The organism is Streptomyces sp. NPDC026377, assembly GCF_055567715.1.
Window position 1 is genome coordinate 194,015 of the sequence record NZ_JBVHPV010000005.1, and the last position, 229,665, is coordinate 423,679.

The following is a 229,665-nucleotide window of genomic DNA, read 5'->3' on the forward strand; positions in this document are numbered from 1 at the left end:
GGTGCGGGTGCGGGAAGCAGGTCGTGGATGCGTCTGCGGACCGTCTGTGGCTGATCGCGCAGTTCCCCGCGCCCCTGGCCACCTGAGGGGCGCGGGGGGCTGCCGAGTGCGGGGTGCGCGGACGCGGGTGCGGGTGCGGGAAGCAGGTCGTGGATGCGTCTGCGGACCGTCTGTGGCTGATCGCGCAGTTCCCCGCGCCCCTGGCCACCTGAGGGGCGCGGGGAACTGCGCGAGCAACCCACCACGACCCGCGGACGAAACAGCCCCTCACCCCAGCCGCACTCCGAGACGCTGCCGGTCCACCTGAGGGGCGCGGGGAACTGCGCGAGCAACCCCCACCGGGCGCGCAGGCGAAAGACAACCCTTGAGGGCCAGCAACCCACCACGACCCGCAGAGAAAGCCCGAGCCGCCAACGGGCCCCGGGCGCACCTCAGCGCGGGGACAACGGCAAGACCCCAACCCCGGCGCGCCGAACCGCCACAGACCCGTAATCCGTACGAAGACGCAACCACGGCCCCGCCCCCAGCAGAGCCACCTCACCGCCGGACCCGGCCGCACCGGACCCGGCCGCCCCGGCCCGCAGAAACCCCAGGGACTGCGCCGCATGCACCACCCGCAACGGCACCCCCGTCTCCCCCAGCGTCCGCGACCAGATCTCCCGCCCGATCCGCTCCCGCTCGGCCCGCGTACGCGACTCCTGCGGCAGCGCCTCGTCCCGCACCCGGAACTCCGCCACCGCCGCCCCGACCGCGCGCCGCATCTCCTCGACCGAGGGCAGCCCGGGCAGCCGTCGCCAGCCGCCGCGCGGCGGCAGTACGCCCGCCCACGGCGGCCCGGTCACGGCGGCCGGAACGACCACCGCCGACGCGGGCTCGTCGAGCGCTTCGAGGAGCTCCCCCGCCGACACGGTGACATCGAGCTCCACCATCGCGTCCAGCCGCACCGTACGAATCGCCAGCACCTCGAACGCCGGCGGGCGCCCGAACACCGCCAGCGCTCCGCCCCCGGCCTGCAGCCGCACGGCCGCCGCCCGGTCATAGTGGATCAGCCGGGCCAGGAAGGCGGCGAGATCCGCCACCTCCCCGGCGTCGGCGAAGCCCAGCTTCACGGTCATGCCGCGGCCCGCTCCGGCCCCGCGGACTTCCCCGCGCCGCCGCCCGCGCGGGCCGGCTCCTCGACGTACTCCTGGAGGAACGCCTTCTCCTCCGCGGAGATCCGCCGCGGCCGCCCCGCCGCCAGGTCGTACGGCACCACGACCGTGGACGCCCGCACATACACCTGCTCGGGGTCCTTGATCTCGTACGCGATCGTCAGCGACGCCGCGCCGATCTTCGTGACCCACGACTCGACGGTCACCGGCTCGTGGCGGTGCACCAGCGGCCGTACGTAGTCGATCTCGTGCCGGGCCACCACGGACCCGCCCGAGAACGACGGCGAGCCGTCCCCCGGCGCCAGCCGGAACATGAAGTCGATCCGGGCCTCCTCCAGATAGCGGAGGAAGACCACGTTGTTGACGTGCCCGAAGGCGTCCATGTCCGACCAGCGGAGCGGGCAGCTGTAGATGTGGCGAGCCAAGAAGATCAGCCCCGGGTGAGCTTCTTGTAGGTGGCGCGGTGCGGACGCGCCGCGTCGGCCCCGAGCCGCTCGATCTTGTTCTTCTCGTACGACTCGAAGTTGCCCTCGAACCAGTACCACTTCGAGTCGCCCTCGTACGCCAGGATGTGCGTCGCCACCCGGTCCAGGAACCAGCGGTCGTGGGAGATCACGACAGCGGCACCCGGGAACTCCAGGAGCGCGTTCTCCAGCGAGGAGAGCGTCTCGACGTCGAGGTCGTTGGTGGGCTCGTCGAGGAGCAGCAGGTTGCCGCCCTCCTTGAGCGTCAGCGCCAGGTTGAGGCGGTTGCGCTCACCGCCGGAGAGCACCCCGGCCGGCTTCTGCTGGTCCGGGCCCTTGAAGCCGAACGCGCTGACGTACGCGCGCGAGGGCATCTCGACCTGGCCGACGTTGATGTAGTCGAGCTCGTCCGACACCACGGCCCAGAGGGTCTTCTTGGGGTCGATGTTGGCGCGGCTCTGGTCGACGTACGAGATCTTGACCGTCTCGCCGACCCGGATGGAGCCCGTGTCGGGGGTCTCCAGGCCCTGGAGCATCTTGAACAGCGTGGTCTTGCCCGCGCCGTTCGGACCGATGACGCCCACGATGCCGTTGCGCGGCAGCGTGAAGGACAGGTCGTCGATGAGGACCTTGTCGCCGAAGGCCTTGGAGAGGTTCTCCACCTCGACGACGATCGAGCCCAGACGCGGGCCCGGCGGGATCTGGATCTCCTCGAAGTCCAGCTTCCGCATCTTGTCGGCCTCGGCCGCCATCTCCTCGTAACGGGCGAGGCGCGCCTTGGACTTGGTCTGCCGGCCCTTGGCGTTGGAGCGGACCCACTCCAGCTCTTCCTTGAGCCGCTTGGCGCGCTTCTCGTCCTTGCGGCCCTCGACCTTGAGGCGGGCCGCCTTCTTGTCCAGGTACGTGGAGTAGTTGCCCTCGTACGGGATCGCGCGGCCGCGGTCCAGCTCCAGGATCCACTCGGCGACGTTGTTCAGGAAGTACCGGTCGTGGGTGACGGCGACCACGGCGCCCGCGTACTTCGAGAGGTGCTGCTCCAGCCAGTTCACCGACTCGGCGTCGAGGTGGTTGGTGGGCTCGTCGAGGAGGAGCAGGTCGGGCGCCTCGATCAGCAGCTTGCAGAGCGCCACCCGGCGCTTCTCGCCACCGGAGAGGTTGACCACGGGCCAGTCGCCGGGCGGGCAGCCCAGCGCGTCCATGGCCTGCTCCAGCTGGGCGTCGAGGTCCCAGGCGTTGGCGTGGTCGAGGTCCTCCTGGAGCTTGCCCATCTCCTCGAGGAGCGCGTCCGAGTAGTCGGTCGCCATGAGCTCGGCGACCTCGTTGAAGCGCTTGAGCTTGCCCATGATCTCGGCGGCGCCGTCCTGCACGTTCTCCAGGACCGTCTTCGACTCGTCCAGCTGCGGCTCCTGCATGAGGATGCCGACGCTGTAGCCCGGCGACAGGAACGCGTCGCCGTTGGAGGGCTGCTCAAGGCCCGCCATGATCTTGAGAACGGTGGACTTACCGGCACCGTTGGGACCGACCACACCGATCTTCGCGCCGGGCAGGAAGCTCAGCGTGACGTCGTCAAGGATCACCTTGTCGCCGTGCGCCTTGCGCGTCTTGCGCATGGTGTAGATGTACTCAGCCAAGAGAAACCGTCCGGCAGTGTGAATCGGGCTGTGGGCAGATACACCCCATCTTGCCGTACCGCCACCCCCTGGCGGAAACGGGTACTTCTCCAGGGACGCCAGTGGCCCCGGTGCGCCTGCGCTCACCGGGGCCACTGTCACGAGGTGGTCACTCCGAGTCCACGGGTCCGTGGCTCGGAGCCGCTGGGTCAGTGCCCGGCGGTCCCGGCCTTCTTGCGGCGGAGGAAGAACACCGCGCCGCCGCCTATGACGACCAGGGCGACAGCGACGCCCGCGATCATCGGCGTGGAGCTGGAGGAGCCCGTCTCGGCGAGGTCACCACCGGTGGTGGAGCCGCCGGAGGAGGAGCCCCCCGACGAGGTGCCGCCCGCGGAGGCGGGGCTGGGCTGCGACGACGGCTTGGTGGGGCTCGGGGTGCCGGCGGTCTTGCAGTCCAGGACGCCCTTGAACTCCTGCTTGAAGCCGTTCGGCCCGGTGATCACGAAGTCGTAGGCCTGGTCCTCGGCGACCGGCACCGTGATGGTCTTCGACTTGCCGGCCTCGATCGTGTACGACATGCCGGCGAGCTTGAAGGTGAACGCCTCGTCGCCCTTGTTGGTCGCCGTGACGTCCACGCCGCCCTTGGCGCAGTTCTTCGCGGCCGTCAGGGCCGGAATGGCGCCCTGCTTGGCCCAGGTCGCCTTGGCGACGGCGGTCACCGTGGAGACGCTGGAGCCGGCGAGGATCTGCGTCTGGCTCTTGGACTCACTGGCGAACGCGCGGCCGACCGGCACCTGGGTGGTGGCCTGGACGGTCAGCGAGCCGGAGCCCGGCTGGGCGCCCACGGGCACGTCGAAGTAGAGCTGGGTGCCGTTCTTGGCGACCGCGGCGGCCTTGCCGCCCTTGTCGAGGACCTTGACGCCCGCGGCCTTGAGCTCCTCGGACGGGGTCACCGTGACCTTGTCGGCGTTGGTGTGGACGGTCACCGGGCCGATCTTGGAGCCCGCCTTGCCGGAGACGGCCGCGTTGTCGAGCGTCAGGGACGCCTTGGGCTCGGCGACGTTCTTCGCGGACTTGGTCAGCCAGTCCGCCAGCTCCTTGGCCTGCGGGTCCACCGCGTCGACCTTGGCGTGGTCGGAGTAGCGCCAGATGGCGACCTGCGTCGCCGCGGCGGCCGTGCCATTGGTGAGCTGACCCTTGAGGCCGGCCGACTTGGCGAGCGCCGTCAGGTCGTTCACCTGCGGGTACGAGTGCTCGAGGATCCAGCGGATCTTGCCCGCGTCGGGGTTGCCGCTCAGCGAGGTGCCGCTCCAGGGGGTCTCCTGGTACTTCGCGGCGGGCTGGGTCGGGTTGTGGATGTCGATGCAGTACGTACGCAGGGTGCCGCCGCCGTCGACGACCATCTGGAAGAGGCCGGCCGAGACCGGGCGGTCATCGCCCTGCTGGTGGATGACGGCCTTGCCGGAGGCGTCCGGGTCCAGGCCCTTGATGGTGGCGACCGCGCCGCCCTGGTGCTGCTGACCGGGCGTGTCGGCGACCGCCGTGCCCGCCCCGGTTATGGCGCCGCCGGCGACCAGACCCGAGACGGTGACGGCGGCAGCGAGGCGTGCCAGGCCGCGCTTGCGTACAGGCTTGGGTACAGAAAGCCCGTGAACGACTGAAAACACAGAATTCCCCTTCGGGCGAGGAGCTTTCGCGTACGTGCGCGTGGGGGAAGTCCCTCGCCTGCTGACTCAAGTGCCCCGTGAGTAACGGAAATCCTATGGAGATCAGGCCGCCTGATCCCCTGTCATGCGATCAGATAACCATTCCGAATCGGAATCGTTATCGCCGCTACCCGTCCCCACCTGGGGTTATCGACAAATCTCCTGTGCGGAAACGGACTTTCAGGGCGCCGCGACGGCCGCCCCGGAAGACTTCACGGAACCCTTCCCACGCCTCCCACCTGGGCTTTCCCCACCCGCCCCGGCGTTCACCCCCTCCACCCCGTCACCCCCAGCGACCACTTCCGCACCGCCCGTTCCCGTCCAGGCCGGAGAGGCCGTGGAAACCGGTTGCGGACCCGGTTTCCATGTCCGCACGCCCCCCGAACCGGCTTCCCCCGCAGGGTCCTTGGGCGGCTCGGTCAGCGCCGGGTCCGCTTTCACCACGCGCCGGAAGGCGGATGTCCCGCGCGTCAGATCGTGGCCCACCGCGACCGCCTCGACATCCGCCGAGAACCGGCGCTGACCGTCCAGATCCTCGTCACGCACCCGCAACCTGCCGTGCACCACCAGCGGTTCGCCCACAGCGACCGAACTCGCCAGATTCAGGCCCAGCGTCCGCCAGGCCCAGACCGTGTAGAAGCTGGAGTGCCCGTCCACCCAGGCGTTCTTCTGCCGGTCGAACCGGCGCGGGGTCACCGCGAGCCGGAACCGGGCCACCCCGCCCGTCGCCGTCTCCCGGTACTCCACCCGCGTCGCGGCGTTTCCCACCAGTGTCACCAGCGTGTCGTTCATCCCCACCACTCCCCCGTGCTGCCTGCCGTGCGCGCCCATCACGCACACGGCGTCCCCGCCGCGACTCCGTCCGGCCCAGCCGGCCGATCGAACCCTTGCGCTGTCGATGACCATGCTGGACCGGACGGAGGACCTTGTGCCGGGGGCTGTGGACAACCCGGCGATTGTGGAAAACGTCGTCACTCGTACGGGGGTTGTGCGGGGCGCGGTCGTCAGGTCGCCCCCGTCAGGTCCCCCACTCGGTCCTCCCGTCCGGGCCACCCGTCAGTCACGACACCCCCACCCGCACTCCCGCCCCGGCCCCGGTCCCCCCGCGAACCGCCACGTACTGCTCGCGCACCTCGCGGTAACGCATCAGCTCCGCCGCGATCGGGTCCAGTACCTTCGCCCGGCCGCACCCGGCCGCCGCCTCCCGCAACCGCCGCTCGGCCTCCTGCCCGTAGCGCCGTCCCGGTCCGCGTGCCGCGACCCCGCAGGCCCACTCGACCAGCGGGCCCCCGACGATCCCGGACAGCATCACCAGCGCGGGCACCAGCAACCCCGGGGGGAACACCCCCACGATCTGCCCCGCGAGCCACAGGCCGCCCACGATCTGCACCAGCGTCATGGCCGCCTGCACCACGACCGCCGCGGGCCACCACGGGGGCCTGGGCGAGGTGCCGCGTTCCAGCTCCGCCCGTACCGCCAACTCGTCCAGTGCCTCCGGCAGGCCCTCGGCGCCGCGCACCGCAGCCTCCCGTACTGCCTGGGCCCAGGGGGTGGGCAGGCCGGTGGCCGCCTCCTCCGCGACGAGGCGTACGGCCTGCTCGACCCGCTGGCGGGCCGTCACCTCCTCCTCCGGAGGAGGAGCGGGCTGCGGGGACTCCCTGCCGGGGACGCGCATCCTCTCGTACCAGCGCCAGAGCCGCAGCCAGGGAGTGCCGCAGGCGCGGCCCGCGTTGCGCCGCCACTCCCGTTCGGCGGCCTCCCCCGCGGCGGCGGCGCCCACGGCCGCCGCGAGGCGGTCGGTGAACGCCTCGCGGGCCCGCTCGTCGAGCCCCGTACGGCCGTCCGCGACGTACACCGGACGCAGTTCGGCGGCGGCGGCGTCCAGGTCGGCCGAGACCCGGCGTTCCGGGGCGCCGCGTTCCTGCACGAAACGGCTGAGCAGGTCGCGCAGTTCACCGACCCCCTGGCCGGTGAGGGCGGAGAGGGAGATGACGGTGGCGCCGGGTTCGCCGTGCTCGCCGAGTGCCATGCCGTCCTCGTCGAGGAGGCGGCGCAGATCGTCGAGCACCTGGTCGGCGGCGTCGCCGGGGAGCCGGTCGACCTGGTTCAGTACGACGAAGGTCACCTCGGCGTGCCCGGCCAGGGGCCGTAGGTACCGCTCGTGGAGGACGGCGTCCGCGTACTTCTCCGGGTCCACGACCCAGACGACGGCGTCGACGAGCGCAAGGACGCGGTCGGCCTGGCGGCGGTGTTCGACGACCGCCGAGTCGAGGTCGGGCAGATCGACGAGGACCAGTCCCTGGAGGGCCTCGGCGTGCGGGTCGGTGGGCAGCGGTCGGCGCCGCAGCCTGCCCGGCAGACCGAGCCGGTCCAGCAGGCCGGCCGCGCCGTCGGTCCAACTGCACGCGATGGGCGCGGCGGTGGTGGGGCGGCGCAGCCCGGTCTCGGAGATGTGCGTACCGGCGAGGGCGTTGAACAGGGTCGACTTGCCACTGCCGGTGGCTCCGGCGATGGCGACGACCGTGTGCCGCGCGGACAGCCGCTGCCGTGCGGCGGCCTCGTCGAGTACGCGGCCCGCCTCGGCCAGCGTCTTCCCGTCGAGCCGCGTGCGCGAGAGCCCCACGAGCTCCCGCAGGGCCTCCAGCCGTCCGCGCAGCTCGGCTCCGTAGGGCCCGCCGATGGGCACGTACGCCTCGACCGGCTCGGGTTCCTCGACGGGAACCTCGTCCTCGGCCGCTTCGTTGACCCGTCGAGCGATCAGCCCGTCGTCCCAGCCGAGCTCGGCCTCGGCGGCGAGGGCGGCCTGTGCCGCGTGAGCGGCCTGCGTGGAGTCGGCGCGGGCGCGGCGGTACGGGAGGCGACTCGGCCGGGGCGGTACGGCCGCGGGCGCGGGTGAGGTCGCCGCACGGCCGGCGGCCGGGGTCGCGGTCTTCGGGGGGGATGCGGGACGCGGGGGTGTCTTGACGCGGGAGCTTGGGGCCTCTCGGGTGAGGCGGCGGCTCCGGGAGGCGGCGGCGGGTGGGGTCTTGGGGGTGCTGGCGGTGGTGGCGGTGATGGCTGTACCGGCGGTGCTGGCTGTCGACATGTCGACTTCTGTCGTTTTGGGCCCGGGCGTGTCGGATTTGGGGGTGGCGGGCTTGAAAGTGAGGGACTTGAACATGACGGGCCTGGACACGATCGGCGGGGAGGTGACCGGGCGGGACGTGGCTGACCTGGGCTTCTGAGGCTCGGGCGCGAGGGGCTTGGGCGCCTCGGGCTTCGCCTCGACGGGCCTGGAGGCCTCCGACTTGGAGGTGCTCGGCTTGGAGGTGCTCGGCTTGGAGGTGCTCGGCTTGGAGGTGCTCGGCTTGGAGGCGTCGGGACGGGGCGGGGCGGGCTTGGCCGCGTCCGGCCTGGCACCAACCGGCTTGGGATGACCGGGTCGGGGCCTGACCGGTTCGGGCGTGTCCTGCTTGGGCTGGCCCCGCTCGGGCGCGACGGGCCCGGACTTGTCAGGCTTGGCGGCGCCCGACTTGGACGCATCGGGCCCGGCGGCGCCCGGCTTGGGCAGTTCGGTTTGGGGCGTGACCGACTTGGGCTGGTCCTGCTCGGGCGAGCCCGGCTCGGACTTGTCGGGCTTGATCCCGACCGGATGGGAAGCCCCAGACTGGGGCGCGCCCGGCTCGGACGGGTCCTGCTTGAGCTGGTCCTGCTCGGGCAAGACCGGCTCGGGCTTGTCCAGCTTGGCGGCGCCCAGCTTGGGAGCCTCAAGTTGGGGCGTGACCGGCCTGGGCGGGTCCTGTTTGAGCTGGTCCTGCTCGGGCGAGCCCGGCTCGGGCTTGTCGGCGCCCGGCTTGGACACCTCGGGCTTGGCACCAGCCCGCTTGGACGCCTCCGGCTGGGGCGTGCCCGACTTGGGTTGATCCTGCTTGGGCGCCCCCTGCTCGGGCTCGTCGGACTTGGCCACGCCCACCTTGTCCGCATCGGGCCGGGCCGCGCCCAGCCTTGAAGCCGCGGGCTTGGCCGTGACCGGCTCGGCGGTCTCCTTCTTGGCCGCGACTCGCCTGAACTTGTCCGTCACGGACCCGCCCGACTCGGACTTGTCCGTCGCGGACCCGCCCGACTCGGACGTGTTGGTCACGGACCCGCCCGGCTCGGGCCTGTCGGCATCGGGGTCGGCCGGCTTGGGGCTGTCGGGCCCAGGAGTGCCCGGCTTCGCCGCGTCGCCCTTGGGTCCAGCGCCGCCGGACGCGGCACCTCCGGATGTGTCTGCCTCGGGCGTGCCGGCTTCGTCGGAGACGAGCTTCTGCCCCGGCGCCACGGCAGGAGCCCCCTTGGCCGCCGTGCTCCCATCCGGCTCCGACCTGCGGGAAGGCGGTCGTTCGGCCCACGGACGGTCGAAGCCGAGCCACCCGGAGGTGGGCCGGACGGTCTCCAGTCCGCCGCTCGGCGACCTTCCGGGGATCCGTACCTCCACCGTCACGGACGGAACCGGCGCCACGGGGGCAGGCCCCTCCCCGGAACCGTCGGCGGACGGCCGCTCACCCTCCTTCGCACATGCTGAAGATGCCGCAGATCCGTCTGACCCCTCCGCCCCCTCAGAGTCCGCAGAAGCCACAGAGTCCACCGAAGCGGAAGCCCCGGCACCCGTCCCCGCCTCGCCCCCACCTCGCAGCTCCTCCGAATCCGGCCTCGGATCCGGCCCCGAATCCGGCCTCGGATCCGGCCCCCCGGACTCGGGCTTGTCGCCCCCCGGGCGGTCCGTCAGAGCGGTCACCCCGCTCACCTCTCCTTCTGCAGTAGGGACAGCGCGGCGATCAGCCCGGCCTGGGGCTCCGGGGTCACCCGGAGCGCGTCCAGCGGGGCGAGCCTGCGGTCGCGTTCGGCGTTCAGGACGCGGTCGATGTACGAGGTGACGAGCTTTCCGCCCTGGTCGCGCAGGCGCAGCGCGCGCTTGGCGCCGATGCGTTCGGCCAGCCGTTCCCCGGCCCTGCGGGCACGGCGTCCACCGAGGAGCGAGGCCGCCAGCAGGGCCGCCACGGCCTCGGCGGAGGGGGCGACGGCCCGGTCCATCTCCCGTACCTCCTCCTCGGCCAGCTCCTCCAGGACCCGCCGCCAGCGCCGTACGGCGAGCCCGATGCGGTCGGCGGCCTCCCGGTCCCGTACGCCCCGGGCCAGCTCGGCGGCGGCCGGTTCGCGGCCCCATGCCTCGCGCACCCGTTCGTCGGCGGCGGCGGCCGCGCAGCCGAGCAGTTCGGTGAGGCTCTCGCAGAGCGCTTCGAGGAGCTCGACGGAGGTGGCGTCCCGGGGGTACGCGCGCCAGCGGGTCAGCGCGTCTCCGGCGAGCACGCCCCCCGCCTGGAGCCTGCGCCGCACCCGCGCCCCTTCCCGCTCGTACGCCTCCTCCACCGCGCTCGTCATCCGTACGGCGGCGGCGTACTGGGCGGCGACGGCGGAGGCGAGTTCGGGCATACGGGCGTTGAGCGAGTCGATGACCCCGACGGCGGTACGGAAGACGGCCTGCTGGCGGGCGGCCGGGTCCTGGGCCCGGTGGGCGAGCCACTGACCGAGCGGGGCGACGGCGGTGGCCGGCAGCAATCCGCTTCCGCCCCCGGCCGATTCGGGCAGCTCGGGAATGGTGAAGCGGGGCACGTCACCGAGCCCCGCCTTGGTCAGAAGCGCCGCGTACTGCCGGGACACCTCGCCGATGACCTGGTGCGGCACCCGGTCGAGGACGGTGATCAGCATGGCGTCGTACTCCTTGGCCGTCCGCAGCAGGTGCCACGGCACGGCGTCCGCGTACCGCGAGGCGGTCGTGACCATCACCCAGATGTCGGCGGCGCAGATCAGCTGGGCGGCGAGCAGACGGTTGCTGACGATCAGTGAGTCGATGTCGGGCGCGTCGAGCAGGGCGAGCCCGACGGGCAGGTTCCGCGAGGTCTCGATACGGAGCGAGTTCTCCGCGTCGTTGCCCCCGATGCCCTCGTCGATGTCCGCCTCGTCGTTCTGCTGGGGCAGCCAGACACGGGTGAGCTGGGGCAGGACGCGGATCTCGGTGAACCAGTGGTGGTCGTCGGGGTGGCAGACGAGTACGGGGGTGCGGGTCGTCGGCCGCAGCACACCGGCCTCGCTGACCCGTCGCCCCACAAGGGAGTTGACGAGGGTGGACTTTCCGGCGCCGGTGGAGCCGCCGACTACGGCGAGCAGCGGCGCCTCGGGATCTCTGAGCCGGGGCAGCAGATAGTCGTCGAGCTGTGCCAGCAGTTCGCCCCGGGTCTGCCGTGCGCGCGCCGCCGCCGGAAGAGGCAGCGGAAGACGCACGGCGGCGACCCTGTCGCGCAGGGCGGAGAGTGCGTCGATCAGCTGAGGCCGTACGTCCAAGGTCACCACATGCGAAGAATGCCCAATTTTGGCGGCTTTTTGAAGCGTATGGAAGCTTTCGCGCGCCGATCGGACACATGGGACAGACGGGAGGAGTGGGACGCAGGCATAACGAGTGCACAACACCCGGCCCCGCGAGCGTCAAAACCGCTGCATGTTCCGCGCTCGCCTGCGATTATCGGTTCGCTTCACCGAACCTCCACATCGTGCCACGCAGGTGAAGCAACCGGGGCGAGGCGAGAGGAGCCCTATCCTTGTCCCCGGCAAGGTCACGGCCCGGAGCCGAGCTCCGGATCGCAGCCTTGTCCGCCCGGGGGCTCCAGGCCATCCGGCCCCCGTAGCTCAGTGGATAGAGCAGGCGCCTTCTAAGCGCTTGGCCGCAGGTTCGAGTCCTGCCGGGGGCGCCACCGCCCGTGCCGCGTCCGGCCCTCCCCTTCGGGAGGGCCTTTTTGCTGGTCAGGGGGACCATAGCGAGTCGGCCGTAGCGAGCGTGTAAAACGTCTCCCCGCGCGTCCGGCGCAGCGGGGCCAAGCGCTGTTCCGTCCCGGCCCCCAAGGGCGCGGGAGGGCCCGGCGAGTACGCCGTGAGGGGTGAATTCTCCCGTTCGCGTAACCCGTCCGGGTCCTTCCGTTCGGCCATCCGCGCGGGCGGGCCGCTTCGTGGGGCCGGCCGGAGGGCGGGTGACAGGGGGGCGGGCGCCGGCGCGGCGGCGGGCGTCAGTGGGCCGCAAGGGCCCCGCCCCGACCCCACCCCCGGCCCCCGCCCCCGGCCCTCACCGTCACCCCCGCCCCCTACGACACGATGTCCTTCTTCTCGAACCCCCGGAACGCCAGTGCCACCAGCACCAGGGCGTACCCCACCGACACGCCCGCGCCCTGGGCCATGCCGCTCCACTCCAGGTGGGGCTGGAGGGCGTCCGCCCAGGCGAACTGCCAATGGGCCGGGAGGGCCTTGCGCCAGTCGCCCAGGGCCGTGATCGCGTCCAGGACGTTGCCCACGATCGTCAGGCCCACCGCGCCGCCGACCGCGCCCAGCGGCGCGTCCGTCTTGGTGGAGAGCCAGAACGCGAGCCCGGCCGTGACCAGTTGGGAGACGAAGACGAACGCCACGGCGATGGCCAGGCGCGGTAGCGCCTCGCCCGCGCCGAGCGAGCCGCCGGTGGGGATCTCCAGCGGGCCCCAGCCGTACGCCGCCGTGCCCACCGCCAGGGCCACCAGCGGCAGCAGGACGATCGCCGCCGCGCTCAGGCCGAGCGCCACCGCCAGCTTGCTCCACAGCAGCCGCGCCCGGGGCACGGGCGCGGCCAGCAGATAGCGCAGCGACGACCAGCCGGCCTCCGAGGCGACCGTGTCCCCGCAGAACAGGGCGACGGGCACCACGAGCAGGAAGCCCGCCGAGACGAACAGGGCGGTCGCCGCGAAGTTCGCCCCGGACGCCGTCGCCGTGTCGATCAGGGTGATCCGGCCGTCCCGCCCGGACGGGGTGCCGCCGATGGCGAACGCCGTGACCAGGATGAACGGCAGCGCGGCGAGGATGCCGGCCATCACCAGGGTGCGCCTGCGGCGCAGTTGGCGCGCCGCCTCCACCCGCAGGGGCAGGGTGCGGCGCGGGCGGTAGCCGGGGGCGGTGGCCCTCAGCTCGGGCGCCGGGCCCGCGCCGGGGTGCGTGGGCGCACTCATGCCGGTCCTCCGATCAGGGTCAGGAAGGCGTCCTCCAGACGGCGGTGCGGGCCGACGCCCGTCAACGGCACGTCGAGGCGGACCAGTTCGGCGATCAGCTCCGTGGCCGAGGCGCCCTCCAGGCGCACCAGCATGCCCTCCTCGGTGGGCGTGGCCGCGCCGACGCCGGGCAGCGCGGCCACCTTGTCGGCCAGCACCTCGGTGACCGGGCCGTCGACGGTGACCAGGAGCGTGTCGCTGCCGCCGGTGATCTCGGCGACCGGGCCCGCCTGGACGAGCCGGCCCCGGTCCATGACCACCAGATGCGTACAGGACTGCTCGACCTCGGAGAGCAGATGGCTGGAGACGATGACCGTGCGGCCGCCCCGGGCGTACCGGATCATCACGTCCCGCATCTCGCGGATCTGCGGCGGGTCGAGGCCGTTGGTCGGCTCGTCGAGGATCAGCAGGTCCGGCAGGCCGAGCATGGCCTGGGCGATGGCGAGGCGCTGGCGCATGCCCTGCGAGTACGTCCGCACGGCGCGCTGGAGCGCGTCGCCGAGCCCGGCGATCTCCAGCGCCTCCTCCATGTGGGAGTCCTCGGCGGGGCGGCCGGTGGCCTGCCAGTACAGCTCCAGGTTGGCGCGGCCGGACAGGTGCGGCAGGAAGCCCGCGCCCTCGACGAAGGCGCCGACCCGGGAGAGCACGGGGGCGCCCGGGCGGATGGCGTGGCCGAAGACGCGGATCTCGCCGCTGTCGGGGCGGATGAGGCCCATCAGCATGCGCAGGGTGGTGGTCTTGCCCGCGCCGTTGGGCCCGAGCAGGCCGAGCACCTGGCCCTTCTCGACGCGGAAGGAGAGGTCGCGGACCGCGTACCGGTCGGTCGACTTCGCGTACTTCTTCGTCAGACCGGTGATCTGGAGCGGTACCTCGGCCAGCTCCGGGTCGGGGGCCGGCGCGGTGGCGCGGCGGGTGGCCAGCAGTCCGAGCGCGACGACCGCGCCCGCGAGCGGCAGCCCCCAGGCCCACCAGGGCACCCCGGCGGGCCCGGTCTTCACCCCGGGCGCCGTGGGCACCTTCAGCGAGCCGTCCACCAGCGCGACCTTGTACGTACCGGGCGCGGCCGGGGAGGCGTAGCCCAGGTCGGTCGCGGCGACCACCAGGCGCAGCCGGTGGCCCGCCTCCACGTTGTGGTCGACCGCGGGCAGGCGGACCTCGATCTCCTTGCCTTCCTTGGCGCCCTCCACCCGGACCGGCGTCACCAGTTGGGCGGGGAGCACCTGCCGCTTGCCGTCGGGGCTCACGTCGTACACCTTCGCGAAGAGCACCGCGTCGTCGGCGCCGGAGGTGACCTTGAGCCGGACCGTGGGCGAGCCGGTGACGCGCAGACCGGGCCTGAGCGGCTCGGAGTCGAAGCGGGCGTACTGCCCGGGGAAGTCGATGGACAGGCCGCCCACGCCGAGGGAGGACAGGCCCGCCAGGCCCCCGCCGACGCCGGGCACGGCGGAGATGGCGGGCGGGGCGGCGCCCGCCGGGTTCTCGAAGGTCTGCTCGCGGCCGGTGAGCTTCACCGCGCGCGTGCCGTCCGCCAGGCCCGGGTAGCTGCCGCTGGTGGCGCCGCGCAGCTGGGCGGCGCCGTCGGTGGAGCTGATGCCACCGGTCCTGGTGACCCGGAAGGCGGGGCCGGTGGAGGCGCCTTCGTCGTCCTTGAGGTAGCGGTCGAACCAGGAGGTGATCCGGGCCGTGATCCGCCCGGACTCGCGGTCGCCGCCGTCGTGGCCGCCGGTGATCCAGTCGACCGCGACAGGGGCGCCGTTGGCGCGGATCCGCCGGGCCATGGCGTCGGCCTGGCCGAGAGGGAAGAGGGAGTCGTTCTGCCCCTGGACGATCAGCGCGGGCACCTTGACGCGGTCGCCGACTGCGGACGGGGAGCGGGCCGCGAGCAGGTCGCGCGCCTGCGCGTCCGGCCTGCCGCTGACCGCGACCCTCTGGTACATCTCGCAGAGCTGCTTCTCGAAGGTCTTGCAGCCGCCGCCGGTGGAGAAGAAGACCCCGGCCCACAGCTTCTTGAAGACGCCGTCGGGGAAGAGCGCGTCCGCCAGGTTCCAGTAGGTGATCTGGGGGGCGATCGCGTCGATCCGCTTGTCGTACCCGGCGGCCAGGAGGGAAATCGCGCCTCCGTAGGACGCGCCGGTGACGCCGACGCGCGGGTCGCCCGCCGCGTCGAGCCGCACCTCCGGGCGCTTCGCCAGCCAGTCGACGAGCCGGGAGACGTCCTTCACCTCGAACGCCGGGTCGTTGAGGCCGATCTCGCCGGTGGAGTCGCCGAAGCCGCGCGCGGACCAGGTCAGGACCGCGTAGCCCTCGCGGGCGAGGTCGCGCGCCTGGCCACGGACGTCGTCCTTGCTGCCGCCGAAGCCGTGGCCCAGCAGGACGGCGGGGCGCTTGTCCTTGGCGTCGCCCGCCGTGAAGTACGACGTGTCGATCTTCGCTCCGGGCATCTCCATCACCCGGTCCTCCTGGTGCACCGCGGGCGCGCCGCCGGCGCCGGTGGCCGTCCACACGCCGGCTCCGGCGAGCACCACGAGGGCGGCGGCCACCCCGGCCGCCGCCCTCCCACGAGGTCTGCGCAGTCTCATGCCTCCACCGTAAGCGCCGGGTCCGACAACCGGACCTGCCGCCAGGTGGAGGCCGGGGTGTACTCGCGGCGTACGGGCGGCCGTTCCCGTACCGCGACGGGAGTACGGGAACGGGCGCCCGAGACGGCCCGGCGGCGGCCCTGCGGGCGGTCAGCCGAAGGAGGCCCGCTCCAGCCAGAAGTCCAGGAGCTCGGCGTGGCCGAGGACCTCGACCCGGGGGCTGTCGGCGGGCAGCCTCCGGTAGAAGACGCTCAGGATGTCGGTGAGCGGGCCGCGCAGGGCCACCGTGGCCTTCTCGTGGGCGCGCCGCCAGCTCACCCCGTCCTCGCCCAGTTCGATCAGCCACTCGGCGCCGGGGGCGTCCGTGGCGTGCAGGTGGAGGGTGCGGCCGGGGCCGCGCAGTTCGGCGGCGGCCGGGGCCAGTTTGGCGGCCTGGACGTAGGTGACGATCTCCAGCCACTCGTCGATCGTGTCCGCGGCGACCTCCGGCGCGAGGACGTACTCCGCGTCCACCGCGAGGGCCGCGTCCAGGCGGTGGACGACCGTCTCGTGGGTCATCCGGCGCGCCCAGAACCCGGCGGTGGCCTCGCCCGTCCAGGACCAGGTCGCCTGGTCGGCCCCGGCCGTGCGCAGGGTGTCCGCGCACAGGGCCGCGCCCTCGGCCAACCAGGCGTCCAGCGCCTCCGGTTCGTCCTTCTCGGGGCCGTCGGACGCGGGCACGTCCTCCTGGGGGACGGCGGCGGTGGCCTTCGTACGGACGATCTCGGCGACCCAGCGGTGGGAGCCGCCGACGTGGACGGCGAGCTGCCTCACCGTCCAGTCGGGGCAGGTCGGTACGGTGGCGGAGAGGTCGGCGCCGGTCAGGTGGGACCGCAACGCGTCGGTCTGGCGAAGGATTTCGGCGCAGTAGAAGTCGTGGTCGAGAGGTATGGGTGCGGCATTCATACCCCAAACCCTAGGCGGAGCAAGCCCGTTGCGTCCCGTGGAACGACCACCGGATCCGGACAGGCTCCGCCTTCGGGCGGCGTCAGGCCTGCTCGTCCTCCGGGATGCTCACCAGCCACCGCGTCTCGCGGCGCGGGCGCAGGTAGAGCGCCCAGTAGAGGGTGGCGACGGCGGTGATGCCCCCGGTCCACAGCAGGTAGCGCGTCTCCTGCTGGGTGAGGATGTACGCGAGGACGGCGATCAGGACCACGGGGACCGCGGGCCACAGCGGCATCCGCCAGGCGGCGGTCTCGCGGTGCCCGCCGCGGCGGCTGAGCAGGGCGGCGACGGCGACCAGCAGGTACATGCCGGTGACCGAGACGCCGGTGACGCCGTACAGGGTGTCGAGGTTGACGAAGCACAGGGCGGCGCCGGGGACGCCGACCAGGAGGGTGGCCACCCACGGGGAGCCGAAGCGGCCGAGGCGGGACAGGGCGCGGTTGACCGGCTCGGGCCAGGCCTTGTCGCGGGCGGAGGCGAACAGGACGCGGGAGTTCTGGATGACCATCACGATGCCCGCGTTGACGATGGCGAGGGCCACGCAGAGGCTGACGAAGGTGCCGACGGCCGAGTTTGACCAGGCGGTGACCATCCCGCTGATGTCGCCGGAGGCGAGGGCCGCGAGGTCGGGGGCGCCCACGGTGATGGCGACGACGGGGACGAGGATGACGGCGGTCGAGATGGCGAGGGTGGCGAGCACGGTGCGGGCCACGTTGCGGCGCGGGTGCTCCAGCTCCTCGGAGAGGTAGACGGCGGTCGAGAAGCCCTGGGTGATGAAGAGGGCGATGGCGAGGCCGGAGACGACCATCATCGCGGTGACCGTGGAGTGGCCGCCGCCGTCCCCGGCGACCGTGCCGTGGACGAGGGAGGAGGCGCCGCGCTCGCCGTGGGCGAAGCCGAGGACGGCGACCAGGGCCGCGGCCACCACTTCGAGGACCAGGAAGATACCGGTGATCCAGGCGTTGGCCCGCAGGTCGAGCAGCCCCGCGAGGGTGGCGAGCAGCATCACGCCGCCGCCGGCGACGGGGGCGGGGATGTGGACGAGCGGGGCCAGGTAGTCGGCCGTTCCCATGGCGATGACCGGGGGAACGATCATCACGACGAGCAGCGAGAGGACGAAGACCAGCCAGCCCGCGAGCCGTCCGGCGAGCGTGGAGACCATCGCGTACTCGCCGCCCGCGCTGGGGATGAGGGTGCCCAGCTCCGAGTAGCAGAAGGCGACGCCGATACAGAGCAGCGAGCCGATGGCGATGGTGAGCGCGGTGTAGGTGCCGAGGCTGGAGAAGAGGTCGGGCACGACCACGAAGAGGGTGGAGGCGGGCGTCACGCAGGAGAGCGTCAGCAGGGTGCCGCCCACGACGCCGATGGAACGCTTGAGCTTCTTGGGGGCTTCGCCCGTGGCCGGGGAGAGGACGTGGGGCGGGCTGAGCGTTTCGGTCATCGAGGTGCGTCCGATCGGCGGGGTGGGGTGTGAGCGGGGAGCGCTATCGACCTCCGGGTGGTGCTCCGGGGCCCGTCCGGCCCCGGTGGTGAGTGGTGGGTCGCTCCCGGGGCGCCATTTCAATCTCCACTCGATCCGCAGGTCAATAGCTGTTCACCTACGGAATTCGTCGTTCCGGCACACCTGGGGCACTGATACGGCGTTAAGAGCGCAACAAAGGCGCAATGTTCGACCGGTACGGGAACCGCAGCCTCCGCGCCGAAAAATTTTGCCCGATCCCGTATACCGGAACACCCCTGGCACCCCGTGCCGCCCCTGTGGTTACCCCCGGTCACCAGCTCGCGTCAGCCGGTGTGCCCGGCCCGCGTCCGGGGGCTCGCCGTGCGCGGCGGCGCCGGGCATGGCAGCGGCCCGCACGGTGGGGGAACCGTACGGGCCGCTTCGGGGGCCGGGCCTGGGTGGGGCCGGGCCGTGGATCAGGGGTCGCGGATCAGTGGTTGCGCGGGAAGCCCAGGTCGACGCCGGCGGGGGCGTCGGAGGGGTCCGGCCAGCGGGTGGTGACGACCTTGCCGCGGGTGTAGAAGTGCGTGCCGTCGTTGCCGTAGATGTGGTGGTCGCCGAAGAGCGAGTCCTTCCAGCCGCCGAAGGAGTGGTAGCCCACCGGCACCGGGATCGGCACGTTGACGCCGACCATCCCGGCCTCGACCTCCAGCTGGAAGCGACGGGCCGCGCCGCCGTCGCGGGTGAAGATCGCGGTGCCGTTGCCGAACGGCGAGGCGTTGATGAGCGCCAGGCCCTCCTCGTACGACTCCACGCGCAGCACGCACAGCACCGGGCCGAAGATCTCGTCCCGGTAGGCGTCGGCGGACGTGGGCACCTTGTCGAGCAGCGAGAGGCCGATCCAGTGGCCGTTCTCGTAGCCCTCCACCGTGTGCCCGGTGCCGTCGAGGACGACCTCGCACCCCTGGGCCGCGGCGCCGGTGACGTAGGAGGCGACCTTGTCGCGGTGGGCGGCGGTGATCAGCGGGCCCATCTCGGACGCCGGGTCGGTGCCGGGACCGATCCTGATCTTCTCGGCGCGCTCGCGGATCTTCGCCACCAGCTCGTCGCCGATGGCGCCGACCGCCACGACCGCCGAGATGGCCATGCAGCGCTCCCCCGCCGAGCCGTACGCGGCCGAGACGGCGGCGTCGGCCGCCGCGTCCAGATCGGCGTCCGGCAGGACCAGCATGTGGTTCTTGGCGCCGCCGAGTGCCTGGACGCGCTTGCCGTGAGCGGCCGCCGTGGTGTGGATGTGGCGGGCGATCGGGGTGGAGCCGACGAAGGAGACGGCGGCCACGTCCGGGTGCTCCAGGAGGCGGTCCACGGCGGCCTTGTCGCCGTGCACGACGTTGAAGACGCCGTCGGGCAGCCCGGCCTCGCTCAGCAGCTCCGCGATCTTCATCGAGGCCGAGGGGTCCTTCTCGGACGGCTTGAGGACGAAGGTGTTGCCGCAGGCGATGGCGAGCGGGAACATCCACATCGGCACCATGGCCGGGAAGTTGAACGGCGTGATGCCCGCGACGACGCCCAGCGGCTGGCGGATCGAGGCCACGTCCACCCGGCTGGCGACCTGCGTGGAGAGCTCGCCCTTGAGCTGGACGCTGATGCCGCACGCCAGGTCCACGATCTCCAGGCCGCGCGCGACCTCGCCGAGCGCGTCGGAGTGCACCTTGCCGTGCTCGGCGGTGATCAGCGCCGCGATCGCGTCGCGGTTGGCGTCCAGCAGAGCGCGGAACTTGAAGAGCACCGCCGTACGTTGAGCCAGCGAAGACTGGCCCCAGGTGGTGTACGCCTCGCGGGCGGCCGCGACCGCCGCGTCCACCTCCTCGACGCTCGCGAAGGCGACCCGCGTGGTCACGGCCCCGGTCGCGGGGTCGGTGACCTGGCCGTACGAACCGGAGGCGCCCGCAGCCCTCTCGACGGGCTTACCACCGATCCAGTGGTTGACGGTCTTCGTCATGGCAGGAAACTCCTTCAGAGATGGCGGCGTCGGGCTGCGACTTGCCGGTCGTACTCCTCGCGCGCCTCGACCGCCGACGAGCGGGTCGCGGTCTCGGCCACGGGAACATCCCACCACGCCTGCGCCGGGGGCGGGCCCGACACTGTGTCTGCCGTTTCGGTCTCGACGTAGACACATGTGGGGCGGTCCGCCGCGCGGGCGCTCGCGAGAGCTTCGCGCAGGTCACGAATGGTCTTGGGGCGCAGCACGGCCATGCCGAGGGAGGCCGCGTTGGCCGCCAGGTCGACCGGCAGCGGCTCGCCCGTGAAGCTTCCGTCGGGCGCCCTGAAGCGGTAGGCGGTGCCGTAGCGCTCGCCGCCCACCGACTCCGAGAGGCCGCCGATCGAGGCGTACCCGTGGTTCTGGAGGATCACCACCTTCAGGGGGAGGTTCTCCTGCACCGCCGTGACGATCTCGGTGGGGTTCATCAGATACGTCCCGTCGCCGACCAGCGCCCACACCGGCCGGCCGGGCGCGGCGAGGGCCACGCCGATCGCCGCCGGGATCTCGTATCCCATGCAGGAGTAGCCGTACTCGACGTGGTACTGGTCGCGCGAGCGGGTGCGCCAGAGCTTGTGCAGATCGCCCGGGAGCGAGCCCGCCGCGTTGATCAGGATGTCGTCGCCGGTGACCAACGTGTCCAGGACACCGAGGACTTGGGCCTGGGTGGGGCGGGCGTCCTCGTCCCCGGGGGTGTACGCGGCGGTGACCCGCTCCTCCCAGGCCGCCTTGGCCTCGCCGTAGGCGGCCGGGTAGGCGGGCGCGACGCGGTGCCCTTCGAGGGCCCGCGTCAGGGCTTCGAGGCCCGCGCGGGCGTCCGCGACGAGCTGGAGCGCGCCCAGCTTGTGGGCGTCGGCGCCGTTCACATTGAGCCCGACGAACCGGACCGAGGGGTTCTGGAAGAGGGTCGAGGAGGCGGTGGTGAAGTCGGTCCAGCGGGTGCCGACACCGAGGACGACATCGGCCTCACGGGCCAGCGCGTCGGCCGTGGCGGTGCCGGTGTGACCGATGCCGCCCACGTCGCACGGGTGGTCGTGGGGCAGCGAGCCCTTGCCCGCCTGGGTGGACGCGACCGGGATGCCGGTCCGCTCGGCGAAGCGGCGCAGCGCCTCCTCGGCGCGGGCGTGGTGGACGCCGCCACCCGCGACGACCAGCGGCCGGCGAGCGGCGCGCAGCAGACCGACGGCCGCGTCCAGCTCGCAGGGGTCCGGCTCCTGGGCCCGTACGTGCCACACCCGCCGCCGGAAGAACTCCTCGGGCCAGTCGTACGCCTGCGCCTGTACGTCCTGCGGCAGGGCCAGGGTGACCGTGCCGGTCCTCGCGGGGTCGGTGAGCACGCTCATCGCGGCGAGCGCGGCCGGGATCAGCGCCTCGGGACGGGTGATCCGGTCGAAGTAGCGCGAGACGGGCCGCAGGCAGTCGTTGACCGACACATCGCCCGCGTACGGGACTTCGAGCTGCTGGAGGACCGGATCGGCCGGGCGGGCGGCGAACACGTCGCCGGGCAGCAGCAGCACGGGCAGGTGGTTGACGGTCGCCAGGGCCGCGCCGGTGACGAGGTTGGTGGCGCCCGGCCCGATCGAGGTGGTCACCGCGTGCGCCGAGAGCCGCCCGCACTGGCGGGCGTAGCCGACGGCCGCGTGCACCATGGCCTGTTCGTTGCGGCCCTGGTGGTAGGGCATGTCGCTGCCGGGCTCCAGGAGCGCCTGACCGATCCCGGCGACGTTGCCGTGGCCGAAGATGCCCCAGGCGGCGGTGATCAGACGCTGCTCGGTCCCGGCACGGGAGGTGTACTGGCGGGCGAGGAAGGCGAGCAGCGCCTGCGCGGTGGTCAGACGCCTGGTCGTACCGCTCATCGGTAAACCCCTGTGTGGTCGGTGTGGTCGGGGTGAAAGCTGATGCGCCACTCGCGTTCCGCGCCCGGGCCCGCCATCACGTTCAGGTAGTACATGGGGTGTCCGGGCGCGGCGATCGAGGGCCCGTGCCAGCCGTCGGGGACGAGGACGGCGTCGCCGGTGCGGACCTCGGCGAGCACCTCGGCGCCGCCCGGGCGCGAGGGCGACACGCGCTGGTAGCCGAAGCCGTTCGGGGCGGCGAACTCGAAGTAGTAGATCTCCTCCAGCACCGACTCCCGCCCGGGCACGTGCTCGTCGTGCTTGTGCGGCGGATAGGAGGACCAGTTGCCGCCCGGGGTGATCACCTCGACGGCGATGAGCCGGTCGCAGGCGAAGGCGTCGGCGGCGGCGAACCCCCGGATCTCGCGGGCGCTGACGCCCGAGCCGCGCTGTTCCAGGGGTACCTCCGGCGCGGGGCCGCAGCGAGCGGGGAGTCGGCGCTCGCACCTCGCTCCTGCCAGGGCGAAACGGCCTCCCGCGCCGGAGGCGATCTGTGCGTGGGCGTCACGCGGGAGGTACGCGAAGTCGGTGACTCCGGCGAACACGCTCTCCCTGCCCCGCAGTTCCAGGGGCCGGTCCTCGGTGCGGCCCTCGGTCCGGCTTTCTACATGTACGGTACAGCCACCCTGGAGGGGCAGCAGGATCCACTCGCTGTCGCCGGTCGCGAAGTCATGCTCCCCGCCCGGTGCCAGCTCCAGGATCCGCAGCGCCGAGTACCCCCAGCCGGCCCGCTCGGGGCCGATGTCCAGGGCGTACGCCCCCGTGGAGGCGGATCCGGCCCGTACGAACAGCTCGTCCTTGTGCGCGTCCATGCCCGATCCCTACCCCTTCAGCAGCCCGGCGGCGATGTCGACCGCGCCCGCCACGTCCCCGTCGGCCGGATAGAGCAGGGTGCGCCCCGCCACCAGCCCCTGCACGGTGGGCAGGCGCAGCGCGCCGCGCCACTTCTCGTACGCCGCCTCCTGTTCCCCCGGCGTGCTGCCGGTGTCCCCGCCGAGCAGCACGGCGGGCAGGGTGGTGGTCGCCATCACCCGGGCCATGTCGTCGGGGTCCTCGGTGACGGGCACCTTCAGCCAGGTGTACGCCGAGGTGCCGCCCAGACCGGAGGCGATGGCGAGCGAGCGCGTCACGGCGTCCGCGCCCAGATCGTTGCGCAACCGTCCGTCGCGCCGGTGACAGATGAACGGCTCCACGAAGACGGGCAGCCGACGTTCCGCCATCGCGTCGATCGCGCGGGCAGCCGAATGCAGCGTGTCGAGCGAGCCGGGGTCCTCGTAGTCGAGCCGCAGCAGCAGCTTGCCCGCGTCGAAGCCGAGCCGGGCGAGGTCCTGGGCGCGGTGGCCGGTGAAGCGGTCGTCCAGTTCGAAGGCGGACCCGGCGAGGCCGCCCCGGTTCATCGACCCCATGACGACCTTGTCCTCCAGAGCCCCCAGGAGCAGCAGGTCCTCCAGGATGTCGGCGCTGGCGAGCACCCCGTCGACCCCGGGCCGCGACAGCGCCAGGCAGAGCCGCTCCAGCAGGACGGACCGGTCGGCCATGGCGAAGGCGTCGTCGCCGACGGCGAGCGCGCCCCGGGCCGGGTGGTCGGCCGCGACGATCAGCAGCCGCCCGGAGCCCCGGACCAGCGGGCGCCGGGCGCGCCGGGCCGCCGCCTCGGCGACGGCCTCGGGGTGGCGGGTGCGGACCCGGGCGAGCTCGCCGGGGCTGACGCGGACGCTCACGGCGCTCCCCCCGCCAGGACGCGTTCGACCTCGGCCGGGTACGGCATCGCGGAGGAGCAGGCGAGGCGGGCGGCGACGATCGCCCCGGCGGCGTTGGCGTACCGCATCAGCCGTCCGGTGTCCCAGCCGGACAGCAGACCGTGGCAGAGCGCCCCGCCGAACGCGTCCCCGGCGCCCAGCCCGTTGACCACCTCGACGGGGACGGGCGGCACCTCGGCGGCGCCGCCGTCCCGGTGGAGGGCGAGCACCCCCTCGGGCCCTCGTTTGACCACCGCGAGCTCGGCCCCGGCCGCGAGCAGTGCCCGGGCGGCGGCGTGCGGCTCGCGTTCGCCGGTGGCCACCGCGCACTCCTGGAGGTTGCCGACGGCGACGGTCGCGTGGCGCAGGGCCTCGCGGTAGTACGGGCGCGCCTCCTCGGGGTCCCCCCAGAACATGGGCCGCCAGTCGAGGTCGAAGACCGTGGTGCCCACACGCGCCCGGGCCGCGAGCGCCGCCAGCGTGGTGGACCGGCTCGGCTCGGCGCTCAGGCCGGTGCCGGTGACCCAGAAGATCCGCGCCGCGCGGATCGCGTCCAGGTCGAGGTCGGCCTCGTACAGCTCCAGGTCGGGTGCCTTGGGGGCGCGGTAGAAGTACAGCGGGAAGTCGTCGGGCGGGAAGATCTCGCAGAAGGTGAGCGGGGTCGCCAGGCCCGGCACGCTCTTCACCCAGCGGGCGTCGACCCCGAACGCGCCCAGCTCCTCGCGCAGATACGCCCCGAAGGGGTCCTCGCCGGTGCCGGTGACCACGGCCGTGCGGCGCCCGAGCCGGGCCGCCGCGACCGCCACGTTGGACGGCGAGCCGCCGAGGAACTTGCCGAACGACGTCACCTTCGCGAGCGGCACGCCGGTCTGGAGGGGATAGAGGTCCACCCCGATCCGCCCCATGGTGATCACGTCGTACGGAACCGCCTCCATGCACGCCCCCTTCATCGGTGACCCTCGGCCGTCCCAGGTCTAGCGGCCCCGGACCGGCCCTGTCAATCTTTTGTCCTGACATTCGGACGTAGCCTTGACACCGTTCCGGCGCCCCCGGAAGGCTGCTCCCATGACGACGGCCAAGACTCGTATCCGGATCGGCTCGGCCCCCGACTCCTGGGGCGTCTGGTTTCCCGACGACCCCCGCCAGGTCCCCTGGACCCGCTTCCTCGACGAGGTCGCGGAGGCCGGCTATGGGTGGATCGAACTCGGACCGTACGGCTACCTCCCCACCGACCCGGCGCGCCTCGCCGACGAGACCGCGCGCCGGAACCTGCGTGTCTCGGCCGGGACCGTCTTCACCGGGCTCCACCACGGCCCCGCCGTGTGGGACACCACCTGGGAGCACGTGGCGGACGTGGCGGAGCTGACCCGGGCCACCGGCGCCGGCCACCTCGTCGTCATCCCCGCGTTCTGGCGGGACGACAGGACGGGCGAGGTGCTGGAGAGCTCCACGCTCAGCGCCGCGCAGTGGCGCGACCTCGCCGAGCAGACCGAGCGGCTCGCCCGGGAGGTGCGCGAGCGCTACGGGCTGCGGATCGTGGTGCACCCGCACGCCGACACCCACATCGACAGCGAGGAGAACGTGGCCCGCTTCCTCGACGCCACCGACCCCGATCTGGTGAGCCTCTGCCTGGACACCGGGCACTACGCCTACTGCGGCGGCGACAGCGTCGAGCTGATCGAGACCTACGGGGAGCGGATCGGCTACCTCCACCTCAAGCAGGTGGACCCGGACGTCCTGGCCCGGGTGCACGCCGAACGGCTGCCGTTCGGGCCCGCCGTCGCCCGGGGGGTGATGTGCGAGCCGCCCGCCGGGGTGCCCGCCCTCGAACCGGTCCTCGCCGCCGCCCAGGCGCTCGACGTGGACCTGTTCGCGATCGTGGAACAGGACATGTACCCGTGCGACCCGGACCGCCCGCTGCCGATCGCCACACGCACGCGCGCGTTCCTGCGCTCCTGCGGGGCGTGACGCGATGGCCTCCGCACCGCTCGGGATCGCCGTCATCGGCACCGGGAAGATGGGCGCCGACCATGTGCGCCGCCTCACCACCGTGACCGGCGGGGCCCGGGTCGCCGCCGTCGCGGACATCGACGGCGAGCGCGCCAGGGAGGTGGCGGGCCCGGTCGAGGGCTGCACCGCCCACACCGACCCGGCCGCCGCGATGGCCGCACCGGGCGTGGACGCGGTCCTGATCGCCTCCTCGGGGCCCGCCCACGAGAGCGCGCTCCTGGAGGCGTTCCGGCGCGGGCTGCCCGTGCTGTGCGAGAAGCCGCTCACGCCGGACCCGGAGGGAGCCCTGCGGGTCCTGGAGGCCGAGACCCGGCTGGGACGGCGCCTGGTGCAGGTGGGGTTCATGCGGCGCTACGACGCGGAGTTCACCCGCTTGAAGGCGCTGCTCGACGAGGGCGGGCTCGGTCGCCCGCTGTTCCTGCACTGCCGCCACCGCAACGCCTCCTCCCCCTCGTTCTTCACCACCGAGATGCTGATCCGCGACTCCGTGGTCCACGAGGCCGACGCGGCACGCTGGCTGCTCGGCCAGGAGCTCACCGCCGTCCAGGTGCTGCGCCCGCGCCCCTCCTCGTACGTCCCCGAGGGCCTGGGCGACCCGCAGCTGGTGCTCTTCGAGACGGCCGGGGGCGCGGTCGTCGACGTCGAGATCTTCGTCAACTGCGGCTTCGGGTACGAGGTGCGCTGCGAGGCGGTCTGCGAGCGCGGGGCCGCCTCCGTCGGCGCCGGGACGGGCCCGGTCGTCCGCGCGGGCGGGCGCTGGGGCGGCGAGCTCCCGCAGGACTTCACGGCCCGCTTCGCCGACGCGTACGACCGCGAGGTGCGGGCGTGGGTCGACGCCACCCGCCGGGGCCGCGTCGAGGGCCCGAGCACCTGGGACGGCTACATGGCGGCCGTGGTCTGCGAGGCGGGCGTACGGGCCCAGCGCTCGGGCGGGCGGGAGCGCGTGGAACCGGCACGGGAGATGCCGGGGCTGTACGCGTAGCGGGCGGGACCCAGGGGCGGGCCGGGGCACTCCCCCGGCCCGCCCCATTCGTCACCCCTGTCACAACCATCCCTTTCCTGTCACACATGTCTCCATTACGCGGGTCTTGCGTCACAGAGGGTCGACAGCCGCACCCCAGCCTTCACTCTCCGTCGTTCAACGGGCACAGGCTGAGTGATCGTCAACTGTCCGCGCCCAGCTCCCCCGACGGCCGCCAGACCGCCGCTGCGGCGCACGCAGGGAGGTGTCCACCATGACCGACCGACGACTGTGGTCGTACAAGGAGATCGCCGCGCACATCCGGGTCCAGCCGGACACGGTCCGCTCGTACCGCAAACACGGGCTGCTGCCCGCCCCCGACCTCGTCGAGAACGGCAAGCCCTTCTGGTACGCCGACACCATCCGCACCTGGGTCGCCCGCCGCCCCGGGAACCGGGGCCGCCGGGGCAACGACTGACTGAGGAGTCCGCACGGACCGGTAGTGGATTAATACCCCCCAGGGGTATATCGTGGAGCCTGTCAGCGGGTCCCGGCCTTCTCGTGACCCCCTGGTGCACCATGGAATCCGTACCCCCGAAGAGGAGAAGTCCATGACCGCCGAGACCGAAGCCGCCGCCAGCACGACCGGCTCCTGCTGCTCGCCCGCCGGCTCCTGCCACAGCGAGGGCCCGGCCGACGTCCAGGTCGGCTCCGTCACCACCGTCTACAAGGTCTCCGGGATGACCTGCGGGCACTGCGAGGGCGCCGTGTCGGGTGAGATCGGCGAGATCGCCGGCGTCGGCTCGGTGAAGGCCGTCGCCGCCACCGGCGAGGTGACCGTCGTCTCGGCGGCGCCGCTGGACGACGAAGCCGTGCGCGCGGCGGTCGACGAGGCCGGCTTCGAGCTGGTCGGCCGGGCCTGAGCGGCCCGATCTTCCTCTTCCGGGCCGTACGACCAGCGCATCCGCGCCGTGCGGCCCGGTCTCTTTTTCAGGAGTCCACGTGGAAACGAACACGGTCGAGCTGACCATCGGCGGTATGACCTGCGCCTCGTGCGCGGCCCGTATCGAGAAGAAGCTGAACCGGCTGGACGGGGTCGAGGCCAGCGTCAACTACGCGACCGAGAAGGCGAAGGTCGCCTTCACCGACGGCGTCGAGGTGGCGGGCCTCGTCGCGACGGTGACCAAGATGGGGTACACCGCCGAGTCACTCGCGCCGCCCCCGCCGGAGCCCCCGCCACCCACCTCGGCCACACCGCGGGCGCGGGCCGGGACACAGGCGCGGGAGCAGGAGCAGCCGCCCGCGCCCCGCACCGACGCACGGGCCGACGCACGGGCCGAGGCAGTGGGCGCCGCCGAGAGCCGCGCCGCGCGGGCGCTCGCCGCACTGCGCCGACGGCTCCAGGTCTCGGCCCTGCTCGCCGCGCCCGTGGTGCTGCTGGCCATGGTGCCCTCGCTCCAGTTCGACAACTGGCAGTGGCTGAGCCTCACCCTGGCCGCGCCCGTCGTGGTCTGGGGCGCGCTGCCCTTCCACCGGGCCGCCTGGACCAATCTGCGCCACGGCTCGGCCACCATGGACACCCTCGTCTCGGTGGGCACCCTCGCCGCCTTCCTCTGGTCGCTGTGGGCGCTGTTCTTCGGTGACGCGGGGATGCCCGCGATGCGCCACGGCTTCGACGCCACCGTCAGCCGCGCGGACGGCGCGTCCACCATCTACCTGGAGGTCGCCGCCGGAGTCGTCACCTTCATCCTGCTCGGCCGCTACCTGGAGGCCCGCTCCAAGCGCAAGGCGGGCGCGGCCCTGCGGGCGCTGCTCGAACTCGGCGCCAAGGACGTGGCCGTACTGCGGGAGGGGCGCGAAGTGCGCCTTCCCATCGCGGAGTTGCGGGTCGGGGACCGGTTCGTGGTGCGGCCCGGTGAGACGGTCGCCACCGACGGCACGGTCGTGGAGGGCGCGTCCGCCGTGGACACGTCCATGCTGACCGGCGAGTCCGTCCCGGTCGACGTGAGCGCGGGCGACGGCGTCACGGGCGCCACCGTCAACGTCGGCGGCCGCCTCGTCGTCGAGGCGACCCGGATCGGCGCCGACACCCAGCTGGCCCGTATGGCACGCCTGGTGGAGGACGCGCAGAACGGCAAGGCCGAGGTCCAGCGCCTGGCCGACCGCATCTCCGGCGTCTTCGTGCCGATCGTGCTGCTCGTCTCGCTCGGCACGCTGGCGGGCTGGCTGCTGGCCACCGACGACATCACCGCCTCCTTCACGGCCGCCGTCGCGGTCCTGATCATCGCCTGCCCGTGCGCCCTGGGGCTCGCGACCCCGACCGCGCTGATGGTCGGCACCGGCAGGGGCGCCCAGCTCGGCATCCTCATCAAGGGCCCCGAGGTGCTGGAGTCCACCCGCCGCGTCGACACCGTCGTCCTGGACAAGACCGGCACGGTCACCACGGGCCGGATGAGCCTGTACGACGTGTACGCGGCCGAGGGCGCCGACGACAAGGAGCTCCTGCGGTACGCGGGCGCCCTGGAGCACGCCTCCGAGCACCCCATCGCCCGCGCGATCGCGGAGGGCGCCGTCGAGCGGGCGGGAGAGCTGCCCGTCCCCGAGTCCTTCCGCAACCTGCCCGGGCGCGGGGTCGAGGGCGTGGTCGAGGGGCACACGGTCTTCGTGGGACGGGGCGTCGAGCTGCCCGCCCCGCTCGCCGCCGCCAAGGCGGCCGCCGAGGCCGAGGGGCGTACGGCGGTCGTGGTGGCCTGGGACGGGGCCGCCCGGGGCGTGCTGACCGTCGCCGACACGGTGAAGGAGACCAGTGCCGAGGCGGTGGCCATGCTGCGCGGCCTCGGGCTGCGGCCGGTGCTGCTGACCGGGGACAACCGGGCGGTGGCCGAGGCGGTGGCGGCCCGGGTCGGGATCGCCGCCGAGGACGTCCACGCGGAGGTGCTGCCCGAGGAGAAGGTCGACGTGATCAAGCGCCTCCAGGCGCAGGGCCGTTCGGTGGCGATGGTGGGCGACGGCGTCAACGACGCGGCGGCACTGGCCACCGCGGATCTGGGGCTCGCCATGGGCACCGGGACCGACGCGGCGATAGAGGCGTCCGACCTGACCCTCGTTCGGGGGGATCTGCGGGTGGCGGCCGACGCGATCCGGCTCTCCCGCAGGACCCTGTCGACCATCAAGGGCAACCTGTTCTGGGCCTTCGGCTACAACGTGGCCGCGGTTCCGCTCGCCGCGGCGGGCCTGCTGAACCCTATGATCGCGGGCGCGGCTATGGCGTTCTCCTCGGTCTTCGTGGTAACCAACAGCCTACGGTTGCGCTCCTTCACCTGATCTCCACAAAGAGAGCTAGATCACAGAGATTATGAGGTAACCATCGGACCGGTTCGGGAGTCTAAGTGGGCGATGCCGAGGATGTCTTGGGGGACGTCCATGGAATGTCTTGGGGGACGTTCCAGGCAGCGCGTTGGCCGGGGCACGTACCACGGGGAGCTTTGAGCGGCCCACCCGTGACGTACGTACCCCGGCAGACCGCCGGGCTCCCGGCCGGATCCCGTGGGGGGAATCCGCACCGGGTATAGGGGAAGCGCCCCGCCCGCCAACCCGTGGGGGGATTGGTGGGCGGGGCGCTTCTGTAAGTTTTTGAGGCTCGGTTCGCCTCCCGGGCGGGGGCACCCCCCAAGGGGCGCGGGGAACTGCGCGACCGGCCACGGCGGAGCCACGGCCGGACCACCGCACCCCGGCGAAGCGCCTAGCGGGCCTCGACCGGCACGAAGTCGCGCAGGACCTCACCCGTGTAGATCTGGCGCGGGCGGCCGATGCGGGAGCCGGGCTCCTTGATCATCTCGTGCCACTGGGCGATCCACCCCGGCAGGCGGCCGAGCGCGAACAGCACCGTGAACATCTCGGTCGGGAAGCCCATCGCGCGGTAGATCAGACCCGTGTAGAAGTCCACGTTCGGGTACAGGTTGCGCGAGACGAAGTAGTCGTCGGAGAGCGCGTGCTCCTCCAGCTTCAGCGCGATGTCCAGCAGCTCGTCGGACTTGCCGAGGGCCGACAGGACGTCGTGCGCGGCAGCCTTGATGATCTTCGCGCGCGGGTCGAAGCTCTTGTAGACCCGGTGGCCGAAGCCCATGAGCCGGACGCCGTCCTCCTTGTTCTTCACCTTGCGGATGAAGGAGTCGACGTCGCCGCCGTTGGCCTGGATGCCTTCCAGCATCTCCAGGACCGACTGGTTGGCGCCACCGTGCAGGGGGCCCCACAGGGCGCTGATGCCGGCGGAGATCGAGGCGAACATGTTCGCCTGCGAGGAGCCGACCAGGCGCACGGTGGAGGTCGAGCAGTTCTGCTCGTGGTCCGCGTGCAGGATGAGCAGCTTGTCCAGCGCCGAGACGACGACCGGGTCAAGCTCGTACTCCTGCGCCGGGACCGAGAACGTCATCCGCAGGAAGTTCTCGACGTAGCCGAGGTCGTTGCGCGGGTAGACGAACGGGTGACCGATCGACTTCTTGTACGCGTACGCCGCGATCGTCGGAAGCTTGGCGAGCAGCCGGATCGTCGAGAGATGGCGCTGCTTCTCGTCGAACGGGTTGTGGCTGTCCTGGTAGAAGGTGGACAGCGCCGAGACGACCGAGGACAGCATGGCCATCGGGTGGGCGTCACGCGGGAAGCCGTCGAAGAAGCGCTTGACGTCCTCGTGCAGCAGCGTGTGCTGGGTGATCTCGCTCTTGAACGTCGACTGCTGGTCGACCGTCGGCAGCTCGCCGTTGATGAGGAGGTACGCGACCTCCAGGAAGGTCGAGCGCTCGGCGAGCTGCTCGATCGGGTATCCGCGGTAGCGCAGAATGCCCTGCTCGCCGTCGAGGTAGGTAATGGCGGATTTATAGGCGGCAGTGTTGCCGTATCCGCTGTCCAGGGTCACGAGACCGGTCTGGGCCCGGAGCTTCCCGATGTCGAAGCCCTTGTCGCCGACGGTGCTGTCGATCACCGGGTAGGTGTACTCGCCATCGCCGAACCGCAGTACTACAGCGTTGTTAGCGTTCTCGCTCACGTCATCCCTCACCGACGTAGTGCCTCTTCTTCGAGGTGCCCTGACTGTCTCTACCATCCCCCATTTGGCTCAGCAGAGTGCACTCGGGGTCGCCCATTGGGCTTATTAGCGGCACTCAGTGCCGTCAACCTGCTCATCCTGCCCCCTTCGCCCCGGTTCTGGAAGCCCTAGGTGATGTTTCCCACCAAGGGCCCTCCTGACAGCCGATGAGCGAGTGCGGTAAAGCGTCTGCCTGCGGAAACCGTACGCACTGCCTGGCCGATCGCCTTGCGGGACCCCACCAGGACGACGAGTTTTCTGGCGCGGGTCACCGCCGTGTAGAGCAGGTTCCGCTGGAGCATCATCCACGCGCCGGTGGTGACCGGGATCACCACCGCCGGATACTCGCTGCCCTGCGAGCGGTGGATCGTGACCGCGTAGGCATGGGCCAGCTCGTCCAGTTCGTCGAAGTCGTAACCCACCTCCTCGTCCTCGTCCGTCAGCACGGTCAGCCGCTGTTCGTCCAGGTCGAGCGCGGTCACCACGCCCACGGTGCCGTTGAAGACACCGTTCTCGCCCTTCTCGTAATTGTTCCGGATCTGGGTGACCTTGTCGCCCACCCGGAACACCCTTCCGCCGAACCGCTTCTCGGGCAGGTCGGGGCGGGCGGGGGTGATGGCCTGCTGGAGGAGGCCGTTGAGGGTGCCCGCGCCCGCCGGGCCGCGGTGCATCGGGGCGAGCACCTGCACATCGCGCCGGGGGTCGAGCCCGAACTTGGCGGGGATGCGGCGCGCGGCCACGTCCACCGCGAGCCGCCCGGCGTCCTCGGTCTCCTCCTCCACGAAGTGGAAGAAGTCGCTGAGGCCCTGGGTGAGCGGGGGGACCCCCGAATTGATGCGGTGGGCGTTGGTGACCACGCCGGACTGCTGGGCCTGGCGGAAGATCCTGGTCAGCCGCACCCGTGGCACCGGGCCGCCCTCGGCGAGCAGATCCCGCAGCACCTCGCCCGCACCGACCGAGGGCAGCTGGTCCACGTCCCCGACCATCAGCAGGTGCGCGCCCGGGGCGACCGCCTTCACCAGCTTGTTGGCGAGCAGCAGGTCGAGCATCGAGGCCTCGTCGATCACCACCAGGTCGGCGTCGAGTGGGCGGTCCTTGTCGTACGCCGCGTCACCGCCCGGCTTCAGCTCCAGCAGGCGGTGGACGGTGGAGGCTTCGGCTCCGGTGAGCTCGGCGAGCCGCTTGGCGGCGCGGCCGGTGGGTGCGGCGAGCACCACCTTGGCCTTCTTGGCGCGGGCCAGCTCCACGACCGAGCGCACGGTGAAGGACTTGCCGCAGCCGGGGCCGCCGGTGAGCACCGCGACCTTGCTGGTGAGGGCGAGCCGCACGGCCTCCTGCTGCTCGGGGGCGAGCTCGGCGCCGGTGCGGTGGGCGAGCCAGGACAGGGCCCGCTCCCAGTCCACGTCCTGGAAGCCGGGCATCCGGTCCTCGCCGGTGCGCAGCAGCCGGACGACCTGGGCGGCCAGGGAGAGCTCGGCGCGGTGGAAGGGGACCAGATAGACGGCGTTGACCCGCTCGGCCCCGCCCTGCGGCCCGGGCACCGCCTCGCGGACGACGCCCTCCTCGGCGACCAGCTCGCCCAGGCAGTCGATCACCAGGCCGGTGTCGACCTGGAGGAGCTTGACCGAGTCCGCGATCAACTGCTCCTCGGGCAGGAAGCAGTGGCCCTGGTCGGTGGACTGGGACAGGGCGTACTGCAGGCCGGCCTTGACGCGCTCCGGGCTGTCGTGCGGGATGCCGACCGCCTGGGCGATGCGGTCGGCGGTGAGGAAGCCGATGCCCCAGACGTCGGCGGCCAGCCGGTAGGGCTGGTTCCTCACCACGGAGATCGAGGCGTCCTCGTACTTCTTGTAGATGCGCACGGCGATGGAGGTGGAGACGCCGACGCCCTGGAGGAAGACCATCACTTCCTTGATGGCCTTCTGTTCCTCCCAGGCGGCCCCGATCAGCTTGGTGCGCTTGGGGCCGAGGCCGGGCACCTCCACCAGGCGACCCGGCTGCTGCTCGATGACGTCGAGCGTGTCCGTGCCGAAGTGCTCCACGATGCGGTCGGCGATGCGGGGGCCGATGCCCTTGATGAGGCCTGAGCCGAGGTAGCGCCGGATGCCCTGGATGGTGGCGGGCAGGACCGTCGTGTAGTTCTCCACCGTGAACTGCTTGCCGTACTGCGGGTGGGAGCCCCAGCGGCCCTCCATCCGCAGGGATTCGCCCGGCTGTGCGCCCAGCAGCGAGCCCACCACCGTCAGGAGGTCGCCACCGCCGCGCCCGGTGTCGACCCGGGCGACCGTGTAGCCGTTCTCCTCGTTGGCATAGGTGATCCGCTCCAGGACCCCTTCGAGCACCGCGAGATTGGACATGATCCGACGCTACCCGGGGCCTCGGACACCGCGGAGCGCCTGTGGACAACTTTCCCGGGCGGCCCGGGCGTTCGGCGGGTCCGGGACGCGCACGGGCCCGCGCGCGGGACATTCAAGGGGGCCCGGTCCGTATGACCGGGCCCCTCGATTCCCTCCCCATTCCCTCCCCTGCCGGCGTCCCCTCGGACCCCCCCGGATCCCTCCCCGGAACACCGACGCCAACTAAGACACCCGTCACGCCAGAAGGGTTGTACAACTGCGGGCAGTTATTTTTCCGGAATCTTCAGATACCGACAAAGGGGGCAGTCGGGTCTTTCCGCCGCCGTCCGGTCTCACGCCGCCTTGAGATAGCCCCCGTCCACCACGAGGTCCACCCCCGTCGTGCTGCCCGACCTCGGCGAGACCAGCAGGGCGACCGCGTCGGCCACCTCCTGCGGGGTCACCAGGCGGCCGGTCACCATGTTCATCATCTGCGGCGCCAGGGTGTCCATCACCGTGTCGCGGTCCGAGCCCGCCAGGGCCGCGATCACATCGGCCGCGCCGCCCTCCTCGGTCCACCACGCGGTCCGTACCGCCCCGGGCGAGACGGTGTTGAAGCGGACGCCCTGCGGGGCGTACTCCTCCGACAGGACCTTGGTGAGGTTGGTCAGGGCCGCCTTGGCCGATCCGTACTCGGCGTTGCCGACGGCGGGCTGGCGGGCCAGGGCCGTGGAGACGGTGACGACCGAGCCGCCGCCGTCGGCGAGCAGGTGCGGCAGGGCGGCGCGGACCGTCCGTACCGCCGAGAACAGGTTGAACTCGAAGATCGCGGACCAGTCCGGGTCGTCCGCGTCCAGGAACGAGGTGCGCGGCAGGGACACGCCGGGCGGCGGGCCGCCCGCGTTGTTGACCAGGACGTCCAGCCCACCGAACTCCTCGACCGTACGGGCCACCACGCGCGCGGGGGCCGCGGGATCCATGAGGTCGGCGGATACGTGGACCAGGCCGGGCCGGGCCAGCTTCTCCAGCTCCGGGCTGGTGCGGCGGGAGACCGCGACCACGCGCGCGCCCTCGTCCAGCAGGGTGCTCACCACGGCGAGGCCGATGCCCTTCGATGCGCCCGTGACGAGCGCGGTGCGGCCGGAAAGGTGCAGGTCCATGGGGTGTCTCCCTTGGTGGCGGCCTTGCCCCCGAAGGGGGCGAACCGGAGGCCGTGCCCACGATCCTGCTCGGCCGCGCCCCCATCGGCTGGCGGGAATCCGTCAGCGAACTCCGCCCCGGCCGCACCCCCGAAAAGCCCCCTCCGGCTGCCGCCACGCGCGCGCGTACGCGCGTGCCGCCTTGGGGAGAACCACTCGCCCCGTCACCGCCCCCGCTACGCGCGCGTGCGTCCCGTCGAGCCCCGGACCATCAGCTCCGCGTGCACCGTGGCGATCCCGCCCGGCGGCACCGGCTCCTTGCCCATCGCGAGCCGGCCCGCCCGCGCCCCCGCCTCGTACAGCGGCAGCCGTACGGTCGTCAGGGCCGGGACCGCGTCCGCGCTGAACGGGAGGTCGTCGAAGCCCGCCACCGACACGCCGTCCGGGACGGACAGCCCCCGGTCCCGCAGGGCCGCGCAGACGCCGAGCGCGACCGTGTCGTTGGCGGCCACGACGGCCGTCAACGACGGGTCCCGGCGCAGGAGTTCATTGGTGGCGTCATAGCCGGAGCGGCGGTCGTACGAGCCGTGCACGAGCGGGCCCGGCGCCACGTCCGCGTCCGCGAGCGCCGCGAGGTGGCCCTCGACGCGGTGCCGGGTCGTGGTGCGCTCCTCGGGGCCCGCCACATAGCCGATGCGGCGGTGGCCCAGGCCGAGCAGATGCTCCGTCAGGCGGCGGCTGCCGCCCCGGTTGTCGAAGGTGAGCGTCGCCGTGGCCGGTCCGGCGCTCCGCGCCTCGCCGCCGGGCCCGGTGAGGGCCAGCGGGGGCCGTCCGCACAGGACGATCCGCGCCCCCGCCTCCGCGAGCCGCCCCAGCTTGGCCGCGACCGCCGCCGCGTGCGCGGGGTCCTCCAGGGCGCCGCCGGTGAGGATGACGGCCGCCGCGCGCTGGCGCTGGAGCAGAGTGAGATAGGTGAGTTCGCGCTCGGGCGAACCGCCGGTGTTGCAGACCACCGCCAGCTTCTCGCGGGGCCCGGGGCTGCCGCCGATCTCGGACTGGGCGGCGCCCGCCATGATCCCGAAGAAGGGGTCGGCGATGTCGTTGACGAGTATGCCGACCAGGTCGGAGGTGGCGGCGGCGAGGGAGCTCGCGGGCCCGTTCAGGACGTAGTCCAGCTCGTCCACGGCCCGCAGGACGCGTTCGCGGGTGGCCGCGGCGACCGGGTAGTTGCCGTTGAGCACCCGCGAGACGGTCGCCGGGGACACCCGGGCGCGCGCCGCCACATCCGCCAGGGTCGCTGTCATCTCTGCCTCCGGGCACGTCTCGTGGGCACGTGGAGTGGTCCGCCGCGCGCCTCTTGTCGGCGGCGCTGTGCGCAGGCTAGCGTCCCCCTCGATAGAAAGCGCTTGCTACGCCGGTTACCAGTGAATCGCCGCTCGATCACCGCCACCCCCGGCGCCCCTGAACGAAGGGGGCCGATGGGACGAAGGGGACTTCAGATGACACCGACGTCTGCCCATCCGACGCCACCGGCATCCGCCCACCCGACGCCACCGATGCCCGCGAGCCCGACGCCCCCGGCGTCCCCGGCGTCCGCGCGCCGGACCGTGCGGATCGCCATGAACGGCGTCACCGGCCGGATGGGCTACCGCCAGCACCTCGTACGCTCCCTGCTCGCCCTGCGCGACCAGGGCGGCCTCGACCTCGGCGACGGCACGGTGCTGTGGCCCGAGCCGGTCCTGGTGGGCCGCCGGGAGTCCGCGCTGCGGGACATCGCCGGACGCCACGGGCTCGCCCACTGGTCCACGGACCTGGACGCGGTGCTCGCGGACGACTCCGTGGAGATCTACTTCGACGCCCAGGTCACCTCCGCCCGCGAGGAGGCCCTGGCCAGGGCGATCACCGCGGGCAAGCACGTCTACACCGAGAAGCCCACCTCGACGGGCCTGTCCGGTGCCCTGGAGCTGGCCAGGCTCGCCCGGGATGCCCAGGTCAAGCACGGCGTCGTCCAGGACAAGCTCTTCCTGCCGGGCCTGCTGAAGCTGAAGCGGCTCATCGACGGCGGCTTCTTCGGGCGGATCCTGTCGGTGCGCGGCGAGTTCGGCTACTGGGTCTTCGAGGGCGACTGGCAGGAGGCCCAGCGCCCTTCGTGGAACTACCGCGCCCAGGACGGCGGCGGCATCGTCGTCGACATGTTCCCGCACTGGGAGTACGTCCTGCACGAGCTCTTCGGCCGCGTCACCTCCGTACAGGCGCTGGCGACCACGCACATCCCGCAGCGCTGGGACGAGAGCGGCAAGCCCTACGACGCGACGGCCGACGACGCCGCCTACGGGATCTTCCAGCTGGAGGGCGGCGCGGTCGCCCAGATCAACTCCTCCTGGGCGGTCCGGGTGCACCGGGACGAGCTGGTCGAGTTCCAGGTGGACGGCACCGAGGGCTCGGCGGTGGCGGGGCTGCGCACCTGCCGCGTCCAGCACCGGGCCGCCACCCCCAAGCCGGTGTGGAACCCGGACCTGCCCGCGACCGAGGAGTTCCGCGCGCAGTGGCAGCGGGTGCCGGACAACGCCGGGTTCGACAACGGCTTCAAGGCGCAGTGGGAGCTGTTCCTGCGCCATGTGGCACTCGGCACCCCCTACCGCTGGGACCTGCTGGCGGGCGCGCGCGGGGTGCAGCTGGCCGAGCTGGGGCTGCGGTCCTCCGCCGAGGGCCGCCGCCTCGCGGTGCCGGAGATCGTGCTGTGAGCCTGCTGCTGCCGCGCGCGGACGGCACGCTCCTGCGGTACGAGCCGCGCCCGGACCCGGTCGCCGTCGCCCCGGGCGGCCCGCCGCTGTCCCGTACGGTCTTCTCCGCCGCGCACGTCGTCGCCGACCCGTACGCCGAGACCGCGCCCGGGGGCCCGGCCGCCCTCGACTGGGAGAGCACGCTCGCCTTCCGCCGCCATCTGTGGTCGCACGGGCTGGCGGTGGCGGAGGCCATGGACACCGCCCAGCGCGGGATGGGTCTGGACTGGCCCACGGCCGCCGAGCTGATCCGGCGCTCGGCCGCCGAGGCCCGCGCGGTCGGCGGGCGGATCGCCTGTGGAGCGGGCACCGACCAGCTGGCGGGGGCGGCCTCACTGGACGAGGTGCGGGCCGCGTACGAGGAGCAGCTCGCCGTCGTCGAGGGCGCCGGCGCCCAGGCGGTCCTGATGGCCTCGCGCGCGCTGGCGGCGGTGGCCCGCGGCCCGGAGGACTACCGGGCGGTGTACGGACGGCTGCTGGAGCAGACCGGGCGGCCGGTGATCCTGCACTGGCTCGGCCCGATGTTCGACCCGGCGCTGGCGGGCTACTGGGGCTCGGCCGACCTCGACGCGGCCACCGAGACGTTCCTGGCGATCGTCGCCGCCCACGCGGGGAGGATCGACGGGGTGAAGGTGTCGCTCCTGGACGCCGGCCGCGAGGTGGAGCTGCGGCGTCGGCTGCCGGACGGGGTGAAGTGCTACACCGGGGACGACTTCCACTACCCCGAGCTGATCGAGGGCGACGATGAGGGCTTCAGCCACGCCCTGCTGGGGATCTTCGATCCGCTGGGCCCGCTCGCGACGGACGCGGTACGGGCGCTGGACGCGGCCGATCCGGCGGGCTTCCGCAAGCGCCTGGACCCGACGGTCGGCCTCGCCCGCCACCTCTTCGGGGCGCCGACCCGCTTCTACAAGACCGGGGTGGTCCTGCTCGCGTGGCTCGCGGGCCACCAGGACCACTTCACCATGGTCGGCGGCCTCCAGTCGGCCCGCTCACTGCCGCATCTGGCGCGGGCCTACGAACTGGCCGACGGCCTCGGCCTGTTCCCGGACCCGGAGGCGGCCGCCTCCCGGATGCGCGCCCTGCTCACGGTCCACGGAGTCACCTCATGAGCCACGCCCCCCTGTCCCGCCTCAGCATCAACCAGATGACCGTGAAGCAGCTCCCGCTGCCCGACCTGGTCCGCGCCTGCGCCGAGGCGGGCGTTGCGGGTGTGGGGCTGTGGCGCGAACCCGTGCGGGCGTACGGCGTGGAGGCGGCCGCGCGGCTGGTGCGGGACGCCGGACTGGACGTCACCACCCTGTGCCGGGGCGGCTTCTTCACCGCGAGCGAGCCCCTCGCGCGCGCGAGGGCGATGGACGACAACCGGGCGGCGCTCGACGAGGCGGCGGCGCTGGGCACCGACACCCTGGTGCTGGTCTCGGGTGGACTGCCCGAGGGCAGCCGGGACCTGGCCGGCGCGCGCGAGCGGGTCGCGGACGCGCTGGCCGAGTTGGGGCCGTACGCGCGCGCCCGGGGCGTACGGCTGGCGATCGAGCCGTTGCACCCGATGTACGCCTCGGACCGCTGTGTCGTCTCCACCCTCGGCCAGGCCCTGGAACTCGCGGAGCGGTTCCCGGCGCGGGAGGTGGGGGTGGTCGTGGACACCTACCACCTCTGGTGGGACGACCTGGCCCCGGCGGCGGTGGCCCGCGCCGGGGCGGCCGGCCGGATCCACTCCTTCCAACTGGCCGACTGGATCACCCCGTTGCCCGCCGGGGTCCTGACCGGCCGGGGCCAGCTCGGGGACGGGGTGATCGACCTCCCGGCGTGGTACGAACGCGTCGGCGCGGCGGGCTACACCGGCCCGGTGGAGGTCGAGCTGTTCAACGAGGAGCTGTGGGGGCGGGACGGGGTGGCGGTGCTGAGGGAGACGGTGGAGCGGTTCACGGCCGTGGTGCGGGGCGGACCGGCGGCGCCCCTCGGCGCCCCGGCCGGGCGGGCGGGCCGATGAGCGGGCGGACGCGGTACGCGTTCTCCACCCTCGGGGTGCCGGGCCTGCCCGTCGCCGAGGTGGCGCGCCTCGCCGTCGCGCACGGCTACGACGGGGTGGAGCTGCGCGCCCACCCCGAGGAGCCGGTCCACCCCGGCCTGGACGCCCGCCAACGGGCGGCGGTGGCCGAGGAGTTCGCGGCGCACGGCGTGAGCGTGCTCACCGTCGCCGGTTACGCGCGCGTGGCCGACCCCGACGACACCGAGCCGGCCGAGGCGCTGGTGGACCTCGCGCACGACCTCGGCGCCCCGTACGTGCGGGTCTTCCCCGGCGGCCGGGGCGGCCCGGACGACGACGAGATCGCCGTGCGGCGGCTGCGTTCGGTGTGCGCGCTCGCCGCCGAGCGGGGGGTGCGCGTCCTGCTGGAGACGCACGACTCGCACCGCACGGGCGCGGCCGTCGCGCGCGTCCTCGACCGGGTCGGCTCGCCCTCCGCCGGGGCCCTGTGGGACGTGATGCACACCTGGCTCGGCGGCGAGAGCCCCGCCGATTCGTACGCCGCCCTCGCCCCGCACCTGGGGTACGTCCAGGTCAAGGACATCGCATCGGCCGAGGACACCACGCCGCTGCCGCTCGGGGCCGGGGTGCTGCCGCTGGCGCAGGCGCTGGCGCCGCTCGGGGCCGGGGACTGGCTGTGCTGGGAGTACGAGAAGCGCTGGTACCCGGAGGCGGCCGCGCTGCCGGGGCTGCTGACGGCCGGGCGCGAGCGGCTGGCCGCTCTGGTCCACCGCTGATCCGCCCGGGCCGGGTGTCGTCGTGGCGTCCCGCTCCTCGGCGCGCCCGCCCGGATCGGGGCCCGGCGGTGCGCGCCCCCTTGACCGGCAATAACTTTCCGGTTATCCGTTCGGTTTGGAAGTTTCTTCCAGACCTAGGGATGGAGTGCCCGTGTCGTACCGCACCTCCAGACGCACCCTCCTCACCGGCGCCGCCGCGAGCGCCGCCGCGGCCGCCGTGGGGCCCGCGCTCCCCGCGTACGCCGAAACACCGCGCGCCCCCGCCGCCCGGCTGCGCCGGTTGGTCTCCCGGATGTCCCTGGCGGAGAAGGTCGGCCAGCTCTTCGTGATGCGGGTGTACGGACACTCCGCGACCGCGCCCGACCAGGCCGACATCGACGCCAACCTGAGCGAGCTGGGCGTCCGCACCGCCGCCGAGCTGATCGCCAGGTACCACGTCGGCGGGATCATCTACTTCACCTGGGCGCACAACACCCGCGACCCGCACCAGATCGCCGCTCTCTCCAACGGCATCCAGCGGGCGGGCCTGTCCCAGGCCACGCCCGTACCGCTGCTCATCGCCACCGACCAGGAACACGGCATCGTGTGCCGGGTCGGCCGCCCCGCCACCCTCTTCCCGGGCGCGATGGCGCTCGGTGCCGGAGGGTCGGCGCGCGACGCCCGCACTCTCGGACGCGTCGCCGGGGCCGAACTGCGCGCGCTGGGCATCCGGCAGAACTACTCCCCCGACGCCGATGTGAACGTCAACCCGGCCAACCCCGTCATCGGGGTGCGCTCCTTCGGCGCCGACCCGGCGGCGGTGGCCCGGATGGTCGCCGCCGAGGTCCGCGGCTACCAGGAGGCGGGGGTCGCGGCGACCGCCAAGCACTTCCCCGGGCACGGCGACACCACGGTCGACAGCCACACCGGCATCCCGGTGATCACCCACACGCGAAAGCAGTGGGAAGAGCTGGACGCGCCGCCCTTCCGGGCCGCGGTCGCCGCCGGGATCGACTCGATCATGACCGCGCACATCCAGTTCCCGGCGCTGGACGCGACCAACGACCCGGCGACGCTGTCGCACCCGATCCTGACCGGCATCCTGCGCGAGGAGCTCGGCTACCGTGGGGTCATCGTCACCGACTCGCTGGGCATGCAGGGCGTCCGGGACAAGTACGGCGACGACCGGGTCCCGGTGCTCGCCCTGAAGGCCGGGGCCGACCAGCTGCTCAACCCGCCGGACCTGGCGGTGGCCTGGAACGGCGTGATGGCGGCGGTCACCAGCGGCGAGATCAGCGAGGCCCGGCTGGACGAATCGATCCTGCGGGTGCTCGAACTCAAGGAGCGGCGCGGTCTGTTCAGCCACCCGTACGTCTCGCGGGAGGCCGTGGACCGGGTGGTCGGCACCCGGCCGCACCTCGCCGCCGCCGACGCGGTGGCCGAGCGCACCACGACCCTGCTCGCCAACACGGCAGGACTGCTGCCGCTCTCCCGCCGCCTGCACCGCGACGTCCTGGTGGTGGGCCCCGACCCGGCCTCCCCCTCCGGGACGACCGGGCCCCCGACGACCGTCCTCGCCGAGGCCTTCGCCGAACTCGGCTTCACCGCGAGCGCACTGCCGACCGGGACCCTGCCCTCGCAGGCGCAGATCGACGCGGCGGTGGCGGCGGCGCGCGGCAAGGACGTGGTGGTCGTGGGCACCTACAACGCGGGAGCGGGCGGGGCGCAGGCCCGGCTGGTGGCGGCGCTCGGCGCGAGCGGTGTGCCGGTGGTGCACCTCGCGCTCCGCAACCCGTACGACATCGCGCACCTCAGCGGATACACGGCCTCGCTCGCCACCTACTCCTGGACCGATGTCGAACTGCGCGCCGCGGTACGGGTCGTCGCGGGCCGCGCCGAGCCCGCCGGGCGGCTGCCGGTGGCGGTGCCGCGCGGGGACGATCCGGCCCGGGTGCTGTACCCGATCGGCTACGGGCTGTCGTACCGGAGATAACCCCCGGGCCCTCTGGCGTGTTCTCGGCGTGAGAGGTCACGCTGGAGCGGGGGGTCGGACATGTACGAGTACGGTGCCACAAGACTGGTTCGGGCCGTTTCGGCCGCGTTCTGCGCCGGGACGCTGCTCCTGACGGGCTGCCGGCAGGAGCCGGGCGCCGCGGCCGTCCCGGACTCGTCCGTCCCGCCGCCCTTCGGCGCCACCTTCCTCGGCGCCGGGGACTGCGCGGCGCGCGGGCGGGCGTTCCGCGAGGTGGCGTGCACCAGCGAGCGGGCGGTGGCCCGGGTCCTGGTGCGCCGGGAGGGGACGCGGACGGCCGGGGCGGCGGGCTGCCCGGCGGAGACGGACTTCGTCCTGTACATCGGGGGCGAGGGCGCCTCCGGCTACGCCTGTATGCGCAACCTGGAGGCGCCCCACCCGGGCGACCCGGGGATGGGCGGCGGCCCCTACACGGTGGTGGGCGACTGCGTGTACCACGCGGGGCCGGACCTGGTGAAGGAGACGCCGTGCGACGGGTCGGGCCCCAACGCCGCCGAGTTCAAGGTCACTTCGGCGGTGCCGCGCCGCCCCGACTGCCCCGCCTCGACGGCGCTGTACGTGCGGCTGCCGGGAGGCGGGGACAGGGTGGGGTGTGCGCGGCGGCTGTGAGCCGTGGCGCTACGGCCGCAGCGTCGGCTCGCGCTCGACGGACGAGCGGTCGAGCCGGGCGTCGAAGGCCGCCAGCGGCCTGGCCTTTGCGGCGGTCGCAGCCGGCAGGCCCGCCCACCGCAGGATCGCCGACGTCGCCGTCGACTTCTCCCCGGCCGCCAGCCCCGCGACCTTGGAGCCGTGGTTGCCGCCCGCGACGGTGAACACGTACGAGTCACGCGCCCCGCGCCCGAGACGGAAGCGCTCCGCGCCCCACGGGTCGTTCTGGCCGTACACGTACAGCATGCGGTCGGCGTGGTGGCGCACCCAGGTGTCCACGTGCGCCATCGCCAGCGGCTGGAAGCGCATCGGGATGGAGCGCGGGACGAAGTGGCGCGGCGGCTGGTAGCCGTAGCGGCTCAGACCGCGCAGCCAGGGCTGCTCGATGGTGGGCGAGCCCAGCTGCGTACCGGCCTGGTAGTAGTACGGCGTGTACGGCTCCAGGCCCTGGTCGGTGTAGAACGAGAAGCCGGAGATCGTGTCGACCGTGTCCCAGATCGCCTGATCGGTGGCGTGCGGCGCGTCCGCCGGGACGGTCGCGCAGTCGGCCAGCAGGCTGTACTGCCAGAAGGCCCACACGTAGTCGAGCACGACCGCCTCGTACGACTTGTCGAGGGAGCCGGTCGTGGTGAAGGTGTAGCCGTTGGCCTTGGCGTACTCGGCGTACTTGGCCTCCAGCGGCTTGCGGCGCACCAGCGCCTCGCGCTGCACCGCCTGGAGCTTGTCCCGGCACTCCTTGGTGCCGACCGTCTTGAAGAAGCGGTCGTACGCGGAGTCCTCGTCGTTGACGACGTCGTTGGGGGCGACGTAGGCCACCACGCCGTCCATGTCGCGGGGGTAGAAGCGCTTGTAGTACGTCGCCGTCATCCCGCCCTTCGAGCCGCCCGTGGTCAGCCAGTTCTTGCCGTAGAGGGGCTTGAGGGCCTGGAAGATGCGGTGCTGGTCGCTGGCCGCCTGCCAGATGTCCAGCTTGCTCCAGTCGGCCGGGGCGGGCCGGGAGGGGGTGAAGTAGCGGTACTCGACCGAGACCTGGTTGCCGTCCACGATCTGGGTCGGCTCGCTGCGGCTGGGGTTGGTCGAGACGTTGTAGCCGCTGGTGTACATGACGGTCGGGCGGCTGGTGTCCTTGTGCAGCAGGGTGATCCTCTGCTGGAAGGTGCCCGCCCCGGGACGGTGGTGGTCCACGGGCTGGGTGAAGTTGAGGACGAAGTAGCGGTAGCCCGCGTAGGGCTTCTCCTCGACGAGGCTCACCCCGGGTATCGCCAGGATGCGGTCCTTGATGTCCGGCTCGGCGGCGGTGGCCGCCCCTGCCGTGGCTCCCGCCACGCTCACCGTGCCTATGAGCACGACGAGTGAAAGAAGCCATCTGAGCGTCTTGCGCATGCACTCTCCCCTGGGGTCACGACGTGACGCGATCGTCGTGAACCTAGCGGGGGCAACACCAGTGCGACCAGACCCAGTTGTGCCACCGGGCCCATGGCAGCGTTGTCATCCTGTCCTCAGGGCCGTCTCAGCACAGGATCCAGCCCGTCGAGCCGCCCCTGCCCGCCACCGAGCCCGAGGCCCGTACACAGCGGTTGATGGCGTGCACGGTGACCGGGCCCGCCTGCCGGGTGAACCGGCCGCTGTCGGAGACCGGGCCGCCGCCGCGCGCCTGGATCGTCACCGACATCTGCCGCCGGGCGCCGGGAGACTTCGCCACGGCCACCGCGCACGCGTAGCCGTGCGTCTTGTAGACCCGCAGCTCGCCGGTGGCGAACGAGACCTTCCTGACCTGCCGTCCGCCGCACGAGGCCGCCGCGTCGGCGCTGCCCGCGCCCGGGCCGAGCACGGCCAGGGCCACCGTCGACAGCACGACCGCCAGGCCCGGTCCCGCCCGGTCCCGCAGCCCCCGCCTTCCCCCACCGAACACACTTGCCTCCTTCCGTCACATGAGCGTATGTGAGTACGGACGCGCGGAGGCTACCGGCGGTTGCGCGGCGGGCGGGGCGGCCGGTCAGGCATTGCTCCCGATCATCGCCACGAAGACGGCCTCGGCGAGTATCTGGATCCACAGGCCCGCCGTCCGCAGTTCCTTGGCGTGCCGGGCGCGGTCGGGCACGGCCAGGACGAAGACGAACGCGAGACCGGCGGCCCACAGGGCCCAGCTCATCTGGGTGCCGCTCGCCCCGTGGGAGGCGCAGTCCGTGTAGTAGTCGGCGTAGGTCACACACCGGGAGAACCGCTCGGAACAGGCCACGGCCAGCCCCACCAGGACGACGGCCGGGATCAGCCCGAACGCCGAGAGCACGGCGGCCGTACGCAGCCGGGACAGGGAGCGCCGCTGGGCGGGGGCGGGCGTGGACGCGGTGTTCGTGGTCATGCCCCGATCCAACCGGGGACGGCCCGCCGCGCGGACCGTCCCCGGTACTCATTCGTCTGTGTGCGCGTACTCAGACGCTCACACCGCCGCGGGCTCGTCCTCGCCGATGAAGGTGCGCCACAGGCTCGCGTACCGCCCGCCCCGGGCGAGGAGTTCGTCGTGGGTGCCGTCCTCGACGACCCGGCCGTGGTCCATCACCACCACCCGGTCGGCGCGGGCGGCCGTGGTGAGGCGGTGGGCGACGACCAGGGTGGTGCGGCGGCCGGTGAGCCGGTCGGTGGCCTGGTTGACCTGGGCCTCGGTCGCCAGGTCCAGGGCGGCGGTGGCCTCGTCCAGGAGCAGCACGTCCGGGTCGACGAGCTCGGCGCGGGCCAGCGCGATCAGCTGGCGCTGTCCGGCCGAGAGGTTGCGGCCGCGCTCGGCCACCTCGTGGAGGTAGCCGCCGTCCAGCGTGGCGATCATGTCGTGCGCGCCGACCGCGCGGGCGGCGGCCTCCACCTGGGCGTCCGTGGCGTCGGGCCGCCCGTAGGCGATGGCGTCCCGGACGGTCCCGGCGAACAGGTACGCCTCCTGCGGCACGACGCCGAGGCGGTGGCGGTAGGCGGTGAGGTCGAGGTCGCGCAGGTCGGTACCGTCGACGGTGACCCGGCCGCCGGTGGGGTCGTAGAACCGCGCGACCAGCTTGACCAGCGTGGACTTGCCCGCGCCCGTCTCGCCGACGAAGGCGACCGTCTGCCCGGCCGGAATGCTCAGGTTCACGCCCGACAGGGCCTCCTCCTCGTCCCCGTAACGGAAGTCGACCTCCTCGAAGGCGATCTCGCCGCGCAGCGAGGAGACCTCCCTCGGCTCCCCGGCCGCCGCCGTGGAGGTCGGCTCGCGCAGCAGCTCCTGGATGCGCTTGAGGGAGACGGCCGCCTGCTGGTAGCCGTCGAAGACCTGCGAGAGCTGCTGTACGGGAGCGAAGAACAGGTCGATGTAGAGGAGGTAGGCGACGAGCGCGCCCGTGGTCAGGGTGCCCGCGTCGACCCGGTGGGCGCCCACGATCAGCACCGCGGCCGCGGCGACCGAAGACAGGAGCTGGACGAAGGGGAAGTACACCGAGATCAGCCACTGGCCGCGGATACGGGCCGAGCGGTAGTCGGCGCTGCGGGCGGTGAAGCGGGCGGCGCCGTCGCGCTCGCGGCCGAAGGCCTGCACGATCCGCAGTCCGCTCACCGACTCCTGGAGGTCGGCGTTGACCCCGGCGACCCGCTCGCGGGCCAGCTCGTACGCCTTCACGCTCTGCCTGCGGAAGAAGTAGGTGCCCAGGATCAGCGGCGGCAGGGTGGCGAAGACGACGAGCGCCAGCTGGAGGTCGATGACCAGCAGCGCGACCATGATGCCGAAGAAGGTGACGACGGCGACGAACGCGGTGACCAGGCCGGTCTGGAGGAAGGTGGCCAGGGCGTCCACGTCCGTGGTCATCCGGGTCATGATCCGGCCGGTCAGCTCGCGCTCGTAGTAGTCCAGGCCGAGCCGCTGGAGCTGGGCGAAGATCTTCAGCCGGAGGCTGTAGAGGACGCGCTCGCCGGTGCGCCCGGTCATCCGGGTCTCGCCGAACTGCGCGGCCCACTGGATCACCACGGTCAGCAGGGCCAGCCCCGCCGCCGCCCACACCGCGCCGAGCGCCATCCTGGTGACGCCCCGGTCGATGCCGTGCCGGATCAGCACCGGCAGCAGCAGGGACATGCCCGCGTCGACCGCGACCAGCGCGAGGCTGACGGAGAGCGGCTTGCCGAAGCCCTTGAGCAGGCGGCGCAGGCCGTAGGACTCCTCGGGCCGCACGGCCCTGGCCTCGTCGATCCCGGGGGTGTCGGTGGCCGGGGGCAGCGCCTCGACCTGAGCCAGGAGCTCGGGGGTGGCCGGCATCCCGCCGGGGGCGGCGGAGACCGGCTTGTCCTCGCGGATCCACAGCGGGGGCGTGATGCCCCGCTCGGCGTCGAACTCGGCGTCCAGCTCGTCCCGTACGGTCCGGTCCTCCACCGCCTCCACCGGCACGATGTGGCCGGGCGAGACCGCGCCCAGCTCGTCCGGGTCGGTCAGCAGCCGGCGGTAGAGCGCCGAGTCGCGTTGGAGCTCCTCATGGGCGCCCAGCGCCGCCAGGCGGCCCTCGTCGAGGACGGCGATGCGGTCGGCGAGGTTGAGGGTGGAGCGGCGGTGGGCAATGAGCAGGGTGGTGCGCCCGGCCATCACCGACTTGAGGGCTTCGTGGATCTCGTGCTCCACGCGCGCGTCCACGGCCGAGGTGGCGTCGTCCAGGACCAGCAGGCGCGGGTCGGTGAGGATGGCGCGGGCCAGAGCCACGCGCTGGCGCTGGCCGCCGGAGAGGGTCAGACCGTGCTCGCCGACCGTGGTGTCGTAGCCCTCGGGCAGACCGGCGATGAACCCGTCCGCCTGGGCCGCGCGCGCGGCGGCCTCGATCTCCTCCTGGGTGGCGTCGGGCCTGCCGTACGCGATGTTGGCGCGCACGGTGTCGGAGAAGAGGAAGCTGTCCTCCGGGACCAGGCCGATGGCGGAGCGCAGCGAGGCGAGCGTCAGCTCGCGCACGTCGTGGCCGCCGACCAGGACGGCCCCGTGGGTGACGTCGTAGAAGCGCGGCAGCAGCAGCGAGACGGTGGACTTGCCGGAGCCCGAGGCGCCGACCACGGCGACGGTCTCGCCGGGCGAGATCTCCAGGGAGAAGCCGTCCAGGACCGGGCGCCCGTCCTCGTACGCGAAGCTCACGTCGTCGAACTCGACCGTGGCGGGCGCGTCGGCGGGCAGCTCCTTGGTGCCGTCCGCGATCGACGGCTCGGTGTCGATCAGCTCCAGGACGCGCTCGACGCCCGCCCGGGCCTGCTGGCCGACGGTGAGCACCATGGCCAGCATCCGCACCGGCCCGACGAGCTGCGCCAGATACGTGGAGAAGGCGACGAAGGTGCCGAGGGTGATCTCGCCCCGGGTGGCCAGCCAGCCGCCCAGGGCCAGCATGGCGACCTGGCCGAGCGCGGGGACGGCCTGGAGGGCGGGGGTGTAGCGGGAGTTCAGCTTGATCGTGCGCAGCCGGCCCGCGAAGAGTCTGCGGCCGACCTCGCGGAGCTTGCCGGTCTCCTGCTCCTCCTGGCCGAAGCCCTTCACCACGCGGACGCCCGAGACGGCGCCGTCGACGACGCCCGCGACGGCCGCCGCCTGGCCCTGGGCGTACCAGGTGGCCGGGAAGAGCCGGTTGCGGCTGCGCCGGGCGATGAACCACAGGGCGGGCGCCACGGCCAGCGCCACCAGGGTGAGCAGCGGTGAGAGCCAGGCCATGACCGCCAGGGAGATCACGAAGAGCAGGATGTTGCCGATGGTCATCGGCAGCATGAAGAGCAGGCCCTGGATGAGCTGGAGGTCGCTGGTGGCGCGGCCGACCACCTGGCCGGTGGAGAGCTCGTCCTGGCGCCGCCCGTCGAGCTTGGTGATCGTCGCGTACATCTCGGTCCGCAGGTCGTGCTGGACGTCGAGGGCGAGACGGCCGCCGTAGTAGCGGCGGATGTACGTCAGGACGTACACGACGACGGCCGAGGCTATGAGCACGCCCGTCCACACGGCCAGGGAGCGGGTGTGGGAGCCGATCACGTCGTCGATGATCACCTTGGTGACCAGCGGGACCAGAGCCATCACCGCCATGCCGCCGAGCGACGACCCGAGGGCCAGCACCACATCTCGCCGGTACCGCCAGGCGTACCCGGTGAGCCGTCGTGCCCACCCTTGCTCTGCCGCCGCCACTGGTGCCTCCCGTGTGTCCGCTCCGCCGGAAGGCTCCAACGCCGCCACCGGCGGATTTCATCCCGCCGCAACGTCCGGCGACGGAAAAACCCGCCCCTGGTCCTGCGACCGGGGCGGGTTTTACGGGGCGCCTCCGCGGCGGGACTAGCGGTTCGGGACCACCGTGACCAGGTCGCGGCCCGCGGGTGCCTCGGGCACCGGCGGGATGGCCTCGCTCGCCACCGAGGGCCGCGTCGGCCTGTGCCAGGGCCTGCCGCCCTCGGCCGGGCGGCCGATGTCGGCGTGGACGGCGCGGGCGACGGCCTCGATGGTGCTGATGCCCTGGCTCATCGTGCTGTTGTCCTCGGTGAGGACCGCCAGGCCGTAGTCGTGGCCGCCGTCGGTGAAGGCGCCGATGCTGTGCACCCGCCAGCCGTGCGTGGCGCGCGACAGCCAGCCGTTCTTCACGTGCACGGTCGTCCCGCCCTGGACACCTGCGGGGGTGCCCCAGCGCTGGTCCGAGCGGACGCGGTTCATCAGGCCGAGCTCGTACTCCCGGGCGTCGTCGCTGAGCACCGAGTTGTGGGAGGTCAGCAGCGCCAGCAGCTTGGCCTGGTCGCGGGCGGTGATCCGGGTCAGGCCCCAGTAGCCGCCGGAGCCCGGCGTCGTCTGGGTCATCCCGGCGGCCTTGAGGAAGGCGGACACCTTGGAGGTGCCGAGCTGCTTCCACAGGGCGGTCGTGGAGTCGTTGTCCGACGCGGTGATCATCTTGGTGGCCAGCGCGCGCTCGTTGGAGGTGAGCGAGCGGTGGTGGTTGCCGGCGTCCCACAGCAGCGTCGCCAGCACGGTGGCCTTGACCACGCTCGCGGAGTCGAAGGTGTCGGTCGCGCGCAGCTCGCACTTGGTGCCGGTCGAGCGGTCGTACAGCGCCACGGCCGTCAGCGACGAGTGGCCCTTGAGCGCGGCGGTGATGTCCTTGGTCAGCTTGGCGGCGAGACCGGCCTTGGCGGAGGTGCAGCTCACGGTCGTCGCCGCGGCGGCCGGCGTCGCGGCGACGGCCACCGGCGCGAGCACGCCCGCGGCGACGGCCAGCGAGAGCGCGCCGCGGCGCGCCCGGCGGGATATGCGGGAGGTGCGGGGTTGTCTGGGCAAAGCGGTTCCGTCCCCTGGAGATCGTCAGGTGGGCGCACCCCCGTGGTACGCCCACCTGAGATGACTCGTCGAGGACGCGATAGTTGCCCGGCAAAGGCGCCGGACTCTGTCACAGCTCTGTCACCGGCGGTCGCCTATCGCCCCATACCGGACAGGCAGGGGCGGACGGAGACGTCAGCGGTGGGTCGGGGCGAACATGCGCGGGACGACGGGCAGCACCACGACCGAGGGGCCGGGGGCGGCCAGGGCCTTGGTGAGGTCCTCCGCCAGGCTCTGCGGCGTGGTGCGGGCGGCCGGTACGCCGAAGGACTCGGCCAGTGCCACGAAGTCGGGGCGGGTCAGCTCGGTGCCGGTGGCGCTGCCGAAGGCGTCGGTCATGTAGGCCCGCAGGATGCCGTAGCCGCCGTCGTCGACGATGAGCCAGGTGACGTCCAGGCCGTGCTGGCGGGCGGTGGCCAGTTCGGCGACCGAGTACATGGCACCGCCGTCGCCCGAGACCGCGAGGACGGGGGTGCCGGGCTCGGCGACGGCCGCGCCGAGGGCGGCGGGGAAGGCGTAGCCGAGGCCGCCCGCGCCCTGCGCGGAGTGCATGGTGTTGGGGTGCCGGGCGTCGAAGGCGGACCAGGCCCAGTAGCCCAGGACCGTCATGTCCCAGAACGACGGGGAGCGCGGCGGCAGCGCCGAGCGGATCGAGGCCAGCAGGGACTGCTCCGGCTCCAGGCCCTGCCCGGCCAGACGGGCCGCGATCTCGTCCAGGACCAGCCGCACCCGGGCCGGAGCGTACGGGTCGGGGCGCTCGCCCACGGTCTCCAGCAGGGCCTGGAGCGCGAGCCGGGCGTCGGCGTGGATGCCGAGGGCGGGGTGGTTGGACTCCAGCTTGCCGAGGTCGGCCTCGATCTGGACGACCCGGCCGCCGGGGAGGAACGTGTGGTAGTTCGACGACAGCTCGCCCAGGCCCGAGCCGACGACGAGGAGGACGTCGGCGTCCTCCAGGAAGTCGGTCATGTGCCGGTCCTCCAGCCAGGACTGGAGCGACAGCGGGTGGTTCCAGGGGAAGGCGCCCTTGCCGCCGAAGGTGGTGACGACGGGGGCGTTCAGACGCTCGGCGAGCTGCCGGAGCTTGCCGGCCGCGTCCGACCGTACGACACCGCCACCCGCGATGATCACGGGCCGGACTGCGGTCTGGAGCCAGTGGGCCGCGAGGGCGGTCAGCTCCGGGCGCGGCACGAGTTCGCGCGGGGTCGCGTCCACGCCCGTGACCTCGGGGAGCACGGTCTCGGCGAGGAGCACGTCCTCGGGAATCTCCACCCAGACCGGCCCGTGCGGGGCGGTCAGCGCCGACTCCCAGGCGGCGGCGAGGGCCGAGGGGATCTGGGAGGGGGTTCGGACGGGGTGCACGGACTTCACCACGTCCCGGAAGGACGCCGTCTGGTCGCGCAGCTCGTGCAGATGGCCGCGGCGGCCGCCGCCCAGGCCCTCGGTGGGGACCTGACTGGAGATCGCCACCACCGGGGCGCTGGCCGCGGCCGCCTCCTGGAGGGCGGGCAGCGAGGCGAGGGCGCCGGGGCCGGTGGAGAGCAGCAGCGGGGCGGCCTCGCCGGTGATCCGCCCGTAGGCGTCGGCGGCGAAGCCCGCGTTGCTCTCCGTGCGCAGCCCGACCAGGCGCAGGTCGGAGCGGCCCACGGCGTCGAAGAGGGCGAGCGCGTGCTGACCGGGGAGCCCGAAGACGGTGGTGGCGCCGAGCCCCCGCAGGGTCTCGACGACGAGGTCGCCGCCGGTGCGGCCGGGCGGCGGGTTGAGGGCCGCCTCGGTCTGCCGCGGCGTGGGCCGGAGCACCGGGTCGTGGTGGTCGTGGGTCACTGCGCGTCCTCTTCCGGGAGCGGGGCCCGTCGCCGGGCGGCCGGCACGGCGGCCGCCCGGCGACGTGTGAACGTCACTTGCCGGTCTGTCCCGCGCTTTCGGCGCGGGCCGCCGCGATCTGCCGGGACATGATCGTGGTGAGCTCGTAGGCGGTGTGGGAGGCCGCGACCGAGGTGATCTCGGCGTGGTCGTAGGCCGGGGCGACCTCCACGACGTCGGCCGAGACCAGGTTGCACGAGGCCAGGCCCCGCAGGATCTCCAGGAGTTCGCGGGAGGTCATGCCGCCCGCCTCCGGGGTGCCCGTGCCGGGGGCGTGCGCCGGGTCGAGGCAGTCGATGTCGATGGAGATGTAGAGCGGGCGGTCGCCGATGCGCTGGCGCAGCTGGTCGGCGACCTCGTCGGCGCCGCGGCGGTAGACGTCGGCCGAGGTGACGATGCCGAAGCCCATCTTCTCGTCGTCGGTGAGGTCCTGCTTGCCGTAGAGCGGGCCGCGGGTGCCGACGTGGGAGAGCGCCTCGGTGTCGAGGATGCCCTCCTCGACCGCGCGGCGGAACGGGGTGCCGTGGGTGTACTCGGCGCCGAAGTAGGTGTCCCAGGTGTCCAGGTGCGCGTCGAAGTGGAGCAGCGCGACCGGGCCGTGCTTCTTGGCGACGCTCCTGAGGAGGGGCAGCGCGATGGTGTGGTCGCCGCCGAGCGTCATCAGGCGGGCACCGGTGCCGAGCAGGTCGTCGGCGGCGGCCTCGATGGTGTCCACGGCCTCGTTGATGTTGAACGGGTTCACCGCGATGTCGCCGCCGTCCGCGACCTGGGCGAGCGCGAAGGGCGAGGCGTCCTGCGCCGGGTTGTAGGGGCGCAGCAGACGGGAGGCCTCCCGGATGGCGTTGCCGCCGAAGCGGGCGCCGGGCCGGTAGGAGACACCGCTGTCGAAGGGCACGCCGACCACCGCGACATCGGCGGTGCCGACCTCGTCGAGACGGGGCAGCCGGGCGAAGGTCGCGGGACCGGCGTACCGCGGGACGCGGGACGAGTCGATCGGACCGCGCGGCGTTTCGTTGCTGCTCATGGGGAGGGCCCTTCGTTTCGGCGATTCGTGCGGTCTGTGCGGTTCGCGCACTTCACACGGTTCATGCGGTTCACCACGACGATAGGTCGCCGGACAGCGACACTGAAGTGTACGTTTCCTCCACTCCCGACGCCGATGATGGAGGGTTCATCCACCATGGCGGACGCCTCCGTCCCTCCCACCACTCCCGTCCCGCTCTCGGCCCTGCTGACCCGGACGGGCCTCGGCCTGCGGCGGATCGCCGGGCCGCCCGAGGCGGATGTGCACTGGGTGCACACCTCGGAGATGGCCGACCCGTATCCGTATCTGCTGGGCGGGGAGCTGCTGCTGACCGCGGGCGTGCAGCTCACCGAACCGGAGCGGTACGCGGCGCGGGTCGCCGAGGCGGGCGCGGCGGCGCTCGGCTTCGGCGTCACCCCGGTGTACGACACGGTCCCGGCGGCCCTGGTCGACGCCTGCGAGCGGCACGGGCTGCCGCTGCTCGAAGTGCCGCCGACCACCACGTTCGGGGCGGTCGCCCGGGCGGTGTGGGGGCTGATGACCCGGGCCCGCCACCATGAGCTGCGCCGGGTCGCCCGGGCCCAGCAGGGGCTCGCCGCGGCGGCGTCGCGCCCGGACCCCGTCCCGGCGGTCCTGCACCAGCTCGCGGTCCGGCTCGGCGGCTGGGCGGGACTGCTCGGCCCCGAGGGCGTTGTCCTGCGGGCGGCGGGGCGGGATCCGTCCCCGGAGGTGGCGGCGGCGCTGCGCCGACTGGCGGCGGTGGTGGCCCCGGCCGCCCCCGGCTCCCCCGCGTCCGCCACCGACACCGGCGCGGGCCCGCACCTCGCCGCCTACGCCCTGACCGGGCCGCGGCACCTGGTGCTCGCGACCGTGACCGAGGGGCGCGAGGCGGGCGACCACACCGTCGCCGGGGTCGCCTCCGTGCTGCTCTCCCTGCTCACCGCGGACCGCCAGGGCGCGGGCGAGGCCGCCCGCTCTGCCGCGCTGGTGCGACTGCTGCTCGGCGCGGCCCCGGCCGAGGTGGCTCCGCTGCTCGGCGAGGCGCCCTGGACCGTCGTCCACGCGCGCGGGGAGGGGGACCCGCCCGACCTCGGCAGCCCGCTGGTGGAGGCGGGCGACGGCCACGCGCGCGTACTCGTCCCCGCAGGGCGGGAGATCGCCGCGCGCCCCGGCTGGACGCTGGGCGTGAGCGCGCCCGTCGCGGCCGGGGAGCTGGCCGCCGCCGACGCCCAGGCGGCGCGGGCCCTGCGCCGGGCCGAGGCCACCCGGTCGGCGCTGGTGCGCCACCGCACCGGCGGTTACGCCTCGCTGGTGGACCCGCGGGAGGCCGCGGCGTACGCCCGCGCGCTGCTCGCCCCGCTCTCCGAGCCGCTGGTGGCGACCCTGCGCACCTGGCTCTCGCTGCACGGCAGCTGGGACCGGACGGCCGTGGAGCTCGGGGTGCACCGCAACACCGTCCGCCAGCGCGTGGCCCGCTGCGCGGCGCTGCTGGACGCGGACCTGGACGACATGGACGTCCGCACGGAGCTGTGGCTCGCGCTACGGAGTGCGCCGGGACGTGCTGAGCCTCACTCTGGACAGTGCGAGTGACCGCCGGGTAACTTCGTCTTTCAAACTCTGAGCAAGCGCTTAGCCCAGCCGCCGCCACCGTCAGAAGGAGAGCGTCCGTGCGCCGCACCGTATTCAACGAGGACCACGAGGCGTTCCGGGACACCATCCGGGCCTTCATCGAGGCCGAGGTCGTGCCGGTCTACGACGAGTGGTTCGCCGCCGGCCAGGCGCCGCGCGACTTCTACTACAAGCTCGCCGAGCTCGGCGTCTTCGGCATCCGCGTCGACGAGGAGTACGGCGGCGCCGGCATCGAGTCGTACAAGTTCGAGGCCGTCATGTACGAGGAGACGGCCCGCGCGGGCGTGCAGTTCGGCGGCTCCGGCGTGCACGTGCTGCTGGGCCTGCCCTACATCAAGATGCTCGCCAGCGACGAGCAGAAGAAGCGCTTCCTGCCCAAGTTCGTCTCGGGTGAGGAGATGTGGGCGCTGGCGATGACCGAGCCGGGCACCGGCTCCGACCTCGCGGGCATGAAGACCACCGCCAAGCTCTCCGAGGACGGCACGCACTACGTCCTCAACGGCGCCAAGACCTTCATCACCGGCGGCGTCCACGCCGACCGCGTGATCGTCTGCGCCCGCACCGCCGCGCCCACCGCCGAGGACCGCCGCCACGGCATCTCGCTGTTCGCCGTCGACACCAAGGCCGAGGGTTACTCCATCGGCCGCAAGCTCGACAAGCTCGGCCTGCGCACCTCCGACACCGCCGAGCTGGCGTTCGTCGACGTGAAGGTCCCCGTGGAGGACCTCCTCGGCGAGGAGAACAAGGGCTTCTACTACCTCGGCCACAACCTCGCCTCCGAGCGCTGGGGCATCGCCTTCGGCGCCTACGCACAGGCCAAGGCCGCCGTCCGGTTCGCCAAGAACTACGTCCAGGAGCGCACCGTCTTCGGCAAGCCGGTCGCGCACTTCCAGAACACCAAGTTCGAACTGGCCGCCTGCCAGGCCGAGGTGGACGCCGCCGAGGCGGTCGCCGACCGCGCGCTCGAAGCCCTCGACGCGGGCGAGCTGACCCCGGCCGAGGCCGCCTCCGCCAAGCTGTTCTGCACCGAGGTCGCCCACCGCGTCATCGACCGCTGCCTCCAGCTGCACGGCGGCTACGGCTTCATGAACGAGTACCCGATCGCCCGTCTGTACGCCGACAACCGGGTCAACCGGATCTACGGCGGCACCAGCGAGATCATGAAGTCGATCATCGCCAAGGACATGGGTCTGTGACCGAGGCTCTGGATGCCCTGCTCGATCTGCTCGACCTGGAGCAGATCGAGCGGGACTACTTCCGGGGCCGCTCCCGCTCGGCGCTCGTCCCGCGCGTCTTCGGCGGACAGGTCGCGGCCCAGGCGCTGGTCGCCGCGGGCCGCACCGTCCCCGAGGACCGCCTCGCGCACTCCCTGCACGCCTACTTCCTGCGCGCCGGGGACCCGGGCGCGCCGATCGTCTACATGGTCGACCGCATCCGCGACGGCCGCTCCTTCACCACCCGCAGGGTCGTCGCGGTCCAGCACGGCCAGCCGATCTTCCACCTCTCGGCGTCCTTCCAGACGTACGAGGAGGGGCTTGAGCACCAGGTGGACATGCCGCCCGCGCCCGACCCCGAGTCACTGCCGACGGCGGCGGAGATGCTGCCGCGCCATCTGCCGGCGGACGTCGCCGCCCGGCTGGTCGAGGCGCGCGCCGCCGTCGATCTGCGCTACGTCGACGTGCCGCCGTGGGGCAGCGTGGGCACCGCGCGCGAGCCGCGCTCGCAGGTGTGGTTCCGGACGAACGGCAAGCTCGCGGACGACCCTTCCCCGGACTCCGTCTGGGGCGATCCCCAGCTGCACATCGCGCTGGCCACCTACGTCTCCGACATGACGCTGCTCGACTCGGTGCTGCTCGCGCACGGCCGGGGCGGCTGGGCGGTCGGGGACGTGGTGGGGGCGTCCCTGGACCACGCGATGTGGTTCCACCGCCCGTTCCGGGCCGACGAGTGGCTCCTGTACGACCAGGAGTCCCCCTCGGCCTCGGCGGGCCGGGGCCTGGGCCAGGCCCGCATCTACACCCAGGACGGCCGCTTGGCGGTGACGGTGGTCCAGGAGGGCGTAGTCAGGGTCCCCCGGCCCTGAGCACCCCGGGCGGCCGAACTAGCGGGCGAGGCCTCTGCACCCCGAGCCGGGCGGACGGGCGCGGCCGGGCCCCCGCGGCCGGGCTGGGCCCGCGCCCCCTTCTTTCGCCTGCGGGCCGGTGGTGGGCCGGCGGCGCAGTTCCCCGCGCCCCTGAGCGCTGCGGGGCTGCGCCCCAGCCCTCTCCTTTCGCCTGCGGACCGTGCTGGGTCGCTCGCGCAGTTCCCCGCGCCCCTGAGTACCTGGGGGCGCGGGGAACTGCGCGCTCAGCCACAGACAACCCGCAGCCAAAGACCGGGCCCCGAAGGGGCGCGGGGAACGGCGCGAGCAACCCAAGACAACCCGCGCACGAAGTCCCGGCCCGTTAAGGGGCGCGGGGAACGGCGCGAGCAACCCACCACCCGGCCGCACACAAGCACCCGGGCCCCACGGCACACCCTCACCCCAGCTCCGCCGCCCCCAGCACATATTCGATCATCGGCTCGTAGAACCGCGGATCGACCACATGGTCATCCAGCGGAACAGCGACCTGAAGCGTCCCCTCCGCCTCCGCCAGGAACAACGCGGGATCATTGCAGTCGGCATACCCCACCGCATCGATCCCACGCTGGGCCGCACACCCGGCCCAGCCGTGGTCCGCCACGACCAGGTCCGGCACCGCCCGCCCCTCCCGCTCCAGCGCGTCCAGGATCGCCGCCATGGGCGCGGGCGAGTGCGTGTGCCACAGGGACGCGCCCCGCTCGTACAGCGCGACATCGGCGAACTGCACCACACAGCCGTCGTCCGCCAGCACCCCGTCCGGGATCCGCACGATCTCGCACCCCGCGCCCCGCAGCGCCGCCGCGACCCGGCTGTGCACGTCGATGAGCGCGCCGGGGTGGCCGGTGGCGAAGAGCACCCGCTGCTTCCCGGCCACGGCCTTGCGCAGCCGCGCCGCCATCCGCTCCAGCGCGTCGACCGTCAGCTCCGGGTCGATGGTGTCCTGGCCGGTGCGGTGCCCGGGGTCGTCGACGACGCCGCAGCGCTCGGCCATCACGGCGAGCACGTCCTGCTCGTCGCTCCAGCGCTCGCCCAGCTCCAGGCCCAGCCAGTAGTGGCGGTCGCCGTTGGCGAGCTTGCGGTAGTGGGAGAGGTTGTTGTCGCGCGGGGTGGCGACGTCTCCGGCGATACGGGTGCGGACGAGGTGGTCGACGAGAGCGGCACGGCTGGGTATCGGCATGCGCCCCATTCTGCCCCCGCGCGCGGCGCCGGGCGCCGTCGTCCGCGCAACGGACACGCGACCACGGCCGGGCGGACGCACCGCCGCCCACGCGACCACGGGCCGCTGGAAACACCGCCGCCCACGCCACCACGGGCGCAAGGGACTCACTGCCGCACACGCGACCACGCGCGCGTGGCGCTTCAGTTCGCGAGCGCCGCGAACGCCCCGTGCGCCAGGCGCCGCAGCAGCGCCTCCGTGGCGTCGCGCCCCGGCAGCCCCGCCCCGTACGAGCCCAGGTGGGGGGTGGAGTTGAGGAGGCCGAAGACCGCGTGGACGGCGGCACGGACCTCGGCCTCGGAGCCGTGCGGGTACAGCTCGCGGACGACCGCGACCCACAGCTCCACGTACTGCCGCTGGAGCTGGCGCACCAGCTTGCGGTCGCTGTCGCGCAGCCGGTCCAGCTCCCGGTCGTGGAGCGTGATGAGCGCCCGGTCGTCGAGGGCGAAGTCGATGTGGCCGTCGATGAGCGAGCCGAGGACCGCCTCGGGGCCGCCGTCCGCCGCGGCGACCCGCTTGCGGCCGCCGTCGTAGAGCCGCCCGCTGATCCCCACCAGCAGCTCCGCCAGCATCGCGTCCTTGCCCGCGAAGTGCCGGTAGAGGCCGGGGCCGCTGATACCGACGGCCGCGCCTATCTCGTCGACGCCCACGCCGTGGAAGCCGCGCTCGGCGAACAGGCGCGCGGCCTCGCGCAGGATCTGCTCGCGGCGGGTGGGGGCATCGGTCCGGGTGCTCATGAGAATTCATTCTAGACAACGCGGTTAGCGCTCGTTAACCTGGACGAAATGAGTTAACGGTCATTAACCTCCGGAACTCCGGTCGGAGATCCCACCGGAGGGCTCCGGCCGAAGACTTCGTACGGGCAAGGGGGCTCGACACGATGCAGCAGGCACCGGTCCTGGGGAGCGCGGCGGATCCCGCGTCCGAGGCATGGCGGGCCAACGAGGAGGCGCACCGCGCCCTCGGCGAGGAGCTGCGCGCCCGGCTGGCCGCGGCCCGCCTCGGCGGCGGCGAGCGGGCCCGCGAGCGCCATGTCGCGCGCGGCAAGCTGCTGCCGCGCGACCGGGTCGACACCCTGCTCGACCCCGGCTCGCCCTTCCTGGAGCTGGCGCCCCTCGCGGCGGACGGGATGTACGGCGGGCAGGCCCCCGCAGCTGGGGTGATCGCCGGGATCGGGCGGGTCAGCGGGCGCGAGTGCGTGATCGTGGCCAACGACGCCACGGTCAAGGGCGGCACGTACTACCCGATGACGGTCAAGAAGCACCTGCGCGCCCAGGAGGTGGCCCTGGAGAACCGGCTGCCGTGCCTCTACCTGGTCGACTCCGGCGGCGCCTTCCTGCCGATGCAGGACGAGGTCTTCCCCGACCGGGACCACTTCGGGCGGATCTTCTACAACCAGGCCCGGATGTCCGGCGCCGGGATCCCGCAGATCGCGGCGGTCCTCGGCTCCTGCACCGCCGGCGGGGCGTATGTGCCGGCGATGAGCGACGAGGCCGTGATCGTCCGCAACCAGGGCACGATCTTCCTCGGCGGCCCGCCGCTGGTGAAGGCCGCCACCGGCGAGGTCGTCACCGCCGAGGAGCTCGGCGGCGGCGAAGTCCACTCGCGCACCTCCGGGGTCACCGACCACCTCGCCGAGGACGACGCGCACGCGCTGCGCATCGTGCGCACCATCGTGGCCACCCTCCCCGCGCGCGGGGAGCTCCCCTGGAGCGTGGAGCCGGTGGAGGAGCCGAAGGTCGACCCCTTCGGGCTGTACGGGGCGGTCCCGGTCGACTCGCGCACGCCGTACGACGTCCGCGAGGTCATCGCGCGCGTGGTCGACGGCTCGCGGTTCCAGGAGTTCAAGTCCGAGTTCGGGCAGACGCTGGTGACCGGCTTCGCCCGGATCCACGGCCACCCGGTCGGCATCGTCGCCAACAACGGCATCCTGTTCTCCGAGTCCGCCCAGAAGGGCGCCCACTTCATCGAGCTGTGCGACCAGCGCGGCATCCCCCTGGTCTTCCTCCAGAACATCTCGGGCTTCATGGTCGGCCGGGACTACGAGGCGGGAGGCATCGCCAAGCACGGCGCCAAGATGGTCACCGCCGTGGCCTGCACCCGCGTCCCCAAGCTGACGGTCGTGGTCGGCGGGTCGTACGGGGCGGGGAACTACTCGATGTGCGGCCGGGCCTACTCGCCGCGCTTCCTGTGGATGTGGCCCAACGCCAAGATCTCGGTGATGGGCGGCGAGCAGGCCGCCTCGGTGCTCGCCACCGTCAAGCGCGACCAGTTCGAGGCGCGCGGCGAGTCCTGGCCCGCCGAGGAGGAGGAGTCCTTCAAGGACCCCATCCGCGCGCAGTACGAACAGCAGGGCAACGCCTACTACGCGTCGGCCCGGCTGTGGGACGACGGGGTGATCGACCCGATGGAGACCCGCCAGGTCCTCGGGCTCGCCCTGACGGCCTGTGCCAACGCCCCCCTCCCCCAGCGGGACTACTCGGCGCCCGGCTTCGGCGTCTTCCGGATGTGAGGCGGACCATGACGATGTTCGACACAGTCCTCGTCGCCAACCGGGGCGAGATCGCCGTCCGCGTCATCCGCACCCTGCGCGCCCTCGGGGTGCGCTCGGTCGCGGTGTTCAGCGACGCGGACGCGGACGCCCGCCATGTGCGCGAGGCCGACACGGCCGTGCGGATCGGCCCGGCGGCGGCTTCCGAGAGCTACCTCTCCATCGACCGGCTCCTTCGGGCGGCGGCGAAGAGCGGCGCCCAGGCCGTCCACCCGGGCTACGGCTTCCTCGCGGAGAACGCGGCCTTCGCGCGCGCGTGCGCCGAGGCCGGCCTGGTCTTCATCGGCCCCCCGGCGGACGCCATCTCGCTGATGGGCGACAAGATCCGCGCCAAGGAGACCGTGAAGGCGGCCGGCGTCCCGGTCGTGCCCGGCTCCTCGGGCAGCGGCCTCACCGACGCCCAACTGGCCGACGCCGCCCGCGAGATCGGGATGCCGGTGCTGCTGAAGCCCAGCGCGGGCGGCGGCGGCAAGGGCATGCGGCTGGTCCGGGAGGAGGCGGCGCTCGCCGATGAGATCGCGGCCGCCCGCCGCGAGGCCCGCGCCTCCTTCGGCGACGACACGCTCCTGGTGGAGCGGTGGATCGACCGCCCCCGCCACATCGAGATCCAGGTCCTCGCCGACGGCCACGGCAACGTGGTGCACCTCGGCGAGCGCGAGTGCTCCCTCCAGCGCCGCCACCAGAAGATCATCGAGGAGGCCCCCTCGGTCCTGCTCGACGAGGAGACCCGGGCCTCCATGGGCGAGGCGGCGGTCCAGGCGGCCCGCTCCTGCGGCTACGCGGGCGCGGGCACGGTCGAGTTCATCGTCCCGGGCAACGACCCCTCCTCGTACTACTTCATGGAGATGAACACCCGCCTTCAGGTCGAACACCCGGTCACCGAGCTGATCACGGGCCTTGACCTGGTGGAGTGGCAGGTGCGGGCCGCCTCCGGCGAACCGCTCCCCTTCGCCCAGCGCGACATCACCCTGACCGGCCACGCCGTCGAGGCCCGCGTCTGCGCCGAGGACCCCGCCCGGGGCTTTCTGCCCTCGGGGGGCACGGTCCTGGCGCTGCGAGAGCCCCAGGGCGACGGGGTGCGCACCGACTCGGGGCTGAGCGAGGGCACGGAGGTCGGCAGCCTCTACGACCCGATGCTCTCCAAGGTCATCGCGTACGGCCCGGACCGCGCCACCGCCCTGCGCCGGCTGCGTGCCGCGCTGGCCGACACGGTCACCCTGGGCGTGCCCACCAACGCGGGCTTCCTGCGCCGGCTGCTCGCCCATCCGGACGTGGTCGCGGGCGACCTGGACACGGGCCTGGTGGAGCGGGAGGCCGGCTCACTGGTGCCGGACGGCGTGCCGGACGAGGTGTACGCGGCGGCGGCGCTGGTACGGCAGGAGGGACTGCGGCCGCGGGCCACGGGCGCGTGGCTGGACCCGTTCGCGGTGCCCAGCGGCTGGCGCCTCGGCGGCGAACCGGCGCCGCCGGCCTTCGCGTTCCGCGTACCGGGCCTCGACCCCGTCACGCACACGGTTCGCGGCACGGCCGCAGGCCGGGTCGTCCCCGGCCAGGTCTCGGTGGAGCTCGACGGCGTCACCCACACCTTCACCACCGCCGCCTCCCCGGAGGGGACCTGGCTCGGGCGGGACGGGGACAGCTGGCACGTGCTGGACCACGACCCGGTCGCGGCGAGCCTCGGCGGCGCCGCGCGCGGCGGCGCGGACACCCTGGCCGCCCCGATGCCCGGCACCGTCACCGTCGTCAAGGTGGCCGTCGGGGACGAGGTCGCGGCGGGCCAGAGCCTGCTGGTGGTGGAGGCGATGAAGATGGAGCACGTCATCTCCGCCCCGCACGCCGGCACCGTCACCGAGCTGGACGTCTCCCCCGGCTCGACCGTGGCCATGGACCAGGTCCTGGCCGTGGTGACCCCGAAGGAGGAGGAGAAGTGACGCTCCCCATGGTCGTACCGGCGCAGGGCCTGCCCGCCTCGGTACGCATCCACGAGGTCGGGGCCCGCGACGGCCTCCAGAACGAGAAGACGGTCGTGCCCACCGAGGTCAAGGCCGAGTTCGTCCGCCGTCTCGCGGACGCGGGCCTGACCACCATCGAGGCGACCAGTTTCGTGCACCCCAAGTGGGTGCCCCAACTGGCCGACGCCGAGCAGCTGTTCCCGATGCTCGGCGGCCTCGCGGACGTGGCGCTGCCGGTCCTGGTGCCCAACGAGCGCGGCCTGGACCGGGCGCTCGCGCTGGGCGCCGACCGGATCGCGGTCTTCGCCAGCGCCACGGAGTCCTTCGCCAAGGCCAACCTGAACCGTACGGTGGACGAGTCGCTCCGGATGTTCGCGCCGGTCGTGGCGCGCGCCAAGGAGCAGGGCGGCCACGTCCGGGGCTATCTGTCGATGTGCTTCGGCGACCCGTGGGAGGGAGCCGTCCCCGTCCACCAGGTCGTCCGCGTCGCCAGGTCACTCATGGACCTGGGCTGCGACGAACTGAGCCTCGGGGACACCATCGGCGTCGCCACCCCGGCCCATGTCCGCAGCCTGCTGGCCGCCCTGAACGAGGAGGGCGTGCCGACCTCCGCGATCGGGGTGCACTTCCACGACACGTACGGCCAGGCGCTCTCCAACACCTTCGCCGCGCTCCAGCACGGCGTCACCACGGTCGACGCCTCGGCGGGCGGCCTGGGCGGCTGCCCGTACGCCAAGTCCGCCACCGGAAACCTCGCCACCGAAGACCTCGTGTGGATGCTCCAGGGCCTCGGTATCGACACCGGGGTCGACCTCGGCCGGCTCACCGCCACCAGCGTGTGGATGGCCGAGCGGCTGGGACGGCCGAGCCCGTCCCGCACCGTCCGCGCCCTCTCCCCCGACTCCCACAAGGAGTGACCCCCGTGTCCCTTGACCACCGGCTCTCCGACGAGCACGAAGAACTCCGCCGTACGGTCGAGGAGTTCGCGCATGACGTCGTCGCCCCCAAGATCGGCGACTTCTACGAGCGCCACGAGTTCCCGTACGAGATCGTCCGCGAGATGGGCCGCATGGGCCTGTTCGGGCTGCCCTTCCCCGAGGAGTACGGGGGCATGGGCGGCGACTACCTGGCGCTGGGCATCGCCCTTGAGGAGCTGGCGCGGGTCGACTCCTCGGTGGCCATCACCCTGGAGGCGGGGGTCTCGCTCGGCGCGATGCCGGTGTTCCGGTTCGGTACGGAGGAGCAGAAGCGCCAGTGGCTGCCGAAGCTCTGCTCCGGCGAGATGCTCGGGGCCTTCGGCCTGACCGAGCCGGACTGCGGCTCCGACGCGGGGGGCACGCGGACGACGGCGGTGCGCGACGGTGACGAGTGGGTCATCAACGGCACCAAGTGCTTCATCACCAACTCCGGTACGGACGTCACGGGCCTGGTGACGGTCACGGCCGTGACCGGCCGCAAGACGGACGGACGCCCGCTGATCTCCTCGATCATCGTCCCGTCCGGGACGCCGGGCTTCACGGTGGCCGCGCCGTACTCGAAGGTGGGGTGGAACGCCTCGGACACCCGCGAGCTGTCCTTCGCGGACGTCCGCGTCCCGGCGGCCAACCTCCTGGGCGAGGAGGGCCGGGGCTACGCGCAGTTCCTGCGCATCCTCGACGAGGGCCGCGTCGCGATCTCCGCGCTGGCCACGGGGCTGGCGCAGGGCTGCGTCGACGAGTCCGTGCGGTACGCGCGCGAGCGCCACGCCTTCGGCCGTCCCATCGGGGACAACCAGGCGATCCAGTTCAAGATCGCGGACATGGAGATGCGGGCGCACATGGCGCGCGTGGGGTGGCGGGACGCGGCGTCGCGGCTGGTGCGGGGGGAGTCCTTCAAGAAGGAGGCGGCGGTGGCGAAGCTGTACTCGTCGACGGTGGCGGTCGACAACGCGCGGGATGCCACGCAGATCCACGGGGGGTATGGCTTCATGAACGAGTATCCGGTCGCGCGGATGTGGCGGGATTCCAAGATCTTGGAGATTGGGGAGGGGACGAGTGAGGTGCAGCGCATGCTGATCGCGAGGGAACTGGGCCTCCCTGCCTGAGGGCCGCCCCCTGCGGCCACGGACCCGCCTCCGGGGGGCCTGCGGGCCGGCCGGGACAGGCCAGCGGTTCCCCGCGCCCCTCCCCGGCCGGGACTTCGGGTGCGGCCCGGTGGTGGCTTGCTCGCGCAGTTCCCCGCGCCCTTCAGGGCCCGGTGGTCGTCTGCGGGTGGTGTGTGGCTGAGCGCGCAGTTCCCCGCGCCCCCAGGGGGTTGGGGCTAGCCGGGGCCGGATGGCCCTGCGGGCCGGGGAGTTCACCTGCGGGTCGCGGTGGGTTGCTCGCGCAGTTCCCCGCGCCCCTTCAGGGCCCGGAGTCCGCCTGCGGGTCGCGGGTGGCCGAGCGCGCAGTTCCCCGCGCCCCTAAGTGCCCACCGGCACCGAGCAACCGACGACGACCTGCAGAGGCCCACGCCTTTAGGGGCGCGGGGAACTGCGCGAGCAACCCCCACCGGCCCGCAGGTCTGAGCCCACCCGCAGTGGGGTGCGGGGGGCCGCAGGCCTCGCCCGGGGTGCAGGGGCGTAGCCCGCCCGGGGGAGCTGGGGGCCGTGGCCCCCGGGAAATGCGTTCACCCATCCCCCGCCCCCGGAGGGTTAAGGGAACGGGCGGGGTGGGGGGAATCCCCCGAAGGGGTGGACCCGGCGCGTACACCCCCCGCACCCCACCTCCCGCACCCCACCCTGAACAACGTGACCCCACCCACCTGCCCCGCCTGCCCCATGCGGCCGCCCCTGTGGAAGGACACCTCCGCCACCACCCCCGGCGCCGCCGACCGCTGGCACTGGCACTGCACCGCCTGCCGCACCCTCTTCGAGCCCACCGCGTCCCACAAAGTCCGCTTCACCTACGGCCCGCTGAGGCGATAACCCCCGCGCCCCGGGCCAGCGCCGACGCCCAGTCGGGCCAAGGCCGGACCGGGCCGGACCAGGGGCCCCCGGAACCCCACCCCTCTACAGATCCTTGTGAGGTTAGGCTAACCTACCCAGGAACTGCCAGAGGCCGACCCCGGCACGTACGAAAGCGGATCGTCATGCCCTTTTCCCGAGCGTCCCACCTCTCCCGTCGCGGCCTGCTGGCCGCCGGCGGCGCCCTCGGCCTCGGGGCCGCGCTGGCCGCCTGCGGGGACGGCGACGACGACAAGAAAACGGGCGACGCGCAGAAGGCCACCGGGAAGTCCGGCCCCTGGTCGTTCAAGGACGACCGTGGCAAGACCGTGGAGACGAAGTCCACCCCCACGACCATCGTCGCCTTCACCGGCACCGCCGCCGCCCTCCACGACTACGGCGTCGAGGTCAAGGCCGTGTTCGGCCCGACGAAGACCAAGGACGGCAAGCCGGACGTCCAGGCGGGCGATCTCGACATCAACAAGGTCCAGATCCTCGGCAACGTCTGGGGCGAGTTCAGCGTGGAGAAGTACGCGGCCCTGGCGCCCGACCTGCTCGTCACGGACATGTGGGAGAAGGACGCCCTCTGGTACGTGCCGGACAACAGCAAGGACAAGATCCTCAAGCTCGCGCCGAGCGTCGCCCTGTGGGCCGCGCAGCTCAGCATGCCGGCCGCCCTCCAGCGCCGCGCCGACCTCGCCGCCTCCCTCGGCGCCGACCTCAAGGCCGCCAAGGTCACCGAGGCCAAGGCCCGGTTCGAGAGGGCCGCCGCCCGGCTGAAGGCCGCCACCAAGGCCAACCCCAACGTCACGGTGATGATCGGCTCCGCCAGCGCCGACCTGTTCTACGTCTCGGCGCCCAAGACCTCCGCCGACACCGCCTACTTCCAGGAGCTGGGCGTGAGGTTCGTCGAGCCGAAGGTCAACGCCCAGGGCTTCTTCGAGGAGCTGAGCTGGGAGAACGTCGGCAAGTACAAGGCCGACGTGATCATGATGGACAACCGCTCCACCGCCCTCCAGCCCGACGCCCTGAAGTCCAAGCCGACCTGGGCCGGACTGCCCGCCGTCAAGGCCGGCCAGATCACCCCGCGCACCACCGAGCCGATCTACTCGTACGCCAAGTGCGCCCCGATCCTCGAAACCCTCGCCCAGGCCATCGAGACCGCGAAGAAGGTTGCCTGACCATGACGCTGACAGCCGAGACCGCCACCGTCCCCTTCCGTCTCTTCGATCTGAGCGTGGTACGGACCCGGCGGCTCGGCCCGTCGCTGGTGCGGATCACCTTCGCCGGCGAGCAGTTGGCGTACTTCGAGGGCGGCGGCCGGGACCAGAGCCTCTCGCTCTTCCTGCCACACCCCGGCCAGGACGCGCCCGTCCTGCCGCTCACCCAGGACCCCCAGACGTGGTTCGCGGAGTACCGGGCACTGCCCGAGGGCGTACGGGCCGTGATGCGCTCGTACACCCTGCGCGCCCAGCGCCGTGACCCCGACGAGGTCGACATCGACTTCGCGCTCCACGAGGACGGCGGCCCGGCGTGCCGCTGGGCCGCGCGCGCCGAGCCCGGGGACCGTGTGGCGGTCCTCGGTCCGGCGGTCGCCGACAACACGGCGGTGCGCTTCCGCCCTCCGGCGGGAACGGACGGGGTGGTGCTGTGGGGCGACGAGACGGCGCTGCCCGCCGTCTCCGCGATCCTGGAGTGGCTGCCGGCCGGTACGCCCGCGCGGGTGTGGCTCGAAGTGCCGTTCAGCGGGGACCGGATGGCGCTGCCGACGGCCGCCGACGCCGACATCACCTGGCTGGTGAAGGAGGAGGGCGCGCCCTCCGTCCTGGACGCGGTGCGCGCGGAGCCGGTCCTGCCGGGGCTCGACCCGTACGTATGGATCGCCGGGGAGGCCTCCACCATGCGGGAGTTGCGGCGCCACTTCGTGAATGAGCGCCATGTCGACCGCAGGAACGTCACTTTCGTGGGCTATTGGCGCCGGGGGCGCTCCGAGGACCAGCTGCGCGAGGAAGAGGCCGCGTAGGGCTGTCGCGACCGCGGGTCCGTTCGGGCTCGTCGCGCAGTTCCCGCGCCCCCCAAGGGCGTACACCGCGCTCCACCCCACGGGGGCGAGGCGCCGTTGAGATCAAACTTAGGTTAGGCTAACCTTACTTCGAGATCGCGGTCCTCGCCCCCTTCCTTACTGTCCGGAGGGCCCGACGAAGTCCCCGATCCGGGAGGACAGTTCATGCGTTCGCACCTGCTCAATGACACGACGGCGGAGAGTTACCGGCGCTCCGTGACCGAAGGAGTCGAGCGGGTGGCGTCGAAACTCGCCGCGACCCGGCGCCCGTTCACGGGCGCGGGCGTCGAGGACATCGCCCCGCTCATCGACCGCGTCGACCTCGACCGGCCGCTGGGCGACACCTCCGCCGTCCTGGACGAGCTGGAGGACGTGTATCTGCGCGACGCCGTCTACTTCCACCACCCCCGCTACCTGGGCCACCTCAACTGCCCGGTGGTGATCCCCGCCGTCCTCGGCGAAGCGGTCCTCTCGGCCGTCAACTCCTCGCTCGACACCTGGGACCAGAGCATCGGCGGCACCCTCATCGAGCGCCGGCTCATCGACTGGACCGCCGGACGCGTCGGCTACGGCCCGGCCGCCGACGGCGTGTTCACCAGCGGCGGCAGCCAGTCCAACCTCCAGGCGCTGCTGCTGGCCCGCGAGGAGGCCAAGACCCACGACCTGGCCCGGCTGCGGATCTTCTCCTCCGAGTGCAGCCACTTCAGCGTCCAGAAGTCCGCCCAGCTGCTCGGACTCGGCCGGTCCGCCGTCGTGTCGATCCCCTGCGACCAGGACAAGCGGATGCAGACCGTGGCGCTCGCCCGCGCCCTGGAGCGCTGCGCCGCCGAGGGCAACGTCCCGATGGCCGTCGTCGCCACCGCCGGCACCACCGACTTCGGCTCGCTCGACCCGCTGCCCGAGATCGGCGAGCTGTGCGAGCGGTACGGCGCCTGGTTCCACGTGGACGCCGCGTACGGCTGCGGACTGCTGGTCTCCCCGACCCGGCGCCACCTCCTGAACGGCATCGAGCACGCCGACTCGGTCACCGTGGACTACCACAAGTCCTTCTTCCAGCCGGTCAGTTCGAGCGCGATCCTGGTCAAGGACGGTGCCACGCTGCGCCACGCCACGTACCACGCGGACTACCTCAACCCGCGCCGGGCCGCCGAGGAGCGCATCCCCAACCAGGTCGACAAATCCCTCCAGACCACCCGCCGCTTCGACGCCCTGAAACTGTGGATGACGCTGCGCACCATGGGCGCCGACGGGATCGGCTCGCTCTTCGACGAGGTGTGCGACCTGGCCGATCAGGGCTGGCGGCTGCTCGCCGCCGACCCGCGCTACGACGTCGTGGTCGAGCCCACCCTGTCCACCCTGGTCTTCCGCTACATCCCGGATGCCGTCACCTCGCCCGCCGAGATCGACCGCGCCAACCTCTACGCCCGCAAGGCGCTCTTCGCGTCCGGCGAGGCGGTCGTCGCCGGCACGAAGGCCGGTGGGCGCCAGTACCTGAAATTCACCCTGCTCAACCCCGAGACGACGGTCCACGACATCGCCGCCGTCCTCGATCTGATCGCCGGCCACGCCGAGCAGTACCTGGGAGAGAACCTTGTCCACGCAGCCTCGTGAGCCGTACGACTTCATCGGGATCGGCCTCGGGCCCTTCAACCTGGGCCTGGCCTGCCTCACCGAGCCGGTCGACGAGCTCAGCGGCCTCTTCCTGGAGTCCAAGCCGGACTTCGAGTGGCACTCGGGCATGTTCCTGGAGGGCGCCCATCTCCAGACCCCGTTCCTGTCCGACCTGGTGACCCTCGCCGACCCGACCTCGCCGTACTCCTTCCTCAACTACCTGAAGGAGTCGGGCCGCCTCTACGCGTTCTACATACGCGAGAACTTCTATCCCCTGCGCACCGAGTACAACGACTACTGCCGCTGGGCGGCCGGCAAGCTCTCCTCGGTCCGTTTCAACCAGACGGTGAGGACGGTGACGTACGAGAACGAGGTGTACGTCGTACGCACCGAGGACGGCTCCGAGTTCCGCGCCCGCCACCTCGTGCTCGGCACCGGCACCCCGCCGTACATCCCCGAGCCGTGCCACGGTCTGGGCGGCGACTATCTGCACAACTCCCGTTATCTGGACCGCAAGGAAGACCTCCAGAGGAAGAAGTCCATCACCCTGGTGGGCAGCGGGCAGTCGGCGGCGGAGATCTACTACGACCTGCTGAGCGAGATCGACGTCCACGGCTACCGGCTCAACTGGGTCACCCGCTCCCCGCGCTTCTTCCCCCTCGAGTACACCAAGCTGACGCTGGAGATGACCTCGCCGGAGTACGTGGACTACTTCCACGCGCTGCCCGAGTCCACCCGCTACCGCCTGGAGTCGCAGCAGAAGGGGCTGTTCAAGGGCATCGATTCGGAGCTCATCGACGCCATCTTCGACCTGCTGTACCAGAAGAACCTCAAGGGCCCCGTCGGCACTCGGCTCCTCACCAACTCCTCCCTCAACGCCGCCAGTTACGACACGACGACCGGCACGTACACGCTGGGGCTGCGCCAGGAGGAGCAGGAGAAGGACTACACCCTCGAAACCGAGGGCCTGGTCCTGGCCACCGGCTACAAGTACGCCGAGCCCGCGTTCCTCAAGCCCGTCGCCGACCGGATCAGGCGCGACGGCCACGGCCGCTTCGACGTGGCCCGCAACTACGCCATCGACACCGCCGGCCGCGAGATCTTCCTCCAGAACGCCGCCGTGCACACCCACTCGATCACCTCGCCCGACCTGGGCATGGGCGCCTACCGCAACGCGTACATCATCGGCGAACTCCTCGGCCGTGAGTACTACCCGGTCGAGAAGTCCATCGCCTTCCAGGAGTTCGCCGTATGAGCACCGCCCCCATATCCCCCGGCATCGGCACCTTCACGGTGCGCGACCTCGACCCCCTCAAGGACGCCGAGCTGCTGCACGGCTGGGTCACCCACCCCAAGGCCGCGTTCTGGATGATGCAGGACGCCCGGCTCGAGGACGTCGAGCGGGCGTACATGGAGATCGCGGCCGACGAGCACCACCACGCGCTGCTCGGGCTGCACGACGGCGAGCCCGCCTTCCTGATGGAGACGTACGACCCCGCCCACCGCGAGCTGGTCGGGCTGTACGAGCCCGAGCCGGGCGACGTCGGGATGCACTTCCTGGTCGCGCCGGCCGGCACGCCCGTCCACGGCTTCACCCGCGCGGTCATCACCGCCGTGATGGCGCACCTCTTCGCGGACCCGGCGACCCGGCGGGTCGTCGTGGAGCCGGACGTGGGCAACAAGGCCGTCCACGCGCTCAACGCTGCCGTCGGCTTCGAGGTCGTCGGGGAGATCACCAAGCCGGAGAAGCGGGCGCTGCTCAGCGTCTGCACACGCGCCGCGTTCGAGGCGGCCACCGAGGGAGCGGCCCGATGACGACGACCACCGGCATCGCCGTCCCCCACCTCACCCCCGATCTGTGGGCGCGCGCCAACCGGCTGCTGATCCGCAAGGCGCTCGCCGAGTTCGCCCACGAGCGGCTGCTGGAGCCGCGCCCGCTGGGCGCGGACCGGTACGGCGTGTCCAGCGACGACGGCACGGTGGAATACCGCTTCACCGCCGCGCGCTACGCCCTCGACCACTGGCAGGTGGACCCGGAGTCGGTGTCGCGGCACGGCGCCGGGGGCGAGCTGCCCCTCGACGCCCTCGACTTCTTCATCGAGCTGCGCACGACGCTGGGCCTGAGCGACGAGATCCTGCCGGTGTACCTGGAGGAGATCTCCTCCACCCTCTCCGGTACGGCGTACAAGCTCACCAAGGAGCAGATGCCGGCGGCCGAGCTCGCCCGGGCGGACTTCCAGGCGATCGAGACGGGCATGACCGAGGGCCACCCGTGCTTCGTGGCCAACAACGGACGGCTCGGCTTCGGTGCGCACGAGTACGCGGCGTACGCGCCTGAGGCCGCCGCACCCGTCCGGCTGATCTGGCTGGCGGCGCGGCGCGACCGGGCGACCTTCACCTCGGGGGCGGGCCTCGACTACGAGACCCTGATCGAGGCGGAGCTGGGCGCCGCGACGCTGGAACGTTTCGCCGCGACGCTGGCGGAGCGCGGTCTTGACCTCGCGGACTACCACCTGCTGCCCGTCCACCCCTGGCAGTGGTGGAACAAGCTGTCGGTGACGTTCGCCGCCGAGGTCGCGCAGGACCGGCTGGTTCCGCTGGGAACGGGCGACGACGACTACCTCGCCCAGCAGTCGATCCGTACCTTCTTCAACACGTCGGACCCGACGAAGCACTACGTCAAGACGGCGCTGTCGGTCCTGAACATGGGCTTCATGCGCGGCCTGTCGGCGGCGTACATGGAGGCGACACCGGCGATCAACGACTGGCTGGCGGGGCTGGTGGAGCGCGACTCCGTCCTGCGGGCGGCCCGCTTCTCGATCATCCGCGAGCGGGCGGCGATCGGCTACCACCACCGCCAGTACGAGCGGGCCACCGACCGGACCTCGCCGTACCGCAAGATGCTGGCGGCGCTGTGGCGCGAGAGCCCGGTGCCGACGCTGGAGCCCGGCGAGCGGCTCGCCACGATGGCGTCGCTGCTGCACGTCGACGGCTCCGGGGCGTCGTTCGCGGGCGCGCTGATAGCGCAGTCGGGGGTGGGGGCGCGGGAGTGGCTGCGGCGCTACCTCGACGCCTACCTCCTTCCGGTCCTGCACTCCTTCTACGCCTACGACCTGGTCTACATGCCGCACGGCGAGAACGTGATCCTCGTGCTGGCGCAGGACGGCACGGTCTCCCGGGCGATCTTCAAGGACATCGCCGAGGAGATCGCGGTGATGGACCCCGACGCGGTCCTTCCCCCCGCCGTGGAGCGGATCCGGGCGGACGTCCCCGACGACATGAAGCTGCTGTCCGTCTTCACGGACGTGTTCGACTGCTTCTTCCGCTTCCTGAACGCGACGCTGGTGAGTGAGGGGGTGCTGGAGGAGGCGGAGTTCTGGGGGGCGGTGGCGGAGTGCGTCAGGGCGTACCAGGCGTCGGTGCCTGAGCTCGCGGACAAGTTCAAGCAGTACGACATGTTCGCGCCGGAGTTCGCGCTGTCGTGTCTGAACCGGCTTCAGCTGCGCAACAACAGGCAGATGGTGGATCTGGCGGACCCGTCGGGGGCGCTGCAACTGGTGGGCACCCTGAGCAACCCCCTCGGGACCTGACCCCCGGGCCCCGGCCCGCCTGGCCCCGTCCGGGGACGAGCGGGCTCGGGCCCCGGCCCGCCTGACCCGTCCGGGGGCGAGCCCTCCCCCCCTGCGGGGGTGAGCCCCTCCCCGCCCCTTCCCCAAACCCTCCGGGGGTGGGGCGGGGTCCCGGGGGCACCCCTGTTCTGGGCGGGCGGGCTGCGCACCTGCGCCCGGCTTCCGTGTTCGCCTGCGGACCGTGGGTGGCTGGTCGCGCAGTTCCCCGCGCCCCTGAGGCAACTCCGGCCGCTGCACCTCCGGCGCGGAACCCCCCTCAGCCCCGCAGGCACCTACACGAGCACCTTCAGCCGGTCAGGGGCGCGGGGAACTGCGCGAGAAGCCCCACCGGCCCGCAGACAAAAGCAGCCCTGGGGCGCAGCCCCCTCAAGGGGCGCGGGGAACTGCGCGACCAGCCCACCACCGCCCCGCAGCCGAACCCCCGGCCCAAGAGGGGCGCGGGGGACTGCGCGGCCAGCCCCCACCGAACCCGCACCTGCACGCGCAGCAGGGCGGAGTGGGGGAAACAATCTCACCCCCACGGCACCACCGGCGACCGGTAGAAATTCACCCCCAACGCCTCCAACCGCTCCCCCTGCTCCCCCAACCTCCCCCGGAACCGCCCCCAGTCGTGTCCCGCCCCCGGCGCCCACCCCAGCTCCGCAACCCCCACCACCCGGGGAAACGCCATGTACTCCACCTCCCCGCTCCGCACCAGCGTCTCCGTCCACAGCGGTGCCTCCACCCCCAGCACCGCCCCCTTCGGCATCCCCTTCACGAAGGTGTCCGGGTCCCAGGCGTAGGCCTGGTCGACCTCCACGTAGCCCGCCCAGTCCTGCCCCAGCTCGGTGCTCGCGTCGTACTTCATGTCCAGGTACGCCCGGTTCGCCGGGGACATCACCACCTTCGTGCCCGCCTTCGCCGCCGCGACGACCTCGGCCTCGTTCCCCTCCGTGCCCCAGTACTGGGCCACCGCCCCGGCGACGGGCCTCGCCCCGGTCAGCTGGTGCCAGCCCATGACCGTCTTGCCGTACTTCCCGACGACTGCCTGCGCCCGGTCCATGAAGGCCACGTAGTCGGCGTGCGGCGTCGAGTGCGCCTCGTCGCCGCCGATGTGGACATAGCGACCCGGCGTCATCGCCGCCAGCTCCCGCACCACGTCGTCCAGGAACGCGTACGTCACCGGCTTCGGCACGCACAGTGAGCTGAAACCGACGTCCGTGCCGGTATAGAGGGGCGGTGCGACGCCGTCGCAGTTCAGGTCGGCGTAGGAGGCGAGGGCCGCGTTCGTGTGGCCGGGTGCGTCGATCTCGGGGATCACTTCCAGATAGCGGCTCGCCGCGTACCGGACGATCTCCCGGTAGTCCGCCTTGCTGTAGTGGCCGCCCCTGCCGCCGCCCACCTGCGTCTGCCCGCCGTACGCCGCCAGCCTGGGCCAGGAGTCGACGGCGATCCGCCAGCCCTGGTCGTCGCTGAGGTGCAGATGCAGCTTGTTGATCTTGTAGAGGGCCAGCTGGTCGATGTACCGCTCGACCTGCGCCACCGCGAAGAAGTGGCGGGAGACGTCCAGCATGGCGCCCCGGTAGGCATAGCGCGGGACGTCCGTGATCGTCCCGCCCGCCACCTGCCACGGGCCCGGCTGCCGGGTCCGCCGCTCCACCGGGGCGGGCAGCAGCTGCCGCAGCGTCTGGACACCGTGGAAGAGCCCGGCCGCCCGGTGCGCCGTGAGCGTGAGCGCGCCGGGGCCGCTCTCCAGCCGGTACCCCTCCGGCCCGAGCCGCCTCTCGCCGGAGAGCCGCAGCCGGATGCCACCGCGTCCGTCCGGCCGCACCGGCAGCGCGTACCCGGTCGAGGGGCGCAGGACGTCCGCCAGATACCCGGCGATCCGGCGCCCCTCGGCGCCCGCCGCCGCGTCGGCCCGGATGACGGTGCCGGTTGTGATCGTGTACGGGGAGCCGCCCGGGGCGACGGACGCCGGGGCCGGGACGATCCGGTCCAGCGGGCGGGGGGTGCGGGGTGCGGCCGAGGCGGAGGGGGTTGTGCCCGAGGAGACGCCGGCTGCCAGAAGCAGCAGGGCGCCCAGCAGGGCGGTGAGCGTTGTGCGCCGTCCGACGAGCTGTCTCACGAGCGGTTCCCTTCGACGGGAAACGAGCAGGGACGCGAGCGACCGAACGGGATCCATCACAGCCGCCCCCACCGCCACCGTCAAGGTGCAGACCAGTGGCACCACTGGCCAACGACCGGCCCTCACAAGGCCGGTGGAAGAATCACCGCATGGTGGAAATCTTCCAGAGGGACGGGACCTGGACCTTCGACGGGGACGGCATACGCATCGTGCCCGGCAGCGACAAGGGCGTCAGCCTGCTGCGCCGCACCCTGGGCGAGGTGACGGTGCCGCTCGTCGCGCTGGCCGGGGTGGCGTACGAGCCGGGGCGCAGGGCCGGGCGGCTGCGGCTGAAGCTGCGCGACGGCGCCGACCCGCTGCTCCAGGTCACCGGCGGCAAGCTGGACGACGCCTCCGATCCGTACACCCTGACGGTGGAGACGAAGGCGGCCGCGACAGCCGAGTACTTCGTGGACGAGGTCCGCAACGCCCTGCTGCTCGACTCGGTGCCGACCGGGCCGGTCGACCGCTATCTGCTGCCGGGGCCCTCGCTGCCGATGACGGTCGGGGCGGGCGACGGAACGGCCAGTTTCGACGGGCGCACGGTCCGCCTGGAGTGGACCTGGCACACCGACGAGGTGAAGACGGGCAGCGGGCCGGCCACCCTGGCCCTGGAGGATCTGCACGCGGTGGAGTGGCTGCCCGCGCGCGGCCTGGAGGACGGCCATCTGCGGTTCGTGGTCGCGCCGAACGCGCCCCGGCTGCCCGCCGGGCGCGATCCGCACGCGGTGGAGCTCAACGGGTTCAAGAAGGACCCGCTGATGGCGCTGCTCGCCTCGGCCGTGGTGGCGCGGATGCCGCATCCGTACGCGGCGGCGCCCGCGCCGGAACCGAAGACCCTCGGCCCGGCGCCGGACGCCGAGGACCCGGACGCGCTGCTGCGGCGGCTGCGCGAGCTCGGGGAGCTGCACCGCTCGGGCGTCCTCAGCGAGGAGGAGTTCACCTTCGCCAAGCAGGCCGTACTGAAGCGGCTGTGAGCGTCCCGGAAGCGGCCGGAGCCGGATGGTCTGTACCAGGCAGCGTATGATCATGAGAATCCTGCCCGATATCGGGCAGGATTCTTGCGTGAGGGCCGGATTCCCCGCAGTATCGACGGGTGCTCGAACGCCGCAGCCCGTCGTCGCACGACGACCTCATCGACCATCTGGTGCGCAGCACCGCGCTCCAGCGCGGTGAGGCCGCCCGGGTGGTCCTCGATGTGCTGGCGTACTTCGACGAGACGTACGAGGAGTTCGTCCGCCGCCGCCACCGTGAACTGCAGTCCGGTGGCCTGGTGAACGCGGAGATCTTCGAGCGGATCGCGGCCGAGCTGCCGCACCGCGCCGTGTCGCCCCCGGAGCTCTCGCTCCGGCAGCTGCGCCGCATCGTCTACGGCTGAGCACACCGGAACGCGTTGGACCTGTTGAACCTGTACGTCGATGGAGGGGTCAAGACTCTATGTGCGGAATCGTCGGTTATATCGGTAAGCGTGATGTCGCTCCCCTGCTGCTGGAAGGCCTCCAGCGGCTGGAGTACCGCGGTTACGACTCCGCGGGCGTGGTCATCAACAGCCCCAAGTCGGGCGCGCTGAAGATGGTCAAGGCCAAGGGCCGCGTCCGCGACCTGGAGGCCCGCGTCCCCAAGCGCTTCACCGGCACCACCGGCATCGCGCACACCCGCTGGGCCACCCACGGCGCCCCCAGCGACGTGAACTCGCACCCGCACCTCGACCCCGAGAACAAGGTCGCCGTCGTCCACAACGGCATCGTCGACAACGCCGCCGAGCTGCGCGCCAAGCTGGAGGCCGAGGGCGTCGTCTTCGTCTCCGAGACCGACACCGAGGTGATCACCCACCTGATCGCCCGCTCGCAGGGCGACTCCCTGGAGGAGAAGGTCCGCGAGGCGCTCAAGGTCATCGAGGGCACCTACGGCATCGCCGTGATGCACGCCGACTTCGCCGACCGCATCGTGGTCGCCCGCAACGGCTCCCCGGTCATCCTCGGCATCGGCGAGAAGGAGATGCTCGTCGCCTCCGACGTCGCCGCGCTGATCGCCCACACCCGCCAGGTCGTCACCCTGAACGACGGCGAGATGGCGACCCTGAAGGCCGACGACTTCCGTACGTACACGACCTCGGGCACGCTCACCAACGCCACCCCCGAGATCGTCGAGTGGGAGGCCGCCTCCTACGACATGGGCGGCCACGACACGTACATGCACAAGGAGATGTCGGAGCAGGCCGACGCGGTGGACCGCGTGCTGCGCGGCCGCATCGACGACCGGTTCTCCACCGTCCACCTCGGCGGCCTCAACCTGGACGCCCGCGAGGCCCGCGGGGTGCGCCGGATCAAGATCCTGGGCTGCGGCACCTCGTACCACGCCGGTCTGATCGGCGCCGGCCTCATCGAGGAGCTGGCCCGTATCCCCGCGGACGCCGAGCCGGCCTCCGAGTTCCGCTACCGCAACCCGGTCGTGGACCCCGACACGCTGTACATCGCGGTCTCGCAGTCCGGTGAGACCTACGACGTGCTCGCCGCCGTCCAGGAGCTCAAGCGCAAGGGCGCCCGCGTCCTCGGCGTCGTGAACGTCGTCGGCTCGGCGATCGCCCGCGAGGCGGACGGCGGCACCTATGTGCACGCCGGCCCCGAGGTCTGCGTCGTCTCCACCAAGTGCTTCACCAACACCGTGGTCGCCTTCGCGCTGCTCGCCCTGCACCTGGGCCGCATCCGCGACCTGTCGGTGGCCGACGGCAAGCGGATCATCGAGGGCCTGCGCAAGCTGCCCGGGCAGATCTCGGAGATCCTGGCGATGGAGCCGGAGATCGAGAAGCTGGCCAAGGAGTACGCGGGCGCCCAGTCGATGATGTTCATCGGCCGGGTGCGCGGCTACCCGGTCGCCCTGGAGGCCTCCCTGAAGCTCAAGGAGATCTCCTACATCCACGCCGAGGCCTACCCGGCCTCCGAGCTCAAGCACGGCCCGCTGGCGCTCATCGAGCCCGCGCTGCCGACGGTCGCGATCGTCCCCGACGACGACCTGCTGGAGAAGAACCGCGCGGCCCTGGAGGAGATCAAGGCCCGCAGCGGCCGCATCCTCGCCGTGGCCCACCGCGAGCAGGAGAAGGCCGACCACACCATCGTCGTCCCGAAGAACGAGGACGAGCTGGACCCGATCCTGATGGGCATCCCGCTCCAGCTCTTCGCGTATCACACGGCGCTGGCCATGGGCCGCGACATCGACAAGCCGCGCAACCTGGCGAAGTCCGTCACCGTCGAATAGTCCGTCCGGTACGGCTGGTTCCGTATCCGTCGGCCCTCTGGAGCCCGTAGAGACAGAAGCGGCCCCGTACGCCACCCGGCGTGCGGGGCCGCTCCCTTGCCTGCCGGTGCCGCCCATCGCACCGGCGTGCGGCTGCCTAGCCGGCGGCCGTCACCCCCCGGCCGGCAGCGCGTCGCGGGACCGCGGTCGGCCAGTTGGCCAGGGTCGCCGTAGCTCCGTACCAGGACACGGCGCCCGCGACCGCCGCCACCCAGCCGCCGGCCTTCGCCAGGCCCTCGTTGGTGGCGAAGTCGGCGACCGCGAGCAGCACCAGGGAGACGAAGAGCAGCGCGAACGCGCCCTGCCGGATGGGGCCGTAGCCCGCGGAGCCGACCGCCAGGCTCAGCGCGAGGAGCGCGAAGAGCAGCAGGAACAGGCCGGCCGCGTTGGCCGAGAACTTGGTGTCCGCGCCGCTGGCCCAGGTGAACCAGAAGGCGCCCAGACCCGCGAAGGCGGTGCCGGTGAAGGCGTCCTGGTCGCGGAAGGCGACGACGCCGAGGACGAAGAGGGCGATGCCGCCGACATAGGTCGCGACCGACACGGCGTCGGCCGCGGTGACGCCGTCGATGATCCGGGTGGTGCCGAGGCCGAAGGCGAGCAGGGTGAGGCCGAGTGCGAGGTGGCCGAGGGTGGAGGTGATGCTTCCCGCGGGGGCTTCGTGGTCCACGGCGGGCTCCCTTCATGTGCAGTTGTGCTGCGGGTCGTGCGGTGGATCGTGTCGTGGGTCGCGCGGTGGGTCGCGCTGCTTCCCAGCGACCCTTATGTACCCTTCACAAGGGCACAATCCACCCCCTACCGCAGGGTAGATTCGCCGCGCGGGCAGGTGAGTTGACGCCGCTTCAGCCAGTGGCCAGCGGGAGGGGCGGCGCCGGGGTCACGGGATGACGACCACGGGGCGCTGGGCGCGCCGGGCGAGGCGCCCGGCCACCGAGCCGAAGATCCGGCCGACGATGCCGTGGGTGGAGCCGACGACGATCGCGTCCGCCGCGTACTCCCGCCCGACTTCTTCCAGTTCGTGGCAGATGTCCCCGCCGCGCTCGACCAGGATCCAGGAGACCTCGGCGAGGTAGTCCGCGCAGGCGAGCTCCAGGCCGAGCACTTCCGTACGGTGGTCCGGCACGTCCACGAAGACCGGCGGCTCGCACCCCGCCCACACAGTGGTGGGCAGCCGGTTGGCGACATGCACGATGATCAGGCCGGAGCCGGAGCGCCTGGCCATGCCGATGGCGTACGCCAGGGCGCGCTCACTGGACGTGGAGCCGTCGAAGCCGACCACCACTCCGTGCCGGAAGGCGGGGTCGCAGGACAGACGCGGCTCTGCCGCCGCCTGGAGGTCCGCCGTCGGGTCGGCTACCTGCTTGCGGTCCGCGGGTTCGAAAAATTCTTGACCGGCCATGGGTGTCTCGGCGTTTGGATCCTCATGGAGGGCGACAGGTGGCGGCGGAGCTGTGTCCGGGAATCATCTTCCCAAGCCCATACCCCCAAGGGTACGGCGACACTCCTCTCCTGCCCAGAGCCGCCGGTGCTGCACGGCGTTCCCCGGAGCATGCACGAGCCCGCTCCGGATGGCAATGGCAGATGGCTGGTACAGAGGTCTGGTCTTCAACATTCTGTGCACGTTCGATCCGTCTCGGTGACCTCGGGCCGGTTCGGCTGTGCTCCGTCCGTGTCCCGGCCGGGCCCCGGCCGTGCACGCGCAGTGACCGGAACCGGTGCCCGCCCGTTAGACACGCGGTCGCCGCGACGCTGTTTCCATACCTCCAGGGAGCCCCTGCCCGTGTCCGCCCCGCCGCTCGCCCAGGACGCCTGCCCGCCCACCCCGCCCGGCGGCTTCCCCCGGATCGCGTACGCCCCCCAGGAGCCCGGCGCGCCCGCGCCCGGCCCGGGGGCCCCGCGCGACGGGGAGCGCGCCCGGCAGAGCGCGCAGGGGGGCGCGCACGGCGTACAACGGCCCGGGGCGGGCACCGGTGACGGTGCGGGCGACGTCGTGCGCTGGGCGGCGTTCAGCTGCGTCCTGGTCCCGGTGGTGCTCGTCGTCTACGGTTCCTCGTTCGCCGGGGCGGCCGGCTGGGCCCTCGGGCTTGCGGCCGTCACTGCGGCCTGCCGGCTGCTGCTGCGACACTCCGAGAGCGCGGCGCGGGCCGAGCGGGCGGCGCGCACGGCGGCCCGGCCGGGGTCCGGCAGGCACCGCGACGGACGGACGGACGGCGAAAGTCCGCCGCTGGACTGACGGGTTCGCACACACGGACCCGTATGTTTTCAGCCAACTTCCCCTCCCCCCTCCCGCCTGCCCGAAATGGCCTGCCAACCCCCTTGCCACCAGGGAAAAACGGGCAGCGGTGGCGGATTTCGCCATACGGGTACGGGCCATGCATGCGATGCCCACTTCCCTACGGGCGCCTCGGGTGAAACCCTTCGTGATCGAATGCTTCGCGCCAAGTTGCCAAGTCGACATAGCGCTGAGTACCGGACTTGTCACGCCGACGCCACAGAACGCAGTAGATTCGATCATGCGTATCGAAGGCTGGGGGACTCGTGCAAAACCAAGGGGAAAAGTGCAGGAGCGACAAGCCGGACAAGAACGGGGAGCCGCGAACACCGAGGGGGGCTTAGCAAAATGAGCCAGGACTCCGCTGCCGCATCACCGGAGGCCACAAGGAAGCTCGCCGGCCGTCGACGCCGGGAAGTCGTTGCCGTACTGCTGTTCAGTGGCGGCCCCATCTTCGAGAGCTCCATTCCGCTCTCCGTGTTCGGGATCGACAGGCAGGACGCGGGCGTGCCCCGCTACCGCCTGTTGGTCTGCGCCGGAGAGGAGGGCCCCCTGCGGACCACAGGCGGGCTCGAACTGACCGCGCCCTATGGGCTGGAAGCCATCAACCGGGCAGGCACCGTCGTGGTGCCCGCCTGGCGATCCATCACCTCGCCACCGCCCGCGGCCGCGCTCGACGCGCTGCGCCGGGCGCACGAGGAAGGGGCCCGCATCGTGGGCCTGTGCACCGGGGCGTTCGTCCTCGCCGCCGCCGGGCTGCTCGACGGCCGCCCGGCGACGACGCACTGGATGTACGCGCCGACCCTCGCCAAGCGCTATCCGTCGGTCCACGTGGACCCGCGGGAGCTGTTCGTCGACGACGGGGACGTCCTCACGTCGGCGGGCACGGCGGCCGGAATCGATCTCTGTCTGCACATCGTGCGGACCGACCACGGCAGCGACGCCGCCGGAGCCCTCGCGCGCCGGCTCGTCGTCCCGCCGCGGCGCAGCGGCGGCCAGGAGCGCTACCTGGACAGGTCTTTACCCGAGGAGATCGGGTCCGACCCGCTGGCCGAGGTCGTGTCCTGGGCACTGGAGCACCTCCACGAGCAGTTCGACGTGGAGACCCTCGCCGCTCGCGCGTACATGTCGCGCCGTACGTTCGACCGGCGGTTCCGCTCGCTGACCGGATCGGCCCCGCTCCAGTGGCTGATCACCCAGCGGGTGCTCCAGGCCCAGCGTCTCCTGGAGACGTCGGACTACTCGGTCGACGAGGTCGCGGGCCGCTGCGGGTTCCGCTCGCCGGTCGCGCTGCGCGGGCACTTCCGCCGCCAGCTCGGCTCGTCCCCGGCGTCCTACCGGGCCGCTTACCGCGCCCGCAGGCCGCAGGCGGAGCCGTCCGGGGGTCCGCCGACCCTGGAGACGGTGCCGTCGCAGGCCGTGCCTCAGTCGCGGCGCGCGGCGGCGAGCGCGATGGTCGGCCCGGCGGCGATCACCCACGCGGCGCCGCCGGACCACCCGGGGAAGTCCGTCTCGGAGATGTACGCCACCGGTTACATGCGTCCGAGTCTGCCGGGGCAGCGCAGCGGCCCCGTAGGCTGAGGCACATGAACGACCGCATGGTGTGGATCGACTGCGAGATGACCGGGCTCTCGCTGACGGACGACGCACTTATCGAGGTGGCCGCCCTGGTCACCGACTCGGAGCTGAACGTGCTCGGTGAAGGGGTGGACATCGTGATCCGTCCCCCGGACGCCGCGCTGGAGACCATGCCGGAGGTGGTGCGCGAGATGCACACCGCCTCCGGGCTCCTCGACGAGCTGGCCGGCGGCACCACGCTGGCCGACGCCGAGGCGCAGGTCCTGGCGTATGTCCGCGAGCATGTGAAGGAGCCGGGCAAGGCGCCGCTGTGCGGAAACTCGGTCGGTACCGACCGCGGGTTCCTCCTGCGCGACATGCCGGCCCTGGAGGAGTACCTCCACTACCGGATCGTGGACGTCTCCTCGGTGAAGGAGCTCGCCCGACGCTGGTACCCGAGGGCGTACTTCAACAGCCCGGACAAGAACGGCAACCACCGCGCGCTGGCGGACATCCGCGAATCCATCGCGGAGCTCCGCTACTACCGCGAGGCGATCTTCGTCGCCCAGCCGGGCCCGGACTCCGACACGGCGAAGGCGATCGCGGCCAAGCACGTCCTGCCTGCGGAGTAACCCGTCCGGGTTGCTCCGGGGGCACTCGGGGACCGCCCCGGGAGGGTGCCGCGAAACATGTGCGCGAGCACCCTCCCGGACCCTGTACACTTTTTCTCGGCCGGTAAGGAAAGCCCCCAGGGACTTTCCCAGACCACAACAGTCCGGCCACGCATGGTGGGTATAGCTCAGCTGGTAGAGCACCTGGTTGTGGTCCAGGATGTCGCGGGTTCGAGTCCCGTTACTCACCCTGATCGGGAAGGCCCGGTCCGCTCCGGCGGACCGGGCCTTTCTCGTTGTGTGGGCTCGATACGTACGTGTCGTCGTACACATGGAAGGTCTCCATCGGCCACAGAGTCCTCTCCGGCGTGACCATCGGGATCACCCCGAGCGAGACGGACGGCAGCGCATCCGCCGTCAGCAGATGGCCGAGCTGAGCCGCCATCGCCTCCTCCTGCCCCATCCGGAAGTAGAGCGCCGACTCCTCCACGAGCAGCACGTATCTGTGCCCCGGCTCATGGATCACCCGGGACCGCTCGACCCGAGCCGCGGCCGCGGCCTCCGACTCGTCCGGTATCTCCCGGAACTCCGCGATGCGGCGGAACAGCGCCGTGACGTACCCCTCGGTCTGCACCAGTCCCGGCACGAGAGTGGCCGAGTACACCCGGAACAGGCGTGTCTCCTGAAAGAAGTGAACCCAGCTGTCCTGGAGCTGCTGGAGAGACCGGGCTGACGGTTTCGGAGCTGCCTTCGCGGTGCGGCCGGCATCACTCGAAGACCTCCCGGATCGAGAACGCCCGTACCGCCCCGGCCGCGGCCTCCTTGCGGATACCACGAAGCCGCCCGGCGACGACTTCACGGGCGGCCTGGGCCGATGAGGAGGGTGAGGTGGGCATGAGGCGCGCTCCGACCGCCAGTTGTGCACCGGTGTGCAGAACTCTGCCGGGAGAGGGCCCTTCAAGGGCGCGAAGGGGACAGCCTGGAGCGATACGGGGCGTGCGCACAGATCTGCACACGGCTCGATGTACGGCATCCCGCCCGCCGGTGGCCGGTACACCCGGATGCGTACGCAAGAGCGGCAAGAGGTAGCGCGAGAGCGGCAAGAGAGAGCGCGGGCGCCTCACGCGGAGGCTCGCACCACCAGCTCCGTCTGCAGTACCAGCTGCGTGCTCGCGCGCTCGCCCGCCGCGATCTGCGTGAGGAGCAGGTCCGTCATCGCCCGGCCCATCTCCTCGATCGGCTGGCGCACACTGGTCAGCGGAGGCTCCATGTGGCGGGCTATGGCCGAGTCGTCGAAGCCGATCAGGGCCACGTCCTCGGGGACGCGGCGGCCGCGTTCGCGCAGGATCTGGCGGGCGCCCGCCGCCATCACGTCCGAGGCGGCGAAGACCGCGTCGAGGCCGGGCGCGCGGTCGAGGAGGACCGCCATCGCCTCGCGGCCGCCCTCCTCCGTGAAGTCCGAGGGGACGATGAGCTCGGGTTCGGGCGTCAGACCCGCCTCGGTCAGGGCCGCGCGGTAGCCGTCCAGGCGGCAGCGGGCGCCGTACACGTCCAGCGGGCCGGTGATCGTGGCGATCCCGCGCCGGCCCCGGGCCAGCAGATGCGTCACCGCCGCCCGCGCCCCGCCGAAGTTGTCGGAGTCCACCGACGCCAGCGGCTCCTCCTCCGAGCGCGGGCCACTGATCACCACCGGCAGATCCAGCTGCTCCAGGAGCTCGGGCAGCGGGTCGTCGGCATGGACGCCCACCAGCAGGACGCCATCGACCCGATGACCCGTCAGGTACTGGGCGAGACGGCGGCGCTCCCGTTCACTGCCCACCAGGGTCAGCAGGAGCTGCATCTCGGTCTCCGCGAGCGCCTGGCCGACGCCCCGGACCACCTCGGAGAAGTACGGCTCGGCGAAGAAGCGCGTCTCCGTCTCGGGGACGACCAGGGCGATCGCGTCCGTACGGTTGGCGGCCAGGGCCCGCGCCGCGCGGTTGGGGACATAGCCGAGCTCGGCCACCGCCGCCTCGACGGCCGCGCGCGTACGGTCGCTGACCCGGGGGGAGCCGTTGATCACCCGGGACACCGTGCCGCGCCCGACCCCGGCACGCGCCGCCACCTCTTCAAGGGTGGGCCGCCCGGCCCCGCGGCCCCGGACCGTGCGAGCTGCTTTCATGGCTGCCTCCCCGTCTTGCCGCACATCGTGGACCTCGGGGTGAAAACTAACAGCACGACCCCGGGGGCGGACTCCCTTTGCCTCCTCCCTTGACACCCTCCCGGACAGTCGCCACCCTTCAACACATCACGACTGGGAGCGCTCCCACCCCTATCCGTCCGTACACCTTCCGCACCTTCCACCACAGCACGACCGACCGTCAATCGTTCTGCACGGAAAGCAAGTTGGAGGACCACCATGCGTACGAGAACCCGTACAAGAACACCCCTCACCGTCCGCGCGCCCCGGCGGCTCGCGGCGCTCGCCGTCGTCTCCGTGCTCGGCGCCGGGCTGCTCGCGGGCTGCGCCGACGACGGTGACGGCAAGGACTCCACCGGCTCCGGCTCGTCCTCCTCCGGAGGCGGCGGGGGCGGCGGGGCGAAGACCACGCTCACCGTCGGTGTCTTCGGGGCCTTCGGCCTCAAGGAGGCCGGGCTCTACGACGCGTACATGAAGCTCCACCCGGACATCGAGATCAAGCAGACGTCGATCGAGCGGAACGAGAACTACTACCCGCAGCTGCTCACCCATCTGGGCTCCGGCAGCGGGCTCGCCGACATCCAGGCCGTCGAGGTCAACAACATCGCCGAGGTCACCGCCACCCAGGCGGCCCATCTGGAGGACCTCGGCAAGGCGAAGGGCGTCGACAAGAACGCCTTCCTGCCCTGGAAGTGGGGGCAGGCCACCACCAAGGACGGCAAGACCGTCGGCCTCGGCACCGACATCGGACCGCAGGGCATCTGCTACCGCAAGGACCTGTTCGCCGCAGCCGGGCTGCCCACCGACCGGGAGGCCGTGGGGAAGCTGTGGGCGGGCGACTGGCAGAAGTACCTCGCTGCCGGTGAGCGCTACAAGGCGAAGGCCCCCAAGGGGAAGGCCTTCGTCGACTCCGCCTCCGGCGTCCTGAACGCCATCACCGGCTCCAGCGACACCCGCTACTACGACGCCGACGGGAAGGTCGTCTACAAGACCAGTCCGGCGGTGAAGGAGGCCTGGGACACGGCGGCCTCGTTCGCCACCCGCGGGCTGACCGCCAAGCTCCAGCAGTTCCAGCCCAGCTGGGACCAGGGCTTCGCCAACGGCAGCTTCGCCACCGTCTCCTGCCCGGCCTGGATGCTGGGATACATCCAGGACAAGGCGGGTGCCGCGGGCAAGGGCAAGTGGGACGTGGCGGCGGCGCCCAAGCCGTCGAACTGGGGCGGTTCCTTCCTCGTCGTCCCGTCGGCGGGCAAGCACCGCGAGCAGGCCGCCGAGCTCGCCGCCTGGCTCACCGCGCCGGCCCAGCAGGCGACCTTCTTCGAGAAGCGCGGCAGCTTCCCGAGCGCCAAGGCCGCGTACGGACTGCCCACCGTCGCAGGCGCCCACCACGACTACTTCGGCGGTGCGCCCATCGGGCAGATCTTCGCCAAGGCCGCCGAGGGTACGCCGGTGCAGGTCCTCGGCCCGAAGGACCTGATCATCGCGCAGAACCTGGCCGACGTCGGCATGCTCCAGGTCGACCAGAAGGGCCGGTCCCCGCAGGCGGGCTGGGAAGCCGCGGTGAAGGCCATCGACAACGCGCTGGACCAGTGAGGACGGCGAACGGCACGGGGGCGGGGGCCTCCGCGGACCGGGGCGGCGGGGGCGTCGCGGGCCTGACCGCCGCCGCCCCGGACGGGGCCGCCCCGGCCGCAGCCGCCCCCGGCCCCGCGGCCTCCGCCGCCCGGGGCACCGACCCCCGCGAGGCACGGCGGCGCGAGCGGCGCAGCCGGCGCTACCGGCGCGACGTGCGCTGGAGCCCGTACGCCTTCGTGGCGCCCTTCTTCCTCTTCTTCGCCGCCTTCGGCCTCTTCCCGCTGCTCTACACGGGCTGGGCCTCGCTGCACCAGGTCGAGCTGACCGCCCCGAACGAGATGCACTGGGTGGGCCTGCGCAACTTCTCCCGGCTGCTGTCGGACGAGTTCTTCTGGAACGCGCTGCGCAACACCTTCACCATCGGCCTCATCTCCACCGTCCCTCAGCTCCTGATCGCCCTCGGTATCGCCCACCTCCTCAACTACAAGCTGCGCGGCTCGATGTTCTTCCGGGTCGCCGTCCTCACCCCGTACGCCACCAGCGTGGCCGCGGCGACCCTCGTCTTCGTGCTCCTCTTCGGACGCGACTACGGCATGATCAACTGGGCGCTCGGCCAGCTCGGCGTGGGCCCGGTGGACTGGCAGAACGGCACCTGGACCTCCCAGTTCGCCGTCTCCACGATCGTGGTGTGGCGCTGGACCGGCTACAACGCGCTGATCTACCTGGCCGCGATGCAGGCCATCGCGCCCGACCTGTACGAGTCCGCCGCCCTCGACGGGGCCTCGCGCTGGCAGCAGTTCCGGCACGTCACCGTGCCCGCGCTGCGGCCGACCATCCTGTTCACCTGCGTCGTCTCCACGATCGGCGCGACCCAGCTGTTCGGCGAGCCGCTGCTGTTCAACGGCGGAGCCGGGGCCACCGGAGGCTCCGACCACCAGTTCCAGACGCTCGGGCTGTATCTGTACGAGCAGGGCTGGGTGAACCTCCACCTCGGCCGGGCCTCCGCGATCGCCTGGACGATGTTCCTGATCCTGCTGCTGATCGGCGCGGTGAACTGGCTGGTCTCGCGCGCCCTGCGCAAGGAGACGTCATGAACGCCAAGACGACGGCCCCGGCCGTCCCCGCCGCCGGCCCCGCCGACCGCCCCTCCCCCCGGTCCTCCTCCCGGTCCGTCCACCGCGCCGGGCGCCAGCTCCACGGCGGGCGCCTGACGTACACGATCCTGATCCTCTTCACCGCCGGCTCGCTCTTCCCGCTGGTGTGGACGGCGATCGCGGCCTCCCGCACCAACGAGCGCCTCGCCCAGACACCGCCTCCCTTCTGGTTCGGCGGGAACCTCTTCAAGAACCTGAAGATCGCCTGGACCGACGCCAACATGGGCACGGCCCTGCTCAACACCACGATCGTGGCGGGCTCGATCGCGCTCGGCACGGTCTTCTTCTCCACGCTCGCCGGTTTCGCCTTCGCCAAACTGCGGTTCCGCTTCAAGAACGTGCTGCTCCTGCTCGTCATCGGCACGATGATGATCCCGCCGCAGCTCAGCGTCGTCCCCCTCTACATGATGGTGGCGAAGCTGTCGTGGACCGATCAGCTCCAGGCAGTCATCCTGCCGACCCTGGTGAGCGCCTTCGGGGTGTTCTTCATGCGGCAGTTCCTCATCGAGGCGCTGCCCACCGAGCTGATCGAGGCCGCCCGGGTCGACGGCGCCAGCAGCTGGCGTGTGGTGTGGCACGTGGTCTTCCCGGCCGCCCGGCCCGCGATGGCCGTCCTCGGGATGCTCACCTTCGTGATGGCCTGGAACGACTTCTTCTGGCCGATCATCGCGCTGACCCAGAACGGCAGCCCCACGGTCCAGGTGGCGCTCACCGGACTCGGCCGCGGCTACATCCCCGACCAGTCGGTCATCATGGCCGGCGCCCTCCTCGGCACCCTCCCCCTGCTGCTGGCGTTCGTCCTCTTCGGGCGGCAGATCGTCGGCGGAATCATGCAGGGAGCGGTCAAGGGGTGAGCACCGACCACGCGCCCGACAGCACCCTCCTTCCGTACCCCCTCGATGGGAGCGCCTCCATGACCGACCGCTTTCCGCCCGACTTCCTCTGGGGCACCGCCACCTCCGCGTACCAGATCGAGGGGGCGGTCGCCGAGGGCGGTCGTACACCGTCCATCTGGGACACCTTCTGCCGCACGCCCGGGAAGGTGTTCGGCGGGGACAGCGGGGACGTCGCCGTCGACCACTACCACCGCTGGCGGGACGACGTCCGGCTGATGGCGGACCTGAACCTCGGCGCCTACCGCTTCTCCGTGTCCTGGTCGCGGGTGCAGCCGACCGGGCGCGGGCCCGCGGTCCAGCGCGGGCTGGACTTCTACCGCGCGCTGGTGGACGGGCTCCTGGAGCAGGGCATCCGGCCCTCCCTCACCCTCTACCACTGGGACCTGCCGCAGGAGCTGGAGTCGGCTGGGGGCTGGCCCGAGCGGGACACCGCCCACCGGTTCGCCGACTACGCCAGGATCGTCGCCGAGGCACTCGGCGACCGGGTGGATATGTGGACCACCCTCAACGAGCCCTGGTGCAGCGCCTTTCTGGGGTACGGCTCCGGCGTCCACGCGCCCGGCCGCACCGATCCGGTGGCCGCGCTGCGGGCCGCGCACCATCTGAGCCTGGGCCACGGACTGGCGGCCGAGGCCCTGCGCGCCACGCTGCCGAAGGCCGCCAAGCTGGCGATCAGCCTCAACCCGAGCGCGGTCAGGGCCCGCACCCAGTCCCCCGCCGACCTGGACGCGCGCCGGCGCATCGACGCGCTCGCCAACCGGGTGTTCACGGGCCCGATGTTCAAGGGCGCGTACGACGAGGACCTGCTGCGGGACACCGCGCGGCTCACCGACTGGTCGTTCGTCCACGACGGCGATCTGAGCACCATCAAGCACCCCCTCGATCTGCTGGGCATCAACTACTACGCACCCTCAGTTGTATCCGCCGCCACTGACAATCGCCCCGGCGACGGCCCTGACCTGCAAGTACCCCGCCCCGACGGGCACGGCGCGAGCGCCCACTCCCCCTGGCCCGCGGCCGATTCCGTCGTCTTCCACCAGCCGCCGGGCGAGCTGACGGCGATGGACTGGTCGATCGACCCGACGGGGCTGTACGACCTGCTGATGCGCTACACCCGCGAGGCACCCGGCGTACCGCTGATGATCACGGAGAACGGCGCCGCGTACGACGACAAGCCGTCCCCCGACGGCTCGGTCCACGACCCCGACCGCATCCGCTACCTGCACGGCCACCTCGCCGCGGTGCACCGCGCGATGCGCGACGGAGCCGACGTACGCGGATACTTCCTGTGGTCCCTCCTCGACAACTTCGAGTGGGCGTACGGCTACGGCAAGCGGTTCGGCGCGGTGTACGTCGACTACGAGACGCAGAAGCGCACTCCCAAGTCGAGCGCGCGGTGGTACGCGGAGGTGGCACGGACGGGGGAGCTGCCGCAGGAGTTGCCGCTGGGGTGAGGTACGGAGGAGGGGCGCGCCCCGGCCGGGTGGGGGGAACCGGCGGGGCGCGTGGGGGGGTGTCCGGGTGCGGTGGTGCGGTGGTGCGGTGGTGCGGGGGGCAGGTCGCGTCACTTGTAGGCGGCGAAGGCCTTCGTGAAGGCCAGGGGCTCCTGGACGATGGAGGAGCAGGTCGGATCGGCGGAGTTCTTGGCGCCGCCCGCGCACTGCTTGTCCCGGGCGCCGGACCACATCGCGAGCCGGCCCAGGCCCTTCGACCTGGCGAACTCCACCAGCTGAGTGGCGTCGCCGACCGTGAACGTCTCGGTGTTGACGTCATTGACGCCGATCATCGGGGTGACGGCGACGGCCTTCCAGGCGGCGGCGTCGGAGAGCCCGAGGACGCCCTTGATCTGGGCCTGGGTGGCGGTGGCCGCCTGGATGGCGTACGTGCCCATGTCACCGCTGTACGCGGGACCGTAGTCCATCGCCATGATGTTGACGGCCGAGACGGCGACGCCGTTCTTCTTGGCGTCGGCGACGAGGTCGACGCCGGGCTGGGTGAGGCCCTCGGGCATCACCGGCAGGGTGAACGACACGTCGAGGCCGGGGTGGGACTTCTGGAGCTGCGCGATGGCCTGTGCGCGGCGGGAGTTGGCGGCGGTGTCCGGCAGGGCCGCGCCCTCGATGTCGAAGTCGACCTTGGTGAGCTTGTACGCGTCGATGACCTTGCCGTACGCCGTGGCGAGCTCGCCCGCGCTCTTGCAGACCAGGCCGAGCTCGGAGCCGGAGGCGCCGCCGAAGGAGACGCGTACGTCGCCGCCCTTGGCGCGCAGGGCGCCGATCTGCGCGGCGACGGCGTCACTGTCCAGGCCGCTGACCCCGCCCCAGAGCGGGGCGCAGCCGCCGCCGGAGGTGATGAAGGCGAGGTGGAACTCCTTCACACCGGTCCTGGTGGCGGTGTCGACGAGGTCGTACGCCGGGTAGAGGGACGTGTCGATGTAGGGCGCGAAGCGGGAGGCCGTGCCGGTGGTGGGGGGTTGGGGGGTGGTGGTCTTGGTGGGGGTGGGCTTCGCGGTGGCGGTGGGCTTGGTGGTGGTCGTGGGGTTCGTGGTGGTCGTGGGGTTCGTGGTGGTCGTGGGGTTGGTGGTGGTCGTGGGGTTGGTGGTGGGGTGCGTGGTCGGGGTCGGCTTCGTCGTGGGGCGGCCGGTCGGGGCGGGGGTGGCGCCGGTGTCGACCGAGCACTTCTCCTGGTTGATGAGGCAGCCGGTGGGGTCGCCCGCCGTGCCGGTGGAGCTGGTGACGAAGCCGACCGTGACGGACGCTCCCGCGGCGAGGCCGTTCCTCTCCCAGGTGGGGGGCTTCACGGTGACGTGCTGACCCTTGACGGTCTGCTCACCGTTCCAGAGGGAGGAGAGCTTGGTCCCGGCGGGGAGGTCGAACTCCAGGGTCCAGTCGGGCAGGGCCTTGCCGCTGTCGTTGGTGATGACGTACTGGCCGGTGTAACCGCCGCCCCAGCTGCTGGTCTTGGTGTACGCGGCGGCGACGGAGGCGGCGTGGGCGGTGCCGGTGAGGACGATGGCGGCGCCCGCGATGGCGCCGGCGGTGGCTATGGCGCCGATCGCCTTGGCTTTGCCGGTGGCGCGGCGGCGGTGGGTACGGGGGTGGGTCATGAGTGCGCCTGCCCTTGGGGGTGGGGGTCGGGTGGTGGGGTGGTGGGGTGCGGGCAGCACGCTAGCCGTTGAGAAACGGGCAAATGGGGTGTGGGGGGTGGGGGTTGGGGATCTTAGGGTTCGCTTAAGGGGGTGATGGGGCGGGGTTAATTCCGGGGGGATTTCCCTGCGGGCCGGTGGGGGCTTAGCGCGCAGTTCCCCGCGCCCCTGGAGGGGGGCGGGCCCCGGGCAGCCAGTCCCTTCCGCATGCCCGCGGCCCAGAGTGGTCAGGGGCGCGGGGAACTGCGCGAGCGACCCCGCACGGTTCGCAGACGGGCTCGATGCTCAGCCCCCCACACACAGACCGCGACCCCCGGAGGGTTTAGGGAAGGGGCGGGGTGGGGTGGCTCGCCTCGGGGCGGCGGCGCCTGCCCCGGCGGCGGATCCGGGACGTTCCCGCGGCGCCCCCGCCAAGCCCGATCCACACCCGCACCTCCGTCCCGCCCAGCACCGACCGCCCCAGCCGCACATCACCCCCCGTCCCCTCCGCCATCCGCCGCACGATGTCCAGACCCAGACCGGTCGAGCCGCCGCCGCTCGATCCCCGGGCCAGGGCCGCCCGGGGATCGGCGATGCCGGGGCCCGCGTCCGAGATCAGCACGATCACCGCGTCCTCGCCGTTGTGGACGTCCACCGCGAACGCCGTGCCCTCCGGGGTGTGCCGGAAGACGTTGCCCAGCATCGCGTCGAGCGCGGCGGCCAGTTCGGGCCGGGCGACCGGGATGCGGACGGGACGGTCGACGCCCGCGAGGCGCACCTCCCGGCCCTCGTCCTCCGCGAGCGCCGACCAGAACGCCATCCGGTCCCGGATGACCTCGGACGCGTCGCACCCGGCCCCCGCCCCGGCCGGCTGCGTCTGCGGCTTGGCCTCCCGGGCCGTACGGATGATCGTGTCGACCTCGCGCTCCAGCTGCTCGACCGCCGCCCGTGTCTGCTCGGCGGCCGGGCCGTCGCCCAGGGAGGCGGCGTTCAGGCGCAGCACCGTCAGCGGGGTGCGCAGGCGGTGCGAGAGGTCGGCCGCCAGCTCCCGCTCGTTGGCGAGGAGTTGCACCACCTGGTCGGCCATCGAGTTGAAGGCGACCGCCGCCGAGCGCAGTTCGGCCGGTCCCTCCTCCGGCACCCGCGCCCCCAGCCGCCCCTCGCCCAGATCGTGCGCCGCCCCGGCGAGCCGCTGGGCCGGGCGGACCATCCGTACACCCAGGCGGTCCGCCACCGCGACCGAGCCGATGACGAGGGCGACGCCCACCCCCGCGAGGACCAGCCACGCCGTGGCCACGCCGTTGGTGACCTCGGCCTCGGGCACGTACACCTCGACGATCGCGATCTCGCCCGAGCTCAGCGCGGTCGGCTGGAGGAGCGTGGAGCCGCCGGGGACGTCGGAGATGTACGCGCGGACCACCTTGCGGGTCGCGTCGAGGTCCTTGCGGGCGGCCCGCCGCCGGCCGATCTCGGAGGGCGCGCCGCCCGGCGCCGCCGGGATGTGCACGGCCATCCGGCCCGCCGCGCCCGCCTGGGTGGAGGCGACGGCCCGCTCCAGCGCGTCGCGGTCGGTGGTGATCGACAGGGTCGGGCCGATCGCGGCGGCCTGGCGCTCGGCGTTGGAGAAGGCGCGATCGCGGGCCATCTCCTTGATGACCAGGCCCAGCGGTACGGCGAAGGCGAGCACCACCATGAGGGTGACGGCGACCGCCACCTTCACCAGGGCCCATCTCATCGGCCGGGCTCCGGCCGCGGCGGCTCCAGCTTCACACCCACCCCGCGCAAGGTGTGCAGATACCGCGGCTGCGCGGCCGTCTCACCGAGCTTGCGGCGCAGCCAGGACAGATGGACGTCGATGGTCTGGTCGTCGCCGTAGGACTGCTGCCACACCTCGGCCAGCAGCTCCTTGCGCGGCACGACCACACCGGGCCGCCCGGCGAGGAAGGCCAGCAGGTCGAACTCGCGGCGGGTCAGATCGAGCCGCAGCCCGTCGAGTTCGGCCTGGCGGCGCAGCGGATCGATGGAGAGGCCGCCGACCCGGATCAGCGTCGGCGGCGGTTCGGCCCCGGCGGCCCGCGCCCGGCGCAGCACGGCCGTCATCCGGGCGGACAGGTGCTCCACGGAGAACGGCTTGACCAGGTAGTCGTCGGCGCCGTCGTTGAGCAGCCGGACGATCTCCGCCTCGTCGTCGCGCGCCGTCGCGATGATCACCGGTACGTCGGTGATGCCGCGGAGCATCTTCAGCGCCTCCGCCCCGTCGAGATCGGGCAGTCCGAGGTCCAGGACGACCACGTCGAAGGAGAAATGGGCCACCTCGCGCAGCGCCTCCAGCGCCGTGCCGACGCTCCGTACGGTGTGGGAGGCCTCGGTGAGGTGGCGGATGAGGGCGGAGCGAACGAACTGGTCGTCCTCGACCACGAGCACACTTGCCATGGGCGGCACCGTACGCCATGTGGGGTACACCGGTCCCGGCCGGGACGAGGCGGGGACAAGGCCGGGACGAGGCGGGGCGGGGCCCGGCGGGAGGGGACACGCGTGGGGCGCGTGGGGCAGTATGGCCCCCGATATGACCCCGATACACCGAGGAATCGTTCACGTCTGCGCCTGGTCGCTGGCCACCGGCGCGGCGGTCACGCTCTCCTGGTGGGGCGTGCACACGGTGATGGCCGGGACGGCTTACGACCCGCCGCGCGCGGTCCCGCTCACCGGCGACGGGCACACCGCCCAGGGGGTGCGGCCGCTCGCCTCCTCGACGCGGCGGCCGAAGGGCTCGCCGTCACCGTCCAGCCCGTCCGGTACGCCCTCGGCCTCGGCGGACCAGAAGCCGAGCCGCTCCCCCGCCGCCCCGCCACCACCCAAGTCGCCCTCCGGCTACCCGTCCTCGGGCTCTGCCGGTCCTTCTGGTTCCTCCGGTTCCTCCGGGAATGTGAAGGGCTACAACGTCGACGGTGGCCGGGTCGTCTTCGACATCGGCACCACCGCGGCGGAGCTGGTGACGGCGACGCCGGACTCGGGGTGGCGGATGCAGGTGTGGAAGCAGCCCACGTGGATCCGGGTGACGTTCAGCAAGGGCACGCGCGAGGTGTCGGTCTTCTGCACCTGGTACAACCACGCGCCGACCGTGGAGCTGGACGACCGCGGCTGAGGACGCGCGTCGGCAAGCCCGCGTGTTCGCACATTTCCGCCTGTTCGTACTTTCCCGCCTGTTCGCGCATTCCCGCCGGTTCCCGGGCCTCCGCGTCCCCGGATCTCCATGCTCCTAGCGGAACACCGCGGGCGGCGGTACGGGAGAGGGCTTGGCGGTCGCGTCCGTCACCGGGACCGCCCCGCCGGTGAAGTCGGCGAGCGTACGCCCGTGTTCGACGCGTCCGGGGTGCGGGTCACCCGCGATGCGGCGGGTGAACTCGGCGACCGGCAGCGACACGTCCGAGGCGAGCAGGACCGCGTTGCCGAACCGCTTGCCGCGCAGCACGGTCGGGTCGGCGGCGAGCGCCAGCTCGGGGAAGAGCCCCGCGGCGGTGGCTATCTGGCCGCGCAGATGCGCCAGCGGGGGGCCGTCGGCGAGGTTCGCCGCGTAGATCCCGCCGGGCCGCAGCACCCGGCGCACCTCGCCTAGGAACTCGGTGCTGGTCAGATGGGCGGGGGTGCGGGCGCCGCTGAAGACGTCGGCGACGACCAGGTCGGCCCAGCCGTCCGGGAGCTTGGCGAGCCCCTCGCGCGCGTCCAGGGAGCGCACCCGTATCCGGGCCTGCGGATCGAGCGGCAGCTCACGGCGGACCAGTGCCACGAGCGCCGCGTCGATCTCCACGACCTGCTGGGTGGAGCGGGGCCGGGTGGCGGCCGTGTAGCGCGCGAGGGTGAGGGCGCCGCCGCCCAGGTGCAGCACCTGGAGGGGGCGGCCCGGCTCGCCGGCCAGGTCGATGACGTGGCCCAGGCGGCGCTGGTACTCGAAGGTGAGCCGCTCCGGCGCGTCCAGGTCGACGTGGGACTGGGGGGCGCCGTCGAGCAGCAGGGTCCAGCCGCGCGGGCTGTCCCGGTCCGGTATCAGCTCGGCGAGGCCGCCGTCGACCGGCTCCACGACGGCCTGCGGGGCGGCCGGGCGGCCGCGCCGCCCGCCCTGCGCGGCCTTCGCCCCGCCCTTCGCCGTGTTCTTCGTACCGCTTCGTGCCGCCATCCGACCATTATCGGCCGCCGGCCTCGGTGATGCCGTCCGCGGCCTCGATGAGCCGGGCGGCCTCGCCCAGCGCGAGGCGCAGCACGGCCGGGTCGGTGACCGTGACCGCGTCCGGCGGCAGCAGCCAGCCGCCGCCGGAGACCGGCGGATCGGCCAGGCCGGGCAGGCGCAGGCCGCGTCCGTTCGTCTCGGTGCAGGCGCTGCCCGGCACGTCCCAGGCGGCGGCGGTGCCGGGCGGCACCAGGAAGCCCAGGGTGTCGCAGGCGCCGTCGTGGAGCACCGGGCCGACGGCCGTGGGGGCGACCCCGCGGCGCAGGATGTCCACCGCCTCCAGGCCCTGCCGGGCGGGGACGGTGACCAGGTCGCAGGGTTCCTCGCCGCCCGGCGGTCCACCGGCGTCCCGGGTGGGCCGGTGCCGCACGGTCGTCGTGGTCGTCCCGGTGCCATTGATGTCCATGCCGGCCTCCAACAAGGCAACCCCCACGTGGTTTCTGCGGGTTGGCGGTATCCGCATGGTTCAACGCCGGACCCTGTCAACGGCTACGGCGGTATGCCGCCGCAAAGGATGGCAGTTCATAGCAGATCGCAGGTGAGATATCCCTTTTGTAGCCAAACTTCGCTTCTGGAAGCCGATGTTGCCGGTACGTTCTTCCTCCGCACCACCACGCCAGAGAGAGCTGTTGAGCCATGGCGACGTCCACGGATCCCCGCGCCGGAGCGAACTCCGCCGCACGACCCCCCGAACGCCCTCCCGCCAAGGGCCCCAACACCGCGTTCCGCGAACTGCGGGGGCAGCACTCGCCCGGCGAGTTCGCGGCGGCGGTCCGCAGAGCGGCCCGCGAGATCGGCGAGCAGGTCGCCTGTGACGCGCGGTACGTCGGACGGGTGGAGGCCGGTGAGATCCGTTGCCCCAACTACGCCTACGAACGCGTGTTCCGCCATATGTTCCCGGGTTTGACGTTGGCCGACATGGGGTTCTCGTCGCGTGAGGCGGTACGGGGCCGGGGGGCGCGTGCGGGGTGCGGTGCGACCCCGCCGCGCCCGGCGCCCCAGGAACACCCCGCGCCCCCCTGCGGCACCATCGACCACGAGGAAGACCGTAATGACGAGGAGAGCGACGTGCTGCGTCGCGCGTTCATGACCGGCGGCTCCGCCACCCTGGCGGCCGTCTCCCTGGGGCTGCTGCCCGAGCACGCGGCCGCCGCGCCCCTGAACCCTGTCGAGCCGCCGGTACGGCGGGTCGGCGAGGCCGAGGTCGGCGCGGTCGAGGAGGCGGTGCGGCGGATCCGGCTGCTCGACGACCGGCACGGCGCGAACGGGCTCTACCGCAGGGCCGCCCAGCCGCTGCGCACGGCGTACGCGCTGCTCGACGCGGGCACCGCGCGCCGCTCCACCGCCGACCGGCTGCACGCGGGCGCGGGCGAGCTCGCCATCTCGGTGGGGTGGCTCGCCCATGACTCGGGTCACTACGAGGAGGCCCGCTCGCACTACGCGGAGGCGCTGGCGACCGCCCGGCTGGCGGCCGACCCGGCCCTGGAGGCGCACGCCTTCTGCAACATGTCGTTCCTGGCCAGGGACGCGGGACGGCCGCGCGAGGCGCTGCGGGCCGCGCAGGCGGGCGGGCGGGCGGCCCGCCGGCTCGGCTCTCCCCGGCTGCTCGCGCTGCTCGCGCTGCGGGAGGCGGGCGGCTGGGCCGGGCTCGGGGACCGGGGGGCGTGCGAGCAGTCGCTCGCCCGGGCGCACTCGCTGTTCGCGCGCGGGGCGTCCGAGCGGGACCCGGAGTGGATGACGTTCTTCGTGGAGGCGGAGCTGGAGATGCTGGAGGCGCAGTGCTGGTCGGCGCTGGGCGACTGGTCGCGCGCGGCCCGCCACGCCCGCCGGGCGGCCGGCCTCCAGGACCCGCACTTCGCCCGCAACCTGGCCCTGTACCGGGCGGAACTCGCCGACGACCTGGCGCGCGCGGGTTCCCCCACGGAGTCGGCGGCGGCGGGCCACCAGGTCCTGGACCTGCTCACCGAGGTCCAGTCCACCCGGATCCAGGCCATGCTCGCGGACACGGCCCGCATCCTGGCGCCGCATGCGGGGTGCCCGGAGGTGGGGGGGTTCTTGGAGCGGAGGGCGGCGGGGTAGGTGCGGCGCCTGCGGGCGGGTGTGGGGCGCTCGCGCAGTTCCCCGCGCCCCTCGGGGGGCAGTTCTTCAGGGGCGCGGGGGAACCGCGCGGTCAGCCGTCCCCCGGGGCGCGGACGAAGGTGTAGCCGCTGGGGCGCCGCCCCTGCCCCTGGCAGGGTTACGGGAAGGGGCGGGGCGGGGAAAAATCAGACCTCCAAGTGCCCCGTATCGTTCCACCGCTCCACCGCCGGCTCCCCATACGCCCATCCCAGCACCGACAGCGACGTCGGATCCAGCTTGATCCGCGCAGCGAAGGCGATCGGCTCGCCCAGCCAGCGCGCCGCGATCGACCGCAGGATGTGCCCGTGCGCGAACACCAGCACGTCCCGCGCACCCGACCGCGCCCACGCCACGACCTCGTCCGCCCGTTCCGACACCTGGGCCAGCGTCTCCCCGCCCTCGACCCCGTCGCGCCAGATGAACCAGTCGGGCCGGCCCGCCTTGATCTGGGCCGGGGTGAGCCCCTCGTACGTCCCGTAGTCGAACTCCATCAGCGCGTCCCAGTCACGCGCGCGCTCCCCGAACCCGGCCAGATCGCACGTCTCCCGCGCGCGCACCAACGGGCTCGTACGCACCTCGACGTCCGCCAGGCCGTCCCAGGGCGCGCGGTGCAGGCGCTCGCCGAGCAGCTTCGCGCCCCGGCGGCCCTCCTCAAGGAGGGGGATGTCCGTACGGCCGGTGTGCTTGCCCGCGAGCGACCACTCGGTCTGCCCGTGCCGGGCGAGCAGGATGCGCGGTTCGGCGGCTGGCATGTCAGGTCACTCCCGTGGCGCGTGCAGAATGCCGAGGGTTCGGCGGAGGTTCGCCTCCATCATCGCGCACCCTTGCGGCCCTCCCCCGCGTCCTTCGGGGGTGGGTGCACAAGCGCACCCGCGACCACCGTACGGTTGAACACCTGAACGGGGCCCGAAGAGGCCCTGAAGAAGAGATGGAGAGGGTCCGGAGATGCAGCACCCCGCGCCTCGGCCCCGCTGGTGGACCGAGCTGCCGCTCATCGCCATCGTCTACGCCGCCTACTCGGCGGGCCGCCTCCTGGTGAGCGGCAGCGAGTCGCAGGCCGTGGACCACGGCCTGGCGATCCTGCGCATCGAGAAGTACCTGCACCTGAACGCCGAGCACCCGCTCAACCGGCTGTTCACCCGCACCCCCTCCCTCGGGATACCCGCCGACTTCGCCTACGCGTCGCTGCACTACCTGGTGACGCCCGCGATCCTGGTGTGGCTCTTCCGGCGCCGGCCGGTGCAGTACCGCGCCGCCCGCACCTGGCTGATGCTCTCCACCCTCATGGGCCTGATCGGCTTCTCGCTGCTGCCCACCTGCCCGCCGCGCCTGCTCGACCCCTCGTACGGGTTCGTGGACACGATGGCGCAGTACAGCTCGTACGGCTGGTGGGGCGGTGAGGCCAGTGCGCCGCGCGGCATGGGCGGCATGACCAACCAGTACGCGGCGATGCCGAGCCTCCACGTGGGCTGGGCGCTGTGGTGCGGGGTGATGCTGTGGCGGTTCGGCGGCCGGCGCTGGACCCGGGTGCTGGGAGTCGCGTACCCGCTGACCATCACGTTCGTGGTGATGGGCACCGCCAACCACTATCTGCTCGACGCGGTCGCCGGGGCGGCCGTGATGGGGCTCGGACTGCTGCTCTCGCGGCCCGCGATGCGGCTCGCGAACGCGGTGCGCGCCCGTGTCGCACCCGGCTCGTTCGCCGCACCGGCCCCGATTGTCAGTGCCGGATGCAAGACTTCCGCGGGTGAGCGAATCCCAGGGCAGCGCACGTCCGACGACTCCACCGCGGGAGCGGGCGACAGCCATTCGTCAGCGGCTCGCTGAGCTGCGCGGTCCCACCGCTGTGCCACGCCCGCTGGACGCCCGGGCGCTGGCGGCCCTCGCCGCCAACCCGGGCTGCCGCCGCCGCGCCCTGCTCGACGGGGCGGGCGTCGACAAGGGCGCGCTGGCCGAGGCGCTGGGTTCCCCGTCGGCGGCGTTCGGCCAGTCCCAGTTCGCCATCGCGCGCGGCAACACCTTCGAGGCCCGCGTGAAGTCCGACGGCGGTACGGAACTGCTGCGCCTGCTGCACGAGCGCACCGGCGGCGAGCCGCCGAAGGACGCGGCCGTCCCCGACCTGGCGGCGGCCGGTCCCGAGGGCAGGGCCGCCCGCACCGCGCTCGCGCTGCGCGAGGCGACGGTGTCCGGCGGGTGGACGCTCCTGGACCATCCGATGCTCGCCCTGGAGGTGGCGGGCTCCCCCGCCTATCTGGAGCCGGACGCGGTGGTGATCGCCCCGGACGGCCGGTGGACGGTCGTGGAGATCAAGTCCTTCCCGATGATCGACGCGGCGGCCGACCCGTCCAAGGTGGGCGCCGCGGCCCGCCAGGCGGCGGTGTACGTGCTGGCACTTGAGCGGGTGGCGGGGCTGGTGGGAGGCTCGCAGGACCCAGCCTCCCCGGCCCCCGCCGTCGCCCACTCGGTGCTGCTCGTCTGCCCCAAGGACTTCTCCAACCTGCCGACCGCCTCCCTGGTGGACGTGCGCAAGCAGCTCTCGGTGACCCGGCGCCAGCTGGCCCGGCTCACCCGGATCGAGGAGATCGCCGACGCGCTCCCGCCGGGCGCCAGCTTCGCGCTCGACCGGCCTGCGCCCGAGCTGACGGACACGGTCGAGTCCGTCCCCGCGGCCTACGCGCCGGAGTGCCTGGCCGCCTGCGAGCTGGCCTTCCACTGCCGCGACGGGGCCCGCTCCAGGGACGCGGTGACGGCGCTCGGCCGTGGTCTTCGGGCCGAGCTGGGCGGGCTGACCAGCGTCGGCGCGGTCCTGGACGCGGCGCGCGGCCACGCGGGCGACGCGGCCGACCCGGCGGTGGCCGCGCTGCGCAGGGCGGCCGCCCTGCGCGCGGAGGCCCTGGCAGGCGCGGCCACGGGAGGCGCCGGATGTCACTGATCGCCACTCTCGCCCGGCTGGAGGCCGTCGAGGCAGGACGGGCCGCCCCGCTGGCCACCGTGCGCCACCGGCACCTGTCGGAACATCCGCTCGTACTCGTCCCGCTGACCACCTCCGGAGAGGCCGGGGCCCCGCTCGGGGCGCTGGTGGGGACCGACCGCGAGGCGCCCCGCCTGCTCGTCGTGCCGCAGCCGCGCGACCGCGAGCTGCGGTTCGCCTTCCTCGCCGAGCTCGCCGACGCCGTACTGCCGCACCTGGACGCGTACGCGGACGAGGTGGAGGCCGCCGAGCGCAACGAGACCGATCCGGAGACCGGCAAGAAGGTCAAGGTCGAGGTCGAGCTGTGTGCCGACGCGCCGCAGCTGGTGGTGCCGGGCCGGGCCGCGATCGACTTCGTCCGGCTGCTGGGCCGTTCCATGCGCTTTCGCCGGACCGCCGAGCAGGACCCGGACACCCCGCACCCCGCGCCGCCGCGCGTCCCGCTGCTCGGCCGCTGGCTGACGCACTACGGCGAGCGCGCCCGCGTCCCCGGGGCCGCGCTGCTCCTCGCCGCCACCGACCTGCTCTCCCGGCACTGGGCGACGGGCCAGTCCAGCCTGGAGGACCAGCACCTGGGGGCGCTGCTCGCCTGGATCGACCCGCCCGAGGGCGCCACCGGCGCGGAGGCGGCCCTGCGCGCCGAGCTCGCCCGGGACGGCGACGGCCAGTTGCTGTGCCCGCCGGCCGGCCCCGCCACCGACCCGGCCTTCGACAACAAGCTGCTCGCCCCGGCGATCGACCGCTACGACCGTGCCCGCCAGGCGCTGTCCTCGGCCCAGGACGGCGAGGCGGCCGACGCGCGCCTGGCGGAGCTGTCCCGGGCCGAGCGGGAGATCCGCCGGCTGGTCGGGGGCCAGCTGCGGCCCACCTGGGACGCGGTGTGGCGCTCCCTGGACCTGCTGCGGGAGCTGCCCGAGGCGCCGCGCGCGGCGGACCGCTGGACCCGGGACCGCTGGTCGTTCACCGCCCACCGGGACCGGGTGCGGGCCGGTGAGCCGCCGCAGCCGCGCCGCGACGACGCGGTGACGGCGGCGGCCAAGCTCGCCTCGCGCGAGAGCGCCCAGGCGCAGCTGGAGGCGCAGGAGGCGCTGGACGACCCGCTGGTGATGGCGGGGCGGCGGCTGGCGGGCGAGGCGTTCGCGGGCGAGGTCGTCGACGTGGTGATGGCCTGGTCGGAGTCGAAGCGGCCGAGCCCGCGCCCGCTGGTGACCGTGCGCACCGACGACGCGCCGCATCTGGCCGAGCGGGCGAAGGTGTTCCGTTCGCTGGAGGGCAAGCCCCAGTCGGCGGAGTTCGTGGGGTACGAGAGGGACGGCTCGCTCGTGCTGCGCCTGCTCGACAAGATGGGCCGCAGCAAGGACCCCGCGCCCGGCTCGGTGCCCGAGAAGGGCGACCGGGTGTGCTGGACGCTCTTCGAGCACGACCAGCGCGGCGGCCCCAAGCTGCCGGACCCGGAGGCCACCCCGTGGACCCACGGCGGCCCGCCGGGCACGGACGCGGAACACCCCGACCCCCTCACCCCGGAGGACCTGCTGTGATCCGTGCCGAGCGCGGCTTCGACCCGGGTGCGGCGGCGGCCGAGGCGACCGGGAGGATCCTCCACGACACCCTGCACGCCGAGGCGCGCGGCGTCGTCGTGGACTCGCCGCCGGGCGCCGGGAAGTCGACGCTGGTGGTGCGCGCGGCGCTGGAGCTGGCCGCCGCCGGACGCCCGCTGATGGTGGTGGCGCAGACCAACGCCCAGGTCGACGACCTCGTCCTGCGCCTCGCCGAGCAGGAGCCGGAGCTGCCGGTGGGCCGACTGCACAGCAGCGACGCCGACCCGTACGACAAGGCCCTGGACGACCTCGCGCACGTACGCAAGTCGTCGAAGGCCGCCGATCTGGCGGGGCTGGACATCGTGCTGTCGACGGCCGCGAAGTGGGCGCACGTCAAGGACGTCGAGCCGTGGGCGCACGCGATCGTGGACGAGGCGTACCAGATGCGCTCGGACGCGCTGCTCGCCGTCGCCGGGCTGTTCGAGCGGGCGCTGTTCGTGGGCGACCCCGGCCAGCTGGACCCGTTCGCGATCGCGGACTCCGAGCAGTGGGCCGGGCTCTCCTACGACCCGTCGGCGAGCGCGGTGACGACGCTGCTCGCCCACAACCCCGAGCTGCCGCAGCACCGGCTGCCGGTCTCCTGGCGGCTGCCCGCGTCGGCGGCGCCGCTGGTCTCCGACGCGTTCTACCCGTACACGCCGTTCCGCAGCGGTACGGGCCACGGCGACCGGCGGCTCTCCTTCGGCGTCCCCTCCGACGGCTCGGCGCCGGACCGGGCGCTGGACGAGGCGGCCGAGTCGGGCTGGGCCCTGCTGGAGCTGCCCGCCCGCCACACCCCGCGCACCGACCCGGAGGCGGTACGGGCGGTGGCCCAGGTGGTGCGCAGGCTGCTCGACCGGGGCGGCGCGGCGACCAGCGAGCGCTCCCCGGACCCGGTGCCGCTGACCGCCGCCCGGGTCGCCGTCGGCACGGCTCACCGCGACCAGGCGGCGGCGGTGCGGGCCGCGCTCGCGGAGCTGGGGGTGAGCGGGGTCGCGGTGGACACGGCCAACCGGCTCCAGGGCCGCGAGTTCGACGTGACGGTCGTCCTGCACCCGCTGTCGGGGCGCCCGGACGCGACGGCGTTCCACCTGGAGACGGGCCGCCTGTGCGTCCTGGCCTCCCGCCACCGGCACGCGTGCGTGGTGGTGTGCCGGGCGGGCGTGACGGACCTGCTGGACGAGCACCCCTCGACCGAGCCGGTGCAGCTGGGGGTCACGGTGAAGTTCCCGGACGGGTGGGAGGCGAACCACGCGGTCCTGACGCATCTGGCGGAGCACCGGGTGCGGTGGCGGCCGTAGGGGGCGCGCGGGCGGCGTGAGGCCCCCTTGCGGGGCGCGGGACAATGGAGGGTGGCCCGGGGCGAACTCCGGGCCGCTGAACTGCGGCAGGAGGAGAGCTGATGGCGGAGCCCGAGCGGAAAGAGCAGCGGCTGAGGCCGGCGCCGTTGCTGTTCGAGCCGGCCGAGGCCGTCGCCGACCCGGAGCACTTCTTCGCCCTGGAGTCGATCGAGGACCCCCGGGAGCTGCTGTCGCGCTCCACGGAGCTGGCGCTGGCGTTTCGCGCGGCGGCGGACCGGGCGGTGGAGTTCCAGGCGATCGCGGCGGCCCAGCTGGCGGATCCCCGCCGCTTCGACCGCCTCACACCGGCGGACATCGCCGAGCGGGCGCAGTGGACTGAGGATTACGCGAAGAAGATGGTGGAGTTCGGGCGGGGGTTGGGGCAGGGGCCGGGGTAGGTGCCCGGGGTTTGTCTGCGGGACGGTGGTGGGGCGCTCGCGCAGTTCCCCGCGCCCCTGGGGGCGTGGGGGGAACCTGGCTCGGCCACAGTCCCCGGGGCCGGGCCGGCTCGGTGTCTGTCCGCAGGCCGGTGAGGGCTGGTCGCGCAGTTCCCCGCGCCCCCCCTGGGTGGTCCCCCGCCGCCGGAGAACTCAGCTCAGCCATAGCTCCCAGAGCCGCAGGGAACTGCACGGGGTAACCCACGACAACCTCAGGGGCGCGGGGAACTGCGCGACCAGCCCACCACGACCCGCGGACGAACCAGCGTGCCCAGGGTCACAGGGACAGGGACCCAGACCCGCACCCCCCACCCCCCAGGGGCGCGGGGAACTGCGCGAGCAACCCACCACGGTTCACAGACGAAGCCCGGCACCCCAGGGGCGCGGGGGAACCGCGGGCGAGCGGCCCACCACCTGCCCCGGACGTTCCGCCCGCACACAGCCGTCCCGCCCGGCATATGCCAAAGGCCCGCAAGATACTCCTCCCCTCCCCACCCCGTCCCGGTTTCCGGTAATCCCCCGGGACGCGGGCGCGGGGGCCCGTACACCTGGTTCGTATGAGCATCGTGCAGCGCGACGAGAGACTGCTTCCCCGGGGCCGGGCCGGGCGGGTCGGGCCGGAGGGGGCCGCCTGGCTGGCGTCGGCGGGACCGTATCCGCGCAGCACCCTCGCGCTGTGGGAGGACCGCCCGGACGCCCCCGTCGTGCTCCCGTGCGGCTCGGTCTTCGACGTGGTCGGCGTGCCCGCCGTCTTCGGGCGCCGGATGCTCGACCGGCTGTGGGGCGAGGGCGCCGGCTCCGGGCCGGTCGCCCTGCACCGGGGCAGGATGCTGCTCTTCGCCACCCCCGGCACCGCCCACCGCCTGCCCGCCCTGCTCGGCTGGGAGGAGTGGGCCGAGGTCCCGCCGCTGCTCTGCCACGGCACGGGCGACGCGGTCACCGTGCCCGGCCTCGGCCGCCCCGGCGGCCCCGAGCACCCCGTGCACCCCGCCGCCGCCCGCTGGCTGGCTGCCCCGGACACCCGCCACCCCTGGCTCCCGGGCCCCGACGTCCTGCTGTGGGCCTGCGTCCGGGCCGCCCGCGACGCCGCCCCCGCCGACCGGCGCTTATCGATTTTTCCTCCCGCCGATCAGGGTGCTAAGGTCTACGACGTCAGCAGGCGCCGCTAGCTCAGTTGGTTAGAGCAGCTGACTCTTAATCAGCGGGTCCGGGGTTCGAGTCCCTGGCGGCGCACAGACGGAAGAGGCCCCTCGCGCGAGCGGGGGGCCTCTTCGTGTGCCCTGAGGGGGTCCGCGCCTACGGCGTGACCTTCACTGTCCACCCCCCCGACCGCGTCCGCCCCGTCGCCTCGATCCGGATCCCCTCCCCCGGCACGGTGAACGTCTCGCCCGCGTTCAGCGGCGCGTCCGCCAGCGCCGGGTACACCGAGCGCTCCCAGCACGCCCCCGTGGCGGGGTGCGTGTCGAGGACCTCGACCGGCCCGGTGCCCGAGGCCGTCTCGCTGCGGATCCGGTAGATGAGCAGCCCCGATGTACAGGTCGTACGGTCGTTGCCCGCCGAGTCCCGAGCCTCGATGGCGACCGCGCTGTCCCGGGAGGTCCGTACGACCGCGAGCCGGACGCCGCCGTGGCCGACCCGCGCGGGCGACTCCGAGAGCGGCGCCAGGGTCAGACGCGAGGACCCGCGCGTCGCCACGCACGCCACCTGGCGCCGGTCCAGCCACCCCAGCTTCCACTTCTGCCAGCCGAACAGATCCGGCGCCATCCCGAACTGGCTGCCCATCACGTCCCAGTCGCCGACGTAGGTGTCCCAGTCGCCCTTGCCGTCCACCGGGCGGTGGTAGAGGTCGGGCAGGTCGAAGACGTGACCGGTCTCGTGCGCGAGTACGTTGCGGTCCGGCGGGTGCTGTTCGAAGACCGTGACGACCCGCTTGAGGTCCGTGCCGTCGACCCGCAGCGGCTGGTCGAAGTTGACGACCTTGGTGGCGTCGGAGTCGACGCCCGGCGCGTCCGGGTCCGCGACCAGGTAGACGATGTCGTACGCGGAGAAGTCCACGGCCGGGTCGGCGGCCGCGACGGCGTCGCGCAGGTACTCGGTGCGCCGGTCCGGGTCCCAGTCGCGCTCTATCCGGTAGGCGGAGGACGGCTTCGGCATGCGCACCCACTCCGGGCGCGCGTCCGCCTGGAGCCGGAACTTCCCGTACGAGGCGCGGGCGAAGAAGTCGCTGGTCGCGGGGAAGTAATCGGTGGCGATGTCCTTCGGGGCGGCCACCGGCACCGAGTCCGGGAAGGAGAGGAAGACCATCACCGCCCTGAGCGTGCGCACCGGGCGCGGATAGGCGGTGTTCCAGGTGTCCACTCCGAGCGAGTGGTGGGCCGCGGTGCGGGGCAGGGCGCACGGCATCGCGGATGTGGCGGCCACGGCGGGGCCCGCCACGAGAGTGGTGGCGGCGACCGCCGTCAGGGAGGTGAGCGCGGCCGCGGCGCTGCGCAGCCGGGCACGCTCCACTCCCCCGGGTGTCAGCTGACGCTCCACGTCGACCTCCGGGTACGGAATGCGGGACACCTCACCCACCTTGTGGTGGTTTATGTAATTACGCCCTGTTCCGCTGCCCCAGGTGGGTGAGCAGCCCGACATCTGCCCGACACCCCGATGCCTTACAGAAAGTCACAATCGGTCACATGCGAATCGCCGCTGGCCAGGCGTGTGCAGAAACGATCGGCCTCGACTCTCGGGTGCGCATGATCACGGCCATGGAGCTGGATAGGCCATTGCGCCTGCCTCTATGATCGGCACACTTTCCTGCGTGGATTCAGCCCCGGGCGGCTGTCCTCCACCCGGCCGACGGCCCCGACCACATCTCTGTACGACTCGAATGCACAGCGGGAGCGAGCGGTGAGCGGAACCCCCGAAGGACCGGGAGCGGCACCCGGGACCATGCGGCCGCCGGTCACAGAGCGTCATCCAGAGGGGCCCACGGGGCCCATGGGGCGGCCGCCCGAACGTCACGCGGTCGGGCGCACCACGGCCGAGCCGCGCGACTACCGCGTGGCGTTCGACGCGGCCCATCTGGCGATGGCCGTCGTCGACCGGGACGGCACGGTGACCACCGTCAACCACGCGCTGGCCGAGCTCCTCGGCTCCCCGCCCGCCGAGCTGTGCGGCCAGGCCGCCTCCGACCTCGTCGACCTCGCCGCCGACGCCCGGACCTGGCACATCTACCAGGACGTGCTCCGGGGCAGCCGCTCCCGGTTCCGCTGCACCCGCCGCCTCAAGCACCCCGACGGGCACTCGCTGTGGGCCGAGGTCACCGTCTCGCCGATGCGCGACGGCACCGGCGCACTGCTCTCCATCACCGACATCAGCGACCGGCGCGAGCTCCAGGCGCGGCTGCGCCACCTCCAGATGCACGACCCGGTGACCCGGCTGCCCAACCGCACGCTCTTCTTCGAGCGGCTCGCGGGGGCGATGGAGGCGTCCACGTACGGACGCGGCGGCACCGGCCGGATCGGGATCTGCTACCTCGACCTCGACGGCTTCAAGGCCGTCAACGACACCCTCGGCCACCGCATCGGCGACCGGCTCCTTTCGGCGGTCGCGGCCCGCCTCACCCACTGCGCCGACCAGAGCGGCTACGCCCGCAGCGGCGGGCACCTGGTGGCGCGCCTGGGCGGCGACGAGTTCGCGGTCCTGGTCGAGGACTCGACGGGGACCGAGCAACTGGCGGACCTGGCGAAGTCCGTACTGGCCGTGCTCCAGCAGCCCTTCGACCTGGCCGGGCAGCGGCTGTCGGTCTCGGCGTCCATCGGCGTGGTGGAGCGAGCGGTCGCGGGGACCACGGCGACGGGGCTGATGCAGGACGCGGACACGACGCTGTACTGGGCCAAGGCCGACGGCAAGGCCCGCTGGACCCTCTTCGACCCCGAGCGCAACGCGCACCGGATGACCCGTCAGGCGCTCTCCTCCACGCTGCGCCCGGCCGTGGACCGGGGCGAGTTCGCGCTGGAGTACCAGCCGCTGGTGGGGATGGCCGACGGGGCCGTGGAGGGCGTCGAGGCGCTTGTCCGATGGAACCATCCGCAGTTCGGCACACTTGCGCCGAATCGGTTCATCGGAATTGCCGAAGAGGACGGCTCGATCGTCCAGCTCGGCCGCTGGGTCCTGCGGACGGCCTGCCGGCAGGCCCGCCGCTGGCAGATCGAGCACCCCGAGGTGCCGCCGATCTTCGTCAGCGTGAACGTGGCCGTACGCCAGGTCTGGGACTCCGACCTGGTCGCGGACGTGGCGGAGATCCTGGCGGAGACGGGTCTGGCGCCGCACCTGCTGCAACTGGAGCTCACCGAGTCCGCCGTGATGGGCTCGGCGGGCCGTCCCCTCCAGGCCCTCCAGGCCCTGTCCGACATGGGCGTACGGATCGCCATCGACGACTTCGGCACGGGCTACTCGAATTTGGCGTACCTCTCGCGCCTGCCGGTCTCGGTCCTGAAGCTGGACGGCTCGTTCGTACGGGGTTTCCAGTACGACGAGGGCGGCACGCACCCCAACCCCGCCGACGAGACGATCGTGGAGGCCCTGGTCCAACTGGCGCACCGGCTGGGCCTGAAGGTGACGGCGGAGTGCGTGGAGACGTCGCACCAGGCGGGGAGGCTGCGGCGGATCGGGTGCGATACGGGGCAGGGGTGGTTGTATTCGCGGGCTGTGGGGCCGGGGTTGATCGGGAGGATGTTGGCTGGGGGGTGTGGGGCGGGGGCGTAGGGAGGGGGTGGGGGTGGGCCCGGTGTTCGTCTGCCGGGGGCGGGGGCTGGTCGCGCAGTTCCCCGCGCCCCTTGGAGGGCCGGTGGTTGGGTGCTGGTGGGTGGTGGGTTGCTCGCGCCGTTCCCCGCGCCCCTTCAGGCGCCTGTGGGTTCCTCGGGAATTCAGCCCCTCCGGCGTTTGAGGAGCGGGGTCCGGGGCGGAGCCCCGAGCGGGGTGCAGGGGGCGCAGGCCACCGCTCACCCACCCACCCCGCGCCCACGCGGGGGGCCGGGGGCGGAGCCCCTGGGAGACGGTCTTTGCCCCTCCCACCCCCGGAGGGTCAGCGGGGTGGGGCCGGAGAAAGCCGCCCCACCCCCGGCACGGGGTGGGGCGGCTTCCCCCCGAAGGGGGCTCTCGGCTCACATCAGCATGCGCCCAGGTCCTGCCACACCCCCCACTCCCCGGTCGTCCCGGGCTCCTCCCCTTGCGTCCACCACTTGGCCTTCCAGGTGTGGCCCTTGTGGGAGACCTGCGTCCCGCCCGGGTACGTACCGCCCTTGTCCCAGGCCGCGGCCGTGCAGCCCGTCGTCGGCGGAGTGGTGGGAGGGGTCGTGGGGGGAGTCGTCGGCGGCGTGGTGGGAGGAGTCGTGGGCGGGGTCGTCGGGTCCGGCGTGGAGGACGGGGACGAGCCGACCGCCGTGGCGATCTGGTTCAGGAGCGTCGCCTTGTCGTCGAGCCCGAGGAGGGAGTACATCATCGCGCCCGCCAGGCCCCGGCTGTGCGCGTAGTCGGCTCGCGCCTGGACCGACTTCTGGTTCAGGCCGGTGAAGAACTCGCCGTCCTTGTAGAAGTAGGACGCCTTCGCCTGGTCGTCCCAGTACGTCGTCGCCGCGTTGTCGACGATCCCGCCGAGCTCCTTGTAGTGGGCGATGCCCGGCTGCTGGCTCAGCGGCCGTGCGCCCGAGGGGCCGGTCGCCGCCTGGGCGAGGCCGCCCGCGCTGCCCGCGGGGACGCCCTTCCAGCCTCGGTAGTAGAACTCGTATCCGAGGGTCAGCTTGTTCGCCGGGAACCCGCCCGCGATGCCGTACGCCGCGTTCCCGTCCAGCCAGGAGTCGACCGCGTTCGCGATCGAGTACTTCTGGGTGCCCGGCTTGATGACGTCGGTCGGGTCGTTCGCGCCCGAGTACAGCGGCGACTGGTGGTACGTCGGCCCGTCGCCGTCCCAGGCGCCGTGCATGTCGTACGTCATGACGTTGGCGTAGTCGAGGTACTGCCCGACCTTGTCGGTCTCGATGTTCTTGATCTTGTCCTGGCCGGCCGGCATCGCCGCCGTCAGCAGGTACTTCTTGCCGCCGTGCGCGGCCCCGTACGCGTCGAGCTGCTTGCGGAACTCGGCGAGCAGGAGCGTGAAGTTCTGCTTGTCCTCGGGGGCGTAGTGGTTGCCGAGGTGGCCGTCGGGCGAGCCGGGGTACTCCCAGTCGATGTCGATGCCGTCGAAGATCCCGGCGGCGGTCCCGGGGCCGCCGAAACCTCCGTCGACCGGCAGGTCGCCCTGGATGTACTGCTTGATGCAGGACGCCACCAGCTTCTTGCGGCTCGCGTCGGTCTTCGCCGCGTCCGAGAAGTACTTGGAGTAGCTCCAGCCGCCGATCGATATGTTGATCTTCAGCTTGGGGTACTTGGCCTTGAGCTGCTTGAACTGGTTGAAGACGCCGACAATGGGCTGGTTCCAGGTGTCGGCGGTCCCGCTGACGCTGTCGGCCGCGCCGAAGGACTTCTGGTAGTCGGCGTAGGAGTCGCCCGCGCCGTCCCCGGCGCTCGCGTTGTTGTCGTCGCCCGCCGCCTTGTTGGCCTCGAAACAGGTGAGGTCGGTGGGGTGGATGTTGGCGAACGAGTAGTTGATGACGTCCAGCTTGCCCGCGATGCCCCGGGTGTCGAGGTGCTTGGGGTAGAAGGCGTTCCCGTACACGCTCCACTGGTCGTAGTACGCGATCTTCACGCCTCCGGTGGACGCGGCGACGGTCTGGGCGTTCGCGGTGGAGGCGGCGCCGGCCGGGCCGAGGCCCGCGAAGGCGGCCAGCGCGCCGGCGGCGAGCGTCGCGGTCGTGAGGGCTGCGGCTAGAGGTCTGCGGACGGGCACGGTCGGCCTCCGGGGGGATGAGCGGAACGGCGGTTGGAGCAGTGATAGCGATCACGCCGGGGGTGAGTCAATGGTCTGAACCAAATTGAGGACTAGACCAATTTGAAGGCGAAACCGCTTGTCAGGGAGGTGAGCCCCACGCACGAACCGCCCGCCACCATCGGTGACGAGCGGTTTAAGGGTGCCTTATGGATCTTGGGTGGTCCGGTGGGCGGGCTGGACCACCGGCCGGGCGGAATCCAGGATTTACCGACGAGTGATCATCGCGCGGCCCTCCCGGCGGCCGCCGCGGGAGTCCCGGGGGCTACGCGGCGGGCGCCCCGTACGCGTCCGCGATCAGTTCGTACGAGCGCAGCCGCGCCTCGGGCCCGTGCGCGTTCGCCGTCAGCATCAGCTCGTCCGCGCCCGTGCGCTTCTGGAGCGCGTCAAGCCCCTCGCGCACCTCCTCGGCCGTCCCGGAGACCACGTTGGCGAGCCAGCCGTCGACGAACTCGCGCTCCAGCGCGGTGAAGGAGTGCGCCGCCGCCTCCTCGGGCGTCGGCACCAGACCCGGACGGCCGGTACGCAGCCGCACCATCGACAGGGCGTTGGTGAGCGTCTGGCGGCGCGCCTCCTCCTCGGTGTCGGCGGCCAGCGCGGAGACGCCGATCAGCGCGTACGGCGCGGCCAGCACCGCCGAGGGCCGGAACGACTCGCGGTAGAGGTCGAGCGCGGGCACGGTGTTCGCCGCCGAGAAGTGGTGCGCGAAGGCGAACGGCAGGCCCAGCGTCCCGGCGAGCCGGGCGCTGAAACCGGAGGAGCCGAGCAGCCAGATCGGCGGGCGGCCGGTGGGTCCCTGCACGGGGCCGGGCACCGCGTGGATACGGGCATACGGGTGCCCGTCGGGGAAGTCGTCGTCCAGGAACCGCGTCAGCTCGGCCAGTTGCCGCGGGAACTCGTCCGCGCCCTCGTTGAGCTGGTCCGTGCGGCGCAGGGCCGCCGCCGTCGCGCCGTCCGTGCCGGGCGCGCGCCCCAGGCCCAGGTCGATGCGCCCGGGGGCCAGCGCCTCCAGCGTGCCGAACTGCTCCGCGATCACCAGCGGCGCGTGGTTGGGCAGCATCACACCGCCCGAGCCGAGCCGGATGCGCTCGGTGTGGGCCGCGAGGTGGGCGAGGATGACGGCAGGGGACGAGGAGGCGACGCCGGGCATGGAGTGGTGCTCGGCGACCCAGTGGCGGGTGAAGCCGCGCCGCTCGGCGAGCCGGGCGATCTCCACACTGGTGCGCAGGGCCGTGCTCGCGGTGTAGCCGCTGCCGACGGTCACCAGGTCCAGCACGGACAGGGGCACGGGCGCGCCGGCGAACACCGTCCCTCGAATGTCGTCCACGTCCACCGGTCCGCTCCTCCAGTTCGTGCCGTACGGATACGCCGAAGCCAACAGGAGGCCGTCTCCGTTTATTCCCGCCCCCCGGGCGCCCGCCCGGCCGCTGTCGATCAGTGAACCGGGGTACGAACCCGGGCATGACCGAGCCGACGACAGGCCGCACCTCGCTCGCCGATCTGACCGCCCGTCAACTCCTCGCCGGATACGACCGGGGGGACTTCTCCCCGCTCGACGCGGTCCGCGACGTCCTGGAGCGGATCACCGCCGTACAGCCCCGGATCAACGCCTTCGTCCGGGTCGACGCCGAGGCGGCGCTGGCCCGGGCCGGGGAGTCCACCGCCCGTTGGCGCGCCGGGGAGCCCCTGGGACTGCTCGACGGGGTGCCGGTGTCCGTCAAGGACGCGCTCCCGGTGGCCGGCGGCCCGACCCTGCGCGGCTTACGCTCCCGGCGGGCCCCGGGCCCTGGGACGTGGACGCGTCCTGCGTGGCCCGGCTGCGCGAGCACGGGGCGGTGTTCGTGGGCAAGACCACGATGCCCGAGTTCGGGTGGAAGGCGGTCACCGACTCGGCGCTCTCGGGGACCACCCGCAACCCGCACGATCCCTCCCGGACGGCGGGCGGCTCCAGCGGAGGCAGCGCGGCGGCGGTCGCGGCCGGGGCGGCGCCGCTCTCGCTGGGCACCGACGGCGGCGGCTCGGTGCGCATCCCTGCCTCGTTCTGCGGGGTGGTCGGGCTGAAGCCCACGTACGGGCGGGTGCCGCTCTTCCCGCCGAGCCCCTTCGGTTCGCTCGCGCACATCGGGCCGCTGGCGCGCGACGCGGCCGACACGGCGCTGCTGCTCGACGTCATCAGCGGGGCCGACTGGCGCGACTGGGCGGCGGGCGAGGGCGCCCGGCCCGTCTCACCCGGCCTCGACGAGGGCGTGAAGGGCCTGCGCGTCGCGTATTCGCCGTCCTTGGGCGGCCAGGTGGCCGTGCGCCCCGAGGTCGCGGCGGCGGTACGGGCCGGGGTGACCCGGCTCGCCGGGCTCGGCGCCTATGTCGAGGAGGCCGACCCGGACTTCGCGGACCCGGTCGCCGCCTTCCACACCCTGTGGTTCACGGGCGCCGCGCGCGTGGTCGCCGGCGTCCCCTCCGGGAGGCGGGCGGCCCTGGAGCCGGGGCTGCGGGAGATCGCCGAACAGGGCGCGCGCCACAGCGCGCTCGACTATCTGGCCGCGCTCGACGTCCGCGCCGAGCTGGGCCACCGGATGGCGCGTTTCCATCGCACCTACGACCTGCTGGTCACCCCGACCCTGCCGATCACCGCGTTCGAGGCGGACGCGGAGGTGCCCGAGGGGTCCGGCCTGCGCCGCTGGACGGGCTGGACCCCGTTCACGTACCCCTTCAACCTGACCTGCCAGCCGGCGCTCACCGTCCCCGTCGGCACGGACGCGACGGGGCTGCCCATCGGCCTCCAGCTGGTCGCCGCACGCCACCGCGACGATCTGGTGCTGAGGGCGGCGCGCGCGCTGGAGAGCTGATCAGGACGCATGGCGGCGTAGATCGCGGGTAGCGGCGCCGCCATGGTTCGAGCAACTGCACGACGAACGTTTCTCGCCGGGGGTGTCGGCGTGGCCCTGGCCGCCGCCGGCTGCTCCCGGGTGCCCGAAGGCGACGCGCTCGGGCGCCTCAGATCGCAGGGCACGGTACGGCTGGGAATCGCCGGTGAGGTCCCGTACGGCTATGTCGACGAGGACGGCCGGTTCACCGGTGAGGCACCGGAACTGGCCAAAGTGATCTTCAAGCGGCTCGGCATCGACCGCGTCCAGCCGGTGGCCACCGACTTCTCCTCGCTCATACCGGGCCTGAACTCCCAGCAGTTCGACGTCGTCTCGGCCGGGATGTACATCAACAAGGAGCGCTGCGCGCAGGTCCTCTTCGCCGACCCCGAGTACCAGATGCTCGACGCGTTCATCGTGCGCAAGGGCAACCCCAAGGGGCTCCACACGTACCGGGACGTGGTGCGCACCCGCGCCCGCTTCGCCACCGGCACCGGCTACGCGGAGATCCAGTACGCGGTGGCCGCCGGCATCCCCGAGAAGGACATCGTCATCCTCCAGGACCAGGTCGCCGGGTTGAACGCGGTGGAGTCCGGCCGCGTCGACGTCTTCGCCGGGACCGCGCTGACCACCCGCGCCGTGGTGCGCAAGAGCAGCCGCGCCGAGGCCACCGCGCCCTTCGCCGCCGTCGTGGACGGCAGGAAGAAGGTCGACGGCGGCGGCTTCGCCTTCCGGCCCACCGACACCACGCTGCGCGACGCCTTCAACACCGAGCTGCGCAAGATGCGCGCCAGCGGCGAACTCTTCCGCATCCTGCGGCCGTTCGGCTTCACCCGCGCGGAGATGACCACCCTCACCGCCAAGGAGCTGTGCCGATGACGGCGGGACTGTGGCAGCACTGGGTGCTGCCGGGAATCTGGATCACCGTCCAGCTGACCGTGTACAGCGCGGCGCTGGCCGCCGCCGTCGCCTTCGGGGTCGGCATGGCCCGTACGCACCGCTCGGTGTTCGTCCGGTTCCTGGCCGGCTTCTACACCGAGATCTTCCGGGGCACCTCCGCCCTGGTCCTGATGTTCTGGCTGTTCTTCGTGCTGCCGCCACTGGTCGGCTGACAGCTGGTGCCGATGTGGGCGGCCGTCCTGGCGCTCGGCCTGTCCTACGGGGCGTACGGCGCGGAGATCGTCCGGGGCGCGCTGAACTCCGTCCCGGCGGCCCAGCGCGAGGCGGCCACGGCGCTGAGCCTCACACCGTGGCAGCGGATGCGGCTGGTGCTGCTGCCGCAGGCGGTGCCGGAGATGATCCCGCCGTTCTGCAACCTGCTCGTCGAACTGCTCAAGGGCACCGCGCTGGTCTCGCTGCTCGGCGTCGGCGACGTGTCGTTCGCCGCGTACCTGGTCCGCCTCGCCACCCAGGACAGCGCCCGGATCTACGGCGTCACTCTGGTCATCTACTTCGTCCTCGCCTTCGGGATCACCCGGGGCATGAAGGCGCTGGAGCGCCGCACCAAGGCCAATCTGGGGGTGACGGTCAAATGACGCTTTCGGCTCAAGGAGCACAGTCCTCCTGGGACTGGTCCGCCGTCGGCGACTTCATGCCGCGCTTCTGGGACGGGGTGGTGGTCACCCTGGAAGTCCTCGCGCTCGGCTCGCTCATCTCCTTCTCGCTGGGCCTGGTGTGGGCGTTCGGCCTGCGCGCGCGGGCCCGGGCGGTGCGGTGGCCGGTGACGGCCGTCACCGAGTTCATCCGCACCACCCCGCTGCTGGTGCAGCTGTTCTTCCTGTTCTTCGTGCTGCCCGAGTGGGGCGTGCAGTTCTCCGCCCTGACCACCGGCGTCCTCGCCATCGGGCTGCACTACTCGACGTACACCGCGCAGGTCTACCGGGCGGGCATCGACGCCGTGCCCCGGGGGCAGTGGGAGGCGGCCACCGCGCTCAGCCTGCCCGCGCACCGGACCTGGCTGGCGGTGATCCTGCCGCAGGCGGTCCGCCGCATCGTCCCGGCGCTCGGCAACTACGTCATCTCCATGCTGAAGGACACCCCGCTGCTCGCCGGGATCAGCGTCCTGGAACTCCTCCAGCAGTCGCGTCTGGAGGGCGCGTCGACCTTCCAGTACACCGAGCCGCTGACCGTCGTCGGCGTCGCCTTCGTCCTCATCGCCTACCCGGCTTCCCTTCTCGTACGAGCCCTGGAGCGCCGCCTTGCCCGCTGACCTCTCCCCCGCGTCCGCCCCCGCCTCCTCCGCCGCCCCGTCCGAGGCGCCCCTGATCACCTTCGACAACGTCACCAAGCGCTTCGGGACCACCACGGTCCTGGACGACCTCTGCTTCTCGGTGCGGCCCGGGCGGCACGTCACGCTGATCGGTCCTTCCGGCTCCGGCAAGACCACCATCCTGCGACTGCTGATGACCCTGGAAACCCCCGACTCCGGGACGATTCAGGTCAATGGGGACCGGCTGTTTCCGGCCGCCGAGAGAGAGCGCCGGGAGGCCCGCAAGAAGATCGGGATGGTCTTCCAGCAGTTCAACCTCTTCCCCAACATGACCGTGCTGAGGAACCTCACCGAGGCGCCGGTGCGGGTGCTCGGGCTCTCGCCCGACGAGGCCGAGGCACGGGCGAAGGAGCTGCTCGACCTGGTGGGGCTCGCCGACCGCACCGACGCCAAACCCTCCCAGCTCTCCGGCGGCCAGCAGCAGCGGGTGGCGATCGCCCGGGCCCTGGCCATGCGCCCCCAGGTGCTGCTTCTCGACGAGGTGACCTCCGCGCTCGACCCGGAGCTGGTCGCCGGGGTCCTCGACGTCCTGCGGGACATCGCGACGACGACGGACATCACCATGCTCTGCGTCACCCACGAGATGAACTTCGCGCGCGACATCTCGGACGAGGTCATGATGTTCGATTCCGGGAAGGTCATCGAGTCCGGGCCGCCGGAGAAAATCTTCACAGCGGCCGAACACGAACGTACGCGCGAGTTCCTGAGCTCGGTGCTCTGACCTCACCTTCCGGCCAGCGACCATTCCGCTGGCATATGCCGTACGGATGCGCCCCAGCACACGGGCCGGGGCGCATCATCAATCTCGTCAACACCCCCACCCGAAGGGGGTCTTGGCGGTTATCGTGGAACGGTGAAGCTGTCCACCTTCGCAGCCTCGACCTGCTAGGGGGAAACCGTGGCGCTGAAGCCAGAGCCGACCGCGCCGTTCCACTCGGTGCAGTACGCCTTCCGCGTCCTGGAGACGATCTCCAAGCACGCGAGCGGAGTGACGGACGTCCAGATCGCCCGTGAGACCGGTCTGCCGACCGCCCATCTCGCCTCCCTCCTGCTCATGCTGCGCTGCGAGGGCTACGTGGAACAGGTGACCGACGGGGCGTACGTGATCGGCGACTCCACCGTCCTGCTCGGCTCCGGCGTGGTGCGCCAGCAGGCCCTGGAGGCCAAGCTCCAGAGCACCCTGACCGAGCTGCGCGACTCGGTCGGCGCGGCGGTCTACATCAGCCGGTACATCGACGGCGAAGTGAAGATCACGCAGTACGCCGACGGCCCGCGCGCCCCGAAGGTCAACGAGTGGGTGGACTTCCGCTCGGCGGCCCACGCCAGCGCGGTCGGCAAGTGCCTGCTCACCCAGCTCGACCAGAACGGCAGGCGCGACCACCTCGCCCGCCACAAGATCGCCCGGCTCACCTCGCGGACCATCACCAACGAGCGCGTGCTCTTCAGCAAGCTGGACAGCCAGCCCGCGACGGTCCCGGTCCTCGACCTCCAGGAGTACGCGGTGGGCACGGTCTGCGCGGCCGTTCCGCTCACGGCGGGCGCGGCGGTCGGCTGCCTGGCGCTCTCCCTGCCGATCGAACACGCCCACCGGCTGCGCTCGGCCGCGGACACGCTGAACCGGCGGGCGGCTCCCGTGGTGCTGTCGCTGGCGATCTAGGCGTTTCGTTTCCGTGATCCGCCGGGTGGCAGGAGCACCCCGGCGGACCAGGTAGTATTTTCTCTGTCAGCAGGCGCCGCTAGCTCAGTTGGTTAGAGCAGCTGACTCTTAATCAGCGGGTCCGGGGTTCGAGTCCCTGGCGGCGCACAGACGGCAGAAGCCCTTCGCGACAGCGGAGGGCTTCTTGCGTTGCCCCTACCTGTTTCCCGGAGGAACACGCATGAGCGGCGCTGCGGGGACGGACGCGAAGGTGCCGAGGTGAGGCTGGAACCAGACGCCGCCCCGGCAGCCGGGGGTCCAGTCGCCCGGAGTTCCTCCGCGGGCCGGCCGGGAGCCGTCCCGCAGCTCCCCGCGCCCTCACGGCAGAAGGTCCGGCCCGGTACCGCGACGACCGCGCGTACCGGGCCGGACCCGTAGGGGCGCGGGGAACTGCGCGGGCAAGCCCCACCGGCCCGCAGACGAACCCCTCCCCCTCACAACGGCATGTGTACGGCCCCACCGGACCTTCCGGTGGGGCCGTACACATGTCCTATACACTTGTTCTAGACGCTCGTATTAAACGACCGTACAGTTCCTGACATGACGCACTCACCGAGCACGAACCTCCGTGCGGGCCGCAAGGAATGGACCGCCTTCGTCGTCCTGCTGCTGCCGCTCCTGCTGGTCTCGATGGACGTCTCCGTCCTTTACTTCGCGATCCCCTCCCTCACCCGCGAGCTGGACCCGAGCGCCACCCAGCAGCTGTGGATCTTCGACATCTACGCCTTCGCGCTCGCCGGACTGCTGATCACGATGGGCTCGCTCGGTGACCGGATCGGCCGCCGCAAGCTGCTGCTGATCGGCGCCGCGGCCTTCGGCCTCGCCTCGGTGGCGGCGGCGTACGCGACCAGCGCCGAGATGCTGATCGCCGCCCGCGCTCTGCTCGGTGTCGGCGGCGCCACCCTGATGCCCTCCACCATGGGGCTGGTGCGCACCCTGTTCCGCGACGACAGGCAGCGCGGCCAGGCGATCGGCATCTGGTCCGGCGCCATGGCGGGCGGCATCGCCCTTGGCTCGGTGATGAGCGGCGTGCTGCTGGAGCACTTCTGGTGGGGCTCGGTGTTCCTGATCAACGTTCCCGCGATGGTGCTCCTGCTGGCCCTCGTCCCCGTCCTGGTCCCCGAGTCCAAGGACCCGGCGCCGGGGAGGTTCGACCTGCTGAGCGTGCCGCTGTCGATGGGCGCGGTGCTGCCGGTGGTCTACGGGCTCAAGGAGTTCGCCGCCGAGGGCTACAGCACGGCGCGGCTGCTGTCGGTGGCCGTGGGCCTGCTGGTCGGCTGGGCCTTCGTCCGCCGCCAGCGGACCCGGCAGGACGCGATGATCAGCCCCGGGCTCTTCCGCGACCGGGCCTTCGGGGCCGGGATCTCGCTCAACGCCGTCGCCGCCTTCGCGATGATGGGCTCGGCGTACTTCACCACGCAGTACCTCCAGTCGGTGCTCGGCATGGGCACCATGGAGGCGGCCCTGTGGTCGATGGCCCCCTCGCTCGCGGTGGGCGTCGCCGCTCCGACGGCCACGGCCATCGCCGCCAGGGCGGGCAAGGCCCCGGTGATGACGGCCGGGTTCGTGATCGGCGCGGCGGGCTACGGCATCCTCGCCCTCACCGGCACCGACTCCCTCTGGCTGCTGCTGACCGGCGCCGCGGTGCTCGCCAGCGGCATCGTCGCGGTGATGGCGCTCGTCTCCGACATGGCGCTGGCCTCGGCCCCGGCCGAGAAGGCGAGCTCGGCGGCCTCCCTTCTGGAGACCGGCCAGGAGTTCGGCGGGGCGATGGGCATGGCGGTCCTGGGCTCGATCGGCACCGCGGTCTACCGCTCGGACATGCCCGGCTCGGCCCCGGCGACGGCCCGCGAGACCCTGGGCGCGGCCGTCGCGAGCACCGACCACACCCTGGTGGCGACGGCCCGGGAAGCCTTCGTCCACGGGATGCAGTACGCGGCGGTCGGCGGGACGGTCCTGCTGCTGGTCGCGGCGGGGGTGACGACGGCGCTGCTGCGGGGCGCCGGGGCGCCGGTGGCGCCGGAGAATGAACTGGTGGCGTAACCCGTACCCGTACGGCCGCCGCGCGGGCTCGCGAGGAGCCCGCCCGGCGGCCGTCGCTGTCTCGTCCGCGGGCCGGTGGAGTGTGGCTGATCCGATCCTTCCGGGGGGCGGCAGACCCCGGAGGGGCGCGGGGAACTGCGCGAGCAACCCAGCACGGTCCGCAGGCGAACCCCGGGCTCTCTAAAACTGCACGTCCGAGCAGGCGTAGAACGCGTTCCCCGTGTCCGCGATCGTCCACACCGCGAGAATCATGTGGTGTCCGGTCCTGCCCGTGGGGACGGTTCCCTCGTGGGAGAGCGTGGGCGGCGGCTGCTTCCCGTAGAAGGGGACGGTCAGGAACGGCTGGGGGTCGAGGGCCGCCCGGGTCAGCTTCTGGGCCGGGTTCCAGCCCTGCTTGGTGAGGTAGTAGCGGAAGTCCGTCGTGGCGTGGCGGGCGGTGAACTGCCAGCGGAAGGCGTACGACTGACCTGCCGTCAGCTTGGTCGCCGGCCAGCCCGTACCGCCGCGCGGGTCGTCGAGCTCGGCGAACCGGCTGTTGCCGCCCGCGCAGAGCGTGCCGTCGGCGGGGCCCTGGGCCGGGAAGCCCTTGGGGCCCTCGACCGACTGGGGCTCCCACTGGATGTCGCCGCAGTTGGACACCGTGCGGTTGGCGCAGAGCTTCTGGCGGCTGAGCGGCTGGTCGGTGTAGCCGTGACTGCCGGCGCTCGAGGTGGCGAACAGGGAGACACCCGCGGCCGCGAGCGCGACCACGGCCGCGCCCAGCTTCTTCTTGCGCATGCTGACGCTCCTGGAGAACGTGGGGGAGTTCTGGGCCGTGGCACGCGTGCAATCTGGTCTGGACCAACTCACAGGCTATTCCGGCCAGTTGAGCATGTCCAGACCAATCGCACCGCGGCTTCGGCCCCGCCGCTCCCCCGCGCTCAGACGTCCCGCGCGCCGCCTCCGCCCGTGTAGAACGCCACCGTCAGGTCCTTCACCAGCACCCGGCGCTCGTAGTCGTCGAGGTCGACCAGACCGCGCGAGGTGAGCCGGGCGACCGTGTCGTCGACCGCGTCCACCACCGAACTCAGCACGGCGTCCCGGTGCCGGGCGTCGAGCGCCGCCACCCGCCTGCGCCGCATCGCCGCCGCCACCTCCGGCGCGTACTCGATCCGGGTCGGCTGCGCCGCGTACACCTCGATCCCCACCGCCTCCGCCTCCGCCTTCAGCAGCCGGGTCAGCGCGTCCCCGACCGCCTCCGCGTCGCGCAGGGTGGGGGCGTCCTGGTGGAAGGCGTCGGCCGGGAGCCGGGAGAGGACCCGGGCCGTCGCCGCCTCCACCTGGTCGCGCAGATAGGCCACGTGGTCCTCGACGGCCAGCGCCGCCCGCGCGGTGTCCTTGACCCGCCACACCACGAGCACCACGGCCAGGAGTGCGGTGCCGTCCGCGTCGACCGCGGGCATCGGCTCGCTGCGCCAGTGCCGCAGCCGTACGTCGACGCGGCGGCGCGGCAGCATCGGGTTCATCCACACCAGCCCCGTGCGCCGCACGCTCCCCCGGTAGTCGCCGCAGAGCGAGAGCACCCAGGCGGACCCGACCCGGCCGCGCCCGAGCCCGCCGAAGCAGACGGCCGCGCAGGCCGCGCCGAGCACCAGGAGCGCCCAGCGCGCCGGGTCCATGGGGGCGTGCCCGCCTCCGCGCTGGTACGACGGCAGCCGCAGCGCCCGGGTCGGCGCCGCCGGGAGCAGCCCGGCCGACCAGAGCAGGCCCGCGCACCCCGCCAGCGCGGCCAGCCCCACGAGGACCGCCACCGCCCCCGGCACCACGGGCCCGGCTCGCTCGACGAGGTCCGGGTCGCCGGGCGTGGCGGGCCGCGAGGGCGGCGGAAGGGAGCGCGCCGCCCGCCGGGCCGTGACGGGCGGCGGGGGCTTCGGACCGGGCTGCGCCACCACGGGGGTGGGCACGGTGTCGTCCCGGAACAGCAGGTGCACCGGGATCTCGGCCGTGGACTCGCCCCGGATCACCGCGACCCGGCGGGCGCCGGGGGCGGGACGCGGGGCGCCGTCCCCGGGCGCGGGGGTGTCCGTCGTCTTGCGCATCGATGCCTCCGTCATGCGAACAGCCGCCGCCAGGTCTCGGGGCCGGGGTAGCCGTCGGCCGCGGCGCCGCGCCAGCCCTGGGCGCGCTGGAAGGCCTCGACGTTGCGCCGGTCGGCCTCGCTCCAGACGGGAGTGGGGCCCGAGGTGTAGTACCGCCCGAAACCCTTGCGCAGCAGCTGCCGCCCGAGCTCGGTGACGTACGCGCTGGACCGGCCCGGGCGGAAGTACGCCCGGCCGGGGAAGGCGGGCACCCGCACCCAGCCCGCCCAGGTCGCGCCGGTCGGCGCGGCGGGCGCCCCCGCGGCGCCGACCGGGGAGGCCGGCGCCTGGGCGGCAGGCGCCTGGCCCGGCGGCTCGGGCCGGGGGGTCTGTGCCGTCGTCGGGGCGCCGGTGGCGCCGCTCGCGGGCGGGATGTCCTTGCCCTCGCCCCGCACCAGCAGGCTCCAGGTCCGGGCGCCCGGCAGCCCGTCGGCGCCGCTGCCGGTCCAGCCCTGGGCGCGCTGGAAGGCCTGGGTCGCGCGGCGGTCGGCCTCGCCCCAGACGGGTCCGGGGCCCTGGATGTAGAAGCGCTTGCCGCCGCGCGCGACCAGCATCCGCCCGAGGCGGGTGACGTAGGCGTTCTCCGCCCCCGGCCCGAAGGCCGCCGACCCCGGGAAGGCGGTCACGAGCGACGCGGGAACGGGCTGCGCGGGGGTGGGCTGCTCGCTGACCGGCTTCTCGGTGACCGGCTTCTCGGTGACCGGCTGCTCCGCGGCGGGCTGCTCCGCGGCGGGCTGCTCGGTGACGATGGCGCCGCTGCCGCCGGTGCCCAGACCCTTGTACCGGTAGGGCACGTAACGGGCGGAGTTGGTCGAGTACGCGTACGGGGTGGGCTGTCTGCGGGCGCGCGGGGGCGTCTGCTCGTACGCGACGTAGGAAGTGTGCGTGTAGTCCGTCCAGCCGCCGAAGATCACCACGTGCGAACCCTTGGTCGGGTTGTCGGGGTTGTGGAAGAGCAGGATGTCGCCGGGTTCGAGCTCCTCCTTGGCGATGCGCACCGAGAACTTGCCCAGGCTGCCGGTCCACTCGTTGGTGCCGAGGTTCCAGGCCATCGAGACGAACCCGGAGCAGTCCTGCCGGTACCCGTCCGTCCAGTACTTCTGCATGCTGTACGGGACCTGCGCCGCCACCCACTTCTTGGCGCGGTTGATGATGTCGGCCCGGGTGATCGGCTGGAGCCGGTGCGGCGCCGGGGCCTCGGGCCGCGCGGCGGGGCTTCCGTGCAGGGCACCCGCTGCCCCCTGTTCGGTGGCGGGTCCGGTGTCGAGGTCGGTGGTGTCGCCCCCCGGGGCGGCCCGGTCGTGACCGGCGCCCGGGGCCGGCGGCCGCGCGAGGGCGGCGGCCGCGGTCTGGGCGCCGAGGACCACCCCCGCCGCGGTCGCGAGCACCAGCGCGCGACGGGCGCCGTGGGCGGCGGGGTGGCCTCCCGCGCGCACCGGCAGCGCGGCCGCCCGCCGCCGGTCCGCGCACCCGGGACAGCCGCACCCGCCCGCCGGCTCGTACTCCTCGAACACCGGCACCGTCATGGGCGTCACCTGCCGCTCTCGGCGATCTCGTCGTCGTTCACGATCTTCTCTGCGCTTGTGCACGGGCGACAGCTTTCCCACCGTTCGCCTGAACCGCACTATGACGGATCAAAACGGATGAAACGAACATCTCACCGCGTGGCGCCGGTCAGAACCACCCGTCCGAGTCCGGTAGAGTTCTCGGTGTCAGCAGGCGCCGCTAGCTCAGTTGGTTAGAGCAGCTGACTCTTAATCAGCGGGTCCGGGGTTCGAGTCCCTGGCGGCGCACAGACAGCCACAGCCCCCTCACCATCGGTGAGGGGGCTGTGGTCGTTCCGGAGTGCGCCCGCGCCTCCCGCGCCACGCGGCGCATGACGCTCCCACGGGCGCTCCATCCGAAATCCGCACGCCCTGCACAAGCGCCCCGTAAAGCCCGTCTTTGACCGGGAAACACCTCGTTTCACCCTTGCGATCAAGCCGCCGAGCGTAGAAACCTGGCTGGGGGCCATCGGTTCCCAAGGGGGTGCGCGCCTCCATCACTTGGAGGCCGCGCGGGGGTTTCGGAGGGGAATGTCCCGGTTTCCTCGGCCACGGGGTGGGGGCCCCGTTCAGGAAGTGCTGCCGACAGAGGCATCATGCAACCGGAAGGGCCTCTTCCTCATCTTGGATCACGAGGTGCGGCCCGCCCCTCGACCGGCCATCACCACGTCCGCGAGGTCGAGGGGGACCGAAGCGGACGACGGAACAACGACACACACGCAACCTGACCTTTGCGTGCGGGGGGATGACTCATGACGTCGACGCCGACCGGCGCCCGGCACCACGACGACCCGTCCCAGACCACCCAGCTCCGGCTTCCGCCGCATCTGCGGCCCGGGGCCCGGCAGCGGCTGAAGAAGTCGCTGCCGCGCTACGACTACGAGCACTACAGCAGACTGGCCGGCCCGCTCACCGAGCCGGGCCCGGGCGAGCCGTACCGGGTGCGCTACCGCTCGCTCCTCTCGCAGGAGCCGCACCGGATACGCGCGGCCCTGCTCCTCGGCGCCGCCCCGCTGGTCTCGCTCGGCCTGTTCGCCTGGCTGATGCAGCCCCGGCACTGGACCGAGCGCGACCACGCCTCACGGTCCCTGCTGGTGCTGGACGTCGTCATGCTGGTCTCGATCGGCCTGATCGAGCTCTTCCGCACCATGAACGTCCTCTCCAACGCCCACGCCACACTCGTCGCGCGCGACCCGGTCCCCGTGGTGCCCGAGACCGGCACCAAGGTCGCCTTCCTCACCTCCTTCGTGCCCGGCAAGGAGCCCCTGGAGATGGTGACCAGGACCCTGGAGGCGGCGGTCCGCATCCGCCACCGCGGCCTGCTGCACGTCTGGCTCCTCGACGAGGGCGACGACCCGGCGGTCAAGGAGGTGTGCGCGCGCCTGGGCGTGCACCACTTCTCCCGCAAGGGCGTCGCGCGCTGGAACCAGCCCAAGGGGCCGCACCGCGCCAGGACCAAGCACGGCAACTACAACGCCTGGCTGGAGGCGCACGGCGGCGACTACGACTTCTTCGCCTCCGTCGACACCGACCACGTGCCGCTGCCCAACTACCTGGAGCGGATGCTCGGCTACTTCCGCGACCCCGACGTCGGCTTCGTCATCGGCCCGCAGGTCTACGGCAACTACGACACCTTCGTCACCAAGGCCGCCGAGTCCCAGCAGTTCCTCTTCCACGCGCTGATCCAGCGGGCGGGCAACAAGTACGGCGCGCCCATGTTCGTCGGCACCAGCAACGCCGTGCGCATCAGCGCGCTGAAGCAGATCGGCGGGCTGTACGACTCGATCACCGAGGACATGGCGACCGGCTTCGAGATGCACCGCGCCACCAACCCGGCCACCGGCCAGAAGTGGCGCTCGGTCTACACCCCGGACGTGCTGGCCGTCGGCGAGGGCCCGAGCGCCTGGACCGACTTCTTCACCCAGCAGCTGCGCTGGTCCAGAGGGACGTACGAGACGATCCTCAAGCAGTACTGGAAGGGCTTCACCACCCTGCCGCCCGGCAAGCTGTTCAACTACACCATGATGATCATCTTCTATCCGATGTCGGCCCTCAACTGGATCCTGGCAGCCCTCAGTTGCGCCCTGTTCCTCGGGCTCGGCGCCTCGGGCGTGCAGATCGACCCGGTCATCTGGATGATGCTGTACGGCAACGCCTCCGCCCTCCAGATCGGGCTCTACATCTGGAACCGCCGCCACAACGTCTCGCCGCACGAGCCGGAGGGCTCCGGCGGGATCGCGGGCATGGTGATGTCCGCGCTCTCCGCGCCCATCTACGCCCGCTCGCTGATGGACGCCGTGCTGCGCCGCAAGAGCTCCTTCGTGGTGACCCCCAAGGGCGACTCGTCCAGCCCCGACACCCTCTTCGGCACCTTCCGCATCCACCTGTTCTTCATCGCCCTGTTCGGCGGCTCGCTCATATCCTCGTTCTTCAACGGCCACAGCCACCCCGCGATGGTCACCTGGGCCGCCCTGGCCATGCTGATCACGGCGGCGCCGATCATCGGCTGGCGCTGGACCGTACGGGCGGAGAAGAACAAGCGCGGCAGGCGCCGGCACTCCGGGCCCCCGACCGGCCCGCACCTCCAGGAACGCCCGCAGTGGACACCGGGGACACCCGCCGCGTCCGGAGCGCCGGACGCGCACGGGACACCGGAGCCCGCCGACCAGACCGCGCAGATCGCCCTTGGGGGACGTAACCCATGAGATTCCGTCCGACCCGCCGTGCCCGCCGCTGGGCGATCGGCACGACGGTGGTCCTCGCCCTCGGGGCCGCCAACGGGCCCTGGCTCTACCGGTTCTCCTCGGACCAGTACCACGACTACAAGATCAACCAGGCGGGGTACAAGGCGGAGAACGGCCACTGGGACATGGTCGAGATACCCAAGGAGTTCCGCCTCAACACGATCCACGCGGCGCTGCTGCACACCGGAAAGGTCCTGCTCGTCGCGGGTTCCGGCAACAACGCCAAGAACTTCGACGCGAAGAAGTTCGACACGGTGGTGTGGGACCCCGACAAGAACACCTTCAAGAAGATCCCCACGCCCAACGACCTGTTCTGCACCGGCCACACCCAGCTGGCCGACGGCCGTCTGCTGATCGCGGGCGGCACCAAGCGGTACGAGAAGCTCCAGGGCGACGTCACCAAGGCCGGCGGCCTGATGATCGTCCACAACGAGGACCCGGACAAGCCGGTCACGCTCCCCGCGGGCAGCCGGTTCACCGGCAAGTCCAACGGCAAGACGTTCGTCTCCAAGGACCCCGTCCTCGTCCAGCGCGCCAAGAAGGTCTTCGACAAGAAGACGGGGAAGTTCCTGCGCACCGAGGCCGGGCTCGGGCGGATCTACGTGGAGGCCGAGGAGTCCGGCACCGAGCACGAGACCGGCACCGAGGACAACTACCGCGTCCAGGGCCTCAAGGGCTCCGACACCCGCAACGTCTACGGCATCGCGCAGAAGCTGGCCCTGGACAAGAAGGACTTCCAGGGGATCAGGGACGCCTACGAGTTCGACCCGGTGGCCGAGCGGTACATCACCGTCGACCCGATGAACGAGGCGCGCTGGTACCCCACGCTGACGACGCTCCCCGACGGCAAGGTGCTGGCCCTGTCGGGCCTGGACGACATCGGGCAGCTGGTGCCGGGCAAGAACGAGGTGTACGACCCGAAGACGAAGAAGTGGTCGTACGCGAAGGGGATCAGGCAGTTCCCGACCTACCCGGCGGTGTTCCCGCTCCAGAACGGCAAGCTGTTCTACTCGGGCTCCAACGCGGGGTACGGGCCGGACGACGTCGGCCGCGACCCCGGCGTCTGGGACTTCGCCACCAACAGGTTCACGAAGATCCCCGGGCTGAGCGACCCGCAGGAGATGGAGACGTCCGGGACGGTGCTGATGCCGCCGGCGCAGGACGAGAAGTACATGGTGATCGGCGGGGGCGGGGTCGGGGAGTCCGCCAGGGCGTCGAAGAAGACCCGGATCGTGGACCTCAAGGACCCCCACCCGTCCTTCAAGGACGGCCCCTCCCTCTCCGACGGCACCCGCTACCCCGAGACGTCGGTGCTCCCCGACGACACGATGCTCATCACCGGCGGCTCCAAGGACTACCGGGGCCGGGGCGGGTCCAACCTCCACCAGGCGCGGATCTACGACGCGAGGACGGGCACGATGCGGCGGGTCGCGGACCCCGAGGTCGGCCGCAACTACCACGCCGGCTCCATCCTGCTGCCGGACGGCCGCGTCGTCACCTTCGGCGGGGACTCGCTGTTCGCGGACAGGGACAACACCAAGCCAGGGGTGTTCGAGCAGCGGATCGAGATCTACACGCCGCCGTACCTGTACAAGGGCGGCGAGTCCGCCCGGCCCGAACTCGGGCCCGGTCCGCGGTCCCTGGCGCGGGGCGCCAGCGGCTTCTTCCCCACGAAGGACGCGGCCTCGGTGAAGACGGCCCGCCTGATCCGCCCCAGCGCGACGACGCACGTCACGGACATCGACCAGCGGTCGATCGCGCTGGACGTGGTGAAGAGGGGGGAGGGGAACGGGGCGGGCGTAAGCCTGACGATCCCGAAGAACCGCAACCTGGTCCCGGCGGGCTGGTACATGCTGTTCGTGACGAACGGGGACGGGGTGCCGTCGCGGGGGGTGTGGGTGGAGGTGCGGTAGGGGGGCGGCGGGTCACCCGGGGTTCGCCTGCGAGCGGGTGGCCGCCTTGGGTTGCCCGCGCCGTTCCCCGCGCCCCCTATCGGGGCGGGGCGTCGTCTGCGGGCCGGTGGCGGGCTGCTCGCGCAGTTCCCCGCGCCCCTGGTCGGCCGGGCGTATGCCTGCGGGCCGTGGATGGCTGCTCGCGCAGTTCCCCGCGCCCCAATCGGGGCGGGTCCTCGTCTGCGGGCCGGTGGCGGGCCGGTCGCGCAGTTCCCCGCGCCCCTTATGGGGCCCGAACTTCGTGCGCAGGCCGTCTTGGGTTGCTCGCGCAGTTCCCCGCGCCCCTATCGGGGCGGGGCGTCGTCTGCGGGCCGTCCCCGCGTCCCTTCAGGGCTCGGGTGTTGTCTGCGGGTGTCTGTGGCCGAGCGCGCGGTTCCCCGCGCCCCTGGGTGCTTAGGGGCGCGGGGAACTGCGCGACCAGCCGCCCACGGTCCGCAGACGAAAGAGGGGCACAGGGGCGCAGCCCCGTGGTGGTCAGGGGCGCGGGGAACTGCGCGAGCAACCCAGCACGGTCCGCAGGCGAAAGAAGGGGGCGGGGCCGAAGGCTCCCGATCCGGGGCCGGGGCGCAGCCCCGCAGTGGGGTGCAACCCCCGTAGCAGGGTGCAGGGGCCGCAGGCCCCGCAAGCGGGGGGCCGGGGGCGTGGCCCCCGGGAATTTCCTCAACCCCCACCCGCCCCCGGAGGGTTGAGGGAACGGGCGGGGTGGGGGCTACTTCGTGTTGCGGGAGAGCGTCAGGGCATACTCCGGCCACCACTCCCCCGCCTTGGGCCCCCCCTTGCACCCCCCATCCGACTCCCCCGGCCGCTTCACCCACACATACGCGTCCACCAGCCCATCCCCCGTCCGCGTGGTGGGCCGCTCCCCCAGCGCCCGCCCGGGCGGATTGCACCAGGTCTGCTGGGGATCGCCACCCCCGTACGGCCCGTTCCCGTTGCGGCTGGTGTCGATCACGAAGTGCTTGCCCCCCAGCTTCGCCGACAGCTGGTGGCCGAAGTCCCGGCTCGCCGCCGTCGTCTGGAAGTTGGAGACGTTGACCGCGAAGCCGTCGGCCGCCGCCACCCCGGCCCGCCGCAGCGGCTCGTCCAGCGCGTCCGGCCGCTGCCACCCCGCGTTGCCCGCGTCCACGTACACCTTCACGCCCGGCTGCCGCTTCAGCCGCTCGACCGCCTTCTTCAGCAGGTCGTACCGCTCCTCCGCGAACCGCGCGGGCGTACAGCCGTCGACCAGGTGCAGCACCGCGTCCGGCTCCAGGACCACCGTGGCGGGCCGGTCCCCGATGCCCGCCGCCACCTTGTCCACCCACGCCCGGTACGCGTCCCCGTCCGCCGCCCCGCCCTTGGAGAACTGGCCGCAGTCGCGGTGCGGGATGTTGTAGAGGACCAGCAGCGCCGTACGGTCGGCCTTCGCCGCCGCCTCGGTGAAGCCCTTCGCCTCCGACTCCGGGTTCTCCGGGCCGATCCACTCCCCGACCGGCTGCTCCGCGATCTTCCTGATCAGCGCGGCCTTGTCGTCGTCGCCGCTCTCGCGGTACGCGGCGACCTGCCGGGCCGCGTTGCCGTCCGGATTGACCCAGAACGGATCGGTCCCCTTGGGCTGCTGCGTCACCTCGGGCTTCGCACTGCCGTCCGAGGAGGACGAGGAGGACGAGCAGGACGTCAGCAGCAGGGCCGCGCCCATCGCCGCCACCGCCACCCCGGCCGCGCCCGTCCGCGCACCCATCAGCACCATCCGATCCCCCTTGACGTACTTTTCCGGACGCTTCCCCCGATCCATCGTGGCACACCACCACGTACGCTCACGTGCCCGATCCCACCCAGCGCGCACGGAGGGCGACTTGGCGTCATCCCGCCCTAGGCCGAAAGCGCACACCGGTTCTACAGTGGTCGCATCGGCCCCGTTCCCGGCCACAGTTCGACGCCGGTCCCCTCGAACCTCCCGTGGAGGTGCCGGGCTTCTCCCGCAGCCCGCGCGCCCGCGGTCGAGGACCGGCCCGGCCGGCGACTCCGGGGGGAGCGGGCCGTCGGCCGGGCCGGGTACGGGACCGGGCGCCGCCACGCTCAGGTCCGGAGGGACGAGGCCGGCGTGCGCACGTCCGTCAGATACGCCGACACCACCACGTTCGCCGTGTACGTCCGCGCCTTGCGGTCGTAGGTGCCGCCGCAGGTGATCAGCCGCAGCTCCGCGCGCCCCGCCCGGCGCGCCCCGTACACCTTGTGCGCGTCGAACCGGTCGCGCCCGAAGACCTGCACGTCGTCGATGGTGAACTCGGCGACCGACCCGTCGGTCCTGGTCACCCGGACCTTCTGGCCGGGGCGGGCGGCGCTCAGACCGTAGAAGACGGCGGGCTTGCGCTCGGTGTCGACATGGCCGACGAGCAGCGCCGCGCCGGGCCCGCCGGGCTGGACCCCGGCGCCGAACCAGCCGACCGTGCCCGGCCGGTCGTACGGCGGCGGGTCGATCGCGCCCGACGTGTCCAGGCCACGCGGCACGACGGGTGCGGCCACCCCTATCGAGGGGATCTCGACCCGCTGGGGCGGCGCCGCGGTGACCGGGTCGTGCGCGGGCGGCAGGGGTACGCCCAGCGGGCGCCCCACGGCGGCCACGTCACCGGTGGTCGGCGCCGAGCTGCCGCCGGGGCCGTCGGTCACCTCGCGGCCCCACAGCCACAGGCCGACCAGCAGGACCGCCCACGCCACGCCGGTCAGCAGCCGGCCCGAGCCGGACGTGTGCTCCGAGGACATGGCCGTGCCCGCCTCAGCCGCCGCCGCGCCGGCGCCGCGCGCTGCGGCCCGCCACCGCGACCGCCGCCACGGCGGCCAGGGCCAGGCCGATCACCGCGTGCCGGGTGCCCGGGCCCTGCTCGGTGGCCTGCCCCTGGGCGAAGCGGGCGGTGCCGCCGCCGCCCGCGTGGACGGGGGCGTGCGGGGTGGCGTGGTGGTCGGGGCGCTGGTCGGGGTGGTGGTTGCCGTCGTGGCGGCCGTCGTTGTGGGAGCCGCCGTGGACGATGGTGACACGGCCGGAGGCCTGGCCCGAGCTGTCCTTGCAGTTCACCCAGATGTCGTAGGAGCGCGCCTGGGCGTCCGAGCGGATACGGGCCTGTGCGAAGAGGCCCCCGTCCGCCGCCGGTCTGAACCGCACCTGCGAGACGAAGGCCTCCGAAGTCCCGATGGCCTCCCGGCCGCCGCACACACCGACCCGCAGGTCCACCTCGGCGCCCGGGGCGCTGGTGGACGGCGTCACCGTCAGCGAGCCGTGCGGGTCGGAGTCCGCCGTCGCGGCGGACACGGGCATCAGGGCGGTGGCGGCCGCAATGGCCGCACCCAGCGTGACCTGTCGAAAACGCATCGTGAACCTCCTGATACGAAGATTCACCCGCCGCGCCGCGTTTCGCATCCCGGGCGCACCCGAACGGCTCCGTACGAACGGCTCGCGCCGGCGACGGAACGGGGCCAGCGACGCTTAGATCAGCTCCACCAGGTCGGCGATCGAGTCCACGGTCGTGGACGGCCGGAACGGGAAGTTCTCCACGTCCTGCGGCCGGGTCAGCCCGGTCAGCACCAGGAACGTCTGCATCCCCGCCTCGAGGCCCGCCAGGACGTCGGTGTCCATCCGGTCGCCGATCATGGCACTGGTCTCCGAGTGCGCCCCGATCGCGTTCAGCCCGGTCCGCATCATCAGCGGGTTGGGCTTGCCCGCGAAGTACGGCTTCTTGCCGGTCGCCTTGGTGATCAGCGCGGCCACCGCGCCGGTCGCGGGCAGCGGACCCTCGGCGGAGGGACCGGTCTCGTCGGGATTGGTGCAGATGAACCGCGCTCCGCCGTTGATCAGCCGGATCGCCTTGGTGAGCGCCTCGAAGCTGTACGTACGGGTCTCGCCCAGCACCACGTAGTCCGGCTCGTGGTCGGTCAGCACATAGCCGATGTCGTGCAGCGCGGTGGTGAGCCCGGCCTCGCCGATCACGTACGCCGTGCCGCCGGGCCGCTGGTCGTCCAGGAACTTCGCGGTGGCCAGCGCCGAGGTCCAGATGTTCTCCACCGGCACGTGCAGGCCCATGCGGGCGAGCCGGGCCTGGAGGTCGCGGGGGGTGTAGATGGAGTTGTTGGTCAGGACCAGGAAGGGCTTGCCGGACTCCTTGAGCCCCTTGAGGAAGGCGTCCGCCCCCGGAATGGGGGTCCCCTCGTGGATGAGGACCCCGTCCATGTCGGTGAGCCAGGATTCGATCGGCTTGCGCTCGGCCATGGGTCGGACTCTCCTGCGGTGTGCGATGGGGTGAGCTGGGCGGTGCCGGGCGCACCGCGCTGTGCTGCACCGGCACCGCCCAGCCTAGTCAGGAACCGGCGGGTTTCACCTGGCCGATCTCCCCCGTACCCGATGGGTCCGGGGTGCGGACGGCGCCCGCTGGTCGCGCAGTTCCCCGCGCCCCTGTGGGGAACTCAGCGACGCCGCAGACGCCACGCCCCCGCGACCAGCGCCCCACCCCCGAGCAGCAGGGCGCCGGCCGAAACCCACCCAGGAACGGGCACCCCCGTACGTGCCAGCTCCGGCAGGCCCGCGAGCTGCGGCATCTCCGGCTCCACCGGCCCGATGCCGAACCGGTAGCCCCCCGACTCCCCGACCCACTCCCCGTCGTCCCCGCGCCGCTGCACCACCGCCGCGTTCGCGGTGACCTCGTTGGGCCGGGTGTCGGCCGTGAACCCGAGCCGGACCTTCACGGTCACGGTCTCCCCCGCCCCGATCACGAACCCGGGGAACCCGTCGTCGAACACCCCGATGTGCTCGTCCGCGTCCGTCCGTTCGAAGGGGACGGGGTGCGCGCGCCCCGCCGACGCGTCGAAGAACTCCAGCTTCGCCTGGGAGTCCTTGAGCGTCCGGTCCCGGTCGACGAGGACGACCACGGGGTGGATGTTGCGGCAGGTGTGCGCGGTGGTGTTGGTGAGGTCGACGTACCAGAACTGGGCGCCCCCGCCGGGGACGTACTCCGCCGGACCGCCGTGGATCCGGGTGTTCACGGGGAAGTCGGCCGCGGCCCGGTCCCCGCAGACGGGCTGGTTGGCGGCGGAGAGCGAGGCGTGCCCCTGCCGCCCCCGCGGCTCGCTCTCGTCGGCCGCCGCGACCGAGGGCGCGGACAGCGCCGTGGCCGCGGTCATGGAGATGGCGAGGGCGTTGCGCAGTCGCATGAGGGACCTCTGCTGCTCGCGGGCGTACGTCCACCGGGACCCTGCCACCGGCGGGCCCGCGCCACGCCCGCCCACGCCGGACCGGCCCCTGAAGTCCGCCCGATCAGCCGAATATCGGGTGAGCGGATCATCGTCACGGGTCTGACGTGTCGGCGTGCCTGACACGACTGACATGCATCACGCGCCTCACACGCCTGCCTCATCCACCTCACGCGCCTCACACACCCGACGCGCCCCCGAACCCCTCGCCCGTCACCCGACCCCATGCCCGAACACCGGCCCCAGGATCAGCCGCGCCGCGCCTTCCGCCACCGTGTGGGGGCCGCCGGGGGCCACCGACACCGGGACCGCCCGTGCGTCGCCGCCCCGCCGGGCCCGCTCCTCCAGGACCGCCTCCACCCCCCGGACGAAGCCGTCCTGCGCGCCCATGACCGTACGGCCGCCGAGCAGCACGCGGTCGATGTCCAGCAGGCCGACGAGGTTGGCGGCGCCGACGCCCAGGAAGCGGGCTGCGGCGGCGATGTCGCCGCGGGCCACCGATGACAGGCACAGCGCCTCGATGCAGCCGCGCGCGCCGCAGTCGCAGGCGGGGCCGCCGAGCAGGATCGTCTGGTGGCCGAACTCCCCCGCGCCGGTCCGCGCGCCGCGCAGCAGCGTGCCGCCCAGGACGAGTCCCGCACCCAGGCCCGTACCGAGGTGGAGGTAGGCGAAGGAGTCGGCCGGGCCGCGCAGGGCGAGTCCGAGGGCGGCGGCGTTGGTGTCCTTGTCCAGGACGACCGGCAGGCCCAGGCGCGCGGCGAGCGCGTCGCGCAGCGGGAAGCCGTTCCACTGCGGGAAGCCGGTGACCCGGTGGAGCACCCCGGTGTGGTGGTCGAGGGGGCCGGGGGTGGCCACGCCGACGCCGAGTATCGCGCGGCCGCCGATCAGCGAGGCGGCCTGCTCCGCCGCGGTCCCGACCACGGTGTCGTGGCCCGCGCCGAGGTCGAGCGGCACGGTCCGCACGCCCACCAGCGTGCCCGCGAGGTCGACCAGGACCGCGGTGAGCTCGTCGCGGTCGAGGTGCAGCCCCAGGGCGTGCCCGGCGGAGGGCACCAGCTTGAGCACCGTGCGCGGTTTGCCGCCGGTCGAGGCGCGGCGGCCCGCCTCGGTCGCCGTCCCCTCCGCCCGCAGCCGCGCGGTGATCTTGCTGACGGCCTGCGGGGTGAGGCCGGTGCGCTCGGCGAGCTCCAGTCTGCTGATGCCGGCCTCCCCGGCCGTCCGCAGCAGATCGAGCACCAGCGCGGCGTTGTGGCTGCGCAGGGCCGGCAGGTTGGCTCCCGAGTTGCTCCTGTTCACGCTCCCATTGTCTCCTGCGCTTGCACTTTGGCAACAGCGTTGCTTAAGTGGATGGCATGAACGCTCGTACGGACACCGATTCCTTCCGCGACCTCCGCGTCGGACTCGTGGGCTACGGCCTGGCGGGCTCCGTCTTCCACGCCCCGCTGATCGCCGCGACCGAGGGGCTCACCCTCGACACGGTCGTCACGTCCAGCCCCGAGCGCCGCGCGCGGGCCCGCGCCGAACACGGCGACGGCCTGCGGTTCGCGGCCTCCCCGGACGAGCTTCTCGACACCGGTCCCGACCTGATCGTGATCGCCTCCCCCAACAAGACGCACGTGCCGATCGCCACCGACGCCCTCAAGGCCGGCATCCCGGTCGTCGTCGACAAGCCGCTCGCGGGCACGGCCGCCGAGGCCCGCGAGCTCGCGGCGCTGGCGCAGGAGCGCGGTCTGCTGCTCTCGGTCTTCCAGAACCGCCGCTGGGACAACGACTTCCTGACCCTGCGCGCGCTGCTCGCGGCGGGCGAGCTCGGCGAGGTCCAGCGCTTCGAGTCCCGCTTCGAGCGCTGGCGCCCCCAGCCCAAGGGCGGCTGGCGCGAGTCGGGCGACCCGGCGGAGATCGGCGGTCTGCTGTACGACCTGGGCAGCCACCTCGTCGACCAGGCCCTGGTCCTGTTCGGCCCGGCGCTGCGGGTGTACGCGGAGGCCGACGTCCGCCGTCCGGGCGCCCAGGCCGACGACGACACCTTCATCGCGATCACCCACGCGGGCGGAGTCCGCTCGCACCTCTATGTGAGCGCCACGACGGCCCAGCTCGGCCCCCGCTTCCGGGTGCTCGGCTCCGCCGCGGGGTACGTCAAGTACGGCCTCGACCCCCAGGAGTCCGCCCTGCGCGAGGGCCTGCGCCCGGGCACCGGCGAGCCCTGGGGCCTGGAGCCCGAGGAGATGTGGGGCCGCGTCGGCTCCGGGGAGTCCCCGCTGACGGACGGCGGGCGCCCCGTCCCGACCCTGCGGGGCGACTACCCCGCGTACTACACGGCGATCGCCACCGCCCTGCGCGAGGGCGGCGAGCCGCCGGTCACCGCGCAGGAGGCCGCGGCGGCCCTGGACGTCCTGGAGGCGGCGCGCAGGTCGGCGCGCGAGGGCGTGACGGTGGAGGTGGCGCTGTGACGGCCCCGGCGAACACCCCGGCCCCCGCCTCCGCCCCGGCCTTCACGATCCCCGAACTGGAGGCGCAGGAGGCCGAACTGGAGCTGGCGCGGTTCACGTACGAGGACGCGTGGGTGCTCGGCTCACTGCTGCGGGAGCTGGCGGTGGCCCGCCGCGCTCCCGTGACGATCGACATCCACCGCGGCGCCCAGCAGCTCTTCCGCTGCGCCCTGCCGGGCTCGACCCCGGACAACGACGCCTGGGTCGACCGCAAGCGCCGGGTCACCGAGCGGTACGCGGCCGCCTCGTACCTGGTCGGCGCCCGCTTCCGCGCCAAGGACACGACGTTCGAGGCGTCCTCGCGCCTTGACCCCGACAGGTACGCGGCCCACGGCGGCTCGTTCCCGCTGCGGGTGACGGACGCGGGCGTCATCGGCACGGTGACGGTCTCGGGCCTGCCGCAGGTGGAGGACCACGCGCTGGTGGTGGAGGGGTTGCGGCGGTTCCTGGCCCGGTGAGCCGGCTGCCACGCCTGGTCAGGCGAGCTCGGAGGTGTCAAGGTCGAAGCCGAACGGCTCCGGGAGGGCCGGAGTCACTCGAAGACGGCCCGAGCCTCATGCCGGTAGCGACCGCCCTCGGGTCCCAGTGCACCCACGGCCTCGCCACATCGAATGCCACTTCGGACTGCGCAACGGTCATCGTGCCCTCCTCCGGACTTCAGCCTAGGCGTCCTTGAGCTCCTGGCGCTGCCTTCCCAGCCCCTCGACCTCCAGTTCTACGACATCCCCCGCCCGCAGATACGGCTTCGGCTCCGGCTGCCCCATCGCGACGCCCGCCGGGGTGCCGGTGTTGATGATGTCGCCGGGGTACAAGGTCATGAACCGGCTGACGTACCGGACGACCTCCGCGACCGGGAAGATCTGATCCGCCGTGGAGCCGTTCTGCTTCAGCTCGCCGTTCACCCACAGCCGCAGCGACAGCGCCTGCGGGTCCGGGACCTCGTCCCGGGTGACCAGCCAGGGGCCCAGCGGGTTGAACGTCTCGCAGTTCTTTCCCTTGTCCCAGGTGCCGCCGCGCTCGATCTGGAACTCGCGCTCGGACACGTCGTGCGACACCGCGTACCCCGCGACGTACGCCAGCGGGTCCTCGTCGTCGGCCACATAGCGGGCCGTGCGCCCGATGACGATCGCGAGCTCGACCTCCCAGTCCGTCTTCACCGACCGGCGCGGCACCAGGACGGTGTCGTCCGCGCCGACCACCGTGTCCGCCGCCTTGAGGAAGACGACCGGCTCGGCCGGGATCGCCGCCCCGATCTCGGCCGCGTGGTCGTGGTAGTTCAGCCCGATGCACACGACCTTCCCGACCCGGGCGACCGGCGGGCCGACGCGCTGCCCGGCCGCGTCGAGCGCGGGCAGCACACCGGTGTCGGCCGCGGCCCGTATCCGGTCCAGGGCGAACTCGTCGGCGAGCAGGTCGCCGTCGATGTCCGCCACCAGTCCGGACAGGTCCCGCAGGGTCCCGTCGGCGCCGAGCAGCGCGGGGCGCTCCCTGCCCGCCGTGCCTACGCGCAGCAGCTTCATGGTCTGTCTCCCTAGGTCGAGCCTGGCCCGGCCGATGGGTGGCGGCCATCGGAAGGATCGTTCGATCCTCCAAGGTCGAGGTCCACTCGGCAAGACCCCGTTCACACACTGGACTGTTACGCGCCGGTAGCCGCAGCCGCCGAGGGCGCTGTTTCGCGGTGTTCGCGGTACAGATACGCCCGCTCAAGGGCCGACCAGGTCGTACTGGTCACCACGTACAGCGCGGCGGCCAGCGGAACGACCGCCACCGTGATCAGCGTGCCGAACGACATCAGGGGCATGAGCTTGGTCATCGCGCCCAGCCCCGGCATGCCCTCCTGCTGGTCGGCCGGGACCAGCGGCTGGGCGGCGAGCTGCCGCTTGGTACGCCCGTAGTTGAAGACGGCGACGCCGGTGACGAAGACGAAGAGGCCGAGGTAGACGAGCCCCCGGCCGCCTATGAGCCCGCCGTCGCCGAGGGCGTCCGCCCAGTGGCCGCGCAGCGGGGCGGACAGCAGGGTGTGGTCGAGCAGCCCGGTGTGGCCGCCGCCGAAGCCGGAGTTGGAGAAGAGCTGGTAGAGCAGGAAGAACGCGGGCAGCTGGAGCAGACTCGGCAGACATCCGGAGAACGGCGACACCTTCTCCGCCGCGTGCAGCTCCGCGACCGCCCTGCGCAGCCGCTCGGGGTCCTTGCGGTGCTTCTTGCGCAGCTCGGCAAGTTGCGGCTGGAGCTTGGCGCGGGCCCGCTGGCCCCGGGCCGCCTGCCGGGACAGGGGATGCACGGCGAGCCGTACGAGCAGGGTGAACAGCACGATCGCGGCGGCGGCCGCGGAGCCGTGGAAGACCGGCTGGACGAGGTCGGCGAGGCGCTCGACCAGGCTGGCGAATACGTCGAACACGGACATGGGGAAAGCCTCCGGAGTCACGTCTGGGGGCGCGCGGACACGATGAGGTCGCGACGGTGTGCGGACGCGATGGCGTGCGGGCGCGTGCGGGAACAGAACGGCGTGACGGCCGGCGGAGGGCGCAAGGCAGAGAGAAGAAGGAGCGCAGCCCGGAGAAGGCCGGAAGGCCAGAGCCCCGGAAAAAGGGGCCAGGGAGGGAGCGCAGCCCTACGCGGCGGCCGTCAGAACGAGACCGCCGGGAGCCCGGGGCCTGGGCCGCCCGGAGGCGTCGGGATCGCGCTGCGGCAGGAAGGCGGTGCGCCGCTCACGGTCCCGAATCGCGGTGCGTATGCGCGTACGCGGCACCTTGGGCACGGCTCGGGAGGCGAGCAGCGCGCAGACGGCGAGGGCGGATCCGGCCGCGGCGGTGGCGGCCAGGGCGACGGCGCCGGAGAGGGTGGCGCCGTTGGCGAGCAGCAGCTCGGCGAGGAGGAAGAGGAGCAGGGCGAGGGCGCAGCGCACGGACGCCATGCGATGACGGCTCATGCTTCCCCCACCCCGTACCCGCTCGTATACGCGCGACACGCTCGTCCGCGCGCGCCGGCACACGTCCCCAATTCAGAACGCCTGTCCGACTCCTGACTCTTCTCACGTTATACACGACGGCTCGGACAATCAGCGCGGCCGAGTCGAGGCGAGCTTGCCCCACACGACGAGCCGGTACCGGGAGGTGAACTCCGGGGTGCAGGTGGTGAGGGTGACGTAGTACCCGCGCTCGTCGTACCCGTAGGCCGTACGGACGTCACTGCGCGGCACGGGCGCGATCACTCCGCCGTCCCGCGCGGAGGTCTCGGGGAGCGTCTTGTCCACCAGATAGGTGAAGACGGCGTCCCGCGTCTCGACGACGATCCGGTCCCCGGCCCGCAGCCGGTCGAGGTGGCGGAAGGGCTCGCCGTGGGTGTTGCGGTGTCCGGCGAGCGCGAGGTTCCCCACCCGGCCGGGCTGCGCGGTCCCGGCGTAATGCCCCACGTACCCCTTGTCGAGGACGCCGCGCTTGCTGATCCCCTCGGCGATGGGGGCGGTGACGCCGAGGGAGGGGAGGCGGAGGACGGCGTAGGGGCGGTCGGGGCGGGTCCGGGGGCCGGGCGCAGGGGCGGGGCCGGAGGAAGCCGGGCGCCCGGGCCCGGAAGGAGCGGCGGATTCGACGGCTCCGTCTGCACCGACAGCTCCGACAGCTCCGACAGCCTCGACGGCCGCATCCCGAGGGCGCACCCCCACCCCTGGCCCTGCCGCCTCCCACTCCCACTCCCGTTCAAGGGACCGCACGGTCTGCCGGGCCTCGTGCCGGGCCGCGCGATTGGTCCACCACAGCTGATGGGCGACGAGCAGGAGGAGGACGAGCCCGAGCGTGACGACGCCCTCGGCACCGGCCCAGAGGGCGCGCCCGAGGGGCCGGAGGCGGGCGCGGGGCCCGGGTCGGAGCCTCGCGGCCGGACGCACTCCACGAAGGGCCCGGCGACCGGCGGCCGGGCGGATACGGCCCGAGGACGTACGCACTCGGCGTACGAACCGGCGGGCGGCGCGCAGGGGCGCGGCCCGCCACCGCGAGCGCCCCTGCACCACCACGGGTATGCGCACGCGCGCACCATAAGGGCTGCCCCGTCAACTCACCAGGGCCGGAACACCCCTCCGCTTGGACCCCGCACAGCAGTACGGTGTCCCTCATGCGCCCCGACACTCCTGCCGATCACACGGATCACACCGCCGAAGCCGAGCGTCTGCTGCGCACCGCAGCGCAGTACCCCGAGGACCACGAGCCCCTGCTGCTCCAGGCCGCAGCCCATCTGGAGCTGTCCGGCGACCGCGAACGGGCCACCACGCTCTACGACCGCCTGCTGGCCGCCGACCCCGAGCAACCGGCGTTGATCAAGGCCTTCAAGGCGGCGAACCTCTGGGAGTACGGCCACGAGGCCGAGGCGCGGGCGATCATCGAGGGCGTCCGCGGCTCGGCGCCCCGGGACCCGGCCGCGTGGGAGATCGTGGCGGGGACGCTGGAGACGCACGACGAGCTGGACGCGGCGCACGCGACCCTGACGACGGCGCTCACGCTCCTGCTCCCCGCCGACGACCCCACGGCGGACATCCCGTACCCCACCCAGTCCCTGCTGACGGCCCGCCACCGCGTACGCCGCCTGCTTGCGCTCCCGCACGACTCCTGGGACGAGCTCGCGGACCGGCTGCACCGCGCCGAGATCACCCTGGACGAACTCCACGACCCCAAGCGCCTGTGGTCGCTGGGCTCGGACGACCCGGCGGAGCTGAAGGCGGAACTGGCCCGCCTGCGCACGGAGTTGGGCACGGCCAGGGCAGCCCTCTCCCGCCCGTTCCCGGTGGCGGTCCTGCACTGGCCGGCCCCCGAGCTGGACGAACTCCTCACGGCCTACCCCGACCTGGCCACGGAGTACCCGACCCACGACGCCCACCTCCTGGACATCGAGGCGTCCCTGCGCGAACTGTCGGCGACGGGCACGGCGAACCTGGGCATCGTGACGGGCACGGTCCCGTCCTACGAGGCCTTCGCAGCCTCGGAATCCTCCTCCCCGTCCAACGCGGACCTCCTCCCCCAGTACGCGACAACCCTGGCGGCCCGCGGCCGCGCGGTGCCGTGGCCGCCTCGGCGGGGGGAGGTCTGCTGGTGCGGGTCTGGGCGGGGGTATGGGGAGTGTCACGGGGAGGCGTAGGACCTTTCCTTGCCTCAAGAGGGCTGCGAACTGCATAGCTGACCAGCACTTCAATCCCGCTAGAGCCGGTACGCCCTCCACGCATGTCCCACCGTTCGCCCATACCTTCAGTTGGAGCAAGACTTGCCCACCGCTTCGACCCACAGCAGCACCGGCTATTTGACCGCCTTCGAGTCGCTCACCGTAGACCGCTCCAGCGGTAGCCCGGCACGGCATCAACCCATCGTTCTCCTCTGGGCAATGGGGCGGGCACTCCAACAGAAGCGGCGCCTTCTGTTTTGGCAAGACGCCCAGCGCATTTTGCGCCCAATTCTTGAGAAGCACTGCCGCCCGAACGCAACGCCGGACCCTTCGTACCCTTTCGTCGCTCTCCACCGATCGCCTCTCTGGCGGCTGGACGTACCAGATACCGATGTTCCGCAGGCCAGGGGATCCTCTGTCCGTCGCTGGCTTGACGAGCGCAATCCTCAGGCAGGCCTTGAGAAGCGCGTGTACGAACTGGTCAGCACGGACAACACGTTCCGCGAGCAGGCCGTGTTCTCTCTCCTTAGGCAATTCTTCCCAGAATCCTCTTGGGAGGAACTACTCATTGAGGTGGGACTGCAGCACGACGAGTTTGACGGATACGGCCATCCACCATATATTCCGGTAGGCGCGGTCTTCGAGAACCAGAGGGCCGCTTTCGACGCCAAGATACATCGGCAGATACAGGCAGGAATATCCGGCAAGCAAGACGAGGATGCTAAGTCGATCGTCCTATCTGGCGGCTACCCGAATGACGAAGACCATGATGACGTCATCGTCTACACCGGGCAAGGAGGGCAGACGGAAGGGCGACACACTCACGATCAGACACTAACCCGAGGCAATGCCGCGCTCGTCAATAACATTGCCTCCGGAATGCCCGTACGCGTGCTACGGGGCGCGGGCAACCACTCACCTTTCGCCCCGAAGACAGGGATCCGATACGACGGACTCTATCGTGTTGAGGAATACTGGCGAGACAAGTGTGCTGAAGGGTTCGTCATCTGGCGATACCGCCTGCGAGCTGTGGCGTCCACCCCACCGCCGGAGATGCATCCCATCGCTCCCCTCCGCGCCTCCACCCCCCCTACTTCCCTCCTGCCTCCTGAAGGTGGGGTAGAGCGCCCAGGTAGGCGCTCAATCACTGGCGATCGCATAGTGCGCAGCGCAAGGATCGCAAAGTACTTGAAGCACGTGCACAAACATAGCTGTCAAGTGTGCGGAACCCGTATTGAGATTCCTACAGGCGCATATGCCGAAGCCGCACACATACGACCACTTGGGACGCCGCACAATGGACCGGACACACTCGACAACCTACTATGCCTCTGCCCAAACCATCATGTCGAATTTGACTTCGGAATGCTGACCATAGACACGAACGGTATGGTCATAAAGGCGGGGTCGACCCACAGGACACCCCTGCGTACGGCGCCGGAACACTCGATAAACAGCGAACATCTCGCATATCATCGCGACCATATAGGCAGCCAAGCCGCCGGCAGAACACGGCCTCTGATATCAGGCGATTGACCCCACGAAGCGCGCATGCGCGCGATGGAGAGCTTCGTCGGGATCATAGCCGTGCGTCCTGAGCCAGAGCAGCAGGCCGGCGATCACCCCGATGGTCGTCTCGGCTGCCTCAACAACGCTAGGCGACGATGTCGCGTCCCCTCTGTCAGCTCCCAGGCAGCACAACACCAACATGGCTTCTGCAGAGGCCACTTGCGGGGCCTCAACGTGATCATCCGGTGCACGGAGTCCCGTGGCCAATTCACACCAGGTCACCTTCGTGTCTGCTTTGAGGATCACACCCCAACGAGTCGCAATGGCGTCCACAAGCGCCATACCTCTTCCCGACTCCTTCTCACCCTTTGCTGCGAGGAGGGTCGGAAGAGCCCGCACATCCGGGTCGGTGACTTCGAGGCGCAGGGACCCGCCGCGCATCGAGACGGCGAGGGTCGTCGGCGTCCCCCGCCCGACATGCGTGATGACGTTCGTGACCAGCTCCGTCACACACAGCTGGGCAGTATCGATCATGTGCGGCAGGCCCCAGATACCCAGATGTAACCGCATCGCGTTCCGCAGCCCGCGCAGTTCCTCGGGCTCCGCCAGGAACGGCAGACGCCACGGCTTCCTGGGGACCTTGAATCTGCACTCATTCACCTGAGCCACCCTTCCGCTTGCGAACCGGTTTCCAGCGTGTCAGTGGAACTCTCAATATGGAACTCTCAGAAGGGCCTTGCGGAAGCGTGGCGCCTTCGGTGCGCCCCCGGCGTGCGCTGTCTTGCCCACAGCGCGCTGTGCCGTGCACGCTCGGGTAGATCGACATGAAGGGTCATGACATGGCTGTTGGTCCGACCACCCGCAGACGCCAACTCGGTGCCGACTTGCGTCGGCTGCGCGACCTCAAGGGCCTCACCTTGGAGGAGGCAGGAGCACTCGTCGGTATCTCCAAGGCCACCCTGAGCCGCTACGAAACCAAGGAGGGGACCGTCAAGTGGCCGACTGTCGATGCCCTTTGCCGTGAGTACGGGGCTTCCGAGCAGGAGCGGCTGACGCTCGTCGAGCTGGCCAAGGGCGCAAAGATCCAAGGGTGGTGGCGGTCCCTCGCCGACCCGATCCCCGAGTCGATGAACCTCATGCTGACTCTGGAGGACGAGGTGGTCCGCGAGGACCACTACGCCTGCATGTATGTGCCGGGTCTCCTCCAGACCCGCGCCTACGCCGAGGCCGTACACCGTGCCTCCGAGATGCGCTGCTCCGAGCAAGAGATCGCGCACATGGTCGACATCCGCATGAAGCGGCAGGAGTTGCTCTCTCGCGAGGACGCTCCGCACATCTGGGCCGTGGTCGACGAAGCCGTTCTGCGTCGCCTGGTCGGCGGGCGGGACGTCATGCGGGAGCAGTTGATACACCTGCGTGCCCGGGCCGAGCAGCCCCACGTGACGGTCCAAGTACTGCCGTTCGTCAGTGGCGCTCATGCCGCGGCGGTCGGCAGCTTCGTCATCCTCGGCGGGCCCACCGCCGAACTCGACGTCGTCTACGTGGACATCATCGGCGGTGGCTTGTTCATGGAGAAGCCCGAGGAACTTGAGCGCTATAAGTTGGCGTTCGAATACCTGCGCGCGCAGGCGCTGGACATCGAAGCATCGGCCGCGCTCCTGGATCGGGCCTTCAAGGAGCTTTGATGGATCACGGCGATGGACACACCTCCTGGGTGAAGTCCACCTACAGTGGCGGCAGCGGTACGGAATGCGTCGAGGCCTCATTCACCACCCTCAGCACGGCCATACGCGACTCCAAGCGCCCCCAGGGCCCCCGCCTCGCCTTCAGCGGCCCCGCCTGGCAAACCTTCACCACCGCCCTCCGCCAAGACCGCCTCCCCACCCCCTGAAGCCCCCCGTTAGCCTCAGAGGCGACAAACCTCAGAGGCGCAGGAGGCACAACATGGCCAAGGTTCCGGCAGCAGTGATCGCCGCGGGTGGGCTCGTCGGTGGGTATGCCACTGCTCGGTTCACCAAGAAGCGGCCCCTCGGTGGGGTGGCGCTCGCCGCCGCGGGGGCCCTCGCCGCGCGGGAGTGGAAGCAGGCCGCCGGGACCAAGGCCGCCGTCGGGCTCACCACGGCCTACGTCGCCGCCTTCGCCGGGTCGCACCCGCTCGCCAAGAAGGTCGGTGCCTGGCCGTCCGTGTTCGCCGTGGCCAGTGGGGTGGCTGCCGCCTCATGGGCCGTCACCAGGAAAAACGGCTAGCCCCGAGCGGGAACCATCTGAACGCCCCGGACGACTCGTACGTACGTAAAGGTGCACACTGCGACTCCCCGCAGGATGAACCCCTCGGGCGCGTGGCCAACGCAGAGCAGGGACAGGACTGCGGTCACGCGCCCGGCAGGGGGAGCCCAGCACGTCGGGTCGCCGCGTCCGCCCGCGCCCCTGCCGGCAGCACCACGCGTCCACGGTCCGCACCGCGCCCCCGCCCGGAGGCCTACCCCCCGACCCCCCGCGCCACCGCGAAGATCACCACCCCCGCCAGCGCCCCCACCACCGTCCCGTTGATGCGGATGAACTGGAGGTCGCGGCCGATGTGGGCCTCGATCTTCTTCGAGGTGTCCGCCGCGTCCCAGGAGCGGACCGTGTCCGTGATCAGGGAAGTGATCTCCGTGCGGTACGTGGAGACGACGTACGCCGCCGCGTCCTGGACCCAGCCGTCCACCTTCGACTGGAGACGGGCGTCCGTGGAGAGGCGGGCGCCCAGGGACAGCAGGGACGCCCTCGCCCGCAGGCGCAGCTCGCTGCGTTCGTCCTCCGCCGCCGCGATGATCATCGAGCGGACCGAGGACCAGGCGGACGCGATCACGTCCTGGATCTCCGGGCGAGCCAGCACGTCCGACTTCAGGCGCTCCACCTTCGCGCGCGTCTCGGTGTCGGACTGGAGGTCCGCCGCGAAGTCCGCCAGGAAGCGGTCCAGGGCCCCGCGCGCCGGGTGCCCCGGCATGTCGCGCATCTCGGTGACGAAGCGGAGCAGCTCCTTGTAGACCCGCTCCCCGACCTTCTTGTCCACGAAGCGGGGGGTCCAGCCGGGGGCGCCGCCCTGGACGGCTTCCATCACCGAGTCCCCGTGCAGCACCAGCCAGTCGTGCGCCCGCGCGCACACCAGGTCCACCACCCGGCGGTGGCCGCCGTCCGCGACCACCTTCTCCAGCGTCTTGCCGATGCCCGGCGCGATCTCCGCCGCGTCCGCCCGGCGGGTGATCGCCTCGCCCACCACCGCCTGGACGTCCGAGTCCCGCAGGACGGTGAGCGCGCCGCGCAGGGCCGTGGCCAGCTCGGACGTGACGCGGTCCGCGTGGGCCGGGTCCGCCAGCCAGGTGCCCAGTCTGGCGCCCATCCCCAGGGCTCCCAACCGGGCACGCACCACCTCCTGGGAGAGGAAGTTCTCCCCCACGAACGCGCCCAGCGACACGCCCAGCTGGTCCTTCTTGTTCGGGATGATCGCCGTGTGCGGGATCGGCACGCCCAGCGGGTGACGGAACAGGGCCGTCACCGCGAACCAGTCCGCCAGCGCGCCCACCATCCCGGCCTCGGCCGCCGCCGCGACGTACGCCGCCCACGGGCCCGCGCCCGAGCGGTCCGCCCAGGTCGCCAGGGCGAAGACCACCGCCACCAGGAGCAGCAGGCCCGTCGCCGTGGCCTTCATCCGGCGCACGCCCCGGCGCTTCTCCTCGTCCGCCGCCGTGTACGAGAACGCGGACGTCAGGCCGGCGGGCTCCGCCGCTGCCGGGGCCTTCCTCTCGCCCGTCCCGCCCGATTCAGTACGTTCCATTGGCTCCGCCCGTCCACGCGCACGCATCACCCCGTACGCCATCGTCCCTACCTGAGTGACTCCCGGGGCTCATGCCGAGTTCCCGCACGTCGCTTTCTCATTCGAAGGGGTGAGCCGTCAGCGGGGGCGGGGGGCGTCAGCGCAGGTCCTTGCGGGAGCCGTCGCCGCGTCCCCGCTTCGCCGCCTTCCGCCGCTCGCGCTTCACATCGATGCCGCCCATCAGCGCGAAGCAGCGGATCACCGTCTCATCGGACTCGAAGCGGGGCTGGCGCAGGTCGATCTCGCCGCCGCCCCACATCGCGAACGCGGTGAACGTCCGGCCGAACGTCCACCTACCCCGGCGCCCGAGCCCGCCCCACAGAGCAAGGCTCACTCGTCATACCGTCAGCCTAATGAAGGCCCCGGTCGGCGTACATGCGGGCGATCACCGACTCGATGTCCGGCTCCCGCACCGACAGGTCCACCAGCGGATACCGCGCCGCGATCCCCGCCACCAGCGGCGCCGCCGACGCCGTGGCCGGGAACGCCAGCCACTGCCGGGGCCCCTCGACCCTCACCACGCGCGCGTCGTCGACCTCGATCGGCGGGAGTTCGCGCTCCAGGTCGACCATCAGGACGCGCTCGCTGCCCCCGACCTCGTGCAGCCCAGCGGGCGTGCCGTCGTACACCAGACGGCCGTGGTCGATCACCATCACGCGCGCGCAGAGCTGCTCGATGTCGGTCAGGTCGTGGGTCGTGAGGAGGACGGTGGTGCCGCGTTCGGTGTTCAGGTCCTTGAGGAAGGCACGCACCTTCGCCTTGCTCACCACGTCCAGGCCGATGGTCGGCTCGTCCAGGTAGAGCACCTCCGGGTCGTGCAGCAGGGCCGCCGCGATGTCGCCGCGCATCCGCTGGCCGAGCGAGAGCTGGCGTACGGGCACCTCCAGCAGCGGCCCCAGGTCCAGGAGCTCGACGCAGCGGGCCAGGTTCTCGCGGAAGCGGTCGTCGGGGATGCGGTACATGCGGTGGGCCAGGCGGTAGGAGTCGTACAGCGGCAGGTCCCACCAGAGCGTGGTGCGCTGGCCGAAGACCACGCCGATGCGGCGCGCGAGGCGGGTGCGCTCGCGCGCGGGGTCCAGGCCCGCCACCCGCACCCGGCCGCCGCTCGGCGTCAGGATGCCGGTGAGCATCTTGACGGTGGTGGACTTGCCGGCGCCGTTGGGACCGATGTAGCCGACCATCGCGCCGCGCGGCACCGAGAAGGTGATGCCGTCGACCGCCCTGACCTGCCCGCGCTCGCGCCGCAGCCGCCGTCCGTTCCTGCGCCGGACCTCGAAGACCTTCTCCACCCCGTCGAGTTCGATCACATCGCTCACCGCCGTCCCCGCTTCCTCTCGGACAAACTGTCAGCTTCCCGTGCTCCGGTACGCCCGCAGGCCCGCCCGCCACGCGACCCCCGCCAGCGCGCAGCAGCCCACCGCCACCAGCGGCGGCGTGAAGGCCAGCCATCCGGGCAGATCCAGCGGGTAGGGCCGCCCCAGCACGTACAGCGCGGGCAGCCAGTTCACGAAGGCCAGCGGGACCACGAACGTCACCCCGCGCACCAGGTCCTTGGCGAAGAGCGTCGGCGGGTACTGGAGCAGCTGGTTCCCGCCGTACGTGAAGGAGTTCTGCACCTGGGAGGCGTCCTGCGCGACGAACTGGAACGCCCCGCCCGCCACGAACACCGAGGCGAAGACGGTGGCGCCGCTCAGCAGCATCAGCGGGACCAGCAGCACCCGCAGGGGCGTCCAGTGGAGGTCGAGCGTCAGCAGCGCGTAGCCGAGGACGAGCAGGCCCTGGGTGATCCGGCCCAGGCGGCGCAGCGCGAACCGGTCGGCGGCGACCTGGGCGAGCACCGGCGCCGGGCGGACCAGGAGGGTGTCCAGGGTGCCGTCGCGCACCCGCCGGCCGAGCCGGTCCATGGACCCCATGACCAGGTCCGCGAGCCCGAACGCGGTGCCCGAGGCGCCGTACAGGAACGCCACTTCCGGCAGCGTGTAGCCGCCCAGCGCGTCGATGTGCGAGAACATCAGCAGGATCGCCACGAAGTCGAGCGCGGTCGCCGCGAAGTTGCCGAACGCCGTCATCAGGAAGGACGCCCGGTAGGCGAGGGTGGAGCGGATCCACATGCCCGCGATCAGCCGGTAGGCGCGCACGCCCTCCGTGACGGCGCGCAGCCGCCCGACGGGCGCGCCCCCCTCCCGGAACGCCGCCTCGGCACCCCTCTCAGCCACCCTGGACCACCACCCTCCTGGTCGCCGCCCCCTGGAGCAGACGCCCGGCGCCGAGCAGCAGCGCCGCCCAGCCGAGCTGGAAGGCGTACGCCCGGGCCAGAGCCCAGCCCGTGTGGTGGCCGAGGAGGACATCGGCGGGGATCTGGAGCAGCGACGACCAGGGCAGTGCCCGCGCCACCTCGCCGAGGGCTCCGGGGAAGACGTTGAGCGGCAGCAGCATCCCGGAGAAGAAGGTCCCGCCGAGCCAGGCGATCTGCGCCATGCCCGCCCCGTCGAGCAGCCAGAACGCCGAGAGCGCCACCAGGTAGCGGATCGAGAAGCTGACGACGACGCCCAGCAGGACGGCGAACAGGAACGCCAGCCACGTCCGGGGGTCGGCGGGCAGCGCCAGGTCGAAGGCGAGCGCGCCGAACGCCAGCGGCACGGCGCCGCGCCCCAGGAGGTGGAAGGCGGCCCGGCCCAGGTCGCCCGCGAGCCACCACAGTTGGAGGTCCGCGGGGCGGTACAGGTCGATCGCGATGTCACCCGTACGGATGCGTTCGACGAGCTCGTCCTCGAAGCCGCCGCCCATCATCGCGACCGTCATGAGGAGCGCCTGGCCGAGCCACACATACGTCAGTGCCTCGGCCTGGTCGTAACCGCCCAGACGAGGGCGGACGTTCCACAGGGCCATATAGGTGTACGCCATGATCACGCCGAAGACGGTGTTGGTGAACACCCCTGCCGCCGTGGCGATCCGGTACGCCGTATGGCGTCGGAATCCACCTGCGGCCACAGCCAGGTAGAGCCGCACCACGCCACCTCCCCGTCCGGTCCGTGTATGAAGGGGCCACGCCCGACCGCAGCCGAAGGCGTCGCGGCCGGGCGGTCCAAAGCGCCCGACCCTAGTGCCGTCCGGTGATCGTGCGCGACGGCTTTTCCGGAGCCGGGCGTGCAATATGGGCGTACAACGCGAATCACCCGATACAGCGCAGTGGCGAGAGAGACATGAGCGACGACGAGCAGCCGCCCCGGCCCCCTCATCGGGGCTGGGCCCCCCGGGACCCCAGCGCCACGGGCCCGGAGGCCGCCGAGGGCCGGGCAGCCGCCACGCCGGGGGACGGCACCGCGCCCGCCGACCGCGCGACCGGCCCGGGCGGGAGAGCCGAACACGGCAAGGGCCAAGGCCAGGGCTACGACGACGGGGACGGCACCGGCACCGGCACCGGCACCGGCACCGGCACCGGCAAGGGTGGCAAGAAGCGCCCCAAGCGGACCGGCTGGCGGCGGTTCGTGCCCCCCTGGCGCTGGGTCCTCGGCACCGTCCTGCTCATCGCCCTGCTGCTCATCGGCGGCTTCATCGCCGGCTACAAGCTCGTCCACATCCCGCCCGCCAACGCCACCGCGACCGCGCAGTCCAACGTCTTTCTGTACGCCGACGGCAGCCAGCTCGCCCGCGACGGAGAGATCAACCGCGAGAACGTCCGGCTCGCCCAGATCCCGCTCACCGTCCAGCGCACGGTGCTCGCCGCCGAGGACCGCGACTTCTACTCCGAACGGGCGGTCGACCCCAAGGCCATGGTCCGCGCCGCCTGGAACACCCTCACCGGCAAGGGCAAGCAGTCCGGCTCCACGATCACCCAGCAGTACGTGAAGAACTACTACCTGGGGCAAGAGCAGACGATCAGCCGCAAGGTGAAGGAGTTCTTCATCGCGATCAAGCTGAACCGCGAGGTCAGCAAGGCGGACATCCTGGAGGGCTACCTCAACACCAGCTACTTCGGCCGCAACGCCTACGGCATCCAGGCCGCCGCCCAGGCCTACTACGGCAAGGACATCGAGAAGGTCACCACCGCCGAGGGCGCCTATCTGGCCTCCCTGCTCAACGCCCCCAGCGCCTACGACGTCGTGGCCCACCCGGAGAACAAGTCCCGGGCCGTGGCGCGCTGGAACTACGTACTGGACGGCATGGTCAAGCAGAAGTGGCTGACACCGGCCGCGCGGGCCGCCGCCACCTTCCCCGTGCCGGGCAAGGTGCGGCCGGCGGCCGGGATGTCCGGGCAGCGCGGCTATGTGGTCGAGGCCGTGAAGGACTACCTCACCAACAACGAGATCATCGACGAGAACACCCTGGCCAAGGGGGGATACCGGATCACCACCACGCTCCAGAGGGCCAAACAGGACGCGTTCGTCGCCGCCGTCGCCGACAAGGTGATGTCCCAGGTCAGCTCCGACCGCGCGGTGGACCGCAACGTCCGCGTCGGCGGCGCCTCCATCGAACCGGACAGCGGCAAGGTGCTCGCGATGTACGGGGGCGTCGACTACACCAAGCAGTACGTCAACAACGCGACCCGGCGCGACTACCAGGTCGGCTCGACCTTCAAACCGTTCGTCTTCACCTCGGCCGTCCAGAACGGTTCCAAGACGCAGGACGGGCGCGCGATCACCCCGAACACCCTCTACGACGGCACCGACAGGCGCTTCGTCCAGGGCTGGCCGGGCACCGCGTACAACCCCTCCAACGAGGACGGCAAGTCCTACGGCCAGCTCACCGTCCGGTCCGCCACCGACCTCTCGGTGAACGCCGTGTACGCGCAGATGGCCGTGGACGTCGGCCCCAAGAGCGTGCGGCAGACCGCCGTCAGCCTCGGCATCCCCGCCGACACCCCCGACATGCCCAACGGGCCCTCCATCGCCCTCGGCACCGCCACCGCCTCCGTCCTGGACATGACCCAGGCGTACGCGACGCTCGCCAACCACGGCAAGCACGGCACGTACACGATGGTCGAGTCCGTCACCAAGGACGGCGAGAAGGTGGACCTGCCCGCCCAGGACGCCAAGCAGGCCGTCCCGCGCGAGGCCGCCGACACCACCACCTCGATCCTGCAGAGCGTGGTGGAGGGCGGCACCGGCACGGCCGCGCAGGCCTCGGGCCGTACCGCCGCGGGTAAGACCGGCACCGCCGAGGAGGACAAGGCGGCCTGGTTCGCGGGCTACACGCCCGATCTGGCGACCGTGGTCGCCGTCATGGGCCAGGACCCCGACACGGCCGCCCAGAAGCCGCTGTACGGGGCGCTCGGGCTGTCCCGGATGAACGGCGGCGGGCCACCCGCGCAGGTGTGGGCGCAGTACACGGCACGCGCGCTCAAGGGCACCGAGGCGCAGGACTTCGACCTCCAGCTCCAGGAGGGCGCCTTCGTACCGCCGCCGGCCGAGACCCCGCCGCCCGACCCGAACACCCCCAACCCGCCGGGCCGCACCGAGGGCCAGGACGAGGGCCGCACCCAGGGGCAGACCCAGGGCGGGACGACCGACGGCGGCACCACGGGCGGGGACGCCACCACCGGCGGCACGACCGGCGGGACGACCGGGGGCACCACCGGAGCCACGACGGACGGCGGCGCCACCACGAACGGCGGCCCCACCGGCGGGACGACCAACGGCGGAACCACCACAGGGGGCACCACCGATGGCGGCACCACCGGCGGAGCCACGGACGGCGGGCCCACCACCGGGGGGACGACGACGGCCACGGAAGGCGGCGTCACGACGGGCGAGACGACCACCGGGACGACGGCCGGAGGCGCCGACCGGCCACGCCGCCGGCCGCCGCGGGCGCAGTGACTCGCCGGGAGGGCGCTAGTGACCTGAGGTGGCCTTGAGGCCGACCACGGCCACCAGCAGCAGACAGACGAAGAAGATCCGGGCGGCGGTCGCGGGCTCACCGAGCAGCACCATGCCGAGCACCGCCGCTCCGGCCGCGCCGATGCCCACCCACACGCCGTAGGCCGTCCCGATGGGCAGGGACTTCGCGGCCCGCGAGAGCAGCAGCATCGAGGCGACGATCCCCCCGCCGGTGAGCAGACTGGGCCACAGCCGGGTGAACCCGTCCGTGTACTTCATCCCGATCGACCAGCCCACTTCGAGCAGACCGGCGACGACGAGCAGGACCCAGGCCATGACGGACACCTCCGAGAGACGTACGCGCGCGTACGTGGCGTACGCGCGGGGTGCGTCGTCTTGTCATGACCCGGTACGACGCGTCTCGTCGGGGTGCTTCCACCGTAGCAAAGGGGTGGCTGAGGCGGAGGGCATGGCAAAGGGCTGGTGACGGCGGTCACCAGCCCTTCCGTTCGCGCGGCCGCGAGCTCGCCTCTCAGAGGCACGGCCACAGCTTCAGAGATACAGCCCGGTCGAGTCCTCGGACACCCGCTCCGAGGCGACGGCGTGCAGATCGCGCTCCCGCATCAGTACGTAGGCGATACCGCGCACCTCGACCTCGGCGCGGTCCTCGGGGTCGTACAGCACCCGGTCGCCCGGCTCGACGGTCCGCACGTTCTGGCCGACCGCGACCACCTCGGCCCAGGCCAGCCGCTTGCCGACGGCGGCGGTCGCCGGGATGAGGATGCCGCCGCCGGAGCGCCGTTCGCCCTCGGGTGTGTCGGACCGGACCAGCACGCGGTCGTGGAGCATCCGGATGGGCAGCTTGTCGTCGTGGGTGTTCTCGCTCACGGACCCGAACCTACCTGTCCCTGCCCCCGGCGTATGCCGAAGGGGCGCGGAAGGTGGGGCAGGGGCAGGGGCCGCCCGGCCGTGGGCGTCAGGACAAGAGGCTGCCGCCTGGGGCGGGGCATCAGACCGGGGGCCGCCGCCCGGGCCGGGGCGTCAGGACTGGGGCCGCCGGCCCGCGCCCGGGGCGTCAGCCGCGGCGCTTGCGGGCGGACGACAGGGCCAGCAGTCCCACCAGCCCCACGGCCAGCAGCGCGACCGGCACGAGGCGCTCGACGCGGGGCGTGCCGTCCTCGTTCACGAACTGGGCCTTCACGTCCGAGACGGTCCGGTTGACCGCGACGAAGGCCCGGCCCGCCGTCCGGTCCACGGCCGAGGCGACCTTCGCCTTGGCGTCACCGGCGATCGTCGACGGGTGCAGCCGCACGCCGATCTCGTCGAGCGTCACCGCGAGCTGGTCCCGGCGGCGCCTGATGTCCGCCTCGATCTGCGCAGGGGTCCTGGCTTCCGACACTGCGCCGCCTCCGTCTGTTCGGTCGGGGTATGGGGTTGTCCGTCGTCGACAGTCTGTCAGCTCCACCGCCGATGCACTGTCACAGGCCCCCATTAGGCTCTGCCGGAGTAAGCCTGCCCCGTTCCCTTACCCCGTTCCTTCCGGAGGAAGATCCCATGAGCGAGCGACTCGTCCCCGGCGACACCGCCCCCGCCTTCACCCTGCCCGACGCGGACGGCAACGAGGTCTCGCTCGCGGACCACAAGGGCCGCAAGGTCATCGTGTACTTCTACCCGGCCGCCCTCACCCCCGGCTGCACCAAGCAGGCCTGCGACTTCACGGACAACCTGGAGCTGCTGGCCGGCGCCGGTTACGACGTGATCGGCGTCTCCCCCGACAAGCCGGAGAAGCTGGCGAAGTTCCGCGACCAGGAGTCCCTGAAGGTCACCCTCGTCGGCGACCCGTCGAAGGAGGTCCTGGAGGCGTACGGGGCCTTCGGCGAGAAGAAGCTGTACGGCAAGACGGTGACCGGCGTCATCCGCTCCACGGTGGTCGTGGACGAGGAGGGCAAGGTCGAGCGGGCGCTGTACAACGTGAAGGCGACGGGGCATGTCGCGAAGATCATCAAGGACTTGGGGATCTGACGCCCGAGCCCGTTACGGCCCGCACCGCGCGTATGCGGTGCGGGCCGTTCCGCATTTCGGGCGTGACTGTCCGATGAGCGGTTCGTTGGTCCGTACGAGGGTGCGAACGGGTGGCCGGGGCGGAGGAGGTTCGCATGGGCACGAGCCCGTATACGCGCGAGCGGCTCGCGCAGGCGGCGCAGGGGGCGCGGACGCTGTCGGAGGCGCTGATCCGGTTGGGGGTCGACCCGCGCGGGGGATCACGGCGGTACCTCGCGGACCGCATGAAGAAGCTGGGGATACCGACCGGGCACTTCGAGCGCGAAGGCGTCCGCTGGACGCGGGACGTGCTGGAGCCGGTGGTGGCGGAGTCCGCGAGCGTGAACGAGGTGCTGCGCCGACTGGGGGTCGAGGTGGTCGGGGGCCACCACACGCACATCGGCCGACGGATCAAGGCGTACGGGATCGACACGTCGCACTTCAAAGCTCCGTCGCGTAAGGGAGTGCCTCGACCGCGCACACCCGAGGCGTTGCTCGTCGAACAGGATCCGGACCGGGCACGGCGCATCCCCAGCGAGCGACTCAGACGGGCGATGACGGCCCTGGGCCGCGTCGAACACTGCGCGCTGTGCGGTACGGAGCCCACCTGGCGGGGGCGTCCGCTCCCCCTCGAGGTCGATCACATCGACGGGGACTGGCGGAACAACAGGATCGAGAACCTGCGGTTCCTCTGTCCGAACTGCCACTCCACCACGGACACATACCGAGGCCGGGGCAAGGGACGGAAGGTGCGCGCCCGATGAGCTCGACCGCGCACTACACGCGTGAGCGCCTGGAGGAGGCGGCCAGGAGCTGCACGGACATCGACGAGGTCATCGCATTCTTCGGTACGTGTCCGTACGGGCACTTGCGTCGATATCTGTTCAAGCGTTTCGCGCACTACGGCATCGACATCTCGCACTTCCGGCGCCGCGCATACCGAAGAAGCGGTCCCCGGCCCTCTCGGGCCGAGCTGAGTGAGGCAGTGGCTTCCTCGGTGTCCCTCGCCGAGGTGTCCCGGCGGCTCGGTAGGCCCGAAACCTCAACGCAGCGGGCCGCCTTGAAGGGGTGGATAACCGAAGACGGCCTCACCACAGCCCACTTCCTGGGGCAGGCACACCAACGCGGCAGGACAGGGCCCACACCCAGGAAGAAGGCCCATGAGGTGCTGACACTGCACCACGGCAAGCACCGCACGAAGACCGTGTACCTGCGCCGGGCCCTGCGGGAGACAGGCGTCCCGGAGCTGTGCCACGAGTGCGGGACCGGGCCCGTCTGGCAGGGCAGGCCGATGACGCTGGAGGTGGACCACATCAACGGGGACTGGACGGACGACCGCGCCGAGAACCTGCGACTGCTGTGTCCCAACTGCCACGCGATCACGAACACCTGGTGCCGAGGAGGGAAGCGTCGAAGGTCGCGATGACAACCTCCACACCGCCGCAGCCGCCTGCCCGCTACCATGGCAGACGGCTGGCGGCCGTGGTGGAATGGCAGTCACGCCGGGTTTAGATCCCGGTGGGGTAACACCCGTGGGGGTTCGAATCCCCCCGGCCGCACCGCGAACGGCCTGCGAATCGAAGGTTTGACTCGCAGGCCGTTTCTGCGTTTCGGGGCCCTCAGCCCAGCAGTTCCCGCACCACCGGCACCAGCGCCCGGAACGCCTTGCCCCGGTGGCTGATCGCGTTCTTCTCCTCTGCCGTCAGCTCCGCGCACGTGCGGGTCTCGCCCTCGGGCTGGAGGATCGGGTCGTAGCCGAAGCCGTTCGTGCCCGTGGGCTCGTGGCGCAGGGTGCCCAGGAGGCGGCCCTCGACCACGCGCTCGGTGCCGTCGGGGAGCGCCAGGGCCGCCGCGCAGGCGAAGTGGGCGCCGCGGTGGGGCTCGGCGATGTCGCCGAGCTGGGCCAGGAGCAGGTTCAGGTTGGCCTTGTCGTCGCCGTGAGTGCCGGACCAGCGGGCGGAGAAGATGCCGGGGGCGCCGTTCAGTACGTCCACGCAGAGGCCGGAGTCGTCGGCGACCGCGGGCAGGCCCGTGGCCCGGGCCAGCGCGTGGGCTTTCAGGAGCGCGTTCTCGGTGAAGGTGACGCCGGTCTCCTTGACGTCGGGGATCTCCGGGTACGCGTCGGCGCCGACGAGTTCGTGGGGCAGTCCGGCGTCCGCGAGGATCGCGCGGAGCTCGGTGATTTTTCCGGCGTTGCGGGTGGCGAGGATCAGGCGGGTCATGTTCCCAGTATCGCCGGGTGCGTGCGGGGGCCGGGCGTCACGGTGTGCAGACCTTGCCGACTTCCTTCGCCGCGGCCTTGACGGGGCTGATGTCGGGCGTGTTGTCGCCGTTCTTGATCGCCGAACGTACGTTGCCGACCGCTTTGTTGAGGTTGTCGACCGCCTGGGAGAGGTCGGCGTTGTCCGTCTTGTTCTTCAGTGACGACAGGTTGGTGTCGATGTCGTTGAGGGCCTGGTCCGCCTGTGCCGGGTTGTCGGTGGCGTTGGCCACCGCCCGGCCGAGGTCGTCGACGCTGGAGGCGATCGCGTCGGCCGTCTGGACGCAGTCCAGCGCCTTGCTGACCGCGCTGCACCCGACGGCGGCGGGCAGGGCGAGGGCCGCGGTGGCGGCGGCGAGTGCGAGGGCGCGGCGGCTTCTGCGCATGGACGGGTCCTCCCCGGGGTGTACGGACGGGCGTACGGTTCGGCCCGTACGCCCGTGTCGTCAAGGACGCGGGGAGCGGCCCTCGCGGTTGCCTCGCTAGGCGCCGAGCGTGCGGCCCAGCGCCTCGACCTGGAGCGCGGCCAGGTCGGCGCAGCCGCCGGTGGCGAGATCGAGGAGCGCGTTGAGCTCCTTGCGGTCGAAGGGCTCGGCCTCGGCGGTGCCCTGGACCTCGACGAAGCGGCCGTCGCCGGTGCAGACGACGTTCATGTCGGTCTCGGCGCGCACGTCCTCCTCGTAGCAGAGGTCCAGCAGGGGGGTGCCGTCGACGATGCCGACCGAGACGGCGGCGACGGTGCCGGTGAGGGGCTGGCGGTTGGCCTTGACCAGCTTCTTGGACTGGGCCCAGCCGATGGCGTCGGCGAGGGCCACGTAGGCGCCGGTGATGGCGGCGGTGCGGGTGCCGCCGTCGGCCTGGAGGACGTCGCAGTCGAGGACGATGGTGTTCTCGCCGAGCGCCTTGTAGTCGATGACGGCGCGCAGGCTGCGGCCGATGAGGCGGGAGATCTCGTGGGTGCGTCCGCCGATCTTGCCGCGGACGGATTCGCGGTCGCCGCGGGTGTTGGTGGAGCGGGGCAGCATCGAGTACTCCGCGGTGACCCAGCCCTCGCCGCTGCCCTTGCGCCAGCGGGGGACGCCTTCGGTGACGGAGGCGGTGCAGAAGACTTTGGTGTCGCCGAAGGAGATGAGGACGGAGCCCTCGGCGTGCTTGCTCCATCCGCGTTCGATGGTGGTGGGGCGGAGCTGGTCGGGGGTGCGGCCGTCGATACGAGACATGCCACGAGCGTAGCCCGTGGGCGTCTCGCTCCTGGGGGCGTGCCCCCCGGCCCCCCTTCCGGGGCTCCGCCCCCTGCCCCCTTCGGGGCTTCGCCCCGGGGGTTCGATTTCGTCTGCGGGCGATGGGGGGGTCGCTCGCGCAGTTCCCCGAGCCCCTGAAGGGGTTCGCTTTCGTCCGCGGGCCGGTGGTGCGCTGGTCGCGCAGTTCCCCGCGCCCCTGAGAGGGCCCAACTTCGTCCGCGGGCCGGTGGGGGCTGATCGCGCAGTTCCCCGCGCCCCTTGGGTCGTCCTCCGCAGCCGGAGAACCCGGCTCAGCCACAGACCTTGAGGGGCGCGAGGAACTGCGCGAGCAACCCGCACGGCCCGCAGACAAACGACGCCCCTTAAGGGGCGCGGGGAACTGCGCGACCAGCCCACCACAGCCCGCAGACAAAGGCATGCCCCATAAGGGGCGCGGGGAACTGCGCGACCAGCCCACCACAGCCCGCAGACAAAGGCATGCCCCATAAGGGGCGCGGGGAACTGCGCGAGCGACCCACCACAGCCGGTGGACGAACGAGGGTTTCCAGGGGCGCGGGGAACTGCGCGAGTGGATCACCACGGGTTCGCAGACGAAGCAGCGGCTGAGAAGAGGCGCGGGGGACGGGGGGGGGCGTCCTCCCGATTGGGGGTGTGCCGGCGGTGGTGCGGCGAAGGGGCCCTCCCGGACGGTGGGAGGGCCCCTTCGCTGTGACCTTCAGGTCACATCATGTCTTCGATGTCCGCCGCGATCGGGTCCGCGTCCGTGCCGATGACGACCTGGATCGCGGTGCCCATCTTGACGACGCCGTGGGCGCCGGCGGCCTTCAGCGCGGCCTCGTCGACCTTGCTCGGGTCAATGACCTCGGTGCGGAGGCGGGTGATGCAGCCCTCGACCTCTTCGATGTTCTCGATACCGCCGAGCCCGGCGACGATCTTCTCAGCCTTGCTGGCCATGTCTGTCTCCCTGTTCTTTCAAAGAACGCTGTGGCGGCGCACCGCAGATCCATCCGACCGCGGTTCCGCTTTGTCACCGTAACGCACGTTTGGCCCAGTTACGCGAGCGAGCGTCCGCACGCTGACCAAGGATGGCGATCACCGGTACCGCGCCCGTGCGGCCAGGATCCGGACGATACCGCAACTGGTCTACACCAGTGTGCAACGCACCCCGGAACTGGCTTGTTCCGACGGGACGGACGGGACGGAGGGCCGCCGATGAGCGCGGACAGCACGGCAGCGGACCGGCCGAAGTGGTGGAACGGGGCGTTCCAGAACCTCCAGAAGATGGGGCGCAGCCTCCAGCTGCCGATCGCCGTCCTGCCCGCGGCCGGCATCCTCAACCGGCTCGGCCAGCCGGACGTCTTCGGCAAGGACGGCCTCGGCTGGACGGACGTCGCCAAGGTCATGGCGGGCGCGGGCGGCGCGCTGCTCGACGCCAACATCGGCCTGCCGCTGCTGTTCTGCATCGGCGTCGCCATCGGCATGGCCAAGAAGGCGGACGGCTCCACCGCGCTCGCCGCCGTGGCCGGCTTCCTCGTCTACTACAACGTGCTGCGTCAGTTCCCCAAGGACTGCGCCGCGGGCGCGAAGGTCATCTCGGCGGGGTGCCAGGCCAACGACGGGACCGTGGCGGCCTTCACGTACCAGAACCCGGGCGTCTTCGGCGGCATCGTCATGGGTCTGCTCGCCGCCTGGTTCTGGCAGCGCTACCACCGGGTGAAGCTGGTCGACTGGCTCGGCTTCTTCAACGGCCGCCGGCTCGTCCCCATCATCATGTCGTTCGTGGCCATCGCGTTCGCCGCGGTCTGCCTGTGGGTCTGGCCGCCGATCGGTGACGGTCTGGAGAGCTTCAGCGACTGGCTGGTGGGCCTCGGCGCCTGGGGCGCGGGCATCTTCGGTATCGCCAACCGGGCGCTGCTCGTGATCGGGCTGCACCAGTTCCTCAACGTGCCCATCTGGTTCCAGTTCGGCAGCTTCACCAAGCCGGACGGGACCGTGGTCCACGGTGACATCAGCATGTTCCTGGCGGGCGACAAGGACGCGGGCCAGTTCACCACCGGCTTCTTCCCCATCATGATGTTCGCGCTCCCCGCCGCCGCCCTGGCGATCACCCACTGCGCCAAGCCGCACCGCCGCAAGCAGGTGGGCGGTCTGATGCTGTCGGTCGGCCTGACCTCGTTCGTCACCGGCATCACCGAGCCGATCGAGTACTCGTTCCTCTTCATCGCACCGCTGCTGTACGTGATCCACGCGGTGCTCACGGGTGTCTCGATGGCGGTGAGCTGGGCGCTGGGCGTGAAGGACGGCTTCAGCTTCTCGGCCGGCCTCATCGACTACGTCATCAACTGGAACCTGGCGACCAAGCCCTGGCTGATCATTCCGATCGGGCTGGTCTTCGCGGCCGTCTATTACGTGATCTTCCGGTTCGCGATCACCAAGTTCGACCTCCCCACCCCCGGGCGCGAACCGGAGGAGCTGGAAGAGGAGATCGAGCGGGAGAACACGAAGTAATAACGGCGGGATAACCAAGCGGTGATACGGCACAGGCCTCGGACCCCAGGGTCCGGGGCCTTTGTCCGTCATGCCGGAATGTATGGCTCAGCACACAGAAATCGCAGGTTCCTTATCTAACCCTCACCGTGCTACAACTGGTCTACACCACTCAATGGTGTAGACCACGCGGGCTTCACCGCGTTCCCCCCTGAGACGCCGCCGTCCCCCCGTACTTTCCCATGTCCCCGGGCGGCGCCTTGCCAACTGGAGGAAGTTGATGAGTACGGATACCGCTACGGCGGCGCCCGCGAAGAAGCGGGGTGCCGGCCTGTTCCAGGGTCTGCAGAAGGTCGGCCGCAGCCTGCAGCTGCCGATCGCCGTACTGCCTGCCGCGGGCATTCTGCTCCGCCTCGGCGCACCCGATGTCTTCGGTAAGGACGGTCTCGGCTGGGGCAAGGTCGCCACGGTCTTCTCGACCGCCGGTGACGCGGTCTTCGCCAATCTGCCGCTGCTGTTCTGCGTCGGCATCGCGATCGGTTTCGCCAAGAAGGCCGACGGCTCGACGGCGCTCGCCGCGCTGGTCGGCTTCCTGGTCTACAAGAACGTGCTCACCGCGTTCCCCGTGACCGACGCCGTCATCAACACCACCGCCAACAAGGGGGTCGACGTCGCCGCGACGTACAACGACCCCAAGGTCTTCGGCGGCATCATCATGGGTCTGCTGTCCGCCGTCATCTGGCAGCGGTTCCACCGCACCAAGCTGGTGGACTGGCTCGGCTTCTTCAACGGCCGCCGTCTCGTCCCGATCATCATGGCCTTCGTCGGTCTGCTCATGGGCGTCTTCTTCGGCCTGGTCTGGGAGCCCATCGGTGATGTGATCACCAACTTCGGCGAGTGGATGACCGGCCTCGGCGCCGTCGGCGCGGGCATCTTCGGTGTCGTCAACCGCGCGCTGCTGCCGATCGGTATGCACCAGTTCGTGAACACGGTCGCCTGGCAGGAGATCGGCGACTTCAAGGACTCCTCCGGCACCCTGTGGCACGGCGACCTGCCGCGCTTCTTCCACGGTGACCCGACCGCCGGCCAGTTCATGTCCGGCTTCTTCCCGATCATGATGTTCGCGCTGCCGGCCGCCGCCCTGGCGATCACGCACTGCGCCCGCCCCGAGCGCCGCAAGGCCGTCGGCGGCATGATGATCTCGCTCGCGCTGACCTCGTTCGTCACCGGCATCACCGAGCCGATCGAGTTCGCGTTCATGTTCATCGCGCCGGTGCTGTACGTGATCCACGCCGTCCTGACCGCCGTCTCGATGGCCGTCACCTGGGCGCTGGGCGTGCACCACGGCTTCAGCTTCTCGGCCGGAGCGATCGACTACATCCTGAACTGGAACCTCGCGACCAAGCCCTGGCTGATCATCCCGATCGGCCTGGTCTTCGCGGCGATCTACTACTTCGTGTTCCGCTTCGCGATCGTCAAGTTCAACCTCACCACCCCGGGCCGTGAGCCCGAGGAAGAGGTCGAGGACCTGACGAAGGCGTAGGCCGTACGGGTTGCACGTCGAAGGGCCCCCGGAACCGCTCGGTTCCGGGGGCCCTTCGCGTACGCACGCCGCTCAGATCTCGTACACCGCGCCCGGCGCCGCGAGTTCCACCGGTCCCCCGTACGCGTCACGGGCGTGCGCCAGGTTGACCTCGCCGTCCGTCCACGGGGGGATGTGGGTCAGGACCAGGCGGCCCGCCCGGGCGCGGGCGGCGTGCGCGCCGGCCTCGCGGCCGTTGAGGTGGAGGGCGGGGATGTCCTCCTTGCCGTGCGTGAAGGACGCCTCGCACAGGAACAGGTCGGTGCCCTCGGCCAGCTCGTGCAGCGCCTCGCAGACGCCGGTGTCGCCCGAGTACGTGAGGGACGCGCCGCCGTGCTCGATGCGGATGCCGTACGCCTCGACGGGGTGGCAGACCCGCTCGGTGCGGACCGCGAAGGGGCCGATGTCGAACGAGCCGGACTTCAGGGTGTGGAAGTCGAAGACCTCGCTCATCGAGGAGCTGGAGGGCGTGTCGGCGTACGCCGTGGTCAGACGCTGCTCGGCGCCCTCCGGCGCGTACACCGGCAGGGCGGCGCAGCGGCCGCCCTCGTGCCGGTAGTACCGCGCGACGAAGTAGCCGCACATGTCGATGCAGTGGTCGGCGTGCAGGTGGCTGAGGAAGATCGCGTCGAGGTCGTAGAGACCGATGTGGCGCTGCAGCTCGCCCAGGGCGCCGTTGCCCATGTCGAGAAGCAGCCGGAAGCCGTCGGCCTCGACGAGGTAGCTCGAACAGGCCGATTCCGCGGACGGGAACGACCCGGAGCAGCCGACGACGGTGAGCTTCATGGAGCGTGAACCTCCGGGGGCGGCAAGGGATACGGGGAAGGCGGCGGGAGGTCGTGCGGTGCGTCGAGCGTAAGGCGCCACACTGCCGGTCGCTCCTCAGTGGCGGGCCGTTGTGGGGGAACTCACCTGCGCTGTCACCGGTTCGGGCGGAGTGCGGGCGGAGCGCGCGCGGGGGGTGGGCCGCCGGGTAACGTCTGCGGTATGGACACGTCCTGGTGGCTCGCGGTGATCGCCGTGGTGGTGGTCGCGCTGGGGGCCGCGGTGACGGACGGGCGGGGGCGCGCTCGGCCGCCGGGCCGGCCCCGGGGGCGCGTTCGGCCGCCCGGGCGGCCCGCGGGTCCGCGGCGCGCGCCCAAGCGGCGCCCGCAGCCGGGGGAGATCTGGTGGGCGGAGGTGCCCTACGAGGACGGCCCGGGGTCGAAGGACCGGCCCTGTCTGGTGCTGACGGTACGGGGCGACAGCGCGCTCGTCGCGAAGATCACCAGCAAGTTCCACGAGGAGCGGGCGGGGGTGATTCCACTGGCGCCGGGGACGGTCGGGGACGCGCGGGGGCGGCCGAGCTTTCTGGAGACGGATGAGCTGCGGGAGGTGGGGGTGTGGGAGTTTCGGCGGTGGGTGGGGGTGGTGGATCCTGCGGTGTGGGATCAGGTGAGGTATCTGGCGGGCTAGGGGGGTTTGCCCCCGCCCGCCCCTTCCCTGAACCCTCCGGGGGTCGGTGGGGTGCGGGTGGTCTCCCGGGGGCTGAGCCCCCGGACCCCGGATGCGGGGGGCTCCGCCCCCTGCACCCCTCCTGGGCGGGCCTGCCGCCCTGCATCCCTTCGCGGGGCCCGGGGCGCCCGCGCCTCGCTTTCGTGCTGACCCGCGGGCCCGGTGGGGGCTGGTCGCGCAGTTCCCCGCGCCCCTGCCGGAACGGGGCCTACGGCCCCTGTTCCTCCCCCAAAGAACCGCCTCCGGGGCCGGCCCGTGTCCCGCAGGGGGCTACGCCCAGAGTTGGCCCTGTAGCGTCTCGATCGCTTCTTCCGTCGTCTCCGCCGTGTACACCCCCGTCGACAGGTACTTCCAGCCCCCGTCCGCCACCACGAACACGATGTCCGCCGCCGTGCCCGCCTTGACCGCCTTGCGGCCCACGCCGATCGCCGCGTGCAGCGCCGCCCCGGTGGAGACGCCCGCGAAGATGCCCTCCTCCTTGAGGAGTTCGCGGGTGCGGGTCACCGCGTCCGCCGAGCCGACCGAGAAGCGGCTGGTCAGCACCGACGCGTCGTACAGCTCGGGGACGAAGCCCTCGTCGAGGTTGCGCAGGCCGTAGACCAGGTCGTCGTAGCGGGGCTCGGCGGCGACGATCTGGATGCCGGGGACGCGCTCGCGCAGATAGCGGCCGACGCCCATCAGCGTGCCCGTCGTCCCCAGGCCCGCCACGAAGTGCGTGACCGAGGGGAGGTCGGCCAGGATCTCCGGGCCCGTCGTGGCGTAGTGCGCACCCGCGTTGTCGGGGTTGCCGTACTGGTACAGCATCACCCACGACGGGTTCTCGGCCGCCAGCTCCTTGGCGACCCGTACCGCCGTGTTGGAGCCTCCCGCCGCGGGCGACGGGACGATCTCCGCGCCCCACATCTTCAGCAGGTCGCGGCGCTCCTGGGAGGTGTTCTCGGGCATCACGCACACGATGCGGTAGCCCTTGAGCTTCGCCGCCATCGCCAGCGAGATGCCGGTGTTGCCGCTGGTCGGCTCCAGGATGGTGCAGCCGCGGGTCAACCGGCCCGCCTTCTCGGCCTGTTCGATCATGTGGAGCGCGGGGCGGTCCTTGACCGAGCCGGTCGGGTTGCGGTCCTCCAGCTTCGCCCAGATGCGTACGTCGTCCGAGGGCGACAGCCGGGGCAGGCGGACCAGCGGGGTGTTGCCGACCGCGGCTAGCGCGGAGTCGTAGCGCATGGCGGCGATCAGCCTCAGACCATGCCGCCGGCCACGGCCGGCAGGATCGTGACGCTGTCGCCGTCCGACAGCTCGGTCGAGATGCCCGCCAGGAAGCGGACGTCCTCGTCGTTGAGGTAGACGTTCACGAAGCGTCGCAGCTCGCCGCCGGCCGTCTCGTCGACGAGGCGCTCGCGGATGCCGGTGTGGCGGGTCTCCAGGTCGGCGAAGAGCTCGCCGATGGTCGCCCCGCTGCCTTCGACCGCCTTCGCGCCGTCGGTGTAGGTGCGGAGGATGGTCGGGATGCGGACCTCGATGGCCATGGCGTGCGCTCCTGTCAGGAGTCGGGGAGGGAAGGTGGGGAGAAGAAGCGAAGAAGGCAGGGGCGCGGTCGGCGCGTGGCTGCGGGCAGTGCGCGGGGTGTGCCGGTGACGCGTGTGCGGTTCAGGCGGCGGTGGGGCGCGGACACATCGCGCTCGCCAGGCGGCACAGGTCGACGTGCAGGCGCGCCACCAGCAGCGGGCTGCTCGGCTTCTCTTCGCTCACGTCGTGGGGAACCATGCGGTCATCGTATCGATTCCCGGTCCGCTTTCCGGAGTGTGATCTCAGATGGTGGGCGCACTCTGCTCAGCATGTGGGCGGTACGGGCGGCGGGGGCGCGGAAAGGGCCCACCGCGCGCCACGCCGCACGCCCCCACGCACGTTCAGTACGCCTGGACGACCTGGACCTCTTCCTCCTCGATGATCCCGTCCACGATCCGGTAGGAGCGGAACTGGAAGTCGCCGAGGCCGTCCGTGTCCGCCGTGGAGACCAGGACGTAGTGGGCGCCGGGCTCGTTGGCGTACGTCACGTCGGTGCGCGAGGGGTAGGCCTCGGTCGCCGTGTGCGAGTGGTAGACGATCACCGGCTCCTCGTCCCGGTCGTCCATCTCGCGGTACAGCTTCAGCAGGTCCTGCGAGTCGAACTCGTAGAACGTGGGCGAGCGCGCCGCGTTGAGCATCGGGACGAACCGCTCGGGGCGGCCGGTGCCGGCCGGGCCGGCGACCACGCCGCACGCCTCGTCGGGGTGGTCGGCGCGGGCGTGCGCGACGATCTGGTCGTAGAGGGCCTGGGTGAGGGTCAGCATGAGCGCAAGGATAAGCAGACGGGCCGTCCCGTACCGGAGAGTGGTACGGAACGGCCCGCATGCTGAGACACGCCGGGGAGGCAGGCGTTACGAGCGCTTGGCGAACGCCTTGTTCTCGGGGTTGCGCGCCTTGAGGACCAGGTAGGAGACGCCCAGGATCAGGCCCCACAGGGGGGCGCAGTACAGGGAGACCCGCGAGTCCTTGTCGATGCCCATCATCACGATGACCATGAGGATGAACAGCAGCGCGAACCAGCTGGTGTACGGGGCGCCGGGGGCGCGGAAGGTGGACTGCGGGAGCTCGCCGCGGTCGGCCTTGGCGCGGTAGCGGATCTGGCAGACCAGGATCATGATCCAGGCCCACATGCCGGAGATGGTGGCGAAGGAGACGACGTAGTCGAAGGCCTTGCCCGGCGCCTTGTAGTTGATCCAGACGCCGACCAGCATCAGCGCGGCCGAGACCGAGGTGCCGATCAGGGGGGTGCCGCTCTTGGTGAGGCGGGTGAAGAGCTTCGGGCCCTGGCCGTTGAGCGCGAGGTCGCGCAGCATGCGGCCGGTGGAGTACATGCCCGAGTTGCAGGAGGACAGGGCGGCCGTCAGGACGACGAAGTTGACGACCGCGGCGCCGACGCCGAGGCCCATCTTCTCGAAGGCCGCGACGAAGGGGCTCACCCCGGGCTGGAACTCGTGCCACGGGACGACCGAGAGGATCATGATCAGGGCGCCGATGTAGAAGACGGCGATGCGCCACGGCACGGTGTTGATGGCCTTGGGCAGGGTCTTCTCGGGGTCCTTGGACTCGCCCGCGGTCACACCGACCAGCTCGACGGCGAGGAAGGCGAACATGACGATCTGGAGCGTCATCAGCGTGCCGCCGATGCCCTTGGGGAAGAACCCGCGGTCGTTCCAGAGGTTGGCGACGGTGGCGGTGTCGGCGGCGTCGGAGAAACCGACGGTGAGGATGCCGGCGCAGATGAGGATCATGCCGACGATGGCCGTCACCTTGACCATCGAGAACCAGAACTCCAGCTCACCGAAGAGCTTCACCGAGATCAGGTTCACCGCGTACAGGATGAGCGTGAAGACCAGCGCGTACAGCCACTGCGGGACGTCGTTGTGCGTCCAGAAGGCCATGTACTGGGCGGCCGCGGTGACCTCGGTGATGCCGGTGACGACCCAGAAGAGCCAGTACGTCCAGCCGGTCACGAAGCCCCAGAACGGGCCGACGAACTCACGGGCGTACTCCGAGAAGGAGCCCGAGACGGGGCGGTACATGAGCAGCTCGCCCAGCGCCCGCATGATGAAGAAGATGACCAGGCCCGCGATGGCATAGGCCAGGATGAGGCTGGGCCCGGCCTTCGAGATGGCCTTGCCCGCGCCGAGGAAGAGCCCGGTGCCGATGGCTCCGCCGATCGCGATCATCTGGATCTGGCGGGCGCCGAGGCCCCGCTGGTATCCCTCGCCCTCGGCCGCGCCGTGGGCGGTTCCCAGGGCCTCATTGCCGGAGCGGTCGTCCTGCTTGTCGACCTGCGCTGAGGTCATGGTGGTGCGCCTTTCTCCATGCTGACCCGCCCGCTTCGGTCGTCGAAGCAGCGGACCAGGTCCTGATCCCCCCGGATGTGGATGGAGTGCCACCGGCGGTCAGCCGGCCGAAGCGCCCCCGGGGACATGGGTGGCGTCCCCTGGTGGTCGTGAAGATTTATCACGTCTTTACGGGTGATCCACCAGGGTCGCTGTGGCGCACACCACAAGAAGAACCGGACAAAGCGCGCACCAACCTGCAAACCCTACCGATGTGGTAATCGGATCGTTATGCGGATTTGAGCGTCCGCTGAGCGAACAGGAGGGAAACAGCCGTTCCCGGACGCCCCTGGCCACCCCCGGCGTCCCCGAACCGGCCCCCGGCCCTCCCGAACCGGCCTCCGGCGTCCCGAACCGCCCCGGCGGCCGGTTCAGGCCATCAGCGTCTCGACCAGCGTCTCCTGGAGGCCGCCGAGCCAGAGGTAGGCCATCACCATGGGCTTGCGCGGGTCCTCGTCCGGCAGCCGGTACAGCTCGCCGCTCTCGTCCTCGTCGGTGACCTCCAGCCGGGTCCCGATCGTCAGACGCAGGTCGTTGAGCGCGCCCAGCCAGCGCCGGGAGTCCTCGGCGGACAGCTTCAGGACCGCGCCGGATTCGCCCCGCGGGGCGAGCGCGTCCAGGGTGCGCACCACCGCGAGCGCGTCCTCGCGCTTGCGGGCGCGCAGGTCGTTCTCGGTGAAGCGCCGGAACTCGGCCGCCGAGGCACGCAGTTCCTCGCTCTCATCGCTGTCGTACGCGTCCGGGAAGAGCCGGGCGAGCGCGGGATCGGCGGGCGGTTCGCTGGGGCCCTCGGCGAAGAGCGCGGCCAGCGGGTCCTCGCCGTCCATCGGCTCGTCGCCCGGGCCGATCAGCTCCAGGAGCTGGACGGACAGGGAGCGCAGGATGGCGATCTCGACCTCGTCGAGCGCGACGGCCGCGCCGCCGCCGGGCAGCGCCTCGAAGTAGCCGGCCATCAGCCGCGGTCCTGGGTGAGCGTGGCCCACAGCCCGTAGCCGTGCATCGCCTGCACGTCGCGCTCCATCTCCTCGCGGCTTCCGCTGGAGACCACGGCCCGCCCCTTGTGGTGCACGTCGAGCATCAGCTTGCGGGCCTTGTCCTTGGGGTAGCCGAAGTAGCTCTGGAAGACGTACTGGACGTAGCTCATCAGGTTGACGGGGTCGTTGTGGACGAGCGTCACCCACGGCACATCGGGTTCGGGGACGGCGAAGGTCTCTTCCGCCGACTCGGGCCGTTCGATCTCTACAGGAGCCACACTCACTTACCCCATGCTGCCACTGAGGGACCGCGGTCGCACAAACGGGCCCCCGAAATCGTCACTCTGACACAAAGTGGAGTAGCATCCGGCCATGGCTGCCACTTGCCGGGGAACGGTCCCCGGACCCCGGCCGACCCGGTCGACAGCCGGAACGGAAAGGCGAGGTGACCGGTTGTGAACGCTGCGGACCTGGGGCTGCCGGTGGACGTGCCGTCGACCGCGCTCTTCACGGACCAGTACGAGCTGACCATGCTCCAGGCGGCGCTGCGCGCCGGGACGGCGGAGCGCCGGTCGGTCTTCGAGGTCTTCACCCGGCGGCTGCCGGACGGGCGCCGCTACGGCGTGGTGGGCGGCACCGGGCGGGTCCTGGACGCGGTGGAGAACTTCCGCTTCGACGCGGGCGTCCTCGGCTTCCTGCGCGAGCGGGCGATCGTCGACGAGCCGACCCTTGAGTGGCTGGCCTCCTACCGGTTCTCGGGTGACATCTGGGGCTATCCGGAGGGCGAGGTCTACTTCCCGGGCTCGCCGATCCTGCGGGTGGAGGGCTCCTTCGCGGAGTGCGTCCTCCTGGAGACCGTGATCCTGTCGATCCTCAACCACGACTCGGCGATCGCCGCCGCCGCCTCCCGGATGTCCGCCGCCGCGGCGGGCCGCCCGCTGATCGAGATGGGCGCCCGGCGCACCCACGAGCTGGCCGCGGTCGCCTCGGCGCGCGCCGCGTACGTGGGCGGCTTCACCACCACCTCGGACCTGGCGGCGGGCTTCCGTTACGGCATCCCGACCGTCGGCACCAGTGCGCACGCCTTCACCCTGCTGCACGACAGCGAGCGGGACGCCTTCCGGGCCCAGGTGGACTCGCTGGGCCGGGGCACCACCCTGCTGGTGGACACCTACGACGTGGCCGAGGCGGTCCGTACCGCCGTGGAGATCGCCGGGCCCGAGCTGGGCGCGGTGCGGATCGACTCCGGGGACCTGCTGCTCGTCGCCCACCGGGTGCGCCAGCAACTCGACGAGCTGGGCGCCACCAGCACCAGGATCGTGGTGACCTCCGACCTCGACGAGTACGCCATCGCCTCGCTCGCGGCCGCGCCCGTGGACGCGTACGGCGTCGGCACCCAGCTCGTCACCGGCAGCGGGCACCCCACCTGCTCCATGGTCTACAAGCTGGTCGCCCGCGCCGCCGGCGCGGACCCGAAGGCACCGCTGGTGCCGGTGGCGAAGAAGTCGATGGGCGGCAAGTCCTCGATCGGCGGCCGCAAGTGGGCGGCCCGGCGCACCGACGCGGAGGGGATCGCGGAGGCCGAGGTCGTCGGCACCGGGCCGGTGCCGCCGGAGCTCGCGGGCCGGCAGCTGCTCGTCGAGCTGGTCAAGGGCGGCGCGGTGGTGGCCAGGGAGCCGCTGGACGCCGCCCGGGAGCGGCACATCGCGGCCCGCGGGACACTGCCGATGTCCGCGATGCAGCTGTCGCGGGGCGAGCCGGTGCTGCCCACGGAGTACGTGTGAGGCCGCGCCCCGGGGTCTTTGCGCACCAATTGCCCTCTGCCGCGGCGGGGGCGGAGTCTCTACGCTCGTTGAACAGCTCCCTGACCGAAGGACAGCCGACATGCACCGCGCGTTGATCGTCGTGGACGTTCAGAACGACTTCTGCGAGGGCGGCAGCCTCGCGGTCACGGGCGGCTCCGACGTCGCCGCCGCCGTCACCGACCTGATCGGCCAGGCCGCCGGGTCCGTGTACCGCCATGTGGTGGCCACCCGCGATCACCATGTCGACCCGGGCCCCCACTTCTCGGCGCACCCCGACTACGAGCGCTCCTGGCCGGTGCACTGCGTGGCCGGGACGGAGGGCGTGGGCTTCCACCCGAACTTCGCGCCGGCGGTCGCCAGTGGCGCCATAGACGCCGTCTTCGACAAGGGCGCCCACGCGGCCGCCTACAGCGGCTTCGAGGGGCGCGACGAGAACGGCGTGGGGCTGGCGGACTGGCTGCGCGAGCGGGAGGTCACCGAGGTCGACGTGGTCGGCATCGCGACCGACCACTGCGTGCGGGCGACGGCGCTGGACGCGGTGCGGGCCGGCTTCGCCACGCATGTGCTGCTGGATCTGACCGCGGGGGTCTCCCCGGAGACGACCGCCCGGGCGATCGAGGAGCTCCGGGCCGCGGGCGCGGAACTGTCGGGCAAGCCGGTGGGGTGACCCCCCGGGGCGCGTGGTGCGTCGGCCGCGAGCGGGGGGCCGTCCGAGGAGGCCCTGCGCATGGCTGCGGGCGGTGGGGGCTGGTCGCGCAGGTCCCCGCGCCCCCTGAACGCGCCCCCAGCAGGCCGCTACGGCCGCAGCAGGGCCCTTATCGGGTGCCAGAGCTCCGCCCCCGGGTGCGGGGCCGTGCGCCACAGCAGGCCGTCCGGGTGGTGCAGGACCGCCGTGATCTCGTCCGGTGTCGGCGGCTCGGTGTTGCCGCGCAGATAGACCGCGCGCAGCCCCAGGTTCCGCAGCCGGGTCAGGGCGCGGGCCCGGTTGGCCGCATGGACCAGGACGCGCACCTTGCGGCCGTCCCCGGCGGGAGACGGCAGTGTGAGCGCGACGACGACGCTGCCGTTCGGCAGCTTGCTGAAACCTCCGCCAGGCATGGCGTACCGCTCCCCCGTGAGACGTCGTGTCAATAAGGACTGGTAGGACGCACCTAAACACGATCGGCCGCCGCCCGCTAGAGGGCGACGGCCGATCATGGTTTGACCTGCGGTTTTGAGAACTACTTGGTCGACGGACCAACCTTCACGGTGATCGACGAGCCGTCCTTGGGCTGCTGGACGATCGAGATCCGGGTGTTGGTGTCAGGAACCTGCACGCTTCCCGTGGGGTTCGCCTCGTACCAGTAGGTGCCCCGGTGGTCGTCGAACATCGGCACGCCCGGCTGCGAGCGGACCGTGGTCGCCACGTCGCCCTTGTGCAGCGTGATCGCGTTCGTCGGGTAGAAGCCGAACGCGGCGTCGAACGGCGTGATCTTGTTCCGCATCAGCGTGCCGTCGGCCCACTTCAGCGGCTTGGCGTGGGCGTCGATCGGAAGGATCTGGCCGTGGCCCGGGTGGACCGAGACGTTGTTGTCCTTCTGGGAGAGGTCCCACAGCCAGATCATCAGACCGGGCTGGTACGCGTAGTGCTCCACCCACGACGGGCGGCTCTTGGAGCCGAAGTTGTACGGGCCGACCTTGAGGGTCTGGTCGTACGACACGTACTGGCGGTTCTCCGCGATGTAGTACTGCGCGTAGTCGTTGGTGAACGACTCGCCGATGCGGGAGAAGTTCTTCGACGTCCAGCCGTTGTCACCGTTCTCCGCACCGTCGGTGAAGAGCGCGGCGCCGTCGGCGTTCACGGTGATCGCGTCGGCGGTGAAGCCCTTGCCGCCCGCACCGCCGTCCGTGGCGTAGCGGAAGCGGAGGTCGATCTTCTTGCCCGCGAAGGCGTCCAGGTTGTACGAGAGCTTCTTGTACGCGCCCGACACGTCGGTCAGGGCCGGCTTGTCGCTGGGGTCGCGGCTGATCGGCTGACCGTCGGCGGTGCCGTCGAGCGCGGTCCAGGTGGCGCCGCCGTCCGTGGAGGCCTCGGCGTACAGGAAGTCGTAGTCCAGCTCGATGTCCCACCAGCCCTGGAGGTCCAGGGAGGCCTTGGACTTGCCGGTCAGGTCGACCGGGCGGGTCAGGGTGTTGTTGAGGTTGTCACCCGCGCCGCTCCACCACTGCTTGGTGCCCTCGGCGGGCTTCACGACCGTGGTGGTGACCGGCTTCTTCGGCAGCTCGACGACGAGCGCCTGCTTGTCGTTGGTGTTGTACTCCGACACACCCAGCTTGGTGGTCGAGTGCGACGCGGCCTTGGCCGTGGCGTAGTTGAGCCAGCCCAGCTGGAGCTTGTCCCAGGCGGTCATGTCGCCCGGCATGTCGCCGATGGCGTCCTTGCCGGTGCCCAGCCAGGAGCCCGCCGACATCAGGGACCAGAAACCGACCGAGTTCTCGGCGGTGTTGGTGGTGTCGTAGAGGTCCGGCAGACCGAGGTCGTGGCCGTACTCGTGGGCGAAGACCCCGAGGCCGCCGTTCTCCGGCTGCATCGTGTAGTCGCCGACCCAGATGCCGGTGTCGCCGATCTGCGTGCCGCCGGCCTTGTTGTTCGACGGCCCGGTCTTGCCCGCGTCCGTGCCGTAGGCGTACGAGCGGTGCGCCCACAGGGCGTCCTTGCCCTGCGCGCCGCCGCCGGCCGACTCGTCCTCGCCCGCGTGGACGATCTGGAAGTGGTCGATGTAGCCGTCGGCCTCGTTGAAGTTGCCGTCGTTGTCGAAGTCGTTGCGGTCCCACTGGTCGTACTGCGCCAGGGCCGCCTTGATCTGCTCGGTGGTCTGGCCCTTGGCCTTCTGGTCCGCGGCCCAGGCGTTGACGCCGTCGCGGACCAGGTCCATCACGTTCGAGCAGTTCTGCGAGCCGCAGTAGTTCGAGCCGTAGCGCGCCTCGTTCGCCGGGACGCGGACCCAGTCGGTGACCGTGCCGTCGACCGAGTAGCGGCCCGAGGACGTCTTCTCGTAGTACGTCTTCAGAGAGTGCTTCTCGGTGCCGTCGGCGTTCTTGCCGGAACCGAAGTACAGGTCCTGGAAGTGCTGTCGGCTGTAGTCCTTCTGCCAGGCGGTGGAGTTGTCCTTGGTGCGGTCCGGCTGCTCGATGGTGTTGTGCGCCGGGCCGGGGGTGCCGCCGTACTTGACGACCGCGGGCTTGGGGCCGGTCGGGCCGTCCGGGTCGAACATGGTCGTGCTGTCGACCTGGTCACCGAAGTCCACCAGGACCGTGAAGATCTTGTCGGTCTTCTCCCGGGCGAGCTCGACGTACTTCTTGTCGTCCAGCTGGACGACCTTGGAGGCGCCGCGCTGCTGCACCTTCTTGTCGCCCGCGATGACCTTCTCCAGCGCCGCCTGGCGCTGCTGCTCACGCTGCTTGGTGAACGGGCCCGGGATGTTGTCGACGTGCTTGCCCGAGACGGTGCCCGGGTCCCGCCGCTCGACGGGGGCCGGGCTCTTGGAGTCGGCCTGGGCCGTGGCGAACGCGGAACCTATCGCGCCGGTCGTGGCAAGGGCCACGAGTATGGCGGCAGCTCTGACCGCTCGTCGGTTGCTGGTCACTTGATGATGTCCTCCCCCGCGGCCGCAGGCACGGACCGGGGGTGAGGGGTCTGGTCTCCGGTGCGCGGCACGCGTCTCAAGTGACGACATTGGACCGGAGTTGCCAAGGAAAAGACAGATCTTGACTTGAGTCGGGCAATTACATTATGCAGAGCGGAAGTTCCGGTATCCGAACGGTTCCGATGTGCTACCCAACCGGGACATCAGGTGCGTCTGTCCCACCTGATGGAATGGTGAATGACTCCGTGCGCCCCCTGTGCTCCGGCACCGTGGGTTAGGTCACGCTTACCATCGGTTCCGCAGGGGCAAGCACCGACGTAGAGTCGCTTGACAGTGCGATCCGGTTGCCCGGTCGAGAGACCCGCCCCCATCCGATGCCTGCCCCCGAGGACGGATACCGCCATGCCGCGTCCGACTGCAGCACAGCTCGCCTACGGTTCGGCCACCGTCGTCTTCTCGACCGTGGCCATGATTCTGCTCTCCCGGACCGACTCGGGCGTCGGGGTGGGAGTGATAGTGCTCGCCGCGCTTCTGCTGGGACTGCTGGTCGCCATGACGGTCCCCATGCCGAAGGCGGCGCGCACGGTCCGTACGAACCGTGCCGCCGCCGTCGGCGAGAGCGCCGAGCCCGGGGTCCGCGTCCCGGCCGACTCCGTGCGGAGCTGACCCGGTCCACGGCCGACCCGCGCGGGGTCAGTGGGCGGTGGACACCACCACCGTCTTGCCGGCCTTGTCGTGCAGGCCCTGTTTGTACGGCTTGTCCGTGAGGATCGTGATGATCAGGATGATCTGCCACAGGCACGGGCAGCACAGCAGGGCGGGCAGCCACAGCACGGCCGTCCGGGCCAGCGCGGCGCTCGTGGTGGGCACACTGCCGTCGTTGAGCATCGCGACCCGCAGGTTCATCAGCTTCTTGCCGACCGTCTGACCGTCGCGCTTGAGCATGATGGTGTCGTACGCGAGATACGCCACGATGCCGATGAGGTTCCAGGCGAGTCCGCTGCCGCTGTACGCACGGGTGATGACGTCCGAGGTGTCCTCACCGGTCCTCGTCTCGTACACCCAGCGGTCCGAGGACGCCCACTCCAGCAGGGCGAGCGGGATCGCGATGAGCAGCGCGTCGATGACGCGGGCGAGCAGGCGCCGCCCGAAGTCGGCGAGCGGCGGCATCCCGCCGAGCGGGTCGGGGCCGCCGTACTGGTTCCCGCCGCCGTACGGGTCGTACGGCGGCGGGGTGGCGCCGTACGGCGATCCGGGGGGCGGCTGGTCGTAGGGGCTCCCGGGGGGAGGGCTTCCGTACGGACCGCCGCCGGGGGGAGGGGCGCCGCCGCCCGGGGGTGGGGTCCCGCCTCCGGGGGGCGGCCCCTGGCTCCAGCCGGGAGGGGGCTGGGAGGGCTCGGACGGCTTCTTGAGGAACGGGTCGTCCTCAGGGGGCTGGCCGGGCGGCGGTTCGTTGGTCATGTCCGCAGTCGACCGCGCCGGGCAGGGGCCCGCAACGGCACGGGGCCCGTTCGGGGTACGGCCGCCGCCGGGGCCCTGCCGGGCCCCGCCCGGGCACCTCCTGCGGTGCGCGCTCCTCGGACCCCGGCCCGCCGGGTCCCCGCCGCCGGACCCCCGCTGTCAGGTCCCCGCCGTCAGGTCCCCGCGACGAAGGTGCGCGCCGCCTTGTCGTGCCAGCACTGGCGCCAGGGGCGGTCGAAGAGGCACCACACGACGTTGAGCACCCCGACGGCGAGCACACCGAGCACGCCGTAGACCAGCCAGCGGCGCAGGGCCGCGCCGAAGGCCGGTGGCTCGTGCGACTCGATGTCGCGCACCTGCACCCGCAGCAGCCGCTTGCCCAGCGTGCGGCCCCACTTGGCGGTGGGCAGCGCCTCGTAGACCACCCCGAGGAGCAGGAAGGCGCCGAGCACGATGGCGAGGCAGCCCGCGGTGGTGCCGTCCAGGAGGTAGACCGTCACCGTCTCGCCGGAGAGCTTCGCGGCGTCGATCTTCTCCTGGATGTGGTCCGCGGCCTTGATCCCGAGCGGTATGGCGAGCGCGGCGACGGCCGCGCCGAGCACCGCGGTGTCCACCAGCCGGGCGGCGAGGCGCCGGCCGAGCCCGGCGGGCCGCGCCGCGGTCTGCGCCCGCGCGGCCCGCAGGAACGGATCCTCCACGGGCGGCTTCCACGGCACCACGGGCTCCCCCGGCCCCGCCCGCTCCTCGGGCCGCGCCAGCTGGTGCACCTGCTGCGCCCAGGAGGCCGATCCCCCGCCGGGCCCGGTGGTGACGGGCGAGGCGGGCGGCGCGGACTGATGCTGCGGTACGGGGTCGGGCTGCGGCTGCGACACGGGCGCGGGCTGCGGGGCGAGCGGCGCCGAGGGCAGCTCGGCCCGGACGGGCGCGGGCCGGACGGCCTGCGGGGCGCCCTGCGGCTCGGCCACGCGTGGGTCGGCCCCGGCGCGCGGGTCCCCGGACCTCGGCCGGCCCGGCAGCGGCTGCGCGGGCAGCGACTGCACCGGGACCGGCGCGCCGGACGGGCTCGGGCCGTGCCCCTGCCCCGGCGGGACGGGGGCCGGGCCGGCGCCCGAGGGCATGCCCGCCCCGGCCGGCCCGGAAGCCGACCCGGCGGGCAGCGACTGCGGCTGCGGCCGGCCGCCGGCCTCGGGCTGCCCGGGGAGGGGCTGAGCGGGCCGCGACTGAGCGGGAAGGGGCTGCACCGGAACGGGCTGAAGCGCCTGCCCGGGCCGGCCGGGCTGGCCCGCGTGGCCGAACTGTCCGGGCTGGGCCGGGTGCCCGGGGCCGACCTGATCCGCAGGCCCGCCCCGACCCGCAGGACCGAACTGCCCGGCCTGCCCGGCCTGGCCCGCGTGTCCAGCCTGGCCTGCCTGACCCGCAGGGCCGCCCCGACCCGCGTGGCCGAACTGTCCGGGCTCACCCGCGGACCCGCCCTGACCCGCCTCGCCCGCAGGGCCGAACTGCCCACCCTGGCCCGCAGGCCGGGCCTGTCCGGCCTGCCCCGCTTGGGCACCCTGATCCGGGCCCGGGTCCCCCGGCTGTCCCCACGAGACCCGCCGGGCCGCGTCGTCGCCGAAGCCCGACTGGTGGGAGGCGTCCGCGTGCCAGCGCGGGCCGGGTTCGGGGCGGCTGCCGTGGAGGGGGGCCGCGCCGGTCTCGTCGAGGAAGACCGGGCCGGTCTCCTCCACGGCGGGTGCGGGCGCGGGCATCGGCGGGGCCGAGGCGAGGGCGGGGGCCGCCGGGGCCGCGCCCGCGGGCGGGACGGGCATGGCCTCGCCCTCCGCCGGGGCGGGCCGGCTCGTACCGGGCACCCAGGCGGCACCGTTCCAGTACCGGACATATCCGGGGATGGACGGATCTGGATAGAAGCCGGCAAGGGGGGTGCCGTCGCCGGTGGCCGGGGTGGGGGCGCTCATCACGGTCCCGTATCTGCTCGTGGGCCTCGTCAATACAAGGGTCCACATCTACCAGACGGGCGAGGGCCACCGGGCGGGTCCTTCGGTACCGGCCCCTATCCGGTCAACATGCGGACACCCCTCACCCGCCCGTGGGGCCGGGTCGCGGCCCCCTCCCGGCCCGGCCCCGGTGCCGTCGGAAAAATCTTCGGGAAGTCGCGTCATAGCGGCGCCGCACCCCGCTCTCACCTGGTGCGGCCCGTTCCCGGGCCCGCGTACGCGGAGAGGAAGGGCACTGTCATGCACACCGTGGTGGAACGCGAGCTGGAGCTCAAACTCGTGCTGTCGCCCGAGCACAGCATCCCGGTCCCGGCCCGGCTGACCTACCGCACGGACGACCCGTACGCCGTGCACATCACCTTCCACGTCGGCACCGACCACCCCGTCAACTGGACGTTCGCCCGTGAGCTGCTCGTCGAGGGGGTGTTCCGGCCGTGCGGGCACGGCGACGTCCGGATCTGGCCCACCAAGGTGGACGGGCGCAGTGTGGTCCTGATGGCGCTCAGCTCGCCGGACGGCGACGCGCTCCTGGAGGCGCCGTCCGCCCAGGTGTCGGCGTGGCTGGAGCGGACGCTGCGGGTGGTGCCCCCGGGTTCTGAGGCCGAGCGGCTCGGTATCGACGACGGCCTCGCCGAGCTGCTCGCCACCACGACCGGCCGCAGCCGCGCAGAGGAGCTGTACCTGAACGACCCCTGGCCCTCGGACGAGTCCCGGCCGGAGGAGGGTGCGTGACGGGCCGGGAGACCCGCTCCACGGTTCCTCAGAAGATCTTGCCCGGGTTCAGCAGGCCCAGCGGGTCGAAGGCCCGCTTGACCGCACGCTGCATCTCCACGCCCACCGGGCCGAGTTCGCGGGCCAGCCACTCCTTCTTCAGCACGCCGACGCCGTGCTCCCCGGTGATGGTGCCGCCCAGCCCCAGGCCGAGCGCCATGATCTCGTCGAAGGACTCCCGGGCCCGCCGCGACTCGTCCTCGTCGGCCGGGTCGAAGCAGACGACGGGGTGGGTGTTGCCGTCCCCGGCGTGCGCGCAGACGCCGATCGTCAGGTCGTACGCGGCCGCGATCGCGGAGGTCCCCGCCAGCATCTCGGCGAGCCGGGAGCGCGGTACGCACACGTCGTCGATCATCGTCGCGGGCTTGATGGTCTCCAGCGCGGTGAGCGACAACCTACGTGCCTGGAGCAGCAGTTCGGACTCGGCGGCGGACTCGGCCGGCACCACCTCGACGGCCCCCGCCGCCGTGCACAGCTCGCCCACGGCGGCCAGGTCCGCAGTGGGGTCGGGGGTGTCGAAGGCGGCGAGCAGCAGCGCCTCGGTGGTGTTCGGCAGCCCCATGTTGGCCAGCCGGTTGACGGCCCGTACGGTCGTGCGGTCCATGAGTTCGAGCAGCGACGGCGTGTGGCCGCGCTCCATGATCGCGCAGACCGCCTCGCAGGCGGCGGTCGCGGAGGGGAACTCGGCGGCGAGCACCAGCTGCGGCGGCGGCGCCGGCCTGAGCGCGAGGACGGCCTTCACCACGATGCCGAGGCTGCCCTCGGAGCCGACGAAGAGCCGGGTCAGATCGTATCCGGCGACGCCCTTGGCGGTGCGCCGGCCGGTCTCCAGCAGACGGCCGTCGGCGAGGACCACGTCCAGACCCAGGACGTACTCGGCGGTCACGCCGTACTTCACGCAGCACAGCCCGCCGGACGCGGTGCCGATGTTCCCGCCGATGGTGCACTGCTCCCAACTGGAGGGGTCCGGCGGGTAGTAGAGACCGTGTTCCATGACTTTCCGGGAGAGCACGGCGTTGACGACGCCCGGCTCGACGACCGCGACCCGGTCGACCGGGCTGATCTCCAGGATGCGGTCCATCCGGACCAGGGACAGCACCACGCACCCCTCGGTGGCGTTGGCGCCGCCGGACAGGCCGGTGCGGGCGCCCTGCGGCACGACCGGGACGCGCAGCTCGGTGGCGGTGCGCATCACGTGCTGGACCTGCTCGACCGTGCGCGGCAGCACCACCGCCACGGGCGCCCCGGCGGCGCAGAAGCTCGCCATGTCGTGGGTGTAGGAGGCGGTGACGTCCGGGTCGGTGATCAGCGCGTCGGCGGGCAGGCCCGCGCGCAGCCGGTCGAGGAGGAGGCCGCCCGCTGCGGGGGCGGACACGGCGACGGGCTCGGCTCCATCGTTCATGATCCCAGCGTGGCACCCGGGGCCATCGGTGTGAAGTCTGCGCGGCCCGGCGGGCGCGGGCGGGACGTGCTCTTCGCCGGCGACGCACAGTGATCGCCATGGAGACCGAAGACGAATGGCCGCCGCGCCGACGGACCCTGACGCTGCCGCCGCCCGCCCGGCCGACGCCGCTGGAGCCGGCCGGGCCGCCGCCCGCCCGCACCGCGCGCCGCACGATGACCGGCGCGGCGGTGGCCGCGCTGCTGACCGCCGGGGTCCTCGTGGTCCTGCCGCAGACCCGGATCGCGGGCGGCCACGACGCGCCGCCACCCGCGCCGGGGCCGGTCGCGCGGGCGCTGACGGCGGTGGGGGCCGGGGCGCCCGCCTCGGCGGCCGATCTGACGGCGCTGATCGCCGACCGGCGGGCATGGGTGCGCGCCCACCCCGCCGACGATGCCTCCTGGGCGGTGCTCGGCTCCGCCTATCTGGGGCGCGGGCTGCGGTCGGCGGACTCCTCGTACTATCCGCGCGCCGAGTGGGCCCTGCGGCGCTCGCTGGCGGTCCGGCCGGCCGCCCGGGGCAACACCGACGCCCGGATCGGCCTGGCGGCGCTGGCCAACGCACGGCACGACTACGCGGGCGCGCGGGCCGTCGCCGAGGAGGTGCGCCGAGGCGATCCCCGGCGGTGGACGGTGTATCGGGTGCTGGTCGACGCGTACACGGGTCTGGGCGACCTCAAGGGCGCGGGCGGGGCGGTGGAGAAGCTGCTCGATCTGCGCGGCGGCTCCACGGCGCTGGCGGCGGCGGGCGCGGTGTACCGGGAGCGGGGCTGGCGCGAGGACGCGGCGGCGTCACTCACCCAGGCGGCCGCGTACGCCACCACACCGGCCCAGAAGGCCGACTGCCTGCGGCAGTTGGGGGACCTGGCCTGGGACCGGGGCGAGCCCGCGGAGGCGCTCGCGCACCACGCGGCGGCGCTGCGCACGGACCCGGGCGCGCACGCGGCGCTGGCGGGCCGGGCCCGCGCGGAGCTGGCACTGGGCCGTACGGGGGCGGCGCGCCGCGACTACGCGGCGGCGGTCGCACGGCTGCCGCGCCCCGAATACCTTCTGGAACTGGGCGAGTTGTACGAGTCGCTGGGGCTCGCCGACGACGCCCGCGCCCAGTACGCGCGGCTGCGGGCACGGGCCGCCTCCGACGACGGCAACGGGGTGCGGGACGCCCTCGTCCTCGGCCGCTTCGAGGCGGACCACGGCGCCCCGGAGTCGGCGGTGGAGCGGCTGCGCGCCCAGTGGCGGCGCGCGCCGGGCGCGGCGGTGGCCGACGCGCTCGGGTGGGCGCTCTACCGGGCCGGGGAGCCGGAGGAGGGGCTGGTGTTCGCCAAGGCGGCGGCGGAGAAGGGGGGCCGGACCGCGCTGTCCTCCTATCACCGGGGGATGCTGGAGCGGGAGCTGGGCCGGCCCGGTCCGGCGCGGCGTGCCCTCGAAGAGGCGCTGCGGACGAATCCGCACTTCTCACCGCTGCTTGCGCGGCAGGCGCAGGAGGCGCTGGACGCGTTGGGGGAACTGCCGGACGGGGGCCCGAAGGACATGTACGGGCAGACCGCGCCGCACAAGCAGGCTCCGTAGCCCGGGCGGGAACAGCCGCGGCCCCCACGGGTCAGGTCCGTGGGGGCCGCGTGATCGTGAAGGTACTTCAACCGCCCTGCGCGCGGGGCGGGTTGCGGATCACAGGTTGCCGCGCTTCTCCTGCTCCCGCTCGATCGCCTCGAACAGCGCCTTGAAGTTGCCCTTGCCGAATCCCATGGAACCGTGCCGCTCGATCATTTCGAAGAAGACCGTCGGCCGGTCCTGCACCGGCTTGGTGAAGATCTGGAGGAGGTAGCCGTCCTCGTCCCGGTCCACCAGGATCTTCAGCTCGCGCAGGGTCTCCACGGGCACCCGGGTCTCGCCCGCCCACTCGCCCAGCGTGTCGTAGTACGAGTCCGGCGTGTCCAGGAACGCCACGCCCGCCGCGCGCATCGCCCGCACCGTCGCGACGATGTCGTTCGTGGCCAGCGCGATGTGCTGGACGCCCGCGCCGCCGTAGAACTCCAGGTACTCGTCGATCTGCGACTTCTTCTTCGCGATCGCGGGCTCGTTGATCGGGAACTTGACCTTCAGCGTCCCGTCCGCGACCACCTTCGACATCAGCGCGCTGTACTCGGTCGCGATGTCGTCGCCCACGAACTCCTTCATGTTCGTGAAGCCCATGACCTTGTTGTAGAACGCCACCCACTCGTTCATCCTGCCGAGCTCGACGTTGCCCACGCAGTGGTCGATCGCCTGGAAGGTCCGCTTGGCGGGCGGCTCGACGATCGGGTCGGCCGCGACGAACCCGGGCAGGTACGGGCCGCTGTAGCCGGACCGGTCGACCAGGGTGTGGCGGGTCTTGCCGTACGTGGCGATCGCGGCCAGCACGACCGTGCCGTGCTCGTCCTTCACCTCGTACGGCTCGGCCAGGCCCGTCGCACCGTGCGCCGTGGCGTACTCGTAGGCCGCGCGCGCGTCCGGCACCTCGATCGCGAGGTCGACGACGCCGTCGCCGTGCTCGGCCACGTGGTCGGCCAGGAATCGGCCGTGGTCGGTGGACGCCTTGATGACGGAGGTGAGCACGAACCGGGCGGAGCCGTTGGTCAGGACGTAGGAGGCGGTCTCGCGGCTGCCGTTCTCCGGTCCGGAGTAAGCGACGAGCTTCATGCCGAAGGCGGTCGAGTAGTAGTGCGCGGCCTGCTTGGCGTTGCCCACGGCGAAGACGACCGCGTCCATTCCCTTCACCGGGAAGGGGTCGGCCTGCCGGGCGGTGTCGGGCGTGTGATCGATGGTCTCAGTCATAGCGGCAGGCTCCCCCCGTCCTGCAAGGTGCGCAATAGTTTGCGTCAGCGGTGAACAATCTGCCCAGTCGGACCCCGACCGCGCCCTGCTTTCTGTACATCGTGACCATCCGGAGAGGCTCATGGCGATCGATCATCTGGACGGGCGGCTCATCGTGCTGCTGGCACGGGAGCCCCGTATCGGGGTTCTCGAGGCGTCCCGCAGGCTGGGCGTGGCGCGCGGCACGGTCCAGGCCCGGCTCGACCGGCTCCAGTCGAACGGGGTCATCCGGGGGTTCGGCCCGGACGTGGATCCCGCGGCCCTCGGATACCCGGTGACCGCCTTCGCGACCCTGGAGATCAAACAGGGCCAGGGCGCCGACGTACGGGCGCACCTGACCACCGTGCCCGAGGTCCTGGAGCTGCACACCACGACCGGCCACGGGGACATGCTCTGCCGACTGGTGGCCCGCTCCAACGCCGACCTCCAGCGGGTGATCGACCGGGTCGTCGGCTTCGAGGGGATCGTCCGGGCCTCCACGGCGATCGTCATGGAGAACCCGGTCCCGCTGCGGATCATCCCGCTGGTGGAGCAGGCGGCGGAGGACTCGGCCGGGGGGTGAGGCCCGGGGGGTGAGGCCCGGGGGCGCCGCCGCAATCCGCTCAGCGGAGAACTCCACGTACAAAGACCTCGATGCAAAGACCGTGATGCAAAGAAAGGGTTGCAACAACTCCTTTGCGGTTCTACGGTTGTCCCATGACCGAGAACGACGCCCCCGCCCCGGAGACTCCGAAGCCTGAGACCGCGAAGCCGGAGGCACCGGCATCGCAGGCCCCCGGGCGCGAGCCGCGTGAACGCGCGCTCGACGCGCGCTCCCTGCGGGGCCTGGCCCACCCCCTGCGGATCCGGCTGCTGGGCGCGCTGCGGCACGACGGCCCGGCCACCGCCTCCCAACTGGGCGAGCGGCTGGGCGAGTCCAGCGGCGCGACCAGTTACCACCTGCGTCAGCTCGCCGCGCACGGCTTCGTCGAGGACGCGCCCGGGCACGGCAAGGGCCGCGAGCGCTGGTGGCGGGCGACCCACGAGGGCACGAGCTTCACCGAGGAGCTGCACCACGACAAGGACCCCGAGGTGCGCGGCGCCGTCGACCTCTTCAAGCACGAGGTCGCCACCATCCACACCCAGGAGCTCTCGACCTGGCTGGGGACCATGAACGAATGGCCCGACGAGTGGTTGGCCAACGCGGACATGAGCGACTTCACCCTGCGTTTGACGGCCGCCCAGTTGCGCGAGCTGAACGAGAAGACCCACGCGCTCATCGACAGCTACCGCGACCTGGCCCACGCGGACACCGAGGACACCTCCCAGGTCCGCGTCCATCTGCACGCATTCCCGCGCAAGAGCTACTGAGAGCGAACCCCCGCACCCCGGACCGGCGAAGGGATCACGCACCATGCTGCCCGAGACGTACCTCACCCTGCACGAGTACCGCGCCACCGAGCTCCGCGAGGAAGCCGCCGACCGCGCGCTCGCCGCGCGCCCCGCACCTCATCGCCTACGCACCCAAGTGGGCCTGAAGCTGATCGCGTTGGGCACACGCCTCGCCCAGCCCGCCCCGCCGCGCCACCGCACGCGTATCGCATGAGCGGCAACGGGGGGAACGGGGGCGGGAAGCGCGCCGGGGGAGGTGGGGGCGGGGCCGGGGCCGTCAGGACGCGCACTCCCCTGGCGGCCGTCCTGACGGCCAACACCATCTCCACGGCCGGGAGTTCGCTGACCCTGATCGGCGTACCGTGGTTCGTCCTGGAGACGACCGGCAGCGCCGGACGGGCCGGGGTGGTGGCCTTCTGCGCCACCCTGCCGATCGTGGTGGCCGCGCTGGTCGGGGGGCCGGTGATCGACCGGCTGGGGCGGCGGCGGGTGAGTGTCTGCTCCGACCTCGTCTGCGCGTTCGCCGTGGGTGCCGTCCCGCTGCTGCACCTCGCGGGCGCGCTCCCGTTCTGGCTGCTGTGCGCGCTGATGGCGGTGGAGGGGCTGGCCGCCACGCCCGGCCGGACCGCCCGGTACGTCCTGGTGCCCGATCTCGCCGAACGGGCCGGCACGACCCTGACCCGCGCGGCCAGCCTCTTCGACGCCGTGCAGCGCGGCGCGAGGATGGCGGGCGCGGCCCTGGCCGGGCTGCTGATCGCGCTGGTCGGCGCCGAGTCCGTACTGCTCCTGGACGCGGCGACGTTCGCCACGTCGGCGCTGCTGGTCGCCCTCGGCGTACGCGGCATCCGCGCGGCCGAGCCGGTACGGAACGCGGCGCCGGTCTCCCTCACCACCTACCGGACCGAACTGCGCGAGACGTACGCCTACTTGCTGCGCGCCCGGCTGCTGCTCGCGGTCACCGTGATGGTCATGGTCACCAACGGCCTCGATCAGGGCTGGAACGCGGTCCTGCTGCCCGTGCACGCCGAACGCGAACTGGGCGGCTCCACCCAACTCGGCCTGATCACCGCCACGTTCGGGGCGGGCGGGCTGCTGGGCGCGCTGCTGTACGGCGCGGTGGGCCACCGCTTCCCCAGGCGCGCGGTGTTCACCATCGCGTTCGTCCTGGCGGGCGCGCCCCGCTTCGTGGTGGCGGCGCTGACCGGCTCGACGCTGCCCCTGGCGGTCACGATGGGGCTCGGCGGCCTCGCGGGCGGCATGCTCAACCCGATCCTGACGACGGTGACGTACGAACGCGTCCCCCAGGAGCTGCGCAGCCGCGTCTCCGGCGCCCTGACGGCCGGCTGCGAACTGGCGATGCCCCTGGGCGGCCTGGGAGCGGGCCTGCTGGTGGACGGCGCGGGGGCGCGGGGGGCGCTGCTGGTGGTGGGCGCGGTCTATCTGGCGACGACCCTGAGCCCGCTGGTGTTCCCGGCATGGCGGGGGATGGACGACCAACTCCCGCCGCGGGAGGCAGAGCGGAAGCGGGAACCGGCGGGGGTGGGGGGCTGAGAATTCCGGGGGGCTTCAGGGCGCGGGGGACCCCGGGGGGCCTTCAGGGGCGCGGGGAACCCGGGGACCTCCAGGGGCGCGGGGAACTGCGCGAGCAACCCATCACCGGCCCGCGGGCAACAGGCGGCGTCGGCCCGGCGGAGCCGCCTAGCAGCTGGGAACGTCCCCACCCTTGCCCAGCGCCTTCAGCGCCGAAACCGCCCCCGACAGCGTCGTGACCGGGATCAGCCGCAGACCGCTGGGCAGTTCGGCGCGCGCGTCCGCGCACTCGTCCTTCGGTACGAGGAACACGCTCGCCCCGTCCCGCCGCGCGGCCCGCGTCTTGAGCGAGACACCCCCGACCGCGCCGACACTGCCGTCCGCCTCGATCGTGCCCGTACCGGCGATCGTCCGGCCACCGGTGAGGTCACCGCCGGAGCCGTCGCCGCGGAGCTTGTCGACGATGCCGAGGGAGAAGAGCAGCCCGGCGCTGGGGCCGCCGACATCGGCGAGGTTGAGGGTGACCTTGACCTGCTTCGGGCCGAGGTGGAGGTAGTTCAGGGCGGCCGCGGTGGCGCTGTCCTGCGACTCCTTCATCTCGGCCTGGTTGTGCTCGCTGATCTCCTCGTCGCTGCCACCGCTCGGGTAGACCGAGTCACGGGGCATGACGGCCTGGTCGGTGCGGAACCAGGCCCGTACGACGTCGGAGATCCCCACGCTGGTGGAGGGGCCGCTCGCCACGATGGTCACCATCCGCAGCTGCCCGGTGGTGGGCCGGGCGGCCCTGCCCTCGATGGTGATCACGGGCTTGCCCTTGTCGTCCCCGAGCACGTTCGCGGTCGGCCCCGGCTCGGCCACGGAGAACGGCAGCGGCGCGAAGCCGACGACGGCGAGCAGCGCGACGACGGGGGCGGAGCCGATGGCGAGGTTACGGAGGCGTGAGTGACGGGGGTGCACGGACCCAATGTATCGGGGCGCGCCGAACGTCTGGCGGGGGCTCGGTCCGGACACACGTGGGGCCCGGGCGAGACGCCCTGCGGGGGCCTGGGCGAGACGCCCTGCCGGGGGGGCTGAGCGGGACGCCCTGCGGGGGCCTGGGCGAGACGCCCTGCCGGGGGGGGGCCTGGGCGAGACGCCCTGCCGGGGGGGCTGAGCGGGACGCCCTGCGCGGGGCTCGGCCACCTCCACCCCCCCCGGCCTCCGCCCCCGCGATCACCGCAGCGCGTCCGCGACCTCCCTGGCGGCGTCCACCACCCTCGGCCCGACCCGCTCGGGCACCGCGTCCGCGAGCATCACCACGCCCACGCTCCCCTCTATCCCCGTGATCCCCACCAGCGGCGCGGCGGCGCCGCTCGCCCCGGCCTCCAGCTCGCCGTGGGTGAGGGTGAAACCGGGGTCGACGAGGCCGCCGGCCTGGCGGGCGGAGAGGATGGCGCGGCCCGCCGCGCCCCGGTCCAGGGGGTGGCGGAACCCCGCCCGGTAGGCCACGTGGTAATCGGTCCAGGTCGGCTCGACGACCGCGACGGCGAGCGCGTCCGCCCCGTCGACCAGGGTGAGGTGCGCGGTCGCCCCGATGTCCTCGGCGAGCGAGCGCAGCGCGGGCAGCGCCGCCTCCCGTACAAGCGGATGGACCTGTCGGCCCAGACGGAGCACGCCGAGGCCGACCCGGGCGCGGCCACCCAGATCACGTCGTACGAGAGCGTGCTGTTCCAGGGTGGCGAGCAGACGGTAGACCACCGTCCGGTTGACGCCGAGTTTGTTGGACAACTCGGTGACGGTCAGGCCGTGATCGGTGTCGGCGAGCAGCTTGAGGACACGCAGTCCCCGGTCGAGCGTCTGGGAGGTCTCCGCGGTCACGACGCCCACTCCTTATGGTGAGTCGCGGCGGCTCCCCACGGGATCGCGACACCGGTCCCATCGGCGACGCGCACAGAGGCCGCCGGCAGGCCATGGCACCGGCTGCGCTCCGCGGCGGCGCTGCCACGGGGCGTTTTGCATGGCCGGGACAGTAGCGATCGGTCCCGCTCAGCGGAAGCCCTCGTCCAGAATCCGGGCGCGCACGGTACCGACCCGGGGTTTTCCTCCTGTTTCGGGACCGGGTCGAGGGGTGCCGGGCCACGGTCCCGGCAGCCGACTTCCCGGTGACATCCCCCGGCGGGGACGTACGGGACGCCTACGCGGGCGCCCCACACAACAGAAAGTGGGGCCAAGGACGGACGCACGCCCCGGACCCCACCAACCGAACGGACCCCTGCACGGGAGGTGAGCCGTTCAGCCACTCGGCCCCACTCCACGCAGGTCACTCCACGCAGGTCACTTCACACAGCTCACTTCATCCGCGTGGCCCACTCCTGCACCTTCTTGATCCGCTCACGGATCTGCCCGGCCGTGGCCTCGGCGCTCGGCGGGCCGCCGCACACCCGCCGCAGCTCGGTGTGGATGACGCCGTGCGGCTTGCCGCTCTGGTGGACGTACGCGCCCACCATCGTGTTCAGCTGCTTGCGCAGCTCCAGCAGTTCCTTGTGGGAGACGACGGGCCGCCGCTCGGCGGGCATCTCCAGGAGATCGGCCTGCTCGGCGGGCTTCTGCCGGCTGTGCGCGATCTGCCGGGCCTGCCGCTTCTGGAGCAGCAGCTGCACCTGGTCGGGCTCGAGGAGGCCGGGGATCCCGAGGTAGTCCTGCTCCTCCTCGCTGCCCGGGTGGGCCTGCATACCGAACTCGGCCCCGTCGTAGAGCACCCGGTCGAAGACGGCGTCCGACTCCAGGGCCTCGAAGGGGAGCATGTCCTGGTCGCCGGTGTCCTCGTCCTGCTGCTTCTCGGCCTCGGCGAGGAGCTTGTCCTCCTCGGCGTACGGGTCCTCCTCCCCCTCCTTCTTGGGCTTGTCGAGCACATGGTCACGCTCGACCTCCATCTCGGAGGCGAAGCCCAGCAGGGTGGGGATGGTCGGCACGAAGACGGAGGCGGTCTCGCCGCGCCGCCGCGACCGTACGAAACGGCCGACGGCCTGGGCGAAGAAGAGGGGCGTGGAGATGGTGGTGGCGTAGACGCCGACGGCGAGCCGGGGCACGTCGACGCCCTCCGACACCATCCGGACGGCGACCATCCACCGGTCGTCGCTGTGGCTGAACTCGTCGATCTTCTTCGAGGCCCCGTTGTCGTCGGAGAGGACGACGGTGGCCTTGTGGCCGGTGATGTCCCGGATGAGCTTGGCGTAGGCGCGGGCGGAGTCCTGGTCCGAGGCGATGACGAGTGCGCCGGCGTCCGGGATGCCCTTGCGGACCTCGGTGAGCCGCTGGTCGGCGGCGCGCAGCACGTTCGGCATCCAGTCGCCGCGCGGGTCCAGTGCGGTGCGCCAGGCCTGCGAGACGGCGTCCTTGGTGAGCGGCTCGCCGAGCCGCGCCTCGATCTCGTCACCGGCCTTGGTGCGCCAGCGCATGTTGCCGCTGTACGAGAGGAAGATGACCGGCCGCACGACGCCGTCGCCGAGGGCGTTGCCGTACCCGTAGGTGTAGTCGGCGGAGGACCGCCGGATGCCGTCGTTCCCCTCCTCGTACGTGACGAAGGGGATGGGGTTGGTGTCGGACCGGAAGGGGGTGCCGGTCAGGGCGAGGCGCCGGGTGGCGGGGTCGAACGCTTCGAGGCAGGCCTCGCCCCAGGACTTCGAGTCACCGGCGTGGTGGATCTCGTCCAGGATGACCAGGGTCTTGCGCTGCTCGCAGCGGTTGCGGTGGAGCATGGGGCGCACGCCCACACCGGCGTACGTGACGGCGACCCCGTGGTACTCCTTGCTCAGCGGCCCCGCGCTGTAGTCGGGGTCCAGCCGGATGCCTATCCGCGCGGCTGCCTCCGCCCACTGCTTCTTCAGGTGCTCGGTCGGCGCGACGACGGTGATCTGCTGCACGACATGGTGGTGCAGCAGCCACGACGCGAGCGTCAGCGCGAACGTCGTCTTGCCGGCGCCGGGCGTGGCGACGGCGAGGAAGTCACGCGGCTGCTCCTGGACGTACTTCTCCAGCGCCCCCTGCTGCCAGGCACGCAGCTTGTTGGCCGTACCCCAGGGGGCACGCCCGGGAAAGGCGGGCGAGAGGTGGTGGGAGGCGGTAGTAGTCACGGTCTCCGGTTCGTGCGATCGGGTGCGGCGGGCGACGCGACGGGGACGACGACCCCGACCGCGTACGTACGACAACCGGGCCACCTTACCGGTGGGGCGGGGGCGGGGGCGGGGCGACGAGCGGGTGGGGGGTGGGGTGAGAGCGGGTTCACAGGAGGTGGGGGTGAAGGCGGGCTCACCAGAGATAGGGGTGGAGGCGGGTGCACCAGAGGCGGGGTGAGAGCGGGTTCGCAAGGGGCGGGCAGGCGGACCCTCACCGTTCCCGCAGCCGCGCCCCCACCCACGCCCCCACCGCCGCCACCGCGGCCATCGGCAGGAACACCGCCACGAACGCCCCGGCATGCCCCGGCGCCCCGCCCGCACCCACGCCCGCCACCGCGTCGTGCGCGGCCCCCACCGACCCCCCGCCCAGTGCCGCGAACGCCGCCCCGCCCCCCGCGAGCAGCAGCACGTTCGACAGGCCGTCCGAGATCTGGAGGGCGGCGGAGTTCGTCCCCGCCTCCCCCGGCGCCGAGAGCTTCAGCAGCAGCACGCTCGTCGCGGCGATGACCAGGCCCATCCCGAAGCACCCCACGCCCCAGGCGACCGCCACCACCCACACCGGCACCCACGTCACCAGCACGCTCGGCGCCGCCGCGATGGCGGAGGCGACCATCAGCATCCCCACCACCATCAGCCGCTCCCGGTACGGCTCGGCCCACGGCCGCGCCTGCACGTACGATCCGAGCGCCCACGTCCCCCCGCCCGCCGCCAGCGACAGCCCGGCCATCGTCGGCGACACCCCCCGCTGTGTCACGAGCATCAGCGGTACGAACGACTCCGCCGCGATGAACGACCCCGCCGCGATCCCGCGCAGCAGCACCACGGACGGCAGGCCGCGCACCGCCCGGTACGTACCGCGCGGCAGCAGCGCGCGCCGCCCGGCGACGGCGGGCACCAGCAGCGCGGCTCCCGCGACCGCCGGCAGGAGGGAGAGCGGGCGCAGGTCCTGCCCGGCGTACTGGAGCAGCCCCGCGCCCAGCGAGATCATCAGCGCGAGCCGGATGCGGCGGCGGTCGAAGGGCTCGACGGGCGCGCCCGGATCGGCGGGCCCGGACGCCATCCGCCGGATCGCGGGCAGCGCGAGCGCCAGCGGGAAGACGACGAGTACGGGAATGCCCACGAACACCCACCGCCACCCCAGGTGCTCGGTGACGCTGCCGGCCGCCAGCGGCCCGACCACCGACGGCACCACCCAGCTCGCCGCGAACGCCGCCATGATCGCGGGCCGCATGTGCTCGGGGTAGGCGCGCCCGACCACGACGTACAACGCCACGATGACCAGCCCGCCGCCGAGCCCCTGCACGGCCCGCCCGCCGATGAAGGTCCACATGTTCACGGCGGTCCCGGACAGCAGCAGCCCCGCCCCGAACGCCGCGATCCCCACCGCCAGCGCCCCGAGCGGCCCGCGCCGGTCGGCCCACTGCCCGGCGACGACCATGCCGAAGAGGCTGGTCGTGAAGTACGCGGAGAAGGCGAACGCGTACAGCGGCACCCCGTCCAGCTCCCGCGCGGCGACGGGCATGGCGGTTCCCACGGCGGTCGCCTCGAAGGCGATGAGGACGACGACGGCGATGGTGCCGATGCTGAGCGCGCGGTGGGTCCGGCCGAGGATGCCGGCGGGGGTGGGGGCGGGGTGATCTTCGGGGTCGGGTGGGACGCGGTCGACGTCGGCTGATTCCAGGGCGCTCATGGGCCCACAGTAAGGTCCGAGACGCCCTTTGACCCCTGTCCAAAGAAGGTCCCCCGGATCAGCATTTGGTCGTACGCCCCCCCCCAGCCGGCCTGCCGCAATGCCCCCAGATGAACGCGACATGGCAGTCACGTTGCAGCCCCCGGCCTCCCCTTCCCCGCCCGTCCCCGGCCCCCTACGGTCAGAGAAGTCAACGCATGGCCGTGTGCCCGAGTGGCTGAGGGGCTCGCCTGCAAAGCGAGTAACGCCGGTTCGATTCCGGTCACGGCCTCAAGAGACGTCGAAAGCGGGTGTCCCTCGATGTGAGGGGACGCCCGCATTCGCTGTCACGACCGCAAGCGGCCGGTTCGGGAACCAGTGGGTCGGGAAGGCCGCCGGGGCTTCGCCCCGCATCTGCTGGCCGGCCCGAACGACGCCGCGTACAGCACGCTCACAGTTGTGTCCTGGAACTCCTAAGGGCTGTCCCGCTATCCCGGCCCGGCGATGGCGGGGGCGTGGGGGCTGGCATGATGACCTCCATGACTGCACAACGAAAGGCCGATGCCCCGTAGTACGGCTCCACCCACGGACAGCCCGCCCGTCAGCCGAATTCGCACGCCCGAGCAGCCGCTGAGTACGAGCAGGCCTGCCATCAACACGGCCGACGCCCCGCTTGCCCTTCTGATCACTTCACTCCGCCCTTAGCGGTGATCGTCGCATGATCGCGACCCTCGGCAAAAGCGTCACCGCTTTGGCTGGAGGCCAACCCTTGGTACTCGCGGAGGGCACGGAACGCAGAGTCCGCTCACCGCAGTGGACGTCCCGCGCCGATCATCGTCCTCCAAACGAGCCGCTGCCTTGACCACGCCCTTGTCCGGACTGCGATGGAAGAGCCTCGCCCGGCCACGGTCTCCAGCGCAGCTCCCCGACCCGAGAAGGCGCCGCGCTTCTCCCCGTTCTCGGGGTGGTGTTCAGGGGTCGTACGCACAAGGCCAGTTACGTCGGCTCGTCTCCGGTCACGGCCTCCCGCAAGACAGAAGCCCGCGGGCCCCGTTGCTGCGGCGGGGCGCTCACTCTTGCCGTTCACGGCCTCACTCCACCGGGGTCACGACCAGCCGATCCGGCAACCCACCGTTGTTCTCGCAATCCATCTCTTTCGACACCTTGAGCGACGCGGCATGCAACACCCGCAGGGACGCCTCTCGGAGCTCCCGTGTGTTCGGCATCTTCCGAACGCCCTCGGTTCCCACCCCTCCATGGATCCGAACAGGTCGAGCCCGAGTCCCACCCGACTTTGGGCCCACACACTCGAAGTACAAGTCCGCATTTCCGGCGTCTGCGGAGGCCTTCTTCCCCAGCCGAAACAACTGGGTGTCCGCCGAGTGCCGAGTGTCCGCCGCATCCCCAGGGGCGTAAATGTCGTACCGGATACGGAATCTCCCCCGTGTTTCTTCTCCTGCGAGCACGCAGAGGGTGGAACTGGAACGCGACCAGTTCACTCCTTTCCGATGCTCGGACTTGAGGAACTTCGCCGTCGCTGGGAGCCCGTCCGCAGACGTATCAACGAAGAGACTCGCCCCGACCAGCTTCTGCAGGGCGCCCCCCGCCGTAGGCTCCAAGAACAGGCCGTCACAGACACGCGAAGCGGTGACGGGCATGTCTTCATCGCCGCCACAAGCCGAGAGGACGACCGCCAGAACCAACGGCGCCCCCGCCATCCAGACGCCCTTCCGCCCGCGCACAATCCGCCCCTTCCCCTGTGATCAACCAGTCTCGGGATCATTACCCTGCTGGTTCTCTCTGTCGTTCCCTACCCCGTAACCGATATTGAAGGCTTCCTTCAAGTCTCTTGAGAAGTCGCTGTTGAAGTCGATTCCGTGCTGCTGCCGGAAGTGGATGAGTGGGGCCTCCGCGCTACTTTCACCCCCTCGGTAAATCAGGGTCTTACTGTCTCTGACCTCACCTTCGATCTGCTCCTTCCGGCTCTCGGCCGACTTGTCCGACCAGTCACCGACCACCTGACCAGCGAGTTGCTCTATCGCACCGTGGCCGGTCTCGACTGCGAGTGGAACGACGATCGCGGCCGCTCCCGCCGCCGCAGCAGACGCCGGCAGGAAAGCGACGCCTGCGGCGATCGCCGATGTCGTACCGAATTCGACCCAAGCCGAGCGCTTCTCGTGCGCCTTCTCGTACTCCTCGTACTTCTTGTTCCCTTCCGCTTCTACCTGGTCGGCACGCGATTGGTCGAGCATGCCCTGCACCTCGGCCCCCATGCCGACCGCAGCGCGGGCCCCGCCGTGCGCGATCCTGCCATCTGCCCCAACCTGAGCCTCCAGCACGCTGGTGGTGTACAGCCGCTCGGCCGTGGAGACGGTGGCATACGCATCCGGGTGCTGCCCGAGTGCGCTCAGGAACTGCCGGGCCGACAATTGAGTGAATTGAGCGTGGGAGTCGGGTGACTTGTGGGGCGCGAAGACGCTTTGACTTTCTCTGTTCTCAAGAGCCCAATTGATGTCGTCGACGTACCCTGCGGCCATGTTGCCCAAACTGTCGGCCAACGCCTCCTGGTGCTTGAGCAACTTCGCGTCTCCCCCGTATTTCGAGACGATGTCAACCATAATCCCGGCCGAAGTCTCGTCTCGGCGCAACTCCGGCCGGGGGTCGTCCCAGGCGTGCCCGAGGGTGGCCGACTCCAATGCGTGACCGAAAGCGTCTGTCGTATAGGCGGCAGATGTCTTGCCATCGCTTGGATTATGACTATCAGTATCAGGGAATGACTTATAGCCCTCGTCACCGAAGTAGTCGAGATAATTTTCGACCGGCTGTCCAGACTTGTCCTTCCCTAGATCCGCCGCCCCGCCCCTGGCAGTCCCGTCCTCGTTGTAAGCGGTCGGATCCGCCGAGAAGAACTGCTTTGATGCTTCGGGACTGTGGCCGAGCGCCTCCAGCATGGACGTCACCGGGTCGTAGCCGGAGCCGTTAACCCCGGACGGGTTGAACGGATTCTTCTGCCAGCCTCCGACCGGCTTCGTGTCAGCGAACAGGTACGGGTTCTTCTGGTGCAGTTGGACCACGTGCTCAGCGATCGGATTGAGGAACTTGGGATCGTAACTCCCGTACCTCATGATGCCACCGAGCAGCTGATAGCCGTATGCGGGATTCATGTCGTACTTGGCAAGTGGAATCCGCTGCGTGCCGAGCTTGCGCAGCTCGAGGCCCCAGCTGTCCGGCAGATGCCACTTGTTTTCGGGATCGGTCGCCGTGGCCAGATTGAGCCCGAGGTTCTTCTGCAGCTCCTGGACGTCCTTGAGCCGCTCTTTGTCCACCTTGCCGTAGTCGTACGTGTCGGTCGACAGCTGCCCGAAGAATTCCAGCGAGCCCTTCGGTCCCAGCTTCGAATAGAAGGTCGTTGCGAACTCCGCCGATCCGTGGTTGTCCCGCAACAGCTCGTTGAGCTGATTGAGTTCGGTGTGCGTGAGGGCCCGGCCCTTGGAGGCCAGGTCAAGCGCACGCTGCGCCTCCTCCGCGTCCAGACTGGAGAACCGTGGCGTGGTGAAGTTGTTGGCGTCGGTGACGTTCGCCGCCAGCGCCCGCCGCAGCGCCTCGTCCGCGTCGTCACACTCCTCGACCAGAGCCTTGATGCGCTGCTGCCACAGCGCCAGATTGTCTTTCTGCTTCTGGAGTTCGAGGGAGATCTTCGGATCGTGGCGCGCGGTGTAGTCGCCGGAGAGTGAGTAGCGGGCGGTCACCCGGCCCTGGGAGTCCACCACGATGCCCGACTTCTCCGAGCCGTCGACGATTTTCCGTAACTCGTCCTTGGCCCGCTGGAACGCCGCGTACCCGTCCGCCAGGACCGCGTGGATCCCCTTCGCCTCCGCCGCCGCGTCCTCGAACTCCTTCGCCGTCTTGTCGATGAACCTCTTGGTGACCCCCGCGTTCACCCCGGCCCAGTCCGCCTTGTCGGCGTGCGCCTTCATGCCCTTGCGGGCTTCTTCGGCGAGGGTCTTGAGACGGGTGACCATGTCCGACCAGTCGTCGACCGCGGTCTTCAGCTTGTCCAGCGGTGCGTTCACCACGTCGTCGTAAGTGAGCATGTATGTCCTGATACCGACCTTGGTGGCTTGAAGTCCTTGGTGGCTCGAAGTCCGTTGGCCCGTGTCCGGGGCCTACTTCAGGTATTCGTCGATCCGCGACACCGCGAGGAGCTCGCCCCCGACGCGCTCGTCATCCTTGGCGTGGGCGGCCATCGAGTAGTCGAGGTGGTTGGAGATCTGCGCGCACGCGTCGCTGAGGGTACGCAGCTGGGTGTCCCACTTGGCGCGGACCTTCGTGAGTTCGGCGCCGCAGGTGAAGTTGCGGGCGGTGAGCGCGGTCGCCGCGGCGCCGGTGGATTCGCGGGCGTGATTGCCGTCGCGCCTGAGCCCGTCGTAGAGCTTGTAGGCGTCCCCGCCGACCACGCCGAGGTCGTCGCGCCGCACGCTGAGGTCGGCACCGGCCGGGACGCCCGGCCCGTTGTCGGCGCGGTTCAGCCGCATGGCCCCCTTCGCGGCCGCACTCGCCTGCGCCTGGCGCCACTCTTCCTCGAACGACATGCGGCTCCCGCCCCCGGACGACTCGGATACCGATCCCAAACCGTACGGACGGCCCGCTCTTCGCGCCAGCACATGCTCCGGCTATGGGAGGACCTGGCCGTTTCATCCCCCCTGAATGGCTGGGATGGGGTGGGTGGGGTGTTGACGCCCTTGCCCGTGTTGCCCGTGGTGCCCGTGGTGTTGTCGGGTGCGGTTGTCGGTGGTGCCTTACGCGGTGCGGCGGCGCGAACGTACGAGCAGGGCGGCGACGGCCAGCGCCACCACGGCCGCCGCGCCCAGTCCGACCCACAGGCCCGTGTCGCCGCCGCTGTCCGACTTTGCCGCGGCGGTGTCAGCGGGTGCGGGCTGGTGCGAGGCCGTGGGCGGCGGGGTCGGGGCGGCGGATCCCTGCGGGGCCCCCGCCGCCGGGGCCAGGTCCGGCAGCGGCCACTCGTTCGCCGGGCCCGGGTCGCCCGGGGTCTTCAGGGCGATGCGGGGGCGGACGACGCCGTATCCGATGTAGTCGCTCCGCTTCTCCCCGTTCTTGGGGCCGCCGGCGGTGTTGAGCAGGACGCGGAGGACCTGGTTGTTGGTCCACTGGGGGTACTTGGACCAGATGAGGGCGGCGGAGGCGGAGGCCAGGGCGGTGGCGTCGCTGGTGCCGTGGCTGGTGCAGATCTGCGTACCGCCGGAGCAAGCCGCCACCATCTCGTCGCCGGGGGCCGCAATGTCAACCTGCGGCCCGTGCTCGGACTCCTTGGTCGCCTCGATCTTCCTATCCACCGCTGCCACGCCTACGACACCCGGAGTTGCGGCGGGGTACTCCACGGCGTTCCCCTTGTCACCGCTGTTGCCCGCAGAGGCAAAGATCAGAGATCCCTTGCCCAGCGCGTACCTCACGGCGGCGGTCAGCTCGTCAGATCCCTCCGCTACACCCTGAGAGATGTTGATGACCTTGGCCCCGTGATCAGCGGCGTACCGGATAGCTTCGCTCATCGTCTTGTTGGACAGCGGAATGTTCTGGCCGAGACTGGTTCCCTCATTGATTTTCGGAAGCCGGATCGGAAGGATTTTGGCGCCGGGAGCGAGCCCGAACGATCCATTCCCGCCCGGCCTCTCCCCTGTGCCTGCGATCAACGCGGCCATGGCTGTGCCGTGGTGGTCGTAGTCGGTGTTCTCATCCCCCGACGACGTGGAAAGGTCGAGTCCCGGTAGAACCTGCCCTTTCAGGTCGTCGATGCTGTCGTCCACCCCACTGTCGACGACAGCCACCGTCACGCCACGCCCAGTACTGATCTTCCACATCGCCTCCGCCTGCATGGCGTCGAGATGCCACTGGCGCTCGCGGACCGTGTCCGCATGCGCGGGCGTGGCGGCGACGCCCACCAGCAGTGCCCCCATGAGGAGGGACACGGCACGGCCGTGCCTCAGTACCCGATGGCTGCTGGTAGGCATGCGCTTCCTTCGTAGAGGCTCAGTCGATTACAGGCGGCACGATACGACGGTCGCTCTGCTGCCAGGTCTCCTCGTCCTCGGTGAGGTAGTCCGGACGCTCGCCTTCGCGCTCGTCGCGGCGCCCCGCCGGGCCGTGTGTACCGGGCGGCATCATGCCTCGGCCACCGGAACGACCGGCGCTGGCGTTGCCTTCGGCAGTGCCGTTGCGTACGAGACCCGAGCCACCCTCCGTGAACGGGCGGCCGGTCCGGGTTCCGGGCTCGGTCGGACGACCGCCGACGATGCCGCCTGGCTCGCCCGCCAGTCGGCGTCCGCCGGAGACGCCACCCCGGCCTCCCACACCGCCCACATGGCCGCCACCCGGCACGTGGCCCATCGGCGGACGGCCCTGCATGCCCTGAGTGCCCCTGAGGCCCTGTCGGCCCTCGTCTCCCACGACGGTGCCCCGGGGGATGCCGCTCGTGGATCGCCCCTCGCCGGGCTGCACGGGACGGCCGCCGACGATGCCGGGCTCTCGCGGGAGCTTGCTCGTGGGCAGCCCACCGGCGGTGCTCTGGCTCGGCAACCCGGGTCCACGCAGACCGCCCGGCATCTGCCGTCCGCCCACTATGCCGGGTCCCGGAAGGTTCTTGCCCGCTCCGCCGAACGGAGGCGGCGTGATCCCCACAGCTGGCGGGAATCCCACGTCAGGCCTGCCGACCGGCGTCTGGGGCAGTGGTGCATCCGGCCTCGTGGGGATGGTCGGATTAGTAGACGGGAGGGTCTTGCCCAGGCCGTCGATCTCCGTGCTCACAGGTCTGTCCGGCAGCGCCACGGGCGGTGACACGGTTCGGTCCGTCACCACTGGCGTGTGCGTCGTCGCCGAAGGGCGGTCCGAAACGGTCTGGTGGGCGGTGGACGTCAAGGACGTCCTGGAGGACGTCGAGCCGGCCGTCTGGCCGCTATTGCCGCCAACGTACTGCGTCTCGGTCTTGGAACGGCCGGCAGGGACGAACTGGGCCGGCGGCGGCGGAAAAACCGGCGGCCGCAACCCCGCCACCTGCTCCCCCGACTGCACATACACATCCGCCAGCCGCTTCAGCTCCCGCACCGCCTCCTGCCGCTGCCCCTCCATCCTCTCGTTGAGGCCCGTCAGCTTGGCCGACGCGTCGCGGGCGTCCTTCTGGCCGTCGGGGTCGTGGTGGGCCGCGATGTACAGCTTCTGGGCGTCCGTCGCCTGCTGCTTGAGGGCGGGGTCGTACTCCGGGACCGCCGACTTCGCCTGGGCGATCGCGTGGGAGACCGAGGCCAGCCAACCCGACGCGTCCTGGCTGTACTTGCCCAGCGCCAGCGTGGCCATCGCCGCGTCGTGGCCCCAGTCCGTGAACGCCTTCGCGCCCTCGCCCTGCCACACCACCCGGCTCATGTGCAGCTTGAGGTCCTCGCCGATCTTCGTGATCGTCGTGGCCGCCTTCGTCAGCTTCCCGGCCAGGCTGTGGGCGGAGTCGCCCTTCATGCCCTGGACCATGGCCCACAGTTCCTGGTGGGACTTGGACTCCAAGTCCGTACGCTCCAGGGGCGGAGTCTTCGGCGCCCCGTGGCCGCCCTCGCCGCTGGGGACCTTGTTCTCAGCCATCCCGTCGCACCGCCATTCCCCGACTCCCGTCGTCCCCCGTCAGAAACGCCATGACCACCACCGCCGCCGCTGCCGCTGCCACCGCCGCGTCCATCAGATTCCGCCGACCGTCGCGCCCCTGTCCGGCGCGGGCGGGGTGCTCTGCGGCGACTCGCCGGGGGCCGCCCCCGGCCCGTACCGCTCGTACTGCCTGTGCAGCTCGTCGCTGATCGCGCGCATCCGGTCGCGCACGTCCGCGTCCACTCCGTCGTACCCGTTCTCCGCCGCCAGTACGGCGATGCACAGGCCCTCGATCTGCATGCCGAGCGCCTTGGAGAGGTGGACGATCTGCTCGTGGACGCCCTCGTACACCCCGTAGAGGAACGCGCTCTCCTTGAAGGTGTCGGGGCCCAGCTCCGACTTGGCCAGCCGGTCGGCGCCGATCTTGACCGGTGATGCCTCGGACTCGTTGAGCTCGGTGAGCAGCGCGTCGACCCGCTTCTTGAAGGTCAGCATCGACTCGGCCTCGCGGGCCATGTCCGCCGCCATCACGGCCGCGCCGGCCGCCGCGCCCATCCCGGGCATCATCCCGAGCACCGGCGCCAGCGCGCTCATTCCGGGCGCCACGCCCCCGTTGCCGTCCTGCGCCACAGTCGCCTCCCCGTTCGCCGTTCCCCGTACAGCTCCGTAAGCAACTCTAGTCAGCACCACTGACAGACTGAACTCCTCCCTCTGCTTTCGGCCTTGACCGGTCGCTACCGGTCGCTTCCTGAACGAGGACACGTACGGGACCGGATGAGTTCCCACGGGAGCGTGCCGGGGACGCCGAAAGCCCGAAAAACAGCGGAACGCCGAAAGCGGCGGAACGCCGGGAACGCCGGACCGGGCTGGACTCGTGCGTCCAGCCCGGTCCGGCGTTCCCGGCGTTCCGAGCGTTCCCCGCGTTCCCGGTCTGCCCGACCTGCCCTACGCGTTGATCACCGCCGCCTGCGGCCGGATCGGCAGCCGGTTCACGGGGCGGCCCGTCGCCGCGCGGACCGCCGAGGCGATCGCCGCCGGGCTCGTCACCACCGGGACCGCGCTCGCCGCCTTCGCGCCGAAGGGGGCGACCACGTCGCGCTCCTCCACCAGCTTCACGATGCGGATGTCGGGGGCGTCCAGGGCCGTGGGCAGGGCGTAGCCCGTCAGGTCGGGGTGGCGGACCAGGCCGCGGGCCGTGCGGAGGTTCTCCGTGAGCGCCGCGCCCACGCCCTGCGTCACGCCCGCCTCGATACGGGCCGCCAGCTGCGCGGGGTTGAGGACGCGGCCCACGTCCTGGGCCACCGCCAGCTCCACCACGCGGACCGAGCCGATCTCGATGTCCACGTCCACCACCGCGCGGATCGCGCAGAACGCCAGGCCCACGAAGGCGTCGCCCTGGCCCGTCTCGTCCAGGGGCTCGGTGGGGTGCGGGCGGCACTGGGCGGTGGCCCAGAGCTCCTTGCCGTCCATCGCCTCGGTGACCGTCGTGGACAGCACGCCGTCGTATGACGTGATCTTGCCGTCGGCGATCTGGAGGAGCTCCGTCGACATCCCGAACTTGTGCGCCAGCGGCTGGAGGAGCTGGGTGCGGACCATCTTCGCCGCGCGTTCCACCGCTCCGCCCGACACCCAGGTGTGGCGGCCGTGCGACGCGGGGCCCGCGGGGGGCTGGTCGGTGTCGACGGGGGCCACGTGGACCTCCTCGATGCCGAGCGTCTCCTGGACGATCTGGCGGGCCAGCGTCGTGAAGCCCTGGCCCGTGTCGACCGCCGCGCAGATCACCGTGGCCACGCCGTCGTGCACCTTGACCGTGGCCGTGGAGACCTCGTCGGTGCCCTCGGCGCCCAGCATGTGCACCATGCCCAGGGCGTAGCCGACGCCCCGGCGCACCGCGCCCGGCTCGCCCGCGCCCTCGGGGCCGCCCGGCAGCAGCCAGTCGTCCTCGGGGTCGTCCTTGGGGAGGGTGGGCAGGGGGAAGTCCCGTACGGCGGTGAGCAGTTCGGCCACCGGCGCCGGGCACGTCACGGTCTGGCCGGTGGGCAGCAGGTCGCCCGTCGCCAGGACGTTGCGCAGCCGCAGCTCCGCCGGGTCCAGGCCCAGCTTGGCCGCCAGCTTGTCCATCTGGCCCTCGTAGGCCGCGCACACCTGCATCGCGCCCTCGCCCCGGACGTGGCCGGAGGGCGGGTTGTTCGTCCGGACCGCCCAGCCCTCGACGAAGGCGTGGGGCACCACGTACGGGCCGCAGGCGAACGCCACCGCGGCCGCCAGCGACTCCGACGACGCCTCCGCGTACGCGCCCGCGTCCAGCAGGATCTGCGCCTCCACCTTGACCAGGCGGCCCTCCGCGTCCGCGTGGTGGCGGTAGCGCAGCAGCGTGGGGTGGCGGTGGGCGTGGCCCAGGAAGGACTCCTCGCGGGTCGCCGTGAGCTTCACCGGGCAGCCGGTGCGCAGCGCGAGCAGGCCGAGCGGGAGCTGGAAGCCCAGGTCCTCGCGGTCGCCGGTGGCGCCGGGCACGCCCGTGACGACCACCTTCACCCGCTCCGGGTCCAGGCCGAAGCAGGCGGCCGCGAGGTCCCGGTCGGCGTGCGGGTCGGTGGAGGCGGTGTAGATCTCCACGCCGCCGTCGGGGCGCGGCACCGCGAGCCCCGCCTCGGCGCCGATCGGGGCCGGGTCCTGGCGGCCGATCCGGTACAGGCCCTCCACCACGACCTCGCCGGTGACGTCCGGGTCGCCGTACTGGAGCGGGATGTGGCGGATCAGGTTGCCGTCGGGGTGCAGCGGTTCGGCGCCGAACGCCTTCTCCGGGTCGGTGACCGGTTCGAGCAGTTCGTACTCGACGGCGATCGCCGCGGCCGCCAGCCGGGCCGTGTCGGGGTGGTCGGCGGCCACCGCGGCGATCGGCTCGCCGTGGTGGCGTACGACGTCGGAGGCGAAGACCGGGCGGTCCGCGATCCCCCGGCCGTGCGAGGCGTCGCCGGGCACGTCGGCGTGGGTCACCACGGCCCGTACGCCCGGCATCCCGGCCGCGGCCGAGGTGTCGATGGAGACGATCCGGGCCGAGGCGTGCGGCGAGCGCAGCACGGCCGCCCACAGCAGGCCCTCGGCCCACAGGTCACAGGCGTACGGGAAGGTGCCCTCGGCCTTGGCGCGCGCGTCGGCGGGGCGCAGCGCGGCGCCGATGCCGCGGGTGGGCGTGGCCGGCTGCTCCGGTCCGGTGCCCGTCCCGTCGGCCGCCGCGGTCGTCGCGGTGGCTGCGTCGTTGCTCACGCCATGCCTCCGTCGTGCGTGTGCGGGGGCTGGACGCCGCCCGCGCCGGGCCCCGCCTGGTGCGGAATGCGGGCTTCTTCGCTGGTCGCGCCGGGGTGCCCCGGTGCACGGTCGGACGGCTGACCCGCCGCTTCGCCCGCGGCGGCCGTCTGCGCCTCGCGCCCGGCCACCACCTCGCGTACGGCGTCGAGCACGCCCCGGTAGCCGGAGCAGCGGCAGAGGTTGCCGCAGAGCGCCTGCCGGGTCTCCAGCTCGGTCGGCGCGTGGTTGCCCTCCAGCAGGTCGTGGAGGGTCATGGCCATGCCGGGGATGCAGAAGCCGCACTGCACGGCCCCGCACGCGGCCAGCGCGCGCTGGACGTCGGAGGGTTCGCCGTCGGTGGCGAGGCCCTCGACCGTCCGTACCTCGGAGCCCGCGGTGGTGGCGGCCGGCACCAGGCAGGAGGCGACCAGCCGGCCGTCGACCTGCACGTTGCAAGCGCCGCACTCGCCCTGCGAGCAGCCGTCCTTGGCCCCGGCGAGCCCCAGGCGCTCGCGCAGCACGTAGAGCAGCGATTCGCCGACCCACGCCTCGGTGACGGGCCGGTCGGTGCCGTTGACCCGCAGGACGTAGGAGGCACGGGGGTGCTCCAGGTCGGCGGCGGGCGGCAGCTGCGGCTCGGGCTCCGGGTGAACGGCGGTCACGGGTACGGGCCCGGCGTCCGGTGCCGCGTCCTGGACGGGCGCCGGTTCCGGGGCGGGCTCGGGCTCGGGGAGCGGCCGGGCCCGCTCGGGGTGGGCGGGCTGCTCGTCGGCGGGGAAGGGCTGGTCGTCGGCGGGCAGCGGCTGGTCGTGGCCGTGGGCGGCCTCGGGCAGTGGCTCCGCGGCGGGCAGCGGGTGGGCGACCGGCTCCACGCCGACCGTTCCCAAGCCGACCCGCTCCGTCCCGGCCTGCTCCGCCCCGGCCGGCTCCCCGCCGGCCCGGTCCTCCCCGGCCGCCTCCTCGCCGGACTCGTCCGGCGCGTCCGTCCGCGCCCGCGCGTCCTCGTGCTCGCGGACGTCCTCGTACTCGTCGTACTCGTCCTCGTGCTCGCGGACGGCCCGCTCCTCGGGGAGCTCCTGCCGTACCTCCGTCGCCAGCGCGGCCGCCCAGGGCGCGGGCGCGCCGCCGGGCAGGGTCGCGCCGGGGCCGGGCGCGTTCCAGGACAGGACCGGGTCCTCGCGTACGGGTGCGGGGGCCGCCGGGGCGTCCAGGGGCGCCGAGATGTCCAGGGAGGCCTGGTGGTGGGCGTCCAGGGTCGCCTGGTGGTGCGCCTGCGCGAAGTCCTCCACGCGCGCGTCGGCGGCCTCGGGGCCCGCCTCCGCGACGGGGCCGGGCTCCGGCGACGGCTCGGGGTGCGGCTGCGGCTGCTCGGTGGCCCAGGGCGCGGGCGCGCCGCCGGGCAGGGTCGCCGGGGGCGTCGTACCCCACTGCTCGATCAGGGAGGACGTACTGAATTCGCCCGATTCGTCCGGGAGTTCACCGCCCGCGACCGGGATCGTCCACTGGCCCGACATCTGTCCGTTCAGCGACGGGTCGTCCGGATACGCCCACTGGCCGGTGGCGTGGCGGTCGTGGGGCGCGTCGTCGAGCGGATCGTTCAGCGGGTCCGGCTCGGGCCGCGGGTGCGCGGAGGCGTCGGGCCACTGCACCGAGCGCACCTGGCTCTCGCCCCGGTCCGGCTCGGACGGCTGCGCCGGGAACGTCCAGGTGCCGGTGGAGGCCGGGTCGGTCGCGGCGGCGGGCGTCAACGGCACGATCATCGGCGGCACATAGCCGTGCCCGGGCGCGGCCAGCGGGTCGCCGCCGAGCAGCGCGTCCAGGTCCGCGGGCAGCTGGACGAACGCGGTCGCGCCGTCGTCGTACTCGCCACCCTGCGGGACCGGCTGCCAGCCGCCCGTCCCCCGCGCTCCTTCGTCGGCGTGGTCGCCGCGGTTGCCGTGGTTGTCGCTCACGACAGCGCCCTCCCCAGTGCTCGTCGGGCCAGTGCGGCGACCGTGCGCCGCAGGTGCAGGACGGCGGGCGACAGCGCGGGGGGCTCCGTGCCGTCGGCCGCCGGTGCCGGGTCCGGGATGCAGGCGGCGGCCACGTACTCGCCGAAGGCGCTCAGCGCCTCCGGGGCCAGCGCCGCCCGCTCGCCGTCCCAGTCGATCAGGGAGGCGATCCAGCGCTCGGCCTCCAGGGGCCGCAGCGGCATCGGCGCGATCGCGCCCACCGCGCAGCGCACCCCGCGCCGGGCCGGGTCGAGGACGACCGCGACCGAGGCGGTGGCGCGGCCGGGGCCGGTGCGGCCGGTCGCCTTGAGGAACACCTGGGGGGCGTGCAGCAGCGGCACCCGGACGTGGCCGATGAGCTCGGCGGGGGCCAGCAGCTCGCGTCCGGCCAGCAGGTGCGAGACCGGGATCTCCCGGCGTGCGCCCCCGGGGCCCGCGATGACCAGCGTGGCCTCCAGGGCGGCGAGCACGGGCAGCGCATCGCCGGTGGGCGCGCCGGAGGCGATGTTGCCGCCCAGGGTGCCCGCGTTGCGGATCTGCGGGGGCCCGGCGGCGCGCGCGGCGGCGGCGAGCGCCGGGATGAGCGCCGCGAAGTCCGGGCGCCCCATCCGCGCGTGCGTGAGCCCCGCGCCGAGCAGCGCGTGGCCGTCCTGGTACTGCCAGCCGCGGATCTCGTTGATCCGGCCGAGGCCGACGAGGCCCGCGGGGCGCAGCAGGCCCCGGTTCACCGCCGCCATCAGATCGGTGCCGCCCGCGACGGGCACGGCGGCGGGCATGGCGGCGAGCGCCGCCACGGCCTCGTCGAGCGAGACCGGCAGTGTCACCGACTGCGCCGCCTGCGGTGCGTGCGTGGTCAACCCAGCTGCCCCTTCCCGGTGTCCCGGCCGTCCCGGCTGTCCCGCCGGTGTGTGGCTGTGTTGCTGCGCGTTGGCCGTACGGTACGTGCTCACAGCCCGGACGTGGCAACTCTGGCACATCTTCCGAGCCGCCCGACGCGAGGGTCCGCGAAGGGCAGTTCCGTCCCCGACCAGGGGAATGGTCCGGATTCACGACGGTTGTACGTCTTATCCGCACGGGACCGTCACCGATCACCGTTCCAGGATCACGGGCCGCCGGTCACCGTCTTGCTCCTCGGCTCACACGTTCGGGGGCGCCCCGTCGATCGGACGTCCGAGACCGCCCTCCATCCCTTCCGGAGCCGGGCGCTTCTGCCAGGGCAACGGGCCGCCGGGCGGCCGGTAGCCGACGCCCAGGGCGTCAAGTCGGGCGTAGTGCGCGCGCATTCGGCGCTCGAACCCGGTGAAGTCGCGCGCGGCGGGGGCGGGCAGCGCCGACCACGCCACCTCCGCGAACGCCGCGAGCCGGGGGAACATCTGGTAGTCCACGCGCCCCTGGTCCTGCATCACCTCGGTCCAGACGTTCGCCTGCGTGCCCAGAACGTGCCGCGCCTCGGCTTCGGTCAGCTGCGGCGGCACGGGCTCGAAGCGGTAGACGTCCTCCAGGGTCCGTACGTATCCGATGGGCATCGGCTCGTCGGGTCCCTCCGCCTGCCGGTGGTCCAAGTAGACCTGCTGCTCGGGGCACATGACCACGTCGTGGCCGGCGCGGGCGGCCTCGATGCCGCCCGCGTAGCCGCGCCAGGAGGAGACGGCCGCGCCGGCCGCCAGGCCGCCCTCCAGGATCTCGTCCCAGCCGATGAGGCGGCGGCCCCGCTCGGCCAGCCAGCGGTCGAAGTGGCGGATGAACCACGACTGGAGCTCGTCCTCGCCGGCGAGGCCCAGCTCCCGGATGCGGGCCTGCGCGGCCGGGGACGCCTTCCACTGGTCCTTGGGGCACTCGTCGCCGCCGATGTGGACGAACGGGGAGGCGGCGGCGGGGAAGAGTTCGAGGATCTCCTCCAGCACGCCCTCGTAGAAGCGGAGGGTGGTGTCAGTGGGAGCCAGTACGTTCGGACTGACGCCCCAGGTGTCCCAGACGGAGAGGCGGGTGGTGTCGATGACGTCGGTGTTGCCCAGTTCCGGGTATGCGGCGATGGCCGCCTGCGAGTGGCCCGGGATGTCGATTTCCGGAACCACCGAGATATGCCGCTCGGCGGCGTACGCGACGATCTCGCGGATGTCGTCCTGGGTGTAGAAGCCGCCGTGCGGCGCCTCGTTCCACAACGGCGACGCGCGATGGCCGTACTGGGTCCGCGAGCGCCAGGCACCGACCTCCGTGAGCCGGGGGAAGCGCTTGATCTCCACGCGCCAGCCCTGGTCGTCGGTGAGGTGGAAGTGGAAGACGTTGAGCTTGTGCGCGGCCATCAGATCGAGGTGGCGCAGCACGCCGTCCTTGGGCGTGAAGTGGCGTGAAACATCCAGCATCACGCCGCGCCAGGCGAACCGGGGCGCGTCCTCGATCACCTGCCACGTGATGCCGCGCCGGACGCCCGGGTCCGCGCACGCCCTGCGGTACGCGTCGGGGCCGAGCAGCTGACGCAGCGTCTGCGCGCCCCAGAAGACCCCGGCCGCGCTGCCGCCGACGATCTCGACGCTCCGGGAGACGCCGAGGCGGTACGCCTCGGGGGCGAGGTCCGGGTCGACCCGGAGAACGATGGCGCCCGAGGTGCCCGCCTCCCCCGGCGGCAGCGGCCGCCCGAGGGCGACGCCGACGGTGGACCGCAGCCAGCGGGCGACGCCTTCGGTGCCGGGGCCGGCGACGAGCGCGGTCGCCTCTCCGAGGACGAAGGCGCCCTCCCCGTGCTCCACGGAGCGGGGCGCCGGAACGAGATCCACGAAATCCATGGCCATGGGGGACACGGTAGACCCGGCCCGACGCCGACCGCGGGGCGGTGGGTGGCTGGTCGCGAGGGGAGGCTGGTCGCGGACACGTCACCGTGCCCGCGAAGGACTACTTGTCCTTGCCGCCCTTGCCCTTGTCCTTGTCCTTGTCGCCGCCCGCGCCCATGGACTCGTAGATCTCCTTGCACATGGGGCAGACCGGGTACTTCTTCGGGTCGCGGCCCGGCACCCAGACCTTGCCGCAGAGCGCGACGACGGGGGTGCCGTCGAGCGCGCTCGCCATGATCTTGTCCTTCTGGACGTAATGGGCGAAGCGCTCGTGGTCGCCGTCGCCGTTCGACACCTGCGGCGTCGGCTCGACGAGGGTCCCCGTACCTGCCCCGCGCTCGGGCTCAAGAGTGCTCATAAGTTCCTAGCCTACTGAAGCGCGGCGGCATCAGTTCAGCGAAGGGTCGTCCGGATACGTCGCCACCATGGCCAGCTCGCTGCGCTGGCGGCGCAGCACCGCGCGCCACAGGGACTCCGGCTCCGGGGAGGAGACGTCGCCCGGTTCGGACTCCACCACGTACCAGGCCCCGTCCGTCAGCTCGGCCTCCAGCTGGCCCGGGCCCCAGCCCGAGTACCCGGCGAAGATCCGCAGCGAGCCGAGGGCGGCGGCGAGCAGCTCCGGCGGCGCCTCAAGGTCGACCAGGCCGATCGCCCCGTACACCCGGCGCCAGCCGAGAGGGCCCTCGTCGCCGGGGATCACGGCCACGCCGAGCGCGGAATCCAGGGAGACCGGGCCGCCCTGGAAGACCACGCCGGGCTCCCCGGCCAGGGACGCCCAGGGCTCCAGGATGTCGCCGACGCCCACCGGGGTCGGACGGTTCAGGACCACGCCGAGCGAGCCCTCCTCGTCGTGGTCGAGGAGCAGCACCACCGCGCGGTCGAAGTTCGGATCCGCGAGGGCGGGGGTGGCGACGAGCAGCCGCCCTGTGAGCGAGGACACCTCGGTCATGCGGACATGATCCCGCATCTTCGGCCCCGAGGGGGAGCGCACGGCAGCAATGGGGCGCATCGGCTTGCCCTGCGGGCCCCGCCGGTGACACTGCGCCGAACGCGCCTGAGCGGAGCGTGTTGTGGCGAAGTCATTACGCTTGCGAACCCCCCTTGGCCATACAGGACATGGGTAGAAGCCCCTTACCCTTTTCTCTGGCCCCCTGCCCGACGATTCCGGAACGCGAGATACATGACCGGCACAGACGATGTACTGCTTGTCCACGGCGGCACTCCGCTGGAGGGTGAGATCCGCGTTCGCGGCGCGAAGAACCTCGTGCCGAAGGCGATGGTCGCCGCCCTGCTCGGCAGCGGTCCGAGCCGGCTGCGCAATGTGCCCGACATCCGTGACGTGCGCGTCGTACGCGGCCTGCTGCAGCTGCACGGCGTGACGGTACGCCCCGGTGAGGAGCCGGGTGAGCTGGTGCTCGACCCGTCGCACGTCGAAAGTGCGAACGTCGCCGACATCGACGCGCACGCGGGGTCCTCCCGCATCCCGATCCTGCTCTGCGGCCCCCTGCTGCACCGCCTGGGCCACGCCTTCATCCCGGGCCTGGGCGGCTGCGACATCGGCGGCCGGCCGATCGACTTCCACTTCGAGGTGCTGCGGCAGTTCGGCGCGACGATCGAGAAGCGCGCGGACGGCCAGTACCTGGAGGCGCCGCAGCGGCTGCGCGGCACCAAGATCCGGCTGCCGTACCCGTCGGTGGGCGCGACCGAGCAGGTGCTGCTCACGGCCGTGCTGGCCGAGGGTGTGACCGAGCTCTCCAACGCGGCCGTGGAGCCCGAGATCGAGGACCTCATCTGCGTCCTGCAGAAGATGGGCGCGATCATCGCCATGGACACGGACCGGACGATCCGGATCACCGGTGTCGACAAGCTCGGCGGGTACACCCACCGCGCCCTCTCGGACCGCCTGGAGGCCGCCTCCTGGGCGTCCGCCGCGCTGGCGACCGAGGGCAACATCTACGTCCGCGGCGCGCAGCAGCGCTCGATGATGACGTTCCTGAACACCTACCGGAAGGTCGGCGGCGCCTTCGAGATCGACGACGAGGGCATCCGGTTCTGGCACCCGGGCGGCTCGCTGAAGTCGATCGCGCTGGAGACGGACGTCCACCCCGGCTTCCAGACCGACTGGCAGCAGCCGCTGGTCGTGGCCCTCACGCAGGCCACGGGCCTGTCGATCGTCCACGAGACGGTGTACGAGTCGCGGCTCGGCTTCACGTCGGCGCTGAACCAGATGGGCGCGCACATCCAGCTGTACCGGGAGTGCCTGGGCGGCTCCGACTGCCGCTTCGGGCAGCGCAACTTCCTGCACTCGGCGGTCGTGAGCGGGCCCACGAAGCTCCAGGGCGCGGATCTGGTGATCCCGGACCTGCGGGGCGGGTTCTCGTACCTGATCGCGGCGCTGGCGGCGCAGGGGACCTCGCGGGTCCACGGGATCGATCTGATCAACCGGGGCTACGAGAACTTCATGGAGAAGCTGGTGGAGCTCGGGGCGAAGGTGGAGCTGCCGAACGGTGCGCTGAGCTGAGCCCGGGGGGCTCCCCCACCCCGCCCCTTCCCTGAACCCTCCGGGGGCCGGGAGGGGGCGGCCCCATTTCCGGGCCCCGCCCGGCCCCGCCCCCCTCCAACGCGGAGCCTCCGGCCCCGCCCCCGTTTTCGCCTGCGGACCGTGCCGGGTTACTCGCGCAGTTCCCCGCGCCCCTAGGTACTTAGGGGCGCGGGGAACTGCGCGCTCAGCCACCCATGCTCCGCAGACAAAATCCGGGCCCTGAAGGGGCGCGGGGAACTGCGCGACCAGCCCACCACCGCCCCGCAGACGAACCCCCGGCCAAAAGCCCCCCGCCCCGCAGACGGCCCCGGGCATGACGAAGGGCGGCCACCCCCTCCGCGGGGGTGGCCGCCCTCGTCCTCGGCCAGGCGGCCTCGGGACGCTTACTTGCCCTTCGCGGCTTCCTTGAGCTTCGAGCCCGCGGAGACCTTCACGCTGTAACCGGCCGGGATGTCGATCGGGTCGCCGGTCTGCGGGTTACGAGCGGTACGAGCGGCACGGTGGGTGCGCTCGAACGTCAGGAAGCCGGGGATGGTGACCTTCTCGTCGCCCTTGGCGACGACCTCGCCGACCGTCTCGGCGAGAGCGGCCAGAACGGCGTCGGCGTCCTTGCGGGTCACCTCGGCGCGGTCGGCCAGCGCGGCCACCAGCTCACTGCGGTTCATGTTCTTACTCCCGTGTTCTTCTTGCCTGTGAGGCGTGCCACGCGGCGGAAGCCGCATGTTGGGTACAGCGAAGCCGATGCTGCCAGGGGCCTCGGACAGTCCCCGGACTCGGGTCCGTGTGCACGACCTCGCGTCCTGGGGGTCCCCCCTGGACGAAGTCCTTGGGGGAGCATCCTGCCCCCACCTGTGGCGGTAAAGCCAATCCGGCACCCTTCGGAGTCACACGAAAAGCGCCAGACCCCCGTCGTGGTGACGCTCCGTCGACTCCCTGGAGACTCGCTGGAACCGCCGGGGCGGATGCGGTTCATGGTCCGCCACCCTACGGGCGGCCCCACAGCCCCGCATCCCACGACGCGCCGGAGCTCAGGCGGACGCCGCCTGGGCCGCCGTGCGCACCGCGCCCGCCACCGCGCCCGCCACCTTGTCGTTGAAGACCGACGGGATGATGTAGTTCGGGTTGAGCTCGTCCTCGGTCACCACGTCGGCGAGCGCCGCCGCGGCGGCCAGCATCATGTCCGTGTTGACCGTACGCGACTGGGCGTCCAGGAGGCCGCGGAAGACACCGGGGAAGACCAGCACGTTGTTGATCTGGTTCGGGAAGTCCGAGCGGCCGGTGGCCACCACGGTCGCGGTCTGCCGCGCGACGGCCGGGTCGACCTCGGGGTCGGGGTTCGCGAGCGCGAAGACGATGGCGCCGTCGGCCATCGCGGCCACGTCGTCGGCGTTGAGGACGTTGGGGGCGGAGACGCCGATGAAGACGTCCGCGCCGACCACGGCCTCGCGCAGCGAGCCCGTCAGGCCCTCCGGGTTGGTGTTCTCGGCGATCCAGCGCAGCGCGGCCATGTCGGAGCCGGCGCCGGCGCCGTTCAGGTCCGCGCGGCCCGAGTGGACGACGCCCTGGATGTCGGCGACGACCGCGTTCTTCACGCCGGCGGCCAGCAGCAGCTTGAGGATGGCCGTACCGGCCGCGCCCGCGCCGGACATGACGACCCGTACGTCCCCGATTCCCTTGCCCACCACGCGCAGCGCGTTGGTCAGCGCGGCCAGCACCACGATCGCGGTGCCGTGCTGGTCGTCGTGGAAGACCGGGATGTCCAGGGCCTCGCGCAGGCGCGCCTCGATCTCGAAGCAGCGGGGGGCGGAGATGTCCTCCAGGTTGATGCCCGCGAAGCCGGGGGCGATCGCCTTGACGATCGCGACGATCTCGTCGGTGTCCTGGGTGTCCAGGCAGAGCGGCCAGGCGTCGATGCCCGCGAACCGCTTGAACAGGGCCGCCTTGCCCTCCATGACCGGCAGCGCGGCCTTGGGGCCGATGTTGCCGAGGCCGAGGACGGCCGAGCCGTCGGTGACGACCGCGACCGAGTTGCGCTTGATGGTGAGGCGGCGGGCGTCCTCGGGGTTCTCGGCGATCGCCATGCAGACCCGGGCGACACCCGGGGTGTAGATCATCGAGAGGTCGTCACGGTTGCGGATGGGGTGCTTGGACGCCATCTCGATCTTGCCGCCGAGGTGCATCAGGAACGTACGGTCGGAGACCTTGCCGAGCGTGACGCCCTCGATGCCGCGCAGCTTTCCGACGATCTCGTCGGCGTGCGAGGTGGAGGTGGCCGCGATGGTGACGTCGATCCGCAGCTTCTCGTGGCCGGAGGCGGTCACGTCGAGGCCGGTGACCGAACCGCCGGAGGACTCCACGGCCGTGGTGAGCTGGGAGACCGCCGTTCCGCTGGCGGGCACCTCCAGCCTGACCGTCATCGAGTACGAGACGCTGGGCGCCGTTGCCATGACCGGGTTCCTCTGCTTTCCCTAGCTTCGTTGCTAACGCCGACCCGGACTGTGGCCGGGCAACGCCATCCGATGTTCGCACCTACCGGCTGGTAGCCGGTAACGGGCCCCACGTTCCGGAAAACAGTTTCCACCATACGAGAGATGATCGATCGGCGGAAGCCCCGGACAGCACAACAGGCCCACGCCATCCGAAGATGACGTGGGCCTGTCGCTCACGCTGAGACACCGGCCCGCCATGCTCGCCTCGCGGCAAGTGGTCGCTCGAAGCGACTAAGGTTGGGCCCGGGGGCTTGGATCGAGCCGGTGCCGTAACCAGGCTAACAAACCACTCCGGCAAGTGATTCGACCATCGCGCGTTGACTTCAGCGGATTTTTCAAGGCTCCGGGCATTCCGGGCGTTTCCGGCGTCCGGTCTCCACGGCATCCCCGGGCGGCCCCGGCGCCCCCGGCGCCCCCCACCCTCAGTCCCGCAGCAGGTCCGGCACCCCGTCCGCGTCCGGCTCGTCGCCCTCGCCCGAGACCACGGTGAGCTGCTGGGTCGCCCGGGTGAGCGCCACGTACAGCACGCGCAGCCCGGCGGGCGACTCGTCGGCGATCTCCGCCGGGGAGACCACCACCGTCGCGTCGTACTCCAGGCCCTTCGCCTCCAGGCTGCCGAGCGCCACCACGCGCTCGCCCAGACCCGCCAGCCAGCGCGCCGCCTGCTCGCGCCGCCGCATCGCGACGACCACGCCGACCGTCCCGTCGACCTGCTCCAGCAGCCGGGCCGCCTCCTCCCGCACCGACTGGGCGAGATCGGGCCCGGCCACCGCGAAGCGCGGCTCGACGCCGGTGGAGCGGACCGCCGCCGGGGACTTCATCCCCGGCATCGCCAGTGCCAGCACCCGGGCGGCCAGCTCGGCGATCTCCGCCGGGTTGCGGTAGTTCACGGTCAGCTCGAAGCGGCGGCGCGGGCGCGAACCCAGCGCCTCGTCGCGGGCGGCGGCGGCCTCGTCCGGGTCGGACCAGGACGACTGGGCCGGGTCCCCGACGACCGTCCAGGTGGCCGTGCGGCCCCGGCGGCCCACCATGCGCCACTGCATCGGCGTGAGGTCCTGCGCCTCGTCGACGATGACGTGGGCGTACTCGGTGCGCTCCTGGGCCAGCCGCTCCGCGCGCTCGCGCTGGGTCTCCTCGCGCTGCGGCATCAGCTCCTCCAGGCCGGTGAGCGCGTCCAGCGGGTCGTACTCGCGCTTCTTCCTGGGCCTTGCCGGGGTGCCGAGCAGCGTCTGGAGCTCGTCCAGGAGCGCCACGTCGTGCACCGACAGGGGCCCCTGGCCGTTCGCGTCGAGCCGGGAGAGGGAACGGGCCAGGCGCCGGGTCTCCCCAGGGGTCAGGACCCGCCGCGCCCAGCGGCCCAGGCGCCGCTCGTCGCCCATCGCCGCGAGCACCCCGCGCGGGGTGAGCTCGGGCCACCAGGCGTCCAGGAACGCGATGAAGGCGTCCTCGGAGGTGATGTCGTCGTCGAAGGACGAGCGCAGCTCGGCGGCCAGCTCCGGGTCGGTGTGGCGGCCGGCCGCGCCGGATCTGCTCCACAGGGCGTCCAGGAGCAGCTTGCGGGCGCGCGGGCGCAGCAGGTTGACCGGCGCGGTGCCGGACAGCACGGCGTGCCGGATGCGGCGCAGCTCCTCGGCCTCCAGCTCCACGCGCCGCCCGAAGGCGACGACGCGCAGCCGGGTGGGGGTCGCGGCGGCCGTCGCGGCCGTCTCCTCGCCCTCCTCGCCGAGGGCGAGCTGCCCGTTGTCGCGGGCGGGGTTGCCCCGGCGGGTCCTGCCCCGCGCGGGGTCGGCCGTCTCCAGGGCCCCGCGCGCCGCCTTGCGCAGCACCTGGAGCATCCGGGAGGAACCCTTGATCCGGGCGACGGCCGGCTCGTCGTACGCCGTGGCCTCGGCGCCGTCGACCAGGCTGCCGACCGCGCGGATCGCCACCTGGCCCTCCTCGCCGAGCGAGGGCAGCACGCCCTCGGTGTACGCCACGAGCAGCGGGGTCGGGGAGACGATCAGGATGCCGCCCGCGTACCGGCGGCGGTCCTGGTAGAGCAGGTACGCGGCGCGGTGCAGCGCGACGGCGGTCTTGCCGGTGCCGGGGCCGCCCTCCACATAGGTGACGGACGCGGCGGGCGCCCGGATCACCAGGTCCTGCTCGGCCTGGATCGACGCCACGATGTCCCGCATGGTGTGGCTGCGGGCCTGGCCGAGCGCGGCCATCAGGGCGCCGTCGCCGACCACGGCCAGCTCGGCGCCGTCGAGCGTGGCGGTGAGCTCCGGGCGCATCAGGTCGTCCTCGACACCGAGGACCTTGCGGCCCTTGGAGCGGATGACGCGGCGGCGCACCACCCGGCCGGGGTCGACCGGCGTGGAGCGGTAGAACGGCGCGGCGGCGGGCGCGCGCCAGTCGATGACCAGCGGCGCGTAGTCCGCGTCCAGGACGCCGATACGGCCGATGTGGAGCGTTTCGGCGATCTCGGCGTACTTCCCGCTCGCGTCCTCCCGTACGGCGCCCTCGGCGGGCTCCACGGCCGTGTAGGCCCCGTCGGGGCCCTTCCTGCCGTCCTGGCCGAGGAGGAGGTCGATCCGGCCGAAGAGGAAGTCCTCGAACTCGTTGTTCAGGCGGTTGAGGTGGATGCCCGCCCGGAAGACCTGGGCGTCCCGTTCCGCCAGGGCTCCGGGCGTTCCCACCTGGCCGCGCTGGGCGGCGTCGTTCATCAGGAACTCGGCCTCGTGGATCTTCTCCTCCAGGCGGCGGTACACCCTGTCCAGGTGTTCCTGTTCGACTCCGGTCTCACGGTCTCTGACCGAGTCGACAGCGGCTTCCTGCGCGGCCACCTGGGCCCCCTTCTGACGTGCATTGGGCAGCCGTCAACCGTACGCCAAGGGGGCGGGTCTGTCAGGCGGTGACCGGCCGCCCGGCCGGTCACCGGTCAGGCGGGGACGTCCACCAGGGCCCTGCCGTCGAGGGTCCGGACCTCGAAATGATCAATCTGGTCCCGGTTCATGGCGGTACCGCCGTGCACATAGAGGGGGTACTCCGCCTCCTTGTTCGGGCTGTCCTTGATCCCGTATCCCCACTTCGGCACCGCCCAGGTGGTCACGGTCTCCTGCGCGCCGTCGCGGCCGACCGCGATGAGGCTGCACTTGAGCGGGCCCTTCACGTTCTTGAGCTGGAGGACGGTGTGGGTGCCCCACCCCTTCCTCTCGGTGCCGACGGTCGCGGTGACGCCGGTGGTGGCGTCGGTCGCGGCCACCTTCTGGGTCATGTGGTTGAAGAAGGCGTCCTCGGCGGGGCTGGTCGGGTGCGGCTCGACGGCCGCGCTCTGGTGCGTACCGCCGTCGGAGGTGGCCAGCACGGCGATCGCCGGGCCGCCCACGATCAGCGCGGCGGCCGCCGCCACCAGGTAGGTCGTGCGGCGCCTGCGCCTGGCCCGGCGCGCCGCCACCTCGTCGATGAGCCGTTCGCTCATGCTGGGCGGCGCCGGGCGCAGCGGCCGGGCGGCGGGCCCGGGGAACTCCTTCAGGGTGGCCAGGAGCGGCTCCAGGCCGCCGAGCCGGTCGAGCTCGGCCGCGCACAGCTCGCAGCCCGCCAGATGGGCCTCGAAGGCGGTGGCCTCGGCGTCGTCGAGGATGCCGAGCGCGTACGCGGCGACCGCCTCGTGCTCGGACTGGTACTCCGGTGTGCTCATGCCGTCACCCCCCGTTCCTCCAACGCGAGTTTCATGGACCGCAGGGCGTAGAACACCCGGGACCTGACGGTCCCGCTCGGCACACCCAGCACTTCGGCCGCTTCATTGACCGTACGTCCTTTGAAGTACGTCTCCACCAGCGCCTCGCGGTGCGCGGGTGTCAGGTCGTCGAGCGCGTCCGAGAGCGTCATCAGCCACAGCGCCTTGTCGATCTCGTCCTCCGCGGGCATGACCTCCAGCGGCGACGGATCGACCTCCTGCGGCCGGGCCTGCCGGCTGCGGTGGCCGTCGATGACGATGCGCCGTGCGACCGTCACCAGCCAGGGGCGGACCGAACCGGTCGCTCTGTTGAGCTGACCGGCGTTCTTCCAGGCACGGATGAGCGTCTCCTGCACGACGTCCTCGGCCCGCTGACGGTCGCCGGCGACGAGACGGAGCACATACGCGAGCAGCGGGCCCGCGTGTTCGCGGTAGAGCGCCCGCATCAGCTCCTCGTCGGGGACGGAGCGGTGCCGGGCGCCTTGCGGACGGTCATCGGCCACGGCGGCATCCTTGCGCACCAGAACCTCCCGGTCGAGACCCGGCCGGCACGCGGATCGCGTTCCGGCTCACCTCTCCATACGGGCGGTTGTCCGCAACCATTCAAACGGCGGGCGAGAAATGTTTGGCGGGCCGTCGACCCGGCTGACCGGCCGGGTCTCACAGAGCGGCGGCCGCCGTGCGCCGCCGGTGGCGCGCCACCCGCTCCCGGTTGCCGCACACCTCGCTGGAGCACCAGCGCCTGCGGCGCCCTCGCGAGGTGTCGAGGTAGAGCCGGAAGCAGTTGTCGCCCTCGCACCGGCGCAGCCGGGACCGGTCCTGCGGGTCGGTGAGCAGCTCCACCGCGTCCCGGGCGACCACGGCGAGCAGCGCGGTGCAGTCGGGCGCGGCGCTGAGGCTGCGCACCAGCCGCCCGTCGGCGCCGCGGATCGCACGTACGCCCGGGGGTGCCGCGGCGGCCAGGGCATTGACCCGCTCCAGCGCGGCCGTGGCCGTCCCGCCGCGCCCGCCGAGCTCGGCGTCGACCAACTGCCGGATGTGCTCGCGCAGTTCGGTGAAGCGCGCGAGCCACTGCCCGTCCGCCTCCGGGAGGGGGGTGCCCGGCGGCACGAGTCCGGCGCCGACGAGCCACTGTCCGAGCCGCCCGGCGCCGTCCAGCTGATCGCTCTCGTACGCCCCGGTCGCCACCAGGTCCAGACAGATCCGCCCGGAGTCGAACCGCAACATGCGCCACCGCCTTGGGGGTTGCCGGTGAGTGCCGTACCCCCAGAGTGCCCGCCCGGCGGCGGCGCCGGAAGCCCTCCTGCCGGCGCGGCCGGACCGGTCCGCGCCCGGGGGCGGCTCCCGTGCCGGCCGCTCCTCAGCCGTCCGCGTACTTGGCGTCCGCCGCGGGGTCGAGGGCCAGCCGGTAGCCGCGCTTGACCACGGTCTGGATGAGCTTGGGGGCGCCCAGCGCGGTACGCAGCCGGGTCATCGCGGTCTCCACGGCGTGCTCGTCGGTGCCCGAGCCGGGCAGCGCCCTGAGCAGGTCGGCGCGGGAGACGACCCAGCCGGGCTGCTGGGCGAGGGCGCGCAGCAGCGACATCCCGGCGGGCGGGACGGGCCGCACCTCGCCGTCGACCAGGACCGCGTGGCCGCGGATCTCCACCCGGCGCCCGGCGACCGGCAGGGCCCGCGCCCGGGCGGGCAGTTCGCAGCAGAGCAGCTGGACCAGCGGCCCGAGCCGGAACCGCTCGGGCGAGACCGTCTTGATCCCGCGCGCCTGGAGCGGCAGCGCGGTGACCGGCCCGACGCAGGCGGCCAGTACGTCCCGGTCGAGGGCCCGCAGCAGCTCGGGGAGCTGGCCGCGCTCCTCGGCCCGGGAGAAGAGGGAGGCGGCGGCGGGCGCGCTGGTGAAGGTGAGCGCGTCCACGCCGCGGCTCAGGGTGAGGTCGAGCAGCCGGTCGAGCGGGCCGAGGTCCTCCGGCGGCAGCCACCGGTAGACGGGGACGCCGACGACCTGGGCCCCGCCGGCCCGCAGCGCCTCCACGAAGCCGGGCAGCGGCTCCCCGTGCAGCTGCACGGCTATCCGGCGGCCCTCGACGCCCTGCTCCAGGAGCCGGTCCAGGACCTCGGCCATCGAGTCGGACGAGGGCGACCACTTCTCGGTGAGCCCGGCCGCCCGTATCGCGCCCTTGACCTTCGGCCCGCGCGCGAGCAGTTCGGTGGCGCCGAGCCGGGCGAGCAGCGCCTCGCCGAGCCCCCAGCCGTCGGCGGCCTCCACCCACCCCCGGAAGCCGATGGCGGTGGTGGCGACGACGATGTGCGGCGGCTCGTCGATCAGCTCCTTGGTGGCCGAGAGCAGCTCGCCGTCGTTGGCGAGCGGCACGATCCGCAGGGCGGGCGCCTGCACCACGGCGGCGCCGCGCCGCTGCAGGAGCGCCCCCAGCTCGTCGGCGCGGCGGGCGGCGGTGACTCCGACCGTGAACCCCGCGAGGGGTCCGTGCTGTGTGTCGACCATGGCTCTCCAACCGGGGTGGTGCGGCGGCTGGGCCGAGCCTGCCAACCCCGCGTGACAGGCTCGGTTCGCGCGCGTGTCCCCCGCGTTACGGCGGGGGCGGGCGCGCGGCCCGTGTGACCTATTAGACCTCGGCGTATACGGGTTCGGCCGTGGTCCGTGCCCGGACCGGACGGCGAAGGTATACCGCCCAGGTGGTCGTGAAACAGGCCGCGTAGAAGGCGAGGAAGGAGACGAAGGCGGCGGTTCCGGTTCCACCGGTCATGAACGACTGGCGGAAGGCGAGGTTGATCCCGAGGCCGCCGAGCGCCCCGACGGCGCCGATCAGCCCCATGGCGGCCCCGGAGAGCCGCCGCCCGTACGCCGCGGCGGCCTCGCCCTCCATGCCCCGGGAGACGGCCGTGGCCTGGAAGATCGCGGGGATCATCTTGTACGTGGAGCCGTTGCCGAGCCCGCTGAGCACGAAGAGCGCGATGAAGCCGACGAGGAAGACCCCGAGGGACTTCTGTACGGAAGCGAAGATCACGACCCCGGTCGCGGCGGCCATCGCGGCGAACGTCCACAGCGTGATCCGCGCCCCGCCGACCCGGTCGGCGAGCGAGCCGCCGATGGGCCGGATCACCGAGCCGAGCAGCGGCCCGATGAAGGTGAGGGAGGCGGCCTGGAGCGGGGTGCGCCCGAACTGCGTCTGCAGGACGAGTCCGAAGGCGAAGCTGTAGCCGATGAACGACCCGAAGGTCCCCACGTACAGGAACGCCATGATCCAGGTGTGCCGGTCGCGCACGGCCTCCAGGGCGGCGCCGGTGTCGTTCTTGACGGGCGCGAGGTTGTCCATCTTCAGCGCGGCGCCGAGTGCGGCGGCCACGATGAGCGGCACGTACACCCCGAGCACGATCCGCGGGTGCGAGGCCCCGGCGGTCCCGATGACGAGCAGCCCGATGAGCTGCACGACGGGCACCCCGATGTTGCCGCCTCCCGCGTTGAGCCCGAGGGCCCACCCCTTCTTCCGCAGCGGGAAGAACGAGTTGATATTGGTCATGGACGAGGCGAAGTTCCCGCCTCCGACGCCGGCGAGGGCGGCGACGAGCATGAACGTGGTGTACGAGGTTCCGGGCTCCATCACGGCGAACGCGGCGCCCGCGGGCACCAGCAGCGAAAGGGCGCTGAAGATGGTCCAGTTCCGGCCACCGAACTTGGCGACCGCGAAGGTGTAGGGGATCCGTACGACCGCTCCGACGGCGGTGGCGGTCGAGATCAGGAAGAACTTCCCCGCGGGGTCGACGTGGTACTCGGGCCCCATGAACAGCACCATCACCGACCACATGGTCCAGATGGAGAACCCGATGTGCTCGGAGAACACCGAGAACCAGAGGTTGCGCCGGGCGATCCGCTCCCCGGTCCGCTCCCAGAACACCTCGTCCTCGGGATCCCACTCCTCGATCCAACGGCCTTTCATGACGCCTCCCTGATCGACGGGTCGTAGCGCTGCGGCGCGCGGGACCGTCCCCGCTGGCTGTTTCCGGACACCGACGGTAGGGAGGCCGCATTTCACCCCCGTGCCGCCGCGTGACCATGGGGCAACCTTGTGTTCACGGGGGCTGGCTGGATGCGGTGAGGCCGTCCCCGCACCCCGTCCTCACCGCGCCGGCCCTTCCTCTGTGAGCACGGCTGTACGGAGTGATCCTGAGGGAAGGGGGGCGGGGCGGGAACGGGGGGTGTCCGCAGTCGCACACGAAAGAAGGGCCCGGACGGATCGTCCGGGCCCCTTCTTGTCGCTCATGCCGTCAGCGCTTGGCTTTCGCGCCCCCGCCGTCCGGCCACAACCGCGGGCGGCGCTTGGCCGCCACGTCCTCGACCCAGCCGAAACTCAGGACGCAGAGCCCGATCAGGAGCCAGGTGAAGGCGAGCACCGGCCAGGGGCTGTCCAGGAGCCACGGCACGCTCTCACCCAGGCTGCCCACGCCCCACAGCTGGTCCCACATCGTCGCGGCGGCGAGGATGCAGACGTTGTGCCACAGGTAGACCGTCACCGCCCGCGAGTTGAGCAGGGTGATCAGCCGGTCCCAGCGGCGCAGCCTCGGCGGCCACTCGGACCACGACGGGCTGAAGTGGAGGAGCAGCAGGACCGCCCCGAAGGACCACAGAGCCTGGGCGAGCGGGATCCCGTCCAGCTCGTTGCCGCCACCGAAGTCGTTCCGCATGGCCCACCACAGGCCGGTGCCGAGGATGAACGGGGAGACCGCCGGGACGATGTACCGCGGGACCTTGCTCAGCACGCCCTGCTGGTGGGCCATGCCCAGGACCCAGCAGGCGCCGAAGGTGGAGAAGTCGGTGACCGCGGAGTCGATCCGCTCCGGGATGTCGAAGCTGCCGAGGGTCATGACGGCCGACAGCACCAGCGGCGCCAGGATCGTCGTCCACGGCACCTTGCGCAGGTACCGAAGGATCAGCGGCGACAGCAGGACGTACCAGAGGTAGGCGCGCAGGTACCAGAGCGGCTCGGCGACGTTGCCCGCCCAGGAGCCGTCCAGGAAGCCGTGCACACCCGGGAGGTCGGCCGCGTACGGCGGGTCGCTCAGGGGGACGATCCAGAACAGGAGGTGGCCCCACCACCAGGCGGGGTGCCCGTCCGCGTCCGGTCCCCAGCCCTGCGCGATCATGCCGGTGACACCGATCGCGCCCAGCAGCCACATCGGCGGCAGCAGGCGCCGCATCCGGCTGCGGATGACCTGCGGGGCAGGGCGCTTGAGGGACCGCCCCATGAGGTTGCCGGCGAGCGCGAACATGACGCCCATGGAGGGGAAGGCCAGCGGCAGCCAGACCCAGCCCATCAGGTGGTAGAGGACGACCCGGAACAGCGCGAGCGCCCTGAGCAGGTCGAAGTAGCGGTCGCGGCCGGGCCGCGGCGCGGGCGTCGCCTCCGCCTTGTGGCGCAGGGCGGCCGCCGGCGGGGTCAGATAGCGGGGCTCACCGCCCGGCTGCCCGGCGTGCGGGCCCGCCCCTTCGCCGACGGGCACGCCCGTGCCTGCCGGGGCCGCGGCGTAAGGAGCCGCACCCGGCTCGCTGGTCCCGTACGGACCCGGCTGCGGCCAGGCGCCCGTGGGCTCGGTGGTGGTCATGCGACGGGCCTCCGGTCGATGTTCTCCTTGCTGCCGCGCTGGCTGGGGATGCCCCCGGGCGCCTCCACCACACCCGTGCGCCGGAGCTTCTGCCAGCGCAGGCGGCCGCCGGTGAGGGCGGTGATCCAGGACTGCAGGAGCACCACGTACATCAGCTGGCGGTAGAGGATCTGCTGGAGCGGGAGCGACACCAGGTGGGTGAGGCGTTCGCGGTCCAGGCGGAACGCGTAGGCCGCGCAGACCAGTTGGATCAGCAGGACGCTCAGCCACGCCACCACGGTCTTCTGGGTCGGGCCGAAGACCAGGCCGTAGAGGAGGAACACGTCGATCAGAGGGGCCAGCAGGGGGGCCAGGACCATGAAGAGCGAGACCAGGGGCAGGCCCACGCGGCCGAAGCGGCCCGAGGGGCCGCGCTCGAAGACGGCGCCGCGGTGCTTCCAGATCGCCTGCATCGTGCCGTACGACCAGCGGTAGCGCTGCGACCAGAGCTGCTGGACGGATTCGGGCGCCTCGGTCCAGGCGCGCGCGTTCTCCGCGTACACCACCCGCCAGCCGTCGCGGTGCATCGCCATGGTGACGTCGGTGTCCTCGGCGAGGGTGTCCTCGCTGATGCCGCCGACCCGCTCCAGGGCGGTGCGGCGGAAGGCGCCGACCGCGCCGGGGATGGTCGGCATGCAGCCCAGCATGTCGTACATCCGGCGGTCCAGGTTGAAGCCCATCACGTACTCGATGTGCTGCCAGGCGCCGATGAGCGAGTCGCGGTTGCCCACCTTGGCGTTGCCCGCGACCGCGCCGACCTTCGGGTCGCCGAACGGCTGCACCAGCTCGCGCACGGTCGACGGTTCGAAGACGGTGTCGCCGTCCATCATCACGACGATGTCGTACCGGGCGTTGCGGATGCCGTTGTTGAGCGCGGACGGCTTGCCGCCGTTGGGCTGGCGGATCACCCGGACGTTCGGCAGCCACATCGCCTCGACGATGTCCGCGGTGCCGTCGGTGGAGCCGTCGTCGACGACGAGGACCTCGATGGGATGGTCGCTCGCCATCAGCGAGCGCACGGTGTTGGCGATGCACTCGCGCTCGTTGTACGCCGGGACGATCACCGAGACCGGCTCGGTGACCTCCGGGCCCCAGCGGAAGCCGCGCCCCCGCACCTTGCGCGCGTGCAGGAACGACAGGATCAGCATCAGGCCGAACCGGGCGAAGACCAGCACGCCGATCACGGCGAGCCCGCCGACCAGGACGTCGGTGGTGTGCTCGGAGACCTGGACGGCGAAGACGAACGCCTTGCCCTTCCACAGGTCCATGCCGGTGACCGGGGTGTGCGCGCTGGGCGCGTTCAGGGCCTCGGTCAGATTCACGAACGCGTAGCCCTTGCCCTGGAGCCGGGGCAGGAAGGTGTCGAGCGCGGCCACGGTCTGCGAGCGGTCGCCGCCGGAGTCGTGCATCAGGACGATGGCGCCCTTGCCGTGCTTGGGCGTGGCGTTCTTGATGATCGTCTCGATGCCCGGGCGCTGCCAGTCCTCACTGTCGGTGGAGTCCAGCGCGGTGATGTACCCGCGGCTGCCGACGTACTGGATCACCGGCCAGTTCTGGTCGTCGATCGCATCCGCGAACGACGAGTACGGCGGCCGGAAGAGGGAGGTGCGGATGCCGGCGGCGCCTTCGAGGGCGAGCTGGTTCTGCGCGAGCTCCCAGTCGATGCGGGCGTGCGACTGGTAGGAGAGGTCGGGGTGGTTGAAGGTGTGCAGGCCGACCTCGTGGCCCTCGTCGACCATCCGCTTGATCAGACCGGGGTAGCGGGCGGCGTTGGCGCCGGTGACGAAGAAGACGCCGTGCGCGTGGTACTTCTTCAGCTGGTCGAGCACCTTCGGGGTCCAGGTGGGGTCCGGACCGTCGTCGAAGGTGATCACCAGCTTGTGCTTGGGGATGTCGAGGCTGGTGGGCTTGGCGGTTCCCCGCGCGTCGATGACCGGGCCGCCGTCCAGGATGCGCTCGGGCACCCGGCCGGTGGACGCCTCGGGGCGTATGCGGTGGTCGGCGAGTATCTCGTTGTGGACGTACCCGCGCAGCATCAGCATCACGAAGAGCGCGACGAGGAAGAGCAGGGGCAGCAGATAGCGCATGGGCAGTCTGCGGCGCCTGGGCTTGCGGGTCGTACCGGGTCCCGTACGAGAGGTCGTACGGCGAGGGGCTTTCACGTGCTGGCTCCAGTGGGCGGAGTCGGCTTCGTCGGCAGTCCCGTCGGGCTGCCGGACGAACCGGTGGGGAGGCCGGGGCCCGCCGAGTGGCCGCCGGTCGGCTTCGCGGTCTGCGAGGTGCCGGGGCGCGGGGAGGCGGTGATGGGCTTGCCGGGGTGGCTGGACTTGGCCGGCTTGGGGGTGCCGGAGGCCTTGGGCCGCCCGGAGCCGGTGGCCGAGGGGCGCGTCCTGCTCTTGGCGGGGACGCCGGGCCTGAGGGTGGGGTGGTGGGTGGCGTGCGACTCCGTGGGGGCGGGGGTGACCTGGACGGTCTCCGTCTTCTTCTCCTTGACGGCGGGCCCGGGTATGCCGAGCCAGGGCGCGCGGGAGCTGCCGCCGAGCAGACTGCCGACGAGCATGACGGCGTAGCAGGCGCATGCCAGGCCGAAGACCCAGCCGAGCCGGCGCAGGTTCTTGCCGCGACGGCCGCTCTCGTCCACGAAGACGGGCCCGTCCGGGTCGGCGCCCGCGACCGGCGCCTGGATGTCGACCCGCACCTCGGGCTGGACCCGGGTGTGCTCCTCGGCCGCGATACGGGGCTGGGCCTGGGTCCACTCCTCGGAGGCGACCCGGGGGCGGACCCGGGTGCGCGTCTCGGACGGGGACCAATCCCGCGCCGGGATCTGTGTCCCGATCCGCAGGGGGTCCGGCGCCGACGGGTCGCCCGGCAGGCGTCCGGCGACGTTCAGTTCCATCGTGAAGTCGTCGAGAGGGCCGCGGGGCTCCTCGACCGAGTTCGGGGATCGCCCCTGAGAGATGTCTTTTCGCCAATTGTCCACGTACGCACTTCCCCACTGGATGATTCGCGGGTTGCGCGCACTCCTCTAGCGGGCGCTGCGTTCCGGACCGGGTCCCCACCCGTTCCACGCATCCCCACTACCACACCGCACCCGGGGAATGAATGTAGCGCACGCGGCTGTGAGCCACCTTCTCGTACGGAGTCTTGTTCCTCAACTGGAACACCAGAGGGGTATTAGGTGGACATCAGGGACAGATCCCCCTCCGGAAGCCAGCTATCAGGGGGCAGTTCAAGCCATCCGGAGTCCTCCCCCATCCGACGGGCCACCTCCCTAAGAACCGCCAGGCCCGGGTGGGTCAGCCCCTTGCGCCACACCAGTGACACCGGTGACAGCGGTACAGGAGCGGTCAGCGGCCGGAGCACCATCCCGGGTATCTCCAGGAAGTCCGTGCTGACCAGCACCGACCAGCCGCGCGCCAGCACCACCCGGGCGAACTCCTCCTTCCCGGAGATCTCCGGGAACGGAGGGGCCAGTTCTGCACCCCGCCCGGCGAAGAGCCGTATGGCCAGATCTGTCCACTCGGCGGTGGCCGGATTGCCCGCCCCCGCATAGAGCGTCTCCCCCGCGAGCGCATCCAGGGGCACCTCCGCCCACCGCGCGAGCCGGTGCCCCTCGGGAAGCAGCACCGCCATCCGCTCGTACCGCACGGGCTGGTGCGCCAGGCCCGCGAGCACGGCGGGGTCGAGCCCGGCGACCCGGCCGAAGGAGACGTCGAGGCGTCCGGCGAGGATGGCGGCGGCGGCGCCGGTGAGCCCGCTCAGATGGCGCGCCACGAACTCCTGCCCGGCCGCCGCCTCCCGGGCCCGCACCAGCACCCGGTGACCGGTGCCGACGGGGGCGCTGATGTCGACGAGCAGCGGCCGGGACTCGGCCGCCCAGCCCGCCCGGAGCTCGTCGTGCGCGGCGAGCACCCGCCGCGCGTAGGGCAGCAGCCGCTTCCCGTCGGCGGTGAGCTCCACCGCGCGGGTGGTCCGCACGAACAGCTCGGCGCCCAGGTCGCGTTCGAGCCGCCGCACATCCCGGCTGAGCGCCTGCTGGGCGACGAAGAGCCGGGCGGCGGCCCGGGTGAAGTGCAGTTCCTCGGCGACGGTGGTGAACGCGCGCAGCAGCCGGGGGTCGATGTCGGGGGTCACGGACGGCAGTCAACCGTACGGCCGTTGACAACGGAAGTGCGTGAATGGCCTCTGATCAGGTGTTGGACGCCCGCACCGGGAGCCGGAGAAGCTCGGGGCATGCCGCAGCTGATGACCGTCTCGGGTTCCACCCTGGTGCTCGCCGGGCCCGCTCCGTACGAAGGCGCTCCCGGTGAGCACGGGCCCGCTCCCCGCCACCACGCACCCGCCCCCCGCGGGCCCCGGCGCCCCGCGTCCGGGAGAGCCGCCCGAAGCGTCCCCTACCGCAGTCTCTTCACCGTCCCCGGCGCCCGCGCCTTCACCCTGGGCAACCTCGTCGCCCGGCTCCCCATGGGCATGTTCGGTGTGAGCGCCGTGATCATGATCGCCGGGTCGCGCGGCTCGTACGCCCTCGCCGGGGCCGTCACCGCCACCGGTCTGGCCGCCACCGCCCTGGTCGCGCCGTGGACCGCCCGGCTGGTCGACCGGTACGGCCAGGCCCGGGTCGCCGTGCCCGCCACCGCGGTCTCGGTGCTCGGCTCGCTGGCGCTGCTGCTCTGCGTCCGCCTCGGCGCGCCCGACTGGACCCTCTTCGCCTCCTACGCCGCCACCGCCACCACCCCGAACACGGGCGGGATGTCCCGGGCGCGCTGGGCGCACGTCCACCGCGGCGACCCGGCGGCCCTGCACACCGCCAACTCCTTCGAACAGGCCGTGGACGAGCTGTGCTTCGTGCTCGGCCCGGTGGCCGCCGCGTTCCTCTGCACGGCCCTGTTCCCGGAGGCGGGGACGCTGGCCGCGGCGGTGCTCCTGATGACGGGCGTGCTGGTCTTCTCCGCCCAGCGCGCCACGGAACCGCCGGTGGCCCCGCGCACCGCCGCCCCCTCGCCGCTGCGCTCCCCCGGCCTCGCCCCGCTGCTCGCCGTCTTCCTCGCCACGGGCGCGGTGTTCGGCTCGATGGAGGTGGTGACCCTGGCGTACGCGTCGGGGCTCGGCCACGGCCCCTCGGGCGGCGCGGTGCTCGCCCTCCAGGCGGCCGGGTCGGGGGCGGCCGGGCTGGTCTACGGCTCGGCGCGGCCGGCGCGTTCGGTCCCGCGGCGGCTGCTGGTGTGCGTGGGCGCGATGGCGGCCCTGATGTGCCTGCCGCTCCTCGCGGCGACCACCGGTTCGCTGGCGGTGCTGGCGGGCGGGCTCCTGCTGGCCGGGGCGGCGACCGCGCCGACCATGGTCACCGGGATGACCCTGGTCCAGCGGCTCACGCCGGAGGGCCGGCTGAACGAGGGGATGACCCTCGCGGTCACCGCGATCCTGGGCGGTATCGCGGCGGGCTCGGCCACGGGCGGCTGGCTGAGCGACCACGCCTCGACCACGGCGGCGTACCTCGCGCCGGTCTGCGCGGCGGGTCTGGCGCTGGTGGCGTGCGCGGCGGGCCCGGCGCGGCGACGGGGCTGAGGGAGTGCGGTGACGCTGAGGGGGTGCGGCACCCGCGCCCCCGTACCGTACGCACGACGAAGGCCCGGCCGCTCAACGCGGCCGGGCCTTCGCCCAACATGGGAAAGTGGAGATGGCGGGAATCGAACCCGCGTCCAACGGTGCTGAATCAGGGCTTCTCCGTGTGCAGTTCGCTGCGATTTTCTCGGCCCCGGAGATCACGCGAACAAGTCTCCGACGGGCTCAGCCACTGTTTGATTTCCTTCTGGGCCCCGTGGCCGGGCTCAGAAGTTTAGATCCCTTGATGATGCCAGGATCCGGGTCGGGATCACCCCCGGGCTGACACTTCGCAAGTCGCTATTTAGGCAGCGAGGGCGAAGGAATCGCGCTTGGTGTTGGCGATTATTGGTTGCGACATATGGTTAACGAGATCATTGCCGCTTCCTCGACACGCTTCCCCTGCTCCGACATCCGCTGTCGAAACCGATCATCCCCATGTTTTGTTAACAAGGTGCTCCACCCCGGGGGGCGGCGCTGTTGCCATGGTACGCGACGCGGACCGCGGCTCGCCAGGACATTTACGCCCGCTGCCGCCGCCGGGCCGCGGCGACCGCGCGGTTCGTCTCGCGGGTGTCCTGCTTCTCCCGCAGCGTCTGGCGCTTGTCGTACTCCTTCTTGCCCTTCGCCAGCGCGATCTCGATCTTCGCCCGGCCCTCCTTGAAGTACAGGACGAGGGGCACGATCGTGTGACCCGACTCCTGCGACTTGCTCGCCAGCTTGTCGATCTCGGCGCGGTGCAGCAGCAGCTTCCGCTTGCGCCGCGCGCTGTGGTTGGTCCAGGTGCCCTGGGCGTACTCCGGCACATGGACGTTGTGCAGCCAGGCCTCGCCCTGGTCGATCTGGACGAACCCGTCGACCAGCGACGCCCGCCCCTGGCGCAGCGACTTCACCTCGGTGCCGGTGAGCACGAGACCGCACTCGTAGGTGTCGATGATGAGGTAGTCGTGCCGCGCCTTCTTGTTCTGCGCGACGAGCTTGCGCCCGTTGCCCTTGTCCTTCTCTTTTGCCTTAGCCATAGTGCGGCCATTTTCGCACTACGACCGCCCCCCGAGGCCACTCAATACCGCCTGGGCCCGCTCCTGGGCCCGCTCGGTGACCGGTACGTCCGGGGTGATGCCCTTCCCGTCGACCGCGTGGCCGGCCGGGGTGCGGTAGTGGCCGACGGTCAGCTCGGCCACCGAGCCGTCCGCCAGCTCGGTCGGCATCTGGACCGAGCCCTTGCCGAAGGTGCGCGAGCCGACCGTGACGGCCCGGCCGCGGTCCTGGAGGGCGCCGGTCAGCAGCTCGGCCGCGCTCATGGTGCCGCTGTCGACCAGGACGGCCAGCGGGCGGCCGGTGTCACCGCCCCGGTCCGCGTAGAGCGCGCGCTGACGGCCGTGCACGTCGTAGGTGGCGACCAGGCCGCCGTCGAGGAAGGCGGAGGCGGCGGAGGCGGCCTCGGTGACCAGGCCGCCGGTGTTGCCCCGCAGGTCCAGCAGGACGCCGGCGCCGCCGGGGGCCGCGCGGACCGCCCTGCGCACCCGCTCGCCCGCGCCCTTGGTGAAGGCCGCCACCTTGATCATCACGTCACCGCCCGGCAGCGCGCTCACCGTCACGGTCTCGGTGGTGAGCTCGGCCCTGCGCAGCGCCTCGGTCCAGGTGCGTCCGGCGCGCTCCAGACCGAGGACGACCCGGCTGCCGGGGGTCGCCCCGTCGCCGCGCAGCAGGGCGACGACCTCGGTGACCGGCAGGGTCTCCAGCGCGCGGCCGTCGATCGTGCGGAGCCGGTCGCCCGGCCTGATCCCGGCGCGGGCGGCCGGGCCGCCGGGCTGGAGGCGGGTCACCTCGACCCGGCCGTCGGCGGTGCGCCTGGCCCACAGGCCGACGCCCGTGTAGCGGCCGTCGAGGGCGTTCTCGAACTGCTCGTACGCGCTCTGGTCGTACACCGCGCCCCAGCGGTCGCCGCTGCGGCTGACGGCCTCGGCCGCCGCCTGGGTGCCGGACTTGCCGTCGGCAACCGCCTGGGCGGCGGCCCGCGCCACGTCCGCGCCGTGGTCGCGGGGCTCGACGGCGGAGGCGGGAAGGGCGTGCAGCGGGCTGGGGCGCTCCTCGGCCTGCGGCAGGGAGCCGGTCACCGCGGCGGTCGCCAGGACCGAGACGAAGACCAATGTCAGAGTCGCCCCGCGGCGCGCTCCGCGGGACCTGGGACAGCTGTCCGGACCTGACATGGCGTCGAGTCTAGGACAACGCGAGGGCGCCGCAGGG

187 protein-coding genes, 7 tRNA genes, 1 other RNA gene, 4 pseudogenes and 1 riboswitch are annotated in these 229,665 nt (G+C 72.2%); of the genes and pseudogenes, 85 read left to right on the forward strand and 114 right to left on the reverse strand.

All coding sequences use genetic code 11. From position 1 onward, the window contains the following. Nucleotides 1-431 precede the first annotated feature (431 nt). The 7 genes and pseudogenes from ACZ4MU_RS13375 to ACZ4MU_RS13405 form a co-directional block, all read right to left on the reverse strand. Nucleotides 432-1,115, reverse strand: a complete 684-nt coding sequence (locus ACZ4MU_RS13375; RefSeq protein ID WP_467874997.1) for a DUF8010 domain-containing protein — start codon at nt 1,113-1,115, stop codon at nt 432-434. Further along, nucleotides 1,112-1,576 carry an acyl-CoA thioesterase gene (locus tag ACZ4MU_RS13380; protein WP_467874999.1) on the reverse strand — a complete coding sequence of 155 codons (465 nt, stop codon included), beginning with the start codon at nt 1,574-1,576 and terminating at the stop codon, nt 1,112-1,114. Before ACZ4MU_RS13380 ends, ACZ4MU_RS13375 begins: the two co-directional genes overlap by 4 nt. Nucleotides 1,577-1,581: 5 nt before the next feature. Beyond that, complete coding sequence (gene ettA / locus ACZ4MU_RS13385; protein ID WP_467875001.1) at nt 1,582-3,246, reverse strand: energy-dependent translational throttle protein EttA; 1,665 nt, start codon at nt 3,244-3,246, stop codon at nt 1,582-1,584. Between the two features lie 188 nt (nt 3,247-3,434). Next, nucleotides 3,435-4,892, reverse strand: coding sequence for an LAETG motif-containing sortase-dependent surface protein (locus ACZ4MU_RS13390; RefSeq protein ID WP_467875004.1), 1,458 nt, complete (start codon nt 4,890-4,892; stop codon nt 3,435-3,437). Nucleotides 4,893-5,336: 444 nt separating this feature from the next. Beyond that, nucleotides 5,337-5,723: pseudogene (locus ACZ4MU_RS13395) on the reverse strand (single-stranded DNA-binding protein); the annotation flags it as partial. 268 nt (nt 5,724-5,991) lie between these two features. Continuing rightward, a complete protein-coding gene (locus ACZ4MU_RS13400) occupies nt 5,992-8,091 on the reverse strand; it encodes a YfjP family GTPase (RefSeq protein ID WP_467875517.1) in 2,100 nt (699 codons plus the stop codon). Between the two features lie 1,601 nt (nt 8,092-9,692). Continuing rightward, nucleotides 9,693-11,291 carry a dynamin family protein gene (locus ACZ4MU_RS13405; protein ID WP_467875006.1) on the reverse strand — a complete coding sequence of 533 codons (1,599 nt, stop codon included), beginning with the start codon at nt 11,289-11,291 and terminating at the stop codon, nt 9,693-9,695. Between the two features lie 331 nt (nt 11,292-11,622). Between ACZ4MU_RS13405 and ACZ4MU_RS13410 the strand changes: the two genes are divergently transcribed. Further along, nucleotides 11,623-11,698, forward strand: a tRNA-Arg gene (locus tag ACZ4MU_RS13410). A gap of 384 nt (nt 11,699-12,082) precedes the next feature. Here ACZ4MU_RS13410 and ACZ4MU_RS13415 read toward each other — a convergent pair. The 9 genes from ACZ4MU_RS13415 to iolC form a co-directional block, all read right to left on the reverse strand. Further along, entirely contained in the window at nt 12,083-12,970 is an 888-nt protein-coding gene (locus tag ACZ4MU_RS13415; protein ID WP_467875009.1) for an ABC transporter permease, read from the reverse strand. Beyond that, nucleotides 12,967-15,588: an alpha/beta fold hydrolase gene (locus tag ACZ4MU_RS13420; RefSeq protein WP_467875012.1), complete on the reverse strand. Its 2,622-nt coding sequence runs from the start codon at nt 15,586-15,588 to the stop codon at nt 12,967-12,969. The genes ACZ4MU_RS13415 and ACZ4MU_RS13420 overlap by 4 nt, the downstream gene beginning before the upstream one ends. Before the next feature lie 150 nt (nt 15,589-15,738). Beyond that, entirely contained in the window at nt 15,739-16,533 is a 795-nt protein-coding gene (locus ACZ4MU_RS13425) for a maleylpyruvate isomerase family mycothiol-dependent enzyme (protein ID WP_467875015.1), read from the reverse strand. 82 nt (nt 16,534-16,615) lie between these two features. Next, entirely contained in the window at nt 16,616-18,013 is a 1,398-nt protein-coding gene (locus ACZ4MU_RS13430) for an APC family permease (RefSeq protein WP_467875018.1), read from the reverse strand. Between the two features lie 490 nt (nt 18,014-18,503). Further along, nucleotides 18,504-20,015: a CoA-acylating methylmalonate-semialdehyde dehydrogenase gene (mmsA, locus tag ACZ4MU_RS13435; protein ID WP_467875021.1), complete on the reverse strand. Its 1,512-nt coding sequence runs from the start codon at nt 20,013-20,015 to the stop codon at nt 18,504-18,506. Nucleotides 20,016-20,029: 14 nt separating this feature from the next. Beyond that, nucleotides 20,030-21,910 carry a 3D-(3,5/4)-trihydroxycyclohexane-1,2-dione acylhydrolase (decyclizing) gene (gene iolD, locus ACZ4MU_RS13440; RefSeq protein ID WP_467875023.1) on the reverse strand — a complete coding sequence of 627 codons (1,881 nt, stop codon included), beginning with the start codon at nt 21,908-21,910 and terminating at the stop codon, nt 20,030-20,032. Further along, nucleotides 21,907-22,761, reverse strand: coding sequence for a 5-deoxy-glucuronate isomerase (gene iolB, locus ACZ4MU_RS13445; protein WP_467875026.1), 855 nt, complete (start codon nt 22,759-22,761; stop codon nt 21,907-21,909). The genes iolD and iolB overlap by 4 nt, the downstream gene beginning before the upstream one ends. Before the next feature lie 9 nt (nt 22,762-22,770). Further along, complete coding sequence (locus tag ACZ4MU_RS13450) at nt 22,771-23,670, reverse strand: Cgl0159 family (beta/alpha)8-fold protein (protein WP_467875029.1); 900 nt, start codon at nt 23,668-23,670, stop codon at nt 22,771-22,773. Next, nucleotides 23,667-24,623: a 5-dehydro-2-deoxygluconokinase gene (iolC, locus tag ACZ4MU_RS13455; RefSeq protein WP_467875031.1), complete on the reverse strand. Its 957-nt coding sequence runs from the start codon at nt 24,621-24,623 to the stop codon at nt 23,667-23,669. The genes ACZ4MU_RS13450 and iolC overlap by 4 nt, the downstream gene beginning before the upstream one ends. Before the next feature lie 130 nt (nt 24,624-24,753). Here iolC and ACZ4MU_RS13460 point away from each other — a divergent pair, with 130 nt between their 5' ends. The 5 genes from ACZ4MU_RS13460 (at nt 24,754) to ACZ4MU_RS13480 (ending at nt 29,983) form a co-directional block, all read left to right on the forward strand. After that, nucleotides 24,754-25,656 (forward strand): sugar phosphate isomerase/epimerase family protein, encoded by a 903-nt coding sequence (locus tag ACZ4MU_RS13460; RefSeq protein ID WP_467875034.1) that lies wholly within the window; start codon nt 24,754-24,756, stop codon nt 25,654-25,656. Nucleotides 25,657-25,660: 4 nt separating this feature from the next. Continuing rightward, nucleotides 25,661-26,680 (forward strand): Gfo/Idh/MocA family protein, encoded by a 1,020-nt coding sequence (locus ACZ4MU_RS13465; RefSeq protein WP_467875036.1) that lies wholly within the window; start codon nt 25,661-25,663, stop codon nt 26,678-26,680. Nucleotides 26,681-26,933: 253 nt separating this feature from the next. Continuing rightward, nucleotides 26,934-27,137: a helix-turn-helix transcriptional regulator gene (locus ACZ4MU_RS13470; protein WP_467875039.1), complete on the forward strand. Its 204-nt coding sequence runs from the start codon at nt 26,934-26,936 to the stop codon at nt 27,135-27,137. 133 nt (nt 27,138-27,270) lie between these two features. Then, the gene (locus tag ACZ4MU_RS13475) at nt 27,271-27,582 is read left to right on the forward strand and encodes a heavy-metal-associated domain-containing protein (RefSeq protein ID WP_467875040.1); all 312 of its coding nucleotides are present in this window, start codon (nt 27,271-27,273) and stop codon (nt 27,580-27,582) included. 115 nt (nt 27,583-27,697) lie between these two features. Further along, nucleotides 27,698-29,983: a heavy metal translocating P-type ATPase gene (locus ACZ4MU_RS13480; protein ID WP_467875520.1), complete on the forward strand. Its 2,286-nt coding sequence runs from the start codon at nt 27,698-27,700 to the stop codon at nt 29,981-29,983. 418 nt (nt 29,984-30,401) lie between these two features. Here the strand turns inward: ACZ4MU_RS13480 and ACZ4MU_RS13485 are convergent, their stop codons facing one another. From ACZ4MU_RS13485 to ACZ4MU_RS13500, 4 genes are all read right to left on the reverse strand, one after another. After that, nucleotides 30,402-31,700, reverse strand: a complete 1,299-nt coding sequence (locus ACZ4MU_RS13485; protein WP_101388377.1) for a citrate synthase — start codon at nt 31,698-31,700, stop codon at nt 30,402-30,404. 167 nt (nt 31,701-31,867) lie between these two features. After that, nucleotides 31,868-34,096: an SF1B family DNA helicase RecD2 gene (gene recD2 / locus ACZ4MU_RS13490; RefSeq protein ID WP_467875043.1), complete on the reverse strand. Its 2,229-nt coding sequence runs from the start codon at nt 34,094-34,096 to the stop codon at nt 31,868-31,870. Between the two features lie 332 nt (nt 34,097-34,428). Further along, entirely contained in the window at nt 34,429-35,235 is an 807-nt protein-coding gene (locus ACZ4MU_RS13495) for an SDR family NAD(P)-dependent oxidoreductase (protein ID WP_467875046.1), read from the reverse strand. Nucleotides 35,236-35,450: 215 nt separating this feature from the next. Continuing rightward, complete coding sequence (locus ACZ4MU_RS13500) at nt 35,451-36,518, reverse strand: LacI family DNA-binding transcriptional regulator (RefSeq protein WP_467875049.1); 1,068 nt, start codon at nt 36,516-36,518, stop codon at nt 35,451-35,453. 252 nt (nt 36,519-36,770) lie between these two features. On the opposite strand from ACZ4MU_RS13500, the gene ACZ4MU_RS13505 reads away from it, so the two are divergent. The 6 genes from ACZ4MU_RS13505 (at nt 36,771) to ACZ4MU_RS13530 (ending at nt 43,383) form a co-directional block, all read left to right on the forward strand. After that, nucleotides 36,771-37,958: a Gfo/Idh/MocA family protein gene (locus ACZ4MU_RS13505; RefSeq protein ID WP_467875522.1), complete on the forward strand. Its 1,188-nt coding sequence runs from the start codon at nt 36,771-36,773 to the stop codon at nt 37,956-37,958. Then, on the forward strand, nt 37,955-39,109 hold the full coding sequence (locus ACZ4MU_RS13510; RefSeq protein ID WP_467875051.1) for a dihydrodipicolinate synthase family protein: 1,155 nt from the start codon (nt 37,955-37,957) through the stop codon (nt 39,107-39,109). The genes ACZ4MU_RS13505 and ACZ4MU_RS13510 overlap by 4 nt, the downstream gene beginning before the upstream one ends. Next, complete coding sequence (locus tag ACZ4MU_RS13515) at nt 39,106-39,990, forward strand: sugar phosphate isomerase/epimerase family protein (protein WP_467875054.1); 885 nt, start codon at nt 39,106-39,108, stop codon at nt 39,988-39,990. The genes ACZ4MU_RS13510 and ACZ4MU_RS13515 overlap by 4 nt, the downstream gene beginning before the upstream one ends. After that, nucleotides 39,987-40,763 (forward strand): sugar phosphate isomerase/epimerase family protein, encoded by a 777-nt coding sequence (locus ACZ4MU_RS13520; RefSeq protein WP_467875055.1) that lies wholly within the window; start codon nt 39,987-39,989, stop codon nt 40,761-40,763. Before ACZ4MU_RS13515 ends, ACZ4MU_RS13520 begins: the two co-directional genes overlap by 4 nt. 151 nt (nt 40,764-40,914) lie before the next feature. After that, nucleotides 40,915-42,735 carry a glycoside hydrolase family 3 protein gene (locus ACZ4MU_RS13525; RefSeq protein ID WP_467875058.1) on the forward strand — a complete coding sequence of 607 codons (1,821 nt, stop codon included), beginning with the start codon at nt 40,915-40,917 and terminating at the stop codon, nt 42,733-42,735. Nucleotides 42,736-42,795: 60 nt separating this feature from the next. After that, nucleotides 42,796-43,383, forward strand: a complete 588-nt coding sequence (locus tag ACZ4MU_RS13530) for a hypothetical protein (protein WP_467875061.1) — start codon at nt 42,796-42,798, stop codon at nt 43,381-43,383. A gap of 9 nt (nt 43,384-43,392) precedes the next feature. On the opposite strand, the gene ACZ4MU_RS13535 is transcribed toward ACZ4MU_RS13530, so the two are convergent. The 7 genes from ACZ4MU_RS13535 to speB form a co-directional block, all read right to left on the reverse strand. Then, nucleotides 43,393-44,805, reverse strand: coding sequence for a S28 family serine protease (locus ACZ4MU_RS13535; RefSeq protein WP_467875064.1), 1,413 nt, complete (start codon nt 44,803-44,805; stop codon nt 43,393-43,395). Between the two features lie 127 nt (nt 44,806-44,932). After that, nucleotides 44,933-45,334, reverse strand: coding sequence for a hypothetical protein (locus tag ACZ4MU_RS13540; RefSeq protein ID WP_467875067.1), 402 nt, complete (start codon nt 45,332-45,334; stop codon nt 44,933-44,935). 84 nt (nt 45,335-45,418) lie between these two features. Next, nucleotides 45,419-45,784 carry a hypothetical protein gene (locus ACZ4MU_RS13545; RefSeq protein WP_467875070.1) on the reverse strand — a complete coding sequence of 122 codons (366 nt, stop codon included), beginning with the start codon at nt 45,782-45,784 and terminating at the stop codon, nt 45,419-45,421. Between the two features lie 78 nt (nt 45,785-45,862). Next, nucleotides 45,863-49,570, reverse strand: coding sequence for an ABC transporter ATP-binding protein (locus tag ACZ4MU_RS13550; protein ID WP_467875073.1), 3,708 nt, complete (start codon nt 49,568-49,570; stop codon nt 45,863-45,865). 144 nt (nt 49,571-49,714) lie between these two features. Further along, nucleotides 49,715-50,623, reverse strand: coding sequence for a serine hydrolase (locus tag ACZ4MU_RS13555; protein WP_467875525.1), 909 nt, complete (start codon nt 50,621-50,623; stop codon nt 49,715-49,717). 252 nt (nt 50,624-50,875) lie between these two features. Continuing rightward, nucleotides 50,876-52,561 (reverse strand): thiamine pyrophosphate-binding protein, encoded by a 1,686-nt coding sequence (locus ACZ4MU_RS13560; RefSeq protein ID WP_467875076.1) that lies wholly within the window; start codon nt 52,559-52,561, stop codon nt 50,876-50,878. A gap of 73 nt (nt 52,562-52,634) precedes the next feature. Further along, entirely contained in the window at nt 52,635-53,624 is a 990-nt protein-coding gene (speB, locus tag ACZ4MU_RS13565) for an agmatinase (protein ID WP_467875078.1), read from the reverse strand. Nucleotides 53,625-53,780: 156 nt separating this feature from the next. Between speB and ACZ4MU_RS13570 the strand changes: the two genes are divergently transcribed. The 3 genes from ACZ4MU_RS13570 (at nt 53,781) to ACZ4MU_RS13580 (ending at nt 57,336) form a co-directional block, all read left to right on the forward strand. After that, the gene (locus tag ACZ4MU_RS13570) at nt 53,781-55,214 is read left to right on the forward strand and encodes a PucR family transcriptional regulator (RefSeq protein ID WP_467875080.1); all 1,434 of its coding nucleotides are present in this window, start codon (nt 53,781-53,783) and stop codon (nt 55,212-55,214) included. A 77-nt stretch (nt 55,215-55,291) separates the two neighbouring features. Then, complete coding sequence (locus ACZ4MU_RS13575) at nt 55,292-56,449, forward strand: acyl-CoA dehydrogenase family protein (RefSeq protein ID WP_467875082.1); 1,158 nt, start codon at nt 55,292-55,294, stop codon at nt 56,447-56,449. After that, on the forward strand, nt 56,446-57,336 hold the full coding sequence (locus tag ACZ4MU_RS13580) for an acyl-CoA thioesterase (protein ID WP_467875083.1): 891 nt from the start codon (nt 56,446-56,448) through the stop codon (nt 57,334-57,336). Before ACZ4MU_RS13575 ends, ACZ4MU_RS13580 begins: the two co-directional genes overlap by 4 nt. Nucleotides 57,337-57,772: 436 nt before the next feature. On the opposite strand, the gene ACZ4MU_RS13585 is transcribed toward ACZ4MU_RS13580, so the two are convergent. Beyond that, on the reverse strand, nt 57,773-58,552 hold the full coding sequence (locus ACZ4MU_RS13585; protein WP_467875086.1) for a phosphatase: 780 nt from the start codon (nt 58,550-58,552) through the stop codon (nt 57,773-57,775). 182 nt (nt 58,553-58,734) lie between these two features. Next, entirely contained in the window at nt 58,735-59,328 is a 594-nt protein-coding gene (locus ACZ4MU_RS13590; RefSeq protein ID WP_467875089.1) for an SACE_7040 family transcriptional regulator, read from the reverse strand. Nucleotides 59,329-59,471: 143 nt separating this feature from the next. On the opposite strand from ACZ4MU_RS13590, the gene ACZ4MU_RS13595 reads away from it, so the two are divergent. The 11 genes from ACZ4MU_RS13595 to ACZ4MU_RS13645 all read left to right on the forward strand — a co-directional run bounded on the left by ACZ4MU_RS13595 (nt 59,472) and on the right by ACZ4MU_RS13645 (nt 73,319). Beyond that, the gene (locus ACZ4MU_RS13595) at nt 59,472-61,103 is read left to right on the forward strand and encodes a carboxyl transferase domain-containing protein (RefSeq protein ID WP_467875092.1); all 1,632 of its coding nucleotides are present in this window, start codon (nt 59,472-59,474) and stop codon (nt 61,101-61,103) included. A gap of 14 nt (nt 61,104-61,117) precedes the next feature. Beyond that, a complete protein-coding gene (locus ACZ4MU_RS13600) occupies nt 61,118-63,073 on the forward strand; it encodes an acetyl/propionyl/methylcrotonyl-CoA carboxylase subunit alpha (protein ID WP_467875095.1) in 1,956 nt (651 codons plus the stop codon). Between the two features lie 8 nt (nt 63,074-63,081). Next, nucleotides 63,082-64,011: a hydroxymethylglutaryl-CoA lyase gene (locus ACZ4MU_RS13605; RefSeq protein ID WP_467875528.1), complete on the forward strand. Its 930-nt coding sequence runs from the start codon at nt 63,082-63,084 to the stop codon at nt 64,009-64,011. Nucleotides 64,012-64,016: 5 nt separating this feature from the next. Then, nucleotides 64,017-65,177 (forward strand): acyl-CoA dehydrogenase family protein, encoded by a 1,161-nt coding sequence (locus tag ACZ4MU_RS13610; RefSeq protein WP_467875098.1) that lies wholly within the window; start codon nt 64,017-64,019, stop codon nt 65,175-65,177. Nucleotides 65,178-65,861: 684 nt separating this feature from the next. Next, a complete protein-coding gene (locus tag ACZ4MU_RS13615) occupies nt 65,862-66,038 on the forward strand; it encodes a hypothetical protein (RefSeq protein ID WP_467875100.1) in 177 nt (58 codons plus the stop codon). A 164-nt stretch (nt 66,039-66,202) separates the two neighbouring features. Beyond that, nucleotides 66,203-67,237, forward strand: a complete 1,035-nt coding sequence (locus ACZ4MU_RS13620) for an ABC transporter substrate-binding protein (RefSeq protein ID WP_467875103.1) — start codon at nt 66,203-66,205, stop codon at nt 67,235-67,237. A 2-nt stretch (nt 67,238-67,239) separates the two neighbouring features. Beyond that, a complete protein-coding gene (locus tag ACZ4MU_RS13625; protein WP_467875105.1) occupies nt 67,240-68,079 on the forward strand; it encodes a siderophore-interacting protein in 840 nt (279 codons plus the stop codon). A 204-nt stretch (nt 68,080-68,283) separates the two neighbouring features. Continuing rightward, nucleotides 68,284-69,729 carry a pyridoxal phosphate-dependent decarboxylase family protein gene (locus tag ACZ4MU_RS13630; RefSeq protein WP_467875108.1) on the forward strand — a complete coding sequence of 482 codons (1,446 nt, stop codon included), beginning with the start codon at nt 68,284-68,286 and terminating at the stop codon, nt 69,727-69,729. Further along, nucleotides 69,710-70,984: a lysine N(6)-hydroxylase/L-ornithine N(5)-oxygenase family protein gene (locus tag ACZ4MU_RS13635; RefSeq protein ID WP_467875110.1), complete on the forward strand. Its 1,275-nt coding sequence runs from the start codon at nt 69,710-69,712 to the stop codon at nt 70,982-70,984. Before ACZ4MU_RS13630 ends, ACZ4MU_RS13635 begins: the two co-directional genes overlap by 20 nt. Continuing rightward, the gene (locus ACZ4MU_RS13640) at nt 70,981-71,544 is read left to right on the forward strand and encodes a GNAT family N-acetyltransferase (RefSeq protein ID WP_467875112.1); all 564 of its coding nucleotides are present in this window, start codon (nt 70,981-70,983) and stop codon (nt 71,542-71,544) included. Before ACZ4MU_RS13635 ends, ACZ4MU_RS13640 begins: the two co-directional genes overlap by 4 nt. Then, the gene (locus ACZ4MU_RS13645) at nt 71,541-73,319 is read left to right on the forward strand and encodes an IucA/IucC family protein (RefSeq protein WP_467875115.1); all 1,779 of its coding nucleotides are present in this window, start codon (nt 71,541-71,543) and stop codon (nt 73,317-73,319) included. Before ACZ4MU_RS13640 ends, ACZ4MU_RS13645 begins: the two co-directional genes overlap by 4 nt. A gap of 550 nt (nt 73,320-73,869) precedes the next feature. Here ACZ4MU_RS13645 and ACZ4MU_RS13650 read toward each other — a convergent pair. Continuing rightward, nucleotides 73,870-75,462, reverse strand: a complete 1,593-nt coding sequence (locus ACZ4MU_RS13650) for a beta-N-acetylhexosaminidase (RefSeq protein WP_467875118.1) — start codon at nt 75,460-75,462, stop codon at nt 73,870-73,872. 149 nt (nt 75,463-75,611) lie between these two features. Here ACZ4MU_RS13650 and ACZ4MU_RS13655 point away from each other — a divergent pair, with 149 nt between their 5' ends. The 3 genes from ACZ4MU_RS13655 to glmS all read left to right on the forward strand — a co-directional run bounded on the left by ACZ4MU_RS13655 (nt 75,612) and on the right by glmS (nt 78,756). After that, complete coding sequence (locus ACZ4MU_RS13655; RefSeq protein ID WP_467875121.1) at nt 75,612-76,478, forward strand: DUF4429 domain-containing protein; 867 nt, start codon at nt 75,612-75,614, stop codon at nt 76,476-76,478. A gap of 119 nt (nt 76,479-76,597) precedes the next feature. Further along, nucleotides 76,598-76,879 carry a hypothetical protein gene (locus ACZ4MU_RS13660; RefSeq protein ID WP_467875124.1) on the forward strand — a complete coding sequence of 94 codons (282 nt, stop codon included), beginning with the start codon at nt 76,598-76,600 and terminating at the stop codon, nt 76,877-76,879. A 59-nt stretch (nt 76,880-76,938) separates the two neighbouring features. Further along, nucleotides 76,939-78,756: a glutamine--fructose-6-phosphate transaminase (isomerizing) gene (gene glmS, locus ACZ4MU_RS13665; RefSeq protein ID WP_467875127.1), complete on the forward strand. Its 1,818-nt coding sequence runs from the start codon at nt 76,939-76,941 to the stop codon at nt 78,754-78,756. Between the two features lie 136 nt (nt 78,757-78,892). On the opposite strand, the gene ACZ4MU_RS13670 is transcribed toward glmS, so the two are convergent. Together ACZ4MU_RS13670 and ACZ4MU_RS13675 are read right to left on the reverse strand one after the other, a co-directional pair. Then, on the reverse strand, nt 78,893-79,462 hold the full coding sequence (locus ACZ4MU_RS13670; RefSeq protein ID WP_467875130.1) for a GPR1/FUN34/YaaH family transporter: 570 nt from the start codon (nt 79,460-79,462) through the stop codon (nt 78,893-78,895). A 207-nt stretch (nt 79,463-79,669) separates the two neighbouring features. Continuing rightward, nucleotides 79,670-80,191, reverse strand: a complete 522-nt coding sequence (locus tag ACZ4MU_RS13675; protein WP_467875133.1) for a universal stress protein — start codon at nt 80,189-80,191, stop codon at nt 79,670-79,672. A 381-nt stretch (nt 80,192-80,572) separates the two neighbouring features. On the opposite strand from ACZ4MU_RS13675, the gene ACZ4MU_RS13680 reads away from it, so the two are divergent. The 4 genes from ACZ4MU_RS13680 (at nt 80,573) to ACZ4MU_RS13695 (ending at nt 83,482) form a co-directional block, all read left to right on the forward strand. Further along, nucleotides 80,573-81,025 carry a hypothetical protein gene (locus ACZ4MU_RS13680; RefSeq protein ID WP_467875136.1) on the forward strand — a complete coding sequence of 151 codons (453 nt, stop codon included), beginning with the start codon at nt 80,573-80,575 and terminating at the stop codon, nt 81,023-81,025. A gap of 387 nt (nt 81,026-81,412) precedes the next feature. After that, nucleotides 81,413-82,645 carry a helix-turn-helix domain-containing protein gene (locus ACZ4MU_RS13685; protein WP_467875139.1) on the forward strand — a complete coding sequence of 411 codons (1,233 nt, stop codon included), beginning with the start codon at nt 81,413-81,415 and terminating at the stop codon, nt 82,643-82,645. 5 nt (nt 82,646-82,650) lie between these two features. Further along, the gene (orn, locus tag ACZ4MU_RS13690; protein ID WP_467875141.1) at nt 82,651-83,253 is read left to right on the forward strand and encodes an oligoribonuclease; all 603 of its coding nucleotides are present in this window, start codon (nt 82,651-82,653) and stop codon (nt 83,251-83,253) included. A gap of 156 nt (nt 83,254-83,409) precedes the next feature. Continuing rightward, nucleotides 83,410-83,482: transfer RNA gene (locus ACZ4MU_RS13695), tRNA-His, on the forward strand. Nucleotides 83,483-83,539: 57 nt separating this feature from the next. Here ACZ4MU_RS13695 and ACZ4MU_RS13700 read toward each other — a convergent pair. The 3 genes and pseudogenes from ACZ4MU_RS13700 to ACZ4MU_RS13710 form a co-directional block, all read right to left on the reverse strand. Continuing rightward, nucleotides 83,540-83,953, reverse strand: a pseudogene (locus ACZ4MU_RS13700) (Scr1 family TA system antitoxin-like transcriptional regulator); the annotation flags it as partial. 46 nt (nt 83,954-83,999) lie between these two features. Beyond that, a complete protein-coding gene (locus ACZ4MU_RS13705; RefSeq protein WP_467875553.1) occupies nt 84,000-84,128 on the reverse strand; it encodes a hypothetical protein in 129 nt (42 codons plus the stop codon). Between the two features lie 224 nt (nt 84,129-84,352). Continuing rightward, complete coding sequence (locus ACZ4MU_RS13710; RefSeq protein ID WP_467875144.1) at nt 84,353-85,393, reverse strand: LacI family DNA-binding transcriptional regulator; 1,041 nt, start codon at nt 85,391-85,393, stop codon at nt 84,353-84,355. Nucleotides 85,394-85,630: 237 nt separating this feature from the next. Here ACZ4MU_RS13710 and ACZ4MU_RS13715 point away from each other — a divergent pair, with 237 nt between their 5' ends. From ACZ4MU_RS13715 to ACZ4MU_RS13730, 4 genes are all read left to right on the forward strand, one after another. Further along, nucleotides 85,631-87,004 (forward strand): ABC transporter substrate-binding protein, encoded by a 1,374-nt coding sequence (locus tag ACZ4MU_RS13715; protein ID WP_467875147.1) that lies wholly within the window; start codon nt 85,631-85,633, stop codon nt 87,002-87,004. A 62-nt stretch (nt 87,005-87,066) separates the two neighbouring features. Further along, complete coding sequence (locus ACZ4MU_RS13720; RefSeq protein WP_467875531.1) at nt 87,067-88,080, forward strand: carbohydrate ABC transporter permease; 1,014 nt, start codon at nt 87,067-87,069, stop codon at nt 88,078-88,080. After that, nucleotides 88,077-88,994: a carbohydrate ABC transporter permease gene (locus ACZ4MU_RS13725; protein WP_467875150.1), complete on the forward strand. Its 918-nt coding sequence runs from the start codon at nt 88,077-88,079 to the stop codon at nt 88,992-88,994. Before ACZ4MU_RS13720 ends, ACZ4MU_RS13725 begins: the two co-directional genes overlap by 4 nt. Before the next feature lie 59 nt (nt 88,995-89,053). Then, complete coding sequence (locus ACZ4MU_RS13730; protein ID WP_467875534.1) at nt 89,054-90,490, forward strand: glycoside hydrolase family 1 protein; 1,437 nt, start codon at nt 89,054-89,056, stop codon at nt 90,488-90,490. A gap of 110 nt (nt 90,491-90,600) precedes the next feature. On the opposite strand, the gene ACZ4MU_RS13735 is transcribed toward ACZ4MU_RS13730, so the two are convergent. From ACZ4MU_RS13735 to ACZ4MU_RS13745, 3 genes are all read right to left on the reverse strand, one after another. Continuing rightward, nucleotides 90,601-92,142, reverse strand: coding sequence for a glycoside hydrolase family 18 protein (locus ACZ4MU_RS13735; protein ID WP_467875153.1), 1,542 nt, complete (start codon nt 92,140-92,142; stop codon nt 90,601-90,603). A gap of 361 nt (nt 92,143-92,503) precedes the next feature. Next, entirely contained in the window at nt 92,504-93,895 is a 1,392-nt protein-coding gene (locus ACZ4MU_RS13740) for a HAMP domain-containing sensor histidine kinase (RefSeq protein ID WP_467875156.1), read from the reverse strand. Beyond that, nucleotides 93,892-94,593, reverse strand: a complete 702-nt coding sequence (locus ACZ4MU_RS13745; protein ID WP_467875159.1) for a response regulator transcription factor — start codon at nt 94,591-94,593, stop codon at nt 93,892-93,894. The genes ACZ4MU_RS13740 and ACZ4MU_RS13745 overlap by 4 nt, the downstream gene beginning before the upstream one ends. A gap of 133 nt (nt 94,594-94,726) precedes the next feature. Between ACZ4MU_RS13745 and ACZ4MU_RS13750 the strand changes: the two genes are divergently transcribed. Next, entirely contained in the window at nt 94,727-95,305 is a 579-nt protein-coding gene (locus ACZ4MU_RS13750; RefSeq protein ID WP_467875162.1) for a hypothetical protein, read from the forward strand. 114 nt (nt 95,306-95,419) lie between these two features. On the opposite strand, the gene ACZ4MU_RS13755 is transcribed toward ACZ4MU_RS13750, so the two are convergent. Both ACZ4MU_RS13755 and ACZ4MU_RS13760 read right to left on the reverse strand, forming a co-directional pair. After that, nucleotides 95,420-96,334: a spermidine synthase gene (locus ACZ4MU_RS13755; RefSeq protein WP_467875165.1), complete on the reverse strand. Its 915-nt coding sequence runs from the start codon at nt 96,332-96,334 to the stop codon at nt 95,420-95,422. 7 nt (nt 96,335-96,341) lie between these two features. Continuing rightward, entirely contained in the window at nt 96,342-96,791 is a 450-nt protein-coding gene (locus tag ACZ4MU_RS13760) for a hypothetical protein (protein WP_467875168.1), read from the reverse strand. Nucleotides 96,792-97,021: 230 nt separating this feature from the next. On the opposite strand from ACZ4MU_RS13760, the gene ACZ4MU_RS13765 reads away from it, so the two are divergent. After that, nucleotides 97,022-98,464 carry a tetratricopeptide repeat protein gene (locus ACZ4MU_RS13765; RefSeq protein WP_467875171.1) on the forward strand — a complete coding sequence of 481 codons (1,443 nt, stop codon included), beginning with the start codon at nt 97,022-97,024 and terminating at the stop codon, nt 98,462-98,464. A gap of 185 nt (nt 98,465-98,649) precedes the next feature. Here ACZ4MU_RS13765 and ACZ4MU_RS13770 read toward each other — a convergent pair whose 3' ends face one another. Beyond that, nucleotides 98,650-99,255, reverse strand: coding sequence for a histidine phosphatase family protein (locus ACZ4MU_RS13770; protein ID WP_467875173.1), 606 nt, complete (start codon nt 99,253-99,255; stop codon nt 98,650-98,652). A gap of 193 nt (nt 99,256-99,448) precedes the next feature. On the opposite strand from ACZ4MU_RS13770, the gene ACZ4MU_RS13775 reads away from it, so the two are divergent. The 7 genes from ACZ4MU_RS13775 to ACZ4MU_RS13805 all read left to right on the forward strand — a co-directional run bounded on the left by ACZ4MU_RS13775 (nt 99,449) and on the right by ACZ4MU_RS13805 (nt 106,061). After that, entirely contained in the window at nt 99,449-100,330 is an 882-nt protein-coding gene (locus ACZ4MU_RS13775; protein WP_467875176.1) for a phosphatase PAP2 family protein, read from the forward strand. Beyond that, nucleotides 100,227-101,435 (forward strand): hypothetical protein, encoded by a 1,209-nt coding sequence (locus tag ACZ4MU_RS13780; protein ID WP_467875178.1) that lies wholly within the window; start codon nt 100,227-100,229, stop codon nt 101,433-101,435. Before ACZ4MU_RS13775 ends, ACZ4MU_RS13780 begins: the two co-directional genes overlap by 104 nt. Beyond that, nucleotides 101,426-103,012 carry a hypothetical protein gene (locus ACZ4MU_RS13785; protein ID WP_467875180.1) on the forward strand — a complete coding sequence of 529 codons (1,587 nt, stop codon included), beginning with the start codon at nt 101,426-101,428 and terminating at the stop codon, nt 103,010-103,012. The genes ACZ4MU_RS13780 and ACZ4MU_RS13785 overlap by 10 nt, the downstream gene beginning before the upstream one ends. Next, nucleotides 103,009-104,352, forward strand: a complete 1,344-nt coding sequence (locus ACZ4MU_RS13790) for an AAA domain-containing protein (protein WP_467875183.1) — start codon at nt 103,009-103,011, stop codon at nt 104,350-104,352. Before ACZ4MU_RS13785 ends, ACZ4MU_RS13790 begins: the two co-directional genes overlap by 4 nt. 101 nt (nt 104,353-104,453) lie before the next feature. Beyond that, nucleotides 104,454-104,789: a hypothetical protein gene (locus tag ACZ4MU_RS13795; protein ID WP_467875185.1), complete on the forward strand. Its 336-nt coding sequence runs from the start codon at nt 104,454-104,456 to the stop codon at nt 104,787-104,789. 596 nt (nt 104,790-105,385) lie between these two features. Beyond that, nucleotides 105,386-105,997 carry a bifunctional DNA primase/polymerase gene (locus ACZ4MU_RS13800; protein ID WP_467875187.1) on the forward strand — a complete coding sequence of 204 codons (612 nt, stop codon included), beginning with the start codon at nt 105,386-105,388 and terminating at the stop codon, nt 105,995-105,997. Then, nucleotides 105,988-106,061: transfer RNA gene (locus ACZ4MU_RS13805), tRNA-Lys, on the forward strand. Before ACZ4MU_RS13800 ends, ACZ4MU_RS13805 begins: the two co-directional genes overlap by 10 nt. A gap of 63 nt (nt 106,062-106,124) precedes the next feature. Here ACZ4MU_RS13805 and ACZ4MU_RS13810 read toward each other — a convergent pair. Continuing rightward, complete coding sequence (locus ACZ4MU_RS13810; protein WP_467875536.1) at nt 106,125-107,363, reverse strand: M6 family metalloprotease domain-containing protein; 1,239 nt, start codon at nt 107,361-107,363, stop codon at nt 106,125-106,127. Between the two features lie 402 nt (nt 107,364-107,765). Here ACZ4MU_RS13810 and ACZ4MU_RS13815 point away from each other — a divergent pair, with 402 nt between their 5' ends. After that, nucleotides 107,766-109,583, forward strand: a complete 1,818-nt coding sequence (locus tag ACZ4MU_RS13815) for a putative bifunctional diguanylate cyclase/phosphodiesterase (RefSeq protein ID WP_467875538.1) — start codon at nt 107,766-107,768, stop codon at nt 109,581-109,583. 403 nt (nt 109,584-109,986) lie between these two features. Here ACZ4MU_RS13815 and ACZ4MU_RS13820 read toward each other — a convergent pair whose 3' ends face one another. Together ACZ4MU_RS13820 and ACZ4MU_RS13825 are read right to left on the reverse strand one after the other, a co-directional pair. Continuing rightward, nucleotides 109,987-111,702, reverse strand: a complete 1,716-nt coding sequence (locus ACZ4MU_RS13820) for a glycosyl hydrolase family 18 protein (RefSeq protein WP_467875189.1) — start codon at nt 111,700-111,702, stop codon at nt 109,987-109,989. 304 nt (nt 111,703-112,006) lie between these two features. Beyond that, nucleotides 112,007-113,074, reverse strand: coding sequence for an LLM class flavin-dependent oxidoreductase (locus ACZ4MU_RS13825; protein ID WP_467875192.1), 1,068 nt, complete (start codon nt 113,072-113,074; stop codon nt 112,007-112,009). A gap of 128 nt (nt 113,075-113,202) precedes the next feature. On the opposite strand from ACZ4MU_RS13825, the pseudogene ACZ4MU_RS13830 reads away from it, so the two are divergent. The 8 genes and pseudogenes from ACZ4MU_RS13830 to ACZ4MU_RS13865 all read left to right on the forward strand — a co-directional run bounded on the left by ACZ4MU_RS13830 (nt 113,203) and on the right by ACZ4MU_RS13865 (nt 120,613). Next, nucleotides 113,203-114,587 (forward strand): annotated as a pseudogene (locus tag ACZ4MU_RS13830) (amidase). Nucleotides 114,588-114,629: 42 nt separating this feature from the next. After that, nucleotides 114,630-115,484, forward strand: coding sequence for an ectoine/hydroxyectoine ABC transporter substrate-binding protein EhuB (gene ehuB, locus ACZ4MU_RS13835; protein WP_467875194.1), 855 nt, complete (start codon nt 114,630-114,632; stop codon nt 115,482-115,484). Further along, nucleotides 115,481-116,140, forward strand: a pseudogene (gene ehuC, locus ACZ4MU_RS13840) (ectoine/hydroxyectoine ABC transporter permease subunit EhuC). The gene ehuB and the pseudogene ehuC overlap by 4 nt, the downstream one beginning before the upstream one ends. Then, nucleotides 116,137-116,814, forward strand: coding sequence for an ectoine/hydroxyectoine ABC transporter permease subunit EhuD (gene ehuD, locus ACZ4MU_RS13845; protein WP_467875197.1), 678 nt, complete (start codon nt 116,137-116,139; stop codon nt 116,812-116,814). The pseudogene ehuC and the gene ehuD overlap by 4 nt, the downstream one beginning before the upstream one ends. Continuing rightward, on the forward strand, nt 116,804-117,595 hold the full coding sequence (gene ehuA, locus ACZ4MU_RS13850) for an ectoine/hydroxyectoine ABC transporter ATP-binding protein EhuA (RefSeq protein ID WP_467875200.1): 792 nt from the start codon (nt 116,804-116,806) through the stop codon (nt 117,593-117,595). Before ehuD ends, ehuA begins: the two co-directional genes overlap by 11 nt. Nucleotides 117,596-117,772: 177 nt before the next feature. Continuing rightward, nucleotides 117,773-118,531, forward strand: coding sequence for an IclR family transcriptional regulator (locus ACZ4MU_RS13855; protein ID WP_467875202.1), 759 nt, complete (start codon nt 117,773-117,775; stop codon nt 118,529-118,531). Nucleotides 118,532-118,604: 73 nt separating this feature from the next. Then, nucleotides 118,605-118,678 (forward strand) — tRNA-Lys (locus tag ACZ4MU_RS13860). Nucleotides 118,679-119,110: 432 nt separating this feature from the next. After that, entirely contained in the window at nt 119,111-120,613 is a 1,503-nt protein-coding gene (locus ACZ4MU_RS13865; protein WP_467875204.1) for an MFS transporter, read from the forward strand. 180 nt (nt 120,614-120,793) lie between these two features. Here the strand turns inward: ACZ4MU_RS13865 and ACZ4MU_RS13870 are convergent, their stop codons facing one another. The 3 genes from ACZ4MU_RS13870 to ACZ4MU_RS13880 all read right to left on the reverse strand — a co-directional run bounded on the left by ACZ4MU_RS13870 (nt 120,794) and on the right by ACZ4MU_RS13880 (nt 124,256). Beyond that, nucleotides 120,794-121,390, reverse strand: a complete 597-nt coding sequence (locus ACZ4MU_RS13870; protein ID WP_467875207.1) for a lytic polysaccharide monooxygenase auxiliary activity family 9 protein — start codon at nt 121,388-121,390, stop codon at nt 120,794-120,796. Between the two features lie 143 nt (nt 121,391-121,533). Continuing rightward, nucleotides 121,534-122,691, reverse strand: a complete 1,158-nt coding sequence (locus ACZ4MU_RS13875; RefSeq protein WP_467875210.1) for an SPFH domain-containing protein — start codon at nt 122,689-122,691, stop codon at nt 121,534-121,536. A gap of 11 nt (nt 122,692-122,702) precedes the next feature. Then, nucleotides 122,703-124,256, reverse strand: a complete 1,554-nt coding sequence (locus ACZ4MU_RS13880; RefSeq protein WP_467875213.1) for a peptidoglycan-binding protein — start codon at nt 124,254-124,256, stop codon at nt 122,703-122,705. 193 nt (nt 124,257-124,449) lie between these two features. Between ACZ4MU_RS13880 and ACZ4MU_RS13885 the strand changes: the two genes are divergently transcribed. The 3 genes from ACZ4MU_RS13885 (at nt 124,450) to glxA (ending at nt 128,931) form a co-directional block, all read left to right on the forward strand. Further along, a tRNA-Lys gene (locus ACZ4MU_RS13885) sits at nt 124,450-124,523 on the forward strand. 503 nt (nt 124,524-125,026) lie between these two features. Then, on the forward strand, nt 125,027-126,979 hold the full coding sequence (locus ACZ4MU_RS13890) for a glycosyltransferase family 2 protein (RefSeq protein WP_467875215.1): 1,953 nt from the start codon (nt 125,027-125,029) through the stop codon (nt 126,977-126,979). Next, complete coding sequence (glxA, locus tag ACZ4MU_RS13895; protein WP_467875218.1) at nt 126,976-128,931, forward strand: radical copper oxidase GlxA; 1,956 nt, start codon at nt 126,976-126,978, stop codon at nt 128,929-128,931. Before ACZ4MU_RS13890 ends, glxA begins: the two co-directional genes overlap by 4 nt. A 748-nt stretch (nt 128,932-129,679) precedes the next feature. Here glxA and ACZ4MU_RS13900 read toward each other — a convergent pair. From ACZ4MU_RS13900 to ACZ4MU_RS13925, 6 genes are all read right to left on the reverse strand, one after another. Next, the gene (locus ACZ4MU_RS13900) at nt 129,680-130,699 is read right to left on the reverse strand and encodes a glycoside hydrolase family 6 protein (RefSeq protein WP_467875221.1); all 1,020 of its coding nucleotides are present in this window, start codon (nt 130,697-130,699) and stop codon (nt 129,680-129,682) included. Nucleotides 130,700-131,028: 329 nt separating this feature from the next. Beyond that, complete coding sequence (locus ACZ4MU_RS13905) at nt 131,029-131,712, reverse strand: class F sortase (protein ID WP_467875223.1); 684 nt, start codon at nt 131,710-131,712, stop codon at nt 131,029-131,031. Between the two features lie 13 nt (nt 131,713-131,725). Then, on the reverse strand, nt 131,726-132,316 hold the full coding sequence (locus ACZ4MU_RS13910; protein WP_467875226.1) for a hypothetical protein: 591 nt from the start codon (nt 132,314-132,316) through the stop codon (nt 131,726-131,728). A gap of 114 nt (nt 132,317-132,430) precedes the next feature. Beyond that, a complete protein-coding gene (locus ACZ4MU_RS13915) occupies nt 132,431-133,210 on the reverse strand; it encodes an HAD-IIA family hydrolase (RefSeq protein ID WP_406556684.1) in 780 nt (259 codons plus the stop codon). Between the two features lie 194 nt (nt 133,211-133,404). Next, complete coding sequence (locus tag ACZ4MU_RS13920) at nt 133,405-134,148, reverse strand: hypothetical protein (RefSeq protein WP_467875229.1); 744 nt, start codon at nt 134,146-134,148, stop codon at nt 133,405-133,407. A gap of 252 nt (nt 134,149-134,400) precedes the next feature. After that, a complete protein-coding gene (locus tag ACZ4MU_RS13925) occupies nt 134,401-135,483 on the reverse strand; it encodes an ROK family transcriptional regulator (RefSeq protein WP_467875232.1) in 1,083 nt (360 codons plus the stop codon). A 56-nt stretch (nt 135,484-135,539) separates the two neighbouring features. Here ACZ4MU_RS13925 and ACZ4MU_RS13930 point away from each other — a divergent pair, with 56 nt between their 5' ends. Together ACZ4MU_RS13930 and ACZ4MU_RS13935 are read left to right on the forward strand one after the other, a co-directional pair. After that, a complete protein-coding gene (locus tag ACZ4MU_RS13930; RefSeq protein ID WP_467875234.1) occupies nt 135,540-136,637 on the forward strand; it encodes a Gfo/Idh/MocA family oxidoreductase in 1,098 nt (365 codons plus the stop codon). Further along, entirely contained in the window at nt 136,634-137,134 is a 501-nt protein-coding gene (locus ACZ4MU_RS13935) for a heme-degrading domain-containing protein (protein ID WP_467875236.1), read from the forward strand. Before ACZ4MU_RS13930 ends, ACZ4MU_RS13935 begins: the two co-directional genes overlap by 4 nt. Before the next feature lie 204 nt (nt 137,135-137,338). Here ACZ4MU_RS13935 and ACZ4MU_RS13940 read toward each other — a convergent pair whose 3' ends face one another. The 4 genes from ACZ4MU_RS13940 to ACZ4MU_RS13955 all read right to left on the reverse strand — a co-directional run bounded on the left by ACZ4MU_RS13940 (nt 137,339) and on the right by ACZ4MU_RS13955 (nt 140,559). Beyond that, nucleotides 137,339-138,196 carry a fumarylacetoacetate hydrolase family protein gene (locus ACZ4MU_RS13940; protein ID WP_467875238.1) on the reverse strand — a complete coding sequence of 286 codons (858 nt, stop codon included), beginning with the start codon at nt 138,194-138,196 and terminating at the stop codon, nt 137,339-137,341. A gap of 116 nt (nt 138,197-138,312) precedes the next feature. Further along, nucleotides 138,313-139,080, reverse strand: coding sequence for a YidC/Oxa1 family membrane protein insertase (locus ACZ4MU_RS13945; RefSeq protein WP_467875240.1), 768 nt, complete (start codon nt 139,078-139,080; stop codon nt 138,313-138,315). 207 nt (nt 139,081-139,287) lie between these two features. Continuing rightward, entirely contained in the window at nt 139,288-139,605 is a 318-nt protein-coding gene (locus ACZ4MU_RS13950; RefSeq protein ID WP_467875243.1) for a DUF6412 domain-containing protein, read from the reverse strand. 129 nt (nt 139,606-139,734) lie between these two features. Then, nucleotides 139,735-140,559, reverse strand: coding sequence for a class E sortase (locus tag ACZ4MU_RS13955; protein ID WP_467875540.1), 825 nt, complete (start codon nt 140,557-140,559; stop codon nt 139,735-139,737). A gap of 224 nt (nt 140,560-140,783) precedes the next feature. Between ACZ4MU_RS13955 and ACZ4MU_RS13960 the strand changes: the two genes are divergently transcribed. Continuing rightward, on the forward strand, nt 140,784-141,800 hold the full coding sequence (locus ACZ4MU_RS13960; protein ID WP_467875246.1) for an SEC-C metal-binding domain-containing protein: 1,017 nt from the start codon (nt 140,784-140,786) through the stop codon (nt 141,798-141,800). A 159-nt stretch (nt 141,801-141,959) separates the two neighbouring features. After that, entirely contained in the window at nt 141,960-143,357 is a 1,398-nt protein-coding gene (locus tag ACZ4MU_RS13965) for a YDG/SRA domain-containing protein (protein WP_467875249.1), read from the forward strand. Here ACZ4MU_RS13965 and ACZ4MU_RS13970 read toward each other — a convergent pair. Beyond that, the gene (locus ACZ4MU_RS13970) at nt 143,346-143,990 is read right to left on the reverse strand and encodes an ATP-binding protein (RefSeq protein ID WP_467875252.1); all 645 of its coding nucleotides are present in this window, start codon (nt 143,988-143,990) and stop codon (nt 143,346-143,348) included. The two genes, ACZ4MU_RS13965 and ACZ4MU_RS13970, sit on opposite strands and share 12 nt — an antisense overlap. Nucleotides 143,991-144,169: 179 nt before the next feature. Between ACZ4MU_RS13970 and ACZ4MU_RS13975 the strand changes: the two genes are divergently transcribed. The 3 genes from ACZ4MU_RS13975 to ACZ4MU_RS13985 are packed head-to-tail and all read left to right on the forward strand — an operon-like array spanning nt 144,170 to nt 145,577. Further along, the gene (locus ACZ4MU_RS13975; protein WP_467875254.1) at nt 144,170-145,015 is read left to right on the forward strand and encodes a helix-turn-helix domain-containing protein; all 846 of its coding nucleotides are present in this window, start codon (nt 144,170-144,172) and stop codon (nt 145,013-145,015) included. Continuing rightward, entirely contained in the window at nt 145,015-145,221 is a 207-nt protein-coding gene (locus tag ACZ4MU_RS13980) for a DUF397 domain-containing protein (RefSeq protein WP_467875257.1), read from the forward strand. Before ACZ4MU_RS13975 ends, ACZ4MU_RS13980 begins: the two co-directional genes overlap by 1 nt. Nucleotides 145,222-145,274: 53 nt before the next feature. After that, on the forward strand, nt 145,275-145,577 hold the full coding sequence (locus tag ACZ4MU_RS13985; protein WP_467875260.1) for a hypothetical protein: 303 nt from the start codon (nt 145,275-145,277) through the stop codon (nt 145,575-145,577). A gap of 232 nt (nt 145,578-145,809) precedes the next feature. Here the strand turns inward: ACZ4MU_RS13985 and ACZ4MU_RS13990 are convergent, their stop codons facing one another. The 5 genes from ACZ4MU_RS13990 to ACZ4MU_RS14010 all read right to left on the reverse strand — a co-directional run bounded on the left by ACZ4MU_RS13990 (nt 145,810) and on the right by ACZ4MU_RS14010 (nt 150,195). Further along, a complete protein-coding gene (locus tag ACZ4MU_RS13990; RefSeq protein WP_467875263.1) occupies nt 145,810-147,147 on the reverse strand; it encodes a DUF445 domain-containing protein in 1,338 nt (445 codons plus the stop codon). A 136-nt stretch (nt 147,148-147,283) separates the two neighbouring features. Beyond that, nucleotides 147,284-147,520, reverse strand: coding sequence for a hypothetical protein (locus ACZ4MU_RS13995; protein WP_467875554.1), 237 nt, complete (start codon nt 147,518-147,520; stop codon nt 147,284-147,286). Nucleotides 147,521-147,536: 16 nt separating this feature from the next. Beyond that, nucleotides 147,537-148,502, reverse strand: a complete 966-nt coding sequence (locus ACZ4MU_RS14000) for an ABC transporter ATP-binding protein (protein ID WP_467875265.1) — start codon at nt 148,500-148,502, stop codon at nt 147,537-147,539. 30 nt (nt 148,503-148,532) lie between these two features. After that, the gene (locus tag ACZ4MU_RS14005; RefSeq protein WP_467875543.1) at nt 148,533-149,345 is read right to left on the reverse strand and encodes an ABC transporter permease; all 813 of its coding nucleotides are present in this window, start codon (nt 149,343-149,345) and stop codon (nt 148,533-148,535) included. A gap of 49 nt (nt 149,346-149,394) precedes the next feature. After that, nucleotides 149,395-150,195 carry an ABC transporter permease gene (locus tag ACZ4MU_RS14010; RefSeq protein ID WP_467875546.1) on the reverse strand — a complete coding sequence of 267 codons (801 nt, stop codon included), beginning with the start codon at nt 150,193-150,195 and terminating at the stop codon, nt 149,395-149,397. A gap of 194 nt (nt 150,196-150,389) precedes the next feature. Between ACZ4MU_RS14010 and ACZ4MU_RS14015 the strand changes: the two genes are divergently transcribed. Continuing rightward, nucleotides 150,390-153,005 carry a transglycosylase domain-containing protein gene (locus ACZ4MU_RS14015; RefSeq protein ID WP_467875268.1) on the forward strand — a complete coding sequence of 872 codons (2,616 nt, stop codon included), beginning with the start codon at nt 150,390-150,392 and terminating at the stop codon, nt 153,003-153,005. Nucleotides 153,006-153,020: 15 nt separating this feature from the next. On the opposite strand, the gene ACZ4MU_RS14020 is transcribed toward ACZ4MU_RS14015, so the two are convergent. The 3 genes from ACZ4MU_RS14020 to ACZ4MU_RS14030 form a co-directional block, all read right to left on the reverse strand. Then, complete coding sequence (locus ACZ4MU_RS14020; protein WP_467875272.1) at nt 153,021-153,341, reverse strand: DMT family transporter; 321 nt, start codon at nt 153,339-153,341, stop codon at nt 153,021-153,023. 49 nt (nt 153,342-153,390) lie between these two features. Continuing rightward, nucleotides 153,391-153,455, reverse strand: a riboswitch (guanidine-III (ykkC-III) riboswitch). Nucleotides 153,456-153,557: 102 nt separating this feature from the next. Next, nucleotides 153,558-153,893, reverse strand: a complete 336-nt coding sequence (locus ACZ4MU_RS14025) for a GroES family chaperonin (protein WP_467875274.1) — start codon at nt 153,891-153,893, stop codon at nt 153,558-153,560. A gap of 187 nt (nt 153,894-154,080) precedes the next feature. Beyond that, a complete protein-coding gene (locus tag ACZ4MU_RS14030) occupies nt 154,081-154,404 on the reverse strand; it encodes a DUF3618 domain-containing protein (protein WP_467875277.1) in 324 nt (107 codons plus the stop codon). A 155-nt stretch (nt 154,405-154,559) separates the two neighbouring features. Here ACZ4MU_RS14030 and bcp point away from each other — a divergent pair, with 155 nt between their 5' ends. From bcp to ACZ4MU_RS14050, 4 genes are all read left to right on the forward strand, one after another. Then, nucleotides 154,560-155,027 (forward strand): thioredoxin-dependent thiol peroxidase, encoded by a 468-nt coding sequence (gene bcp, locus ACZ4MU_RS14035; RefSeq protein ID WP_358834060.1) that lies wholly within the window; start codon nt 154,560-154,562, stop codon nt 155,025-155,027. 134 nt (nt 155,028-155,161) lie between these two features. Beyond that, the gene (locus tag ACZ4MU_RS14040; RefSeq protein ID WP_467875280.1) at nt 155,162-155,809 is read left to right on the forward strand and encodes an HNH endonuclease signature motif containing protein; all 648 of its coding nucleotides are present in this window, start codon (nt 155,162-155,164) and stop codon (nt 155,807-155,809) included. Continuing rightward, on the forward strand, nt 155,806-156,471 hold the full coding sequence (locus ACZ4MU_RS14045) for an HNH endonuclease signature motif containing protein (protein ID WP_467875282.1): 666 nt from the start codon (nt 155,806-155,808) through the stop codon (nt 156,469-156,471). Before ACZ4MU_RS14040 ends, ACZ4MU_RS14045 begins: the two co-directional genes overlap by 4 nt. Nucleotides 156,472-156,521: 50 nt before the next feature. Beyond that, a tRNA-Leu gene (locus ACZ4MU_RS14050) sits at nt 156,522-156,604 on the forward strand. A 60-nt stretch (nt 156,605-156,664) separates the two neighbouring features. Here the strand turns inward: ACZ4MU_RS14050 and rdgB are convergent. From rdgB to ACZ4MU_RS14070, 4 genes are all read right to left on the reverse strand, one after another. Further along, the gene (gene rdgB / locus ACZ4MU_RS14055; RefSeq protein WP_467875284.1) at nt 156,665-157,267 is read right to left on the reverse strand and encodes an RdgB/HAM1 family non-canonical purine NTP pyrophosphatase; all 603 of its coding nucleotides are present in this window, start codon (nt 157,265-157,267) and stop codon (nt 156,665-156,667) included. 37 nt (nt 157,268-157,304) lie between these two features. Next, nucleotides 157,305-157,691, reverse strand: coding sequence for a hypothetical protein (locus ACZ4MU_RS14060; protein ID WP_467875287.1), 387 nt, complete (start codon nt 157,689-157,691; stop codon nt 157,305-157,307). A 96-nt stretch (nt 157,692-157,787) separates the two neighbouring features. After that, on the reverse strand, nt 157,788-158,525 hold the full coding sequence (gene rph / locus ACZ4MU_RS14065) for a ribonuclease PH (RefSeq protein ID WP_467875289.1): 738 nt from the start codon (nt 158,523-158,525) through the stop codon (nt 157,788-157,790). A 741-nt stretch (nt 158,526-159,266) separates the two neighbouring features. Then, the gene (locus ACZ4MU_RS14070) at nt 159,267-159,500 is read right to left on the reverse strand and encodes a PTS sugar transporter subunit IIB (protein ID WP_018517946.1); all 234 of its coding nucleotides are present in this window, start codon (nt 159,498-159,500) and stop codon (nt 159,267-159,269) included. Nucleotides 159,501-159,758: 258 nt separating this feature from the next. Here ACZ4MU_RS14070 and ACZ4MU_RS14075 point away from each other — a divergent pair, with 258 nt between their 5' ends. Together ACZ4MU_RS14075 and ACZ4MU_RS14080 are read left to right on the forward strand one after the other, a co-directional pair. Beyond that, a complete protein-coding gene (locus ACZ4MU_RS14075; protein ID WP_467875292.1) occupies nt 159,759-161,054 on the forward strand; it encodes a PTS transporter subunit EIIC in 1,296 nt (431 codons plus the stop codon). 259 nt (nt 161,055-161,313) lie between these two features. After that, nucleotides 161,314-162,576 (forward strand): PTS transporter subunit EIIC, encoded by a 1,263-nt coding sequence (locus tag ACZ4MU_RS14080; RefSeq protein ID WP_467875295.1) that lies wholly within the window; start codon nt 161,314-161,316, stop codon nt 162,574-162,576. A gap of 72 nt (nt 162,577-162,648) precedes the next feature. Here ACZ4MU_RS14080 and ACZ4MU_RS14085 read toward each other — a convergent pair whose 3' ends face one another. Then, a complete protein-coding gene (locus ACZ4MU_RS14085; RefSeq protein WP_467875298.1) occupies nt 162,649-163,401 on the reverse strand; it encodes an MBL fold metallo-hydrolase in 753 nt (250 codons plus the stop codon). A 201-nt stretch (nt 163,402-163,602) separates the two neighbouring features. On the opposite strand from ACZ4MU_RS14085, the gene ACZ4MU_RS14090 reads away from it, so the two are divergent. Next, nucleotides 163,603-164,070 carry a type II toxin-antitoxin system PemK/MazF family toxin gene (locus ACZ4MU_RS14090; protein ID WP_467875301.1) on the forward strand — a complete coding sequence of 156 codons (468 nt, stop codon included), beginning with the start codon at nt 163,603-163,605 and terminating at the stop codon, nt 164,068-164,070. Between the two features lie 309 nt (nt 164,071-164,379). Here ACZ4MU_RS14090 and ACZ4MU_RS14095 read toward each other — a convergent pair whose 3' ends face one another. The 7 genes from ACZ4MU_RS14095 to clpS form a co-directional block, all read right to left on the reverse strand. After that, on the reverse strand, nt 164,380-165,330 hold the full coding sequence (locus ACZ4MU_RS14095) for a PLP-dependent cysteine synthase family protein (RefSeq protein WP_467875303.1): 951 nt from the start codon (nt 165,328-165,330) through the stop codon (nt 164,380-164,382). Between the two features lie 14 nt (nt 165,331-165,344). Beyond that, nucleotides 165,345-165,632 (reverse strand): MoaD/ThiS family protein, encoded by a 288-nt coding sequence (locus ACZ4MU_RS14100; protein ID WP_467875306.1) that lies wholly within the window; start codon nt 165,630-165,632, stop codon nt 165,345-165,347. 121 nt (nt 165,633-165,753) lie between these two features. Beyond that, a complete protein-coding gene (locus tag ACZ4MU_RS14105) occupies nt 165,754-165,870 on the reverse strand; it encodes a putative leader peptide (RefSeq protein ID WP_371652949.1) in 117 nt (38 codons plus the stop codon). A 143-nt stretch (nt 165,871-166,013) separates the two neighbouring features. Then, entirely contained in the window at nt 166,014-166,436 is a 423-nt protein-coding gene (locus ACZ4MU_RS14110) for a M67 family metallopeptidase (RefSeq protein ID WP_467875308.1), read from the reverse strand. An 87-nt stretch (nt 166,437-166,523) separates the two neighbouring features. Continuing rightward, nucleotides 166,524-167,978, reverse strand: coding sequence for an amino acid permease (locus ACZ4MU_RS14115; RefSeq protein WP_467875311.1), 1,455 nt, complete (start codon nt 167,976-167,978; stop codon nt 166,524-166,526). Between the two features lie 410 nt (nt 167,979-168,388). Further along, nucleotides 168,389-168,970 carry a DUF2017 domain-containing protein gene (locus tag ACZ4MU_RS14120; RefSeq protein ID WP_467875313.1) on the reverse strand — a complete coding sequence of 194 codons (582 nt, stop codon included), beginning with the start codon at nt 168,968-168,970 and terminating at the stop codon, nt 168,389-168,391. Further along, entirely contained in the window at nt 168,970-169,275 is a 306-nt protein-coding gene (clpS, locus tag ACZ4MU_RS14125) for an ATP-dependent Clp protease adapter ClpS (protein ID WP_067159503.1), read from the reverse strand. The genes ACZ4MU_RS14120 and clpS overlap by 1 nt, the downstream gene beginning before the upstream one ends. Before the next feature lie 171 nt (nt 169,276-169,446). Between clpS and ACZ4MU_RS14130 the strand changes: the two genes are divergently transcribed. Both ACZ4MU_RS14130 and ACZ4MU_RS14135 read left to right on the forward strand, forming a co-directional pair. Beyond that, a complete protein-coding gene (locus ACZ4MU_RS14130; RefSeq protein ID WP_467875316.1) occupies nt 169,447-170,775 on the forward strand; it encodes a nicotinate phosphoribosyltransferase in 1,329 nt (442 codons plus the stop codon). A gap of 100 nt (nt 170,776-170,875) precedes the next feature. After that, nucleotides 170,876-171,463 carry a nicotinamidase gene (locus tag ACZ4MU_RS14135; RefSeq protein ID WP_467875319.1) on the forward strand — a complete coding sequence of 196 codons (588 nt, stop codon included), beginning with the start codon at nt 170,876-170,878 and terminating at the stop codon, nt 171,461-171,463. A 128-nt stretch (nt 171,464-171,591) separates the two neighbouring features. On the opposite strand, the gene ACZ4MU_RS14140 is transcribed toward ACZ4MU_RS14135, so the two are convergent. After that, entirely contained in the window at nt 171,592-171,894 is a 303-nt protein-coding gene (locus tag ACZ4MU_RS14140) for a hypothetical protein (protein ID WP_344078477.1), read from the reverse strand. A gap of 122 nt (nt 171,895-172,016) precedes the next feature. After that, nucleotides 172,017-174,422, reverse strand: a complete 2,406-nt coding sequence (locus tag ACZ4MU_RS14145; protein WP_467875321.1) for an immune inhibitor A domain-containing protein — start codon at nt 174,420-174,422, stop codon at nt 172,017-172,019. A gap of 402 nt (nt 174,423-174,824) precedes the next feature. Between ACZ4MU_RS14145 and ACZ4MU_RS14150 the strand changes: the two genes are divergently transcribed. Then, the gene (locus tag ACZ4MU_RS14150) at nt 174,825-175,088 is read left to right on the forward strand and encodes a hypothetical protein (RefSeq protein WP_467875323.1); all 264 of its coding nucleotides are present in this window, start codon (nt 174,825-174,827) and stop codon (nt 175,086-175,088) included. 27 nt (nt 175,089-175,115) lie between these two features. On the opposite strand, the gene ACZ4MU_RS14155 is transcribed toward ACZ4MU_RS14150, so the two are convergent. Then, nucleotides 175,116-175,883 (reverse strand): RDD family protein, encoded by a 768-nt coding sequence (locus tag ACZ4MU_RS14155; RefSeq protein WP_467875326.1) that lies wholly within the window; start codon nt 175,881-175,883, stop codon nt 175,116-175,118. Nucleotides 175,884-176,056: 173 nt separating this feature from the next. After that, nucleotides 176,057-177,838, reverse strand: coding sequence for an RDD family protein (locus ACZ4MU_RS14160; protein WP_467875329.1), 1,782 nt, complete (start codon nt 177,836-177,838; stop codon nt 176,057-176,059). 279 nt (nt 177,839-178,117) lie between these two features. Here ACZ4MU_RS14160 and ACZ4MU_RS14165 point away from each other — a divergent pair, with 279 nt between their 5' ends. Further along, nucleotides 178,118-178,609: an SsgA family sporulation/cell division regulator gene (locus tag ACZ4MU_RS14165; RefSeq protein ID WP_467875331.1), complete on the forward strand. Its 492-nt coding sequence runs from the start codon at nt 178,118-178,120 to the stop codon at nt 178,607-178,609. 28 nt (nt 178,610-178,637) lie between these two features. Here ACZ4MU_RS14165 and ACZ4MU_RS14170 read toward each other — a convergent pair whose 3' ends face one another. Then, the gene (locus ACZ4MU_RS14170) at nt 178,638-180,050 is read right to left on the reverse strand and encodes an FAD-binding oxidoreductase (protein ID WP_467875333.1); all 1,413 of its coding nucleotides are present in this window, start codon (nt 180,048-180,050) and stop codon (nt 178,638-178,640) included. Between the two features lie 98 nt (nt 180,051-180,148). Here ACZ4MU_RS14170 and ACZ4MU_RS14175 point away from each other — a divergent pair, with 98 nt between their 5' ends. Beyond that, on the forward strand, nt 180,149-181,657 hold the full coding sequence (locus tag ACZ4MU_RS14175; RefSeq protein WP_467875335.1) for a tetratricopeptide repeat protein: 1,509 nt from the start codon (nt 180,149-180,151) through the stop codon (nt 181,655-181,657). Between the two features lie 99 nt (nt 181,658-181,756). Here ACZ4MU_RS14175 and hppD read toward each other — a convergent pair whose 3' ends face one another. Beyond that, the gene (hppD, locus tag ACZ4MU_RS14180) at nt 181,757-182,902 is read right to left on the reverse strand and encodes a 4-hydroxyphenylpyruvate dioxygenase (RefSeq protein WP_467875338.1); all 1,146 of its coding nucleotides are present in this window, start codon (nt 182,900-182,902) and stop codon (nt 181,757-181,759) included. Nucleotides 182,903-183,023: 121 nt separating this feature from the next. Between hppD and ACZ4MU_RS14185 the strand changes: the two genes are divergently transcribed. The 4 genes from ACZ4MU_RS14185 (at nt 183,024) to ACZ4MU_RS14200 (ending at nt 185,863) form a co-directional block, all read left to right on the forward strand. Next, nucleotides 183,024-183,503: an Lrp/AsnC family transcriptional regulator gene (locus ACZ4MU_RS14185; protein ID WP_467875340.1), complete on the forward strand. Its 480-nt coding sequence runs from the start codon at nt 183,024-183,026 to the stop codon at nt 183,501-183,503. A gap of 134 nt (nt 183,504-183,637) precedes the next feature. Then, on the forward strand, nt 183,638-184,291 hold the full coding sequence (locus ACZ4MU_RS14190) for an ArsR/SmtB family transcription factor (protein WP_467875343.1): 654 nt from the start codon (nt 183,638-183,640) through the stop codon (nt 184,289-184,291). Nucleotides 184,292-184,334: 43 nt separating this feature from the next. Next, nucleotides 184,335-184,526 (forward strand): hypothetical protein, encoded by a 192-nt coding sequence (locus tag ACZ4MU_RS14195; protein ID WP_467875346.1) that lies wholly within the window; start codon nt 184,335-184,337, stop codon nt 184,524-184,526. After that, nucleotides 184,523-185,863, forward strand: coding sequence for an MFS transporter (locus ACZ4MU_RS14200; protein ID WP_467875349.1), 1,341 nt, complete (start codon nt 184,523-184,525; stop codon nt 185,861-185,863). Before ACZ4MU_RS14195 ends, ACZ4MU_RS14200 begins: the two co-directional genes overlap by 4 nt. A 147-nt stretch (nt 185,864-186,010) precedes the next feature. Here ACZ4MU_RS14200 and ACZ4MU_RS14205 read toward each other — a convergent pair whose 3' ends face one another. The 4 genes from ACZ4MU_RS14205 to ACZ4MU_RS14220 all read right to left on the reverse strand — a co-directional run bounded on the left by ACZ4MU_RS14205 (nt 186,011) and on the right by ACZ4MU_RS14220 (nt 191,686). Beyond that, nucleotides 186,011-186,799, reverse strand: coding sequence for a YlbL family protein (locus ACZ4MU_RS14205; RefSeq protein ID WP_467875351.1), 789 nt, complete (start codon nt 186,797-186,799; stop codon nt 186,011-186,013). A 255-nt stretch (nt 186,800-187,054) separates the two neighbouring features. Next, nucleotides 187,055-187,699, reverse strand: a complete 645-nt coding sequence (locus ACZ4MU_RS14210; RefSeq protein WP_283143297.1) for an IclR family transcriptional regulator — start codon at nt 187,697-187,699, stop codon at nt 187,055-187,057. A 470-nt stretch (nt 187,700-188,169) separates the two neighbouring features. Then, nucleotides 188,170-189,954 carry a DEAD/DEAH box helicase gene (locus tag ACZ4MU_RS14215; RefSeq protein WP_467875354.1) on the reverse strand — a complete coding sequence of 595 codons (1,785 nt, stop codon included), beginning with the start codon at nt 189,952-189,954 and terminating at the stop codon, nt 188,170-188,172. Between the two features lie 253 nt (nt 189,955-190,207). Next, on the reverse strand, nt 190,208-191,686 hold the full coding sequence (locus tag ACZ4MU_RS14220) for an MFS transporter (protein ID WP_467875356.1): 1,479 nt from the start codon (nt 191,684-191,686) through the stop codon (nt 190,208-190,210). A gap of 199 nt (nt 191,687-191,885) precedes the next feature. Here ACZ4MU_RS14220 and ACZ4MU_RS14225 point away from each other — a divergent pair. Next, a tRNA-Cys gene (locus ACZ4MU_RS14225) sits at nt 191,886-191,957 on the forward strand. A gap of 1,471 nt (nt 191,958-193,428) precedes the next feature. On the opposite strand, the gene ACZ4MU_RS14230 is transcribed toward ACZ4MU_RS14225, so the two are convergent. From ACZ4MU_RS14230 to ACZ4MU_RS14280, 11 genes are all read right to left on the reverse strand, one after another. Further along, on the reverse strand, nt 193,429-195,759 hold the full coding sequence (locus ACZ4MU_RS14230; protein WP_467875358.1) for a hypothetical protein: 2,331 nt from the start codon (nt 195,757-195,759) through the stop codon (nt 193,429-193,431). Nucleotides 195,760-195,831: 72 nt separating this feature from the next. Further along, nucleotides 195,832-196,257 (reverse strand): hypothetical protein, encoded by a 426-nt coding sequence (locus tag ACZ4MU_RS14235; protein ID WP_467875360.1) that lies wholly within the window; start codon nt 196,255-196,257, stop codon nt 195,832-195,834. A 207-nt stretch (nt 196,258-196,464) separates the two neighbouring features. Further along, nucleotides 196,465-197,691, reverse strand: coding sequence for a type VII secretion-associated serine protease mycosin (mycP, locus tag ACZ4MU_RS14240; protein ID WP_467875361.1), 1,227 nt, complete (start codon nt 197,689-197,691; stop codon nt 196,465-196,467). A 19-nt stretch (nt 197,692-197,710) separates the two neighbouring features. Beyond that, nucleotides 197,711-199,306, reverse strand: coding sequence for a WXG100 family type VII secretion target (locus tag ACZ4MU_RS14245; RefSeq protein WP_467875364.1), 1,596 nt, complete (start codon nt 199,304-199,306; stop codon nt 197,711-197,713). A 93-nt stretch (nt 199,307-199,399) separates the two neighbouring features. Next, entirely contained in the window at nt 199,400-199,936 is a 537-nt protein-coding gene (locus tag ACZ4MU_RS14250) for a hypothetical protein (RefSeq protein ID WP_467875367.1), read from the reverse strand. 315 nt (nt 199,937-200,251) lie between these two features. Further along, nucleotides 200,252-202,573, reverse strand: a complete 2,322-nt coding sequence (locus tag ACZ4MU_RS14255) for a xanthine dehydrogenase family protein molybdopterin-binding subunit (protein ID WP_467875370.1) — start codon at nt 202,571-202,573, stop codon at nt 200,252-200,254. Then, nucleotides 202,570-204,546: a 2Fe-2S iron-sulfur cluster-binding protein gene (locus ACZ4MU_RS14260; RefSeq protein WP_467875372.1), complete on the reverse strand. Its 1,977-nt coding sequence runs from the start codon at nt 204,544-204,546 to the stop codon at nt 202,570-202,572. Before ACZ4MU_RS14260 ends, ACZ4MU_RS14255 begins: the two co-directional genes overlap by 4 nt. Next, entirely contained in the window at nt 204,543-205,442 is a 900-nt protein-coding gene (locus ACZ4MU_RS14265) for an FAD binding domain-containing protein (protein ID WP_467875374.1), read from the reverse strand. Before ACZ4MU_RS14265 ends, ACZ4MU_RS14260 begins: the two co-directional genes overlap by 4 nt. A 279-nt stretch (nt 205,443-205,721) precedes the next feature. After that, nucleotides 205,722-207,374, reverse strand: a complete 1,653-nt coding sequence (locus tag ACZ4MU_RS14270; protein ID WP_467875376.1) for a beta-N-acetylhexosaminidase — start codon at nt 207,372-207,374, stop codon at nt 205,722-205,724. A gap of 100 nt (nt 207,375-207,474) precedes the next feature. Beyond that, nucleotides 207,475-207,771, reverse strand: coding sequence for a DUF3039 domain-containing protein (locus ACZ4MU_RS14275; RefSeq protein WP_467875378.1), 297 nt, complete (start codon nt 207,769-207,771; stop codon nt 207,475-207,477). Nucleotides 207,772-207,801: 30 nt separating this feature from the next. Then, a complete protein-coding gene (locus ACZ4MU_RS14280) occupies nt 207,802-208,362 on the reverse strand; it encodes a YqgE/AlgH family protein (RefSeq protein WP_385547048.1) in 561 nt (186 codons plus the stop codon). Nucleotides 208,363-208,593: 231 nt separating this feature from the next. Here ACZ4MU_RS14280 and murA point away from each other — a divergent pair, with 231 nt between their 5' ends. Then, entirely contained in the window at nt 208,594-209,934 is a 1,341-nt protein-coding gene (gene murA, locus ACZ4MU_RS14285) for a UDP-N-acetylglucosamine 1-carboxyvinyltransferase (protein WP_358837676.1), read from the forward strand. Between the two features lie 404 nt (nt 209,935-210,338). On the opposite strand, the gene ACZ4MU_RS14290 is transcribed toward murA, so the two are convergent. The 12 genes from ACZ4MU_RS14290 to ACZ4MU_RS14345 all read right to left on the reverse strand — a co-directional run bounded on the left by ACZ4MU_RS14290 (nt 210,339) and on the right by ACZ4MU_RS14345 (nt 225,951). After that, nucleotides 210,339-210,620, reverse strand: coding sequence for an HU family DNA-binding protein (locus ACZ4MU_RS14290; protein WP_015033921.1), 282 nt, complete (start codon nt 210,618-210,620; stop codon nt 210,339-210,341). Nucleotides 210,621-210,983: 363 nt separating this feature from the next. Continuing rightward, complete coding sequence (locus ACZ4MU_RS14295) at nt 210,984-212,402, reverse strand: NAD-dependent malic enzyme (protein WP_467875381.1); 1,419 nt, start codon at nt 212,400-212,402, stop codon at nt 210,984-210,986. Nucleotides 212,403-212,866: 464 nt separating this feature from the next. Continuing rightward, nucleotides 212,867-215,269: a HelD family protein gene (locus ACZ4MU_RS14300; RefSeq protein ID WP_467875384.1), complete on the reverse strand. Its 2,403-nt coding sequence runs from the start codon at nt 215,267-215,269 to the stop codon at nt 212,867-212,869. Nucleotides 215,270-215,364: 95 nt separating this feature from the next. Continuing rightward, complete coding sequence (locus tag ACZ4MU_RS14305; RefSeq protein WP_467875386.1) at nt 215,365-216,123, reverse strand: anti-sigma factor family protein; 759 nt, start codon at nt 216,121-216,123, stop codon at nt 215,365-215,367. Beyond that, nucleotides 216,120-216,683, reverse strand: coding sequence for a sigma-70 family RNA polymerase sigma factor (locus ACZ4MU_RS14310; protein WP_101388525.1), 564 nt, complete (start codon nt 216,681-216,683; stop codon nt 216,120-216,122). The genes ACZ4MU_RS14305 and ACZ4MU_RS14310 overlap by 4 nt, the downstream gene beginning before the upstream one ends. A gap of 139 nt (nt 216,684-216,822) precedes the next feature. Further along, nucleotides 216,823-217,389, reverse strand: coding sequence for a CGNR zinc finger domain-containing protein (locus ACZ4MU_RS14315; protein ID WP_467875388.1), 567 nt, complete (start codon nt 217,387-217,389; stop codon nt 216,823-216,825). Nucleotides 217,390-217,522: 133 nt separating this feature from the next. Further along, nucleotides 217,523-218,662 carry a uroporphyrinogen-III synthase gene (locus tag ACZ4MU_RS14320; RefSeq protein WP_467875390.1) on the reverse strand — a complete coding sequence of 380 codons (1,140 nt, stop codon included), beginning with the start codon at nt 218,660-218,662 and terminating at the stop codon, nt 217,523-217,525. Between the two features lie 121 nt (nt 218,663-218,783). Then, nucleotides 218,784-220,115 (reverse strand): MFS transporter, encoded by a 1,332-nt coding sequence (locus ACZ4MU_RS14325; RefSeq protein ID WP_467875392.1) that lies wholly within the window; start codon nt 220,113-220,115, stop codon nt 218,784-218,786. Between the two features lie 328 nt (nt 220,116-220,443). Next, a complete protein-coding gene (locus ACZ4MU_RS14330) occupies nt 220,444-221,778 on the reverse strand; it encodes an acyltransferase family protein (RefSeq protein ID WP_467875394.1) in 1,335 nt (444 codons plus the stop codon). Then, nucleotides 221,775-223,904, reverse strand: a complete 2,130-nt coding sequence (locus ACZ4MU_RS14335) for a bifunctional polysaccharide deacetylase/glycosyltransferase family 2 protein (protein WP_467875548.1) — start codon at nt 223,902-223,904, stop codon at nt 221,775-221,777. Before ACZ4MU_RS14335 ends, ACZ4MU_RS14330 begins: the two co-directional genes overlap by 4 nt. Nucleotides 223,905-223,975: 71 nt before the next feature. Next, the gene (locus ACZ4MU_RS14340; protein ID WP_467875397.1) at nt 223,976-224,713 is read right to left on the reverse strand and encodes a hypothetical protein; all 738 of its coding nucleotides are present in this window, start codon (nt 224,711-224,713) and stop codon (nt 223,976-223,978) included. Between the two features lie 278 nt (nt 224,714-224,991). Next, complete coding sequence (locus ACZ4MU_RS14345; protein ID WP_467875399.1) at nt 224,992-225,951, reverse strand: LysR family transcriptional regulator; 960 nt, start codon at nt 225,949-225,951, stop codon at nt 224,992-224,994. 99 nt (nt 225,952-226,050) lie between these two features. On the opposite strand from ACZ4MU_RS14345, the gene ACZ4MU_RS14350 reads away from it, so the two are divergent. Beyond that, nucleotides 226,051-227,382: an MFS transporter gene (locus tag ACZ4MU_RS14350; protein ID WP_467875401.1), complete on the forward strand. Its 1,332-nt coding sequence runs from the start codon at nt 226,051-226,053 to the stop codon at nt 227,380-227,382. A gap of 104 nt (nt 227,383-227,486) precedes the next feature. Here the strand turns inward: ACZ4MU_RS14350 and ssrA are convergent. The 3 genes from ssrA to ACZ4MU_RS14365 all read right to left on the reverse strand — a co-directional run bounded on the left by ssrA (nt 227,487) and on the right by ACZ4MU_RS14365 (nt 229,628). After that, nucleotides 227,487-227,856: a transfer-messenger RNA gene (gene ssrA / locus ACZ4MU_RS14355) on the reverse strand. 83 nt (nt 227,857-227,939) lie between these two features. Then, nucleotides 227,940-228,437 (reverse strand): SsrA-binding protein SmpB, encoded by a 498-nt coding sequence (gene smpB / locus ACZ4MU_RS14360; protein ID WP_358833510.1) that lies wholly within the window; start codon nt 228,435-228,437, stop codon nt 227,940-227,942. Between the two features lie 18 nt (nt 228,438-228,455). Then, entirely contained in the window at nt 228,456-229,628 is a 1,173-nt protein-coding gene (locus tag ACZ4MU_RS14365) for a S41 family peptidase (RefSeq protein ID WP_467875404.1), read from the reverse strand. Nucleotides 229,629-229,665 lie beyond the last annotated feature (37 nt).

Coding starts and splice junctions, on each gene's coding strand:
- ACZ4MU_RS13590 (WP_467875089.1), bottom strand. CDS start 59,328: ATGAGCACCCGGACCGATGCCCCCACCCGCCGCGAGCAGATCCTGCGC.
- ACZ4MU_RS13785 (WP_467875180.1), top strand. CDS start 101,426: ATGTCACTGATCGCCACTCTCGCCCGGCTGGAGGCCGTCGAGGCAGGA.
- ACZ4MU_RS14070 (WP_018517946.1), bottom strand. CDS start 159,500: ATGGCCAGCAAGGCTGAGAAGATCGTCGCCGGGCTCGGCGGTATCGAG.
- ACZ4MU_RS13685 (WP_467875139.1), top strand. CDS start 81,413: ATGAGCCAGGACTCCGCTGCCGCATCACCGGAGGCCACAAGGAAGCTC.
- ACZ4MU_RS13750 (WP_467875162.1), top strand. CDS start 94,727: ATGACCCCGATACACCGAGGAATCGTTCACGTCTGCGCCTGGTCGCTG.
- ACZ4MU_RS13875 (WP_467875210.1), bottom strand. CDS start 122,691: ATGCGCAAGACGACGGACACCCCCGCGCCCGGGGACGGCGCCCCGCGT.
- ACZ4MU_RS14090 (WP_467875301.1), top strand. CDS start 163,603: ATGGACACGTCCTGGTGGCTCGCGGTGATCGCCGTGGTGGTGGTCGCG.
- ACZ4MU_RS13500 (WP_467875049.1), bottom strand. CDS start 36,518: ATGACAGCGACCCTGGCGGATGTGGCGGCGCGCGCCCGGGTGTCCCCG.
- ACZ4MU_RS14085 (WP_467875298.1), bottom strand. CDS start 163,401: ATGAAGCTCACCGTCGTCGGCTGCTCCGGGTCGTTCCCGTCCGCGGAA.
- hppD (WP_467875338.1), bottom strand. CDS start 182,902: ATGACTGAGACCATCGATCACACGCCCGACACCGCCCGGCAGGCCGAC.
- ACZ4MU_RS13630 (WP_467875108.1), top strand. CDS start 68,284: ATGCGTTCGCACCTGCTCAATGACACGACGGCGGAGAGTTACCGGCGC.
- speB (WP_467875078.1), bottom strand. CDS start 53,624: ATGAGCAGCAACGAAACGCCGCGCGGTCCGATCGACTCGTCCCGCGTC.
- ACZ4MU_RS13705 (WP_467875553.1), bottom strand. CDS start 84,128: ATGCCCACCTCACCCTCCTCATCGGCCCAGGCCGCCCGTGAAGTCGTC.
- ACZ4MU_RS13465 (WP_467875036.1), top strand. CDS start 25,661: ATGGCCTCCGCACCGCTCGGGATCGCCGTCATCGGCACCGGGAAGATG.
- ACZ4MU_RS13470 (WP_467875039.1), top strand. CDS start 26,934: ATGACCGACCGACGACTGTGGTCGTACAAGGAGATCGCCGCGCACATC.
- orn (WP_467875141.1), top strand. CDS start 82,651: ATGAACGACCGCATGGTGTGGATCGACTGCGAGATGACCGGGCTCTCG.
- ACZ4MU_RS13795 (WP_467875185.1), top strand. CDS start 104,454: ATGGCGGAGCCCGAGCGGAAAGAGCAGCGGCTGAGGCCGGCGCCGTTG.
- glmS (WP_467875127.1), top strand. CDS start 76,939: ATGTGCGGAATCGTCGGTTATATCGGTAAGCGTGATGTCGCTCCCCTG.
- mmsA (WP_467875021.1), bottom strand. CDS start 20,015: ATGACGAAGACCGTCAACCACTGGATCGGTGGTAAGCCCGTCGAGAGG.
- ACZ4MU_RS13735 (WP_467875153.1), bottom strand. CDS start 92,142: ATGACCCACCCCCGTACCCACCGCCGCCGCGCCACCGGCAAAGCCAAG.
- ACZ4MU_RS14140 (WP_344078477.1), bottom strand. CDS start 171,894: ATGCCTGGCGGAGGTTTCAGCAAGCTGCCGAACGGCAGCGTCGTCGTC.
- ACZ4MU_RS14220 (WP_467875356.1), bottom strand. CDS start 191,686: ATGAGCGCCCTGGAATCAGCCGACGTCGACCGCGTCCCACCCGACCCC.
- ACZ4MU_RS13745 (WP_467875159.1), bottom strand. CDS start 94,593: ATGGCAAGTGTGCTCGTGGTCGAGGACGACCAGTTCGTTCGCTCCGCC.
- ACZ4MU_RS14200 (WP_467875349.1), top strand. CDS start 184,523: ATGAGCGGCAACGGGGGGAACGGGGGCGGGAAGCGCGCCGGGGGAGGT.
- iolD (WP_467875023.1), bottom strand. CDS start 21,910: ATGAGCGGTACGACCAGGCGTCTGACCACCGCGCAGGCGCTGCTCGCC.
- ACZ4MU_RS13960 (WP_467875246.1), top strand. CDS start 140,784: ATGCGCCCCGACACTCCTGCCGATCACACGGATCACACCGCCGAAGCC.
- glxA (WP_467875218.1), top strand. CDS start 126,976: ATGAGATTCCGTCCGACCCGCCGTGCCCGCCGCTGGGCGATCGGCACG.
- ACZ4MU_RS14020 (WP_467875272.1), bottom strand. CDS start 153,341: ATGGCCTGGGTCCTGCTCGTCGTCGCCGGTCTGCTCGAAGTGGGCTGG.
- ACZ4MU_RS14365 (WP_467875404.1), bottom strand. CDS start 229,628: ATGTCAGGTCCGGACAGCTGTCCCAGGTCCCGCGGAGCGCGCCGCGGG.
- ACZ4MU_RS13375 (WP_467874997.1), bottom strand. CDS start 1,115: ATGACCGTGAAGCTGGGCTTCGCCGACGCCGGGGAGGTGGCGGATCTC.
- ACZ4MU_RS14175 (WP_467875335.1), top strand. CDS start 180,149: ATGGAGACCGAAGACGAATGGCCGCCGCGCCGACGGACCCTGACGCTG.
- ACZ4MU_RS13890 (WP_467875215.1), top strand. CDS start 125,027: ATGACGTCGACGCCGACCGGCGCCCGGCACCACGACGACCCGTCCCAG.
- ACZ4MU_RS14230 (WP_467875358.1), bottom strand. CDS start 195,759: ATGCTCACTTACGACGACGTGGTGAACGCACCGCTGGACAAGCTGAAG.
- ACZ4MU_RS13520 (WP_467875055.1), top strand. CDS start 39,987: ATGAGCGGGCGGACGCGGTACGCGTTCTCCACCCTCGGGGTGCCGGGC.
- ACZ4MU_RS13775 (WP_467875176.1), top strand. CDS start 99,449: ATGCAGCACCCCGCGCCTCGGCCCCGCTGGTGGACCGAGCTGCCGCTC.
- ACZ4MU_RS14095 (WP_467875303.1), bottom strand. CDS start 165,330: ATGCGCTACGACTCCGCGCTAGCCGCGGTCGGCAACACCCCGCTGGTC.
- ACZ4MU_RS14170 (WP_467875333.1), bottom strand. CDS start 180,050: ATGAACGATGGAGCCGAGCCCGTCGCCGTGTCCGCCCCCGCAGCGGGC.
- ACZ4MU_RS13975 (WP_467875254.1), top strand. CDS start 144,170: ATGGCTGTTGGTCCGACCACCCGCAGACGCCAACTCGGTGCCGACTTG.
- ACZ4MU_RS13800 (WP_467875187.1), top strand. CDS start 105,386: ATGAGCATCGTGCAGCGCGACGAGAGACTGCTTCCCCGGGGCCGGGCC.
- ACZ4MU_RS13570 (WP_467875080.1), top strand. CDS start 53,781: ATGGCGGACGCCTCCGTCCCTCCCACCACTCCCGTCCCGCTCTCGGCC.
- ACZ4MU_RS13945 (WP_467875240.1), bottom strand. CDS start 139,080: ATGTCCGTGTTCGACGTATTCGCCAGCCTGGTCGAGCGCCTCGCCGAC.
- ACZ4MU_RS13940 (WP_467875238.1), bottom strand. CDS start 138,196: ATGAAGCTGCTGCGCGTAGGCACGGCGGGCAGGGAGCGCCCCGCGCTG.
- ACZ4MU_RS14080 (WP_467875295.1), top strand. CDS start 161,314: ATGAGTACGGATACCGCTACGGCGGCGCCCGCGAAGAAGCGGGGTGCC.
- ehuB (WP_467875194.1), top strand. CDS start 114,630: ATGGTTCGAGCAACTGCACGACGAACGTTTCTCGCCGGGGGTGTCGGC.
- ACZ4MU_RS13430 (WP_467875018.1), bottom strand. CDS start 18,013: ATGACCGAAACGCTCAGCCCGCCCCACGTCCTCTCCCCGGCCACGGGC.
- ACZ4MU_RS13420 (WP_467875012.1), bottom strand. CDS start 15,588: ATGAGACTGCGCAGACCTCGTGGGAGGGCGGCGGCCGGGGTGGCCGCC.
- ACZ4MU_RS14135 (WP_467875319.1), top strand. CDS start 170,876: ATGCACCGCGCGTTGATCGTCGTGGACGTTCAGAACGACTTCTGCGAG.
- ACZ4MU_RS14185 (WP_467875340.1), top strand. CDS start 183,024: ATGGCGATCGATCATCTGGACGGGCGGCTCATCGTGCTGCTGGCACGG.
- ACZ4MU_RS13900 (WP_467875221.1), bottom strand. CDS start 130,699: ATGGTGCTGATGGGTGCGCGGACGGGCGCGGCCGGGGTGGCGGTGGCG.
- mycP (WP_467875361.1), bottom strand. CDS start 197,691: ATGCCTACCAGCAGCCATCGGGTACTGAGGCACGGCCGTGCCGTGTCC.
- ACZ4MU_RS13765 (WP_467875171.1), top strand. CDS start 97,022: ATGGCGACGTCCACGGATCCCCGCGCCGGAGCGAACTCCGCCGCACGA.
- ACZ4MU_RS14120 (WP_467875313.1), bottom strand. CDS start 168,970: ATGGCCGGCTACTTCGAGGCGCTGCCCGGCGGCGGCGCGGCCGTCGCG.
- ACZ4MU_RS13910 (WP_467875226.1), bottom strand. CDS start 132,316: ATGCGTTTTCGACAGGTCACGCTGGGTGCGGCCATTGCGGCCGCCACC.
- ACZ4MU_RS13515 (WP_467875054.1), top strand. CDS start 39,106: ATGAGCCACGCCCCCCTGTCCCGCCTCAGCATCAACCAGATGACCGTG.
- ACZ4MU_RS13425 (WP_467875015.1), bottom strand. CDS start 16,533: ATGAATGCCGCACCCATACCTCTCGACCACGACTTCTACTGCGCCGAA.
- ACZ4MU_RS14190 (WP_467875343.1), top strand. CDS start 183,638: ATGACCGAGAACGACGCCCCCGCCCCGGAGACTCCGAAGCCTGAGACC.
- ACZ4MU_RS14295 (WP_467875381.1), bottom strand. CDS start 212,402: ATGGCAACGGCGCCCAGCGTCTCGTACTCGATGACGGTCAGGCTGGAG.
- rdgB (WP_467875284.1), bottom strand. CDS start 157,267: ATGACCCGCCTGATCCTCGCCACCCGCAACGCCGGAAAAATCACCGAG.
- ACZ4MU_RS14075 (WP_467875292.1), top strand. CDS start 159,759: ATGAGCGCGGACAGCACGGCAGCGGACCGGCCGAAGTGGTGGAACGGG.
- ACZ4MU_RS13730 (WP_467875534.1), top strand. CDS start 89,054: ATGACCGACCGCTTTCCGCCCGACTTCCTCTGGGGCACCGCCACCTCC.
- ehuD (WP_467875197.1), top strand. CDS start 116,137: ATGACGCTTTCGGCTCAAGGAGCACAGTCCTCCTGGGACTGGTCCGCC.
- ACZ4MU_RS13460 (WP_467875034.1), top strand. CDS start 24,754: ATGACGACGGCCAAGACTCGTATCCGGATCGGCTCGGCCCCCGACTCC.
- ACZ4MU_RS14105 (WP_371652949.1), bottom strand. CDS start 165,870: ATGGTTCCCCACGACGTGAGCGAAGAGAAGCCGAGCAGCCCGCTGCTG.
- ACZ4MU_RS13770 (WP_467875173.1), bottom strand. CDS start 99,255: ATGCCAGCCGCCGAACCGCGCATCCTGCTCGCCCGGCACGGGCAGACC.
- ACZ4MU_RS13725 (WP_467875150.1), top strand. CDS start 88,077: ATGAACGCCAAGACGACGGCCCCGGCCGTCCCCGCCGCCGGCCCCGCC.
- ACZ4MU_RS13870 (WP_467875207.1), bottom strand. CDS start 121,390: ATGCGCAAGAAGAAGCTGGGCGCGGCCGTGGTCGCGCTCGCGGCCGCG.
- ACZ4MU_RS14350 (WP_467875401.1), top strand. CDS start 226,051: ATGCCGCAGCTGATGACCGTCTCGGGTTCCACCCTGGTGCTCGCCGGG.
- ACZ4MU_RS13545 (WP_467875070.1), bottom strand. CDS start 45,784: ATGACCACGAACACCGCGTCCACGCCCGCCCCCGCCCAGCGGCGCTCC.
- ACZ4MU_RS13675 (WP_467875133.1), bottom strand. CDS start 80,191: ATGGCCGGTCAAGAATTTTTCGAACCCGCGGACCGCAAGCAGGTAGCC.
- ACZ4MU_RS14270 (WP_467875376.1), bottom strand. CDS start 207,374: ATGGCCATGGATTTCGTGGATCTCGTTCCGGCGCCCCGCTCCGTGGAG.
- murA (WP_358837676.1), top strand. CDS start 208,594: ATGACCGGCACAGACGATGTACTGCTTGTCCACGGCGGCACTCCGCTG.
- ACZ4MU_RS13530 (WP_467875061.1), top strand. CDS start 42,796: ATGTACGAGTACGGTGCCACAAGACTGGTTCGGGCCGTTTCGGCCGCG.
- ACZ4MU_RS13915 (WP_406556684.1), bottom strand. CDS start 133,210: ATGGCCGAGCGCAAGCCGATCGAATCCTGGCTCACCGACATGGACGGG.
- ACZ4MU_RS14340 (WP_467875397.1), bottom strand. CDS start 224,713: ATGGAACTGAACGTCGCCGGACGCCTGCCGGGCGACCCGTCGGCGCCG.
- ACZ4MU_RS13655 (WP_467875121.1), top strand. CDS start 75,612: ATGGTGGAAATCTTCCAGAGGGACGGGACCTGGACCTTCGACGGGGAC.
- ACZ4MU_RS13880 (WP_467875213.1), bottom strand. CDS start 124,256: ATGACGGTGCCGGTGTTCGAGGAGTACGAGCCGGCGGGCGGGTGCGGC.
- ACZ4MU_RS14290 (WP_015033921.1), bottom strand. CDS start 210,620: ATGAACCGCAGTGAGCTGGTGGCCGCGCTGGCCGACCGCGCCGAGGTG.
- ACZ4MU_RS13480 (WP_467875520.1), top strand. CDS start 27,698: ATGACCTGCGCCTCGTGCGCGGCCCGTATCGAGAAGAAGCTGAACCGG.
- smpB (WP_358833510.1), bottom strand. CDS start 228,437: ATGGCTAAGGCAAAAGAGAAGGACAAGGGCAACGGGCGCAAGCTCGTC.
- ACZ4MU_RS14100 (WP_467875306.1), bottom strand. CDS start 165,632: ATGGCCATCGAGGTCCGCATCCCGACCATCCTCCGCACCTACACCGAC.
- ACZ4MU_RS13980 (WP_467875257.1), top strand. CDS start 145,015: ATGGATCACGGCGATGGACACACCTCCTGGGTGAAGTCCACCTACAGT.
- ACZ4MU_RS13620 (WP_467875103.1), top strand. CDS start 66,203: ATGCCCTTTTCCCGAGCGTCCCACCTCTCCCGTCGCGGCCTGCTGGCC.
- ACZ4MU_RS14235 (WP_467875360.1), bottom strand. CDS start 196,257: ATGTCGTTCGAGGAAGAGTGGCGCCAGGCGCAGGCGAGTGCGGCCGCG.
- bcp (WP_358834060.1), top strand. CDS start 154,560: ATGAGCGAGCGACTCGTCCCCGGCGACACCGCCCCCGCCTTCACCCTG.
- ACZ4MU_RS14195 (WP_467875346.1), top strand. CDS start 184,335: ATGCTGCCCGAGACGTACCTCACCCTGCACGAGTACCGCGCCACCGAG.
- ACZ4MU_RS14015 (WP_467875268.1), top strand. CDS start 150,390: ATGAGCGACGACGAGCAGCCGCCCCGGCCCCCTCATCGGGGCTGGGCC.
- ACZ4MU_RS13740 (WP_467875156.1), bottom strand. CDS start 93,895: ATGAGATGGGCCCTGGTGAAGGTGGCGGTCGCCGTCACCCTCATGGTG.
- ACZ4MU_RS14150 (WP_467875323.1), top strand. CDS start 174,825: ATGCCGCGTCCGACTGCAGCACAGCTCGCCTACGGTTCGGCCACCGTC.
- ACZ4MU_RS13990 (WP_467875263.1), bottom strand. CDS start 147,147: ATGGAACGTACTGAATCGGGCGGGACGGGCGAGAGGAAGGCCCCGGCA.
- ACZ4MU_RS13985 (WP_467875260.1), top strand. CDS start 145,275: ATGGCCAAGGTTCCGGCAGCAGTGATCGCCGCGGGTGGGCTCGTCGGT.
- ACZ4MU_RS14275 (WP_467875378.1), bottom strand. CDS start 207,771: ATGAGCACTCTTGAGCCCGAGCGCGGGGCAGGTACGGGGACCCTCGTC.
- ACZ4MU_RS14315 (WP_467875388.1), bottom strand. CDS start 217,389: ATGTTGCGGTTCGACTCCGGGCGGATCTGTCTGGACCTGGTGGCGACC.
- ACZ4MU_RS13930 (WP_467875234.1), top strand. CDS start 135,540: ATGAACGCTCGTACGGACACCGATTCCTTCCGCGACCTCCGCGTCGGA.
- ACZ4MU_RS14320 (WP_467875390.1), bottom strand. CDS start 218,662: ATGGTCGACACACAGCACGGACCCCTCGCGGGGTTCACGGTCGGAGTC.
- ACZ4MU_RS13950 (WP_467875243.1), bottom strand. CDS start 139,605: ATGAGCCGTCATCGCATGGCGTCCGTGCGCTGCGCCCTCGCCCTGCTC.
- ACZ4MU_RS14165 (WP_467875331.1), top strand. CDS start 178,118: ATGCACACCGTGGTGGAACGCGAGCTGGAGCTCAAACTCGTGCTGTCG.
- ACZ4MU_RS13905 (WP_467875223.1), bottom strand. CDS start 131,712: ATGTCCTCGGAGCACACGTCCGGCTCGGGCCGGCTGCTGACCGGCGTG.
- ACZ4MU_RS14245 (WP_467875364.1), bottom strand. CDS start 199,306: ATGGCTGAGAACAAGGTCCCCAGCGGCGAGGGCGGCCACGGGGCGCCG.
- ACZ4MU_RS14305 (WP_467875386.1), bottom strand. CDS start 216,123: ATGAGCACACCGGAGTACCAGTCCGAGCACGAGGCGGTCGCCGCGTAC.
- ACZ4MU_RS13585 (WP_467875086.1), bottom strand. CDS start 58,552: ATGCCGATACCCAGCCGTGCCGCTCTCGTCGACCACCTCGTCCGCACC.
- ACZ4MU_RS14115 (WP_467875311.1), bottom strand. CDS start 167,978: ATGACCTCAGCGCAGGTCGACAAGCAGGACGACCGCTCCGGCAATGAG.
- ACZ4MU_RS14280 (WP_385547048.1), bottom strand. CDS start 208,362: ATGACCGAGGTGTCCTCGCTCACAGGGCGGCTGCTCGTCGCCACCCCC.
- ACZ4MU_RS13865 (WP_467875204.1), top strand. CDS start 119,111: ATGACGCACTCACCGAGCACGAACCTCCGTGCGGGCCGCAAGGAATGG.
- ACZ4MU_RS13595 (WP_467875092.1), top strand. CDS start 59,472: ATGCAGCAGGCACCGGTCCTGGGGAGCGCGGCGGATCCCGCGTCCGAG.
- ACZ4MU_RS13815 (WP_467875538.1), top strand. CDS start 107,766: ATGCGGCCGCCGGTCACAGAGCGTCATCCAGAGGGGCCCACGGGGCCC.
- ACZ4MU_RS13400 (WP_467875517.1), bottom strand. CDS start 8,091: ATGTTCAAGTCCCTCACTTTCAAGCCCGCCACCCCCAAATCCGACACG.
- ACZ4MU_RS14325 (WP_467875392.1), bottom strand. CDS start 220,115: ATGAAAGGCCGTTGGATCGAGGAGTGGGATCCCGAGGACGAGGTGTTC.
- ACZ4MU_RS14040 (WP_467875280.1), top strand. CDS start 155,162: ATGGGCACGAGCCCGTATACGCGCGAGCGGCTCGCGCAGGCGGCGCAG.
- ACZ4MU_RS13645 (WP_467875115.1), top strand. CDS start 71,541: ATGACGACGACCACCGGCATCGCCGTCCCCCACCTCACCCCCGATCTG.
- ACZ4MU_RS14160 (WP_467875329.1), bottom strand. CDS start 177,838: ATGAGCGCCCCCACCCCGGCCACCGGCGACGGCACCCCCCTTGCCGGC.
- recD2 (WP_467875043.1), bottom strand. CDS start 34,096: ATGTCCAATCTCGCGGTGCTCGAAGGGGTCCTGGAGCGGATCACCTAT.
- ACZ4MU_RS13605 (WP_467875528.1), top strand. CDS start 63,082: ATGGTCGTACCGGCGCAGGGCCTGCCCGCCTCGGTACGCATCCACGAG.
- ACZ4MU_RS14060 (WP_467875287.1), bottom strand. CDS start 157,691: ATGCGCAGAAGCCGCCGCGCCCTCGCACTCGCCGCCGCCACCGCGGCC.
- ACZ4MU_RS13640 (WP_467875112.1), top strand. CDS start 70,981: ATGAGCACCGCCCCCATATCCCCCGGCATCGGCACCTTCACGGTGCGC.
- ACZ4MU_RS13710 (WP_467875144.1), bottom strand. CDS start 85,393: ATGAAAGCAGCTCGCACGGTCCGGGGCCGCGGGGCCGGGCGGCCCACC.
- ACZ4MU_RS14110 (WP_467875308.1), bottom strand. CDS start 166,436: ATGCTGACCCTCACCCAGGCCCTCTACGACCAGATCGTCGCGCACGCC.
- ACZ4MU_RS13475 (WP_467875040.1), top strand. CDS start 27,271: ATGACCGCCGAGACCGAAGCCGCCGCCAGCACGACCGGCTCCTGCTGC.
- ACZ4MU_RS13600 (WP_467875095.1), top strand. CDS start 61,118: ATGTTCGACACAGTCCTCGTCGCCAACCGGGGCGAGATCGCCGTCCGC.
- rph (WP_467875289.1), bottom strand. CDS start 158,525: ATGTCTCGTATCGACGGCCGCACCCCCGACCAGCTCCGCCCCACCACC.
- iolC (WP_467875031.1), bottom strand. CDS start 24,623: ATGGAGGCGGTTCCGTACGACGTGATCACCATGGGGCGGATCGGGGTG.
- iolB (WP_467875026.1), bottom strand. CDS start 22,761: ATGGACGCGCACAAGGACGAGCTGTTCGTACGGGCCGGATCCGCCTCC.
- ACZ4MU_RS14330 (WP_467875394.1), bottom strand. CDS start 221,778: ATGACCACCACCGAGCCCACGGGCGCCTGGCCGCAGCCGGGTCCGTAC.
- ACZ4MU_RS14045 (WP_467875282.1), top strand. CDS start 155,806: ATGAGCTCGACCGCGCACTACACGCGTGAGCGCCTGGAGGAGGCGGCC.
- ACZ4MU_RS13495 (WP_467875046.1), bottom strand. CDS start 35,235: ATGGACCTGCACCTTTCCGGCCGCACCGCGCTCGTCACGGGCGCATCG.
- ACZ4MU_RS13535 (WP_467875064.1), bottom strand. CDS start 44,805: ATGCGCAAGACGCTCAGATGGCTTCTTTCACTCGTCGTGCTCATAGGC.
- ACZ4MU_RS13755 (WP_467875165.1), bottom strand. CDS start 96,334: ATGGCGGCACGAAGCGGTACGAAGAACACGGCGAAGGGCGGGGCGAAG.
- ACZ4MU_RS13920 (WP_467875229.1), bottom strand. CDS start 134,148: ATGCGACTGCGCAACGCCCTCGCCATCTCCATGACCGCGGCCACGGCG.
- ACZ4MU_RS13415 (WP_467875009.1), bottom strand. CDS start 12,970: ATGAGTGCGCCCACGCACCCCGGCGCGGGCCCGGCGCCCGAGCTGAGG.
- ACZ4MU_RS13505 (WP_467875522.1), top strand. CDS start 36,771: ATGCCCGCGAGCCCGACGCCCCCGGCGTCCCCGGCGTCCGCGCGCCGG.
- ACZ4MU_RS13625 (WP_467875105.1), top strand. CDS start 67,240: ATGACGCTGACAGCCGAGACCGCCACCGTCCCCTTCCGTCTCTTCGAT.
- ACZ4MU_RS13715 (WP_467875147.1), top strand. CDS start 85,631: ATGCGTACGAGAACCCGTACAAGAACACCCCTCACCGTCCGCGCGCCC.
- ACZ4MU_RS14155 (WP_467875326.1), bottom strand. CDS start 175,883: ATGACCAACGAACCGCCGCCCGGCCAGCCCCCTGAGGACGACCCGTTC.
- ACZ4MU_RS13760 (WP_467875168.1), bottom strand. CDS start 96,791: ATGGACATCAATGGCACCGGGACGACCACGACGACCGTGCGGCACCGG.
- ACZ4MU_RS14335 (WP_467875548.1), bottom strand. CDS start 223,904: ATGCGCTATCTGCTGCCCCTGCTCTTCCTCGTCGCGCTCTTCGTGATG.